The organism is Bacillus solitudinis (assembly GCF_002797395.1).
In the GTDB taxonomy this organism is placed as follows: Bacteria; Bacillota; Bacilli; order Bacillales; family Bacillaceae_D; genus Halalkalibacter_A; species Halalkalibacter_A solitudinis.
In genome coordinates this window covers 1396555-1627240 of record NZ_KZ454943.1, presented here as the reverse complement: position 1 = coordinate 1627240, position 230686 = coordinate 1396555, and the positions used below count along the sequence as shown (strand labels likewise).

General features: G+C 39.7%; 200 protein-coding genes, 1 pseudogene and 3 riboswitches (2 of these 204 running past the window's edge). Of the genes and pseudogenes, 157 read left to right on the top strand and 44 right to left on the bottom strand.

What is annotated here, in order from left to right; all coding sequences use genetic code 11:
- Both CEF19_RS07780 and CEF19_RS07775 read left to right on the top strand, forming a co-directional pair.
- On the top strand, positions 1-39 hold the 3' end of the coding sequence (locus tag CEF19_RS07780) for a family 43 glycosylhydrolase (protein ID WP_100405575.1). Its footprint begins 846 nt before the window's first position; the window shows 39 of its 885 coding nt (coding positions 847-885); the start codon falls outside the window, past its left edge; the stop codon is at positions 37-39.
- 466 nt (positions 40-505) lie between these two features.
- On the top strand, positions 506-2764 hold the full coding sequence (locus CEF19_RS07775; protein WP_100405574.1) for an AraC family transcriptional regulator: 2259 nt from the start codon (positions 506-508) through the stop codon (positions 2762-2764).
- A 448-nt stretch (positions 2765-3212) separates the two neighbouring features.
- Here CEF19_RS07775 and CEF19_RS07770 read toward each other — a convergent pair whose 3' ends face one another.
- Both CEF19_RS07770 and CEF19_RS07765 read right to left on the bottom strand, forming a co-directional pair.
- Positions 3213-3389 (bottom strand): aspartyl-phosphate phosphatase Spo0E family protein, encoded by a 177-nt coding sequence (locus tag CEF19_RS07770; protein ID WP_227521947.1) that lies wholly within the window; start codon positions 3387-3389, stop codon positions 3213-3215.
- Between the two features lie 463 nt (positions 3390-3852).
- On the bottom strand, positions 3853-4260 hold the full coding sequence (locus CEF19_RS07765; protein ID WP_100405573.1) for a GNAT family N-acetyltransferase: 408 nt from the start codon (positions 4258-4260) through the stop codon (positions 3853-3855).
- A gap of 244 nt (positions 4261-4504) precedes the next feature.
- Here CEF19_RS07765 and CEF19_RS07760 point away from each other — a divergent pair, with 244 nt between their 5' ends.
- A complete protein-coding gene (locus CEF19_RS07760; RefSeq protein WP_100405572.1) occupies positions 4505-5002 on the top strand; it encodes a GNAT family N-acetyltransferase in 498 nt (165 codons plus the stop codon).
- 167 nt (positions 5003-5169) lie between these two features.
- Here the strand turns inward: CEF19_RS07760 and CEF19_RS07755 are convergent, their stop codons facing one another.
- Complete coding sequence (locus tag CEF19_RS07755; protein ID WP_100405571.1) at positions 5170-6435, bottom strand: L-lactate MFS transporter; 1266 nt, start codon at positions 6433-6435, stop codon at positions 5170-5172.
- 133 nt (positions 6436-6568) lie between these two features.
- On the bottom strand, positions 6569-8284 hold the full coding sequence (gene acsA, locus CEF19_RS07750; RefSeq protein WP_100405570.1) for an acetate--CoA ligase: 1716 nt from the start codon (positions 8282-8284) through the stop codon (positions 6569-6571).
- 278 nt (positions 8285-8562) lie between these two features.
- Between acsA and CEF19_RS07745 the strand changes: the two genes are divergently transcribed.
- From CEF19_RS07745 to CEF19_RS23095, 6 genes are all read left to right on the top strand, one after another.
- Positions 8563-9225, top strand: coding sequence for a LytR/AlgR family response regulator transcription factor (locus tag CEF19_RS07745; protein ID WP_100405569.1), 663 nt, complete (start codon positions 8563-8565; stop codon positions 9223-9225).
- A 196-nt stretch (positions 9226-9421) separates the two neighbouring features.
- On the top strand, positions 9422-10006 hold the full coding sequence (locus CEF19_RS07740) for a TetR/AcrR family transcriptional regulator (protein WP_100405568.1): 585 nt from the start codon (positions 9422-9424) through the stop codon (positions 10004-10006).
- A gap of 61 nt (positions 10007-10067) precedes the next feature.
- Entirely contained in the window at positions 10068-11261 is a 1194-nt protein-coding gene (locus tag CEF19_RS07735; RefSeq protein WP_100405567.1) for a YhgE/Pip domain-containing protein, read from the top strand.
- Between the two features lie 218 nt (positions 11262-11479).
- Positions 11480-12784 (top strand): PD-(D/E)XK nuclease family protein, encoded by a 1305-nt coding sequence (locus CEF19_RS07730; protein WP_157800905.1) that lies wholly within the window; start codon positions 11480-11482, stop codon positions 12782-12784.
- Positions 12785-12893: 109 nt separating this feature from the next.
- Positions 12894-13571 carry a serine/threonine protein kinase gene (locus CEF19_RS07725; protein ID WP_100405565.1) on the top strand — a complete coding sequence of 226 codons (678 nt, stop codon included), beginning with the start codon at positions 12894-12896 and terminating at the stop codon, positions 13569-13571.
- 243 nt (positions 13572-13814) lie between these two features.
- Positions 13815-13991, top strand: a complete 177-nt coding sequence (locus tag CEF19_RS23095) for a hypothetical protein (protein WP_157800904.1) — start codon at positions 13815-13817, stop codon at positions 13989-13991.
- Positions 13992-14111: 120 nt separating this feature from the next.
- Here CEF19_RS23095 and CEF19_RS07720 read toward each other — a convergent pair whose 3' ends face one another.
- Positions 14112-15209, bottom strand: coding sequence for a HupE/UreJ family protein (locus tag CEF19_RS07720; RefSeq protein ID WP_100405564.1), 1098 nt, complete (start codon positions 15207-15209; stop codon positions 14112-14114).
- Between the two features lie 224 nt (positions 15210-15433).
- Here CEF19_RS07720 and CEF19_RS07715 point away from each other — a divergent pair, with 224 nt between their 5' ends.
- The 3 genes from CEF19_RS07715 (at position 15434) to CEF19_RS07705 (ending at position 27609) form a co-directional block, all read left to right on the top strand.
- The gene (locus CEF19_RS07715) at positions 15434-21178 is read left to right on the top strand and encodes a lamin tail domain-containing protein (protein WP_227521946.1); all 5745 of its coding nucleotides are present in this window, start codon (positions 15434-15436) and stop codon (positions 21176-21178) included.
- Between the two features lie 205 nt (positions 21179-21383).
- Positions 21384-25781 carry a 5'-nucleotidase C-terminal domain-containing protein gene (locus CEF19_RS07710; RefSeq protein WP_100405562.1) on the top strand — a complete coding sequence of 1466 codons (4398 nt, stop codon included), beginning with the start codon at positions 21384-21386 and terminating at the stop codon, positions 25779-25781.
- Between the two features lie 58 nt (positions 25782-25839).
- On the top strand, positions 25840-27609 hold the full coding sequence (locus CEF19_RS07705; RefSeq protein ID WP_100405561.1) for an S-layer homology domain-containing protein: 1770 nt from the start codon (positions 25840-25842) through the stop codon (positions 27607-27609).
- A 124-nt stretch (positions 27610-27733) separates the two neighbouring features.
- Here the strand turns inward: CEF19_RS07705 and CEF19_RS23090 are convergent, their stop codons facing one another.
- From CEF19_RS23090 to CEF19_RS07675, 8 genes are all read right to left on the bottom strand, one after another.
- Positions 27734-27886, bottom strand: coding sequence for a hypothetical protein (locus CEF19_RS23090; RefSeq protein WP_157800903.1), 153 nt, complete (start codon positions 27884-27886; stop codon positions 27734-27736).
- 40 nt (positions 27887-27926) lie between these two features.
- A riboswitch (cyclic di-GMP riboswitch) is annotated at positions 27927-28008 on the bottom strand.
- Between the two features lie 355 nt (positions 28009-28363).
- The gene (locus CEF19_RS07700; RefSeq protein ID WP_100405560.1) at positions 28364-29191 is read right to left on the bottom strand and encodes an SGNH/GDSL hydrolase family protein; all 828 of its coding nucleotides are present in this window, start codon (positions 29189-29191) and stop codon (positions 28364-28366) included.
- 309 nt (positions 29192-29500) lie between these two features.
- Positions 29501-30127 carry an FMN-dependent NADH-azoreductase gene (locus tag CEF19_RS07695; protein ID WP_100405559.1) on the bottom strand — a complete coding sequence of 209 codons (627 nt, stop codon included), beginning with the start codon at positions 30125-30127 and terminating at the stop codon, positions 29501-29503.
- Positions 30128-30219: 92 nt separating this feature from the next.
- Positions 30220-30654, bottom strand: coding sequence for a MarR family winged helix-turn-helix transcriptional regulator (locus CEF19_RS07690; protein WP_100405558.1), 435 nt, complete (start codon positions 30652-30654; stop codon positions 30220-30222).
- Between the two features lie 117 nt (positions 30655-30771).
- A complete protein-coding gene (locus CEF19_RS07685; protein WP_157800902.1) occupies positions 30772-31500 on the bottom strand; it encodes an EAL domain-containing protein in 729 nt (242 codons plus the stop codon).
- Positions 31501-31594: 94 nt separating this feature from the next.
- Positions 31595-31679: riboswitch (cyclic di-GMP riboswitch) on the bottom strand.
- Between the two features lie 250 nt (positions 31680-31929).
- Positions 31930-32091, bottom strand: a complete 162-nt coding sequence (locus CEF19_RS23085; protein WP_157800901.1) for a hypothetical protein — start codon at positions 32089-32091, stop codon at positions 31930-31932.
- A 77-nt stretch (positions 32092-32168) separates the two neighbouring features.
- Positions 32169-32588, bottom strand: coding sequence for a DUF1801 domain-containing protein (locus tag CEF19_RS07680; RefSeq protein WP_100405556.1), 420 nt, complete (start codon positions 32586-32588; stop codon positions 32169-32171).
- A gap of 185 nt (positions 32589-32773) precedes the next feature.
- Positions 32774-33196 (bottom strand): hypothetical protein, encoded by a 423-nt coding sequence (locus tag CEF19_RS07675; protein WP_100405555.1) that lies wholly within the window; start codon positions 33194-33196, stop codon positions 32774-32776.
- A 205-nt stretch (positions 33197-33401) separates the two neighbouring features.
- Here CEF19_RS07675 and CEF19_RS07670 point away from each other — a divergent pair, with 205 nt between their 5' ends.
- The 4 genes from CEF19_RS07670 to CEF19_RS07655 all read left to right on the top strand — a co-directional run bounded on the left by CEF19_RS07670 (position 33402) and on the right by CEF19_RS07655 (position 36185).
- A complete protein-coding gene (locus CEF19_RS07670) occupies positions 33402-34196 on the top strand; it encodes a DUF368 domain-containing protein (RefSeq protein WP_406565381.1) in 795 nt (264 codons plus the stop codon).
- 39 nt (positions 34197-34235) lie between these two features.
- On the top strand, positions 34236-35351 hold the full coding sequence (ytvI, locus tag CEF19_RS07665; protein ID WP_100405553.1) for a sporulation integral membrane protein YtvI: 1116 nt from the start codon (positions 34236-34238) through the stop codon (positions 35349-35351).
- 115 nt (positions 35352-35466) lie between these two features.
- The gene (locus CEF19_RS07660; protein ID WP_100405552.1) at positions 35467-35562 is read left to right on the top strand and encodes a YjcZ family sporulation protein; all 96 of its coding nucleotides are present in this window, start codon (positions 35467-35469) and stop codon (positions 35560-35562) included.
- A gap of 128 nt (positions 35563-35690) precedes the next feature.
- Complete coding sequence (locus tag CEF19_RS07655) at positions 35691-36185, top strand: hypothetical protein (protein WP_100405551.1); 495 nt, start codon at positions 35691-35693, stop codon at positions 36183-36185.
- A gap of 35 nt (positions 36186-36220) precedes the next feature.
- Here CEF19_RS07655 and CEF19_RS07650 read toward each other — a convergent pair whose 3' ends face one another.
- The gene (locus tag CEF19_RS07650) at positions 36221-36403 is read right to left on the bottom strand and encodes a hypothetical protein (protein WP_100405550.1); all 183 of its coding nucleotides are present in this window, start codon (positions 36401-36403) and stop codon (positions 36221-36223) included.
- Between the two features lie 121 nt (positions 36404-36524).
- On the opposite strand from CEF19_RS07650, the gene CEF19_RS07645 reads away from it, so the two are divergent.
- Positions 36525-37103: a YdhK family protein gene (locus CEF19_RS07645; RefSeq protein ID WP_100405549.1), complete on the top strand. Its 579-nt coding sequence runs from the start codon at positions 36525-36527 to the stop codon at positions 37101-37103.
- Between the two features lie 221 nt (positions 37104-37324).
- A complete protein-coding gene (locus CEF19_RS07640; RefSeq protein WP_100405548.1) occupies positions 37325-37654 on the top strand; it encodes a four-helix bundle copper-binding protein in 330 nt (109 codons plus the stop codon).
- 163 nt (positions 37655-37817) lie between these two features.
- Here the strand turns inward: CEF19_RS07640 and CEF19_RS07635 are convergent, their stop codons facing one another.
- Complete coding sequence (locus tag CEF19_RS07635; protein WP_100405547.1) at positions 37818-38174, bottom strand: DUF2512 family protein; 357 nt, start codon at positions 38172-38174, stop codon at positions 37818-37820.
- Between the two features lie 232 nt (positions 38175-38406).
- Here CEF19_RS07635 and CEF19_RS07630 point away from each other — a divergent pair, with 232 nt between their 5' ends.
- The 6 genes from CEF19_RS07630 to CEF19_RS07605 all read left to right on the top strand — a co-directional run bounded on the left by CEF19_RS07630 (position 38407) and on the right by CEF19_RS07605 (position 47171).
- Entirely contained in the window at positions 38407-41628 is a 3222-nt protein-coding gene (locus CEF19_RS07630) for a dynamin family protein (protein ID WP_100405546.1), read from the top strand.
- 3 nt (positions 41629-41631) lie between these two features.
- The gene (locus tag CEF19_RS07625) at positions 41632-43554 is read left to right on the top strand and encodes a dynamin family protein (protein WP_100405545.1); all 1923 of its coding nucleotides are present in this window, start codon (positions 41632-41634) and stop codon (positions 43552-43554) included.
- Position 43555: 1 nt separating this feature from the next.
- Positions 43556-45346, top strand: coding sequence for a dynamin family protein (locus tag CEF19_RS07620; protein WP_100405544.1), 1791 nt, complete (start codon positions 43556-43558; stop codon positions 45344-45346).
- Positions 45333-45689, top strand: coding sequence for a hypothetical protein (locus CEF19_RS07615; protein WP_100405543.1), 357 nt, complete (start codon positions 45333-45335; stop codon positions 45687-45689). Before CEF19_RS07620 ends, CEF19_RS07615 begins: the two co-directional genes overlap by 14 nt.
- A gap of 132 nt (positions 45690-45821) precedes the next feature.
- Positions 45822-46382 carry a hypothetical protein gene (locus tag CEF19_RS07610; RefSeq protein ID WP_100405542.1) on the top strand — a complete coding sequence of 187 codons (561 nt, stop codon included), beginning with the start codon at positions 45822-45824 and terminating at the stop codon, positions 46380-46382.
- A 228-nt stretch (positions 46383-46610) separates the two neighbouring features.
- On the top strand, positions 46611-47171 hold the full coding sequence (locus tag CEF19_RS07605) for a hypothetical protein (RefSeq protein WP_100405541.1): 561 nt from the start codon (positions 46611-46613) through the stop codon (positions 47169-47171).
- Positions 47172-47247: 76 nt separating this feature from the next.
- Here the strand turns inward: CEF19_RS07605 and CEF19_RS07600 are convergent, their stop codons facing one another.
- The 5 genes from CEF19_RS07600 to CEF19_RS07585 form a co-directional block, all read right to left on the bottom strand.
- The gene (locus CEF19_RS07600; protein WP_198510257.1) at positions 47248-47481 is read right to left on the bottom strand and encodes a DUF3953 domain-containing protein; all 234 of its coding nucleotides are present in this window, start codon (positions 47479-47481) and stop codon (positions 47248-47250) included.
- Positions 47482-47649: 168 nt separating this feature from the next.
- Positions 47650-50703: an OmpL47-type beta-barrel domain-containing protein gene (locus CEF19_RS07595; RefSeq protein WP_100405539.1), complete on the bottom strand. Its 3054-nt coding sequence runs from the start codon at positions 50701-50703 to the stop codon at positions 47650-47652.
- Positions 50704-51184: 481 nt separating this feature from the next.
- Positions 51185-51313, bottom strand: a complete 129-nt coding sequence (locus CEF19_RS23950) for a hypothetical protein (RefSeq protein ID WP_264755125.1) — start codon at positions 51311-51313, stop codon at positions 51185-51187.
- Between the two features lie 210 nt (positions 51314-51523).
- The gene (locus CEF19_RS07590; protein ID WP_157800900.1) at positions 51524-52993 is read right to left on the bottom strand and encodes a UDP-N-acetylmuramoyl-L-alanyl-D-glutamate--2,6-diaminopimelate ligase; all 1470 of its coding nucleotides are present in this window, start codon (positions 52991-52993) and stop codon (positions 51524-51526) included.
- Between the two features lie 194 nt (positions 52994-53187).
- A complete protein-coding gene (locus CEF19_RS07585; RefSeq protein WP_227521945.1) occupies positions 53188-54216 on the bottom strand; it encodes a potassium channel family protein in 1029 nt (342 codons plus the stop codon).
- A gap of 272 nt (positions 54217-54488) precedes the next feature.
- On the opposite strand from CEF19_RS07585, the gene CEF19_RS07580 reads away from it, so the two are divergent.
- Entirely contained in the window at positions 54489-55682 is a 1194-nt protein-coding gene (locus CEF19_RS07580; RefSeq protein WP_100405536.1) for a chromate transporter, read from the top strand.
- Positions 55683-55726: 44 nt separating this feature from the next.
- On the opposite strand, the gene CEF19_RS24210 is transcribed toward CEF19_RS07580, so the two are convergent.
- Positions 55727-55951 carry a DUF3895 domain-containing protein gene (locus CEF19_RS24210; protein ID WP_406565380.1) on the bottom strand — a complete coding sequence of 75 codons (225 nt, stop codon included), beginning with the start codon at positions 55949-55951 and terminating at the stop codon, positions 55727-55729.
- 353 nt (positions 55952-56304) lie between these two features.
- Here CEF19_RS24210 and CEF19_RS07575 point away from each other — a divergent pair, with 353 nt between their 5' ends.
- Positions 56305-56796: a CBO0543 family protein gene (locus CEF19_RS07575; protein WP_198510256.1), complete on the top strand. Its 492-nt coding sequence runs from the start codon at positions 56305-56307 to the stop codon at positions 56794-56796.
- Positions 56797-56816: 20 nt separating this feature from the next.
- On the opposite strand, the gene CEF19_RS07570 is transcribed toward CEF19_RS07575, so the two are convergent.
- A complete protein-coding gene (locus CEF19_RS07570; RefSeq protein ID WP_100405535.1) occupies positions 56817-57707 on the bottom strand; it encodes a LysR family transcriptional regulator in 891 nt (296 codons plus the stop codon).
- Between the two features lie 114 nt (positions 57708-57821).
- Here CEF19_RS07570 and CEF19_RS07565 point away from each other — a divergent pair, with 114 nt between their 5' ends.
- Positions 57822-58577: a class I SAM-dependent methyltransferase gene (locus CEF19_RS07565; RefSeq protein WP_100405534.1), complete on the top strand. Its 756-nt coding sequence runs from the start codon at positions 57822-57824 to the stop codon at positions 58575-58577.
- 633 nt (positions 58578-59210) lie between these two features.
- On the opposite strand, the gene CEF19_RS07555 is transcribed toward CEF19_RS07565, so the two are convergent.
- Complete coding sequence (locus tag CEF19_RS07555; protein WP_100405532.1) at positions 59211-59906, bottom strand: MgtC/SapB family protein; 696 nt, start codon at positions 59904-59906, stop codon at positions 59211-59213.
- Positions 59907-60209: 303 nt separating this feature from the next.
- On the opposite strand from CEF19_RS07555, the gene CEF19_RS07550 reads away from it, so the two are divergent.
- Complete coding sequence (locus CEF19_RS07550; RefSeq protein WP_100408242.1) at positions 60210-62924, top strand: glycoside hydrolase family 78 protein; 2715 nt, start codon at positions 60210-60212, stop codon at positions 62922-62924.
- Positions 62925-63122: 198 nt separating this feature from the next.
- Positions 63123-63470 carry a zinc ribbon domain-containing protein YjdM gene (locus tag CEF19_RS07545; protein ID WP_100405531.1) on the top strand — a complete coding sequence of 116 codons (348 nt, stop codon included), beginning with the start codon at positions 63123-63125 and terminating at the stop codon, positions 63468-63470.
- Positions 63471-63502: 32 nt separating this feature from the next.
- Here CEF19_RS07545 and CEF19_RS07540 read toward each other — a convergent pair whose 3' ends face one another.
- On the bottom strand, positions 63503-64390 hold the full coding sequence (locus CEF19_RS07540) for an AraC family transcriptional regulator (protein ID WP_100405530.1): 888 nt from the start codon (positions 64388-64390) through the stop codon (positions 63503-63505).
- A 180-nt stretch (positions 64391-64570) separates the two neighbouring features.
- Here CEF19_RS07540 and CEF19_RS07535 point away from each other — a divergent pair, with 180 nt between their 5' ends.
- The 23 genes from CEF19_RS07535 to CEF19_RS07425 all read left to right on the top strand — a co-directional run bounded on the left by CEF19_RS07535 (position 64571) and on the right by CEF19_RS07425 (position 95925).
- Entirely contained in the window at positions 64571-66400 is a 1830-nt protein-coding gene (locus CEF19_RS07535) for a cache domain-containing sensor histidine kinase (protein ID WP_100405529.1), read from the top strand.
- Between the two features lie 209 nt (positions 66401-66609).
- Complete coding sequence (locus CEF19_RS07530; RefSeq protein WP_100405528.1) at positions 66610-67971, top strand: ABC transporter substrate-binding protein; 1362 nt, start codon at positions 66610-66612, stop codon at positions 67969-67971.
- A gap of 71 nt (positions 67972-68042) precedes the next feature.
- On the top strand, positions 68043-68915 hold the full coding sequence (locus CEF19_RS07525) for a carbohydrate ABC transporter permease (RefSeq protein ID WP_100405527.1): 873 nt from the start codon (positions 68043-68045) through the stop codon (positions 68913-68915).
- Positions 68915-69739 carry a carbohydrate ABC transporter permease gene (locus CEF19_RS07520; protein ID WP_100405526.1) on the top strand — a complete coding sequence of 275 codons (825 nt, stop codon included), beginning with the start codon at positions 68915-68917 and terminating at the stop codon, positions 69737-69739. Before CEF19_RS07525 ends, CEF19_RS07520 begins: the two co-directional genes overlap by 1 nt.
- A 15-nt stretch (positions 69740-69754) precedes the next feature.
- The gene (locus tag CEF19_RS07515) at positions 69755-71383 is read left to right on the top strand and encodes a response regulator transcription factor (RefSeq protein ID WP_100405525.1); all 1629 of its coding nucleotides are present in this window, start codon (positions 69755-69757) and stop codon (positions 71381-71383) included.
- Positions 71384-71409: 26 nt separating this feature from the next.
- A complete protein-coding gene (locus tag CEF19_RS07510) occupies positions 71410-73143 on the top strand; it encodes a glycoside hydrolase family protein (protein ID WP_100405524.1) in 1734 nt (577 codons plus the stop codon).
- Positions 73144-73274: 131 nt separating this feature from the next.
- Positions 73275-73931, top strand: coding sequence for an aspartate/glutamate racemase family protein (locus tag CEF19_RS07505; protein WP_100405523.1), 657 nt, complete (start codon positions 73275-73277; stop codon positions 73929-73931).
- Positions 73932-73936: 5 nt separating this feature from the next.
- Positions 73937-75190 carry a ribulose-bisphosphate carboxylase large subunit family protein gene (locus CEF19_RS07500; RefSeq protein ID WP_100405522.1) on the top strand — a complete coding sequence of 418 codons (1254 nt, stop codon included), beginning with the start codon at positions 73937-73939 and terminating at the stop codon, positions 75188-75190.
- A gap of 20 nt (positions 75191-75210) precedes the next feature.
- Positions 75211-76584 (top strand): four-carbon acid sugar kinase family protein, encoded by a 1374-nt coding sequence (locus CEF19_RS07495; protein WP_100405521.1) that lies wholly within the window; start codon positions 75211-75213, stop codon positions 76582-76584.
- A 21-nt stretch (positions 76585-76605) separates the two neighbouring features.
- Positions 76606-77454 (top strand): phosphogluconate dehydrogenase C-terminal domain-containing protein, encoded by an 849-nt coding sequence (locus CEF19_RS07490; protein ID WP_100408241.1) that lies wholly within the window; start codon positions 76606-76608, stop codon positions 77452-77454.
- A gap of 129 nt (positions 77455-77583) precedes the next feature.
- A complete protein-coding gene (locus CEF19_RS07485) occupies positions 77584-77820 on the top strand; it encodes an amidohydrolase family protein (RefSeq protein WP_100405520.1) in 237 nt (78 codons plus the stop codon).
- A gap of 199 nt (positions 77821-78019) precedes the next feature.
- Positions 78020-79144: a CdaR family transcriptional regulator gene (locus tag CEF19_RS07480; RefSeq protein ID WP_157800898.1), complete on the top strand. Its 1125-nt coding sequence runs from the start codon at positions 78020-78022 to the stop codon at positions 79142-79144.
- Positions 79145-79250: 106 nt separating this feature from the next.
- The gene (locus CEF19_RS07475) at positions 79251-81557 is read left to right on the top strand and encodes a helix-turn-helix domain-containing protein (protein WP_157800897.1); all 2307 of its coding nucleotides are present in this window, start codon (positions 79251-79253) and stop codon (positions 81555-81557) included.
- A gap of 324 nt (positions 81558-81881) precedes the next feature.
- Complete coding sequence (locus CEF19_RS07470) at positions 81882-82862, top strand: ABC transporter permease (RefSeq protein ID WP_100405517.1); 981 nt, start codon at positions 81882-81884, stop codon at positions 82860-82862.
- 16 nt (positions 82863-82878) lie between these two features.
- Positions 82879-83775 carry a carbohydrate ABC transporter permease gene (locus CEF19_RS07465; protein ID WP_100405516.1) on the top strand — a complete coding sequence of 299 codons (897 nt, stop codon included), beginning with the start codon at positions 82879-82881 and terminating at the stop codon, positions 83773-83775.
- A gap of 65 nt (positions 83776-83840) precedes the next feature.
- On the top strand, positions 83841-85520 hold the full coding sequence (locus CEF19_RS07460; RefSeq protein ID WP_100405515.1) for an extracellular solute-binding protein: 1680 nt from the start codon (positions 83841-83843) through the stop codon (positions 85518-85520).
- 60 nt (positions 85521-85580) lie between these two features.
- Entirely contained in the window at positions 85581-86675 is a 1095-nt protein-coding gene (locus tag CEF19_RS07455) for a Gfo/Idh/MocA family protein (protein WP_227521944.1), read from the top strand.
- Positions 86676-86712: 37 nt separating this feature from the next.
- The gene (locus CEF19_RS07450) at positions 86713-89118 is read left to right on the top strand and encodes a glycoside hydrolase family 95 protein (RefSeq protein ID WP_100405514.1); all 2406 of its coding nucleotides are present in this window, start codon (positions 86713-86715) and stop codon (positions 89116-89118) included.
- Positions 89111-90409, top strand: a complete 1299-nt coding sequence (locus CEF19_RS07445) for an alpha-L-fucosidase (protein WP_100405513.1) — start codon at positions 89111-89113, stop codon at positions 90407-90409. The genes CEF19_RS07450 and CEF19_RS07445 overlap by 8 nt, the downstream gene beginning before the upstream one ends.
- A gap of 43 nt (positions 90410-90452) precedes the next feature.
- Complete coding sequence (locus CEF19_RS07440; protein ID WP_100405512.1) at positions 90453-92111, top strand: hypothetical protein; 1659 nt, start codon at positions 90453-90455, stop codon at positions 92109-92111.
- A gap of 13 nt (positions 92112-92124) precedes the next feature.
- Positions 92125-93027: a nucleoside hydrolase gene (locus CEF19_RS07435; protein ID WP_100405511.1), complete on the top strand. Its 903-nt coding sequence runs from the start codon at positions 92125-92127 to the stop codon at positions 93025-93027.
- 163 nt (positions 93028-93190) lie between these two features.
- Positions 93191-94603: a glycolate oxidase subunit GlcD gene (gene glcD, locus CEF19_RS07430; protein ID WP_100405510.1), complete on the top strand. Its 1413-nt coding sequence runs from the start codon at positions 93191-93193 to the stop codon at positions 94601-94603.
- Positions 94600-95925 carry a (Fe-S)-binding protein gene (locus CEF19_RS07425; protein WP_100405509.1) on the top strand — a complete coding sequence of 442 codons (1326 nt, stop codon included), beginning with the start codon at positions 94600-94602 and terminating at the stop codon, positions 95923-95925. The genes glcD and CEF19_RS07425 overlap by 4 nt, the downstream gene beginning before the upstream one ends.
- An 835-nt stretch (positions 95926-96760) precedes the next feature.
- On the opposite strand, the gene CEF19_RS07420 is transcribed toward CEF19_RS07425, so the two are convergent.
- Positions 96761-97816, bottom strand: coding sequence for a LacI family DNA-binding transcriptional regulator (locus CEF19_RS07420; RefSeq protein ID WP_100405508.1), 1056 nt, complete (start codon positions 97814-97816; stop codon positions 96761-96763).
- 574 nt (positions 97817-98390) lie between these two features.
- Positions 98391-99665 (bottom strand): IS110 family RNA-guided transposase, encoded by a 1275-nt coding sequence (locus CEF19_RS07415; protein WP_100405507.1) that lies wholly within the window; start codon positions 99663-99665, stop codon positions 98391-98393.
- A gap of 466 nt (positions 99666-100131) precedes the next feature.
- On the opposite strand from CEF19_RS07415, the gene CEF19_RS07410 reads away from it, so the two are divergent.
- Both CEF19_RS07410 and CEF19_RS23460 read left to right on the top strand, forming a co-directional pair.
- Entirely contained in the window at positions 100132-100560 is a 429-nt protein-coding gene (locus tag CEF19_RS07410) for a hypothetical protein (RefSeq protein ID WP_100405506.1), read from the top strand.
- Positions 100561-100666: 106 nt separating this feature from the next.
- A complete protein-coding gene (locus CEF19_RS23460; RefSeq protein ID WP_198510254.1) occupies positions 100667-100831 on the top strand; it encodes a hypothetical protein in 165 nt (54 codons plus the stop codon).
- A 149-nt stretch (positions 100832-100980) separates the two neighbouring features.
- On the opposite strand, the gene CEF19_RS07405 is transcribed toward CEF19_RS23460, so the two are convergent.
- From CEF19_RS07405 to CEF19_RS07390, 4 genes are all read right to left on the bottom strand, one after another.
- Positions 100981-101265: a YrhK family protein gene (locus CEF19_RS07405; protein ID WP_227521943.1), complete on the bottom strand. Its 285-nt coding sequence runs from the start codon at positions 101263-101265 to the stop codon at positions 100981-100983.
- A gap of 162 nt (positions 101266-101427) precedes the next feature.
- Positions 101428-101628 (bottom strand): hypothetical protein, encoded by a 201-nt coding sequence (locus CEF19_RS07400; protein ID WP_100405505.1) that lies wholly within the window; start codon positions 101626-101628, stop codon positions 101428-101430.
- A 370-nt stretch (positions 101629-101998) separates the two neighbouring features.
- On the bottom strand, positions 101999-102289 hold the full coding sequence (locus CEF19_RS07395) for a hypothetical protein (protein WP_100405504.1): 291 nt from the start codon (positions 102287-102289) through the stop codon (positions 101999-102001).
- Between the two features lie 548 nt (positions 102290-102837).
- Positions 102838-103401 (bottom strand): general stress protein, encoded by a 564-nt coding sequence (locus CEF19_RS07390; RefSeq protein ID WP_100405503.1) that lies wholly within the window; start codon positions 103399-103401, stop codon positions 102838-102840.
- Positions 103402-103693: 292 nt separating this feature from the next.
- Between CEF19_RS07390 and CEF19_RS07385 the strand changes: the two genes are divergently transcribed.
- Entirely contained in the window at positions 103694-103990 is a 297-nt protein-coding gene (locus CEF19_RS07385) for a hypothetical protein (protein ID WP_100405502.1), read from the top strand.
- A 91-nt stretch (positions 103991-104081) separates the two neighbouring features.
- Here CEF19_RS07385 and CEF19_RS07380 read toward each other — a convergent pair whose 3' ends face one another.
- Entirely contained in the window at positions 104082-106301 is a 2220-nt protein-coding gene (locus CEF19_RS07380; protein ID WP_100405501.1) for an S-layer homology domain-containing protein, read from the bottom strand.
- A 237-nt stretch (positions 106302-106538) separates the two neighbouring features.
- On the opposite strand from CEF19_RS07380, the pseudogene CEF19_RS23700 reads away from it, so the two are divergent.
- Positions 106539-107060, top strand: a pseudogene (locus CEF19_RS23700) (DUF6434 domain-containing protein); the annotation flags it as partial.
- Here the strand turns inward: CEF19_RS23700 and CEF19_RS07370 are convergent.
- On the bottom strand, positions 107053-107292 hold the full coding sequence (locus tag CEF19_RS07370; protein ID WP_100405500.1) for a hypothetical protein: 240 nt from the start codon (positions 107290-107292) through the stop codon (positions 107053-107055). The pseudogene CEF19_RS23700 and the gene CEF19_RS07370 sit on opposite strands and share 8 nt — an antisense overlap.
- Before the next feature lie 418 nt (positions 107293-107710).
- Between CEF19_RS07370 and CEF19_RS07365 the strand changes: the two genes are divergently transcribed.
- The 12 genes from CEF19_RS07365 (at position 107711) to CEF19_RS07305 (ending at position 124670) form a co-directional block, all read left to right on the top strand.
- On the top strand, positions 107711-109033 hold the full coding sequence (locus CEF19_RS07365; RefSeq protein ID WP_100405499.1) for a UDP-glucose dehydrogenase family protein: 1323 nt from the start codon (positions 107711-107713) through the stop codon (positions 109031-109033).
- Positions 109034-109425: 392 nt separating this feature from the next.
- Complete coding sequence (locus CEF19_RS23695) at positions 109426-110622, top strand: S-layer homology domain-containing protein (protein WP_227521942.1); 1197 nt, start codon at positions 109426-109428, stop codon at positions 110620-110622.
- An 85-nt stretch (positions 110623-110707) separates the two neighbouring features.
- Complete coding sequence (locus CEF19_RS07350) at positions 110708-111205, top strand: spore coat protein (protein WP_227521941.1); 498 nt, start codon at positions 110708-110710, stop codon at positions 111203-111205.
- Between the two features lie 177 nt (positions 111206-111382).
- Positions 111383-111940, top strand: coding sequence for a hypothetical protein (locus CEF19_RS07345; protein WP_100405498.1), 558 nt, complete (start codon positions 111383-111385; stop codon positions 111938-111940).
- Positions 111941-112031: 91 nt separating this feature from the next.
- On the top strand, positions 112032-112544 hold the full coding sequence (locus CEF19_RS07340; protein WP_227521940.1) for a VanZ family protein: 513 nt from the start codon (positions 112032-112034) through the stop codon (positions 112542-112544).
- Between the two features lie 34 nt (positions 112545-112578).
- Positions 112579-113394, top strand: coding sequence for a hypothetical protein (locus CEF19_RS07335; RefSeq protein ID WP_100405496.1), 816 nt, complete (start codon positions 112579-112581; stop codon positions 113392-113394).
- Between the two features lie 190 nt (positions 113395-113584).
- Positions 113585-115879, top strand: a complete 2295-nt coding sequence (locus tag CEF19_RS07330; protein WP_100405495.1) for an S-layer homology domain-containing protein — start codon at positions 113585-113587, stop codon at positions 115877-115879.
- A gap of 176 nt (positions 115880-116055) precedes the next feature.
- The gene (locus CEF19_RS07325; RefSeq protein ID WP_100405494.1) at positions 116056-116808 is read left to right on the top strand and encodes a YveK family protein; all 753 of its coding nucleotides are present in this window, start codon (positions 116056-116058) and stop codon (positions 116806-116808) included.
- Positions 116783-117490: a CpsD/CapB family tyrosine-protein kinase gene (locus tag CEF19_RS07320; RefSeq protein ID WP_100405493.1), complete on the top strand. Its 708-nt coding sequence runs from the start codon at positions 116783-116785 to the stop codon at positions 117488-117490. The genes CEF19_RS07325 and CEF19_RS07320 overlap by 26 nt, the downstream gene beginning before the upstream one ends.
- A gap of 534 nt (positions 117491-118024) precedes the next feature.
- On the top strand, positions 118025-121081 hold the full coding sequence (locus tag CEF19_RS07315) for a carboxypeptidase regulatory-like domain-containing protein (RefSeq protein WP_100405492.1): 3057 nt from the start codon (positions 118025-118027) through the stop codon (positions 121079-121081).
- A 274-nt stretch (positions 121082-121355) separates the two neighbouring features.
- Positions 121356-123635 carry an S-layer homology domain-containing protein gene (locus CEF19_RS07310; protein WP_100405491.1) on the top strand — a complete coding sequence of 760 codons (2280 nt, stop codon included), beginning with the start codon at positions 121356-121358 and terminating at the stop codon, positions 123633-123635.
- A 228-nt stretch (positions 123636-123863) separates the two neighbouring features.
- On the top strand, positions 123864-124670 hold the full coding sequence (locus CEF19_RS07305) for a nuclease-related domain-containing protein (RefSeq protein WP_100405490.1): 807 nt from the start codon (positions 123864-123866) through the stop codon (positions 124668-124670).
- A 322-nt stretch (positions 124671-124992) separates the two neighbouring features.
- Here CEF19_RS07305 and CEF19_RS07300 read toward each other — a convergent pair whose 3' ends face one another.
- Both CEF19_RS07300 and secA2 read right to left on the bottom strand, forming a co-directional pair.
- Entirely contained in the window at positions 124993-125886 is an 894-nt protein-coding gene (locus CEF19_RS07300; protein ID WP_100405489.1) for an SLAP domain-containing protein, read from the bottom strand.
- 13 nt (positions 125887-125899) lie between these two features.
- On the bottom strand, positions 125900-128254 hold the full coding sequence (gene secA2, locus CEF19_RS07295; protein ID WP_100405488.1) for an accessory Sec system translocase SecA2: 2355 nt from the start codon (positions 128252-128254) through the stop codon (positions 125900-125902).
- 318 nt (positions 128255-128572) lie between these two features.
- Here secA2 and CEF19_RS07290 point away from each other — a divergent pair, with 318 nt between their 5' ends.
- From CEF19_RS07290 to CEF19_RS07275, 4 genes are all read left to right on the top strand, one after another.
- Entirely contained in the window at positions 128573-132082 is a 3510-nt protein-coding gene (locus tag CEF19_RS07290; RefSeq protein ID WP_157800896.1) for a S8 family peptidase, read from the top strand.
- 68 nt (positions 132083-132150) lie between these two features.
- Positions 132151-133584 (top strand): S-layer homology domain-containing protein, encoded by a 1434-nt coding sequence (locus tag CEF19_RS07285; protein WP_227521939.1) that lies wholly within the window; start codon positions 132151-132153, stop codon positions 133582-133584.
- A gap of 199 nt (positions 133585-133783) precedes the next feature.
- On the top strand, positions 133784-134143 hold the full coding sequence (locus CEF19_RS07280; RefSeq protein WP_100405485.1) for a P-II family nitrogen regulator: 360 nt from the start codon (positions 133784-133786) through the stop codon (positions 134141-134143).
- A gap of 8 nt (positions 134144-134151) precedes the next feature.
- Complete coding sequence (locus CEF19_RS07275) at positions 134152-135462, top strand: ammonium transporter (RefSeq protein ID WP_100405484.1); 1311 nt, start codon at positions 134152-134154, stop codon at positions 135460-135462.
- A 73-nt stretch (positions 135463-135535) separates the two neighbouring features.
- On the opposite strand, the gene CEF19_RS07270 is transcribed toward CEF19_RS07275, so the two are convergent.
- On the bottom strand, positions 135536-136270 hold the full coding sequence (locus CEF19_RS07270; RefSeq protein ID WP_100405483.1) for an S-layer homology domain-containing protein: 735 nt from the start codon (positions 136268-136270) through the stop codon (positions 135536-135538).
- A 290-nt stretch (positions 136271-136560) separates the two neighbouring features.
- Complete coding sequence (locus CEF19_RS07265; protein WP_100405482.1) at positions 136561-137394, bottom strand: tetratricopeptide repeat protein; 834 nt, start codon at positions 137392-137394, stop codon at positions 136561-136563.
- 316 nt (positions 137395-137710) lie between these two features.
- On the opposite strand from CEF19_RS07265, the gene CEF19_RS07260 reads away from it, so the two are divergent.
- The 9 genes from CEF19_RS07260 to CEF19_RS07220 all read left to right on the top strand — a co-directional run bounded on the left by CEF19_RS07260 (position 137711) and on the right by CEF19_RS07220 (position 147494).
- Positions 137711-139366, top strand: coding sequence for an N-acetylmuramoyl-L-alanine amidase (locus tag CEF19_RS07260; protein ID WP_100405481.1), 1656 nt, complete (start codon positions 137711-137713; stop codon positions 139364-139366).
- A 304-nt stretch (positions 139367-139670) separates the two neighbouring features.
- Positions 139671-140552, top strand: a complete 882-nt coding sequence (gene galU, locus CEF19_RS07255) for a UTP--glucose-1-phosphate uridylyltransferase GalU (protein ID WP_100405480.1) — start codon at positions 139671-139673, stop codon at positions 140550-140552.
- Positions 140553-140570: 18 nt separating this feature from the next.
- Entirely contained in the window at positions 140571-141713 is a 1143-nt protein-coding gene (locus CEF19_RS07250; protein WP_100405479.1) for a polysaccharide pyruvyl transferase family protein, read from the top strand.
- 14 nt (positions 141714-141727) lie between these two features.
- Complete coding sequence (locus CEF19_RS07245; protein ID WP_157800895.1) at positions 141728-143074, top strand: O-antigen ligase family protein; 1347 nt, start codon at positions 141728-141730, stop codon at positions 143072-143074.
- Positions 143067-144170, top strand: a complete 1104-nt coding sequence (locus CEF19_RS07240) for a glycosyltransferase (protein WP_227521938.1) — start codon at positions 143067-143069, stop codon at positions 144168-144170. Before CEF19_RS07245 ends, CEF19_RS07240 begins: the two co-directional genes overlap by 8 nt.
- A 3-nt stretch (positions 144171-144173) precedes the next feature.
- Positions 144174-144656: a PssD/Cps14F family polysaccharide biosynthesis glycosyltransferase gene (gene pssD, locus CEF19_RS07235; RefSeq protein ID WP_100405477.1), complete on the top strand. Its 483-nt coding sequence runs from the start codon at positions 144174-144176 to the stop codon at positions 144654-144656.
- Complete coding sequence (gene pssE, locus CEF19_RS07230) at positions 144653-145135, top strand: PssE/Cps14G family polysaccharide biosynthesis glycosyltransferase (RefSeq protein WP_100405476.1); 483 nt, start codon at positions 144653-144655, stop codon at positions 145133-145135. The genes pssD and pssE overlap by 4 nt, the downstream gene beginning before the upstream one ends.
- A gap of 51 nt (positions 145136-145186) precedes the next feature.
- Positions 145187-146719, top strand: a complete 1533-nt coding sequence (gene murJ, locus CEF19_RS07225) for a murein biosynthesis integral membrane protein MurJ (protein ID WP_100405475.1) — start codon at positions 145187-145189, stop codon at positions 146717-146719.
- A gap of 28 nt (positions 146720-146747) precedes the next feature.
- Positions 146748-147494 carry an S-layer homology domain-containing protein gene (locus CEF19_RS07220; RefSeq protein WP_100405474.1) on the top strand — a complete coding sequence of 249 codons (747 nt, stop codon included), beginning with the start codon at positions 146748-146750 and terminating at the stop codon, positions 147492-147494.
- A 205-nt stretch (positions 147495-147699) separates the two neighbouring features.
- On the opposite strand, the gene CEF19_RS07215 is transcribed toward CEF19_RS07220, so the two are convergent.
- Together CEF19_RS07215 and CEF19_RS07210 are read right to left on the bottom strand one after the other, a co-directional pair.
- Complete coding sequence (locus CEF19_RS07215) at positions 147700-149058, bottom strand: SpoIID/LytB domain-containing protein (RefSeq protein ID WP_100405473.1); 1359 nt, start codon at positions 149056-149058, stop codon at positions 147700-147702.
- Positions 149059-149069: 11 nt separating this feature from the next.
- Positions 149070-149282 (bottom strand): hypothetical protein, encoded by a 213-nt coding sequence (locus CEF19_RS07210; RefSeq protein WP_100405472.1) that lies wholly within the window; start codon positions 149280-149282, stop codon positions 149070-149072.
- A gap of 358 nt (positions 149283-149640) precedes the next feature.
- On the opposite strand from CEF19_RS07210, the gene CEF19_RS07205 reads away from it, so the two are divergent.
- Positions 149641-150708 (top strand): glycosyltransferase family 4 protein, encoded by a 1068-nt coding sequence (locus tag CEF19_RS07205; RefSeq protein ID WP_100405471.1) that lies wholly within the window; start codon positions 149641-149643, stop codon positions 150706-150708.
- A gap of 105 nt (positions 150709-150813) precedes the next feature.
- On the opposite strand, the gene CEF19_RS07200 is transcribed toward CEF19_RS07205, so the two are convergent.
- The gene (locus CEF19_RS07200; protein WP_100405470.1) at positions 150814-151797 is read right to left on the bottom strand and encodes an LCP family glycopolymer transferase; all 984 of its coding nucleotides are present in this window, start codon (positions 151795-151797) and stop codon (positions 150814-150816) included.
- A gap of 347 nt (positions 151798-152144) precedes the next feature.
- Here CEF19_RS07200 and CEF19_RS07195 point away from each other — a divergent pair, with 347 nt between their 5' ends.
- Both CEF19_RS07195 and CEF19_RS07190 read left to right on the top strand, forming a co-directional pair.
- Positions 152145-153074 (top strand): DMT family transporter, encoded by a 930-nt coding sequence (locus tag CEF19_RS07195; RefSeq protein ID WP_100405469.1) that lies wholly within the window; start codon positions 152145-152147, stop codon positions 153072-153074.
- A 104-nt stretch (positions 153075-153178) separates the two neighbouring features.
- Entirely contained in the window at positions 153179-154174 is a 996-nt protein-coding gene (locus CEF19_RS07190; RefSeq protein ID WP_100405468.1) for a hypothetical protein, read from the top strand.
- Between the two features lie 77 nt (positions 154175-154251).
- Here CEF19_RS07190 and CEF19_RS07185 read toward each other — a convergent pair whose 3' ends face one another.
- Complete coding sequence (locus tag CEF19_RS07185) at positions 154252-154884, bottom strand: YigZ family protein (RefSeq protein WP_100405467.1); 633 nt, start codon at positions 154882-154884, stop codon at positions 154252-154254.
- A 340-nt stretch (positions 154885-155224) separates the two neighbouring features.
- Between CEF19_RS07185 and CEF19_RS07180 the strand changes: the two genes are divergently transcribed.
- The 20 genes from CEF19_RS07180 to CEF19_RS07085 all read left to right on the top strand — a co-directional run bounded on the left by CEF19_RS07180 (position 155225) and on the right by CEF19_RS07085 (position 172494).
- Entirely contained in the window at positions 155225-156358 is a 1134-nt protein-coding gene (locus CEF19_RS07180; RefSeq protein ID WP_100405466.1) for a sensor histidine kinase, read from the top strand.
- 49 nt (positions 156359-156407) lie between these two features.
- Positions 156408-157115, top strand: coding sequence for a response regulator transcription factor (locus tag CEF19_RS07175; protein WP_100405465.1), 708 nt, complete (start codon positions 156408-156410; stop codon positions 157113-157115).
- Between the two features lie 102 nt (positions 157116-157217).
- A complete protein-coding gene (locus CEF19_RS07170) occupies positions 157218-158564 on the top strand; it encodes an ATP-dependent helicase ComFA (RefSeq protein WP_100405464.1) in 1347 nt (448 codons plus the stop codon).
- Complete coding sequence (locus tag CEF19_RS07165) at positions 158561-159271, top strand: ComF family protein (protein ID WP_100405463.1); 711 nt, start codon at positions 158561-158563, stop codon at positions 159269-159271. Before CEF19_RS07170 ends, CEF19_RS07165 begins: the two co-directional genes overlap by 4 nt.
- Positions 159272-159333: 62 nt before the next feature.
- Positions 159334-159774, top strand: coding sequence for a TIGR03826 family flagellar region protein (locus tag CEF19_RS07160; RefSeq protein WP_100405462.1), 441 nt, complete (start codon positions 159334-159336; stop codon positions 159772-159774).
- A 112-nt stretch (positions 159775-159886) separates the two neighbouring features.
- Complete coding sequence (gene flgM / locus CEF19_RS07155; RefSeq protein ID WP_100405461.1) at positions 159887-160147, top strand: flagellar biosynthesis anti-sigma factor FlgM; 261 nt, start codon at positions 159887-159889, stop codon at positions 160145-160147.
- Positions 160148-160173: 26 nt separating this feature from the next.
- The gene (locus tag CEF19_RS07150; RefSeq protein WP_100405460.1) at positions 160174-160671 is read left to right on the top strand and encodes a flagellar protein FlgN; all 498 of its coding nucleotides are present in this window, start codon (positions 160174-160176) and stop codon (positions 160669-160671) included.
- 22 nt (positions 160672-160693) lie between these two features.
- Entirely contained in the window at positions 160694-162388 is a 1695-nt protein-coding gene (gene flgK / locus CEF19_RS07145) for a flagellar hook-associated protein FlgK (protein WP_100405459.1), read from the top strand.
- A 17-nt stretch (positions 162389-162405) separates the two neighbouring features.
- Positions 162406-163581, top strand: a complete 1176-nt coding sequence (flgL, locus tag CEF19_RS07140) for a flagellar hook-associated protein FlgL (RefSeq protein WP_100405458.1) — start codon at positions 162406-162408, stop codon at positions 163579-163581.
- 62 nt (positions 163582-163643) lie between these two features.
- Positions 163644-164222, top strand: a complete 579-nt coding sequence (locus tag CEF19_RS07135) for a DUF6470 family protein (protein WP_100405457.1) — start codon at positions 163644-163646, stop codon at positions 164220-164222.
- Positions 164223-164479: 257 nt separating this feature from the next.
- Entirely contained in the window at positions 164480-164932 is a 453-nt protein-coding gene (gene fliW / locus CEF19_RS07130) for a flagellar assembly protein FliW (protein WP_100405456.1), read from the top strand.
- Positions 164933-165172: a carbon storage regulator CsrA gene (csrA, locus tag CEF19_RS07125; RefSeq protein WP_100405455.1), complete on the top strand. Its 240-nt coding sequence runs from the start codon at positions 164933-164935 to the stop codon at positions 165170-165172.
- Positions 165173-165516: 344 nt separating this feature from the next.
- Positions 165517-167400 carry a flagellin N-terminal helical domain-containing protein gene (locus tag CEF19_RS24095; protein WP_100405454.1) on the top strand — a complete coding sequence of 628 codons (1884 nt, stop codon included), beginning with the start codon at positions 165517-165519 and terminating at the stop codon, positions 167398-167400.
- 726 nt (positions 167401-168126) lie between these two features.
- The gene (locus CEF19_RS07115) at positions 168127-168366 is read left to right on the top strand and encodes a hypothetical protein (protein ID WP_100405453.1); all 240 of its coding nucleotides are present in this window, start codon (positions 168127-168129) and stop codon (positions 168364-168366) included.
- Between the two features lie 17 nt (positions 168367-168383).
- Complete coding sequence (locus CEF19_RS07110; RefSeq protein ID WP_100405452.1) at positions 168384-168584, top strand: YjfB family protein; 201 nt, start codon at positions 168384-168386, stop codon at positions 168582-168584.
- A gap of 172 nt (positions 168585-168756) precedes the next feature.
- Entirely contained in the window at positions 168757-169125 is a 369-nt protein-coding gene (locus CEF19_RS07105) for a DUF8042 domain-containing protein (protein ID WP_100405451.1), read from the top strand.
- A 56-nt stretch (positions 169126-169181) separates the two neighbouring features.
- Positions 169182-169559 (top strand): flagellar protein FlaG, encoded by a 378-nt coding sequence (locus CEF19_RS07100; protein ID WP_100405450.1) that lies wholly within the window; start codon positions 169182-169184, stop codon positions 169557-169559.
- A 116-nt stretch (positions 169560-169675) separates the two neighbouring features.
- Complete coding sequence (gene fliD / locus CEF19_RS07095; protein WP_100405449.1) at positions 169676-171694, top strand: flagellar filament capping protein FliD; 2019 nt, start codon at positions 169676-169678, stop codon at positions 171692-171694.
- A 36-nt stretch (positions 171695-171730) separates the two neighbouring features.
- Positions 171731-172132 carry a flagellar export chaperone FliS gene (gene fliS, locus CEF19_RS07090; RefSeq protein WP_100405448.1) on the top strand — a complete coding sequence of 134 codons (402 nt, stop codon included), beginning with the start codon at positions 171731-171733 and terminating at the stop codon, positions 172130-172132.
- The gene (locus CEF19_RS07085) at positions 172132-172494 is read left to right on the top strand and encodes a flagellar protein FliT (protein ID WP_100405447.1); all 363 of its coding nucleotides are present in this window, start codon (positions 172132-172134) and stop codon (positions 172492-172494) included. Before fliS ends, CEF19_RS07085 begins: the two co-directional genes overlap by 1 nt.
- Positions 172495-172607: 113 nt before the next feature.
- Here CEF19_RS07085 and CEF19_RS07080 read toward each other — a convergent pair whose 3' ends face one another.
- Positions 172608-173576, bottom strand: coding sequence for a DUF6612 family protein (locus CEF19_RS07080; protein ID WP_100405446.1), 969 nt, complete (start codon positions 173574-173576; stop codon positions 172608-172610).
- An 809-nt stretch (positions 173577-174385) separates the two neighbouring features.
- Here CEF19_RS07080 and cspD point away from each other — a divergent pair.
- From cspD to hpf, 5 genes are all read left to right on the top strand, one after another.
- Positions 174386-174583: a cold-shock protein CspD gene (cspD, locus tag CEF19_RS07075; RefSeq protein ID WP_100405445.1), complete on the top strand. Its 198-nt coding sequence runs from the start codon at positions 174386-174388 to the stop codon at positions 174581-174583.
- Positions 174584-174764: 181 nt separating this feature from the next.
- Positions 174765-175466, top strand: a complete 702-nt coding sequence (gene pxpB / locus CEF19_RS07070; protein ID WP_100405444.1) for a 5-oxoprolinase subunit PxpB — start codon at positions 174765-174767, stop codon at positions 175464-175466.
- Entirely contained in the window at positions 175463-176233 is a 771-nt protein-coding gene (locus tag CEF19_RS07065) for a LamB/YcsF family protein (RefSeq protein ID WP_100405443.1), read from the top strand. The genes pxpB and CEF19_RS07065 overlap by 4 nt, the downstream gene beginning before the upstream one ends.
- Positions 176220-177215 (top strand): 5-oxoprolinase subunit C family protein, encoded by a 996-nt coding sequence (locus tag CEF19_RS07060; RefSeq protein ID WP_227521937.1) that lies wholly within the window; start codon positions 176220-176222, stop codon positions 177213-177215. Before CEF19_RS07065 ends, CEF19_RS07060 begins: the two co-directional genes overlap by 14 nt.
- A 120-nt stretch (positions 177216-177335) precedes the next feature.
- The gene (gene hpf, locus CEF19_RS07055; protein WP_100405441.1) at positions 177336-177887 is read left to right on the top strand and encodes a ribosome hibernation-promoting factor, HPF/YfiA family; all 552 of its coding nucleotides are present in this window, start codon (positions 177336-177338) and stop codon (positions 177885-177887) included.
- 56 nt (positions 177888-177943) lie between these two features.
- Here the strand turns inward: hpf and CEF19_RS07050 are convergent, their stop codons facing one another.
- Positions 177944-178594 carry a glycoside hydrolase domain-containing protein gene (locus tag CEF19_RS07050; RefSeq protein WP_100405440.1) on the bottom strand — a complete coding sequence of 217 codons (651 nt, stop codon included), beginning with the start codon at positions 178592-178594 and terminating at the stop codon, positions 177944-177946.
- Between the two features lie 220 nt (positions 178595-178814).
- Here CEF19_RS07050 and secA point away from each other — a divergent pair, with 220 nt between their 5' ends.
- The 24 genes from secA (at position 178815) to CEF19_RS06935 (ending at position 205785) form a co-directional block, all read left to right on the top strand.
- A complete protein-coding gene (gene secA, locus CEF19_RS07045; RefSeq protein ID WP_100405439.1) occupies positions 178815-181334 on the top strand; it encodes a preprotein translocase subunit SecA in 2520 nt (839 codons plus the stop codon).
- A 51-nt stretch (positions 181335-181385) separates the two neighbouring features.
- Positions 181386-182508, top strand: a protein-coding gene (gene prfB, locus CEF19_RS07040; RefSeq protein ID WP_100405438.1) for a peptide chain release factor 2 whose coding sequence is annotated in 2 segments (ribosomal slippage) — positions 181386-181457 and positions 181459-182508 — 1122 coding nt in all. Because the reading frame shifts where the segments join, the coding sequence is not laid out codon by codon here.
- A gap of 88 nt (positions 182509-182596) precedes the next feature.
- Complete coding sequence (locus tag CEF19_RS23080; protein ID WP_157800894.1) at positions 182597-182914, top strand: hypothetical protein; 318 nt, start codon at positions 182597-182599, stop codon at positions 182912-182914.
- A gap of 298 nt (positions 182915-183212) precedes the next feature.
- Positions 183213-184088 (top strand): YitT family protein, encoded by an 876-nt coding sequence (locus CEF19_RS07035; RefSeq protein ID WP_100405437.1) that lies wholly within the window; start codon positions 183213-183215, stop codon positions 184086-184088.
- Between the two features lie 64 nt (positions 184089-184152).
- Complete coding sequence (locus CEF19_RS07030) at positions 184153-184497, top strand: c-type cytochrome (RefSeq protein ID WP_100405436.1); 345 nt, start codon at positions 184153-184155, stop codon at positions 184495-184497.
- Between the two features lie 352 nt (positions 184498-184849).
- The gene (gene ftsE / locus CEF19_RS07025) at positions 184850-185536 is read left to right on the top strand and encodes a cell division ATP-binding protein FtsE (protein WP_100405435.1); all 687 of its coding nucleotides are present in this window, start codon (positions 184850-184852) and stop codon (positions 185534-185536) included.
- Positions 185526-186419 (top strand): permease-like cell division protein FtsX, encoded by an 894-nt coding sequence (gene ftsX, locus CEF19_RS07020; RefSeq protein ID WP_100405434.1) that lies wholly within the window; start codon positions 185526-185528, stop codon positions 186417-186419. Before ftsE ends, ftsX begins: the two co-directional genes overlap by 11 nt.
- Before the next feature lie 55 nt (positions 186420-186474).
- A complete protein-coding gene (locus CEF19_RS07015) occupies positions 186475-187797 on the top strand; it encodes a murein hydrolase activator EnvC family protein (protein WP_100405433.1) in 1323 nt (440 codons plus the stop codon).
- Positions 187798-188008: 211 nt separating this feature from the next.
- Positions 188009-189118 (top strand): Fe(3+) ABC transporter substrate-binding protein, encoded by a 1110-nt coding sequence (locus CEF19_RS07010; RefSeq protein ID WP_227521936.1) that lies wholly within the window; start codon positions 188009-188011, stop codon positions 189116-189118.
- A gap of 112 nt (positions 189119-189230) precedes the next feature.
- Entirely contained in the window at positions 189231-190871 is a 1641-nt protein-coding gene (locus CEF19_RS07005; RefSeq protein WP_227521935.1) for an ABC transporter permease, read from the top strand.
- Positions 190871-191581: an ABC transporter ATP-binding protein gene (locus CEF19_RS07000; RefSeq protein ID WP_100405432.1), complete on the top strand. Its 711-nt coding sequence runs from the start codon at positions 190871-190873 to the stop codon at positions 191579-191581. The genes CEF19_RS07005 and CEF19_RS07000 overlap by 1 nt, the downstream gene beginning before the upstream one ends.
- 261 nt (positions 191582-191842) lie before the next feature.
- Positions 191843-193303 (top strand): S41 family peptidase, encoded by a 1461-nt coding sequence (locus CEF19_RS06995; protein ID WP_100405431.1) that lies wholly within the window; start codon positions 191843-191845, stop codon positions 193301-193303.
- Positions 193304-193492: 189 nt separating this feature from the next.
- Positions 193493-194689, top strand: coding sequence for a PDZ domain-containing protein (locus CEF19_RS06990; protein WP_100405430.1), 1197 nt, complete (start codon positions 193493-193495; stop codon positions 194687-194689).
- 27 nt (positions 194690-194716) lie between these two features.
- On the top strand, positions 194717-194938 hold the full coding sequence (locus CEF19_RS06985) for a DUF2198 family protein (RefSeq protein ID WP_100405429.1): 222 nt from the start codon (positions 194717-194719) through the stop codon (positions 194936-194938).
- A gap of 61 nt (positions 194939-194999) precedes the next feature.
- A riboswitch (cyclic di-GMP riboswitch) is annotated at positions 195000-195083 on the top strand.
- A gap of 25 nt (positions 195084-195108) precedes the next feature.
- A complete protein-coding gene (locus tag CEF19_RS06980; RefSeq protein WP_227521934.1) occupies positions 195109-195294 on the top strand; it encodes a sporulation histidine kinase inhibitor Sda in 186 nt (61 codons plus the stop codon).
- A gap of 211 nt (positions 195295-195505) precedes the next feature.
- Positions 195506-197485, top strand: a complete 1980-nt coding sequence (gene uvrB / locus CEF19_RS06975) for an excinuclease ABC subunit UvrB (protein WP_100405428.1) — start codon at positions 195506-195508, stop codon at positions 197483-197485.
- A 7-nt stretch (positions 197486-197492) separates the two neighbouring features.
- Entirely contained in the window at positions 197493-200366 is a 2874-nt protein-coding gene (gene uvrA / locus CEF19_RS06970; protein ID WP_100405427.1) for an excinuclease ABC subunit UvrA, read from the top strand.
- A gap of 233 nt (positions 200367-200599) precedes the next feature.
- Positions 200600-201688 (top strand): DUF4097 family beta strand repeat-containing protein, encoded by a 1089-nt coding sequence (locus CEF19_RS06965; protein ID WP_100405426.1) that lies wholly within the window; start codon positions 200600-200602, stop codon positions 201686-201688.
- Positions 201689-201703: 15 nt separating this feature from the next.
- Positions 201704-201904, top strand: a complete 201-nt coding sequence (locus tag CEF19_RS06960; protein WP_100405425.1) for a PspC domain-containing protein — start codon at positions 201704-201706, stop codon at positions 201902-201904.
- Positions 201904-202248 (top strand): phage holin family protein, encoded by a 345-nt coding sequence (locus tag CEF19_RS06955; protein ID WP_100405424.1) that lies wholly within the window; start codon positions 201904-201906, stop codon positions 202246-202248. The genes CEF19_RS06960 and CEF19_RS06955 overlap by 1 nt, the downstream gene beginning before the upstream one ends.
- 403 nt (positions 202249-202651) lie before the next feature.
- Positions 202652-203590, top strand: a complete 939-nt coding sequence (gene hprK, locus CEF19_RS06950) for an HPr(Ser) kinase/phosphatase (protein ID WP_100405423.1) — start codon at positions 202652-202654, stop codon at positions 203588-203590.
- Between the two features lie 41 nt (positions 203591-203631).
- Positions 203632-204504, top strand: a complete 873-nt coding sequence (lgt, locus tag CEF19_RS06945) for a prolipoprotein diacylglyceryl transferase (protein ID WP_100405422.1) — start codon at positions 203632-203634, stop codon at positions 204502-204504.
- Between the two features lie 142 nt (positions 204505-204646).
- Positions 204647-205294: a pyrophosphatase PpaX gene (gene ppaX, locus CEF19_RS06940; protein ID WP_100405421.1), complete on the top strand. Its 648-nt coding sequence runs from the start codon at positions 204647-204649 to the stop codon at positions 205292-205294.
- Positions 205291-205785 carry an acyltransferase gene (locus CEF19_RS06935; RefSeq protein WP_100405420.1) on the top strand — a complete coding sequence of 165 codons (495 nt, stop codon included), beginning with the start codon at positions 205291-205293 and terminating at the stop codon, positions 205783-205785. The genes ppaX and CEF19_RS06935 overlap by 4 nt, the downstream gene beginning before the upstream one ends.
- 58 nt (positions 205786-205843) lie before the next feature.
- Here CEF19_RS06935 and CEF19_RS24205 read toward each other — a convergent pair whose 3' ends face one another.
- Positions 205844-206548, bottom strand: coding sequence for a methyl-accepting chemotaxis protein (locus tag CEF19_RS24205; RefSeq protein ID WP_406565379.1), 705 nt, complete (start codon positions 206546-206548; stop codon positions 205844-205846).
- Positions 206549-207621: 1073 nt separating this feature from the next.
- On the opposite strand from CEF19_RS24205, the gene CEF19_RS06925 reads away from it, so the two are divergent.
- From CEF19_RS06925 to CEF19_RS06855, 15 genes are all read left to right on the top strand, one after another.
- Positions 207622-208812, top strand: coding sequence for an ATP phosphoribosyltransferase regulatory subunit (locus CEF19_RS06925; protein ID WP_100405418.1), 1191 nt, complete (start codon positions 207622-207624; stop codon positions 208810-208812).
- Positions 208805-209440, top strand: coding sequence for an ATP phosphoribosyltransferase (hisG, locus tag CEF19_RS06920; protein ID WP_100405417.1), 636 nt, complete (start codon positions 208805-208807; stop codon positions 209438-209440). Before CEF19_RS06925 ends, hisG begins: the two co-directional genes overlap by 8 nt.
- A complete protein-coding gene (gene hisD, locus CEF19_RS06915) occupies positions 209440-210711 on the top strand; it encodes a histidinol dehydrogenase (protein ID WP_100405416.1) in 1272 nt (423 codons plus the stop codon). Before hisG ends, hisD begins: the two co-directional genes overlap by 1 nt.
- Entirely contained in the window at positions 210712-211302 is a 591-nt protein-coding gene (gene hisB, locus CEF19_RS06910) for an imidazoleglycerol-phosphate dehydratase HisB (protein WP_100405415.1), read from the top strand.
- A complete protein-coding gene (gene hisH / locus CEF19_RS06905) occupies positions 211303-211947 on the top strand; it encodes an imidazole glycerol phosphate synthase subunit HisH (RefSeq protein ID WP_100405414.1) in 645 nt (214 codons plus the stop codon).
- The gene (gene hisA / locus CEF19_RS06900) at positions 211940-212674 is read left to right on the top strand and encodes a 1-(5-phosphoribosyl)-5-[(5-phosphoribosylamino)methylideneamino]imidazole-4-carboxamide isomerase (protein ID WP_100405413.1); all 735 of its coding nucleotides are present in this window, start codon (positions 211940-211942) and stop codon (positions 212672-212674) included. Before hisH ends, hisA begins: the two co-directional genes overlap by 8 nt.
- Positions 212675-212678: 4 nt before the next feature.
- On the top strand, positions 212679-213437 hold the full coding sequence (gene hisF, locus CEF19_RS06895) for an imidazole glycerol phosphate synthase subunit HisF (RefSeq protein WP_100405412.1): 759 nt from the start codon (positions 212679-212681) through the stop codon (positions 213435-213437).
- The gene (hisIE, locus tag CEF19_RS06890; protein WP_100405411.1) at positions 213434-214072 is read left to right on the top strand and encodes a bifunctional phosphoribosyl-AMP cyclohydrolase/phosphoribosyl-ATP diphosphatase HisIE; all 639 of its coding nucleotides are present in this window, start codon (positions 213434-213436) and stop codon (positions 214070-214072) included. The genes hisF and hisIE overlap by 4 nt, the downstream gene beginning before the upstream one ends.
- A gap of 598 nt (positions 214073-214670) precedes the next feature.
- A complete protein-coding gene (locus tag CEF19_RS06885) occupies positions 214671-215732 on the top strand; it encodes a tetratricopeptide repeat protein (protein ID WP_100405410.1) in 1062 nt (353 codons plus the stop codon).
- A gap of 96 nt (positions 215733-215828) precedes the next feature.
- Complete coding sequence (gene trxB / locus CEF19_RS06880; protein ID WP_100405409.1) at positions 215829-216761, top strand: thioredoxin-disulfide reductase; 933 nt, start codon at positions 215829-215831, stop codon at positions 216759-216761.
- A 304-nt stretch (positions 216762-217065) separates the two neighbouring features.
- Entirely contained in the window at positions 217066-217530 is a 465-nt protein-coding gene (locus CEF19_RS06875; protein WP_100405408.1) for an NUDIX hydrolase, read from the top strand.
- Positions 217531-217592: 62 nt separating this feature from the next.
- On the top strand, positions 217593-218489 hold the full coding sequence (gene rapZ / locus CEF19_RS06870) for an RNase adapter RapZ (protein WP_100405407.1): 897 nt from the start codon (positions 217593-217595) through the stop codon (positions 218487-218489).
- Positions 218486-219442 (top strand): gluconeogenesis factor YvcK family protein, encoded by a 957-nt coding sequence (locus CEF19_RS06865; RefSeq protein WP_100405406.1) that lies wholly within the window; start codon positions 218486-218488, stop codon positions 219440-219442. The genes rapZ and CEF19_RS06865 overlap by 4 nt, the downstream gene beginning before the upstream one ends.
- A 74-nt stretch (positions 219443-219516) precedes the next feature.
- Complete coding sequence (gene whiA, locus CEF19_RS06860; RefSeq protein WP_100405405.1) at positions 219517-220470, top strand: DNA-binding protein WhiA; 954 nt, start codon at positions 219517-219519, stop codon at positions 220468-220470.
- 32 nt (positions 220471-220502) lie between these two features.
- Complete coding sequence (locus CEF19_RS06855) at positions 220503-220757, top strand: HPr family phosphocarrier protein (protein WP_100405404.1); 255 nt, start codon at positions 220503-220505, stop codon at positions 220755-220757.
- Between the two features lie 75 nt (positions 220758-220832).
- Here CEF19_RS06855 and clpP read toward each other — a convergent pair whose 3' ends face one another.
- Complete coding sequence (gene clpP / locus CEF19_RS06850; protein WP_264755124.1) at positions 220833-221507, bottom strand: ATP-dependent Clp endopeptidase proteolytic subunit ClpP; 675 nt, start codon at positions 221505-221507, stop codon at positions 220833-220835.
- A gap of 457 nt (positions 221508-221964) precedes the next feature.
- On the opposite strand from clpP, the gene CEF19_RS06845 reads away from it, so the two are divergent.
- From CEF19_RS06845 to CEF19_RS06805, 9 genes are all read left to right on the top strand, one after another.
- Positions 221965-222210, top strand: a complete 246-nt coding sequence (locus tag CEF19_RS06845; protein WP_100405402.1) for a glutaredoxin family protein — start codon at positions 221965-221967, stop codon at positions 222208-222210.
- Between the two features lie 142 nt (positions 222211-222352).
- Positions 222353-223375 carry a sugar-binding transcriptional regulator gene (locus CEF19_RS06840; RefSeq protein ID WP_100405401.1) on the top strand — a complete coding sequence of 341 codons (1023 nt, stop codon included), beginning with the start codon at positions 222353-222355 and terminating at the stop codon, positions 223373-223375.
- 60 nt (positions 223376-223435) lie between these two features.
- Complete coding sequence (gap, locus tag CEF19_RS06835) at positions 223436-224443, top strand: type I glyceraldehyde-3-phosphate dehydrogenase (RefSeq protein WP_100405400.1); 1008 nt, start codon at positions 223436-223438, stop codon at positions 224441-224443.
- Between the two features lie 83 nt (positions 224444-224526).
- On the top strand, positions 224527-225711 hold the full coding sequence (locus CEF19_RS06830; protein ID WP_100405399.1) for a phosphoglycerate kinase: 1185 nt from the start codon (positions 224527-224529) through the stop codon (positions 225709-225711).
- 294 nt (positions 225712-226005) lie between these two features.
- The gene (gene tpiA, locus CEF19_RS06825; RefSeq protein ID WP_100405398.1) at positions 226006-226761 is read left to right on the top strand and encodes a triose-phosphate isomerase; all 756 of its coding nucleotides are present in this window, start codon (positions 226006-226008) and stop codon (positions 226759-226761) included.
- Positions 226758-228290 carry a 2,3-bisphosphoglycerate-independent phosphoglycerate mutase gene (gene gpmI / locus CEF19_RS06820; RefSeq protein ID WP_100405397.1) on the top strand — a complete coding sequence of 511 codons (1533 nt, stop codon included), beginning with the start codon at positions 226758-226760 and terminating at the stop codon, positions 228288-228290. Before tpiA ends, gpmI begins: the two co-directional genes overlap by 4 nt.
- A 73-nt stretch (positions 228291-228363) precedes the next feature.
- Positions 228364-229653: a phosphopyruvate hydratase gene (eno, locus tag CEF19_RS06815; protein WP_100405396.1), complete on the top strand. Its 1290-nt coding sequence runs from the start codon at positions 228364-228366 to the stop codon at positions 229651-229653.
- A gap of 199 nt (positions 229654-229852) precedes the next feature.
- Positions 229853-230083, top strand: coding sequence for a preprotein translocase subunit SecG (gene secG / locus CEF19_RS06810; protein WP_100405395.1), 231 nt, complete (start codon positions 229853-229855; stop codon positions 230081-230083).
- Between the two features lie 288 nt (positions 230084-230371).
- Positions 230372-230686, top strand: partial view of an alpha/beta hydrolase gene (locus CEF19_RS06805; protein WP_100405394.1) — the 5' end (the start) only. It continues 396 nt past the right edge of the window; the window shows 315 of its 711 coding nt (coding positions 1-315); the start codon lies at positions 230372-230374; its stop codon lies beyond the right edge, outside the window.

Below are 230686 nucleotides of genomic sequence, written 5' to 3'. Positions count from 1 at the left end.
CTTATTGTGGATGTTGATAAGCAAATAACCATTTATTAGTAAGTATGATATAATAGTAAAAAAATATTCAGCAATTATGTTATTAGAAGCTATTCGTTTGATTGATAAGAGGGCATTAAAAAGGTGTCCTCTTATCAACCAAAATATGCGAGACTCCTTTCGCTCTATAGGGAAGTGTAGCGAACAGTGTTAAGAGGAAGTAGATTTTGTTGTTCATTAATCGTAATCAAAGTAATTTGTCTTCTCTCCTATTTCAACAGTTGGTGAAATAACGTTGCAACGTTTACCGAGCTTATTAAGTCACTCCTGTGAAAGCGCTTTAATATAATTCGATTAGCTAGTGTCATTATTATTTCTGTAATCTTCTATAATTCCTTTTTAAAAGTAGTGAAAAAGCAAATTATTAGCGACAATTCATAGTATGGAACTTAATAAGACTAACCCGTTGTTGGAGAGAAGTAGCATAAATGAGAGTGTTTTAATCATTTGGGGAGGGAGGCCAAATATGAAACGAGTTCCAATGATGTTGCAATTAACGGTCATTCTTTTCTGCATTATGGCTGTTCCAATCGCCCTTATAAGTTGGTACAGTGGTAAACATATTTTGCTAAATTCAGAACAGGCCATCGCTGAATCTTCTTTAGCTGAATTAAACGCTAATCGTATGCTAACCGAGAAAGCATTGAATAACTTATCCCAGAACACAGTGGCTCTTGTTGGTACGAACACTTTAGACCGCATTCACTCTTACAAGAATTATAAAGAAATAAATTCAAATTACTTTTATGTGTTCGAAGTACGATCCGTTTTAAGGGAACTTATGCAGCTAAAGCGAAGAGAGAATGGAGTTTATTCTTCCTTTTTACATCTAAGTGGTTCTGACTATGTCATTTCAACGGATAGAGGAGTTACGACTTTAGGAAGATATGAGTCTATCGACTGGATGCAAAAAGCACTTGAAAAGCGAAGGGGGATGAAGGGTGTATGGTATTCACGCAAGCTTGATTCAGGAGTTAACGTCTTATCCTATGTATTCCCTCTTCATCAACTTTCAACTCAGACACACGGGGTTCTTGTTGTCAATTTTTCAGAAAGCGAATTTGATAACTATTTTGGGGCATCGGAGACCGGGAAACAAGAATATTTAATCATGGATTCAAAAGGAATGATTATTTCTCACAGTGATAAAAGGTATCTTCAAGAGGATGGTAGAAAGACTCCCGTTATTCATGAAATTTTAGAGCAAGATTCGAGGGAAGGGTACATCTTTCGGGAACTAGAAGGAGAACGAATGTTATATACATGGTCACGTTCTCAGAAGCTTGGATGGGTAAACGTTGGGGTTTACTCAGTCAATGAACTGATGATGACTACACATACCTTGCAACAAAATATCATTTTACTTACCATCATAATTATTTTGGTCGGAGTTGTATTGACGTTTTTTCTAGCGACCTGGTTGTCCAAGCCAGTGAGGAAGTTGGTGCGAAATTTGAGCTCAAGGACTAATTTGGGGGCAAAAGGAAGGAATGAGCTTGCTTTTCTCGATGAGGCATTTAGGACGATGCAGGAAAAGGAAGAAGAGCTTCATGAGATGCTGAATATTCGCGAACGCGACTCCCATAATCTAGCTATTCATCAATTATTGCGAGGGGAGTTGTCTCCTCAAGTAGTTGAACTTTTTTCGAGCCCTCATTTTTTAGTTGCTGTCATCTCGATCGACCAATATAGTGAATATGTTAGAAAATACAATTCAGAAGCTAGAAGTTACCATCGATACCTTTTCATCTCAACCTGTGATTATTTGTTTTCAGAAGATCTGATAGCACGGTGCGTTTATCAAGGAAATGGTTGCTTTATCATTGTCATCAATTATGAACAACTTGAACAGGAAACTGATTCGCTCATTCATGAGTCACTTATAAAAATAAAGGATAAAGCGGAAGAGGTTTTGAATCATTCTGTAACGATCGGGGTCAGTAGTCCTACTGCAGATATGGATTTGGTGTCAGCTCGCTTCGGGGAAGCAATGGAGGTTATTAAGCACCGGATGGTCAAGGGTAGTGGTGGCATTACCTACTGGAAAGAGAAAAAGGCCAATGAACAAAAATACATCTATCCTGTCAATAGTGAAAGACGTATTCTCAATTTTATGGATAACGGTGATCTCGACAGCATTATTAAAGAGTTGAAGGTGATTGGCGATGAAATTCGTTCTGCTGAGTACATTTCCTATGATAATATTTTATTCATTTATCATCAGTTAGTCGGTATTTGTATTAAGCATCTTAGAGAGAATAATGTTAGCACCGCGAGAATTTTTTCGGGGAGAGGGAATATTTATACGAATCTCGCTTCAATCGAAACATTGGATGAGCTTGAACACTATCTCTGTGTTTTTTTTGGAGAAATTATGCAATACCTAATGCAACCAACATTCCAGAGTAACGATTACGGGGAACGTATTATTAGCTATTTGGATGAATATTATTGCGAGGAAATTGATTTTGAAGAAATGGCGGGGGAAATTGGAATCAGCTACTCCTATATGCGTAGGATTGTGTACGAGATGACCGGTCAAAGTTTAATTGATAACCTTAATCTTCGTAGAATAGAGAAAGCGAAAGAAATGCTTGTGGAATCAAATCTGACAATTACTAAGATTGCAACTGAGTTAGGTTACAATAATGCTCAAAGTTTCAACCGATTCTTTCGTAAATTTGAAGGAATGACTCCAAGTAACTTTAAGCAGGCAAAGTCATAAACTGGGTAGATTCGTTTAGAAATGCATAAGGATCTATCATTTTGGAAGAAGAAGTGGGTTTACCAAAAAGGAACCACTTCTCCTAGTTTTTTTAGATGTGCTGAAAACGACTACCGATTTTTTAAAAAAAGTGTTGAACAAATTCTAAAAATAAGTAGTTTTAACTTCTGATTCATACCACTCTCGCCTTATCTATTTTTGATTGCGTTGTTTAAAAATAACTCTGTATCGAATCTGTTAAGTTTTAAAGAAATAGCTGAAATATTTATATATGAGTGAACATGGATAGGAATTTAAAGAAGCGGATGGTTCTGGACTTTTTTTGAAAATGAGCAAGAACAAATTGTAGTAGAGACAAGACAATATACCAGAAATTATTTTATTTGGAGCGTTCCAGGACAGGACACTAAGGAAACACTCTTTAACTAAACGAGCACTCTCTGAGGGCTTATCCTTCTCCTGATTTGGTATCCATTGAAAAAGTATTCATTAATTTATCTAGTTTTACACTTAATTGAAGAGTAGATGGATGGGTAAAGCCAAATTCCATACCATGTGAGACCATATTTTGTCTAGTTAACTCTATCTCTTCTAAAAGACCGCAGTTCGAAACTGTGATTAACAATGGGCCACCACCTTTGATGAAATTTTGAAACGTTCTAGCTTTATTTTAAGGGGAAAGGGTAGCTTTCTGATATCACCAGCATCTCTCATTTTCCGTTCTCCCTATTATTTTTGAAATGAAAAATAATAGGAATCTAGTACTACTGATATACAGGACAAAGTAAATAATAGAAATCGGAAGTGGTGTAGTGCTGAATTAGAAAACATCACCCACAGATAATATAACTACTTTTCGATCTAAAGACGCAGGTTATTATTCCTGTGGATCGTTATTTCTCAACTTTGCAATATTAGACCCCTCAGGATACAGAAGTGAAGAAGTATTTATCTATCAAAGTTTGAGAGGAAGATTTTAAAATGAGCGAGAAATTATTGGGGGTTGGAACTACATACATTCCAGTAACTAATGTGGAAGCTTCGTCCAAACGAATAACAAAAAAAGTGACAAATGGCCACTTAGGGGTTTAGCGTTTTCTAGAAATTTTAAATCCATTATCTATTGGTTCAAAACCGATTTTAGGATAGTAGTCCATTGCACTCGGAGCTGACAAAAGTAATAAAGCAACTTCTTCACCAATATCTTTTTTTACTAATTTAATCAGTTCCTTACCAATTCCCTTATTTTGATATTCTTTCTTTACTGCCAAATCTGAGAGGTAGCAAGCGTAGGTGTAATCTGTAATAGCCCTAGCTATTCCAACTAATTTATCCCTATCCCAAGCTGTTATAATAATATCAGCATTATCTATCATTCTTTTTAGTCTATCTAAATCTTCAGCCGGTCTTTTAATACCTGATGACTTAAAAACATCAGAAAGTTCCTTCGCTTTAATTTTTATATCGCTACGATATGTTATTTGAGCAATCTCCATAAAGTTTCCCCCTTGGTGTTTTTCATAATTTTACCACTTGGATATAGTGTTGGCTATAACATAAACACGTGCTATTGATATTGATGATATCTTATTGAATACCGCGAGTGGAGTAGTTGGAATTTTGTTTTTTTATCATTTATAAAAGTTGATTTCAAAAAGCATTGTAACTTCGACTTGAAGCTGAGGTGTTCAAAAGTGTCTATGTTGAAATTTAGTTTAAAAATAATTGAGGTGATTAATTTTGATACATATTAGAAGTTTCGAACAAAGTGAAACCGATTTAGAATTTTTAATGGATATGATGTATGAATCTATTCATATTCCTGAAAATAAGCCAGCTAAAGAAGAACTGTTGAATTTCCCGAATATTAAAAAGTATAGTGAGGGATGGGGAAGAAAACATGATAGAGCCTTACTTGCTTTTAATGAGGATAAGCTTCCTGTTGGTGCAGCGTGGTATCGTCTTTTTACGGAAAATCAAAAAGGTTATGGATATGTAGATGAAAAAACTCCTGAACTAGGTATAGCAGTAACGAATGAAGCAAGAGGTAAGGGAATAGGCATCCTACTTATGGAAAGGCTATTTGAAACTGCTTGTAAGGATGGTTATACATCCCTTTCTTTAAGCGTTGACCCTAATAACATCCAAGCTGTACGACTTTATAAGAAACTTGGATTTAAACTATGTGGTTCATCAGGGACATCGTTGACAATGATATATAATGTATTTTCCACCTAGAAAATCTTCAACTAAATAATGCTTAAGTTGAAGAAAAAATCACTAAAAATGCTACCAATCGGGGTGCCAAAAGCATATGAAGAGATGGCATGGCTTCGTACCTTGCATTGTAAAAGGGGTTGTGTTATAAGGCTAAAACCGACCTTATGACACAACCCCATCTAGTTTTATGCAATTCCTTCTGTTTGTTTTTGTTGTTTTACTTTTTCGCTTTTTTTGATGTCTAGTCGAAGGAAAATCGAGACAAAGAAGGCGAAAATAATTAATGCTGTAAATACATAGAATACGGGAATGTAACTTTCAGTTCGTTCTCTAATTTGTGATACTAAGAGTGGACCTAAAATTCCGCCGAGTGACCAAGTCGTTAACAAAAATCCATGAATCGCACCAAGTTGCTTCGTTCCAAATAAGTCACCAATAAACGCTGGGAGGTTTGAGAAACCGCCACCGTAACAGCTGACAACCACTAAAATTAGCGCTTGAAATAACAAGACATTCGTTGTCACAGGAAGTGTCAAGAAAGCGATGATTTGCAGAACAAAGAATAGTAAGAATATAGCAGGGCGCCCGATATAGTCAGAGAGGGCAGCCCAACCAAGTCTACCACCTCCATTGAAAATCCCCATGATTCCGACCATTGTTGCTGCAGCCGCGGCCGATAAACCGACGACTTCTTGCGCCATCGGAGACGCAACAGAAATCATCATTATTCCTGCCGTTGTATTAATAAGCATCATCGTCCATAACATCCAAAACCGTCTTGTCCGCACTGCCTCTTTAGCAGTGAGTTGGGACAAATCTTTCTTGACGACTGTTTTCCCAGAGGCAATGTTCTTTTTCATTTCATCTGGCATCCACTCTTCAGGAGGTGGGGCAATATAAGAAGCACCTGCGATCATAACGAGAAAATAACTAATTCCTAAAATATAGAACGTTGTGGTAATGCCGATTGATTGCATCAGGCTTGCTGCAATCGGAGCGGTAATCAAGGCACCGGCACCAAAGCCCATGACCGCCATCCCGGTTGCTAAACCTCTACGGTCGGGGAACCATTTCACCAAAGTCGAAACGGGTGAGATGTAGCCAAGTCCCATACCTAGCCCACTGGCCACACCATATGTAAGAAGAAATAGGAGTTGGGAGTCTACGGCAATCGCCACACCAGACCCGGCTTGCCCTAGCCCAAATAGTAAAGCTGCTAGCATCGCTGATTTTCTTGGACCGTTGCGTTCAACAAATGAACCAAAGAAAGCAGCAGCTATTCCTGCGAGCGCCATCATAATCGTAAACGCTAACGTAATTTCTGTCGTTGACCAGCCCATCGTATCACGAATGGGATTAGTATAGACGCTGTACGCATAGGCCGCACCAATGGAGAGATGAATAGCAATAGCAGATAAGGCGATAAACCATCTGTTTTTCGTTGTTTTCATTTTATTTCCTCCTAAGGTTTTTGATAGTTTTTGCAACAGATCTAAAGCTCAGGTTGTGAAAGTATCATAATGAACACTCATAACTAGGAGGGGGAAACCTTCTAGTTATGAGTCATATTAAAACGAAGCCTACTTAATCTTCCATTGTTGATAAATCACCTGTTGGGAGATTAAGTTCCCATGCTTTTAACACCCTCCTCATAATCTTTCCACTTCTGGTTTTGGGTAATTTTTCTTTGAATTCAATTTCTCTTGGTGCCGCATGAGCAGCTAAGCCTTTTTTGATAAAGGTTCGAATGTCTTCTTGAAGTTCCGAGCTTTGTTCATATCCGTCTCTAAGTGAAATAAAGGCTTTGATAATTTCACCGCGAACAGGGTCGGGTTTTCCAATGACTCCGGCTTCTGCAACAGCAGGGTGTTCCAGAAGTTTGCTTTCAATCTCGAATGGGCCAACCCGTTCACCGGCTGTCATAATCACGTCATCGACGCGCCCTTGGAACCAGAAATACCCGTCATCGTCCATGTATGCTGAGTCTCCGGAAACATACCAATCGCCTGCAAGGAAATAGGACTCAAATTTTTCTGGGCGATTCCAGATGGCTCTCATCATCGACGGCCACCCTTTTTTGATGGCCAGATTGCCCATCCGATTTGGAGGAAGCTCATTTCCTTGATCATCAACAATTGCAGCTTTCACGCCGGGAATTGGTTTTCCCATGGATCCGGGTTTGATTTCCATGGAAGGATAATTACAAATGAGCTGAGCACCTGTTTCTGTCATCCACCACGTATCATGGATTCTTAAGTTCATCACCTGCATTCCCCACCGAATGACTTCGGGGTTTAAAGGCTCTCCTACACTTAAAACATGTCGTAAGGATGAAAGATCGTGCTTTTCAATCAGTTGATTACCAGCACCCATTAACATCCGGAAAGCGGTCGGAGCACTGTACCATACGGACACATTATACTGTTCGAGTGTTTGGTACCAATCATCAGGACTAAAGCGTCCTCCTCGGACAACGTTTGACGCACCGGCAAGCCATGGTGCAAAAATGCCATATGATGTGCCAGTGACCCAGCCTGGATCTGCGGTGCACCAGTAGACATCATCCTCTTTTAAATCGAGGACCCATTTAGCCGTTTGGTAATGTTGGATCATCGAATTGTGTACGTGTAAGACACCTTTGGGTTTTCCTGTTGAACCGGACGTGTAATGAAGAATCATTCCGTCTTCACGATCGACCCATTCAATTTCCAATTCACTACTTGCTAGTTCAAACTGACGATAGAAGTCAATGTACATACCATCTTCAACTACATCATTTCCGACAATCACAATCTTCTCAAGTTCTGGTAGTTCGTCAATGGGAACGCGTCCAACTAATTCCGGGGTTGTGACAAGCACTTTGGCGCTGCTGTCTTCAAGACGGTCCTTTACCGCGCCTTCCATAAATGCTTCAAATAATGGCCCAACAATTGCACCAAGCTTAAGTGCTCCTAGTAAGACAAAGTACAGTTCAGGAGAACGAGGCATAAAAATGAAAACCCGATCGCCTTTTTTTACACCACCCTTTTTTAAGACGTTTCCTGCTTTATTGGAGAAATTTTTCATTTCCTTAAATGTATATTTTTCTTTTCCGTTATGATCTGAATAATAAAGCGCAACGTTATTTCCTTTTTCTGAATTAGCATGACGGTCGATTGCTTCATGCGCCATATTAACAAGACCCGTTGTATGCCAAGAGAAGTCTTGTTCCACTTGTGACCATTGAAAAGAATTGTAGACGTCAGCATAGTTCTTTAAATTATGATTTTCATGTTTAATAGAAAGTGTTGGTGATATCATATTTTAGTGCCCTCCTTAATAGTGATTAGAATGTTTGTGGTTTTAAAGCGTTTACATTTCGTTGTATACTAAAATTAAATTGTTTCTTTAATTATGCAAAGTAATATATTAATAAATTAATAACTATCCAAACAATAAGAATCGTTTTTTTAATTGTATAAGAGGAGAACTATTTTGTGTCAATAATGTGACGAATGAGGATATTTTTAGATAGAATCCAAATAGAAGGGTATTAAACAAAGAAAACTACTAATAGTTGGAAATGGAGGAGAGCGATCTTGAAAAATGATGTAGTTCGACAATTTTCCAAATTCATTGAGGACTGGGTTCCTAAAGAGGCTTCTATTGCGATAGCTGGTGGGGACAAGTATGTCTCATATATTCCTGGGAGTCATGATATTCGAATTAATCAAGGGCAATCTATTCCCTCGGGGAGTATTACTGAGCGCGTGTATTTGCAAAAGGGTCGGGTGGAATCTTTAGTTGATGAATCAGTGTTTGGGGTTCCTTATTACGGGGTCGGATACCCACTTGATGATGTAGAATCTGGTTTTCAAGGGGCACTAACGGTTATTCTCCCGCCAGAGTACTCTTCTAAAAAAAGGACACCCCTTTCGTTTATTATTGGCAGAAGGGGGGATATGTGGATTCCCCTTTCTATTGAAGAGGTTATCTATATCGAAAGTCACCAAAAGAAAACACTCATTTATACAGAGGATGGTTGCTTTACTTCTAAAGTCCCTCTTAAGACACTCGAGCAACGATTACCAGACACATTTATTCGGATTCATCGCTCTTTTATCGTGAATATTTCTTCGATTAAACAGATCTCACGTGATATGTCCTCCAATTTAGTGGTGACATTAAAAGGGACAGACGGTGCGACTTTAGTGATTAGCCAGACGTATGCTCAGCGAGTAAGGAAGGTATTGGGGTTTTAGCAAAACCGTCATCATCTTAACTGATAAAAAAGCAGTAGCCACCTTTGCCCTGAGATAGTAAGGTGGCTATTCGCATAGACGGTTTATTACCCCAACTAAGTGTTTTCGAAAAAATAATAAATGGCCCTTCCATTTATTCCTATATTCAATTATAATAAAGTATGCAAGTGCACACTTGCTATAAGTGAGGTTAGTTATGAACAGTAATCAAACAACATCAGAGCGAATAATTGCGGCTTCGCTACAATTGTTTTGTGAGCAAGGGTATAAAGGGGCAACAACGAAAGCGATTGCTGAAAAGGCAAGAGTAAATGAGGTAACGGTTTTTCGCCATTTTGGAAATAAAAGGGCGATTTTAAATGCTGCTATTGATTCTCTTTCGTATGCTCCCTTTCTCGGTAAGATTATTCAAGAAAAAATGACCTTTGATTTAGAAAAGGACTTACTTTTAATAGCAGTCAACTATCATGAGTATATGGATAGCATTCGAGATTTTGTGATGATTGGTTTTCGTGAAGCAGGGAAGTTTCCTGAAATAGATGAAGAGGTATCAAAAATCCCAAAAATACTTAAACAAAAACTAGTTACTTATTTTTCAGTGATGAAAGAACAGGGAAAAATCATCGAAACTGATCTTGAAGCCCAAGCTATGAACTTTATTTGGCTTAACTTTGGTTATTTTATTTCTAGAACAAGATTAGGTGATCAAGTAATTAGTATATCTAGAGAGGATTTTTTAAAGCAAGGTGTTTTACTTTTTGCTAGGGGCTTGACTCCCTAGTATTATTTTTCAAGCAATATGCAAGTGTGTACTTACTTGAATATAAGGAGAGATTTTTGTTATGAAAGCAATCAAACTATTTTTAAAGTTACCAACTGCTTACGTAGGGATTATGACAGCCTTTGCTTTTCAACTTATCTTTTTTTCAGTTTGGATGACTGCGTATGATGGCGTGTCCGAACGAACAAATCAGCTTCAAATTGCTCTCGTCAATGAGGATGAGCAGATTGGGACCCGTGTTTCTGAAAGTGTTGAACAAGAACTACCATTTAAACTTCAGACATTTAGCTCATTGGATCAGGCTAATGAGGCGATGAACAATCGAAATGTCGATATGGTCGTACATATACCTAAAGATTTTTCACAACAGATGCAGAGTGATGCTACCCCGTCTATTAATTATTATATTAATCAGGCCAATGCAACAATAGCAAAACAAACGATGGAAGGAGTCTCGAAAGAATTAACAGGCAAAGTTAATGAATCGTTGTACCTGTATAAGCAGGAGAACATGATGCCAATTCTAAATGAAAGAATTAAGCAAGCTGTACCAATGGAAGATACGGCTCTTCAAATCAGCCATGCAATGGAAGAAGTGATTCAATCGATGTCTGTTACAGTAGTTGATGGGCAATTGGAGAAAACCAATCATGTCGAAGGATTTGCTGCTACGATGGTTCCGATGATGATCGTCCTTTCTTCCTTTGTGGGTGCGATGATTATGAGTTTACAATTACACGGTTCAGCGGTAGTGGTTGCTAAGCAATGTTCAAAAGCATCTGTATTTATCGCAAGACAGCTTATTAATGGAAGTGTCTCCGTTATTTTAGCGCTGATTACGCTAGGCTTTCTTGGTTTATTTCAGATGGAAACACAAACGTCGTTCTTTGAAAGCTGGTTGTTTCAAGCCTTGAGCTTCTTCTCCTTTTTAAGTTTGACGCAAATGTTTATCATTCTCTTTGGAAATGGAGGGATGCTTTTTAATATTCTGTCTTTATCATTACAACTAGTTACCTCAGGCGTAATTGTACCGAGAGCTATTCTATCGGAATTTTACCAATCACTGGGGAGCTGGTTTCCTGCAACCTATGTGTCTGATGGTTATTATACGATTATCTTTGGGGGTGGAGCATTAGGCAAGGATATGCTGATACTCTTACTTATGATTGTAAGCACGATCGGAATTGCGGCGCTTCGTGTGGCTATCGCTAGGAAGGCGCAGGTTCAAGCTCAAGCCCAGGTTCAGAGCGCCTGACATTTAGTGGGGGTAATGTGTTAAATTACAGACTTTCTGAATGTACAACTTCTAGTATTATAATAGTAGCGATAGTTGCTCCTTCTAATGAATGGTTGATTAACAACCTTTTTTAGAGGGAGTTTCTTCACGATTTTGGAGGGGTTATGGAACCTCGTTTTGTAAGCTGCTGGTTTTTCACTGTTCATACGTTTACAGTTCAGAAGGGGGAGATGTGTATGAAATCGTTTATTTGCCCACGCTGCGGGGCGGACTTAATTGAAGATGCTTCAGAGGATATACAAGAAACAAAGGCTGGTAGGTTCGTGGTTGATGCGTTTCCTGCTATTGTTTGCCGAGCTGAGTGTGGGTATATGGTGCCTGTGGATCTGACTCCGAAAGTGATTGCACAACAAGGAGAGGACCGCTTGCTGTTGTTATATCCGAATGAGCAGGGACGGATATTAGAACTGCGGGACTCGGTCATCTGGCCCCCTCTTCAAGTAGACTCGTTACTCGCTCGAGGATACTGGGAGGAGTATGTCGGAAATCATAATGTAGAGAGACTCCTTGAAAATGCTCGGGATATTCACGCGGAGTGTAGCGACCCACCAAATTTATTTCAATTTGCAACGAGTGAATTGTCACAGGATGCTTTTCTATGTTGGTTGATGTTGTGGGGTGAACCAAGACATCGTTCGCTCGATCGACCCCTACATGAGGCGGCCGTTGAGTTCATTTCAACCATCTTTATAAATCATAACGTTCCAGTTCCTTTGGTGAGGGAAATTGAGATTAAACGTCAATTCAAATCTCTTGATATTTTAGCGGTTATCAATAATACATATGCCATTTTAATAGAAGATAAAACGTACACAAAAGACCATTCAAATCAGCTCACGCGCTACCGGGATGCAGTAAAAAAGGTGTATCCCAATCTTATTCAATTACCGGTATATTATAAAATTGCTGACCAAAGTCATTATCGTCCGATTAACGAAGCCGGTTTTCTTCCTTTTAAGCGGGATATGATGCTCTGCATATTAAAGGCAGGTAAAGAACGGGGTGTTGAAAATACAATTTATCTAGATTACTATCATCATTTAAAAAAGATTGACGATTCAATCGTTGCTTACCGTACAAAACCTCTAGTAGATTGGGACGATTACGCATGGCAAGGATTTTATCGGGAGATTCAAAAGGAATTAGAGGGAGATTGGGGCTATGTTGCGAATCCGTCGGGTGGCTTCTGGGGTTTTTGGTGGACAGCGAAGAATCTCCAAAAATACTATATGCAACTTGAACACAAAAGACTATGTGTAAAAGTTAGCGTAGAAGAAGGCGAAGACAAGAAACAACTTCGAACAACGACGATGAGAGATGTTTTGCAGCTATCTGAACAACAAAATCTTCAGTTACAGAAGCCGTCAAAAATGGGTAGCGGTAAAACGATGACTATTGCAGAGCGCACGGATTACCTTCAAACGAACGTGAATGGAACCGTTGATATCAAGAGAACGATTGAAGAGTTGAAGAGGTACTGAGTGGGGTTTGATTTTTCAACTAAATGTAAAGTTATATATTAAACCCTTTTAAGGTGTTAATATAAATATAAGATTATATGAAGCAAAGGACCATGAAGGGAGAGATGGTATGGAAAAGAAATGGAACGTAGCCATTGATTCTCTTTCTCGAATTTCTGTTTTTTCGAGTCCTAACAATGAACCTGTAACCATAAGCGGTACCTCGGATGATTTGAAATGTATTGGTGTGGGGACAGATGCAGCGGTATTTCAATCCCTCTCCGTACCAGAGTATGCATTTAAACTGTATGCAGAGGACAAAGCATCAAAAGTAAAAGTGGAGGAAAGTATATATCACCTATTAGGGCAGTCCCCGTTCTTTCCTACATGTTTTGATGCGTATGATAGATGCCTAGTTTTAAGTTATGAGGAAGGAGCCACTTTCTTTGATTGCCTTCTCCAAGGTATCCATATTCCAAAGCAAGCTATAAAGGATGTCGAGGATGCACGGAAATATGTATGTGAAAAGGGGTTAAACCCACGCGATATCCATTTAAAAAATATATTACTTCAAAACGGAAGAGCAAAAATAATTGATGTTTCGGAATATATCCAGCCGGGAAATGATTACCGGTGGGAGCATTTGAAAAAGGCGTATGATGAGTATTATCATTTAATTGACGGGAAATCTATTCCTTTTTGGGTATTAGAAACGGTCCGAAAGTGGTATAACCAGTGGAATAAGTATTTTTCTTCATATGAGGAGTTTACGAAATTTATTTTGAAGCTTTTTACGTTTAAGAAGTAGGTAGACTATATTCCGTTAAGCCCTAAGCAATCACGCTTGTTCATCCAAGTCTAGTTGTTTAGGGCTTTTTATGTACTTTACTTCGTAACAATGAACGCCTTCTTTCAATGAATATTGTGTCGTCTTGTTAATAATTTTTTAGAATGGGGTATGAAAAGGAGAAGAGGAGCTTTCTATTTCATCTTCTATTGTCGAGAATTTTGAATTATTATACGTTTTACTATTTTGAAGGGAGAGATTTCTATGCATACAGTAGCGAACAGAGCCCCCGAACAAAAGAAGCTTGTTGAATTGCTTCTTGCGATTAAGTCATATGAAAATACGTCCTGCCAAACGAATGAATTGGTAACCTATATTGAAGAGGAACTCAAGCAATTTATGGAAGAAGGTACTGAAAAAGTGAAAAACAAACCTTTATAGGACCTACTAGAATCGGCAATGGCCCCGATTGTCTCGCGCCCGCATGAGAAACCCGCTCATAGCGGGTTTAAAACAAAACGACTTGCTCACTCATTGCTTGGTATCGTTCCTCAGCTGTTTTTAGAACACTCGTTCAAAAAACCAATACAATCCAAAGAGGCTAATAATCGTTGAAACACCAACAATGATTTGCGGCTGCCAGCGAATTTTTGAAATGTATAAGATAAGGGGCAATAAGACCATTAACACAACAATTTGCCCAATTTCTACACCGAGGTTAAAGGAGAGGAGGGGGATAATAAAATCGCTTCCTAACTTTCCACTTAATATTTCTGCAAAGCCAAACCCGTGGATAAGCCCGAATACTAATGAGATAAGCCAGCGCCATTTGAATGTCCTTGCGCGAATATTCTCAACAGCCACGTAGACAATGCTTAGGGCAATTAAAGGTTCGATAATGGCGCTAGGAATAAGGACCAGTTCCAGTGCTGCTAACGCTAGTGTAATACTATGGCCAGCAGTAAAAGCAGTCAACACCTTGATATAATCACGGAAGCTTCCCCTTGCAAGCAGAAGCCCAAAAATAAAGAGCAAGTGGTCAATACCTGCCCAAATATGTTCCATTCCCATGATAGTATAATCCCAAAAATCAAGAACCTCACCGCCATGGAACTCACTGTTTTCAACATTAGTTGTTCCTTGAAAGGTTTGATTATCTTTCGTTAACAACTGCTCAACAGTATAATCACCCCTGGCAACGGTCAAGAAGTTTTGATGGTTATCATCAATTCCATTAAAGAAAACATGATAATTAATTTGGTATTCCTCAATTGGTTGATCGAATTGATAGTCCAATTCAATATGGAACATCGAAAAATTAAAGCGTTCTGTTAATTCGACTTCCTTAACCGTTACACTTCCTTCTACGCCATTATTTCTCACCGATAATTGATTGACTACAAGTTGTTCTATCGCTGATGTCGATTCTGAGACTTCCCCTGCATCCATCTGTCCATCGGAATTTTTATCAATATTTAGTAAACCCCCAACAAGATCCGACAATAAGAACAAATCATACTTCACATGTTTTTCTTCTATCGTCACATCCGAATACCCGATTGAACCCATATGTGCGTTTGCTACTGGAGTATGAAAAAACAATAATGACAAAAACAAAACTAAACAAATATGAATAATGCTCTGTTTTCTACGGTACATAGAATTTGCTCCTTCTTTGGTTCGCTAAGAATAGTGTCGGTACCTGTCTAACTTTAAAGAAAAATTGTTAAGTCCTTATTAAAATGGAGTAAAGAAGTGTTAATTTTTATTTTTAATAGACGAGAAATATAAGATTTATTTTACATGAATTTCAAATTCACTTAACAAAACAGCTGTAGCATTGTAGAAGAATGTTGAATTATAAAATAAAACAGGAGGTTAACATGAGTATTCAAAAAGTAAGAAAAAAAGCAAGGAAATTACTATTGTTTGTTTGTACGTTCTCCATTATCTTCTCAAATTTAAGTTTAGCGTTTCCTGCTCAAACAATTTTTGCAGAGGACGTTGATTCTACTCAAGAAACAGAAAGTGATACTCTTGCTGATGGGATAGAACAAGGATCAGACGAAGAGGATTTTAATAGCCTTCCACCGTTATTGATTACGGAAGTATCTCCAAATTCAAAGGGCGGAGGGACCGACTATTACGAGTACTTTGAACTCTATAATAATACGAATCAACCATTATCTTTAACACAGTACTCATTTACATATCTTTATACAGACACGGGAAAAGAATTACAATTTCAACTACCTGTGACGACGATGGCTCCCCAAGAAACCCTTGTATTTTGGTTTAATGTTGGTGATCTTGATTTAACTGAATTTAATCAAAACTTTGATCTTGATTTACCAAGGGAGCAAGTTGTCGAATTTAAGGATGTTTTCCCTGGTTTTGCGAACGGAGGAAACCGTGCTCTTGTTATTAACGATTATGAAGGGACAGAAATTAACTATGCTACTTATTTAGGAACGGATAATGATAATACAGGAGCAGGGATTGAGTACAAATATCCAAAGTCAGGAACAAAAATGGACAAGCTTCATGGGCTAGCTGCTCCAACCCCGGGAACAATTGATGCTGTTCAAGTTCCCACAAAACCTATTACAATGCCAGGTCCTTCAAAAGACACAGAAGCACCAGAAATTATCCATATACCTATTACCAACGGTGAGGCGTTTTCTCCGTTAATAGTGGAAGCGACAATCAAGGATGACAAAGCAGTCCCAGTAGCAACACTTTATTATAAAGAAGAAGGCACTGAGGATTTCACAGCGATTTCAATGAGTGTAACATCCGAAGAACCGCACACCTATTCTGCTGAAGTTCCTGGTACCGATGTCCATTCGAACCTCGTTTATTATCTTGAAGCAACAGATGGGATCAACGAGACAAAAACAGAAGAGTATACAATTGCGGTTATGACAGAGGATATCGATTATGACAAAGTTCCAAAGTTTCTTGTGACAGAGATTGTACCAGATTCGACAAATGTAGGCTCTGCAGATGGATATGAGTTTGTTGAAATCTATAACAATACAAATAAGGATATCAATTTTAAAGATTATAAAATTAATTACCGATATGGATCAGATCCGGCATCAGATGTTGTATGGGCGTCGGTACCAGATGATGTTGTGGTCCCTTCTAAAGAAACACTCGTATTTTGGATTATTAATTCGCAAAATGGTGAGCAAACCGTTGCTGATTTTAATGGGAATTACGGAGTAAACTTAGTTGAAAATGAGGATATTGTTCGAATTTACAGTGCAGGTATGGCAAACGCCGCCATGCGTGGTCTCATCGTTGCGACCAATGCAAAAAAAGAAATTGCCGTCTCATACTACCAAGACGCTCCAAACGTTGATGATACGCAACCCAATAAAGGGATTATTTATAAGTATCCAATAGATGGATCGACAAAGCTTATTAAGGTAAGTGGTGGAATTGAAGCGGCTACCCCAGGGGCGGTCGAACCATTCCAAGTGCCGAAACAAGTTGTTCAAACCGAGGATGACACAATTAATCCTACTATTGAAAATATGACAAATGTGACAGAAGTAAACCAATCAGAAAATATAAAAATTGCAGCAAAAGCATCAGATGATATAGAGGTAAAAACAGTACGCTTATTTTATCGTATGGATAATCAATCGAACTACATTGAAGCCGTTTTGCCAAAAGGGGCTAGTGAGTATCAACATACGATTTATTCAGCAGAAATCATCGGCAAGGACTATGTAGACTATTACTTTGTCGTTTCGGATGGGACGAATGAGGTAACAAGTGATACCTATAGAATCGGGGTGAACAGTAATCTCGACGATTCAACGCTTCGGTTAAATGTGAAAAATGGTCATATCCTTGCTGGAGAAAAAGTAATAAAAGGAACCTCTCAAACTGATTCCCCTGAAAATGTAAAATTGTTTATTGGTGAATCAGAAGTTACTGAAAACACGTACAATTCAGTTGAACATACGGCTTATTTTGCCTATGAAGTGAGTGGGATTAATACCTTTTTCCAAAACGGGATCACAATGGGAGATGAGATTTTACACATCTTTGATAAGGGTATGTCAGAATGGGAAACGATTACGATACCAATTGAAGCAGATCGACTTGAATTAGGTGACAATGTGATTACAGTACGTGCCGGAAATAAAGCATCGCCGTTTCAATTAGAGGAATCTGAGGAAAATCGTGATGATTATAATTTGCGGAATGTACGCTTAGTCTTATCGGATGGCACGATTTTAAGAGATCAGTCTAAAAGTGATCCTAACCAAGTTTTTGATATGGGAGATGACGGGACCTATCGACCTTTTGAACATTTTACGTTTGCGGTTTCAGAAGACCATGCTAACTCAAAAACATACAAATGGGATACAACCAATGTCTCTGATGGCGAACATATTGTAAAGGTTCAGGATGCGGATGAAGAATTACATTCAACTGTATTGGTAGATAATACAGCTCCTATTATTGAAACCAATGTAGAAGAAGGAAAAGAGTACAAAGGCGAGTTTACTATTACGGTAGAAGCGACCGATACAAGTACGGTTGTCAAACAGGTTCAAGTGATGCTAGATGATGAAGAAATTTCAATACCTTATCAAACATCGTCTTCCCAGCTTTCACCTGGTGAGCACAACTTAACAGTCATTGCGACAGATACCGTTGGAAACAAGGCAGAAGTAACGGTGTCCTTCGCTGTTGTCAATGAAAATCCAAACAAGCCAGTGCTTGTTTCACCAACAAACGGGGATTCTGTAAAGGGTCATCCAAACTTAAAGGTAAACGTTACCGATCCGACAGATGATGATTTGCTTGTTACGTATTACCAAGGTTTTAACTATAATGCAAGTCGACTTGAAAACGTGAAAGCTTTTAAAAATTCTACTGATGTTGAACCACCACAAACTATGGTTCCTGAAGGAGAAGAGTCATTTAGTGCTGATGATATTGCACGCGTTTCCGAAATAGATGGAGACTATTTGACAACTGATTCAACAACGCAATTTCCTTACCATCGTTTTGATGTCACGATTGATGATAGGGTCGATGAAGATGACCGCATTGAATTAGTCTGGAGCGGTAAATCATTAGAAGGTAGAAAGGTTTCCATGTATGCATGGAATCATCAAATGAATAAGTGGTCGTTAGTGGATTACAAAATTGCAGGAACCTTGGATTTTAACTTAACAGCAGAGGTTGAAGTTCGTGATTTTCTCAAAGATTCTAAAATTAATGTGTTAATTCAAGATGAAATTCCAAGTTCACCAGATGAGTATGATTATACATTTGCATGGATGTCAGACACTCAATACTATGCTGAAAGCTACCCACATATTTTTGAGAGACAAACAGAGTGGATTGCTGATATGAAAGAGGAAATGAAAATTAAATATGTTTTCCATACAGGAGATTTAGTTGATAAATACTATCAAGTATACCAATGGGAGCGTGCTGATGAGTATATGCAAACACTTGCCGACAATGATATTCCGTATGGTGTATTGGCAGGGAATCATGATGTTGATTATGTGAATGATGATTACACAGAATATTATAAGTGGTTTGGTGCAGACAGGTTTGAAAATGAATCATACTATGGTGGTTCGTATAAAAATAACCGAGGTCATTACGACTTAATTTCTGAAAAGGGTAATGACTATATAATGATGTATATGGGATGGGGCATTACCGATGAAGACATACAATGGATGAGTGATGTCTTAAAGGAATATCCAGATCGCTTAGCTATTTTAAGCTTCCATGAGTATTTATTAGTTTCAGGAAATCGCAGCCCCTTAGGTAATAAGATTTATAACCAAATCGTTGAACCGCATGCAAACGTGGTCGCTGTTCTTAGTGGTCACTATCATGATGCGGAGACATTAATAGATGAAATTGATGATAATGGTGATGGTGATGCCGATCGTCAAGTCTATCAAATGCTTGCTGACTATCAGGGCGGACCTGAGGGTGGTCAAGGATACTTGCGATTGCTTCATTTCGACCAAGATAATAATAAAATTAATGTTAATACGTATTCACCATATTTAGATGATTATAATTACTATAATTCAGACGAGTATCCTGGAAAAGATGAGTTTTCTATTGAATTAGACCTTCAAGTCAAAGAAAAACAAGTTGCAACAGACTACTTCGCTGTTAACATTTACACAAATACAGAAATTGGTAAAGTGGAAAACGTGCAAAGCGGAAGTGATACTGATCTTGAGTGGAACGGTCTTTCCAACAATCAGCTTTATTCTTGGTACGTCGTAGCACAAGACGACTTTACAGGGAGAACGGTATCCGACATTTGGACATTTACAAAAGGCATGGATAGTAAACCTAATCCTTCTCCATCAAATCCAAGCCCGCAGCCAAATCCTACACCAGACCCGGGAGTACAACCAGGTCAAGTCATAGTTGATAACGATGCCGTTCTAGTAGAGCGTGAGACAACAGCGGATGGAAAAACAAAGGTAACAACAACAGTAAACAAAGATCGATTCACCGAAATGTTGAAGAAACAAGACGGAGTTGAACGCGTGACAGTTAACATCGAAAAGAAAGCCGGAGAGGTAGGGGAAGTGAAAATTCCAGCCTCAATCGTAAAGCTTCTTACTGAAAAGAATAAACAAGCTGTGTTTGAAATTACTTCAAGGGACGGAATATATCGCTTCCCAGCTTCTGAAATTAACAGCGAAGCACTCGCAACAGAACTTGGTGCTGACGCAGATAATGTGATGATTTCCATTTTCGTCAATGTAGTAGAAGGATCAGAAGTTATTGCGCAGAGCACGAGTGAGAAAATTGTTTCAGAATTTGTTGAGTTCAAGATTCTTGCAAGTGCAGGGGATAAAGAGATTGAACTTGATCACTTTAATTCACATGTTGAACGTGAGATTTTAACAAAGGATGTAAATTCGAATCGTGCAACGGTGATGAAGCTTGAAGCTGATGGTCGTTATACATCCGTTCCAACACTATTCTCTAAAAAGGTTGCCACATTCAAGAGCATGTCCAATGGCATATTCGTGGTTGTTGAAAGGGAAGTCAGTTTTACTGATTTACAGGCAACCTTCTGGGCAAAGGAACACTTTGATAAGCTAGCATCGAAGCAAATTTTTCAAGGTAGCAACGGAAAGGTAATGCCAAATCAAGCAACAACTCGGATTAACTTAGCTGTGTTGATATCAAGAAGCCTTGGTTTAGAAGCAAGAAGTGAATATAACGGAAAATTCACAGATGTTAAAGGCGACGAATGGTTTATGTCTGAGCTAGAAGCAGTTGTAGAAGCCGGTATTATTACCGGTAAAGAGAATGGCAGCTTCGATCCTTATGCTGTTGTCACTCGTGAGCAAGCAGCTGCGATGATTTCTCGTGCTATGAAGTATGTCGAGTTTAAAGAAAGTAAGCTTGATAAATCGAAGCAAGCAAAGGCATTTGAAGATTATTCGCGCATCAGTGTCTATGCACAATCTGATGTCAATCAACTGTTGCAAGCAGGGATTATCGATGCGCACGCAAGCTTTAATCCGAAACAATCAACCACACGTGCCCAAATGGCAAAAATGATCGATGAGTTTTTACAAGTTGTTGAGATGTCGAACTAATGTCAGTTCTAAAGGCATGCAGTCTAAGAGAAGGAAATTGAAAATACCAGCAGTAGATTTTTAATAATCTACTGCTGGTATTTTATTTGTAAATTATTTTTGTAATTGTTAACCAAATTTAGCATTAACATCATAAATCCTCAATGTTCAGTTCATACTCTCCCTTTACTATTAAAAGTTGAAGATAACTTTTAGGAGGAGAACAATGAGAAATCACAAGTTTAAAAGATTTTTAAGTTTAGTACTAATTTTTACTCTTCTTGTCTCAAACTTCACTTCGGTATTTTCCACTACGGTTAAGGCAGAAGAGGCTGTTATTTCTGTAAATGATGCCATTGCCAATAATACGGGTACCGCGACAGTAGAAGGTTATATCGTTGGCACAATGACAAATGATTTGGAACCACCTTTCTTAGCTAATACGAATTTAATTATCGCTGATTCGCCTGATGAAACCGATAGTTTGAAGCTATTACCCGTCCAGCTTCCAAATAACTCAATTCGAACTGAGTTAAATCTAGTTGATAATCCTAGTAACTACCAGGCTAAGGTTCAACTAACAGGAAGTTTAGAAGCATACTTTAGTAAGCCGGGATTAAAAAGTCTATCCTCTTATACCATCATTGAAGGTGGACAAGATAATAACCCACCACCTGACCCGGAACTTACAACAATAGCAGAAGCTCGTCAACAAAGTAAGGGTTCTAAGGTTATTGTTCAAGGTGTAGTCATCGCTGATAATGCAGCGATAGGTGGTGGGAAACTTTCCACCTATATTCAAGACGGCACAGCTGGAATTAATCTATATTCTACTAATACTGAAGTTCCTAATTTGGTAGAAGGACAAAAAGTTGAAGTGAGAGGGGAACTTGCTGAGTACAACGGTCTTTTAGAAGTAGTTCCCGCTACGAATGGCATACAAATTATCGAAGAAAATATAAGTCTACCAATTCCACAGTCTATAACCATTGCTGATTTGCAAGACGCATCAACAGTTGAACCATTAGAAGGTTCACTTGTAAACGTCTCAGGTTTTGTTCAAAGTGTTCCAAACAGTCCAGCTGGTGGAGGCTACAATGTTACCTTTATCGATGCTGAACTTAATAGTACAACCTTACGTGTCATGGAAGAAACAGATGCGATTGGTTCCTTGGAAGAGGGAAAATGGTATGATGTCACGGCTGTTCTTAGCCAATATACTTCCTATCAAATACTTCCTCGTAAAGCCACGGATATTCATTTATCAGCTGAACAACCCGATGCCCCATCAGCTGCTGGAGAATACACGTCAACCGTAGCGAGCGTGACCGATGGTGACACCATTAAACTTCAGACACCAGTCCTCGGTGCAACGAACGTCCGTTACCTAAATATCGATACCGCAGAAACATATTATAATGGAACGACTGAGGCAGATAAAAGCCAGAAGTACCACGGTGAAGCTGCAAAAGACTATATGAATACATTATTAAAAGCTGGAGACGAAATTACGCTAAAGGTTGGCGAAGAAGCGACCGATGCATATGGACGACTTTTAGCTCAGGTTATCCGCAAGTCAGATGGATTGAATACAAATCTTGAAATGGTCAAAGCGGGTTATGCGACGACGTACTTTATTTGGCCGGTTGGAGATGGGGAAGATTACGACCAATTTCAAGCGACTGTGAAGAAAGCAAAAGAGGAAGAATTAGGAATATGGAATCCGGAAACCCCTTTGGCGGAACTCCCCTTTGTTTTCCGCGCACGAGAGCAAGGGAAGGGACTCTTACGGTTTGTGGGAAATTCCGACACCAAACAGTATGTTCATCCTGAAAATTGGGCTGATGTACCAGTTGAAAAACGTGTCTTCTTTGCTAGTGAAATCGAAGCAGAAACGAATGGGTATTCTTCGATTGTAGAAGAAAAGGATTTTGTCTCTGTCCAGTTGCTAAGTTTAAATGATTTACATGGGAAAATTGACCAGACCTACTCAATATCAGAGCCAGCAATTGCCAACTCTGGTCGTGTGGACTATGTCGCAGCCTACCTGAAGGAACGTGAGGCAACAAACCCCAATACATTTATTGTTCATGCGGGTGACATGATTGGTGGAAGCTCACCAGTTGCAGCCTTGCTTCAAGATGAGCCTGTTGTAGAGATAATGGAAGCTATTGGTTTTGACTTTGGTACAGTAGGCAATCACGAGTTTGATGAAGGAACTGAAGAATTTTTACGTATGGTACAGGGTGGAGATCATCCAGAAGGCAAGGGAACACACGATTATGACGGTATGAATTTTTCAAACCTTTGTGCAAACTGTGAATACAAGAACACAGGTGAGCTTATACTTCCTGCGTATGAAGTAACCGAAGTAGAGGGTCAAAAGGTTGCTTTTATTGGAGTGACCACTCCTGCTACGGCTGATATGGTTATTCCTGAAGGGATTGCAGATATTCGCTTTACTAATCCAGTGCAAGCGGTAAACCAAGCAGTTTCTGAATTAAAAGCTGATGGGGTGAAGGCGATTATCGTTCTATCCCACCTTCCTGCGGAACAAAGTGGAGAAACCGCGATAGGAGATGCTGCAGAATTAGCAAAAAATATAGATGATGAAGTTGATGTCATCTTTACTGGACATAATCATATGGTTGTTGATGCAGTTGTAGATAATAAGTTAATTGTCCAAGCCTACGAATACGGCAAAGCTTTTGCCGATGTCGATCTTGAAATCGACCCTGCAACGGGTGATATTGTCAAAAAGGCAGCTGAAATTGTCTATGCAGATCAAAATGAAATGGAGCCAGATCCTGAAGTTGCGGCCATTTTAGCTAAGTATCTTGAACAAGTTGCACCCATCTTAAATGAGGTAGTGGGAGAAGCAGAAATTGAGATGATGGGTGACTATTCAAATGATGGGGATACACCGCTTGGCAATCTCTTAGCAGATGGGATGAAGTGGGCAATGGATAGTGATTTTGCTTTGATGAATGGCGGAGGAATACGCGATAATCTTGATGCTGGTCCAATTACGTATGATGACTTATTCAATATTCAACCGTTCAATAATGTTTTAGTTAAACTAGAGATTACAGGGGCAGATTTGGAAACAATTATGAATGCTCAAATCTCACCCGGATATGGACCAGATTATAGCATTGCTGGGTTCAGCTATACGTGGGACTCTGCAACACTTAAAGTAGTCGATATCCTTTTACCTGATGGAACACCTATTGATAAAGAGGCCACGTATACCGTGACAACCAATAATTTTATGGCAACAGCCACTGGTGCTAAGTATCTACCTATTAGCCAGCTTGGGAAAAATATGGTTACCGGGCCGGAGGATTTAGAAGCAACAGTCGCGTTCATTCAATCATTTACAGAACCTATTTCTTACACAAAAGATAACCGTATTCTGGAGGTAGAAGGACAACCTTCTGAAGATTTAGGGGTTGTAACAATTGCCAAAGCACGCGAGGCGGAAACAAATGCTGAAGTAACAATTGAAGGAATTGTCACGTCAGTTCCCGGAGCTTGGGGTGGAGCGGGTTTCTATCTCCAAGATACAACGGCTGGAACGTATGTCTTCCAATCTAGTAATAAAAATGATTTAAAAATGGGAGATAACGTCCGTATAACAGGTAAAACGGCTATATATAATGACGAGTTTCAAATCTCAAATCTTTCTAGTATTGAGGTCATTGGTGAAGGCACCATGCCAACCTCCCTCCATGTTTCTCCAGGCGAAGTAGGTAAAGAGATAGAAGGTCAAATCGTCGCTATGGAAGAGGTGACAATTTCGGAATTAGAGAGTGTTAACACGTATGGGACATTTGAGTTTATTGCCACAAAAGGGGCAGATTCTGTATTGGTACGGGTAGATAATCGCACCGGACTAATGTTTAGCAACTTCGCATTTGAAAATGGAGATGTTGTTGAAGTGACAGGTATTGTAGCTGAGTACAATGGCGTGATGCAGCTAAAGCCGAGAATGATAGAAGATATTGTCGCAGTTGAGGAACCAGTAGCACCAACTGTTACTTTTACTAGTGATACGGTTTTCACTTATGAAGGTCAAAATTCGGTGGAAGTTCTTGTATCAATGAAGGATGTAAAGGATATTTACGCATTTGGCTTTACATTAAACTACGATCATAAATCTCTAGAACTCGTGGATGTAGAAGAGTTAATGGATTCACTAGAAGGTGTAGAAACATCTCATTCTCCTCCGGGAGTTAAAGAGTTGATTTATGCAAGTCTTGGTGAAAAAAATGGAATCAATGATAACCAAGATGTACTCAGACTAACATTTAAAGTTTTAACACCAGCAAAACCTAATTATCAAATGATGGTATCAAACCTTGAACTAGGCAATAGTCATGGTGATGTTATTGATTTTGAAGCGATTGGCGTTGGGATTCACGTTATATCAGGTGATTTGAATGGCAATGGAAGATATGATATTGGTGATTTTGCGCAACTTGCTAGCCGCTACGCGAAAACAAAGGATCGTGATGATTGGGCATCAGCAAAAATGGCAGATGTTAACGTAGACGGTCAAGTCGATTTATTAGATTTTGTTATTATTGCTAGATTGCTGACTTCAAAGGAAAGTCAAAAGTAAGTAAATGAAGGAATAAGAGGATGCTCCATCCTCTTATTCTATTTGGAGGATTTAAGGTATGTTTTTGAAAAGGATATTAGTGTTAACAATGATTGGTATTTTTCTTCTGAGTCATCTATCACCTACAAGTTCCCAAGCAGAAGAAACACCGTCTTTTGATATGAACGTTACACCCACAGTGTACAACGGTGAAACGGTATCTATTAACATCAAGGGTGAGGGTATCACCAATTTGTTTGCTTATGAGATTCTCTTTCACTACGATCCAAACAAGTTAGCCGTTAATGAGATAAAAACGGCTATCCCAGGATTACCAATTAAACTAATCGATGAAAATAAGGGAGTAATAAATTTTAGTTTTTCGAAACTGGGTGACTCTGCAGAGGAAAATGGCAAGGTCACGCTAGCGACCTTCGATTTCAAAGCGATAGATTTAGGTGAGTCAGCTGTAGAGTTGAAATCGGTCCGGATTGTAAGTAGAGATTTATCCTCCGATGAAACGTATGAAGTAAATCTAGAAAAGCAGATCATTATTAATGAAAAGACTGGAACCCCAAGTCCTCCAGGAGAAACACCAGAACCCGAAGAGGGGACATCAGAAAATGAGTTAATTGTTAACAATGATGCAGTGGCGATAGTGAAAACAAAAACCGAGGCTGGTAAAAATAAAGTAGTTGTCAGCGTCGACCATAAGAAAATAGAAGAGGCTTTAAAAAATCGTGATAAGGTGGACAGGCTATTTGTAAAAGTGGATAAATCGAGCAAAGACGAGGTTGTGGAAGTTAAACTACCTTTGGATTTGGTGACAGCGATTAAAGATAAAAACAACGGCGCTGTTATTGAAATTCAAACAGAGGAAGCATCATACTTTTTAAGTGTTAATGAATTAAATGTTGAGGAGATAGCTTCGCAACTAGGTGCACTACATAAAGATATTGAAATAAGTGTACAACTATTTGTTGGGGAGGATACAGCGAACGTAGTAACGGAAAATAATTTAAAAGCCGCTTCTGATATTATCGAATTCAAGGTAGAGGCTATTTCTAGTGATGAAAGGATAGAAATTAATAATTTCTCAGCTTATGTAGAACGAACGATTATGGGTGAAACTGATTTTAATCCAGAAACCTCGATCGCTGTACGCTTAAATGAGGATGGAACCTTTACGGCCATTCCGACGATATTTAAAGGGAAGCAAGCAACATTGAAAAGCCGATCAAACAGTAAGTATATGGTTGTTGAAAACAACGGTGTGTTCTTTTCTGATATTCCTTCTGAACACTGGGCGAAGGGGTATATTGAAAAATTAGCGTCTAAGTATGTGATTAAAGGAAAAAACAGTAGTGAATACGCCCCAAATGATTATACAACTCGTGCTGAGTTTGCGGTTCTATTAGCCAGGTCACTTAGCTTAACCACAACAACTAGCCATAACAAGATGTTTAAAGATGTAGATGGAACAGAGTGGTTTAACGAAAAGGGTGAACTTGTAGCAGTAGTTGAATCCGGAATTGTTCAAGGTAAGGAAGACGGTACATTTGCTCCAAACGAGTATATTACTCGTGCTCAGGCAGCTGCAATGATTAGCCGGGCGTTACACTACACTTCATTTCCTCCAACAAAATTAGACTACTCAAAAACGATACATAGCTATAAGGACAGTAGACAAATTGCTGAGTGGGCTAGCAAAGACGTAGAAAGAGTTCTTCAAGCGGGCATTATGACAGGTGATGAAAAATCACATTTTAACCCATCCGAGTATACCAAGCGCGATCAGGTTGCGAAAATTATTCATAACACCTTACAATTTATCGAGCTAATGAACTAAAGGAGGTTGTTCACTAAGGGGACTAACCGTCTTCTAAAAAGATAAGATAAAATGTTTGATACGATTCTAGGAAGAGCAATGGCTCCGCTCGTCGCGTTTATGGGGTAACAAAAAAGCACTCTATTTAGAGTGCTTCAAATTTCCTAATCTTCTCTTTATGGTATTGCATCTTTCGATTGAATTCTTCTTTCATTTCTTCATCTAAACAATCAAGAAAGGCCATAACATTTAAGCGATACCTAATAGAGTGCCATTTCAGCTTCAAGTGTTTAAGCATTTTTAAAACCTCCTCTGATTAAACCGTACGGAGGACCCGTTTCGGTAACTGGCTGGCATAGCAAAGCTGAAGCCCCTATAGTTTTGCGTCACCGCTTTTCAGTGGTTTTGCCCTATTGTACGATATGGTTAATTACCATTTTCCCTAAAAATCGCCAATTTTTACAGTGTCATTGTACTTATTTAATCAATCATGAAGGGGTTAAATATACCTACTTTCAAAAACATTAACGGGGAAATTACCTCTATTGACGTAGCTAATCCTTTAAAACAGGCGATGCTGCACTAGTAGGGCAAATATTCCGGTATGAAGTGTTAGTAAACTATATGTGTAAGCGCTTGCGTTTAGACTTTTTTTAATTAGTAATTGGTAATTAGAACCACTTCTTTTCAAAGAATTGTATATCTTATTTAAGTGTATTTGTGATTCATGAGAGCATTCATGAATCACAAATATGTTTAAGTAATAGCACTATTTTTAATTGGATGTTAAATAGTTCACCAGATATTCTGCCCAAATCGTATGACCAGCTGAATTGGGTCTACCGTTATCTAAGTATTTCTCTAGTTTCTTGTCCTCGCTTGGGGAAGGCCAGGCCTCCCAGTGATTTGCATAGTCATAACCTTCCGCTTTTGCGAAGTTGGCTAAATCCTCTGTTTTCTTTACGTAATAGTCAGCTTCGACGAGAGGGTTTGCTGGCATGATAATAATGTCTGTTTCAGGTAATTCCTTTTTAAGGGTTGTTAGAATTTGTTTAATGTTGCTGAGTGAATCTTCAATCGTGACGACACCCGCATCATTTAGAATAAAGGGCTCCACCAGCAATATATCTGGTTTGCTTTCAATAACGGTATCTACGTGGTCAGAATAGAGAATATCACTTGAAGGATTTCGTGCGACATCTATGATTGTTGCCGTGATTTCTTGATGATTAAGACGGGACTTCAGCTCTGCTGTAACGAGAGATGGCCAGTTTTTATCTGGTTGTGCTTCATTAAGCAAGGAAGCCGATCCGAAGAAACTTAGATTTATGGCTTCAGTGTCTTGCTTTTTTTCTACCCACTCCTGTAGTACACCAGTCACCTCGCTCACAGGTTCCATGTTCTCAGAAGGAGGCAACTCTTTTGGAACCTCATCCTCAGGTTCACTTATTGATTCGATAGGTTCTGAAGTTGGAGAAAGCGCCGTATGTTCTTCTTTTGCTGCTTGTGCTATTGTCGCTAACTTGTCTTTGTAGTGAAAATGTCCAAAGGTTAAAAAGATAAGACAGCAGCTTAGGAAACAAATGGAGAGGATGTTCTTCAATAATGACAGCCACCTTTCTGTAGGAAGAAATGTTCTTCAATTAGGTAATTCCATTTGGAGAAGTAGGAATCCTTTAATTTGTTTAAATTTTCCAATCGTCAACTTCCTACATAGAATGACTGGTATTACTCAGTTTTTGTCGAGGTAGCAGAAAGGGGTTGTGTTATAAGGGCGCCATTAACCTTAAGACACAACCCCTTTGCAATGTGCGAAATCGCTACATCGAAAAAGCCTTACGATGAGTAGGTTTCTCATCGTAAGGCAAGTAGCGAATGGATCCATTCATTACTTCATATGCTCTCGGAAATCTTAGAACGCTTTAGCAACAGCTGCAGCCTTTTCTAGTCCTGCGCCAATAAGTTTCTCAGATTGGTCTGGGTATTGATTATGACCTTCGATAATGACTGTTGTAATATCCTGAACACCCCAGAAGTTTAACATCGTCTTTACATAATTTACGGCCATTTCAGCAGATTGAGAAGGGCCTTCCGAATAAACGCCACCTCTTGCATTTAGAAGAGTAACCTTTTTGTCAGAAAGCAAGCCAACAGGACCTTCTGCTGTATAACTAAAGGTCTTACCTGCTTGTGCAATATAGTCTAAGTATGTATGGAGTACAGCTGGTACAGTGAAATTCCAAAGTGGGAAAGCAAAGACGATTTTATCAGCATCAAGAAATTGATTTAAATACTTGGTCACTATATCTGATGCTTCTTTTTCAGCATCAGTTAACTCCATGCCATTTGCAAGCTTAAACATCCCGTTAATCTTATCAGTATCATAATAAGGCAGGTTTTCCTTAAATAAGTCAAGTTCAGTAATGACATCTTCAGGGTTTGCCTCTTGATAACTCTCAAGAAAAGAATGATACAGCTTTACACTAACTGCCTGTTCGATTGGTCTGGAATTTGCTTTTATAAATAATACTTTTGCCATGTGAAGAACCTCCAATATAGTAATGGTTGTTATAGCAACCATTTAAGTGGTTTATAGTTGTTATAGCAACTAAATGGGGCCGAATGTCTAACTTAATTCAAGTTTTGGACATTCTTTTGCATTTTTAGAAGCAGCCTTTCTAGCTCTAATAATTCTTCATTTGAAATCCCTTTACAAACGACTTTATCAAACTCTTCAGCGAGGGGAATGATTTCTTCGCCAAGCTCTTTACCAAGCGGAGTTAGGTATAATTTCACGGAACGGCGGTCATCTTGACAATGTGTTCTTTTAATAAATCCCTTTTTCTCAAGATTAGAAGCCATTCGCGCAATATTCGTCTTATCCTTAGCTAATCTATCCACTAACTGGTATTGAGTTAAACCGTCCCTTTCCCAAAGTAACATCATAATTAGATTCTGTTCTGGAGCAAGGTTGAATGGTTTTAATTTTGACTGAATAAAATTAGTAAGGAAAAGGTCTGTTTTATGAATCTTGATACTGATATAGTCCTGAAAAGATAATTTCAAATTTATCCCTCTTTACAAGTTGCTATACATACTAAACAAAAGTAAGTATAAACAATGTAAAAATCATTGTCAATTATAATCCACTTGACCTTAGAATTAAGCATTTTTGTCCGAAAATTAGTTTTGCTTTAACATTAGTTCTTTTAATAAAGCCGGTCTCCCTAGAATGTACCCTTGCCCATGTTTAACGCCTAATGCCTTTGCTACTACTAGGTCTCTATTATCTTCTAAGCCTTCTAAAATCAATCGTATTTTCTCTTCTTCACAATAGTTAAGAAAAAAAGAAATAATTCTTTGTTTTTTCTTGGACAAGTGTAAGTCCTTTGAAAAATAACGATCTAATTTTAAGTAATCTGGTTCGAGTTCAATAACTAGTTCGAAATTCGAATACCCTTTTCCGATATCGTCAATTGCAATTAAAAAGCCCTGTTTCTTTAGCTCAATAATCCGTTCTTTAAAGGTTTCAAATTCATCAATACTTTCAGATTCACAAATTTCTAGGACAATTTGTTGTTTATCTAAATAATTTTCAGTACTAATTTTATTGAGAAAAGAGGAGAAATCTCGGTTTAAAATGGTCGATGGAAAGATATTTAAAAACAGCGCACCCTCTTTTTGGGAAAATCCTGCTGACTGGTAGGTGTATAAGGCATTATGAATGGATATCGAATCCAATTCATAGAGGCGTTTCTCTTTTATTGCTTCTTTGAAAACGGTCTCAGGATTCGCATGAACTTTAGACCTGAGAAGGGCCTCAAACCCTATTTTGTTCATACTGTTTAAATTATATATTGGTTGAAAATAATGATAGAATTTTTCTTCTCTTATATACACTGAAATAGACAACGCTATCGAACCACCCTTCATCACTTTTAGATGCATATCAAAAAAAACGGTGAACCTAAGAAAACTCGGCTCACCGTTTTATAATCAAGTATCCTTCGGTGGCTCGGCTACCATTACACAAGTGCATTAGGCCCGTAGCTTTGCGTCCTTACCTTTCGATAAGTTTGCCATTATCGTGTTAATTTATTTTTGGTTGAAAATATTTATAAATCTATTATACGCAATGTAAGACAAAAGTAGCAATAGGTTTAGAGAGAAAAGTCATATAATAGCAAATTTTATCGAAAAATCAGTTCATAAGTCCTTTTTACTTTTTTATTTCTTTTCTGGTTGCTTTCTTATTCATATTTTCACAGGGTTCTAGGTTTTTAGAGGGGGGGAGTCTGTTACAACTATGCCCATATATGTGTTGGGTGTTTTTGGAATCACTTAGACTAATTCCATCATAATAACTCCAATCCAATTTAAAGAAGAAGAATAAGAACTGCTATGCTGGAGATAGATGAACCATTTTAACCCTTTGTCAAATACAATGCCGTCTTTATCAATTGAATTCAGCAGTTTCCATGTCCTATCAAATAAGGGATTCATCGCCACACACCTCTTTTTTTCTTAGTGTGCTTCGAAGGTTTGAAATTATCCATAGTGATGAGGATTTTTTTGTGGTATTAATTAGGATACGTTTCTTTCAAAAAAAGCATAGATTGAGTAATTAAGGCTATTAACACGTCAACTTCAATATCTGCAACTTTGTTAATATACACACAAGCTTTACCGGTCGTATGCTTCCCAAAGTCTTTTAATAATTCCTCGCGATATGTGTCACCCGTGGCAAAATATAAACTAATTTTCGCTTTTCGAGGAGAAAAGCCGACGAGTGGTGCGTCGCCCTCATGTCCTGAATCATATTTATAGTGATAGGAGCCAAACCCAATAATACTCGGTCCCCACATCTTGGCTTGATAGCCTGTTGTTTCAGTGAAAATATCTAATAGTTTATAAGCATCTTCACGTTTTTTAGGGTTTTCAACTGTTTCAATAAAGGCAATGACACTTTTGTCGTTTTCGATTGTTTTTAGCTCGTACATCGAAGACTCACTCCTATTCTTAACGTATGAATTATTGTTCAAGCTTTCATAAGATAGACTGAGAAGAATCTCTAAAGTAAATGAATTGGTTGATTGGATAACTGTTTGTTCATCTTGTTTAGCAACTTTGTATTGTAGTACCATAAGTTTTTCAGCGGCAAGACGATGCGTAAAAATATTGAAGCTTATTTAAAATCATTTTCAGTTAAGCGCTCAAGCTCTTTCGAACCAATTTTTTTTAGTTCAGCAATCTCTTCCTTTGTTAATCGTTCGTTCAGGAGGGAACGGATTTCTTGTCTATCACTTTCAGTTAAGCCATTTTTAACCTTTTTATAGATGGCATACAGCTCACTTACGGAGAGATGCTCAAGTAAGAGGTTAACGGCTTCTGCCTTCGTTAAAGAATCCTGAGCTTGATGATCTGCAACCTTCATGTTTTGTTCGCGGTTCTTTTTAAGCGTTTCTGGGTCTGGTTTATTATTTAACATTTCGAATCGAGTGTCTGTGTAGTCGGTTGATTCGCTATTGATGGATTGATACGTTATGTAACTTGGTGTAGAAAGAAGTATAATAGTAAGTATCATGCAACCTGCTAACGTCTTAACCATTGTAATCTCCTTTTCAAAATTAAAGGTCCTTGTTCGGTCTTCATTATCGTCCACGTAGCAGTGAGGTATACCTTTATCGATGTTTGACTTTAGGAGTCACTGGGAACATTAACATGGTGTTAGCCAAACCTTTACCATTGGTAGTAGAAATGTTTTACAAAGGAGAAGGATTGCTTTGTTTCAATGGCGTAATATTATTAAAGGTATGACAATGGGTACGAGTGATCTTATTCCTGGAGTAAGTGGTGGGACGATTGCATTAGTGCTCGGAATTTATCAATCACTCCTTGCTGCGATTAATGGCTTGTTTTCAAAGCAATGGAAAGAGCACGTGATGTTCCTGGTTCCCCTAGGGACAGGCATTATCGTTGCCTTTTTTACAATAAGTCATTTAGTTGAATGGCTTTTAGTTGAATACCCACAACCTACTTTCTTCTTTTTTCTAGGTGTGATAATAGGGATTATTCCAATGCTATTAAAGGACATTAATTATAAACGAACCTTTACTGCTGTTCATTATGTCCTGATTGCGCTGGGAGCGATATTAGTAAGTTCTACATTCTTTTTAAAAGATAATGAGTTAGCGACAGTCATGAGTCATTTGGTTTGGAGTGACTATGTTTTATTATTTTTTGCTGGCTGGTTTGCTAGCTCTGCCATGATTTTACCAGGCATTAGTGGTTCGTTTATCTTTTTACTTTTTGGAGTCTATCCAACCGTTATCAATGCTTTAGCTACATTAAACTTAGCTGTGATTGGTACAATTGGGGCTGGTGTGGCCTTAGGGCTTATGATTACTAGTAAATTGGTTACTTACCTTTTAAAACTGTATAGAACAGGTACATATGCGTTAATGATAGGTTTTATTTTAGGTTCGATTGTTGTCATTTATCCTGGTATTTCGGGGGATGCCTTTTTATTTTACTTAAGTGTACTTGCTCTTATTTTAGGTGGGCTTAGTGCGTATTTATTAAGTTATTTCGGTATGAAAAAACAATAAAACAAAGCGTTGGTAAAGCTAAAGGTGGAGAGGGTAAAAATGGCTGACAATAAGGTACTTCAAGTGATTATTCGGATTTTGATTGTGGCTTTATTGATCGTTCTTGGCTGGTTCGTCTTTTATTATATTGTATGGCTTACCTTCCCTTTTTTGATTGCTTTAGTGTTGGCTTTTCTAATTAACCCCGTTGTGAGTTTATTAGAGAAGAAGGCCAAATTCCCAAGAATGGTTGCTGTACTAACTAGCATTTTAGTTCTATTTGGATTAGTTGGAGGGGTCCTTACTTTACTTGTAATGAAACTTATTGATGGTTTTCAATACTTATCACGACTTGTCCCAAGTCAAATTGAAACCATTTCTGTTCACATCCAGTCATACGTGAACGAGCAACTTTTTCCACTATGGATGAGGGGCATGGGGTTAATTGATCATTTAGATGATACCCAAAGAAATGCAATTGAAAATAGCATTCAGCAGATGGGTGGGCAGTTTGCATCGATTCTTGGTAGTGCAGGACAAGCTATCGCTAATAGCCTCTCACATCTTGTTGGAGCCTTACCAATTACATTAACAGTATTTGTTTTTATTGTTTTGTCCTTATACTTTATTAGTAAGGATTGGAATCGACTCCGCGCCCTTGTTGAAGATAGACTGCCAAAACAGACTTTTGTTCAATTTGGACAAGTGTATCAAGATTTAAAATCTAAGTTAGTGGGCTTTCTTGCTGCTCAGTTTATTCTAATAACTATGACAGCTGTTTTAAATTTCATTGGGCTTCTTGTGTTGAAAGTCGAACAACCATTAACTATCGCACTCGTTCTTGGGGTTGTAGATTTGTTGCCCTATCTTGGAACTGGAATTATTTTAATTCCTTGGGCCGTTTACAGTATTGTAATGGGCGATCTTTTTTTGGGAGTTGGTTTATTAATTCTGTACGTTTTAACGATTACGCTTAGACAATTAGCTGAACCAAAAGTCCTCTCGTCAAGCTTGGGTCTTAATCCGTTAGCAACGCTCATATCACTATTTGCCGGTTTGCAGCTTTTTGGGTTTATGGGACTTTTCATAGGTCCTGTTCTTCTAGTGCTACTCCTTTCCTTTTACGAAGCTAAGATATTCGAAGGGATATGGATGTTTATCAAAGGTGATAAGTAAATAGCGAATTTCCTATCTCAATTAGTGCTCACACACAAGCAAATTTTGATTATGAACATACTCTGTAAATGTGGAGGAAATATCTTCACAAAAAAACTTAAAGGAGTTGTTTTTAATGAGTGCAGGTTATGCAGGTGGATTCGCGTTAATCGTTGTGTTGTTCATCCTACTAATTATTGTCGGTGCTAGCTGGGGTGGCTACGGGTACTAAGTCTACAAGTAAGAGGTGATAGTGGGGCCCATTGTGGCTCCACTTTTCTTTGATTATAAACGGTGCCAATATTTTTCCATGTATATATAGTGAAGTATGGGTTAACGATGGTTAATGGGGTGATGAACATGCTCTTTAATGTTGTCTTCGGTCTTTTACTTCCATGGATCGTTGGTCTATGGTTATGTAAGAGGGAAACGTTTATTGTGCTAGTCATAGCTCCTATATCATCAGTTTTAGCTTTTGTCATCAATGAAATAGGAGTCCAATTAGGGTACTGGGTCGTTTTTCCTGTTTTGCGGGTGGAAACCCTATCTGTTTATCCGCTTACTATTGGTTTATATCCTGTGTTAGGGAGTCTAATGATTTATTCTATAAAGGTTTATAAAGTACACCCAATGATAGCAGTTCTCGCACTCACTACGATTACGACTATTTCAGAAATATTATTTGTGATTGCAGGGAAAGCGGTTTATGGGAATGGATGGAATAGTTTTTATACGTTCCTTTCTTACTTTATTCCCTATAGTATCGTGTACTTTTACTATACTTTTTTAATGAAACTTCTAAAAAAGGATAAAGGAATAATGGAAGAAGGCAAGAGTCTTAGACAGGAACATTAAAAATAGAAAATGCACCTCACGCAGGCTAAAGTTTTTTAATTTTGGAAGAAAAATCTTATTATCATCGGGTTAGCAATAATTAAAATCCCATACATACCAGAAGTAATAACTGAGGCATAAAGGCATGCTAATAATTCATTTCCTTTAAAAATGCTAAAAGCAAATAAGCCTATAAGCAATGGAGATAAGTAAATCATTAGGATATAAGTTGGTTCCATAGGACACCTCGATTTCTTAATCGTGATGTTAGCATGTCCATAAGTCTTCGTGTTATTCTTGTGATGCTATGCTGGTCACTAGAAGATAAAAGCTGTACTATCAAAATTCGAGGTGATATACATGTTAAACAAAAAATTAATAATGGGTATTGTGTCTTTGCTCTTGCTGCTTATGGTATTGGCGTGTGGAGACAATTTGAACACGGATTCCAATACTGAAGAAAACGTGGAAATCGATGACGATTCGAATATGGAGCATGGGGATATGGATCATTCTAGCTCAGGTGAAGTTCCTGAAGATTTGAAGACTGCGGAAGACCCAACCTTTGAAGTGGGAAGTCAAGCTATCATTCAAACAGGTCATATGGAGGGAATGCAAGGTGCCGAAGCAACGATTGTAGGTGCTTATGATACAACGGCCTATGCCGTGTCTTATACACCAACTACTGGCGGAGAGAGAGTTGAAAATCATAAGTGGGTCATTCATGAAGAAATTGTAGATGCTGGTGAGAACAAGTTAGACCCTGGAACGGAAGTAATTCTTGAAGCGGATCATATGCAAGGGATGGAAGGGGCTACTGCTGAAATTGTTTCAGTCGAAGAAACCACGGTATACATGATTGATTTCACTCCAACGACTGGAGGGGAAGCAGTCGAAAATCATAAATGGGTAACAGAAAGTGAATTAGCATTAAACTGATTCATATGTTCTCGAGTTGCCAAAAGAGCGGTTCGGTACCTTCCTTAAAAAGGGGAACGCTCTTTTTTTTGGTTCAATTAATACAACTATTTCAGCAGCTAGGAATGAAATGTCATGTTTTCGTTGTGGTATAAACGTTAGTATTGAAAAAATGCGTGAGGTTTAAAAGCCAGAGAAAAGGTTATAGTAAACAGAAACTTCTTAAGGAGGGTTTTAATAGTATGTCAAATGAACAGTATCAATCTGTAATTGAAGCCTTACATGAATGTATGGTTGCTTGTAATCACTGTTATGATGCTTGTCTGAGGGAAGGAAACGTTAATATGATGGCTGATTGTATCCGTTTGGATAGAGAATGTGCAGATATTTGCGCTTATTTGGAACAAGCAATAGGGAGAGGAACACCCTTTGTTGCTGAATTAGCAGAAGTCTGTGCAAAAATTTGTGAAACATGTGGAAATGAATGTAAGAAACATGACCACGACCATTGTCAAAAGTGTGCAGAAGCTTGCTTTAAATGTGCAGAAGTTTGTAGAAACTTGGCTTCCTAATTTTTGTGAAATGACGGATGGCTTTATAAAACGAGGATTATTTCTTTAAAAGGAAATAATCCTCGTTTTTTGGTGTCAATTTCCTTCTTTGTAAATTATTTGCTGTAATTTATTGAAAAGGATATAGCGGATAGTCGGTAAAGATGATAAGTGAATCCACAGATTAGCATCTTAGGTTGGTGATTTTGCCGCTATTAATAAGCCAGCTATGTTGAATCACCTCAGTGAATGTAAGTAATATAGCTGTTAAAAAGGCGCCTCCAATCGTAACAACGGAGGTCGCAAATAAACCAGAAACCACATAGACAATAAGTGCGGCTGCGAAAAAATCGATAATCGTACTAATCCAAAACGTTCTTTTTTTCAAAATGAGAACTTCCATCATGTGAGCTGCGACTGCGAGAACCAATCCCACAGTAATTGCTTGTATGAGATTCGCGTAATACACATTGGCGAAGATAAGAGAAGCAATCATCACCGTTATTGGGCAAACAAAAATTTTAACAATTAATCCAATCATTAAGTCACCTTAAATTTTTATCGTTCTTAGTTTGTTCAAGTTGCTGAAAATTATAATAGAGTTCATTTAAACCTTTTACGTCTCAAATAAATGAGAGGTGAGAGGTTTTTTGATGTGAATTTTTCTGTAAATATATTAGAGGTTTTTACCGAATCTTGTAGAATTATAGTAGAATAATCTAAGACATAAGGATGAGTTCAATTCACCTAGATGGGTATTAAAGGAGAAGTCTATGAAATGGAAGAATCAGCTGAGTTCAGCATTATCAAAGTGGAAGGTATTTTCAAAGGGAAAGACAGGGCATAAAGACATCGTTCACGATTTAAATGAGATCCATGAGGATTTGGATGGGCCGCCGATTGTGATGATTGCAGGGGAGTTCAAATCAGGGAAGTCAACATTTGTGAATGCGTGGCTCGGTGAAGAGGTGTTAACCTCCGATGTGACCCCCGCTACAGCGGTGGTGACAAAGCTGACATACGGAAAAAAGAAGCGTGTATTAGGACATTTTTTAAATGGTGAAGTCAAAGAGTACGATGAAGAGTGGATTGAACAGCTAACGGCGGAACGTGAGGGTAGATGGGCCTTTGTTCGGAAACAGCTTTCCTACATTGAAATTCAGCTGCCAATTGAGCAACTGAAAACATTATCGATTGTCGATTCTCCGGGATTGAATGCTGGTCATGACTTACATACCGATGCAACGGAACGGTTTCTACATCGGGCGGATTATATGATATGGGTTTTTTCCTATTCGTTTGTTGGACTCGAGTCAGAGGTGAATGAGCTAAAACGAATTCAAGCGCTTGGCATTCAGCCGCTTGGCGTCGTCAACCGAATTGACCAACATGATATGGAGGAAGAGAGCATTGAAGAGTTTCTGGATCATAGTATTAGAAGGTTAAATGGTAAAGGGATGGCATTCCAAGGCCTTTATGGTGTTTCGGCGAAAGAGGCTCTCGAAGGCATGCTCGAGTCAAATGCGACAAAGATGAAGTGGAGTAACTGGCATAGCCTTGAAAAGGTGTTTGCGTCGTTTGAAGAAAATCCACAAATGAAGGCAATTAGGATATTTGAGCGACTGAAGCGACCTCTCGCTGCCTTGGATCAATGTTTAATTGAGGAAAAGACAGATAATGGCTTTTATCGTTACCAACGAATGTTACATGCGTTTTTGAAAAGAGACTTTCCACGAATACGTGACATGCGGGCGACACTTACCGAAACGCAGCAAACGATTAATGCTGAAGTGTCTCGGGTCGTAAAAGAAGAAGCATCTCTTTCAGGCACGCAGAGCTTTGAAGAACTAAAGCAACACTTTGGCACAGAACACGTTGATCCGTTTTACATCGAGTTTACGGAGGAACGCGAGCGCTATGAGCAAGAGATAGAGGGGGCGCGATCTGAGGAGAAGTACTTGCAAGCGAAGTGGGACGATATTAAGGATTCTCGATTTTTTGGGAAGAGCAGGGTAGAACAATTTGGTGAATCGATGAAGGAGTATAACTCCCATGTTGATAGGCTCCAAAAGACACAGAAAAGCCTTAAAAGCAGTCGCGATCGTTTTTTGAAACAGTTAAAGACGCTGAGCCAAGAAAAGGAAGAACAGCTTCGTGACCCCGTGCAACAGCTCATACTTGGGGAGGCAGGGCTTGCGCAGGAGTGGAATCAGGAGTTAATTCATGTACAAGACCGATATGAAGAGATGGATATTGATGAGCTAACCACGCTTCAGACCTTTCTTACTAGCCTGAAGCAGTGGATTGAAGACATGCGCATCGTGTTTGAGTCAAATGATGAAGAGATAGTCACATTAGCGGAATTTAAGGAATGTGTACATCTTTATGAAAATATTAAAGTTCTTGATAGTGAAATTCCAATTGGTGAGGGAATCGTCGCCTATCAAAAGCTTCTCTCGATTCCGCCGTTTGTTCAAACAGAGGTTTCGTTTGGAAAAGGAATTAACTTAACACATTTAGTGGGGGGGAAAGTACACTCGCCTCCTACGAAGCTGAAGTATAAACCTGAGGACGTTCTCGCTCTGATGGAGAGTAAGCGTGGGATGGCCCTAGGAATCGGGATTGTTTCAACGGTGGTCGGATTACTTATCGCATTTACCTTCCAACAATCACAGTCGAACCAGACAGAAAGTTATGAGCCAATTAGTGCGGAGACGTTAAGTTATGAGCAAGAATTGAGTCTTGCTGAGCAGTGGACACAAGAAGATGTAGAATGGTTTTTTTATAGGATGGCTGATGAAATGTCAGGAGCTATTGAAGGCTCTCAGCAATTTTATCCGGAATTATGGTTTTCCGAGGATGGGTGGAAGAGCTTTGAGCAGCAATGGAATAATTATACTTATAAAAGTTATCAGGAAAGATTTGAATTGGTTGATGTGCACTATAGCGATGATGAGATTTTTGTCACAACGGCAGAGCAATATGCTGAGAATGAGGTGACGTGGTTGTTTGAAGGCGCGTATCAGTTGACGTCATTAGGACAAGAGCTTGTGATTACGAATGCAGACCATGAATTAATTGAAAGAGTTGAGCCTGATTATCCGGTTACTGATGAGGATTTGGTCGCCTTTTTAGAGGACTTTCGTTCTTCTTATCAGTTGACATTAAATGAGGATAGCTTCGCTAATATTGAAACATTTTTTGTACAAGAGGGAACCGCGTATCAGGAGTTGTACGATTATGTTCAATCAATTTCAGGCAAAGGTTATCTTTTTCAATTCACAGACTTTGTTATTAAAGATATTGAGAGGACTGGAAAAAATCAGTATACCATCTTAACCAGTGAGGAGTTATTCTTTACGGATCACCAAGGGCAAGAAACGAGGTATGAGAAGAAGAAACGCTATATTGTGCAAGCGTTTGGGGCATGGTCGTTTGGTATCGACCAAATAACAGATTTAGATACCGTACGAGAGCAGGTAGTTGTGCGAACGGTCAATAATGTTTCAAGAGATCAGATAGCTTCGTTTATCTCCTCCTATTACACGGATTTTATTTTTGCGTTTAATGGACAAGGGTTTTGGTATGTGGAGGAATTCTATGAACCGCACGGAACAGAGTACGGAGAGGCTGAACAATATATCGCCAATGCGAACGAAAAAGGCATGGGCATGGAAAACCTTTCTTTTGAAATAGAGTCGATAATAGAGCTTGATGATACCCATTATCTTGTTAGTCTCTATGTTATCGATCGGTATACGTATCGCGATGGGACTGGCGATGAAAAGCATGTCTCAGCTGATTACGCGGTGGAGATAACAAAAGATGGCTTGTTGTTTATTGATGAGATCCCGCGCGTAGAGATACTTCAGAAGGATGTCTTTGGAGAGGAAGAAGTAATAGAAGAGGAAACGGGAGAAGGCGAAGAGGAAGAAGCGGTCATAGAAGAGGAACAGATGGAGGAATTTGAAGAGGAAGTTTGGGAAGAGGTGTAGATAATGAGTTTTTCTTTAGATGTATTTAAACAGACACAGACGGAGGTTGTTCAAGGCTTTGAACAACTGTCCTTTCTGCTTGCAGAGATGAGACTTGAAAACGAAAAAGAAAAAGTGAGTGTGTTGAAGCAGCAGCTTCAAGAAGAGCAGTTTACAATCGTCGTTGTAGGAGAATTTTCCCGCGGGAAGTCAACCTTTATTAATGCGTTGCTCGGGAAACGAGTGCTCCCGTCGCTAGTGAGGCCGACAACTGTTGTCCTTAACAAGATTATCTATAAGCCTGAGCCTTCGATTGAACTTCATTATCATGATGACGATCGAATGGAGACTATTACGGAAGAGGATTTTAAGAAGCTCATTGCACCGAAAGAGCCACTTGCTGGTGATGAGGCATCAATGAAGGAATATGAGTCTGAGGTAGACAAGATTAAACGGGTAAAGCATGCGGAAATTGGCTATCCGCTCCCCTTTTGTGAGAATGGTGTGCAGATTATTGATACACCAGGGACGAATGACCTTGATCCGGTTCGAGAGCAGATTACGAATAATATTATTCCGACCTCCGACGCAGCGATTTTATTGTTGGCGGCAACGAAGATTCTATCGGCGTCTGAAATTAGTTTCTTGCGTGACCGTTTATTGGCTAATGACATTCACAAAATTTTTATCGTCATTAATTTCAAGGATGAGATGCAGTCTGAGGCGGATGTCGAAAAGGTGATGAGCTACGCGCGGAATAAGCTGATGCCAATTTTAGCTGATGTGAAAATCTTTATGGTCTCAGCAAAAGAAGCACTAAATCACCGTCGAATTGCTAACGGGGAAGTTATCACCTTCCGAGGCGAGCCAGTACAACCATGGCCTCTTGAGAAAACGGGTTATCTTGAATTAGAAAAGGCACTTGCTGACTTCCTACAATATGATCGTGGCTCGGTTAAGCTAAGAAAACCAATTCGTCAAGCAGTGAAGTTAATAGATCATGTTTTGAAAAGTCAGATTGAGTTTGAAAAAAGTTCTTTAACAAACAAGGTAGAAGGAATTCAAGAGAAGGTAAAGGCATATTACCCGAAGCTAAACGAGGTGAAGAAGATCGGGATGGATGCAGAGAAAAGGATAGAAAGTGCCCTAAAAGCGGAGGCTCTTACGCTTGTTGAGTGGTATAAAGATGAGCTGAAATCAATCTCGAAAGTAGCGATGGATGTGTTTGAAGAGAATCAATACGAGGATTCCAATGAGATTAATTACGAGGTCGAGCAGGCAATTGCCCCGCTTGAGCGCGCCTTACATATCGAAAAGAATCGCCGGATGAATGAAACGATAAAATCAGTAATTGAGAAAATGAGTCGTAACTTAAATCAAGAGTGGGCCGAGCTTGATACAACAATTCAAAATCTTTCAGGACAAGGAACATTGGATGTGTTAGATTTGGCAGCGGTTGCCCAAGTTGAGTCACAACGGAGTATGTTTGATGATTTGATAGAGGAATTAGATGATGCTTGGGCAAATAGTTCAAGTTTCCTTGGGAAAGTGGCAATTGGAGCGGGCTATGCGCTAACGCTCGTTGCTAGTGGTATCTCGTGGGTCGTCGGTTGGTTCATCCCAAGAGAAGACCCGGTTGCAAAGATGAAAAGGCAACTGATTTCGCAGTTGAAGGAGACAAGACGATCAAAAGTGATTGCGTTCGAATCGCAGTGGAGAGGGTTAAGCAAGGCTGTTATAGTGCAGTTTCACCAAATTGTCGCACAGCATGTTGAACAAGCGGAAGGACAGCTAAGTAAGCTAGAGCAAAATGCGCGTTTAGCAACAGATGAAGTCCAGAAGAAGCTTGAAATTATTGAGCGTCGCGAGAAAAGATTGAAAGCAACAAAAGATCAACTCGAATCTGTATACGAACGTGTGGCAAAGACGAGAGCGATAGAGGTGTGAGATGAATTATAGAGATAAGAATCAACAGCTAACGAAATACGTTAACCAGCTTAAACGTGAGATGACTGAGTTGTTACCTGATAGTCCAGAAGAGAAGGTGCTCAGGGAACTTGCGGAGGATTTGCAAGAGGATTATTATACGATTGTCGTGGTCGGTGAGTTCAAGCACGGGAAATCGACATTTGTGAATGCTCTTCTTAAACAAGAGGTCATGCCTGTTGATGTAACGCCAACAACAGCCACGATAAATGCGGTTTTTTACGGGGAAGATTCTGAGGTTCAGATTTTGAAAACAAATGGAGAAATAGAGAAACAGCAGCTCTCGGCAGCGGTTTTAAACCAATACACAGCTACAGCTCATTTTGATCCAAACGAGATTAAGTATCTGAAGCTCTTTATGCCATCGTCATTGCTGAAAAAGCGAGTGGTCCTTGTTGATACACCTGGTGTAAATGACTTAAATCAGCACCGAACTGATGTGACACACCGGTTTATTCCGCGAGCGGATGTGATTTTATTCATGCTTGATTTGACAGCACCGATGAAGCAGACAGAGAAACTGTTTTTGGAGAATCAACTTCTAAAGGAAGGGACGGACCGGATTCTCTATGTTGCGAACTTTTTAGATCGAGTGGATGAGGAAGAACTTGACGATACGGTTGATTTGTTGAAACGAAGAGTGCAGCAGATTACAAAGCAAGCCAATCCCCAAGTGTTTCCGGTCTCAGCGCTGCAAGGCTTGAAGGCGAAACTTGCTGGTGATGAGAAGGGGCTTAGCTATTCTGGTCTTACCGAGGTTGAGCAACAAATCGCTGAGTTAATTGAGAAAGGTTCGCGAAGTGAGGAAAAGCTTGCTAGGTTTCACGAACGATTAGCGATGGTTCATGAGAGTGTACTTGCTGAAGTTGAAACGGTCGAACTCATGTCGAAGCAGTCGCTTGAAAATTTGCAGCAACAGCTGACAAAGATTGAAGAGTGGCTTTCGCAAAAGGAGGACTGGGAAGGACAGATTCATCAGTATGTCGCCAGTCGTGAAGAAGAGATTCAATTCATGGTTCAGAAGTCAGCAACATACTTTGGAGATAGATTAAAAGCTGACCTTGAGACGAAGATTGACCTTTTCCAAGGAAACGATGTAAAAGCGCTCGTCGAAACGCAATTGCCAATTACGATTCGAACACAATTTGAGCAATGGGTTAGCCAGTATAGCGATTTGATTCAGGAGTTATTTAGAAAGCTGAAAAAGGAATTAGCACAAGGCCTCTCGAAAACCTTTGAACAAACGGTCCAGATTCAATCACAGCAAGAGGAATATCGTTACGAAGCAGCACTACCGATGATTACCTCGCAAACGGGAAATGCTTCGATTAAGGCCGGCTTAGCGGTTGGTGGAGCTAGTACATTAGCACTTCTTTTAGGCGGACCGTTTCTTATTCCAATCGTTGGTATGGCGGGGTTGCCATTTTTACAGCAGAAAATTGCTGAAAGTCAAATGGAGAAAATAAAACCTGAGCTCAAAGATACGATTGAAAATCATACCGATGTCATTATTAAGGATTTTAAAAGGCAACTACAACAGTATGTCGCGCAGTCTGTGCAAGAAATTAAAAGGACGACATTGGCTGAGTTTGAACGATTGATTCGGTCGTTACGAAGCAAGATTGAATCGGAAATTAGTAGCAAACAGAGTGAGCAACGGAAAGAGCTTGATTATCAGCAAGCGTTAAAGGAGTTGCGTGAGAAGATTCAAGCGTTTGAAAAGGAAGGGGAGCGAGAACATGAGCGAGTATAATGTAGTGGATGTGCCACAAACTGATACATCATTTGACCGGGATTATGCATATCAAGAGTTGGACGAGACCTTTGCTGGGTATGTGATGGAAGTACAAACGGTAACCTTTACTCATGAGGTCTTTTCGATGCAAGACCCATTAAAGCACGCATATAAATTTGATTTTGAACCACTAGAAATGGACATAAAGGATAGGCATTTTGTTGAGGCTCATTATGTAGAAGGCTATTATCGTCAAGATGGTACGTATGTTGAGGGGTATTACCGAGATGGCGACGGTGATACGACAGTAAATCGAACCACGGAACAAGGTGGGGGGTATTTTAGGTCGTCTAGTGACTAATGTATGGTTAGCAAAAAGCAGTATTCAGTGTCATTAGTTTAACCTTTTCTATAGTCTAATTTGCTAAATGTTGAAACTTTTCTATAAGAAAAGCAGTTACACAGTAAAGTGACAGGAAGGTTGTGGCTATCAATGAATGCGAAAGTATTGATTTTACTCATGATGATAGTGAGCATTGTGTTCCCCCTTTTTCCTACGACAGGTTTCGCTTGCTCTTGTGTTGTTCCTCCTCCAGTGGAAGAATTAGTAGGTGGAGATACCGTTATTTTTTCGGGGACGGTTAAGAAAATAGAAGAGGAAAGTAAATATAATCCGATTCAGTCTTCAGCGGATCGACTTGCTGTTTTAATTGAAGTAGACAGGACTTGGCAAGGGCTAGAGGATTCACAGGTTATCGTTTATACTGCTATAAGTTCAGCAAGCTGTGGGTTCAATTTTCAAGTTAATGAACAGTATTTGATTTATGCTAGTGAGAACGGGGATGGGTATGAAGTATCTCTTTGCTCAAGAACTGCCTTGTTAGCTAATGCGCAAGAAGATGTAGACATCCTCGGAGAAGGTCAGGCCCCGTCCGTACAGCAAGACCTTGAAGCTGAGATGAATAGCAGCAACGCTTATCTCAATTGGCTATTTGCGGGTATGGCAGGTATTGTAGTAATTGTTGGTTTTATTATTGTAAGAAGAAGAAAGTGATTGCTTATTGAAGGAGTGTTCCAGCTTGGGGACGCTCCTTTTTTCGTATTAAGGTTAAGGTACTTTTAAAAGGTTAAGGCTACCTTTTAATTTAAATTGTATGAGTCTGAGTGAAATGGATAATAATTTATGTGAGTGAAACTATAAAGGAGGTTTAGAAAGTGCACTAAAAAAATGCGATTTTTCACTTTTTTCAGTGACCTCAACTTAGAAAGGGGACTTTTTGTAATGAATTATCAAGAGTATTGGACTAAGATCAATATGAAGTCCGATGAAATCAATACGTTGGTAACTTCATATTGGAACGACTATTCTCATATGGGTACGTGGCAGTTCTGGTTGGTTGCTTCACTAACGGTAGCCCCTTTAGTTTTACTATACTTTACCCTCGACCGAAGTCGAATGTTCGAGATATTCTTCTTCGGATATACAGTGCATATGCTTTGGACGTATATAAGTATTCCGCTTGAGCGGTATGGGTACTTTGTTCATACATATTTTTTAACGCCATTATTACCATTTGCATTAAATATAACGGCATCTGCACTCCCAGTAGGTTTCTTACTTTTGTACCAGTACTGTACTAATTCAAATAAAAACTTTTATCTATATGTTTTGTTGTTAAGTGCCTTGTTTGCCTTTGGTTTTGCAACCATTGAAAACTATTTGGGGTTAGTGGAAATCAGAAAAGGAATGAACCAATTTTATATATTTCTGATTGATGTGGGAGTCGCTTATATTGCCTTTTGGTTTACTAAGCTAATGTTGAAATGCAAATATAGTGGATGAAGTAGGCAAAGTTCATTAGTAATCTATACATTAATTTTAATTGCGGTGGTACTCCACCGCAAAAATGTAGATGATCTTAATTTAAAATGAATCCCTGAATTGAAACAAAGAAGACAAACAAAGAAACAATTATCATTAAATAACCATTTATTTTCTTTTTTCGTTGAAGCTCAATTAATCCGACTATGAAAGATAAACTTGCTACAAAGAACATCGTCAAAGGAAGAAACTCAAAATTTTTAGTAAGTAAACTATAACTGGCTAGTATTAAAACAACGATTTGTAAGAGCAATCTGATGATTTTCAACAAGGTCTTTCTCCTTTTTTAATTGGATTTTATACTTCAAGTAAAAATTTAAAATCAGCTACAGTGAAATTGGCTTTATAAACTCAAATACTATGCAGGATAAATAATAAAAGTATTATACCATTCAAAAAACATTAACCCCCAAGCAGATGTCTACTTGGGGGGGCATGGTTATTCCATTAAAGCTGTCGTTAAATTAATAAGAGTTTCGGTTTGCTCGGTGGTTAATGCTTTACCGGTTTGACTATTTACTTGATTCATATAAGCATTCAGCTGGTTGTCGCGTGCTTTCGTGTTTCCTTTTTCGTTTGATTTCTTTGCCGCTACCAGTTTGCTCTGTAAGCCATCAGTAACATCAGCATTACCGTTATTTAGTTCTACAAATTGTTGGCTTAATGAAGAGAGGCTATCATAGTTCACTTCAATGAAGATTTCAATGTCTTTTTTTATGCTATTTCCTGCCGTATCCGTTGCTTCTGCAGTGAACGTATGCGTACCCACTCCAAGTTCATATGCGAGTTTCGTTGATTCTTCACACGTGACCGAGTCGATACCCGATAACGCATCTTCCGCTTCACAAGAGAGGTTTACTTCTTGATCAATCGTAAAGATAGTATCAGCCTCAACGGAAAAGGTAATCGTTGGAGAGGTTTTATCGATTGAAACTTCAACTTGATTTTTTTCTTCTGTATTTCCTGAGTCATCCGCGCTCCAGTAAGAAACGTTATGGGTTCCTTCCTCTTCAAGTGTAATCAGGCTTCCGGCCTGATGCTCGCCATTATTTATACTATAGTAAGTATTGGTTACATCTGAGTCAATATCCGTCGCATCCAGTTGGATGGTCACATTGTTGTTGTACCAGCCATTTAGTGCTTCCTGCTCGATGTGATGGGTGGTCGTTGGTGAGGTATTATCAGGTTGTGACTCACCAATTAGTTCAACAGTCACTGGGAGAGAGGCAACTGATTCTGCTCCCGAGTTATCAACGGTTGCAATAGTATAGTCATATGAATTGCCTAATGTAACAGTCGTATCGGTAAACGTTGTCTCGTCCACATTGCCAATCAACTCAGCTTGTTCAGATCCAGAAGTTTGACGATAGATGTTATACGAGTTTGCACCATCTGTCTCATTCCAAGAAAGTGTGACAGACGGATTCTCTGCATCTACAGATTGATCAGTTACGGCAATGTCTGAAGGGGCAACGAGAATCGGTGTAAGCTCAACACCGTTAACAATTCCTGTTGAACCGGTAAAATGAAAATTCATTTGTCCATCTGTGATTTCAACATTTGGAATGACTCTTTCAATATAGCTTCTACTAGGTGCATTGACTGCTCCATAGTCTTGACCCTCTATCGCTAAATTTGTACGGGCACTACCTAGAAAATCGCCAACATACATTTTTACTGCATAAAGGCCGTTTGGAACATCTACGTTAAAATGCCAACCAACACTGAAGTAACCGAGCCAATCACGGAGGACATCGCCGCCTTCACCACGATCACGTCCGATCATACCTTCGCTGTCAACAATTCCATACCCACGTTCTTCTGTATAAATCGTTGATAAATCAACCGCCGTATAGCCACCAGCAACAGGGGTACCGTCTAAGCCGAAATCAAATTTCAGGGTAGCTTCCTGCGTTGTAACCTGGCCGATTTCAGACCGTTCTGATTCGCCTTTTAGATTAACTGCTGTCACTACTACGTCATATGTTGTTGCTTCTTCCATTCCAGTTAAACTATGGCGTGCAATGGTTGACGTACCAACGAGTTTAAACTCTTCTTCATTGGAGGATTTCCGATAAATGCGGTAAATATCCGCATCTTCAACATCATTCCATGTAAGCAAAGCTCCGGCGTTGCTTATGCTCGAAAAGGACAAAGCTGTTGGTGGTGAGGGTGCGCTTTCAGGGGGAGCAATCTCTACTACATAATCGGCGAGTGGCGTGTCAAGTTCTGCAATTCCCCCAGAAAGAAGTCTTGCAATTTGAGTGGCGCCATACTCCTGGAAGTGTGTATCATCTGTTCGACCTTCTGGAAAGGCAGGATAGACACCCGCATCTACGTGCAAGAATACTGAACGAGTTCCCTCAGGTCCAATTTCATCATAATACTCACGGCTTAACGTACTTAAGTCTACGAGTAACACGTCTTGCTCCGCTGCAACCTCTTCCATGGCTTGTTTGTATCCAGGGAAGCTAACATTGAATTTCTCTGTTTCTGGATTAAAGCTGCGGCGTCCAACAGGAGTGACTAGAACGGGAATGCCTCCACGTTGGCGAATACCAGAAACGTAGGTTTCCATATACACTTTAAAATCCTCGACAGGTGTATAACGTTCTGGAACGCTAATGGTTGCATCATTGTGACCGAACTGGATTAGCAAATAATCATTTGGCTTAATCTCACGTAAAATTGTGTCTAAACGTCCTTCTGTATAGAAGGTTTTTGAGCTTCTGCCTCCGATTGCATGGTTTTGGATCGTCACATCTGTATCAAAGTAACGAGGGAGCATTTGACCCCAACCTGCTTGTGGGTTCCAATAAGGGTCGTAAGTTTGCGCAGTAGAGTCACTTGCAACATATACAGTAGGGTGCTCAGCCGAGGTGCGTGCTGGTAGCTCAGTAATTGTCAATGCATTGATTTTGGGCTGATTGCCGGTTAATTCAATTGTCAATTGCCCATCAATCAAAGCAATTTCAAAGTCTTTGTCTGTAAATTGTCCAGTGTTTAAAGAAGTGTTTTGTATCTTTTGAATCGCTTCTGCTTTGACCCCAACCTGAGTTGTCTCAGCGGCGTCACCTGAAACCACAGACACAGCATAATCTCCATTTGGAAGATCGATTGAAAAAGCTGTGTCGGAAAAGGAGACAAAGTCACTTTGCAATTCATCCGTTCCCTCTCGATTCGAAGATAGCACATTGGCCGTATCCTTAAACCCAAAACCTTGTTCTGCGTTGTAAGTACTTTCCTCTGTGACCTTTACATACCCGTCTGCAACTAAACTATTAGACGTTCCAAAATCAAACCTTTTTTCTAAAGGTTCATCTTGAGCAAAAGCACTTCCCGCTGTAAACTGAAAGCTTGTTGCGGTTAATAAAGTTGTTAAAAGGATTGCAAAACCTTTCTTGACATTTCTCTTTCTCTTCGTCATTTTTCCACCTTCACTCTCGTTAAGATTAGTATGGACACTCTGCGAATCATGCTGATGGGCTTTCATTTTAAAAAGCTCCTAGCTCCGGGAATATCAAAAAGATCAAAAATTTAAGATACCCGATATGATTGCCATTCGCACCTCCTTAAACTCGTAGGGAATGAAAGCCCTTTCATAAAGTTAACACAGGGATTTTTTTGTTTGAATATAATAAATGTTAAATAACTTTAAAAAAGCAACAAAACCCAAATAACAGTTAATTTGACCTAATAATGGTAAATGGATTAGTTAGTGTGGTAAAACCAGGAAAAATGAATTAAGCCTTTTCTCTATTTAAAAGGGGTTTGAAAATATATTAGAAGAATTAAGACAGGTTAGTGTTAAGAAATTAGATAGATGGTTCTAGACATTTACTGAATAGATAGTATGAACGAGCGAAGTATTAGTTTAGAAGAGCAAAGATGATAGAAAGCGAAACAGACTCAGTTATTGAACTAAGTCTGTTAGGTTGGCCTCACATTACATTGGGTTTTACCAATTTCAGGTCTTATATAAGGCTTGCCAAAATAGCTACAGCGCCACCAACTGCTATAGACACTAAAGGAATAATTAAAAACTTGATAATATACTTTTTGCGCTTTTTTCTCTTATAAATTTCTTCTGGCGTTAAAAACATTAAAGGTCCCCCATTTTAAAGATTAATCAGGCAGAGGATGTAGATAGGTCATGTATGGTTGGATTTAGTTGAGTAGTTACATTTAACTTATCATCTTTTTCCCCGACCCCTACTTTTATTTATCGACAAAATCAGACGTATATTTAGTTTTTTCTACTGGGGGTTTTTTCCACAAAAAAACTAAGAGACCAACTTCTGCAGTTTTGTCTCTTAGTGAAAGGGTTGCGGGTGAGTGGAGGATTCTTCAAGAACGTTTAGAATGGTTTCTCGATCCGTTTGAGTGGGGTGTCTATAAGATTCTTTGTATTTTTCAGGCCCTTTCCCTGTCACGATTAAGCCGTCGTCTGCTTTTAAAGCGTGTACAGCATTTTCTATGGCTTCGGTCCGATCGGCTATCACTTGTACATTTGAGTAAGATTTACTTAGTGTATGGAGGTCTTTCAACATTGACTCTTCCTCAACACCATTTAAATCATCTAATGTTAAGATGACTTGTCTACTTAGACGGCTACTGGTATCAAGCATGTCCTTACGCTTTGAGGTATCACGTCCTCCTCTAAATCCAAAGACATGAATGAGATCATTTTCTATGCATTGTTTCGCTGTTGTTAAGGCATGTAATAACCCATCGGGGGTATGTGCGTAATCAATAATCGCCTTTGCTTCATTTGGCATCTTGATAATATCGAAACGACCAGGAGCCCCTTCAAAACTCTCAAGAGCTGATATGATATCTTCAGCCGCTAAACCAAGATCACGTGTGCAAAGATAACTTCCAACAGCATTAAAAATATTATGAACACCCGTCATTTTTAAGTGCACTTTGTAATCTGTCTCATGGTCGTTGATTACAAATGTCGCATTAGGTGTAGGTGTATACTCTTTTAAAAATATTAAATTTTTGTTTTTAGTATCTCCAAAAGGTATAGCAGGAATGAGCTCTTCGGCTAGTTCCGCATGTAGTCTTTCACCCCAAGAATTATAGGTGCCGATAATGGCTTTCCCTTCCTTCTTTAAACAAGAAAATAATCTCTTTTTCGCCTGATAATAGTTCTCCAAGTCCACGTGATAGTCCAAATGGTCATGGCTTAAATTTGTGAAAATGCCATAGTCGAACATCTGACCCGACACACGAAATTGGTCAAGTCCATGAGAGGAGACCTCCATCACAACATATTCGTCTTTGCTTTCATGAAGCATTTGTTGAATCGTAATTGCATCGGGTGTAGTTAAGGTAGATTCATATTCCACTCCGTTTAAATGATAGCCTACCGTCCCAAATAGGGAGGTTGTTTTCCCGTTTTCAGAGAGGATATGTCTAATAATATGAGCAGTCGTCGTCTTGCCATTTGTGCCAGTTATTCCAATGATTTTATGTTTCTTATGGGGCTCTTTATAAAAAATTGATGAAAAAAGCGGGAGACTCTCTCTAGCATTGGGCACGTGAAAGTAAGGAATCGGGATTTGTGGTTCAAGTTCCCTTTCGCCAACGACTGCAAGGGCCCCCTGTTCATAAGCTTGCTTTATATACTCATGACCGTCGGATTCATGTCCTGAAAGTGCTACAAACAGATGTCCATTTTTGATTTTTCTGGAGTCTGATTGGATGCCTTCAATCATTAAATTTTTGTCGCAAACCAACCCGACTTGTTGAAGCAGTGTATGCAGGGGAATATTCATGAATATCAACCTCAATATTATTTTTAATAATTTCATCTTTTTAGTTTCCGACAGATAGCCGAATCTATACCTTTAAAATGAAAGGACTTTTCAAAAAAAAACCCAAAGACTCGGTTGTTACTGGAGTCTTTGGGTTTATCTTTTGGGGTTAAAACAGCGGAATCCGAACGGCTAAATTTTTCATGTGTCGCATTTTAATCGATTAGTTGGTATGTTTCTTTATTACAAATTACATAAAGCTCGGCGTCTTCTGAGATCTTCTCATTTAAACGCCGGTTAATGTCTAATTGTTCGCCGTCAGCAATTAAGGTGGCTCCTTGCGCTAATAAGTCCTTAAATGCATCTTCATAGGTCACCCATTGTTCCTTTTTAGAGATCTTGTACAAGTCTTCGCCATCTTGCCTACTAATTAATTGGTTGTATAATTTACTGACCCCTTTATACATCGCAGCCCGGACTGCGAGTCTCGAAATCGTTTCCTGTGACAAAATAAATTCATCCACTTTCACGTGGGAAAAATTCGAGATATGTTTTTCAATGAGGATTTCGACGGTTGTATGGACGTTTGGTGCTAACCGTTCTGCGATAATAGCAACGGTTAATGTCTTTGAATCACGTAGAGATTGGTCTTGGATCGTGTCATCTGAGAAAATTATCACGGATTTTGCTTTCGAAATATTCGCTTTCTCGAAGGTTTCTTCCTCAGTAGAATCGCCTTGTATATAGTGAATGCGGTCAAGTGTGACGTCAAGTGGGGACTTCGCTAATGTGTCGATGATGACGATGTCCACAGATGAATTTGAGTTCAAAATTTCCTTTACCGCAATTTCTGTTTTCTTTCCCCATCCGATAATGATGATGTGATTTTCCTTTGTATAGTCCAATTTTCCTTCCTCCTTTTTTCTTCTGAAAATCGTGAATGCATCAATAATTTTCCCGATCACCACGCCCAACAAGCCAATCCCAATCAAATACATGAATACAGTGAATAGCTTTCCGGCTACAGTGACGGGGGAGTAATCGCCATAACCAACCGTGGCAAAGGTTGTCATCACAAAATAGAAAGAATTAAGCAGATTTCCAAAGTTATCGGGTTCTAGTAAATAAGCAAAAAATGTACAAAGGAACACAAAAATAACGGTAGTAAAAAGTAAGGTCAAATTTCCCATCTTTATTAAATTTAGTCCAAGCCTTATAAAAAAGTGCAATGATCTGTCCTCCAATCTAAATCTCCTACAATCAGATTATCCTAAAAGCCGAATAGGTACTAGGAAAAAATATGTTTCATTTATGAGGATTTTACTGTCATGAGTCAAACGGACTGAATGTTACCCCCTTTTATAAATTTATTGTTAATTCTAATAAGAGTAATTGCATGAGGGGAAACAATTTGATACGGTAACATTATCAATTTTAAAAAATGAGCCTAAACCTGGAGAATATACAGTATAGGAGCTTTTTATAGAATGAAAGATTAAAAGAAGAAGGTGAAAAGATGACAGATAAAAAAGGGAATATCCTTTTATCATTACTGGAAATATTCATTGTTTCCACAAGGCTAGGATTTACTTCATTTGGGGGACCTATTGCTCATTTAGGGTATTTTCATGAAGAGTATGTTCGACGTAGACAATGGATGGACGAAAAGAGTTATGCTGATTTGGTTGCATTATGTCAGTTTTTACCTGGACCGGCTAGTAGTCAGGTTGGTATTGGTATTGGTGTGATGCGCGCTGGTGTTTTTGGGGGAGTTGTCTCATTTCTTGGCTTTACCCTGCCGTCAATTATTGCACTGATTATTTTTGCTTTATTGCTAAATAGCTTCGGTTTTACAGATGCGGGCTGGATCCATGGCTTGAAAATTGTTGCTGTTGTGGTTGTGGCCCATGCCATTTTAGGGATGGCCAAAAATTTAACACCAGATGTGAAAAGGAAAACGATTGCCTTATTCGCTGTCGTGATTACTTTGGTATGGCAAACTGCTTTTACCCAGGTGAGCGTGATTTTACTCGCCGGCTTTGTCGGGTTTCTTCTTTATCAGACTCATACAATCGAGAAACCATCAGAAGAAATCCAATTTCCGATTTCCCATCGTTTTGCTATTATTTCTATCATTCTATTTTTCGGCTTGCTAATTGCGCTGCCAATTTTGCGAGAAGCAACGAATCTAAGTTGGATTGCGATGTTTGACAGCTTTTATCGGTCTGGCTCCCTTGTATTTGGTGGGGGGCATGTTGTGTTACCTTTGCTTGAGAGGGAATTTGTTCCGACGGGCTGGCTGAGCGAGGAAGAATTTCTTGCAGGGTACGGCGCAGCTCAAGCAGTGCCAGGTCCATTATTTACGTTTGCCGCTTATATTGGTGCTGTGATTAACGGCTGGAAAGGTGGCTTGCTAGCAACAGTTGCGATTTTCTTGCCGGCCTTTCTTCTAATTTTAGGGACGTTGCCATTTTGGAATTCATTACGTCGCAACCCGAAAATCAAGGGGGCATTAATGGGTGTGAATGCGGCTGTTGTGGGGATTTTAATTGCCGCACTTTATCATCCAATCTGGACTAGTTCAATCTTATCTGCGCTTGATTTTGCGTTAGCAGCGATCCTATTCAGCATGTTAGTGTTTTGGAAGTTACCCCCTTGGATGATTGTTGTAACAGGAGCACTAGGCGGATTTTTATTGTCCTTAATCTAAAAGAGACCACGGAAAAGGTCGGTTTTCACCTTTTCCGTAGTCTCTTATCCTAACACTTTAAACCGGGCGTCTTTAATCGAGCTTGGTACCTCGATAGTGTCTATCTTAACGAAGGTCCCATTCCCTACATCAACTTCTACCAATTCTACAATATCTTTGTTAGAACGAAGATATTGCATCAGTTGAGGATATATTTTAGGTGTTCCTTGTGCATAACGTTCATTTGGTATTTCTTTTTTTTCAATTAGAAGCTCGCATATTTTACGGATAGATAATCCTTCTGAAATATGGTGAATTACTTGATCATGGTGGGGGTGGAGATGATTTGCTTCCCTTTGTTTCGGTTGTTCTTTTTCGGTTGGTGTATCCTCGGAAAACAGGCTAAGTTGTTCGATAGTAGACCACTCCTTTTAATTGCATGCTGTTCTATCATTTTAGCACATAGTGCAATGGTGTTTAAGCTAAGTTGGTGCGCCATTTACTCATGAGAGCGGTTGGTATAGTTGTAATTAAAGTTTTAAAGGAGATATGGATTTAAATTACTGCAAGGATGAATATTGTGCAGTTGAGGTGGTAATCTACAGAATATATGGTTAAATAAATTTCTTTAAAAGGAGTTTATATGAAAAAAACCGACACTAAAGATTACTTACTCTTATTTACTGTTTGGATACTAACTCTCATTTGTTTACTTCTATTTATCCCACGCGATAAATTAAGGGAAGCCAGTGTTGCCTTTCATTTCAAACAACTCCTTACATGGTTGTTTGGATTAATAGTTGTAAATTTCAAACTTCTTGAGTACCCGGTTAGATTATTTAAAAGTGTCAACTCGAGCAGTTTCACTTTCGAATATTTTGTCTTCCCAAGTATTTGTGTGTTTTTCAATGTGTATTATCCGGAACAAGCCAAATCGTATTTAAAAGTTCTCTATCATTTACTTTATAGTTCCTTCCTTACTGGAATAGAAGTCCTGTTTGAACGAAATACGAACCTTGTCGATTATAAAAAGTGGAATTGGTCCGCCACGTTTGCCACAGTCAATTTAACTTTTTTTCTTTCGAGATTATACTATTTTTGGTTTTTTAAAGAAAAAATCGCCCCAAAAGGTTAAATAGCCTTTTGGGATCATCTTTATATGTTTATTTGAACATGAAAATTTTTTTGAATAGCTTCTTTTAAAAAGGAAGTAAATATAATAACTTCCTGTGTTTTCACTTTTGTTACAACATACGTTTTCGCTGAGGGGACGTTGATTTTCTCTGGCTGAATTTCAACTAACTTATCCGTTCTGATTTCACCTTCAACCATCGTTAAGGGCAAATAAGATACACCAAGCCCGGCCTCAATAAAACGTTTTGTTATTTCTACCTGATCAACAGCCATTGTTCGAGTGGAGGGATAATGTCTTCTCACTTCATGTAAAAGAAGTTCCCAATAGTCTGGATGATTATGAGTAATTAGCCGATATTTTTCTAAGGTAGCTTCTTCACCGAGAGTTTCTTCTTCTAAATGGGGTCCAACGAATAGAACACGTTCTTCATGAACAACCTCGCTAGTTATATTCGTTTGAAGGGGCTGAAGCTTTGTGAGCCCAATATCTGCCCTTCCTAAACTAATGCCCTCACCAATTTCATACGATTTTAGCACGCTGATAATCACTTCGATGTCTGGGTGTTCATCTATAAATCTCCGTAGTAATGAAGGGAGAATGGATGAGGCGATTTGTGGGGCAGCTGCGATAATTAATTTCTTGTTATAGCCCTGTTTCCATGCTTCAAAGTTATCGATTCCTTGGTCATATTTCTCAAGCATTTCTTTCGCATAAGGAAGAAACTTAGCACCAGCTGGGGTTAAGCTCACTGATTTGCCAACTCTTTCAAATAACACGGTGTTAAGTCTTTCCTCGAGACGTCGTATATGCTTCGTTATCGCAGGCTGTGTTAAAAAGAGTGCCTCCGAGGTTTTTCGGAAATTTTCGTTCTGAGCTGCAATGATAAACGTTCTAATCCAGCTAATTTCCATAGATACGCTCCCTTCTAATAACAAATGGTTATTAATCTTCTTTTAATTGGTTAATATCCATTATATACCTTAACGTCTATACTTTAGTTAACTTAAAGAAAAGGAGAGGTTAAGATGAAGGATCAATGGAATGCGAAATTGTATGATGGAAGTCACTCATTTGTTTCTAAGCTTGGAGAAGAGGTCATTGACTTATTGGCACCGCAGAGAGGGGAGTTTATTCTAGACCTTGGCTGTGGCACAGGAGATTTAGTAAGTCAATTATCAGAACAGGGAGTAAATGTTGAAGGTATTGATAAATCTATAAATATGGTTAATCAAGCAAAGAGTAAATACCCGAATAATAAATTTACGGCGAAGGATGCGGCTGAATTAACTTATCATCAGGAATTTGATGCGGTATTCTCTAATGCAGCTCTTCATTGGATGAAACAACCGAAGCCTGTCTTGCAATGTGTCTATAACAGTTTAAAACAAGGAGGAAGATTTGTTGCAGAATTCGGTGGCAAAGGGAATGTGAAAATCATAACCGATGAGGTTATCAAACAATGTAATTTGTTTGGACTGAATTATAAGAAGGAACAATTTCCATGGTATTTTCCAAGCATTGGTCAATATACGTCTTTAATGGAGGAAGTTGGCTTTAGCGTGACATTTGCGCACCACTTTGACCGACCTACACAATTAGCTGGTGAGGACGGATTAAGCAAGTGGATAGAGATGTTCGGAGCTGAGATGTTTGGCAGCGTTAAAGATTCTGAAAAAAAGGAAATCATTAAAAAAGTAGAAAGTAATTTAAGGAACGTTTTATATCAAGATGGAAATTGGATCGCTGACTATAAAAGAATTCGTGTCATGGCGAAAAAATAAGAATAGTACATACCAAACAAATGGGAGGGGATGATATTATTATTATCAATTAAAGGGGTAACAAATATGAGGAAAAAACAACTTACTTTAATACTATTCGTTGTTCTCCTAAATGTTTATAGGAGAACGTGGAAGGATATTCCTAAGTACTGGAAAAGCCTAGTTTACGTCAGTTTTGTTAATTCTTTATATTATTTTCTATTTAAAAAACGTCTTCTCTGGGATTTTAACGCTAAAGGTATGAATCAGGAGGTTTTGAGAAGGTTACACGTCTTCTTTGTCACCCCTTTACTCGTTCTTGCATGTTTATCGAAATTTCCCACTACAATAGGTAAACAAATTCTTCATGTCGTAAAATGGACATTGGCTTCTTGTATTGTTGAACAAGTTGTGTTAAAAAATAAGATGATTTTTTTTAAATATGGGTGGAGCACATTCTGGTCAGGGATGATTTACGTAGCCATGTATGGACTAAGTTATCTCTATATAAAAAAACCAGGTCTTACTTGGATAATTTCCTTTTTTACACTTATCTTTTTTATGGTGAAATTCAAACTACCTTTAGCAACAAGATTTCTCAAAAAGGCTCTTCTTAATTAAAAGAAGAGCCTTTCAACTTGGAACTGACTTTGATTATTCATTTTTTTCGATGGAGACTTTAACAACAGCTTCAAGTTGTTGGAGTGTTTCTATTGTCTTCGCTTGACAGCGTAGAGAGGAGCCCTTTATTAAGAATGTGTATTTTGAACAGTGATTAGATTGACTTTCTGTCGTTGATTTAATAATTTGAACTCCTCCCTCCTCTATTTGAGAAAAAACGTTTGCAAAGGAAATTGAGGCATCTGTAGTTATGGTTAATAGTAAGATTTTCTGGTTTTTATTTAAAAATGTATCCTCTACTTTATTAAATACAAATAAAACAATGAGGACTAGAAACGTCGTAACAATTGCTTCAAGGTACATGCCCGCTCCAACGACCAAGCCGATACCAGCGACAACCCAAATTGAAGCTGCGGTCGTCAAGCCTTTTACGTTCACGTCCCCTCTAACAATAATTGTCCCAGCACCAAGAAAGCCAATTCCCGCTATAACGTAGGAAGGGAGTCTGGCAGGATCAATATTTGTGACATCTTTATGAGTTGCGATAAAGTTTGAAAACCCATAGAGAGATAATAGCATAAGTAAACAAGCGCCTAGTCCAACAAGGATATGAGTTCGTAGTCCTGCTGGATGATTTTTTATTTCTCTTTCAAATCCAACGATGCTGCTAAGAACAATAATTAATAAAAGCCGTGATATCGATGTAAGTGCATCTGTAGTCATGTCCATTTTCGTTTCTCCTATTCTAGCGATGAATTTTTTATTTATAGATTAGATAAGTGGTTTTATAAGGAAGAAGCTTCGACTAAAATAGTTCACCTTCTATAAATAATTCCACATAAAAAGGAATTTAAACTTCTTAAGTCTGAGAAGGGTAGCACGTTATGAGGCTATTAAGAAAATATGGCTGCATCACCCTGTAAATATGTCCATATAAGCAGGGGTAATTGAGAAAAAAAGACACTATAATTCAAGCAAGAAATAAATTTGAAAGCGCAATCACAAAGACGATTAGGAGGGTTTAAATTGAGTATGTATAGTACTGGTCTGAAAACAAACACTTTCAAAAATCCATTAGGAATAGACTCTATGCAACCACATTTTAGTTGGGTTTTAACCTCATCAGAACGCGCACAAATACAAACTGCGTATCAAATTATGGTAGCAACAAGCTATGAAGAATTAATACGTGACAACGCTGATATGTGGGATAGCGGAAAAGAAGAGTCGAGTCAATCTGTGCAAATTTCTTATCAAGGGAAGAAGCTACAGTCAGGAGCTAAGTATTATTGGAAAGTGAAGGTGTGGGATAAAAATCACCAATCCTCTCCGTGGAGCGAACCTGCATTTTGGACGATGGGGCTATTAAGTCAATCGGAATGGGAAGGGAAATGGATTGGAGCCGAGGAGAAAACAAGGGATTCAGAAAAGTGGATGGATAAAGATTTAGAACCAAGCTTGTTTCTACGAAAAACATTTTCGACAAACAAAATGGTTGAATCTGCTACCGCTCATGTGACGGCACTAGGTGTCTATGAGTTTCATATTAATGAAAAGAGAGTAGAAGATGCTTATTTTGCGCCGGGTTTTACGGACTATAATCTAAGACTACAATATCAAATGTACGATGTAACAGAACTTCTGCAAGCAGGGGAGAATGCGGTTGGTGCTCTCCTCGGAACAGGCTGGTATGCAGGGTATGTTGGGATGCTCGGGAAAAATGTTTATGGAGAACAGCCGTTTTTTCAGATGCAACTAAATATTACGTATAAAGATGGAACTGTAGAAAGGATTGTAACTGATGAATCCTGGAGGGTCACTACGGGTCCTATTCTATATTCTGACATTATCAAAGGTGAGTATTATGACGCGCGATTAGAATTGTCTGGTTGGAACTCTGCCAAGTATGATGATTCCAGTTGGGAGGCTCCACTCGTTAAGGACGATTATGAAGGGGAGCTTGTTTCTCAAATTGATCCTCCGGTTAGAATTACAGAGAATTTAACACCGGTTTCAGTCTCTACCTCACCGAGTGGGACAACGATTTTCGATTTAGGACAGAACATGATTGGGTGGGCCAAGCTGAAGGTAAGCGGCAGAGAAGGAACGAAAGTCACGGTGAGATATGCTGAAATGCTTCAAGAAGATGGAAGTCTTTATACAGAAAATCTTCGCAAAGCAAGGCCAGAAGGTATTTATATTTTAAAGGGAAACGGAGTCGAGGTTTTCGAACCACATTTTACATTTCATGGATTCCGGTTTGTTGAAGTGATTTGTGAAGGTGAACCATTGACTTCGGTTGATATTGAAGGAAGAGTCGTCCATTCCGATACACCGGTTACAGGAATGTTTGAAACATCGGATGAGATGGTGAATAAATTATATCAAAATATTACATGGGGACAAAGAGGTAATTTCTTAAGTATTCCAACGGATTGCCCACAAAGAGATGAACGTTTAGGTTGGACGGGTGATGCACAAATATTTATTCGTACAGCTAGCTACAATATGGATGTGGCCAACTTTTTTCGGAAGTTTACAGAAGACTTAGTTGATGCTCAGCTTCCGAGTGGTGCGTTTACAGATATTGTTCCTGACGCTGGCTGGATTAATTTAAAAAGGAAAAAATATAATGAGAAAACAACGATTTTAACAGATGTTATCCATCCTATTGAAAATTGGTTAACTGATGCGAATGCAGGGTGGGGTGACGCAGGGGTCGTCGTGCCTTGGACGGTGTATTTAGTGTACGGTGATAGGCACATTTTAGAAACGCATTACAAGCCAATGTCGCGCTGGATTGACTATCTGGTCGAACATAGTACGAATTATATTCGTCCAGATGATACCGTATACGGAGATTGGTTAGCTATTGATGAAGAAACACCAAAGGATGTTTTAGCAACGGCCTACTTCGCCTACAGTGTTGAAATTATGGCAAAGGTCGCAGCAGCGCTTGGAAAAACAGAAGAGGAACATAAGTACAAAACATTGTTTGAGAAAATAAAGAAAGCTTTTAATGAAACGTTTGTGACAGAGGATGGAAAAGTTAAAGGTGAGACACAGACGGGATATGTGCTGGCCTTAAATATGAATCTATTAACAGGCGAGAAAAAGAAAAAGGCAAGTCAGCACTTGGTTAACAATATTAAGAGACGAAATGGACATCTCTCAACAGGCTTTTTAGGAGTAGGCTATCTGCTACCGGTTCTTACCGATAATGGCTATTTAGATGTGGCATACAGTCTTTTGAAAAAGGATACCTTTCCTTCATGGTTATATTCAGTAAAGCACGGAGCTACAACGATTTGGGAGCGTTGGGATGGGTGGACTGCTCATAAAGGATTCCAAAGTGCACAGATGAATTCGTTTAATCATTATTCCTTAGGGTCTGTAGGGGAGTGGATGTATCGTTATGTGGCCGGAATTGATGTGAAACCAGAGGGAGCTGGCTTTAAACAAATTACCATTCATCCAAGACCAGGAGGAGGATTGACCTTTGCTAAAGGCCATTTTGAATCGGTTCATGGACAAATTAGATCAGAGTGGACGCTTGAAAATGGACGTTTTACATGTAAAGTACGTATTCCCGTGAATACAACAGCAACTGTTCATATCCCTGGCAAGTTGACTACTCAGCTGGGTTCTGATGTGCTGGTTATCGGAACGGAAGAAGGCACCACTGTGTATGAAGTCGGATCTGGTGATTATGATTTTGAGTCGGTAATGGAAACGATCTCAGTTTAAAGGCAAACAACACTAGCTTGCACGTAAAGATAATTCTGTAAGCAACCTTATTTCGAAATTCATCGGAGTAAGGTTGTTTTCGTTCTTTTGAAATTCATTGGATAACTATGACTACCTTTATACATAAAATCCGCTCTGGTATAATGAAGAGAACTTTAATACGAATGTAACAGGAAAAATGGATGGAGGAAATGAGTAATGGTTGATTTACCGAATTGTCCTATATGTAACTCGGAATATACATATGAGGATGGAAGTCTGTTAGTTTGTCCAGAATGCAGTCATGAGTGGATGTTAGAATCGGAAACTGAAAATAATGAAAATAAAAAGATTATCAAGGATGCAAATGGAAATGTCTTAAATGACGGTGATTCTGTCACGGTAATGAAAGACCTTAAGGTAAAGGGAAGTTCCTCGGTTGTAAAAATAGGGACAAAAGTAAAGAATATTCGTTTGGTTGATGGTGAGCACGATATTGATTGCAAAATTGATGGTTTTGGAGAGATGCAATTAAAATCACAGTTTGTAAAAAAGGCTGCTCAGTAAGAACATTGAAATAGGTGAAAAACGTACATATTTCAATGATCTCTTGAACGTGCTTTTCGGTATTTTTGTGGAGATAAGCCAAACTTCTTTGTGAAAAGCTCCCTGAAATAATCATCATCTTTGTAGCCAACTCTTTCGCTGATTTCTCTTACAGAATGATCAGTCGTTCTGAGTAACCGTCCGCTTTCTTCCATCCGTTTGTTTTGGAGGTATTCTGTAAATGTTTGACTTGTATGTTTTTTAAAGAGCCTAGAGAAATGACGTGGACTCACCAGCATATTCGTTGCCATTTCTGTTAGGGTTAGAGGCTCATTAAAATGGTTATCGATATAAGATATCATTTCATCAAAAACCATTGAAGCAGACGATGTCTCTTTTTCAAGAGTTCGGTTTTTTAATCGGAACAATAGAATCATAAGCTCTATCACTTTTGATTCCAAAACAATAGAATAACCAACGTGTTTATATTGATATTCAAGGTAAATCGACCGAATTAATCGTAGGCAGCTATCTTGTTTATCCCTTAAATGAATATAGTTATTCATCAAACCTTGCTGCAAGAGAGCGCACCATTCTGATAATGCATATTCCTGCTGGTGATTTGTTTCATTGATGAGACCTTGTAGGAGGGAAGGGGAGAAAAGGACATTATAAACCGTTAGTTTATTCTTTGAATTAGCAGAGTTTGGTCGAAAGACATGGTTGGCCCCAATTGGAATAATAAATAATTCACCTTTATTAACGGGGATCACTTCACCATTAATATGATGAAAACCTTTACCCTCTTCAATAATAGTAATTTCTATAAAATCATGAGAGTGATGCGTGCTTATAAAGTCTTCATGGTATCTGTTAACATGTAGAGGGATTTTATCTGAGAAATAAGTGCGACCAGTTAATTGATGTTTAGACCTCTCCATTGGAAATGCTCCTTTTCTTGAAATACCTTATCGGTTTGGACTCATTTATGTCGTTATGAAACAAAAAGACTGATATTCCAATTCTAACATACGAATACTTGAGTGCTAGATTGTCAAAGAATCTCGTTCATAACGACTCTTTAACTCAACGAAAGAATAGATTAAGGGTAAGGTGCTTATATGATAAAAACAATTTACACATTTGCTCAATGGATGCTCACTCAACTATCTAGAATTAGAACAAAGCTCTTTCTTACGTACTTTTTCTTAATTGTGATAACGGTTACAATTATTGGGTTTTCTTCAGCATATTACTCTCAACTTTCTATTAATTCGAAAATAGAGCAAGCAAATATGTTGATTGTAACTCAAATTCAAAAAAATCTTGATTCTAAATTCTCCCAAATTCGCAATCTTCTCGTTTCCCCATATTACCGAACTGATTTTGTAAGTGGCATTAATCAATATGACTTGATGACGACCTCTGAACAGTTTTTATTTAAACAAAATTTATCTGATTATTTCTTGAAAAGTTTATTTATCTCTCCACAGGACGACTATGTAGGGTTTCACATTTTCTATCATACGGGTGAATTGCTGTATACGACACCAGGGATCGATAAAAACGGGTTAGAGCGCTCGTATTCAACTTCGGAATGGGTGAAAAAGACAATAGAAAAGAATGGGAATGTGTACTTTAGTGGGCCCTATCAGGATCAATTTCGGAATAATGAGCGTAATTTATATTCTGCGTCCATTATGGTAAGAGATTATCCAGATCACCAAAATATATTTAGTATTGTACGATATGAGTACTCCTTTGACAATATTGAGAACATTAGTAAGGATGCTAATATCTCTGAGAATAGTGAACTGTTAATTGTCGACGAGCAAAATCAAATTGTATTCTCAACAATGGAAAACTTAGAGGTTGGCGACCTTTACCATACGGAATTGATGTCCTATGTGAATGGGCTAAAAGGAATGTTCTGGTTTAAAAATGAGGAAGGCACTTCTCTTATTACATATAGCAAATTGGAGGAACCAAACTGGAAAATGTTGCTCATTACCCCAAAAGGGGATTTAGTTGAGGCATCTTCGAATATTAGAAACACAACCATTATATTGGCGCTTATTGCCTTTTTTGTTACGGCTATTATTTCGTTGTTTTTCTCGAAAAGTATAACGGCTCCTATCATTAATTTGTATCGATCCTTAAATCGCACAAAACAAAACTATCTTCACGAACGACCAGAAACAAACCCTAATGAAATCAAGTATATTACTGAAAACGTGAATCAAATGGTCGTAGAAATTGAAAGTCTACTCAAAGCGAAATATATTTACGAAATTAAGCTTAGGGAATCTGAATTAGCGATGCTCTATTCGCAAATTAATCCACATTTTCTTTATAATACGCTCGATAGCATTCGAGCGATGTCAGATTATTATAAGGTAGAGGACATTTCATTAATGACGCAGTCCTTAGCAGATATGCTTCGTTATAGCACAAAGCACAATGCCGATTATGTGAAAATTGAAGAGGAGATTCGGCATGTAAAAGATTATTTAACGATCCAGAAAATACGTTTTCAACATAAAATTGCTGTTGATGTGGAGATAGATGAAGATGTCCTAAAAGAAGACATGCTTAAAATGACGCTACAGCCGTTAATTGAAAACTCAATGCATCATGGTCTAGAAAGGAAAAAAGGAAAAGGAGAGTTAACCTTAAAAACATATGGAGATTCACACTTTATTTACTTTGATATTATCGATGATGGACTTGGAATCGAGGAAGAAAAGCTAAAGCAGATGAAGAAAGAGTTGGTGGAAATTAGAAATAAGCTTGATGTAAAGAACCACAAAGTATTAGGTATTGGGTTGAGCAATGTGTACAGTCGGTACTTGATTCAATATGGAATGGATTTTGATATGGATATTCAAAGTCAACTGGGTAAAGGAACTCACATCCAAATGAAATTCCCCAAAAGGCAAAAGTCGAAATAGTGAACAAAAAGAAGTCAGAATATTTTATTTTTATTTCTGTCAGAAAATCTATAATCAAAGTATAGTTAACCCACTATTCAAATGGATGGTGGGTGATAGGAAGGAAGTGAAAAAGCTGTCCGTTGTTGCAAAGTCTCTGGGTCTAGTTCTTTTATTAGTTTCAAAAATGAAAACGCATTCATTCTAAACCAAAATTGATTGGAGGAATCATGATGAAGTCATTACGAACGACGATTTTGTTTGCCTTTATTATTTCATGCTTAATCATTATATCAGCTTGTGGTGGTAAGGATACAGGGGGATCACAAACTCCTACAGAAAATGAAGAGGAAACACCTGCAGTAAACGAGGAACCGGCTAAGAGCGACCCGGTTACACTAAGTTTTACGATTGCAAATACGGCAGATTTGACACCGTATCAACAAATCTTTGAAAAGTTTAATGAAGAAACAGGACATAAAGTCGAAATCCAGCCACTACCTGGTGGAGCAGATTATGACAATATGTTAAAGACACGGTTTGGGACAGGTGATTATCCTGATATCTTCTTAATGCAGCCCGGTACAAAACAGAATATAAAGTTTAGAGCAGAGGAAGAGCTTTATGACTTTTCAAATGAAACGGCTATTCTAGAGCATATAAATGAGGCTGCTGTTGAATACCAAACAACTCAAGATAATAAAATCTACGGGATTCCGTGGGGAACCACAGGGGCAATGGGGATTTACTATAATAAGCAAATATTTGCTGAGGTCGGGGTAGACCTTCCACAAAATTACCAAGAACTTATCGACACTGCAGAGAAAATCAAAGCTGCAGGGTATACACCTTTTTATGAGGCTGTTAGTGATGGTTGGCCTGCGCAGATTTTTCACTTAAGTGGATGGACGACATATGTTGACCCAGCAATTGGGGAAGAAGGCGTACTAAAGTTAGATAGCAACGAATTGAAATTAGCTGAGATTCCTGAACTAAAAGGCTTACTAGAAAAACAATTAGATATTAAGGAACGTGGGTTATATCAAGAGAATATTTTGGCCGGAACATATGATGACCAACAAGAGCAGTTCGGGCAAGGAAATGTAGCCATGATTTTTCAAATCGCAAATATTATCCCGTTAATGGTCGAAAAGTTTGGAGAAGAGTTTGTTGTTGATAACCTTGGTTACATGCCATTTCCTTCAGAAACGGATCGTGGTGTAGCAATGATTACCCAGCCTGACCAATTAATGATTTCGAGTCAAGGAGACCATGTCGATGTAGCGGTTGAGCTTGTTGAATTTATGACGTCTCAAGAAATGGTTGAATATTGGTACAGTGAACAACCAGGCATTCCTATTTACAAGGGAGTCGAAAGCAAATTGTATCCAGCTCAAGAAGACGTTGTTGAGTTTATCGATGCAGGGCAGTCAATGATTAATATCCAAAACCGGTTAACACCTACATTTGTTGACTTTGCAAAGAGCCTTCAAACAATGTTTATCGAAGAAGATGTTGATGCAGCCCTTAATGAATTAGACGAGAACTATCGTCGCGATGGTCGAAACAAACGATTACCTGGATTTGAATAAGTAAGCGCTTTAATAGAGAGGGGGTTCTTCCCCTCTCTACCATAAAAGGTCATCTAAGGTGGGTTGACAGGATGCATATAACAAGTAAATATCCATATTATTTTTTAGCGCCTGCATTAATCGTCTTTCTTATATTTTCGATTTTTCCGACGTTAACAGGGTTTTATTACAGCTTTACCGACTGGAATATTTATGCTCATGATATTCGCTTTACCGGTTTGGAAAATTACAAACAAATGCTTGAAGATAAACGTGTGATTACGGCGTTCAAGAATACGATTATTTTTGCCGTAGCTGTTACGATTTTACAAAATGTATTTGGATTAATTCTTGCCTTAATGTTAAATGAGGCCCTTTATGCTAGGAATTTACTTCGAACGATATTTTTTATGCCATATGTTATAGCTCCGATTATCATTGGTCATATATTTTCAGCACTTTATCACCCAGACAATGGAATGATAAATGAAATATTACGAGCGGTCGGATTAGGATCTTTTGCAATGGACTGGCTAAACAATCCGAACATTGCTCTATTTTCAATCATTGCTACAGATGTTTGGCGGGTAACCGGGTTTGCCATGATTATCTATCTGGCTGGCCTGCAGTTTATTCCAAAGGACCTTTTAGAGTCAGCGAATATTGATGGTGCGAACTACTGGGAGCGTTTCAAAAATATTATCTTTCCTCTGTTGGCTCCTTCTTTTACAATCAATATTTTATTATCCTTGATTTCTTCAATGAAAGTATTTGAGATTGTGATTGTGCTAACGGAAGGTGGGCCAGGGTATCGAACGGAGGTCTTCAATACGTATATTATGAGGATGTTTAGTTCAGGTGAGCTCGGCTATTCAACGGCTGTTAATCTCGTTTTATTCGTTTTGATTACTGGTATTGGGATACCAGTGCTGCATTTTCTTAGAAAAAGAGAGGTGGAAATGTAATGAGAAAGAAAAGTAAACTCATCCCCATCTTATTAATGATTGTCTGTATTGCGCTCTCCGCAGTCGTCATTATTCCATTTCTCGTCATTTTTCTTAATTCCTTTAAAGGGGTTCGGGAAGCTGCCATGTTTAATTTAGCGCTTCCTTCTGAACTTGTCTTTTCGAATTATTTACAAGTCTTTCAGCAAACCAATATTTTAAGAGGATTTATGAATAGTTTCTTTATCTCAGGAAGTGTTGTCTTTTGCATTAATTTATTTGCCTCTATGGCGGCCTTTCTTATTCAACGAAGAGATAATAAGTTTCTGAAGTTTATTTATTACTTCTTTATCGTAGGTCTCATTATGCCAGTTGCTATCGTTCCAACGATTAAATTAATGCATGATTTAAATATTAATGGGACTTATTTTAGCATTATTATGTATTATACCGGGGTTATGCTCCCATTCGGGACGTTCTTGTTTGTTGGCTTTATGAAGAATATTCCAAGAGAACTAGACGAAGCGGCTTTGCTAGAAGGGTGCAGTTTTCTGAAATTGTTCTACCGAATTATTATGCCGCTTGTATCACCCGTTATTATCACAGTAACGATTGTCGTCATGCTGTTTGTTTGGAATGATTTCACAGGACCATTTTATCTTGTTACCGATGTTAGTAAATGGACCATTGTGCTAATGATTTTTAATTTCATCACGCAGTATAGCACAAATTGGGGTGTTGTATTCGCGTTTATGATGTTAGTTATTTCACCTGTACTGCTCACTTATTTTCTATTACAGAAATATATTATTGGTGGTTTAACAGTGGGATCTGTAAAAGGCTAAGAAAGGAGAGATTAGGTGTACAAGGTTATCGTGGTAGATGATGAACTATGGATTCGTAGAGGGCTTATCAATCTAATTGATTGGGAAGGGTTAGACTTTACATTGGTTGGAGAGTCGGATGATGGGGAAGAGGCTTTTGAATTAGTCAGGGATGTAAAACCAGATGTCATTATCATGGATATGAGAATGCCTGGCATGGACGGTAGAGAATTGATTCGCTCCCTCCATCAAGAGTTTCCATATATTTTATCAGTCGTTATTAGTGGTTATTCAGATTTTGAATACACACATGAGGCAATTAAGAATAAGGCTTTCGACTACTTATTAAAGCCAGTAAAAAAAGATGATTTAAATCAGGTTCTTGAAAAGGTGAAACAAGAGCTACTAAGTAGGGATATTCAAGAAGCTCATGAGCAAACGGTCTATACGTATAACGATACTCTATCCATTAGTCGACTTATCTTCCAGGGTGACCAAGTGTCTGGTGAACATTCTAAACGGAAAGATAGGGAAAGTGAACATCTCATTTTCTCCAAAAACTCTAGCAAACTTATTTGTATCGGTCAGATTGATTCGTTTGAGTATAAAGATTGTCGTTTAAAGCAAGCCGTTCTAAGTCTTGAGACTGCTAAACAACAACTGAAGCACCAACTTGAAAAGTTAGAGTACGATTATGAACTTCTAATAAATGAACGGGTCGACAAGAATGAATTTGTGATAATTATTTATTCCAATCACCTTAATAAACAGACGATAAAGACGTGGTTTGAAAACCATCAATCGGAACATAAAGGTGAGGAAATAAAGATGAGCTTTGGGCTAAGTCAAGTTGTTCACCAACCCTCTCTTCTCCACGAAGCTTACCTATGTGCGAGTGAAGCGTTGAAGAAAAAGTCTATAACTAAAAGTGGTCTTGTTTTAGATGGAGAGTTTTTAGATGAACTAACTTTTCTCTATCCAGAAGAGAAGGAACAAGTAATTTTATTAAGTTTAAAATCTGGTCATCACGAGAATGTTTTGGCAAGCTTTGACCAATTTTGTGATTACCTCGTGTCTAATGAGAGTAGTGTGGGCTTCATGCAAAAGTGTTTTGTCATCCTGGTTCATTCGATTGAAAAGTTGTTGAATGTGGGTGAGTCTAGTATGGAGCAAATAACGGGCCATGGAACAATGGCTTTTGACGATTTAATAAAAAAACAAAACTCAATAGTTTCAATTAAAGAGGTTTTTAATGAAATCCTCCCACGTGTGACAAAGCATTATCAGAAAGGAACCAATAAGCAAGGCGCAGAGCTTGTACAGGTCATTATTAAATCAATTGAAACACACTATTTCATGCCCTTGTCATTAACGAAAATAGCGGAGGAGCATTTTGTAAATGCCGACCATATAGCTAGACTTTTTAAAAAAGAAACAGGGCAAAACTTTGTAGAATACTTAACGGATTATCGAATTGAGAAGTCGAAGGAAATGCTTTGTTCAGGAAACTATAAAAATTATGAAATCGCTGAAATGGTTGGGTATGAGAATTACCGTTATTTCAGTCAAATCTTTAAGAAAAAAACAGGGATGACAATTGGTGATTTTAAAAAAACCAAAAAAAATAATAAAGCGTTTCCAATGCAGGTTAGGAAAGCTTTATAAATTAATTTTTTAAGGGAGAGATAAACATGCCAGAAACAAAAAGGTTAATTCCAGATACATTGCTATTAGAAGAGAGAGCGAAGCACGTGCTAAATACTATTATTGGTATGGCTGATGAAGATTTTGATTATATTCCATTTTTCAATGCGACATTAATCTCGAAGCCTGCTTTTATGACACATGGATCATGGGATTATGGATCGAGTCATGGGAGATTAATTGATGCGCTAACCTTGGCTCGTCATATGACCGGAGAAAAAGAGTTTGGGGCTAAAGTTGAGGAAAAGTATAAGCGTAATTTGCTCAGTTTCTTTAAAGAAGATGGTTTGAGCTATCGTCAGAAACGTCCAGATGGTACGGGTGATGAAACGGCTAATCTCATTGACCAACGGGCGGTTATTCTTTCGATGACAGCTTGGTATATGGCCACAAAGGATGAAAAAGTAAAAGAAATCTGTGATAGACATGTGGCGGCTTTAAAACGTATTGCGATTAAAGAGAAGGATATTTGGTATTATCCTGCTTCCGAATATACGGTCGATGGCTGGCCTTCCCCAAACGCGATTAATTTACGCCTTGCCCCGGATCCAGCTTCTTTCTCTGGCCGGTTAATCATGCCATTGCTTAAGTTTCATGAAGTAACAGGGAATAAAGATGCGTTTGAAATCTGTCAGTACTTTGCTCATTTTATTATGACACGTAGTGGTGTATATAACGAAGATGGAAGCTTTAATTCCGCACTTGCTTATCGAAGTGGACATTTTCATACACGTCTTGGGACATTAGATGCGCTTGCTAGATTTGGATTGTTTACGAAAGATTCATCGGTGATAAATTTTGTGAAAAAGAGCTATGACTGGGCACTAAAGCAATGCACGGCTTTTGGCTGGACACCAGGTGATATGCAGGAACAAGCGTATGAGCATGAAACGTGTTCACTTGTCGATTTAATTGCAACAGGAATTACGTTAGCGAGAAGTGGCTATAGCGAATATTGGGGTGTCGTTGAACGCTTCCTACGTAACCATTTAACAGAAACTCAGCTTCTTGATTTGGACTGGGTTGAAGAAGCACATGACCACTCTATGGATGAGGTTGGTTCGAAAACCTATTACAAAGTAGCTGAACGGACGCGCGGTGCTTTCGCAGGTTACTCTGCTCCGAATGATTTTGTTTGTGATGTGAATCATGGACGTGGACATACAAGTGATTTGCAGCTTTGTTGCATCGGTTCCGGAACAAGAGCTTTATTTATGGGTTGGAACAATATTCTCTTAGAGGAAGATGGGAATGTTCGGATTAACTTATTGCTAAGTCGGGGAACACGCCTGCTTGATGTGCATAGTCATTTACCACATGAAGGCCGGGTTGAGTTAGATATTCATGAAAACATCCCTAGCTTGCAAATTCGTATTCCAGACTGGGCTGGTTATAACCAAGTGAAGGTTGAAAAAGTAAGTGGTGATCATGTCGATGCCATCAGTGGAAATGATCCAGGTGTTTGGATGAACAGACGATTTCTTGATTTAGGGTCAGTTCAAGCTGGTGATGTGGTCAACATTACGTTCCCAATGAGTGAGTATAAAACAGTAGAAACGGCAATTGGCCAGGAATTTGAAGTGAAATGGCGCGGGGATGATGTGATTCATATCTCTCCTGAAGGAAAGTATAAACCATTGTATAACCAACGAAAGGTCTATGACAAAGCGCCAATGAAAGAAGGTTCTTACTATAAAGAAGAAGAGGAACTGTACTGGTAGGTTCTGGAAACACCCCTTCACAAAGAAGAATCGTAAAGGAATTAATTTACAGAAAAAATAGAGAGACTAAATGTGGGTCAGCCTCTCCTCAATCGAAGGTTAACTAAAAAAAGACAAAGGATGTGTTGAGCGTGACAAAGATTCTAGCCATCTACACTGGTCAAGGAATTGCTGAAAACGTACAAAAGCTATTCAGTGAACTGATACCAGACGCGAAAGTACACAGCATTATCGATGATAGTCTGATCTCAGAAGTGATTACAGAAGGTAAGGTAACCCCCTCTGTAAAGAAAAGATTAATTCAGTACTATCAACATGGTGTTGAAATCAACGCAGACATTATCTTAAACACATGCTCCTCTGTCGGAGAAGTCGCAAGCGTCGCTCGTGAATTCATAGATGTACCGATTGTGAAAATTGATGAGTTAATGGCTCAAAAAGCCGTCGAGGAGTATAAGAGAATTGGAGTAATTGCCACATTGCCATCAACGCTCAAACCAACGATGCGGCTCGTTCAGGCAAAGGCAGAAGAACAAGGAAAAGAAGTAACGGTGGTTGATGGTTTAGCAAAAGGCGCCTACCTAGCATTAGTTGGCGGAGAACCTGATAAACACGATCAACTAATTTTTGACGCCGCGAAAAGTATTGCAGACGAGGTCGATGTGTTTGTATTAGCGCAAGGTTCAATGGCGCGAATGGAAGAGAAGTTAAAGGAAATGACAGGTAAGCCTGTTATGTCCAGTCCATACCTTGGGGTTTTATCTGTGAAAAAGGCATTAGGGAAGTGAAGAAAATGAATGAACAACGAGTCATTGCCACTTATTATATTGAAACCCCTTATGATCTTCACCACGCAGCCGCTGTGATGGCAGGAGAACAATCAACAGGGACGTTTACAGCGGTACCAGGAGAGACCGACGAATTAAAAGAAAAACATGCTGCGAAAGTCATTAGTATTAAGGAAGTAGATGTGAAAAACACACCAGGTTTACCTGGTGTGAAGCTTCCCAAACAACATAATGGAAGCTATCATTGCGCGGAAGTTGTCTTATCATTTCCCCTAATAAATTTTGGACCATCCATCCCCAATTTATTATCAGCGATTGCTGGTAATTTGTATGAGCTGCAAGAGTTTTCGGGTTTGCGTTTAATAGATCTTGAATTGCCACAAGCGTTTAGTGAAAAATACACGGGACCTAAATTTGGAATCGACGGAACCCGCAAACTTGCAAACGTGTACGCTAGACCCTTATTTGGAACGATTATTAAGCCGAGCATTGGCTTAGAATTAGAAGACTTACGTCTACTAGCCCGAGAGCTACTTGACGCGGGGGTAGATTTTATCAAAGATGATGAATTAAATGGCAACCCGCCTTATGCTCCTTTAAAAGAACGAGTGAAGGTTGTTATGGAAGAGATTAATAGAAACGCCGATAAAACAGGGAAGAAAGCAATGTTTGCTTTTAATATTACGGGCGATATTGACGAGCTAAAGCAGAACCATGATTTGGTCTACGAAGCGGGTGGAACCTGTGTGATGGTGAGTATTAACAGCATTGGGCTTGCCGGACTTGCCCATTTGAATCGCTATACGGAGCTGCCTATTCATGGCCATCGCAATCAGTGGGGATTGATGACTCGTTGCCCGCAACTAGGGATGGATTTTAACGTCTATCAAAAGCTATGTCGTTTAGCGGGAGCAGATCACCTGCATGTGAATGGGTTAAATAGCAAGTTTTATGAAAGTAATGAATCCGTGGTGCGTTCAATTAAAGCATGCTTAACACCGATTAACGGGGGAGCTTCAATGCCTGTGATTTCTTCAGGGCAGTGGGGGGGGACGGCGATTGAAACATACGAAGCGACGAAAACAACCGATGTGATTCATCTTGCAGGAGGAGGCATTTTATCTCATCCTGATGGACCATCTGAAGGTGTGAAAAGTATGCAACAAGGCTGGGAGGCAGCGATAAACGGAATCTCGTTAGAAGAACATGCCAAGAAGAACCGAGCTCTAGCTAGAGCGATTGAAAAGTTCCAAAAATAAAAAAGGGGGATGGGAGGAAGATGCAGCCAGTAAAAAAGCGCTTATTAACTTTTTATGGTGATGACTTTACAGGTTCAACTGATGTGATGGAAACTCTTGCGAAGAGTGGAATCAAAGCAATGCTTTTCTTGAAATCGCCTTCGCGCGAGCTCTTAGAGGAAGAGTTTCCTGATATTGAAGCCGTAGGGGTCGCTGGTATCGGCCGCTCCTTAACTCCTGAGGAAATGGAAGAAGAGCTTCCGCCGATTTTTTCAGCGTTAGCCGGTATCCCAAGCCATATTATGCATTATAAGACTTGTTCCACGTTTGATTCGTCCACTAAAGTAGGAAATATCGGAAAGGCAATTGAGATTGCTCAATCATTTTATCAAAAGCAACGCTATATTCCTTTGCTCGTTGCTGCACCTGCTTTGAAACGGTACACGGTTTTTGGACATCACTTTGCGAGTATTGGAGAGACGACCTACCGATTAGATCGTCACCCAGTAATGTCAAGGCATGGTGTGACACCAATGGATGAAGCGGACCTTTCTATTCACTTGTCGAAACAAACCAATCAAACGATTGGATTAGTAGATATCGTCACGTTATCACAGAATTCAGCTGAAATAAAAAAGGTAATAGAGCAGCGGATAACCAGTCAAAGTAAGATTATCTTATTTGACGCTCACGATGAAAATCATATCGAAAAAGTGGGAGAAGCGCTATGGGATGAAGTAAAAGAAGAGACGATATTTGTAGTTGGATCGTCTGGGATTGAGCATGCATTAACATCAATCTGGAAACAAAAGGGTCTCACAAATGGACTTGAGAGTCATTTTGAACGGCCGGATCCGGTAGAGCAACTCATTGTGGTATCTGGAAGCTGTTCAATGGTGACACAACAGCAAATTGAGTATGCAACATCACAAGGGTTTATTGGAATCCAAATGCCTGTCCAAGACATTATGGATCCTCTGCTCAGAAATAAAGCGTATGATGATGTTTTTAAAAAGGCCAAAGAGTATATGACCGCTGGGAAGAGTATTATTTTTTACACGGCATTAGGTCCAGATGATAACAGTATTGGTCAAGTAAAGCAGTCACTTGTTTCAGAGGGGCAGAATGAGTCGGACACAGGAAAGCTTCTCGGCGAACAACTAGGAAGGCTCTGCAAAGAATTAATACGCTTATTCCATCTTAAACGTGTTGCCGTAGCAGGTGGAGACACATCGGGTTATGTATTAAAGGAATTGCAAATATTCAGTCTCGAAATGGCCGCCCCACTTGTTACAGGTGCTCCGCTTTGCAAATGTCATTCTGAAGATGAAGCGTTAGATGGGTTAGAAATTACTTTGAAGGGTGGACAGATGGGCAGGGAAGATTTCTTTGTCCAAGTGAAAAACGGCCAATAATTGATGGAAAGGGCTGATTTAATGAGTATTGCGTTAATTGGTGCTGGTGGAAAGATGGGAAATCGAATTACAGATAACCTCATGAAAACAGACCAGAGAATGTTCTATGTAGAAATTTCTGAAGCGGGAATAAAAAAGATTCAGGAAAAAGGTCTTTCGGTCACTCCTGAGGAGGAGGCTATAGCGGAAGCAGACGTTATTATTCTTGCTGTACCAGATGTCTTTATTGGTAGAATTGCAGCGTATATTGTCCCGACTATGAAAAAAGGGGCGATGTTGGTTTTATTAGATCCCGCGGCTGCTTATCTCAACAAATTACCTGAACGTCCAGATGTCTCCTACTTTATCGCCCATCCATGCCATCCTTCAATGTTTAATCATGAGGTAACGGAAGAAGGACAGCAGGATTACTTTGGGGGAGTGGCGGCGAAGCAAGCCATTGTTTGTTCGCTAATGCAAGGTCCTAAAGAGGATTATTGTATAGGGGAATCCATTGCCAAACAAATGTATGCCCCTGTAACAAACGCTCACCAAATGACCGTAGAACAAATGGCCATTCTTGAACCAACGATGGTAGAGACAATAGGGGCTGCCACCGCAATGCTATTACGTGAAGCAATGGATGAAGCGGTTAAAAAGGGAGTGCCAGAAGAAGCCACAAGAGATTTCATGTTTGGTCATATCAATACAATTTATGCGGTTGTGTTTGGGGAAGCAAATGGACAATTATCGGATGCCTGTATTGTGGCAGCCGAATATGGGAAAAAGTATTTGTTTAAAGAGGATTGGAAGCGATTATTTGAAGAAGAAAGTGTGAGAGAACAAATTGATGTGATGCTGCATCCTGAGAGGTTAAGAGAAGTTAAATAACTTGCTAGTAGCATTAGGTTTAGAGAATGAACATTTTTCTCTCGTATTAATCTGCCGTAACTAACTATGGGATGAAAGTAGGGATAGAACATAACCATTGATGTTCATGTACATTTAGGAACAGATAGGGTGTTTGATGATACCTTTACAGAGGAACAACAGTGGGAGAAAAATCATGCCTTTGATATTGACATGACCATTCTTCGACCAGCGCTCATCCATTCACTAGAGGAAGTTAAAAAACAGCATAATGATATTGCTAAACTGTCTGAACTGTATCCATTTACTTTTGTAGGAGTGGCCAATCCTAATCCACACCTTCAAGATCAAGTCTATGAAACAGAGGTACGGAGATGTATAAAGTGAGAACGATTGGATTAACAGAAGATGAGCAGAAATGGTGCTTTCTAAAAGCGCCCAATCTGTATTTAATGTAGTTACATCGAAGTAATATAGTGAACCCGATTGATAGAGTAATCTATTACTCGGGTTTATTTGCAGGAATAAAGAGAGTTTGTATCTAATTAATAAAGGGTGGGCCGTTTTATTAAAGGTGGTGAATATATTGCAACTCGTCTCAGACCTAGCTAAAAAAATAATTAATGAAGTACGACTAGTCCTGACCGAAAATATTATTGTCATAAATCATGATAGCGTAATCATTGCTTCGACTGATGATGAACGAATCGGTTCTTTTCACGAAGGTGCATTTATTGTCATGGAAACGAAGGAAAAGCTATATATTACTAAAGACATGTCCATACATCTTCAAGGAGTTAAGCCAGGTATTACGTTGCCGATTATTTTTGAAAATGAAGTGATAGGTTCTATAGGGATTACTGGTATACCCAATAAGATTGAACCGTTTGCTGAACTAATTCGTAGGATGACAGAGTTAATCATCAGGGAAGCAACTTATTTAGAAAAAAAGGAATGGGAAATGCGTGGACTGGAATCCTTTTTTTATGAATGGATATATAACCAAGAAATTGATGATGAGTTTATCAATCGTGGACAAATACTAGGGATTAATTTACAAAAGACCTATATTTGTATGCTTTTTCAGTTAAATGCATATGTCCCTCAATTCGATTTACAACAAATACAAACATATATGAATTCTTGGTTTAACAAGCAGTTTCCTCATACAAAAAATGACGTTTTCATTCGCTGGGGAAATGAAAGGTTTATCCTTTTAAAAGATGCCGATAATCCTAGTTCAATATCGAAATTCAAGTACGAATTAAGTAGATGGAAACAGTACTTTAAGAAGACATATCATTTAGATTTGGTTATAGGCGTTGCCAAAACGATCGTAAAAAAAGAAATGGCTCGTCCTTATCATGAAGCGAGCAAGGCTTTAAAAGTAGCATATCAGAGCAATAGTATCATTTTTTATGAATCATTATTGTTAGAAATTATTATAGAAGAAGTAAGGAAATCAGCAAAATTCGAATTTATCAATAAGGTCCTATTAACAATTCAGCATGAACCAGAATTAATGTCTACATTGGAATCATTCTACGAACATAACTTATCTATAAAGAAAACTGCAGAAGCAATGCATATTCATATTAATACTCTTCACTATCGTTTAAAGCAGATTCACAAATTATCAGGAATCGATCCCAAAAGTAGTTATGGTGTCTCAGTGCTCTTTCTAGCTCTAACTTTTTTAAAGCAGAAATAAATAGGAGTGAAAAAGGTGTTAATCGATAATATTTTGTACTTGAGTAAATGACTTTTAAAATATAATTATGAAAGCGTTACCAATACAAAGTGAGTGAGGAATGCTGATGAAGATAAATCAAAAATTAAAAAGCAGCAAAATTATTTTACACTTTTTAATTCCCTATATCATTATTATGTTAGTGACTCATTCAGTTGGTTTATATACTTCTTATAAAACATTAGAAATTATGAAAAGTGAGGTCGTTTCAATTAATATCAGTTCGTTAAATCAAACAAAAGATATTTTAGAAAGAAGACTTCATGAAGTCGATTTAATCATTAGACAATTGTTGAATACTCCTAGAGTGAATAATTATCAATCGGTTACACAGCCTTTTAAAGGTCTTTCAACCTACCGAACCATGGAACTTATTGAAGAATTATTTGATTACAAAGAATCAAATAATTTTATTTTTGACTACTACCTTTATTATAAGAATAGTGATTTGGTTGTATCCGCTAATACAACGTATAGAATGTCATCCTTTTATTCGTCAATGTACAATTATGAAGAGTTGGATATGAACGGTTGGCGGAAGTTTCTAACCGAGAACTACCACTTTAAAGAAATATTACCTAGTCAAACTATGAAAATTCAGAATCAAACAAAATCGCTAATCACGTACGTTCAATCGCTTGGTCTACCCTTTTCTTCTCATGGGGCAATTGTAATTTTATTGAATAATGATGAAATTCATAAGATGCTAGGGCGACACAGTAAATCTGATGAGGGATGGGCTTATATTTTGAATGCAGATGGCGAGATTATTACTTCTGTTTCTTGGACGGGTGAAGAGATTATTCCAATTAATATACCGGAAAATAATGAAGGGATGTTGGAGAAGAAAATCAATTCAAAGGATATGATTATTACGTACACAAAATCAAGTGATAATGGCTGGGTATACGTAATGGCGAAACCGACTAGTACGGTAATGAGTATTGTCAATACGATTCAAAAGACAGCTGTCATAACGCTTATTCTTTCATTGTTTATGGGAGTAATCATTGCATTGTTTATGGCTAAAAGAAATAGTAAGCCCCTAAACTCAATTCTCCGTAAAGTTACAGAAAGTTTCGATGGTGATACTATGGAAACAAAAGATGCTTATCGCTTAATTGAAGGTACCATAGCTAGGTTAGCTAGTGATAATGATGAACTTGAAAAAAAGGTAAAAGATCAAATACCTATTTTGAGGTTGACCTTCTTCGAGCAATTGTTGAAAGGTGAGTTTACGACAGAGCAGGATATGAAAAGGTTATTAGTTCATACTGGGGTTTCGATTACAGGCAACTATTATTGTGTCGCTATTTTTCATTTGAAGGATTTTAAAAATAATGAGAAAGATGAACTACTACAATTAGATAAAGCGAGAGTGTTAGCAAAGGAACTTATCTTAAATCTCACTCACGAGAATTGTCATGTTCATAATCTTGAGGAGGATCAAATTGCATTGCTGTACACCTGTAATTTGAAGGATGAGAATCTCTGTAGAACTAAATTAACGACTATAATAAACCAAGTAGGGGACGTATTGTCGAACCAACTACTGATTCAGTCAACGATTGCTGTCGGTAGCTTGTATGAAAATATCTCAGGTGTGCCTCGTTCCTTTGAAGAGGCAAAGAAAGCACTAAGTACAAGCAGTTTTCAAAATAAAAAAGCTATGATATGGTACGAAAACCTTCCTAAATGGAATTATTCATTTCACTATCCTTTTGAAGTTGAAAGCAGACTAATTAATTTTGTGAAAGCGGGCGATGAAAAAGAAACAGGACTTCTATTAAATCAGTTATACGAGGAAAATTTCATTAAAAAACAGCTATCATTTCCACTTTCACAATTATTTATGTACGAACTAATGGGAACGCTATCGAAGTTAGCAGAACATGTCAATAAATCAGAAGAAAATAGAGATAATTATCTTGCTGTCTTGCTTACACAGATGGAATTAAAGAAAGATTTACAGAAAACCTATAAAATCATTGAAAATGTGTTTTATGATTTATGTAATGATATTAATGAACGTAAAAAGAGTCGGAATGTTGAACTCAAAGATAATATTAAAGAGTATATTCAGGCTAATTTTTCTGATTCAGATTTATGTTTGGCCAAGACAGCAGAGATTTTTAATATGTCGGAAGTTTATTTATCACAGTTTTTTAAAGAGCAGAACGGTGAAAACTTCTCTGACTATTTAGAGAAATTACGGATGAGTCATGCATGCGAGTACTTACAAAATTCTACGATGTCTATAAACGAAATTACTAGCAAAACAGGCTATAACACAGCCAATACATTTGGTCGAGCCTTTAAAAGAATCCACGGAGTTAGTGCTTCCGCGTTTCGAAAGCTTAAAAAAGAGAGCTAGGTTGTTAGAAGAACCTTCAAGATATATTCTTGAAGGTTTTTTGATGAAAAGATTGGGTAAGAAGTAAATCTGTAAAGTGTAGAAAGGAATAGGGAGCTTTTTTTAATAGCATATAAAACGTTGATATACCAGTTGGTTTGGAGAACTTTCTTAACTATTGCACAGTTGAAAGTCAGATGGAGAAAGCAGATTATAAAGAAATGCATGGTTAAAAAGTGAATACAGATTTACTAAATTATGCTTGCAGTCAATAATAAGCACATACCAATGACAACGCTTTCTTAACTGGGAGCTGTAAAATTAAAAGGGAGGTGCTAATCGTTTATGAGTACAGTAAAACCGCAACCGAGGCTTCAGAAAGAACAAATTAAACCAAGTCCTTTATTTAATAGAGGAAGAAGAAGGCTTCGATACATGATGAAACGCTGGCAATTATATGTATTGTTATCTCCAGCTGTTTTGTATTTATTGATTTTCCAATATTACCCAATGTATGGAGCCCAAATAGCCTTTAAACGCTACAATACGATGGTTGGAATTTGGAAAAGTGAATGGATTGGTTTTGAGCATTTTATCCGTTTCTTTAATTCATATGATTTCTGGATGATTATGCGAAATACGATTGGGCTTAGTATATATGAGTTGATTGTGAGCTTCCCGCTTCCGATTATTCTAGCCCTAAGTTTGAATTATGTAAGGAAACATCTTTTTAAAAAATCAGTACAGATGATTACGTATGCACCTCATTTCATCTCTGTCGTTGTTATGGTGGGGATGTTAGTACAATTCCTTGATCCAAGGGCTGGAATTTTGAATGCTTTATTAGGTTTGTTTGGTGTAGAGCCAATTAACTTTATGGCGCAGGCTGGGATGTTTAAATCTATTTATGTCTGGTCAACCGTTTGGCAAAGTACGGGATTTGCCTGCATCATTTATTTAGCAGCACTCGCTAGTGTAGACCCAGCACAACATGAAGCGGCTGTTGTTGACGGGGCTACAAAAATGCAACGAATCTGGCATATTGATATTCCTAGCATTCTACCGATAGCGATAATTCTATTAATTCTCAATACAGGTCAAATGTTAAACATAGGTTACGAAAAGGTACTATTGATGCAAAATCCTTTGAACTTAAGGGCATCAGAAATTATTGATACCTATGTTTATAAAGTAGGTCTCACATCTCAGGCACCTAATTTCTCATATGCAACAGCAATAGGACTATTTAAGTCGGTTGTTAGTTTATTTCTATTATTAACTGTTAATAAGATTGCTAAGAAAACTGGACAATCAAGCTTATGGTGAGAGGAGGAAACCATCCATGGAAAACCAACATATAAAAGACGGGGTGTCAGATAAAATTTTCGCGGCTATGAATACGATTTTTTTATGTATTGTTGCGTTAATTGTCTTGTATCCACTTATTTATATTGTAAGCGCTTCATTTAGTTCGCCTTCAGCTGTACTTTCAGGAAAGGTATGGCTGTGGCCAGTCGAGCCAACCTTAAAAGGATATAAAGCAGTTTTTGAATATAAACGAGTCTGGACTGGTTTTGCTAATTCTCTATTTTATACGACCGTTGGTACAATGCTAAACGTCACGATAACGGTAATGGCGGCGTATGCCTTATCTCGGAAAGATTTAGTTGGTAGAAACTTAGTCATGATGTTGTGTGTGTTTACGATGTTATTTCATGCTGGGATTATTCCTATCTATTTAGTTGTTCAGGAATTAGGACTATTGAATACACGATGGGCGATGATTTTACCAACAGCGTTAGCCGTTTGGAATTTGATTATTGCGAGGACCTTTTTCCAAGTAACAATCCCTGATGAATTATTAGAAGCAGCACAAATAGATGGATGTAGTGATTTCAAGTTCTTTTTTAAAGTAGTTGTTCCGCTGTCAGCACCAATTATAGCTGTTTTAACACTTTTTTATGCTGTTGGACATTGGAACCAATACTTTCAAGCGTTACTTTATATTCGGGATCCGAACCTTTTCCCTTTGCAAATCATCCTAAGAGATATTCTCATTCGAAATGAAGTTGATGCATCGATGATAGCAGATGTAAGAGCTGCCGCGGAACAAGATGGTCTAAGACAATTATTAAAATATTCATTAATTGTTATAGCAAGTATACCTGTATTAGTTATCTTTCCTTTCGTGCAAAAGCATTTTGTTAAGGGGGTGATGATTGGGTCGTTAAAGGGGTAAGGCGTTGAGCATTAAGACAGACAGGTGAACAATTAAGTTTGAAAATTATCTGAGGAGGTCGGATTATGTTAAAAGTTTCTAGGCTAAGCGTGTTAATTGCATTGATATTTTCTGTTTTGTTAGTAGGGTGTTCGAATGAGTCATCTTCAGAAGAGGCTGTGGATGCTTCTACAGATACGAATCTAGATACAGAGTCTAATTTAACAGAGCCGGGCACGTTTCCTATCGTAAAAGAACCCGTTGAACTTACTATTTTGATAGCTGGTGATTCAAAGGTTGAAGATTTTCAAACAAATGCATTTACAAAGTGGTATGAAGAATTAACAAATGTCAAAGTGAATTTCGAAGTTGCGCCGGTTGGTGGTTCGGCTGAAACGCTAAATTTACGTCTTGCAAGTGGGGACTTACCTGATATCTTTTTAGGAATGGGTGTTACGAGAGCACAGGAAATGATTTATGGTCCTCAAGGAGTATTTTTGCCATTAAACGACTTAATTGAAGAACATGGATTTTTTATGAAACAGGCATTTGAAGAACAGTCCAAATATTTAAGCGCTATAACCACTCCAGATGGAAATATCTACAGCCTCCCTGAAATTAATGAGTGCTATCATTGTTCGGTTCCAATGAAAATGTGGATGAATGAACCGTTTTTAGAAAAAGTCGGTCTAGATGTTCCACAAACAACCGAGGAATTCTACCAAGCTTTAAAAGCATTTAAAGAACAAGATCCAAATAACAATGGAAAAGCGGATGAGGTTCCATTAGCTGGGGCGATTCGTTCTGGGTCAACAAAAGCAGTGGAGACACAGGTTGAAATGTTTCTAATGAACTCCTTTGTGTACACTCCCCATACGAGAATGTTTTTAGAAAATGGTGAAGTGAAGGCTAGTTTTAATCAGGATGGTTGGAAGGAAGGAATAAATTTTCTTCATAAGCTTTATTCTGAAGGTTTACTTGTTGGGGAATCTTTTACTCAAGACGAGCAACAATTAAGACAACTTGGAGAAAATTCAGAAGGTCCTATTTTGGGAGCATTTCCGGGGATTTATTTAGGGAATGCAACAGAAATTGGTAGCGAGAGTGGTAGATGGTTAGAATACACAACGGTGCCTCCTTTAGAAGGTCCAGATGGTACTCGCTATGCTGTGAAAAATGATTATCAGTTAAATACAGGTAAATTTGTGATTACAAGCGCAACGGAGCACGCTGAAGTTGCCTTGCGTTGGGCCGATGGTTTCTTTAATGAAGATATTATGGACCGAGTTTTTAATGGGATCCCGGGCGAGGATTTTGTTGAGGCTGGTCCGGATGAGGTTGGTATTGATGGGGGGCCTGCAAAATACAAACTAATTACTCCTTATGGTGCAGTTACTAATAATCATTGGTACCAAAAGGTTCCTGTTTATAACTATAGTGCAACTCGTTTAGCGTGGTCCGCTGGAGATGATCCGGCTCAAAATAACGAGGTTATCTTATATGAACATTCAAGAGATAACTATATGCCATATGCAGCACCACTTGACATGCAAATTCCACTTCTCTATTTCACAGAAGAACAAAGCATGGAGATGGCTGATTTAGAAAAAACAGTGAAGGATTATGTTGACCAAATGCTTGCTCGCTTTATTACAGGTGAGATGAATGTTGAGACCGAGTGGGATAATTACCTTCATAACTTAGACAATATGGGGTTACCTCGATTACTCCAGATGAATCAGGAAGCCTATGATGCGTTAAATTAATATTTTTGGGAGAGGAAAAAGAGACCTCTCCTATTCTATTAAGGAAAGGAAGAGATGGTTTTGACCAAAAAAATTTATAAAATCGGTGTTGTTGGTTTAGGGGAAGGTCGTAGTATTATGTCTGCGACTTTACAAAGCTCGCAGTGGGAGTTAATAAAAGTATGTGATTTAAATGAAACTGTTTGTATTGAACGAGCAGAGGAATTTAATTTCCCTCACTGGACGAAAGATTATCGTGAACTGCTTGCAGATGAGGAAATTGAGGTTATTGCTATTTATACACCTGATCAATTGCATTTTACTCATATTAAACAGGCATTACTGGCAGGAAAGCATGTGATTTGTACGAAGCCACTTCTAGTTTCATTAGGTGATGCCAAGGAATTAATACAGTTGGTTGAAGAGACCCAGAAGAAGGTGTTTGTTGGTCAAAGTTCACGTTTTTATGAGCCAATGATTCACCAAAGGAAAGACTTTGAAGAAGGGAAGCATGGTGAATTGCAAACAATGGAAGCCCATTATATTACAGATGGTAGATGGTTTTTAAAAAGAGACTGGAGTAAGGATAAAGGTTTTAGTTGGATGTACAATTTTATGATTCATGCGGTCGATTTGGTTCGTTGGTATATGCCTGAAGTAGAAGAGGTCGTAGGATTCGGGCGTGTTAGTAAAACAAGTAAAGAGCAAGGTATTGATGTCTGGGATAATATGAGGTTTTTATTGAGAGATTCGGATGGACGAATTGCAACAGTTTCAGGAAATTATACATTACCTACATTGGGTAGAGAGGTTGAGCCTTCAATTGGTTGTACCCTAAGAGGAACCAGGGGGACCACACGTTCCGAATATTTAAACTTAGATTACTATACTCATTTTTCTGGGGAAGGCAAGAAGAAGAATAACTTTGATGAAAAACATGGGTATTTCTTTCGCTTTGAGGGGGAGAGTCATCATGCAGGGGAGTATCAAAATTACATTGAATATTTTGCTACCTGCTTAGATGAAGGGAAAACACCCCTACCTAATGTAACGGAAGGAGTTCGAACGATTGCAGTTATGGAAGCGATGCAAAAAAGTGCACAAATGGGTGGTTCGCTCGTAAGGGTACAAGATATTTTAGAGGAATATGAGCTTGCTGAGTACTACAAAAATTAGTATCTCTGAAACTCAGAAATACAGGAGGTTGAGAGAATTGAAATTAATGTATGATAAGCCGGCTTGCTCTTGGACTGAAGCTCTTCCAATTGGAAATGGTCGACTAGGTGCAATGATATTTGGAGGAGTTGAACAGGAACGAATTCAGTTGAATGAAGACACGCTGTGGTCTGGCTTTCCAAAAGACTGGAATAATCCAAAGTCAAAAAAGATGTTACCAGAAATAAGAAGCTTGATTTCAAAAGGAGAGTATGAACAAGCTGAAAAAATTAGTAAATCGTCGATGATGGGTCCCTATACCCAAAGTTATCAACCCTTTGGTGATTTGCATTTACATTTCTATCATGGGAATTTAACGAGAAAGTATTACCGGGAATTAAGTCTAGAAGATGCGATTGTTAAAGTGAATTACCAAATTGGTGAGGTTGAATACACGAGAGAAGTCTTTTCCTCATTTCCTGATCAGGTCATTGTTGTGCGTGTGAGTGCAAGCAAAAAAGGCATGCTTAATTTTAAAGCGACCCTAACTAGCAAACTTCATTCTACTCAAATTTCAACAGAACAGGCCCTTTTAATTAAAGGGGTCTGTCCTGAAAATGTCGACCCAAATTATTATCATACGGACGAACCAGTGAAGTATGGAGAAAAGACCACGACAAAAGCGATGAGATTTGAAGGCAGACTCGAGGTGAAAGTAGACGATAAAGGACAATTCTCCATAGACAATAACGGTATCCATATACATGGAGCAACAAATGCCCTGCTCATTTTTTCGGGGGCAACTAGTTTTAACGGCTTTGACAAATGTCCAGGTACCGAGGGAAAGGATCCGGGGTTGAACGCAAAGCGAGATGTTAAGTCGGCTTCTTGCAAGTCCTATAAAGAATTGCTACAAAATCATAAAGACGATTATCAGGTATTATATCAACGGGTAGCTCTTCAGTTAGGGGAATCGCCTGTACCCGAACAGACAACAACTGACCAACGATTAACAAGATATGGAGCGAATGACCCTAAATTAATTGAACTTCTTTTTCAATACGGTCGTTATTTGATGATATCTAGTTCAAGACCAGGTACGCAACCAGCAAACCTGCAAGGAATTTGGAATCATGAAGTTAGACCAATGTGGAGCTGTAATTATACATTGAATATAAATGCTCAAATGAATTATTGGCCTGCAGAAGTATGTAATTTATCAGAATGCCATGAGCCACTGTTACGGTTTATTTCTGAGCTTGCGGAAAATGGGAAAGAAACAGCGGAGATAAATTATGGATGCCGTGGGTGGTTAGCTCATCATAACTCAGATATATGGAGACAATCAGCACCAGCTGGAGATTATGGACATGGAAATCCTCTTTGGGCAAACTGGCCAATGGCAGCGGCATGGCTTTGTCAACATTTATGGGAGCATTACTTATTTAATCAGGATAAACAATATCTAAAGGAGCATAGCTATCCTCTAATGAAAGATGCTGCTCTGTTTTACTTAGATTGGTTAGTTGAGGACGGGAAAGGAAATCTCATTACTTCTCCTTCAACATCACCCGAACATAATTTTCTGACGGAAGACGGTCACAAAGCGGCCCTAAGTCAAGCAACAACAATGGATTCCTCCTTGATTTGGGAGCTTTTTACAAATTGTATGAAGGCATCAGTTGTGTTAGAAACGGATCGACTGTTCTATGAAGAATTACAACAAGCAAGAAATTGCTTACTCCCAATGCAAGTTGGGCGATACGGACAGCTACAGGAATGGTCTGAGGATTTTCAAGACGAGGATAAACACCATCGACATGTTTCACATTTATATGGCGTTTATCCAGGTTATCAAATAACGAGAAAGAATCCAGAGCTTTTTCACGCAGCTTTAACATCTCTCGAACGACGCGGAGATGAAGGAACTGGCTGGAGTTTAGGGTGGAAGGTGTGCTTGTGGGCTCGTTTTCGAAATGGAGATCGTGCGTTGGGCTTACTTTCAAATTTACTTCAACTTGTAGAAGAGAATGCTGAAACAAATTTCCACCGGGGAGGAGTCTATCTTAACCTCTTCGATGCCCATCCCCCCTTTCAAATTGATGGAAATTTTGGTGCGACAGCCGGAATTGCAGAGATGCTTCTACAATCCCATGAAGAGATGATTCATTTGCTGCCAGCTCTTCCGAAGGCATGGCCAACAGGGAAGGTAAGGGGTCTGCGGGCACGACATGGCTTTGAGGTGAATCTTAGTTGGGACGATGGAAAGCTAAAATCAGCAGAAATTAAATCTGATTTAGGAGGTCTATGTCGTATCAAAGTGAATAAATCCTTCCAAATTCTCTGCGAGGGTACGCCTATTTCTTATCATAATGATGACAATGTGTACGTTTTTCAAACAGAATCAGGCAAAGCCTATCAATTATTTTCTAAAACAATTATGGAGGTTGAAGGAAATGTTTGAAGTAGAAAAAACAGTTGGGGATTCTAGATGGTTTACCCATGATCGATTTGGAATGTATATTCATTGGGGGCTTTACACACTTGGAGCAAGGCATGAATGGTTGAAATCTCGTGAATTTATGAACAGTGAGCAATACCAAAAGTATTTTAAACACTTTGATCCCGATATGTATGACCCAAAGTTATGGGCGCAGTTAGCTGCAGACGCAGGGATGAAATATTTTGTTGTCACGACTAAGCATCATGAAGGCTTTTGCTTATGGGATTCAAAACTAACAGATTACAAGTCAACGAATACGCCAACTGGACGTGATTTACTTAGACCGATGCTTGATGCATTTCGTGAAAAAGATATAAAGGCGGGCTTGTACTATTCCTTACTAGATTGGCATCATCCTCATTACACGGTCGATGTAAAGCATCCCCTGCGATACGATGAAGAGTTTCTAAAACAGAGTAAAGAACGAGATTTTCAAAAATACATTGATTATCTATTCGGTCAAACAAAGGAGCTACTCAGTGATTATGGAAAGATAGATGTAATGTTCTATGACTTTTCGATTCCTTCATTAGAAGGTTTTCCAGGAAAAGGGAAAGAGGAGTGGCAAAGTGATAAGCTTGTAAAATTAATACGTGAACTACAGCCGCAAATTATGCTTAATGATCGATTGCAGATAAAAGGCGATATCACGACACCAGAACAATATCAGCCGAGAGAATGGATTAAAGTAAATGGAAAACGAGTAGTGTGGGAGGCTTGCCATACGTTTAGCGGTTCTTGGGGTTATTATCGAGACGAGGAGTCTTGGAAAAGTGTTGATACGCTTATCCAAATGCTAATTGATACTGTAGCCAAAGGCGGGAACTTACTATTAAATGTTGGACCAACTGGCCGTGGGGAATTTGACGAACGAGCTATTGATAGGTTGAAAGGGATTGGTGAGTGGATGAAGAGACATAATCAATCCATTTATGGATGTACGGCAGCACCTGAATCCTTTGTTAGTCCACAAGATTGTCGCTTAACCTATAATCCTAGTAAAAAGCGATTGTATCTACACGTGTTTAACTGGCCATTTAAACATCTACATCTTCCAGGCTTTTCAGGAAAGGTCGAGTATGCACAATTGGTTAACGATGCTTCAGAAGTCAAGATGATTGAAGGTAAACAGGAAATGTCGATGGAGGCAGGGGCCTTTAATGAAGGCAGACCACAGGATACATTAACATTACAGCTTCCTATTAAGAAACCAAATGTAACTGTGCCAGTTATTGAATTATTCTTGAGGTAAGGCGAGAGTTCCATGAAACATGCTTTTCATAGGAGATGGAATAATGGCAAAAAAACGAACCAATCATAAAACAAAACTGGGACTTCAAGGGCCAGTCGTTGCCTGGCAGGATTCTTGGGCTAAAGAGCAATCTGATAATATTATGAGAACAGGCACGGGAAAAGTTTACCCATCCCAAGATGCCACACCAACCCCAAGGAGCTTTGTGAAAGAGATGCAAGGCATGGGAGCTGAATTTTATGTTCATCACATGTTTCCTAGCTTAGTAGGACAATCAGAAGTTATTGGAGATATGGTGAACTATGGAATGGACATATGTATAGGGAATGAATATGGAAATATTAATGGTCCATATGTGGAAGGAACGAACCGGTATGATGTTCCTGATTCTGTGATTGCTGAAGCAGCGCGAAGTGGCAGATTAATTGGATTATTATACGATGAACCAGAGCATTTACAAATCAATGCAAGTCAATATCGTAAAGATGGTTTTTTTCCTCACTGGGCCAAAACGGATGGCTTAACATTAGACCAGGCCGCCCGAAAGGTTACTAAAGCCGTTGCGAACAGAGTAAAGCATACGGAGGAGTTAATAAGAAAAGAAGGCATGCAAACGAATACTATCCCTTTAGTAACCGAACAAGTTTTTCCAGTAATGTTCCATACCCAAGCACGAGGTGGGATGGTCGTCTGTCCAAAAACAATGAAAGAATCCTTTCAGTCTTTACAATTATCAACAGCTCTAGGTGCAGCGAAGCAATATGGGAAAGACATGTGGATATGCGTAGATTTATGGGGACCTGACGTAGGAGAGTGGTTTATTCGGACCTCAGGTTTCCCCGGTCACTCACCTGGGGAGTACGCATCTGCATTAAGGATGAGTTATCTCATGAGACCGAGTCATCTTTTTACAGAAAATATTGATGTACTCCTGAAGTATGAAAATGCGACGTTCAGCAAAACTGTTTTTGGGGAAGTTTGGGATGAATTTGTTCATAAGTACATTCCCGAAAATCGATTACAGTGGAACCATAGACAAGTAAATCCTGATATTGTCTTTATTCACTCAGATGATAGTAATTATGGACAAAATACACGGTTATTTGGAAACCGTCAGTTAGTTGGCTGGGAAAAGTCGCAAAGTATTTTTCACGTATGGCATTTACTTAGTCATAAGAAAATTCCTCCGCACGGAAGCTGTATGCATATCTCGGGTTATGACTTTCCCAGGCATCGCTTAAAAGAAGAAGTTCCATTGGAGAAGTTCCCCCTTAGGAATGGGAGAATTTGGGATGGGGACCGAGAACACCCGCTATTTTATCCAGTAAACAATGTTGTTGTGTACGATGAATTTGTCAAAGAGATCCAATTAGGGAATCCAAAATTATTAATTGCAGCGGGCACAAGAATTTCCTTAGAATCGCTAGCTGCGCTTAGAAAAAAAGCGGAGAACGGCTCTACTGTTATTATTGCCCAGTGGCTCACCACAGAGAGTTGGTCTGAAAGTAGGAGAGTTGGTGAAGGGGTATGGTTGGTCACTGAAAATTTTCTAGAAGACTCGTCTGTACATGAAACAATGCGTCCGTTTCTCGGTACCGACCAATGTTGGATGCAGCGTTTTGGTGATGAAGAACTAAGAATATATCCATCAGATCAAGATGGCTTCGAACTGAACTTTGAAAGAAGAACGATAAAGGAGTAAGGAGGAGGAAATAATGAATCTCAAGTATAAGTTTAACGTGCCGCCTCAGAAGAAAATCCGTTTAATTATCAATTCTGATGCGAAGAACGAGGCTGATGATCAATTTGCAATTGTCCATGCAGTATTAACACCACTTTTTCAAATCGAAGGAATCATAGCGGCACATTACGGTACCGAAAGAGACTTGGATTCGATGGAGAAGAGCTATCGAGAAATAAAACATGTCTTAGATTTAATGACCTGTGATGACATACCAGTGGTGAGGGGCGCCACACGTGGATTAACCGATGAACAGACAGCCGAAATGTCAGAAGGATCTTCACTCATTATTAAAGAAGCATTGAAAGACGATCCAAGACCATTATTTGTCGTTTTTCTAGGGCCGATTACAGATCTTGCCTCAGCCTACTTACAAAATCCAGATATATCTGGGAGGCTAACTGCCATTTGGATTGGTGGTGGGGCTTGGCCACATGGGGCAGATGAATTTAATCTGAGTAATGATATTCATGCAGTAAATGTTGTATTTAAGGCGAATCTTGAGCTATGGCAAGTACCTAAACCTGCATATTCAGGTATACGCGTTAGTATTGCAGAGTTACAGCATAAAGTACAACCATACGGAGAAATTGGAAACTATCTATTCCAACAGCTTGTAGAATTAAATGAGAAATTAACGTCAGGACGTTGGCCATTTGGCGAAAGTTGGTCAATGGGTGATTCTCCAGCGATTAGCTTGCTACTCGATGCTCATCGCTTTGATTATCAAATGAGACCAGCCCCGTTGGTGACGAACGACATGAATTATATCCATTATCAACAAGAACGACAAATCCGTGTTTATGATTATATTGATGCTCGGTATACCTTAGAAGATATGTATGCAAAGTTGGCAATTAATTTCCCGAATGAGTAATGGCTTGAGGCCCAACGTTATTAATCCTTTGAATTAATAACGTTGGGCTTCTTTGTATCTTTACACAAAAAAACATCGAGAAATAGACGTAAGTTAGTGGTTATGTACATAGTTAGTTCGACGTACTCTGTTTATACTAAATATAATGAAGGGAGAGGTCACTTTGTTAGACAAAAAAATAAGAAGAAAGCTAATTAAACTTGTGGGGAATACAAATTTCAAAGATACAAATGAAGCAAGACTTGTTTATTCCTATGACGCAACGCCGAACTTTCAAGCAATGCCTGATGCTGTTATCATGCCTGAAACGAAGGAACATGTCCAAGGCATTTTAAAAATTTGTAACGATGCTGGAATTCCCCTTATTCCACGCGGTTCTGGAACCAATTTAAGTGCAGGGACTTGCCCTACTCAAGGCGGAATTGTCTTAACCTTTAATCATATGAACCAAATTATCGAAATTGATGAAGAAAATCTAACGGTCACTGTTCAGCCAGGCGCTATCACGTTGCAAATTATCCAAGCCGTAGAGGCGAAAGGCTTATTTTATCCACCGGATCCTAGCTCGATGAAAATATCTACAATTGGTGGAAATATTAATGAATGCTCTGGTGGCTTAAGAGGTTTAAAATATGGTGTCACAAAAGACTATGTATTAGGCCTTGAAGTTGTATTACCTAATGGAGACATTGTGAAAACAGGTGGGAAATTAGCAAAGGATGTGGCTGGTTACGACCTTACTAATTTATTTGTTGGTTCTGAAGGAACTTTAGGTATTGTGACAGAAGCCATCTTAAAATTAATCCCAAAACCTGAGACGAAGAAAACCTTACTGGCCCTTTTTGAGGATATGAATGACGCAGCGAAAACCGTTTCAGCCATCATTGCTAATAAAATCATTCCGGCGACCCTTGAGTTTCTAGATAAACCAACATGTGAAGTTGTAGAGGATTTTGCCAAGGTGGATCTTCCTACACATGTTGAAGCGGTTTTACTTATTGAACAGGATGGGCCATCTTTTATTGTGGAGAGAGACATTCAACGTATTTCGGAAATTTGTTTAGAGGGTAAGGCACTTTCAGTTAACATTGCCCAGTCCAAAGAAGAAGCAGAAGCCTTAAGTACGGCAAGAAGGTCGGCACTCTCAGCCCTTGCGAGAATGAAGCCGACAACCATCCTGGAAGATGCGACGGTACCTCGTTCAAAAATTAGTGATATGGTTCGCGCCATTAATGAGATTGCAAAAAAACATGATGTGAAAATCTGTACGTTTGGTCATGCTGGGGATGGCAACTTACACCCAACATGCTTAACAGATGCCCGTGACAAAGAGGAAATGCACCGAGTTGAACTAGCTTTTGAGGACATCTTTGCGAAGGCGATTGAACTTGGCGGGACAATTACGGGTGAACATGGTGTTGGTGAGATGAAGTCACCTTACTTAGCCTGGAAAATTGGCGAAGAAGGGGTTCGCGCTATGAAAGCGGTCAAGGATGCCTTCGATCCAAATGGAATTATGAATCCAGGGAAAATCTTTGCTAAAGACACCCGCAAAAGAGTGGTGGTTCATTCATGAAACAACAGGTGAAAGAAGAGATACAAAAAGGTTTCAAAGAGCGACTAGATTATGATGAATTATTGAATTGCATGCGCTGTGGTTTTTGTTTACCTTCATGTCCAACGTATGGGCAAACAAACCAATATGAAGCAGCTTCACCTAGAGGGCGAATTGCGTTGATGAAGGGTGTCGTCGATGGGTTAATCGAACCAGATGATTCGATTGAAGACCAATTGAACTTGTGTTTAGGCTGTCGTGCATGTGAACCTGTTTGTCCATCCGGAGTGAAATATGGCCACCTACTTGAGGATGCCCGTGATGTGATTCAACAAAAGAAAAAGCATCCACTCCCTGTAAAAATGTTAAGACATTTTGTTTTTAAGGAGTTATTTCCTAATAAACAAAGGATAAAAAATATTCATTACTTGCTGTCGTTTTATCAAAAAAGTGGCATGCAGCATCTACTCCAAAAAAGTAACGTGTTAAACATCTTGCCGGGGAACTTAGCCCAAATGGAAAAAGTGATTCCAAAGGTACCAAGTAAAAAGGAATTAAATCAACGTCCCTCTTTTCGTCAAGCCGAAGGGAAGACGGTTCGAAAAGTAGCCTTTTTTACGGGGTGTCTAATGGATACGATGTTTATGGAGACAAACAATGCGACAATGAAGCTTTTGCAAAAGGTAGGGTGTGACGTCATTATTCCCAAGCAACAAGGCTGTTGTGGTGCTCTTCATGCTCACAGTGGAGAAAAGGAGATGGCAAAGCAGCTAGCTAAAGCAAACATTGAAGCATTTGAAAAGTTAGAGGTCGATGACATTGTTTTAAATGCCGGGGGGTGTGGGGCCTTATTAATTGAATACGACCATTTACTGAAAAATGAAGAAGGTTGGAGCGAACGTGCGAAAGCTTTTTCAAATAAGGTAAAGGATTTCTCGGAAATTTTAGTGGAACTAGACTTTATGAGCCATTCTCTTGGAATGGATGAGCAAATTATGACCTATCAAGATTCGTGTCATTTGCGAAACGTCATGAAAACAGCTAGTGCCCCAAGAACACTATTGCAATCAATTGAGGGAACAAGTTTTAAGGAAATGCAAGAGTCAGACCAATGTTGTGGGTCGGCAGGGATTTATAACATAACCGAACAAAAGATGTCGATGCAAATCCTTGATTATAAAATGACTAAAGTAAAAGAAACAAACGCTCATACCATTGTAACTGGAAACCCGGGATGCCTTTTACAAATGAAGCTCGGCATTAGTCGTGAAGGATTAGACAGCAAAGTAAGAGCCGTTCATTTAGCCGATTTACTGTTAGAGGCATTAAACGAACCAAGGTAGTGAATAAAAAAGTCTCAACCTTACGAGAGTTGAGATTTTTTTTTCGGAGACTTAACGGGTATTTCCCCCTTGCGAAGTCTACAACTATGGCTTAGTTATAGACTTCGTAAGAGGATATAAGAGCAGGTGAGTGGTTGAATGCTCAAATCGTAGATATGACCCGGGCACCAGTGAAACTCTGCAAACATCCTGATGAATATATGACAGAATGGTTCGCGGCGACGCCAACCCACCTACGATGTCAATTGGTCATAATGGATCGTTATTTAAGAAGGTTGGCGATCTGTTAGACGTGAAGAATGTGACTTTATAAGATCAAAAACCCCGGTATGAGAATGATTTCCTTCGGGGGGCAGACGAGAGTGAGACTTTGAGAAGTTTTAAACAGGCATTTAAAGCGGTGAAATTGGGTTGATTGGTGGAGCGATTAAGCGGATTGATAGGGAAATTATAATTAGTTAAATAAACGTTTGATTAATTTCTCAGTTAGAAGAAAAAGAAGCAGAATTACTTGGCAGTCAGGGTATACCATAGGATTTAATCGGATGAAAGTGGTGGCATTATGATGACGTTGCCACCATTTCACAATACGGGGTTTCTGTCCAACTCCTGAAAAAAAGTTATTACATATATTCCTCAAGCACCTTTGTTATATAGTGACAAAATTTCAAATAAAACGGTTGGCTTCCCGATTCTTATTGTCTACCCATTCTTGCAAAGATATTTTGCAAAAGGGGCAATGATAGGGTCGATAAAAGGATAAAGAAAACCGGTTATGGCTACTGCCATAACCGGTTTTTTGCGATTAGTTAACCTTTTTACGTTTGTAGTAGGTTTAGCTTGTTCGTAATCCTACAGTCGATTCACGCAACATAATTGTACCTGCCAACAATAGCTTCTCAAACGGAGCATGATTCTGTTGAATTCTTCTAAACAGCATCTCTACCGCGCGAATACCAAGGTCTTGTTTGGCTATGTCTACCGTTGTTAATGTTGGGGACATCGTATAAGAAAATTCCATATTATCGAATCCGGCCACAGAGATATCATCAGGAACACAATAACCTGAATCCTTTAATGCCATCACTACATACTTAGCTATGTAATCATTTGCACAAACCAAGGCGGTCGGTAAAGCTTTTTTCAATGGGTTATTCAACCAGGAGGTCATTTGATCTAGAACCGGTTCATTTGTGAGAGGGATTAACAAGTCTTCCTTTTCAAAAGGTAAATCATTACTTTCTAACGCACTTCTAAATCCTAAAAAACGATCATAGAAACTTCGAGCATAATGAACATCTCCAACAAATTGAATATTTGAATGACCTAGACCAATTAAGTGATTGGTCAAATTCATACTGCAATCAAAGTTATTATTAAAGATGGTATCACTAGGCAATAGTGGATCCTCATGATCAATCATTACCAACGGGATGCCCATTCGATTCACTTCTAGTAATAGAGCAGTTGAGGTTTCACCGACAGTAATTACTCCTATAAAACCTTTAGGGTTAAGAACATTTGATAAATTCTCTACATTATTTTCGGTTAAAACAACCATTCCGCATTTCGCATTCTCTAATTTAGAGGAAAGGCCTTCGAGGATCTTCCCCCAATAACTAGATTTTTTATTTTGAAAACGAATATTTGGCATTAACACTAAGACGACCTGGTTGTGATCTTTTTCAAAATCCGTAATTTGTTTCTCTAATTTGATTTGATTTACCTTTTTGTTTTTTTGGGCAAAGTATCCTAATTTTGAAGCTGCCTCGAAAACTTTTTCGCGAGTTATAGAATTCACACCCTCTTTACCAGATAGAGCTTTTGATACTACGAATTTTGAAACTCCTAAATAATCAGCGATTTGCTGCATTGTTACTTTTTTAGCCATACCATGTCACTCTCCATCAACATTAGAAAAACAAGATGAAAAAAAATTCTAATTATTTTAATAGTGTTTCCTAAGATTAATTTTTCAGGACGTTTGACCCACCTCTCGCTTATTCATTAATCATACCAAATTACCCTATCTGAAATAAAGAGAAACTACTTAAACTCCCTCAGTTAGATTCATAATTCTCTCAAATACTCGCTTATTCGCAGGATTTCAAACCACTTGTAAGAACAATGACGGAAAAGTGGAATAAGTATTGATAATAAAGGCTACATGAAGGCATGCGGGAATAGAGGAGTCAATCTATGCTCCATTTATTACCATATACTGCACGCATTCTCCACGCCGCCCCTGGAGGCTTTCCCTCCCATGTCTCAACGGGTCTTTTGCCCTTTCATTCCTTCGTCATGCCTATCCAAGGGGTGGAGGCCGGTTTTGCTAAAGGAATGGGTCTGTGCCCTTTTGTTTAAGTATTCCAGTACTCCGTGCTTTCTTTGAGATCCTACGAATAAGCCAACATTCAATAAAGTAACTTTTACTGTTTCATATGTTCAGTTATAAGGCAATTAACTTATGCTGCTAAAGGTGTCAAAGGGTGTACTTTTTCTGCACAATAGGGTTCATTACGTCGGGCAATTCCTACTATCATTCTTGCAAACTTACCAACCAGTTTCATGATAGATTTCATTTTTTTCATCTTTTTTACTTTGACATTGTAGGCATGAATTTCTTTGAACTCTGGATTGTTCATCACAAGACACATTGTTCCTAGGTATAAGAATCGCCTTAGACGAGACCTTCCTCGCTTAGAAAGGACAATTTGCCCTTTCCATTTACCAGAGCTGGCTTCGACTAGATGTAAACCCGCATGTCGTAATAGCGAATTACCATGTGCGAAGTGACTTAAATCACCAGTTTCAGCTAAAATTCCACCTAACGTTATTTCTGTTAAGCCTTTAATACCAAGTAATTTATCGGTGAAAGTAATGCTTTCAAGCGCTTCAGATACTTCTTTTTCTATTATTTCGAGTTGGGTTGTGGCGAGATCAAATTCCTCAAGTAATTGTTTTAGGTGTAATTTATATGCATCGTGTGCTTTATCATTACCAACAGAATTCTTGGCTAGTTGAATGAGGGCTTGAGCTTTTTTTATACCAGGTTGACGCTTCATCACGGTTCTCCACTCATTAACGATATCGATGGCTTCCATCGAACGTAATTCTTTCGGTGTAGGGAATAAACGGAGAGTAGCGAGTGCTCCTTTGCCTTTCACGTCTTTAAAAACTTGTCTAAATTCAGGAAAAATAATATCAACCCAACGATTGATTTGGTTCGCAGCACTGACAAATCGTTTTACTACTGTATCTCGATTAGACATCAGTACTCTCAGTTTTTCGAAAGCCTCTCCAGTTGGACGAATAAAGGAATAGTATCCATTCTTCACCATATCAGCAATAACTAGAGCGTCTTTTTTATCACTTTTGGACTGAGTATTATCTCTATTTTCTTTATTCTTTTTAACAAGGTGGGGATTAACTGTCACAACATCAATATTTTGTTCGTAAAGCCATCCTGATAAGTTTAACCAATAATGCCCTGTAGGTTCCATACCAACGATTTCTGTATCAAGACCTTTGGTGTTTTTAAGCTGTTTTATCCAATCTAGTAACCTTGCAAAACCATCATCGTCATTTTCAAAAGGTAAAGGATCACCAACCACAATACCACGATAATTCACAGCTCGGGCGACATGTGTTTGTTGGGCAATATCCACACCAACAACGAGATGTTTATCGGAAATTCTTTCTATTAGTTGATTTTGTTTTTCTTGCATTTTAAACTTCATATAAGAGTTCCTCCTTAGAATTTGAGTAATAGAGTGGTGTCTATACTCTTATCTTACTGAGGGGCTCTATTTTTTTCAAAGTCGAAATTAACGCACTACAGGAATGCTTAAGCAATATCGAAGACACTAAGAACTCGCAACGAATAGAGCGTCATAGTCGAACTATTTACGGGATAAATCGAAGTAGGACAACATATTGGTGATACAATTGGAGATAAGTCAAAGTATTTAAAACAATGGAAGATGATGAGTCGCTCTAAGGAATTCTTTAAGCGGAGGGAGGTTTAAATCCGAAACATCGAATCTTATTAGGTATAATAGCTGGTATAACGAGTATAGTGTTAAGATTTGTACTATGTTAAATTCCTTTTCCTGGTCAGTGCCAGTTTATACGTAGTTCTAACTCGGTGCATTTGTTAGGTGTTTTTGTATCATTTAGATCCAATTTGGGACGGGAGATCGTAAGATGAAAGAGAGTAATTTTACTAAAAGAGTTAGAAATCGATTGATAATGCCTTTCGGACTAATGATCATTGGCTTAGTGTTTGCTTTACTAAATGGTTGTGTTCTTGTTAATGGTAGCTCTTTAAAATCGCAACTTGAAATTGACTACAACGAGAAATTTGGTACGGATTTCGATTATTTAGGTTGGGTAGAAATCTTTGAGGATTTTACCCCCGAGTCTTCTAAGCTTGTATACAAAGAAAGTTCTGAAGACTTTTATTCTTATATAGAGGAATCGACATTTATCGAGTATCATGGCAGTTTTAATAGTGATTTTATTATAAAATTGTCTGCTCTAGATGACCCCACCTATAGAAAACGACAGAAGGAAGCAACCTTATTATACGACAAAGAAAATGGAGTAATTTGCAATAACAAAAAAGTGTATTGAAGTTAGTGAAAAGTTGAAGAATTTAAGTAGGAGTTGGTAAAATTAACCGAATTACCTGCTATAAGGGGTGTTGTACAACTTGTATTTTTGGAGTAGGAGGATAGAAATGAGGAATTTGTGGTACAGTTTTTATTTTTTAGTATTAGGTATTATTTCTTTTTATACCGGAGAGATTGTCACATTTATCATGCTGGGCTTTATCTTATTAAGCCTCAATAATATTAACGCAACACTAAAGAAAAATCATAAAGAAAATACAGAGGAAAATTAGTTGAATATTATACCAAACGTAATAAAGATAGGAAGATTAGTAGGGACAATAGAAAAAAGCTAGACGTGCTTGGCTTGATCCACATATAAGCCTTTCAATTGGTTGACATGCCAGTGAAAGGCTGTTTGGTTTGTCTCAATAAGACTCCCCTATGGAGTATATGTATCTTTATCCTTCATTTCCTTTCGAAGCGATGTATTATGCATCAGTCTGAGCACAGGGCGCCCTACTAAAAATAGACTCCCTAGGAGATAGAAAACATTTGCATACGTTTCTGTGATGGAAAAAAAGTTAAGACAGCTTCCGGTTAAAAATAAGACTCCTATTAATAAATCATTTAAGACAGTAATAACCCGATACCGTTTGTTGAAAAAGATTCGAAAGCGACCTGCTTGAATGGATAAGTATTCTTCTTCATCTGTAATTTTAGGCACGATAAACCTCCTTACACAGTCCTCTTGTTGTCGAGTAATCTTTACCCGGTTTTTCAGACGTGTAAACGGGGAGAGGCAAACCGATAAAAAAAACTGCAAAACAAAGCTACTTCTGGCTCGTAAAGTAAGAAAATTTGATTTACTAGATTTTGAGAAAATAACTTAGACTTTACTAACGCTGCCGTCTTTTTCGATGCTATTTTCTTGGCTACCCTTGTGAAGCTTGATGAGGTTAATGTACCTATTACTATACTGGGTTAGTACAAGTGTCGCTGCGTCATTTATTGTGACACCTCGTTGCTCCGCAATTTCGTTTAACTTCTCTGCAACCTCTTGACTTACTTTTATCTCTAGTTCTATCATAAGTTGCACCTGCTTTCGAAGGATTTTATTAGTATCCAATCGCCTAGATTATCAAAACTAGTATTCAAAAAATTCAACTTATTAATAGTGTATATCATCTCTATTTGTAAACAAGTATCTTTAAACCTATGAGAAAAAGGTTGATTTAGGCTCTGATAGAACGAATTACCATTAACTGAAATATTTTACCTGTAATAAATGACCTATATTGTTACATTATTTGACAAATGATCATAATACCTCTATTGAAAAAAGACAGGATGGCACCTGCAATGTGCGGAATCGCTACATCTATTAAAAGCCTTACGTTGAGTGATTTTCTCATCGTAAGGCGAGTAGCGAACGGATCCCGTTTCCTCTTTAACTTATTTTACAAAGGAGCGTCCTTATACGGTTCTTCTCTATCTTTCCCATCTTCATCGTGAGTTTGGTGTGCGCCAGGAAATTGTCTCGGTAAATCTTGATGCATATTGCGGAATTCGTAAGCAAGATTACTGTAATATTGTTGGCCATGTTTCCATGGGGTGTTTTTATTTTCTACGGGCTGTGTTTTGCCTCTTGGGGATCCATAAGGCCCTTCTGGGTATTCTTCAGCCGTCAAGAAGCTTCTTTGTGTTTCTACATTTGAAAAATCTGTATATTCTTCATCTTTTTTTCCCATTTCAATTCCCCCCATGCATAGAATTGGTCTTAGTGTTACCTTACTAACGGAAAATATGAATGGAAACTTTCGACCTCTTTCGATAAATATTTTTAATTAAACATTCGATACGGTCTTGCTACACTCTAATGATATAGATAGTTAAAAAAGCGGAGGAGACGTACTACGTCAAGGAGGGAGAGGGGTCTTTGGATGAAAATTTATGAAGATGATTTGACGAAGAAAATGTACGGAGAGGATCAAAAAGCAATAAGGATTCAAGAAAACTAAAGGTGAAAATTGGATGTGAACAGGCCTAAACAACATGTTGTAACTACAGTGATAGAAAGTTCTAAGGGAGGTTTTTGGTGAAGTTTTATTTCTAATGATGTTAGTCGTTTGTAATAAGCCGATAGAGGAAAATACAAACGACGGGGGATGGGGTTTTCAGGATTTAGATGGTCATCTGTGGGAAGTGTTTTATATGGAGAAATAGTCGATCAACTACGGCTACAATGAATAAGGGAGAGATTCCCTTTGGAAACCCCTCCCTTATTTTCAATGGAAAATTAGTAGTTATTGTTTTTTCCACCTATATAACTCGGATACATATGAGTGTTTCTTGTGTTATGGCTAGTATAGGTTCCAAATACATTCTCTTCTTGCGTTTGATCAGCTTCTACAAGAATTACAATGTATCCTTCATTTAAATATTTGTCGTATTCTTTTGCTTGCTCTTCGGTAATACCTGCACCAGTCAGTGCCCCGACGATACCACCACCACCAGCACCGATTAAACCACCTTCGATTGCTGCTGCAATAGGTCCAGCGGCCATAATAGGTCCAACTCCAGGAATAGCCAGTAAAGCTAGTCCTGCAGCGCCGCCAAGTACAGCGCCAGCGCCAGCACCAATTCCTAGTCCTTTACCCGCCTTTTTACCACGGTTATGATGATCCTTTGTATCTCCTGAGACGTCGATCTCCGTTTTATCTGTGATGGTTCTTGAGATAACCTCATCTTTTGCAAATATTGAAATGTCGTTTCGGTTATAACCGTTTCTCTCTAATTGTTCAATAACATTTACCGCATCAAATTGATCTTTAAATACTCCACCAATGATTTTCTTTTCCATGATAAACTCCTCCTTTTAAGAATTAGTGTTTTTTCGTCTACACTTTTGCATCTACCCGGGTAGCCCGAAAATTAATCATTTTCACTCGTGAAATTCACGTTATTTTTATTTGAATAGCCTTTAAAGCCTTTAGACAAAGGGGAACGAGGGATTTTGTAAACTTTTAAAAAAAAGTGGGAAATTTGAATGGAGCGCAATTTAAATTTGAGAACGGGATAGAAATTAGTAAAAAGACACAGGATAATGATTGGGGTTAGTGCCCTTAAAATAATGATTCTCGGGAGGAACTACTATGACACAGCAAAATCAATCATTACAAGCAGCGCAACAACAGTTACAGCAAGCGGAACAAGCTGTGCAGCAGGCTCAATCTGCTGCGAATCCTCAGCAAATTCAACAAGCGCAACAAGCTGTACAACAGGCACAACAACAAATCCAACAACTAACGCAACAAGTTCAACAGCAAGCAGCGCAACAAGCAACACAGCAAGCTCAGCAACAAGCAACGCAACAAGCTGGGCAGCAAACAACACAACAAGCGCAAAAAGGAAATACAATTATTACAACGACAACAAAGACATCACGTTAATCAATTTGTAGTTTAGGTTTAAACAAGCAAAAAAAGCTGTTCCAAAGGGAGGCCTGATACCCTTTGGAAACAGCTCTTAGTTAACGGTTTCTTACCAACTTTGGATATTAAATTCTGCTGCTTTTTTAGCAAAACGGAAATTGGTCACAGATAACTGTGCTAAAGTTACATTTTCTTGTGGGCGGAATTGTTGTTTGGCATCACCTTGAAAAATTCCAAAGGCGTAAGCAAGTGCAACATGTCCTAGATAATCGTTGTTAATTTTTGTGCGATCGATAAACGGTACTTGGTAAATATCTTGATACTTTGCGACATTTTCGAATTCGAGAGCACGAATAAACCAATAAGCTAATTCTTCACGAGAAATTTCTTTATCTAAATCAAGCGTTTTTTCATTTGCGTCAAGGATATTCTTTTTAACCGCTAATTCAACAACTGCGTATAAAGGATGATTCTTGTCAATGTTATCAAAGGTTTGCTTTGGATTTTGTTCATAACGATACTCTTCTACATAAAAAATAGATTTCACGAGAACTTCAAGAGCGGTTCCTTTGCTAACCTTTTGATTCGGATGAAACGATTCAGGATCTTCTATTTTTAAAATGCTTGAATCAATTAAGTAATTGATTTCATCTTCAGCCCAGTGACCTTCGAGGCTTGGTAAAGATGGAGTAGGTACCTCAACGTTTGTTTGAGTCCATTCACCTTTTGTCGCATCAAAATAAGCATAATTGTCTTGGAATTTAGGCGTGTAAAGTAGGTAGAAATGATGCTGCTTTTCACTTCTATATAGATTTTGGTATGTTAACTGAACATCGATATTTTCTTTAAACGCCTCTAGTGCTTGTTCTTTACTCACAGCAAGTTCAACTTCAGGCCATTCTTCAACGAGGAGAGGGTAATTATTAAACGAAACAATAGCCCCATCTTCTGCTGAAATGGATACATATAAAGCGGATCCATCAACAACTAAACCGTTCTTGATGAGAGGAAAGTGGAAAGAATAAACGCCATTTTCCGCTGATTTGTAATGAACATCTATTGGGTAAGAATATTGGTTCATTGAATGCGGTGCGAATGTCTTTATTGCTTTTACTGCGGCTTCTAGCCCTTCTTCATATGAGAGGTTGACACTTTGTTGGTTGTCATAACCCTTAGAAACATCATAAAAACTAATGATTTCCCCATTTTGTTTATTAACATTGAAGTTTGTCCCGTGACCCCCATTGTTTGTGCGGTAGGAATAAGAAACACTGAACGTTTCTAGCTCTCCCATCTTCTCTTCAGTAACACTCTCGATATGTAATGTACCATTGTCAGTCTCTTTTTCTAAAAGTGCTTCCGCCATTTTTTTCACTTCTTCTTTTGTTACAGGCTTTGGCTCTGAAGTTACCCCAGCATCTAGCTTTTTAATTTCAAGTTGTTTTGGTAACTCATCAACAAATTTTTGAGCAACAAGCCATTTTCCATCTACAGCATGGATTCCTTCAAAATAAGGTCTAGGTATATACGTTAGACGCGCTTTTGCTTCATCTTTGAGATAATCGTGCTCAATGATATAACGAAGCTCAACATCTAACGTATTCATCATCGTCTTAAGAACCTCTTCTTTTGCAAGTGTGTTTTTATTTGCCTCGAAGGTAAGTTCACTACTTACGTGTTCACCGGAATGATACCGAGTGATTTCTCCATTTCCAAGGACAACCACCGTTAACCCTTGTGAAGAAACAGGCACTCCGTTTTGTAACTTCTCGTAATAAAACTCATATTCGATGGGTTCTGTTAATGTACGGTTTCTCCAATGATAATGAGCACCTTGTCCTTCGCGCAGGCGATAAGACTTACCGTTGGCAACTCGGTCAACAAACGAGGCCGCAATCTCTTTCGCTTCCTCTTGTGACACCTTCGCTGGATACATCGCACCTTCTACATCAACAGGTTCGCTCTGAAAATGTTGTAGCTTACGATCTTCCCCTATAAACTCAAGACTGCCATAAAAATACTTATTATTCCCTAATTCTTTCTGGAAATACAGAGAAACACGTTCGACGTCCTCGTCGTCCCATTCCGGATAACGATACTCGTCAATGTGAAAATCTTGTCCATCCAGAAAATCGTATCTTCCTGGAAACAATTCATGCAATCTCTCAATCAATTCTTCTTTTTCTGATAAACTTGTTTCTAATGATGACACCTTAATCTGATGCTCCTCAGGGTGGTCTGCTTGACTTGTAGCACTAACAGTCGGAGCAAAAATGCCTATACCGAGCATTGCTGATAATGATAAAATCCCTACTTTTGATAGATTCAAAAAAAATCCTCCTTATAAATTTTTAATTTAACATTTTAAATTTTACCATATTTAACTATAAAATGGTAAAAATACGTTATCTGAAATTGAGGATGTATTTTATTGAACGACACAAGATAACTAGTTTATGATGGGAAAAAGAAAGTTTTGGATAATAACTATCAATTTGCGGGGAGGGGGGATAGATTGATGAGGCCAGATCTCACTAAGAATATCACTGTTTGAGAATTTAAGAACGTTTATTGGTTAAAGGTAGAGCTTCAAGGTTTTTGTAAGAATTACGGCTTAGCAACTTCAGGATCAAAACAAGCGATTGCGGAAAGAATACAAGTTTTCCTTGAAACAGGTGAGGTAGTAAAACCATCAAGAAAATCAAAAGGCAGTCAATATGGCCAATTATCATTAAACACAGTAATTATTGAAAACCATCGCTGTAGTCAGGATGTCAGGGCATTTTTTGAGAGCGTTCTTGGTCCTGATTTCCATTTTTCTACATATATCCAAAACTATTTTAAAGAGAATACGGGGAAAATATTTAGAGATGTTACTTTTGCTTGGCGTGAAGAAGAGCAACGAAAGAAGAACCCAGCTTATACAAAGGACATCGCACCTCAATTTGAATATAATCAATTTATCCGAGATTATTTTGCTGACCCGAAGAACCATGGGAAAACGCAGAACGATGCTGTTAAGGCATGGAAGGAAATTAAAAGCCTACCAGGTAGTAATAAGTACTTTTCAAGTCATTTATTTAGTTAGAAATAAGATATTTCGTGAAATAAACCCCTAATAATATTAATGCACCGGTAATCATCCAACTAGTTAGTCCTAATAGGCCTAGCCAATACGCGACGATATTAATCGATGCCATAAGGAATAAGCAGATAGCAGTTAAACCGCTTTTTAGACCGGTAACACCAGCTTTTTTTCTTCTCCATAAAGTAATAAGGAGAGTAATGAATAGAAAGATAGTTAATAGAATCGAAACCAACAAATATACCTCCTTTGTGTTTTTTTTATGTAACCTAAATAGTGGGAAATTTAAATTTACGAACCTTTATAGTAGTTTTAAATTAATGCTATTATTATACTTGAATAATCAATAACAAGGGAGTATAAAGGGTGTTGGAAAAGGATGGGAATCGCGCCTTTTTCAGTGGCCTCGGGAATATTATACTTTATTGCGTGAATAGTTTTAGCGACCGCTTAACATAAGTGCGTGTGTGCATATTGGGAGATAAATGGTATCGGCTCACTATGTAAGTATTAACTTAGTATATTTAATTTTCACCAAATGATAAAGTATATTTTAATAAACCTGGTTAAGAACTGTGAAAGTTGCAAGGTGCTGATTTACCTCAAGATGTGCTATCATATTTAGAGCATATAATTCAACAGGAGGTTGGGAAATGAGCGGGAAGAAGATAGCAGTCGTAGGGACAGGCTACGTGGGTCTAGTGACAGGTGTAGCGTTGTCGGAAATCGGCCATCATGTAACATGCGTCGATATAGACCAAGCGAAGGTAGAACGAATGCAGACAGGTGAATCGCCAATTTATGAGCCTGGCTTGGAGGAATTAATGCAGAAAAATATTTCTGCGGATCGCCTTCATTTTACGACATCTCATCAAACTGCGTTTGACGGTGTAGAAGTCATTTATATTGCGGTTGGTACACCACAAAATGCAGATGGAACTGCTGATTTACGTTTTATAAATTCAGTTGCATCTGATATTGCTAAAAATATTCGTGAGACAGTAATTGTGGTCACAAAGAGTACAGTACCAGTAGGAACGAATCATCACGTGAAAGAACTGATAAATAAGCAAACATCAATTCCAATAGAAGTGATTTCAAATCCAGAATTTTTACGTGAAGGGTCAGCTGTTGCCGATACATTCAATGGCGACCGGATTGTCATTGGCGCTGATTCTGAAGAAGCAGCAGCGGTGTTGGAGGAGATTAATAAACCTTTTGATATTCCTGTGTTTAAAACGGATATTCGCAGTGCCGAAATGATTAAGTATGCAGCGAATGCATTTTTGGCAACGAAAATCAGCTTTATTAATGAGGTTGCTACACTTTGTGAGAAGCTTGGTGCTAATATTGAAGATGTTGCTCATGGAATGGGGCAAGACAATCGAATAGGACGTGCTTTCTTAAATGCGGGGATCGGCTACGGTGGATCATGCTTCCCGAAGGATACACACGCCCTTGTGCAGCTTGCTGGGAATGTAAAGCATGACTTTAACCTTCTGAGAGCTGTAATTGAAGTGAATCAAAAGCAGCAAATGTCACTTGTTCGTAAAGCGAAGGAACGCTTTGGTGTGTTAAAAGGCAAGAAGGTTGCGTTGCTTGGGTTAGCGTTTAAGCCGAACACGGATGATATGCGTGAAGCTGCGTCGATTGTTACCGCTCGTGATCTGGTGCTAGCGGGTGCGGATGTTATTGCCTATGACCCAATCGCAACAAAGAATGCCAAAACGCTCTTACCAGCTGCGGTAGATTATGCAGACTCTGTTGAAGCAGCGCTTGCGGGAGCTGATATTGCGTTTGTCATCACTGAGTGGGACGAGATACGTAATGTGCCACTTGCACGTTATAAGGAGCTTCTTGTTGAAGGCATCGTCTTTGATGGTCGGAACTCTTATAGTCTTCAGGAGGCAGAAGAAGCAGGTGTTGAGTATTATTCGGTAGGACGACCGACTGTTGTGCCAGAATTAGCTCGGTAGTTTGAAGAATTTTAAAGTTTATTTACTCATCCCCTTGTTAAGAGGAAACTCTTAGTAAGGGTTTTTTATTTTGGTTAAAGACCCAGATTTTTTACGAACATGTGGGTGAAGGAATTGATCTTATTGTAGAAAGGACCTTCTGTAGCTGGTGGGGCGTAGAGGATTTACAAACTTTAATCAACCAAACTAACCGAGGGATAATGAATCAAGCATACAAGCAATTATCGGCGGTTTATAGAGGGATTTAACAAGGTACGTTTTTTACTTTTTTACGTCCCTGCCGTTTATATGATCTTAGTGTTGTTAAAAGATGTTATATTCCTTACAGATTTATCGAACGAGAAAGTTTGTGTGTTATAATTTGCTCATTAAAAGTGAGAGGAGAATTGAATGTGAGACGAAGACAATGGATGTGCGTTATTTTTGTTCTGTCTCTTTTTCTGGTTCATTCACCAATCCAAGCGTCGACGACCTTTTATGATGTCGGAGAAGATTTTTGGGGGAAGGCTGAAATTGAGTTACTCACTAATCGTTCGATTGTAGGAGGCTACCCGGATGGGAGTTTTAAGCCAAATCAAACAGTGACCCGTGCACAGGCTGCGACAATGATTGTTCAAGCTTTGGGGTTAAGTGTAGAGGAACGGCCTAATCCGGGATTTACTGATATTAGCAAAGGTTTTTATGCATATGACTATATTGCGGCTGTTGCCGATGAAGGGATTATAAACGGGAAACAGGGGCGCTTTTTACCGAACCAACCTTTAACAAGAGGGCAAATGGCAGCCATTTTGGATCGTGCTTTTAAGTTAGCGCCATCTAAATTTGATAAGCTATTTCGTGATATCAATGATTCTTACCTTTTCTATGGATCGATTCAACGATTGGCAGACAATCGAATTACAACAGGATACAGCGATGGGACATATCGCCCCAATGAACCAACCACACGGGCTCAATTTTCGGTGTTTTTGGCCCGTGTGCTTGAGGAGCGCTTTAAGCCAAACGTGACGGAGCAAATCATCGTTGTTGTAGCTAGTTCGCTAACGAGTCAAACAGCGACGGTGCGTACGTATGAACGAGTCAATGGAAAGGTAAACGAGGCGCTACCGGTGATGAATGCGGTGCTTGGCTATAACGGCATGGGTCGCAATAAGAGCGAAGGCGATGGACAAACCCCAATTGGGAGCTTTCATTTGTCGAAGGCTTTTGGAACAGCGCCTGCCCCAACTGGTGTACGACTTCCATATCAGCAAACCACAAAGGCTGATTATTGGATAGACGATCCATCTTCACCTGATTACAATAAGTGGGTTACATATAAAGGCGACCCAACGAAAAAATGGAAAAGCTTTGAACGCCTTGCAATTAGTCAATATAAGTATGCCGTCGTGATTGATTACAATACGGATCCAATCGTTCCAGGAAAGGGTAGTGCGATTTTTCTTCATGTGTGGCGTGACTATAATCGTCCAACTGCTGGTTGTATCGCTTTGGCAGAGACCGATGTTATCAAGCTTTTGAAATGGTTAAATCCGCAGAAGTCACCGGTTATTATGATTGGACTTGAGAAGGACGTGCCGCAATTTTGATTTGCCCAAAAATGGATAAGACAATGTTCCATATTCTAGGCTGTGAATATGGTGAAAAGGACTAATTCATTAGGGGGAATTTAAATTGAATCATCAGCACACACCTCAACACTTAGCTTGGCATGAAACGCTAGAAATTCACGAATTGGTTGCATTTCAGTCTGTTGGGCTCATGAAATTAAAAAAAGCGTATGCGGATATTAAGGATCAAGCGTTAAAAGAGTTATATGTAGAGGCGATTGAGGGTTTAAGTAAAAACATACAAGAGCTTCTAGTGTTCTATTCGGTGGCACCTCGAGATGGTTTAGATGACGATTATCGAAACGAGGACATTCCTTTTTATGCAGGAGACTTACTAGCGTTTTTTAAAACAGGCGTTCGCAATTATGCAATTGCTATTACGGAAACAGCGACTCCTGCGCTTAGACAGGTGTTAACACAACATTTAATGAAAGTCATCGATACGCATGCCAAAGCGTATCGATATATATACCAACGAAACCTCTACCCATCGTATAACCTAGAAGAATTGCTAGAAAATGACGTGAACCTTGCATCAAAAGCTTTAAACAAATCATATTAAAAATGCCCTGAACTTACCAAAAAGGTAATTATAAGCATAGGGACCTTATTGCTTTGGGTCCCTATGACTAAAGTTAAGTACTCATAATGAGTGCTTTTTTTGTTATATCTAGTGTCTCTAGTCAGTTTCAAAGGTGATATAATGAATCAAACTATTACAAAGAGGGGGGTGGGACGGGTGGAAAGACGTAGCATCCTTGTTGTGCTTATTCTCGCTGTTGCCCTAAGTGCCCTCATTTTTGCGGGGCAGTGGCACTGGCAGAATCAGATTTATCAAACGAATGCCACGGCGTCCTCGAAACTTCAAGATTATCAGTTTCCATTGAATCATGGCTACATTCGGAGTGAACGAACGGTAGTTGATATGAAGTTCGATTTTTCAGTAGGTTTTGAAGAGGCGTATGCGGGGTATGAAATACAAATGAATCAGCTTTTGCAAGAAGCAACACAAGTTTATTATAAAAAAGTGCTCAATGATGAAATGAGCTATCACGATCTTGTTAACGAATATCAAAGCAGTGCTCGAGAGGCGGAAAAGACATTCAGGGAACAATTTTGGACTGAATACATCGCTTTACAAGATGAGATGGAAGAAGCAGGCTATCCCCGGGATGATGCATTTGAATTTGAGCTTGAGTTCGAACTTCGGGTCGAGCAATTATCTCATGCATTTGTGCAGGAATTAATGATGCTTGGTCAACGGAACATCGGAACCACTCTACCTTCTGGAGAATAAAGAAAAGCAATTGCTCTTAATTGGAAAACGATGTAAAATAATGGAGGGATTTATTGAGCGGAATTTTTAATAGAGAAGAATAGGTGATTTTTTGCAAAAGCGATCGAAAATAGCTGTGACTGCAGCTCTCCTGTTGGTGTGGGTGTCAATTATCGTGTATGCTTCATCTCAACCATACTCGGAACAGGACTTACGCCCGATTTTAAGAGGGTATAATGTCGATTGGGCCGAGTCTTGGTTTGGTTGGGTATCGTTTACATATGCGGAGTCCGAAATTAGTGTTAAGGAACGAGGAGCAGAAGGGTTTGTCGAATTCTTTATTCGCAAAGGTGCGCATCTTTCCGTGTTTGCTATTCTAGGCTTTTTAACATTGCGCTTACTAAGCGTGACACGATTGTATTGGTTTTGGCGAGTTGTCCTGGCCTTGTCTATAGTCATACTCTTTGCTTCCATTGATGAATATCGCCATTTTCTTCACCCTGGAAGGACAGGATTGATTGAGGATGTGAAACTAGATTCATTAGGTGGGTTAATAGGGATATCCTTCTATCTGCTTATATCCAGCTGGAAACATAGACGTAAGAAACATAGTAAAGTACAATGAAAGGATTAGGTCAGGACAGAAGGAGAGATTAATCATGAAAAAAGGTTGGCTAATCGGATCAAGTTTGTTTTTAGTTTTACTCATTGTGATTGGTAGCACGGTTTTTCAACAGCGTGTTGAGCAATCAGCTGAAGTTGGTGGCGTGACCCCATTAGATGAAGAGAAGGTCGAAGAACAGGACGTCGTTCAAGCTAACTCGGACAGAAATGAAACAGAAGACAAGACAGAAACCGTGGATACGACAAACCGAAATACAGTATATGCCGCGGAAACAGCAGATGGAGACAGAATGATTATCGCTGATGATGCAAAGCTTGCTGATTCAAATGATACATCTAAAACCTCTGTTGGAACTGATTCAGCGGGAACAAACAATTCAAACAATTCAACTAATTCAAATGGAACAAGTGAAACAAATGGAGCAAACGGAACTGGCGGAAGTGGGCAAGGAAAAACGGGAGAAACAGGTAACCAAAGTGACAAGGAAACCAATAATGCGCCTACTAGTCCACAGTCGAATGATTCGGTAACATCAATAAAAAATCAGTATTTCCCGGAGTTTCAGCGCTTGGAGTGGGAGCATCAAGGGAAGTTGGATTCGTTAGTACAACAAGCGTTTGATGAATATATGGATAGTGAAGATGGTACAGTTGATGCAGGTAAGTATCGTTCCCGTGCCGAGCAACTTGAGGCGAGTGCAGATGCTGCTTTCTATGCCAAGTATCGTCAATTACAAACCGAACTTGCAACTAACGGGCATAGTAAACAAGCGGCACAAGACTTTCAAGCTTCCTACGAAGCAAAGAAAGCTGCTCAACAGAGTGAGTTAAAAGCATTAATGAATAACTAAGGTTATTGGATATATTCAGTTGTTTCTCAAGAAGAAACTGGTACTAAACTAGTTAATAAATGACAATTATTAGTTGTAATTTAAGGAAATTAATATTAATATTAGTAGAGTACTATATATAATTAACTAGTTTACATACTTGTTAATATAGACACGACTTAACAATTTGAAAAATAGAAGGAGTGGCAAAATGATAAAGTATCCCTTTACAAAAAAAGCAATGAGTATCATGCTTGCAACAGCTTTAGTTGTAACACCTTTAGCAGCTACGGCACCAATTGGTGGAGTGCAGGTTAGTGCAGCCGAGGTTGAGGCATCAAATACTGAGCAACAAATTCATGATTTATCACAAAGAATGATTAATTTTTATAAGAATGACAATAGAACAGCGGATGCTACAATTCTACAGCAATCTTTTAATAAAATTGGTGATTTTTCAATTGCGGAATATCCAACAAAGGTTGATTCTACAAAGGAAGGTGCATTTCTTGAATTAATCAAAGAAACTGGTAAACTGTTTTACTCTAGTTACACCAGTGCAGGAGAGCTTGAAGATGCTATAGTTTCTTACCGTGAAAGTCAGAGCAAAAATTACCAAGATCTTTTTAACGGAACTGTGACAACAGCACAAATGATTGAGTTTTTTGGAGATTTAGAGACAAAAGTAAACAGTCCAGGGTTTGTTATTGAACTATTAAGTGGCACTTATGAGGAAGCAATATTAAAAGCAGTTGAAAATACTAGAGACACTAAATATGATGATTTAGATGGTCGTCTTACTGAGGCTTTAGGTATTGGATTAACTGGTTTGTTTAGATATGAAAAAAGCTTTAATTCTTCTGTGGATCCTAACGGCGATGCTCGTTCTGAGTTGTTGAAAACAGCTGTTGCAGCCCCGGGGAAATCGAGTTTTGTTATTGAAGGAACCAAGCAAGTGAATAATGAACAAAGAATCATATTAAAAGTAATGCACGGTGGAATTTCTCCTTCAATTACAAGTGATGTGACTTGGAAAATTACAAACCCTTCTGGAGTTGTTAATACGCTCGGCGAAGATGCAGATAAATTCATCCCAACCATGGCAGGTGAGTATACTGTAACTGCACATCTGAAAAATGACGAAGATTTACGAATTGCTTCAAAAAAAATAACTATAAGTAGCCCTAACACCGGTGGCGGTACACCTCCTCCAACTGATCCAACACCAGATCCAGAACCAATTCCTAATTTGCCAGACCGTCCGGGAACTTCAGTAGATGCAGGTAATACGACTACGGTTGAACGTGAAACAACGTCGACTGGTATAGTGAAGGCTATAACGAAAGTAGATTCAGGTAAATTAGCTGAAGTACTAGCGAATAACCCAACTGCAGACCGTGTGAAGGTACAGCTTGAGCGTGTAGAAGGTGAGCTAGCTGAGCTTCGTTTACCAAAGGAAGCGGTTCTAGCGTTATTAAACTCTCCAAATAAGAATCTGATAATCGATGTTGAAACTGATACTGGAAGCATTAGTATTCCAGTTAATGAGCTTTCAGAAGATAAGATTCGTCAAGCTCTTCAATTAGGAGAAGAAGCCGAATTTACTATTAACATTTCAGCAAATCCTGCAACTGCTGCAGAAACTGAGATTGTTAATGGGAAATTGTCTACTAGTCCAAAAGGTTTATCAAATAAAAAGTCTGAGGTAGTTGATTTTAGCCTTACTGTTAGCTCAGGTGAACGTCAAGCGAACATTAGTAACTTCTCAAGTTATGTTTATCGTGAAATTCCAATTGATAATGTTGAGAATTTAGACAATGTTGTTGTTTTAAATGTGGATGGTGAGCCAACGGTTGTTCCGACTCAAACATTTGGAGAAGCTGTACGTTTTGCTTCTTTCACATTTAGTAAATATGTTGTTGTTGAGCGCGAACCAGTAATATTTAAAGATTTACCTAATACATTCTGGGCAAAGCCAGAAATTGACCGTTTGTCTGTTCGTGATATTTTCCAAGGTAGAGAAAACGGCACGGTTGCTCCGAATGAGTCGGTAACTCGTATTCAATTAGCTGTTTTGCTTAGTCGTGCACTTGGTCTTGTTTCATCAGAAAACTATGAAAATCAATTTAAGGATGTAGCTGGTGACGAATGGTTTATGGCTGAATTTTTACCGGTGATTGAAGCGGGTATCGTTCAAGGACGCCAAGACGGAACCTTCTCTCCAAATGAAAAAGTAACGCGTCAACAAGCTGCTGCAATGATTTCACGTGCGATGGAGCACATTGGCGTTAATGAAAGCAAGCTTGATGCAACAAAATCTCTTACGCAATATCCTGATGTAAACCGTATTGGTGATTGGGCTCAAACAGATGTTGAACGTCTATTACAAGCGGGAATTATGGAAGGAAAAGAGAGTGGTGAGTTTGACCCGAAAGAGTCAACAACTCGTGCTCAAATGGCAAAAATGCTTGATCGCTTACTAAAAGTTCAAGACTTAATGAACTAATTAAAAAGGGGGTCCACCAAAGGGCCCTTTTTTTCTTTGCAATATAGGAGAAAATTGTCATATCTCTCCTAAAAACGTAAAATTTTTTCGGGATTTTCTCACTTTCTGTCTGTTTTTTATGGTATTCTTACAAAGTACAAGTCTACCGAGAATGGTTTATGGAGGATATTGATGTTATGGAAGAAACGATAAGTCTTCGGGAAATAGTTGAAACGATAAAAAAACGATTTGTCATGATCATTCTTGTTACAGTGCTTGCCGTTGGCGCAAGTGGTGCAATTAGCTTCTTTTACCTTACCCCGATTTATCAAGCATCGACACAAATATTAGTTAGTCAGCAAGCTGCAGGCACTGCTTCAGCTCTACAAGCTGCTGGTTTTGATGTCGATTCAAAGTATATTCAAACCTATAATGTAGTTATGAAAAGTCCATATATTCTTGACCAAGTTGTGGCCGAAATGAATTTGGATCGCACTCATCGTCAATTAAATGGTCAACTTAATGTTACACAAGAAGGTCAGTCACAAGTGGTTACAATCCGAGTGGAGGACCCAAATCCTGCGTTAGCTGTTGAAATTGCGAATACGACAGCAGCCGTATTTCAACGAGAGATTTCTAATTTACTTCGTGTTGATAATGTTGTTATTCTTGCAAGTGCTGAATTAACAGACAGCTCAAACCCTGTAGCCCCAAACCCTCAGTTGAACATGGCAATTGCCTTTGTTGTTGGTTTAATGGCAGCTGTTGGTTTGACATTTTTACTTGAGTACTTAGATCAATCCATCCGTTCTGAGCAGGATATTGAGAAGTATTTGGAGTTGCCTATACTCGGAACCATTTCACAAATGGATGAAATTGATACTCCTTCGAAATCAAGGTCAAAACGGATAGGACGTGAAACAAGTGAGCAGAAAAAATCGGTTAGCTGATAAGGCTTCAGAGCAACGGAAAGTTATTAGTCATATTGAACCGAAATCTCCAATTGCCGAGCAATATCGTTCGGTTCGAACAAATATTCAGTTTGCGTCTCTTGAGGAAAACCTTCAAAAAATTCTTGTGACGTCTGCAGGACCAGGGGAGGGAAAGTCAACAACTGTCGCTAATCTTGCTGTGGTTTTCGCGCAACAAGGAAAGCGAGTTCTTCTAGTCGATGCAGATTTACGAAAGCCAACTGTCCACTACACGTTCCAAACACCGAACACGCTCGGTCTGACGAATGTATTAACTGGACAGTCAACCTTTGAAGGATCTGTTTCTCGAACTGACGTGGAAAAACTTGACTTAATGACGAGTGGGCCGATTCCTCCAAATCCATCTGAGCTCTTAGGATCGCGAGCAATGAGTCGATTTATGGAAGAAGCGAGTACCGCATATGACTTCGTTTTCTTTGATACACCGCCAGTGCTTGCTGTAGCGGATGCTCAGGTCTTGGCTAATCAATGTGATGGTTCTATTTTTGTTGTGAATAGTGGGAAGACTGACCGTGCCGGAGCGTTAAAAGCAAAAGAGCTTCTTACTCAGGCCCAAGCAAAGGTGCTTGGGGTAGTATTGAATCAAAAGCCTAAAGGTGACGATAATAGTTACTACTATTACTACGGAACTTCTAAATAATAAATTGAAACCTCAGCCAGATCGTCGGCTGAGGTTTTCTTCTGGTTTTCGTGTCATGTGTGGTTGTGATGCCGTTTCTTCGAATAAGGTCGGTAATCTCGGAAAACTTGAAAACCGAGAAAATGTTAAATAAATCACTCTCTCCTCACTTTAGTTAAGAGGCCACCCTTTCTATCAATCAAATTCAAGTTAACATCCCAAAACTCGTTGGAACTCATGCCTCAATTTTTTAAATCTCCTATTAATTTCAAAACTCTTCGAATAATTGAGAACTACTGTACTTTTGATTTCAAAGTACTGGTAAATCAATTAATCGCTAAAAATATATTCAGAAATATATCCTAATTTTGATTAGGATGTTTGGAAGGATTGATCCAAAACGCCCAGTAACTATCCCCGCTTACCATATTTTTAGTATTGAGAGCTTTTCTGCAAATTGATATTCTGAGTCTAGGTTCAGGGGGCGGTTCACTAATACATAATGGGGACGACCTAAACTTTAGATACACATATACCAAGGGGGAAATTATAAACATGAGTTATCAACCAAAATCATACCGTAAGTTTCTAGCTACTTCATTAACAGCAGCAGTTGTTGCATCAGCGGTGGCAGTGCCTGTTCAAAACGTAGAAGCAGCGTCAAAGAGCTTCTCTGACGTAGGAGCAGATTTCTGGGCAGCTACTGAAATTGCTAACTTAGTAGATTTAGAAATTATTAACGGTTATCCGGATGGAACATTCAAGCCGAGTCAGAGCATCATTCGTGGTCAAGCAGCTGCAATGATTGCTTCTGCACTTAAGCTAGAAGTGTCTGAAACAGTAGAAGTTGCACCATTCGCTGACTTGTCAAAGGATAGCTACCATGCTCCAGTTGCACAAGCTATGAAAGATGCCAATATCATGAATGGTTACGCAGATGGAACATTCGGAAATGGTGATACATTAACACGTATGCAAATGGCTTCAATTCTTGTAAATGCATTCGGTTTCGAGGCGAACAACAAGAATGTTACAATTAATGACCTTGAGAAAGCAGATGCTAGTCATCGTGCAAACATTGAAATTTTAGCTCAAAATGGCATTACAAACGTAAACGATTTCCGCCCTAAAGAACCTGTAAGCCGTGCACAATTTGCGACATTTATTGATCGTGCGTTAGTTTTACAATATACACAAGAAGTTGGTCTTACTTCTGTTAACTTCGTAAATGATACAACAGTTGAGGTAACATTCAATCAAGAATTAGATGCAGCTGACGTAAAAGCTGAAGACTTCGTAATTGAGGGCCTTGAAGTAAAGGAAGCAACATTAAAGGCTTCAGAAGCAAGTGCTTCTAATGCAAGCAGCACCGTTGTTCTTACAACTTCAAAACAAGTTGAAGATACTCAGTATAAGCTTTCTTATAAAGGCAATCGGACGAGTTTAACTTTTACATCAGAAAAAGTAGAAGTGGAAGCGGCAACTGCTGTAACTGGTTTTGTACGTGATGGTTCTACAGCAGTTGAAGGTGTAACAGTTAAAGTTGGTAACAAATCAACAGTAACGGACAAAGAAGGTTTCTTCCACTTAGCTAACTTAACAGAAGGCGAGCAAGAAGTTACATTCAGCAAAACTGGATTCGAGCCTAAAGCTCAAAAAGTGACCCTTGTTAAGGATGAGGCAGTAACAGTCATCACTACAGGACTTAGTGCGTTATCAAAAGCAAACATCAGCGTTCAAGCTAACGTAGTAAACAAAGTTTCTGGTGCAGCTATTACTGAGGCAACAGTAGCAGTTGAAAAATTCAACCAAACAACTGAGAAGTGGGAAGTGCTTGATTTAGATACAGACCTTTCATTTATTGACGGTAAAATTGATATTGCAAATGCTGGAAACAAATTAAACTTCGGCGACAAGCTTCGCCTTCAAGTATCAAAGGATTATACAGCAAATCTTTCAAATGCTCTTAAAGCGACAGACTGGATCGAGTTCACATTGAAAGCTGATGGTGAAACGAATGTACTTGCTGGTATCCAAATGTCTACAGTCGGTTCAATGAATTTGACAGGTGTTGCGAAAAATCCTGCTGGGACAGTAGTTGAAGCAGCAACAGTAGAAATTCACAATGCAGATGGTAAAGTTGCAGAAGCAACAACAAATGCAAATGGGGAGTATAGTTTCTCTAACGTAACACTTCCAACTGGAACATATTCTGTGAAGGTTGATAACACAACAGATGCTCTATACCTTGGTCAAGTTTCAGTAACTGAAGGCCAAAATGCAGATCATAACGTAAATCTTGTTCAAGGAAATGCGCTTGACTTTACAGTAGCAGCTCAAGGTGTTAACGAAGTCTTAAACACAACTGGCTTAAAAGCTGAGCTTGTACAAAACGGTGCAGTAATCGCTGAAGGTACAGTTGATGGAAGCAAATTCTCATTCGAACGTATTCCAGCTGGTTCTTATACTGTAAAAGTAACAGGTGACTTTGTTCTTCCTACTGAATATGCATTGAATGTAACAAATAGCCAAGATGTGATTACTGAAGGTGACCGTGTTACACTTGCTGGTAACGTAGCGGTAACAACAGAAGCTGGCTCAACAGTTAAACTTCTACAAGGTAGCGAAGTAGTTGCTGAAACAAACGTAAACCATGCTGGTGTATACTCATTCAAGAGTGTTGAAGCCGGTGATTACAAAGTTGAAGTTTCTAAGTCTGGTAAGGTAACAAAAACAAATGACGTAACGGTTGCGAAAAACGCAACGGCAACAAGCGACGTAACTCTTGCAGATGTAGCGACAACTGCTAATGTTTCTGGTGTTGTTCGTGCAGAGGGTACCCTTGCAGCTGTTGCAGGTGGAACAGTTTCATTTTATGCAGTGTCTGTAGAAGGAAAAGAAGCTGGTGAATTTGTTGCTAGCACAACAATTGAATCTAGTGCTTACAGCCAAGAGCTTACTCCTGGTGCTTATCAAGTTGTTATTCGTGCAAATGGCGCTGAAACAAAAGCAACAAATGTAACAGTGGAAGCTGGTGACAACTTAGAAAACCGTAATCATGAGGTTGTAGTTGGTGGAAATGCCCAAGTTAAATTCTCATTTGTAGATGCTGCTGGTCAAGCGGTCGTAGTTAACGCTGATTCGGTAACACTTACTGATGCATACGCTGATGCTGATTCTACCGATGCAGGTAAAACGGTGACTGGAGATGCTGCTGAATTAACATTTAATAATCTTGCTGCTGGTACGTATCGTTTAGCGGTAACTGCTCAACAAGGTAAAGTGGATCACAGCTCGACAGTATCAATTGCAAAAGGCGAAGAAAAGGCAGTTGAAGTAAAACTTCAAAATGAAGTAGTTGCTGAGAAATCAAATGTAAACTTACTTGTCGTAAATGAAAACAATGTAAATGCTACAGGATTAGTTGCAGCCTTTGATAAGGACGGTAAATTAGTAGAATTAGCATCTTTAACTAGTGGTAATGCAACATTAGCTTTAGTTGATGGTTCTTACGATGTACGTGTATTCGTAAATGGTTATAACTCTGTAAAACGTGACGTAACGATTGCGGAGAATACAGTAAATGTACCAGTTATTCAACTACAAAAGTAATAGAAAACGAAGATCATAGGTTAACGCCTATGATCTTTTTTTTTTGGAAATGCTATCACAGAAAAATAGATTTGTCCTGCTGAGAGTAGAGTTAGAACATTTATTTTACATATAATGTAATAAAATGATGAGGATTTTCGTGTTGACGTAGTAGTTTAATTGACATATTCTACTAATAGATGACAAGTTATTTAGATTAAAAACTAGAAAACTTGATTATTAGATTAGATAGCGGATAACAGCAATGTTTTCACGTCTTCAGAGGAGAGATTGAATGATAGGGGTACATAGAAAAACAAAAATTGCGCTACTCACAGCCGTGACTTTTGTAATGTCTAGCACTTTAGCCTTTAACGGGGCTGCAAAAGTTGAGGCTGCTGGACAGCTTGTAGAAACGTTCCAGGTGTCACCTGGTGTTAAATATGTTGAGGAGCTTGTCTCAGCGGGTGGGGCTAACCGAAGAGCCAATGTATTAAATGTATCATTGACTGATCCTTTTACGAAGCTAGGGGTTAATGCCCCCCAGCCGTTTAGTGCAACAAGAACGACTACGCAACAAGCGAAGGATCGAACAGTATCTGGCTACCGTGTCGTGGGTGCCGTGAATGCCACGTTTTTTAATATGACGTCTACAGACCGGATGCCATTTAGCATTATTGCTGAACGAGATCATGTGATAAATTACGGAATCGTTTCGACGGACCGAAATTTTTATCGAAGTGAGCCAATCGCATTTGGTGTAAAAAGTGATGGAAAGGCTACTGTTGACCATTATGAAATTACATCAAAGGCTATTTTCAATAGTCAATCGTTAACTATCCACAATGTAAACTACATTCGTGATGTTAATGAGCTTATCGTCTATACACCTTCTCAAGCAAGCGGTCGTACGGGGACGAATTCGTACGGAGCCGAAGTTATTGTCCGCAATGCATCAAAGAATATGAAAAATTTAAAGTTTGGGGATAAGGTCACAGGAACCGTCGAAAAAGTAACGAAATATGGTGAAGGTGGAAATGCAGTGATACCAGCTGATGGTTTTGTCTTATCAGGACATGGTGCAGAAAACCTTGACAAGCTTGGGAAGCTGAAGGCTGGCGACCAAGTGGAAGTAACCCTAGATATTAATAGTACATGGAAGGGCGCTGAATTAATTCTCGGTAGCGGCCCACAACTTGTCCGAAATGGTCAAGTTAATATAACAATGAATGAATCAAACTGGCGTGCATCGCAACGTGTCGCTCGGACAGGCGTTGGTGTTGATAGCACGGGTAATAATGTTTTTATGGTAACGGTTAGTGCGATGACCATGCGTGAATTTGCGAATTATATGGTAACGCTTGGGGCAGACCGAGCTTTAAATTTTGATGGAGGCGGTTCAACAACGATGGCAGCTAGGCGCCATGGTCAAACCTTTGCGACCTTAGCAAATCGCCCCTCAGATGGAACCGAGCGTCGCGTTTCTGCTACATTACAAGCGGTAAGCACAGCACCACTATCTAAGCCGGCAACCATTCGGATGGAGGCAATCAGTCGTCCAGTCGTTGTTGGTTCAACGGTTACAGTGAAGCCTGGATTTGCCTTGGACGAGTATTATAATTCGGTTACATATAGTGAAAGCAACATATCATTTACTGTAACAGAAGGTGTGGGTGAGGTGAATGGTCTCAAATTCCGCGCATTGAAGGCAGGAGAAGGACGCATTCGTGCATCTTATGATGGAAGCCCTGTTGGAAGTCTACCGATTAAGGTGGTTAGCGGTTTTGACTCATTAGAGGTTCAACCTGGATCTTTAACTGTTAAACCAGGTACGACCCAAACCTTTAAAGCAACAGCAAAAAATAAACAGGATCCTCAACCAATTTTTGATAGCTCACTTGTTGAGTGGAAAGTACAAGGAAACATCGGAACAATCGATAGTAACGGACGTTTTGTGGCGGGCAATGAAACTGGTAGTGGAACAATTATTGCTTCCTTTAATGGAATCGAAAAACGAATTCCTGTTCTTGTGTCCACACAAACACAATTTAAAGATGTACCAACTGGATATTGGGCTTATAATGCATTATTGTTTTTAAAAGAACGCGATGTCCTTCGTGGATATAGTGACGGAACTGTTCAGCCATCATCAGAATTAACCCGTGCTCAGGCTGCAGCAATGCTCGTTCGTGAGTTTAACTTAAAGAATAATGGCATAACCTATCAAAATCCAGGATTCTCAGATATAGCAACCGATTATTATGCATATGATGATATAAAAGCCATTGCCGGAGCCGGTTTAATGACGGGGAAAGAAAGCGGTCGTTTTGATCCCAATGGTAAACTAACCCGCGCGCAAATGGCAGCAATTTTAACAAGAGCCTACAAGTTAAAAGCAATAGGAACCACACCAAGTTTCCCAGATGTATCAAAAGAGTACTGGGCTTATTCACAAATTGAGGCCTTGGCAACAAATGGCTTAACGGGTGGATATGCAGATGGACGATTCGGACCGGGAGACCACGTCACCCGCGCCCAATTCGCAGTCTTTTTAGAACGTGCCATCAAGAAGTAACCCACAATATGCCGAAGCTCCCTTCTCAGTGAGAGGGGAGCTTTTGTTTTGGTGTAGTGGGGAACTCGTTGAGAGAGGTGAAACTGATTCTGTATTGTTTCCAGGATGAAGGGATTTTTAGCTCATATCCTGAATCTAGTAATAATTGAAAGGAAGTGGTTATTTGATTGTTAAGCAGCGTGAAAAACCAACTAGTTTACTCCAACTCGAGGCCCTTATACGGCGCCTATCCTCAAACCATCCGAAAATGCCCGAATTAAAGAACAGCTAGCTAAAAACACAGCAGGTTTCAGAGGAGAAGAGTCACTCGATTATTTTCTGAGCTTTCTTCCTGAAAAAGACTATTACATGTTGCATGACCTCCGACTTTCTCATGGCCAACACATCTTTCAACTAGACACTCTCCTATTATCTACCTCTTTTATCTTAATTCTTGAAGTGAAAAATATTGTGGGAACGCTCTTTTTTGACACGGATTTTCATCAACTTATTCGTACTCAAGACGATCAGGAAGAAGCCTTCCCAGACCCACATCTTCAAATTCGACGTCAACAACAACAATTAAAAATGTGGCTGACTAAGCATAAGCTTCCCGACATTCCAATTGAATCCCTTGTTGTCATTGGCAATTCTCAATCAATTGTGCGCACCACCTCGAATCGAATCCTCCCAAGAGTTATCCGACGTGAATCCATTCCATTTAAAATCAAGGAGCTTGAAAAAAACTATCGAATAAACCGCCACTCAGATAAAGACATAAAACGAGCGATCCGCTTATTAAAACGAATGCATACTCCCCAAGAACGTTCAGTCCTGACTCAGTTTCAGTTAACGATTGAGGAAATCAAGCGAGGGGTTTTATGTCCCCGTTGCAACTACCTACCCCTCAGGCGAATTCCCGCGATGTGGCATTGTCTTGCATGCAATCAGAAAACTCGAACAGCTCATATTGACGCGCTAAAGGATTATTCACTCCTCATTTCCGAGACAATAACAAGTGCCGAAGCAAGAGCTTTTTTTAGGGATAAGAGATAAAGATGTTGCGTGGCGTTTCCTTTCCTCGATGAAGTTGCCGCACACAGGGACAAAAAAGGGGAGGATTTATCATTTGAAGTGAAATCGCGAATATCATGGGCAGAAACGCGAATAAATTGCTCGAAACCACGAATATCCTAGGCAGAAACGCGAATAAATTGCTCGAAACCACGAATATCCTAGGCAGAAACGCGAATATGTTGCTCGGAACCGCGAATAACCTGAGCAAAACCGCTCAACCGCCACCTCTCACTCAATCCGCCTACCCACCCCAGCTCATAGCAAAAAACCAGTCTCGAACGCGGTCCGAGACTGGTTTAGCTTATGAAAGTGGAACTGTTGCTTGCATTTCGCCATCGTAGTCATACATATCTGCTGTAAATAGCAGGGTTATTAGCTTACTTGTGTACGGAGGGACGTGCAAGGAGTCGAGCTCAAAGCTACTCCGTGTGATGGTCGTGCCATCCGGTGCTTTTAGTTCAACTGGCACTTGTTCAAGTTGGAGCGTATGCTCGTTCCCGTTTTGAATAAGAATCGTGACGAGCAGTAAGCCGTTTTCTTCTTTGGAGACGTTGAGAGAATGAAAACGAATCTTGCCAAACGGGGGAGCAGAGACCTTTAATGCTGCAGTTAGCAGTAGATTTACCGTATAAGCTGAATGATGTTTGCTCCAATCACCACGGGGGTCGAGCTGATGATACTTTCGCTCAGCTGATAAATCAAAAACTAAGCTCCAACCCTTTACGGATTCTAGCTGCTGAGTGACGTCGTTTGCTTCAAATGCGAATGTCCATGGTCGAGAGGTGAAGGCTGGTAGAACACCCAACCCCTCTAAGTGAAATAATTTGCGCGCAATGACGACACCTTGCTTATCTAGTAAAACAAGACTCGTCTCGCTAAACGAAATCGACTTTCCTGATCCATTCCGAACTATCGCGCTCACTTCATAGCCACCCAACGAGGTTGGTGTAGCGGAAACCCCGCAAAGGCCGATATCATTTTCGTGTAATTCAGGAGCATCTTGTAAAATAAATTGCAATGCATAATGATCTTCTTTTGAAAGATTCCAATTGCCTGGAATCGATAAGGGTGTATCAACAAGAGAGTGTTTCTTAAGTGGTTCACTAGAGTCCACATTATCTTGTCCGAGTAATGCTTTAGCAGATACCAAGGTTTGCTGTGCATGCTGCTTGTTCTCTTTTCTTGAGATAGCCACAACGATTGCCTCCTTAAGCTTCGAGGTGGGGGCGGATGTTTTTCGCGAAGTGAATACTCACATCGCGTTCAATTGTTTGATACATCAACTTAAAGAGTTCAAATCCTTCTCGGTTATAGATTCGCATAGGATCTTCTTGGCTATAACCACGGAGCCCAATTCCTTCTTTTAGCCGGGACATGTCTTCAATGTGTTGGAGCCAATGAACATCTAGGGACATAAGAACAATTTTTTTACAAAGGAATTGGATCTTGGCGTCGTCTGATTTGAGCTTTAAGAGGTCGATGTACTCGTCCACCTTCTCGCGCACATAGTCACTTACTTCCTTCTTATCTTGCATCTCTTTTGTGATAATTATGTCCTCATGTACAAAAACTTGGTTCAAACGGCCATTTAGCTCGCTAAGATTCCATTCATCTGGAAGAAGGCCCTCAAGACAGTATTGGTCAACATAACTTTGTGCTGCAGAGTGAAGCATTGGATACATAATAGTCATTGAATCGGCATCTGAGATTAACTTGTTACGTAAACTGTAAACGACATTACGTTGATCGTTAACTACATCATCGAGCTTTAACGTATATTCACGTGCAGCGTAGTTATGATTTTCACACATTCTTTGGGCTCGGTCTACAATGGTATGAATCTCTTCATTTAAGATTCTACCATGCTCATCGGTTCGGAGATTTGGTCGGAATTTCTCGATATCATCTTCACCGAAACGTAGTAAGATTTCATCTTCAATCGAAATGAACATTTGTGTTTCGCCAGGGTCTCCTTGGCGTCCTGAACGACCTTTAAGTTGGTTATCAATTCGTCGGCTTTCATGGCGTTCTGTTCCAATTACATACAGACCGCCTAGTTCCGCGACTCCATCACCAAGCTCAATATCGGTTCCTCGACCTGCCATGTTTGTTGCAATAGTTACTTGATTCATTTGTCCGGCTTGTGAAATGAGTGTGACTTCCTTTTCGACGCTTTTTGCATTTAACAGCTCGTAGGGAATTTGCTTATCATCTAAATATTGTGCCATCGTTTCCGATTGGATAATGGAAGTTGTTCCAATTAAAATTGGCTGCCCAGTTTTGTGGCGTTTTTCAACCTCTGTGACCACGGCTTTATATTTATCATCAATCGTCGCATAGACATAATCTTTTTGGTCTAGTCGAATACGCGGTTGGTTTGTAGGAACTTGAATTACGTCCATTGCATAGAGCATTTGAAACTCTTTTTCTTCCGTCTTTGCTGTGCCTGTCATGCCACACATTGTGGGGTACATTCGGAAATAGTTTTGAATGGTAACGACAGCCTGCGTTTTATTTTCCTCAGTAATTTCAACGCCTTCCTTCGCTTCAAGCGCTTGATGAAGGCCATCGCTAAAGGAACGCCCTTCCATGATGCGTCCTGTAAACATGTCAACAAGTTGAATTTCACCATCTTTGACAATGTAGTCAACATCGCGTTTAAACATGACATGAGCACGAACCGACTGCAGGACAAAATGGAAAAGGGTTTGGTGTTCTAGATCATATAAATTATCAACACCAAAGGCACGTTCCACCTTGGTGATTCCATCATCTGTTAAACTCACAGATTTCATAAGAGAGTCATAAATGTAGTCTTTTTCTCTTTTAAGGCCACGAGCAAACTTTGCACAAACGTTATAAAGACTCGGATTTACAGATGTCTTACCAGCAATAATTAACGGCGTTTTTGCTTCGTCAATTAATACACTGTCAATTTCATCAATAATGGCAAAGTGAAAAGGACGCTGGGATTTTTGTTCGTTGCTGTACATCATATTGTCACGTAGATAGTCGAATCCAAATTCGTTGCCAATCCCGTATGTAATATCGGCTTGATAGGCCTCCTGTTTTTCTTCGGGACCAAGGTTTGGAATATTCAAACCAACCTTTAGACCAAGAAATTCGTGGACTTTTCCGATTTGCTCTTTGTCTCGTGTGGCAAGATATTCATTTACAGTGATGACGTGTACGCCTTTTCCTTCAAGTGCACGCAAATAGCTTGGAAGGGAAGCGACTAAGGTTTTACCTTCTCCCGTTGGCATTTCTGCAATATCACCATCATTTAAAACGAGTCCACCAATTAACTGGACATCATAGTGACGCAAACCGAGCACACGCTTTGATGCTTCGCGAACGACAGCAAAAGCTTCTACTTTTATATCATGAACGGTTTTTCCGTCTGTAATTTGTTGTTTAAACTGACCTGTTTTATCTTGAAGCTGCTCATCTGTCAGCGCTTCAATCGTTGGTTCTAATGCATTGATTTGTTCAACGAGCTTACGAAATTTCTTGATTTTTCGTTCTTGCCCGTCGCCAATTAATTTTTTTAAAGATGATAACATCAGATACTCTCCTTCATATAAGTTGCTATCCCTAAGTATAACATTTATTACAGCAAAGAACAGTAGGGGGTCAATGCCAAGGGTTTGTGAAATAGTTTATAAACCTTTTATTTTTCGCATTTTTTTTAGTAGGACACTAAAAAACCATCCTAGAAAAATATAGTAAAATTGTGAAATAATAATTGGTAAATTGTAAGAATTTTGCTATACTATATCCATATGTTTACAGATATTCAGTAGTTTTCTAAGGGGGGGTATAGCCGAAGCACGAAGATGAATATGAAAACAATATTCCTTTTAGGGAGGGGCACTATTTACATGAAAGCACTAAAAAAATATGTATTCATTCCAACACTAATTCTTGCAGTATTGGCTACCTTTTATACCCCTGCTGTACAGGCTGGTCCGCTCGTAAAGACGGCTGGAACAGAAAAAAGCTATGCGGAAATTTATGAGCGATTAGGTTTAGAACCACCAGAGGAAGTAGAGGCAGCAAAAAAGGAAGAGGATCAGTCTTTCTATAGTAAGGATACATTTGTTGTAAAGCTAGATAAACCCCTAACAAGCGCTGAACATCGTCGCTTAGGTGGCCAAGTTATTAAACGTATTAATAGCTTAGGGTTTGATGTGATTCAGGTACGTGATGGAAAGTCCATCGAAACGGTGATGGAAACTTACGCAAAGCTTGAGAGTATTGAATCTGTTTCTCCAAGTGCAGTGATTCAAAAGTTTGCTCAAGATCCGAAGGTAGATACAATGTATCACCTCCCGCTTCTTAACATTAAAGAAGCGCAGAAATTAGCTGGGGATCATAAAGTGAAAGTAGCTGTTATCGATACGGGGGTCGATTATGATCATCCAGAGTTAAAAAATAAGGTCATAGCTGATATGAATGTGGCCGAGCCATTACGTCGCGGTACAAAGGATAGCCACGGGACACATGTTGCAGGCTTAGTTGCTGCAGAGGCTGAAAATGGTGCAGGCGGAATGGGGGTTAACCCGAATGCAGATATTGTTTCGATTGACGTGTTTAATGGTGGCTGGGGAACATCAGATTATGCGATTGCCGAGGCACTAATGATCGCTGTTGAGCAGAAGGTTGATATTATTAATTTAAGCTTAGGTGGACCTGGAACAAAGGTGATGGAAGAGGCTGTTGATAAAGCACTAGAAGCGGGTATTACAATCGTTGCAGCAGCCGGTAACAATGGTATGAGTGATTACCCTAGTTTCCCAGCAGGATATGACGGTGTTATAAGTGTAGGAGCAACGGATGAAAACAATGAGCTTGCTTTCTTCTCTAACTATGGACCTTCTATTGATGTTGTTGCGCCAGGTTTTGAAGTGTATAGCTCAGACTTTTTACCTTACAAAGGCTCTTCTTATAATCGTTATTCAGGAACGTCGATGTCTTCACCAATCGTCGCAGGGGTTGCTTCGCTTCTTTTGTCAAAGCATCCTGATTTAACGCCGGTTGAAGTAATGTATGTCTTGCAGCAATCTGCAAAAGATTTAGGTACACCTGGTTTTGATACGAAGTATGGCTTCGGTCTCATCGACGCGGTTGCTGCACTTAAATTTGATGTGTCTTCGATTCCTGATTTACCAATCGTTGATAAAGCAGATTTAGTGTCAAAAGCAGAATATGTTGAACTTGGCGAAAAAGGCTTTGATACATCAGGAACAATTGAATTACCAGGTGAAACACATTGGTGGTCTGTTAATGTCCAAAAAGGTGAGCTCGTTCAGCTTCTTCTTGACGGGACAGATCCGTTCGACTATAAAGCAGTCATTCATTATTATCGTTTAGGGGAACAAACTCCTAGTGATACGTTTAAAGTCAATGATGTGATTGACGGTAAGACAGAGGGTTATTTATTTGAGGCTGACGAAGCCGGAACGATTGTTATTGGTGTGAAAGATGCTTATAACAAGTATAAAGAAGACGGATCGTCGATCTTTAACTTATCTCTAGCAAAATATGAAAATTACTTAGATGATGGAAATAATAAAGAAAACCCACACTATATTGAGGGGCTCCCGTTTGAATCAGAGGATCCATTGTACGTAGCTGATCTGGAGGGGGATAGTGATTATTTCCGCTTTACTGTGGAAGAGCCACAAATTGTTGAAGTCAATGTTTCGGGAATCCCGGGAGTTGACCCGTCTCTTCTAGTTTACTTTGCTGAAGAATTTGACCAAGTGTTAACAGACGAAATGCTTGAAGGGATTCCAGAAGAGTATTTAGAGGAAATAATGAATATGGAGCCATGGCCGTTCCAATCCTCTAACTTTAAAGGAGTCGGTGAAGGCGAAACGCTCTCCTTTGAAGCGATGCCAGGCCAAGAATATGTAGTTGAAGTAACAGGTCAGCCTGATTATTATTATGATCCATTTTTCATGATGTATGATCCGTATTATGAAGAGATGAAAGCGAAATCCTCTCATGTTCCATATGAAATCAGCATCGCATCAGGAGAAGTACCGCAAGATGAGGACATGTATCCGATGGATGGAGGCATGTATCCTGAAACCGGTGAGTATAGTGAAGAAGTTGAAGTGCCAGCAGAGCCCACGGATATTCCAAGTTTCTTAAAGAAGCAGCAAATGTCGAAGCAAGTTCTTGATTGGTTATATAATGATATGTTCTATTATGATAATGGGATCGACCCAGAAGAGATTCTAGAGATGGCAATGCCGTATGAAGTTGGCGATGAACTATCAGCTTATTTCCAATATAGCTATGATGTAGATTTAATGAAAGTTACCCCAGAGCAAGACGGGATCTACGAATTTAGTTGGACAGACGCACAAACAGCTACACCGATTATGGAAGTGTTTAAATACAATGAAGAAGAGAATCGATTCCAATACCTAACAGACTCTTATTGGGGATATTATGGAGAGATTAAAGATAACAACTTTACCGTCGGACTTGAGGGCGGTGAAACGTATATTTTCTACGTTTCAAATCGTTATTATCAACCTTCATTAAATGAATACACAATCACCTCAAAACCATTAATTGAAAATCCGTCTGATGCTTATGAATCAAACAACTCACCAAAAAAGACGAAGGCTCTACCAGACTATGCGTTTACTGGTAACTTTGCGTTAACTGGTGATGTGGATATGTTTTATTTTGAGGCGGATAAAGATGAAGTGTTAGGATTTTATGTTGAAGTATTAACAGGGAATCGTCATAAGCAACGTGGCGTTTCAGATGAATTGTACAAAACGATTGATCCACTAGTCGTTGTGATCGAGGATGTAGATGGAAAAGGTGAAGTTAACATGGAAAGTCCATCTTATATGTTCGACCGCGGCTGGGATGATGAAGATGAATATGGTTCGTTTAAAGTAAAAAAAGGAAAAGGTTATTTCATTATTTTAGAAAACTGGATAGCGGATCCGTCGTTAACACCTTACCGTATGACGGTGGCACCTGCACAGCAAGGAACAAAGTCAACAAAGCCAATAGCTGAACAAGCAGAGAAGCTTGTTGCGAATGGCGCGAATAGATGGTCCACAACAGGTTATTTAAAGGCTGGTATCCAAGGTGGAGATACAGGCTACTATTCATTTAAGCTAGAGGAAAAGTCAGAAGTGAAAGTGACCTTTGATGTACCACTTGATATTGACGGGGAATTAACTCTGTACAACAAAGATGGTAAAGTTATTAGACAATCAAAAGTCCATTCTCAAGGAGATTCAGAGGTTATTTTAACGACACTTGAAAAAGGATCGTATTATCTTGGTGTCAAAGATATTGAAGGAAATCCAAGCATTCGTCCTTATCATGTGACGGTTGATGTTCTATCAAAATAACAAATTGGGAGTCTAGTATGATATACTAGACTCTTTCTTACTTCGATGACAACGAAAGGATGAAGAATGTGAAGGTTTCAATGAAGATCGTTCTTACGATCATCGCGTTATTTCTTTTCTCGCCGGCACTTGTTTCAGCAGGAGACAACGGCACCGTTCAAGACCGAAAGGCTTTAATAACAGAGCTCTCCTTAAAGAAGGGGGTACCGGCTGAGATTGTTAAAGCAATCGCTTATCAGGAAACAGGCATGCGCCAGTTTGATGACAACGGCAAGCCGATTATGAACGCAAATGAAGACGGTGGCATTGGGATTATGCAGGTAACCATGAATGCAGCTGAAATTGAGCAAAAGGGCATTGATGTCCAGCGCTTGAGCAATGATATGGCTTATAATATTGAAATTGGGATTGAACAATTAATAGAAAAGAAGCTTTGGTCCGGAAATCGCATTCCTGCTTTTAGTACAGGATCGATGAATTCTTCTCTAGAAGATTGGTATTTTGCTGTAATGGCCTATAATGGCTTGGAGCAACGTAATGATCCAGCGCGTTCTGCAAGCACGTATCAAGACAGAGTCTATCAAATTATTGAAAGTCGCAGCCTGCTAAAAACAAATCCTCCAAGCAGTTTTGCTGTTAGCTATAATGAGAATGGTAATATTATGAGATTCGATGAGTCTCAGCGTGTTGTTCCATTTCATGAACGTTTAATGACAGAGACCACTCTAACTTTTAAACCGGGGCAACGAGTGTTTACGTTTAACCCGAGTCGAGCAGCGATTAATTTACGAAGTGAACCGAATACGTCATCTACTCGGACGACGATTCCTCACGCTTATCCACTAGAAATAGTGAGTGGGCCACTGTATGATAATAATCCTGATCATCACTTTGCCTTCTTTGAAGTGAAACGCTTAGATACAAACGAGACAGGCTTTATTGCTTCATCGTATTTACGAAAAGGGGAAATTTCGATTTTTCCTGATATTTCCTCGAGCAATCATGAAATGAGAGAAGCTGTGGCATTGCTTGAATCTCGTAATGCGTTAAATGGTTATGCTGATGGTAGATTTGGCACAAATCGTCCGTTGCAACGTCTGCATGCGGCAGTTATCCTCGTAAATGAACTCGGCTTAACGATGCCTTCTGGCTATAAAGTTAAGGCGACTGATCATGGTGATCATTCCGCGATCCAAATTGCTGAGGCTCATGGGTTGTTAACACCATATGCTGATGGCAAAATTCGTCCTCGTGACGCATTTCGTCGCTCGCAAATGGCGATTGTGCTAAATCGTGTCTATGGCGATCGGTTTGAAGAGCCAACGGAGAAAACCCGTTTTACGGATATTGACGAGAGCTTTGAAAGCTATGATGTAATCAATCGTCTTGCATTTAATGGTGTAACGAGAGTTGAAGATGCATTTCGTCCGAATGAAGCGATTCGCCGCGGTCAATTTGCCCTCTTTTTAAATCGGGTAGATGAGCTTTTATTTGAAAATTAAAGAGAACAAGGATGCAACTTGTTTACTAGTGTTTGAGCAAAGATGTTTCAAAAGGTATTAACCTTTTGAAACATCTTTTTTTGTTTAGGGATAGATACCTTTTCCAAAAAAAGATTGACAGTTTATAAAAGAGGACTATAATTAACCTCATGTGAGGAAAGCTGACATATAACATTTAACTTTAAGTGAGGTTACTATCGTGAAAAAAATAGAGGCAATAATTCGTCCACAAAAATTAACAGAGACGATCAAGCAATTAAAGGATAGAGGGATTACTGGATTTACTGTGAGTCAGGTGGTTGGTCGTGGCCAAGAGGCAGATGGAAAAGGTGTGTATCGTGGTCAAAATTATAAAGTGACGTTACATCCTAAAGTGAAATTAGAAATTGTTTTATCTGATTTCATGGTAGATGCCACGATTGAGACCATTACGCGAGCTGCACAAACAGGTGAAAACGGTGACGGGAAAATCTATGTCTATCCGATTTTAGAAGCCTTTAATATTCGTACAGGTGAGCCGGATACTACTGTTGACGATTTAATTAGAGGAAAGGAGTAGACATTGATATGGAATTAATCTATTTGAATACCGTTTGGATTGTAATTGCCGCAGCAATGGTTTTATTTATGGAGGGTGGTTTTAGTTTGCTAGAGGCTGGACTCGTGCGAACGAAAAATGCTGTAAATATAACGATGAAAGTTTTTGTTGATTTAACAATTGGAGCTTTAGCCTTTTGGTTAATTGGGTTCGGTATCATGTTTGGGGAAGACGCATTCGGTTTTATTGGGACAAGCTTATTTGGAACACCTAGTAATATTGAGTTAGGTCTCGCTCTTCCAAATGAGGCGTTTATTTTGTTTCAAACGGGATTTGCAGTTGCTTGCATTTCAATTATTTCTGGAGCAGTGGCGGAGCGAATGAACTTCAAAGCTTATATTATTACAGCTGCTCTCATCACATTAATTGTCTATCCGTTATCTGGTCACTGGGTCTGGAGTGAGAATGGGTGGTTGGCTCAACTAGGAATGCTCGACTTTGCAGGATCTTCTGTCATTCATGGAATGGGTGGATTTGCTGCACTTGCAATGGCTTGGGTACTTGGTCCACGTAGAGGGCGTTTTAATTCTGACGGTAGTGCGAATGTGTTTGCACCAAGTAATATTCCGCTTGCGTCTGCGGGTACTTTTATTTTGTGGTTTGGTTGGTTTGGCTTTAATGCGGGAAGTACGTTGGATGCTTCTGATGGATCCCTAGCGTTAATTGCTTTAAACACAATGATGGCTGCTGCAAGTGGTGGATCTGTGGCTTTGCTACTAACCATGTTCAAATATCAAAAAGCGGATCCGAGTATGACAATCAATGGTGTTCTTTCGGGCTTAGTCGCGATTACAGCAGGTTGTGCGTTTGTTGATACGTGGAGTGCCATTTTAATCGGTGCAATAGGTGGGGGCATTGTGGTTTACGGAACATTGTTAATTGATGGACTGAAAATTGACGACCCTGTTGGAGCGGTTTCTGTTCACGGATTAAATGGAGTATTTGGAACAATTGCGGTTGGCTTATTTCATACAAATGCTGGCTTGTTTACAACGGGAAGCTTTTCGTTACTAGGTGTGCAAGTATTAGGTGCGCTTACGATTGCTGGGTGGGGCTTGGTCGGTGGTCTGGCTATTGCCAAAGTAGCACAAATGCTCGTTGGGTTACGGGCATCGGCTCGAGAGGAAGAAGAAGGATTGGATATGGCTTATCATGGGATCCCGGCTTATAACGAGTTGGAACGCTTTGCTGATATTCCATCAAGTCTTTATGATTTTCAAGAAACAACAGGGATTACTGTCGCTCAATCCAATCAGAAAAAAGAAGTAGTAAACCAGTAACAACTCTTACGGTAATTTTAGTTAATAAATGAATAGAAAAGGGTGTCCCTATTCGGACACCCTTTTGTGAAACCTAAAAACTATACTCTTTAAAACGATCGTCTAAGCTGCGAGCAATAAAGAGTGAGAACTGAGCTCTTGTTGTGACTTCATTTGGACGAAAGGCTTGACCAACCTGGGTTGTTACACCATTCGCTGCTAAAGTGTTAATATCGTTGTACGCCCAGAAGGAACGATTAATGTCTTTGAACGGAGCAAATATAGCGGGAGGGGCATAATTAAATGCGCGGTTAAGCATCGCAGCCATTTGTCCGCGTGTCACATCGGCATTTGGTGATAGTTTACCAGAGTTACCTGACATAATTTCTTCTTTTTCAAGCGCACGGAAGTAATTGTATGCCCAGTGATTGCTTGGTACGTCAGTTGCCTTTAGGTTGTAAGAAGAAGAAGCTTTTAAATTTAGAGCCTCAACAATAATTTTTGCTGCTTGGGCACGAGTGATAGCTTCATCAGGATTGAATCTATTATCAGCGGTACCAGATACATAGCCTTGTTCCGTTAAATAAACAATCGCATCATAGGCAAAGTGACTATGAGAAACATCTTGGTATGGGCTAGGGACTGCTTCGACAGCTTTCTCTGGTACACCAGCCTCCTCCTCACTTTCTTCTCCTCCATCAACTGTGTCTTCTACTGCAGGTGCTTCAATTGTTGATTCAGTACCCTCGGCAAATGTCTGAGAAGCAAGAATAAGTGAAGCAGCTAGAGCCATGCTTGTTATTCCGCTAATTTTTGTTTTTCGTTTCATCGCTTACGTCCTCCTCTATGTAATTTCAAATATTTTCATATATATCCATCTTAATGAAATTCGGAAAATAAGTAAATGGATTACTAGAAATAAAAAAAGAGCCTAGAAATTACGAGGCTAGGAAAAGTCCCTTTTAGCAGATTCGAGGCAGTAGCAATGGCTCGACACATTGCGTGCCTGCTACGTGAAACTTACTCATAGTAAGCTTAGGACAAAGCAACTGTTCCGAAAATTGCTTAAAGGCCATTGAAAAAAGGTGAAAATCGCACCTTTTTTCAATGGCCTCAACATTACTCAGACTCTTTCGTTGCTGTTGAAAAGAAGCTTTGGTAAAGGCCAAATGCCTCTGTTCCATATGTCTCAAGGAATTCAGTTGTTGGCGAGTAGGCTTTTAATAAATAGTCATTGGCCTGATCGAATTCTCCCATTTGTTCAAGAACATAACTGATGTTGTAAAAAACTAGTGCATCCTCAGGGTCTAAAGAGGCGAGAGTTAGATAGTGTTCTATGCTTTCTTCATATTGCTCATCCATCATATAAGCAAGTGCAAGCGCCTGTATGGTTTGCTTATTAAAATCTTCTTCCTTTGTAAGTAACTCTTCTTCAAGGTCAAATAATATCTGCATGCCAGTTTCTATCTGCTCATTGGTATGAAGTAACAATGAAGCATAATGAACCGCATTTCGTTGATGAGTAGGATCAAGTTCATATTGTCTTTTTGCAGATTCTATAGCATCTGCTAGAAGTTGCGGTGACGGATCCTGAACTTGCTGAACATGGGCAAGTAACGCCTCATAGTAACGCTCTGTAAACATCGCAGCTTGTTCCTCTTCATTGGCAAGTAGATAACGCAAGTAAATAATGACCTCATTATAATATCCAGCCTCAATTTCATCTTCCATAATGCTATTAACATTTTCCGTCGTTAATTCCTCTAAACGGAAGCGTGTAGCTAAATCTTGTACAACAGCTTCTTGGAAAATGAATTCTTCATCATCATAGCCATAGGTTTCGGTATCGATTTTATTTTCCGCTGCAAGCTTGCGTTCCATATTCATGGTCGAACAACCAACTAACCATGTAATGCATGTTATCAGTATTAATATCTTCACTATTTGTTTCATATTTCCCCACCTTATTTATCAATCCAATGGTTTTATTTTAGCTGATTTATTATAAAAAGGAAAGAGAGGACCCGTATCTACAAAAATTTGTAGAATGACTCGAAATTTCTTGGTAATGATCCGATATAAGATATGTAATTACCAAATAAAACGTTTTTGGAAAGATTGTAAGTCTTATTTACCTTTAATCCATCGACGATATCTATGTGAATATGACTATTTTTGATAAATTTCTAAAAAAGATAGTTTCACATATTTATACATGGTATTCTATGACAAAGAGAATAGAAACTTTTGACAGTAGGAGGGCATTAGATTGTTCAAAAAGGTTATATTAACATCGCTGGTCGTGATTCTCTTTCTTCCAATTCTAGCTTTAGACTCAGTCAAGGTGTCAGCGCAAGGAACGTTTAGTGATGTTCCAGCTGGTACATGGGGACACGATGAAATCAATTTTTTAAACGATAACAGAATTGCCACTGGCTATTCTGATGGTACGTTTAAACCAAATGCTACTTTAACAAGGGCTCAAGCTGCGGTCATAATGACGAACGCACTTAGGCTAGGTAGTAAAACGGTTACTCGTCCAACATTTCCAGATGTGTCAACTGATTATTGGGCGTCTGGGGCAATTGAGCAAGCTGCAAGTTTAGGTATTTTTAAAGGGCGAGATGGTCGCTTTCATCCAAGTGAGAAGATTAGTAAGGCGCAAGTTGCAACAGTATTGTCACGTTCATTTGGATTGACGGGGGTTTCTGCAAGTGGATTTTCAGATGTTACTAGTAATTTCTGGGCTATCAATCAAATCTCAGCACTAGAAACAAATGGTATTATCGAAGTGTCAGGATCGTTTGAACCGAATAAAGCAGCAACTCGTGCAGAATTCTCGGCATTTGTTGCTCGGGCAATTGAACCAAAATTCCGTGTTGAAAATTCCGAGAAAGTACTTTATCAAGGAAAAGTTGTCAATACGAGTAATACATTAAATGTACGTTCGAAACCAGCAATGGATGGAACGATAATGGGTCGTCTTCAACTTGGAGCGGCGGTTGAAGTATTAGGAGAAACAGGAAGCTGGTTGAAAATAAAGTTCCAACAAGGTTCGGGGTATGTTTATCGTGATTACATAGCGAAGACATCAAGTAGTGGTGTACCATCTACACCAACACCGGCACCAACACCGGCACCAACACCTACACCACCTTCGACAGAAAAGAAGATTATTGCTGAAGGCCGTGTTACAGCAACTTCCCTTAATGTCCGCGAGAAGGCAAGTGCAACCTCGACGACAGTTGGAAAGTTAGCAAAAGGTGACACCGTTAGTATTTATGAGTATGAGGGTAAGTGGGCACTCATTAAATATCAAGGCAAATGGGCTTATACCCATATTGATTATTTAGTTATTCGTAACCCTGGTCAAGACGGATTGAAAAATCTAGTTATTGCCATTGACCCTGGGCATGGTGGGAAAGACCCTGGAGCCGTTTCCAACGGATTGAAGGAAAAAGATGTTGTTCTAGCAGTTGGTCTTTTGGTAGAGAAAAAGTTACTAGCTGCAGGTGCTAAGCCGCTTATGACACGAAGTGATGACCGCTTCATTGAGCTAAGTGACCGTTCTAAAATTGCAAACAATGCAAATGCAGCAATTTTTGTAAGCATTCATGCGAATGCTGCTGGAGCAACATCAGCTAATGGTACAGAAACATTTTGGAACAATGTGTATTCTAGTGATGAAAGTAAGGATCTTGCTACGAAAATTAACACGCGCCTTATTGAATCATTGAAGATGAAGGATCGCGGTGTCAAAGAAGCTAGCTTCTCTGTTATCCGTTCATCGAAAATGCCGAGTGTGCTACTTGAGCTCGGATTTATGACAAATAGTGGCGATGCTGCGAAAATGAAAGAAGCTGATTTTAATGAAAGAGCAGCTGAAGCCATTTTCAAAGGTATTGAAGACTACTATTCTTGGTAAAAGCAAGAGCGCCTATGATGCCTAACGTCATAGGCGCTCTTTTTTTGTACAGAAATTATTGAATTATTAAGGAAACATCCTTACGTTTATGTTCCTCTCCATTTTCATCACATATTATGTTTTGAATTTTTCGCTTAACTTATTTATACTAATACCACGATTTTATAAAAGTTAAACAAAAAAATAATTATTTCTTTATTTTATTATCAAAATTTTTACAAGTTCAAAAAAGTTTAATCTGCAAGGTTGTGTCGTGTATTGTATAATGAAAGGAAATCTTTAAATACATAAGGAGGCTACCCTCTTGAAAGTGAAAAAAGCGATTATACCTGCTGCTGGGTTAGGAACGCGCTTCTTGCCTGCAACAAAGGCACAGCCAAAGGAAATGCTACCTATTGTCGATAAGCCGACAATTCAATATATAGTCGAGGAAGCTGTGGCTTCAGGAATTGAAGATATCTTGATTATTACAGGGCGAGGAAAACGAGCAATTGAAGACCATTTTGATAAAATGGTTGAGTTGGAAGAAGAATTAAAGCGAAAGAATAAAGAAGAACTACTTAAGACGGTTCAACAAAGCACGGATTTGCTAGATATTCATTATATCCGCCAAAAAGTGCCGGCTGGACTTGGACATGCTGTGTATTGTGCGCGTAAATTTATTGGCGATGAGCCGTTTGCTGTCCTTCTTGGAGATGATATCGTTAAAAGCGATGAAAAGCCTTGTTTGCAACAAATGATGGAGCTCTATGAAAAATATGAGAGTCCTATCATCGGTGTGCAGGAAGTACCGCTGGAGCAGGTAGAGCGTTATGGAATTGTGGATTGTGAGCCTCATGCAGAGCATGTTCATAAAGTAAACCGTTTAGTAGAGAAGCCAAATCGTGAACAAGCGCCATCAAACATTGCGATTATGGGACGCTATATTTTAACGCCGGATATTTTTGATATTCTAGAAAATACAACACCAGGAAAAGGATCAGAAATTCAATTGACGGATGCTTTGCAAACACTAAGCGAGCAACGCCAAGTGCTTGCTTATGAATTTTCTGGGACACGTTATGATGTTGGAGAGAAATTTGGTTTTATTAAAACAACGATTGAATTCGCGCTTGACCGTGAAGACTTAAAGGACGACATGGAAGGGTATATTAAGGAACTAGCTGCGAAACTTGAGCGAAACTAGTAGAGAAGGGCGTTAGATATGAAGGTAGGTATTATTGGAAATTATGGACATAACAACAATGGAGACGAAGCGATATTAACAGGTATTTTACACCAGTTAATAGTGCATGAAGGTATTGATAAAAGCGACATCGTTATTTTCAGTAATAACCCAGAAAATACTTATGAGCGCTATCAGATTCAGGCTGTGCCGCTTTTACACAAAAAAGGGAGCATCTTAAAATCAGGTGCGACGACAGTGAAGGAAAGCTATCGCATCATGAAAGATGTTGATCTTTTAATAATTGGTGGCGGAGGCCTTCTAATGGATATGTATAAGCGGGATGCCCCGCTTTATAGCGTGCTCGGCTTAACAGGGAAGAGAGCAGGCTGTCGTGTTGTTGTGTATGGTGTCGGTGCAGGTCCTATTCGCACAACACTAGGTCGTTTCTTCATTAAGAGGCTAACCAATGCGGCGGAGTCGGTGTCGGTTCGTGATCAAGATTCGAAAGCGTTGCTTGAGAAAATAGGAGTCCAGACGCCAGTTGAAGTTATTGGCGATCCGGCATTTTCTGTACCAGCGCCGATCACGCATCAGCCATCGTCTGCTATTAAAAAGGTTGGCGTTACAGCGGTTCCTTACTTTAGTGAGCACTATTGGCCAACGCCGGATGTTAAAAAGTACGAGGCGTATGTGTCAGGGATGGCAGCTCAGCTTGATAAGTTAGCAATTGAAAAGGATGTTGAGATAACTTTTTATTCAACGAAATACCCTGAGGACGTTCAGGTGACAAAGGATATTTTTGGTCAAATGACGGCAACTGAAAAGGTAACATTGAATGAAGAAAATCTTCACCCGACAGATATTGTTAAGCTTAGTGCCGAACAAGACTTAATCATTGGGACACGCTTGCATTCGTTAATTCTTTCCGTCGTTGCAGAAACACCGGTTATTGGAATTGGCTATCATCACAAGGTACTTGATTTTATGCAAGTGATGGGAATGCCATCACTTGGGGTAAATATTGAAAATGTGCAAAAGGATACAACGTCGATTATTGATGTTTTTAAAGGCTTGGAATCAAATTGGACCAACACACAAGGCGCTTTTGCTAAAGTATCTACCCAGTTAAAGAACGACGCTTTAAAAGGACTTAAGCAGTTGAAAAATAATGAGAAATGAATGGTGTGGGATTGATGATAGAAAAATATTTACCAGCTGAGCGAGCGAATCGCCTTTTGCTGCTGGCAATCACGTTATTACTAATATGGACTTCCATTGAACTGCAATTCACGAGAATCTGGGGTAATTATATTCCAGGTATCATTCGCTTGCCGGTTTCTTATGCAGGTGAAATGCTACTTGTGGCGATGGCGTTTTTGGTTGTTGTCCATCCGACAATTGGTCGAGGGCATTTACTAAAGAAAATGAAAAATCCGATAAATTTCAGTTTGTTGTTGTTTTTTGGATTTGCTGTTTTTAGCATGTTTATTAACAATGTGCCCTTTACGCAAGGTGTGTTCGGGGTTCGGGCAATCTTTCAATATGCGATTCTTTTTTATGTCTTGCTTGCGATTGATATACCCACAACTTGGGTTAAGAAAGTCTTTTATTTAATTGTTGGCCTTGGATTGTTTCAATCGATTATTGGTTTCTTGCAAATTATCTTTCTTGTCCCTCTACCCTTGCGAAGTGTATCTGAACGACGTAGTATTTCAGTGGGAGAAGAAGTTCGTGCATTCGGTTTAATGGATTCAAGTAATACATTAGCTGGTTTTCTCGTGGCTGTGTTATTACTCGTTGTACTTTACTTGTTTATTTTCCGAGCGGAGCTCTCTACGAAAGCGCAGCTTGTATTTCTAGTCATTGGTGTCGTATTGTTAGCGGCCATCGCGCTTACCTTTTCAAGACAAGCGTTTCTTGCGCTAATTGCTTGCTTAGGGTTAATCGGAATCATTTATCGGAAAAACAAAGCGTTTCGAATTTTATTGTTTAGCTCTATTGGTCTTGTGGTCTTATTTGTTATCGGATATGCGGGAGCACTCTTCTTTCTAGAAGGCTTTGCGCAGCGGAATCTGTACACGTTAGATTTATCAAAGAACTATCGCTATTTAATTGTACTGAGTGGGCTTGAAGTATTCATGCTCAATCCACTTGCTGGAGTCGGACCGGGAATGTTCGGAAGTAATGCAGCATTTGTCTTTAATTCACCTTTCCATCAATTTATGCATGAGGATTTACCAACAACGATGCGTACTGTTGATAATAACGCACTCTATGTGCTTGTTGAGTATGGAATTATCGGTGTGCTGCTGTTTGCCTATTTCTTTTTCCGCATCATTAAAGTCATGACGGTGTATTCAGAAAAAGCGACAGGGTCAATGCAACGTTGGGTTAGTTTATTTGTTGTGACGTTTGCGATTGCATTTTTGGTGATGGGCTTACTTTCAACTGCGTGGGAAAATCATCAAATTGCCATTTGGCTGTGGCTCTTCCTCGGTATCGGTTTGAACTGGTATAAAAAGGAGACTGGTAATGAGTAAGAAATTGCGAATTCTAGTATTAAGCAACATGTATCCCGGACCTCGTCAAGCGACGTTCGGGATTTTCGTTAAAAACCAAGTAGAAGCCTTGCGGGAAACAGGCGTAGAGGTTGATGTTGTCGCGGTTTCTGACCCTAGTATGGTTCGTCAGCGTGTAATAAAAAAGTATTTAACGTGGATGTTGCAAACAGGGGTGACGTTCTTGCGAAAAGGACGTAGCTATGATGTTGTCCATGCTCACTACGTCTTTCCCACGGGAATGCTCGCTCTTTTCTTTAAGAAATTCCTGAATACAAAGCTTATTGTGACGGCGCATGGTGGGGACATTGATCGGATGGCCAAAAAGAATGCCCGCATTCAAGCATGGACGAAACAAATTTTGACTGAAGCTGACCATGTGATTGCTGTTGGTAAAGAGCTTTATGAAACCATTCATACTGAGTACAATGTGGAAAAGGAGCGTATGTCGCTCTTAAATATGGGTGTTAATCGAACGGTTTTTCAGCCGATTAAGAAAGCTGAGGCCTTTGCCGCGCTTGAATTAAAAGAGGGAACAAGGCCACTCTTATTCATCGGTAATTTTATACCTGAAAAAGGAGTGCTCGAGTTACTTGAGGCCTATCGCTTGTTGAAGGAAAAGGATCCAGCACTCACACTTCATCTTGTCGGGAATCCCAAAAAAGACGAGTTTCTAGAACAAATGAAGTCCTTGATTACGAAACACGATATGAAAGAAGTTTTTATTTACCCCGCTGTTCCGCAAGCTGAACTAGCAATATGGATGTCAGCAGCTGAGGTCTTCGTTCTTCCTTCTCACTTAGAGGGCTTTGGCCTAGTTGCCCTTGAAGCAATGTCTTGTGGCACCCCAGTCGTTGGAACGAAGGTAGGTGGACTTCAGTACTTACTAGGAGACGGGCACGGTGTATTAGTTGAACCGAAAAATACTGCGTCGCTACAGCATGGAATCGAAGAGGTTCTCTATCAGCCTGAGCTTGCGACAACCTTGAAGGAAAAGGGATTTGCGCGCGCAGATGAACATGATCAGGAACGAATTCTGAAGAAGTTACTACTTCTTTACGGGGAGAAGGAGGGATAAACAATGGCAAAAAAAGCAAAACAAAAGAAAGTTCTTTTTATCTCATCAATTGGTGGGCATTTAACGCAGCTTTTGCAACTAAAACCGTTATTTGAAAAATATGAGTACCATCTTGTCACGGAGAAATCGAGCATCACCGAGGAACTGAAAAAGGATCATCCGACCTCACTTCTCGTCTATGGTGCAAGAAACTATCCAGTGAGCTATTTTTTTAAATTTGCATTTAACTGCATGAAGTCGCTGGTCATCTTTTTAAGGGAACGTCCAGACGTGGTTGTAACAACGGGAGTCCATACGGCTGTGCCGATGTGTTATATAGCAAAGCTGTTTGGTAAGAAGGTCATTTTTATTGAAAGCTTTGCGAAAACAACAACACCAACGCTATCAGGACGAATGGTTTATCCGATTGCCGATTTATTTATCGTTCAGTGGGAATCGATGAAAAAGGTTTATCCAAAGGCAGTTTATGGGGGGTCAATCTATTGATTTTCGTCGTACTAGGAACGCATGAGCTCTCATTTCATCGCTTGCTTCAGGAAGTTGAACGACTACAAGAGCAAGGGACAATCCAAGATGAAATCGTTGTTCAGCTCGGGCACACAATCTATCAATCAGACAAAATGAAGCTAATTCCATTTATGAATTATTCCGAAATGGAACGGTACTTTGAAGAGGCTGACCTTGTGATTACCCATGCTGGAACCGGATCGATTATTACGGGTGTAAAAAAAGGTAAAAAGGTGATTGCTGTAGCAAGACGTGCAGCCCATCAAGAGCATAATGATGACCATCAAGTGGAAATTGTCGAACAGTTTACGAATACAGGCTATATTCTCGGTATGACTGAGGTTGATGAGCTCGAAAGTAAACTTGCTGAAGTTGAAAGCTTTCAACCGGCACCATTTCAAAGTGGTCGCGAACAAATGTTGAAGTTGATAGAAAACTTCATTGATGGGAAAAGCTAGATTGTTAGGAAAAAGCATGGCTTAGGTGGAGAGAAAGTAGGGGAAGTAGACGTGAAAGGTAAATCGCTCATTGCGGTCATTGGGGCCGTAGCGGTCATTAACTTAGGATCACGTTTTATTGGATTTTTACGTGAAGTGATTATTGGGTATCAGTTCGGAACGTCGTATGTCGCCGATAGCGTTGTTACGGCGTATACGTTACCGAACTTTTTTTACGTTGTCGTTGGTGGTGCGATTACGACAGCGTTCATTTCGATTTATAGTAAAATGGGTCATCCATTGGAGCGAGAGTATTTTTTGCAGACGGTGTTTTCATGGCTTACCGTTGGATTAGTTGGCTTCACCGTACTGCTGATGGTTTTCTCAGAACAGGTCATATCATTGATATTCAGGGGGTTAACAGGGGATGAGCTTGCGCTAACGAGTGAGTTGTTTGTGATTATGGCTCCCTCGACCTTTTTCCTTGTTTTATCGATGTGGTTAACAGGAATATTAAATGTAAATGAAAAATTTAAAATGGCTACGGCGTCCACGTTTGTTATGAATGCAAGCTTTGTTGTACTTGTGGTGATTCTTTATCCTTTTATCGGTGCGTATGGACATGCGTATGGCGCGATTATTAGTGCATTTATTATGGTCGTGATGCTCGTCTATCTTGTCCGTAAAGGGAATTTTCTTAGATTTCGCTTCTCCTTTAAAAGCAATAAGGAAATGACAAAATTGTTGAGACTCGGTTTGCCAATATTATTAGGTGGGGCAACGTTGCAGCTCTATTTCCTTATTCATCGCGTCTTTGCATCAGAGCTAGAGGACGGGATGATAGCGGCGCTAAATTACTCGTCGAAAATTGTTCAGCTTCCTCAAAGTGTGTTAATGACTGCTGTGACGACGGTCGTTTATCCCCTTTTAGCTAAAAAGGTTGCAGCGAATGAGCATGCTGATATTGCTGGACTTTATCAAAAGGGATTGCGAATGCTTGTACTTACGATTATCCCTGCGACGATTTTTTCACTCTTTTTTGCGGAAGAAATTTTCATCGCAGTGTTCGAGTACGGTCAATTTAATAGAGAGTCGACGCTTATTGCCGCACCGCTTTTTCAGTTGCTTGTGTTTGCAATGTTTGCTCACTCAGCTAATTTGTATGTAACACGTTTCTTTTATGCGAGAGAAAAGTCTGTCCTTCCTGTGACGTTAAGTGTCATTTCAGTGCTGGGAATTAATGTCATTTTAAATATTGTTTTAATGGAACGATTCGGGGCACTTGGCTTAGCGGCTGCTACATCAATTAGTGCGTTATGTAATTTTTTATTCTTAGTTATTGCAGCTAAATTCGTGTTACAATTAAAGATGTTCAAGCGGGGTTCAGGGAAATCAACCCTTAGCTTAATGGTCCTCTTTGGTGGACTAGCTCTTGCATTATTTGGTGTGAAAGTGTTGATGCCAATTGAGTTTCCAATTTTAACATTAAGTGTGGGACTAGTTGTAACGATTATTGTTTTTGCTGGTCTAGCGAGAATTTTGAAACTTCCAGAGATTGAGCAACTTCAGTCTGTGGTGAGAAGAAAACTATTGAAACGTGGTTAGATTTAATAGATATGAAGAGGTGAACCGAATGAGGAAGTTGAAAGTAGCAGGCATGGCACTTCTAGGTGTGATTCTTCTTGTAGGGTGTTCGGACGCAGGTGCTTCCACAGCAGACGAAGTGGCAAGTGCTGAGTGGGTAGACGTTCAAGTAAAGGAAGTTAATTCAAAGGCGAAGGCCGCAGAGGATCGGGTGATGAAGCTTGAGGCGGATATTAATGCTCTAAAGGGACAACCAGCCTCTTCTCCATTTACAGATATTAAGACTGATTATTTTGCTATTGATGAAATTATATACTTAAGTGAACGAAATGTTATTAGGGGTTATAGTGATGGAACCTTCAGACCGAATCAAACAATTACTCGTGCTCAAACAGCAAGTATGCTCGTTCGTGAGCTTAAACTAACGGCACCAAGTGATTACGAGTTGAAAGCAACCGATGTTTCAAAAGATCACCATACGTATGAGCAGCTTCGCGTTCTTGAATATCATGGATTGATGTCAGGTCGTGACGGCAAAATGCTACCAGGTGACGGTTTGAAACGTTCACAGATGGCAGTGCTGTTAACGCGCGCGTTTAATTTATCAGCGGCTGATCAAACGTATACATTTACTGATATTGATAGTGACTATCCGAACTTTGCGCAAATTAACACAATTGCGCATCATCGCATTACAACGGAAGCTGGAAAAGCATTCCGGCCAAATGAAACGACAACCCGTGCTCAGTTCTCGCTCTTTTTAGCAAGAACCATCCACGAACCATTCCGACCATAAAACAAACAGGAGTGCAGCGCCTCATAGGCAATGCACTCCTGTTTTGAATTTTTAAAAAAAGGGCAAGATTTTTTAACGATTCAGGAAAAATTTTTGAATGGACTCAAAAGTTTATGAAGAGCTTGTTCATGGAGGGGCAAGGACGCTGCACACTGCAGTGTCTTCGCTCCGTGCTCATAAGAAAAAGCTGCACAGCAGCTTCTTCTTATGGTTGTCCAATTTTGATTCCGGTGTAGTAATGTTTTAAAATTTCATCATATGTTTTGCCGGCTTCAGCCATTCCACGTGCACCCCATTGGCTCATGCCAAGGCGATGCCCCCAACCGCTTCCGGTAAATGTGTATGCTGACGCGGTAGTTGGGTAGGATATAGTAGATGTGGTGGTGCGGACGGTAAGATTGTTACTTTGGATTTTAGACTGACCACTCGCTGTTTGTAGCGTTGCCCCATATGTGTAATCTACCTTCTGATTAGAGCCATTTGCTGTCTTAACTAAAGCCGAGCTGTCTGTTGAAGCGACGTTAAAATAAATACTCTTTAATGATCCCCCTAAAGTGGAACGTAGCGAATCAGGGGTCGACCCCGTTTTCGGTAACGTTACTTTAACGATTTCGCCTGTAGCTGTGCGAACACCTGTTGCAACGATTTTCTGTACACTTTTGGCTTGACTCGTTCGTTCGGTCACTTCAAGGTCGGTTAGGCGAGTGCCAGAGCCAAAGACCGCTTGTTCAATATTGCTTCGGTCCATTGTTGTTGTCCATGAACGGTTTGAATTTGATGTATGCAAATCATAAGGGTCATGAACTGCTTTGATATACGATAATTGGCTTGTCCAAACGTTCTCACTATTTTCGGTATATCCCCCAGAGCTTGAGTGGAAAAAGGCATTAATGATCTTCCCAGTTGAGGTAAGCGCATATTGTCCTCTTGTATCGCGAACTGCTTGATTTGTCCGAGTGTGTTCTCCAGCTTTCCCACCGTATACTTGGTTGGCAATTGTATCAACTAAAAACTCATTGTTGGTCATTTGAATACGTGCATAATTCCGTGCGGCGATAGCTTGTGCCTTTAGTGCTTCAGAATGCCACGATGCAGGCATTTCACGCGGAACGACACCTAGAATGTAATCTTCAATATGAAGTAAGTTATAAAGCGTAAGACGATCTTTTCCTGGTTCTACAATAAACGATCCGCGATAGTCAGCTGTAACAAATTGTGAACTTTGTTGGACAGATGTTATCGTGAGAAATTTCAATTCAGGGTTGAAAACTTCTTGAAGTTCAAACCCTTTATTTGAAGTGTATTCTCTATCGCCAACTCTTACGGTCACTTGGTTCGGTGTATGTCTAAATTGAAGGTCCCCAGAATAGAGTACTTCTTTCTGATTGTCGACGTTTAATAGGCGATAAGTGCCAGTGGTCTTCACATTAAAGTTAATGGAAGGGATAAGCTTTACTTTAACTGGCGTGTCGTATGTAACGACCGTATTGGCGAAAGTCGCACCAGGAAAGAGAAGCAGACAGATCGGAAACAAAGCAATTATCATCCATTTCAATATCTTCATTATTCGGTCTCCTACTTCGAGTTATTTTTCAATTCTTCGACTTGCATTTCAAGATCCGCGATGCGTGTTTCTAAGGTATCGATGCGATCTTTGAAAGGTTTGACTTGATTTAGTACCCAATCAACACTTGCTAAAACAGGTTGAGTGTTCGCTAATGTAGTAGTTGTAGCAGTACCGATGGCAAGAAACGCAACGAGACTAGCAATAATTAATCGTTTCCTCATGACGTGAAAAACCTCCTTAATAGACTAGTTTGATTATAACAAAATAAGGGAAGATTCATAGAGTCTATCGTTAGAAAAAATAGATTCATTGAAAAAATTGTATAATCTTGTTACCTTAAGTAGACGTCAAGCGTTAAATAGACAGTGTGAAAATGTGTATAAGTTATGAAACTCAAAAAAACATAAACAGATTCAGATTCTATGTGGTATAATCCATCTTGTTATGTTTTGTGCAAGGGCCTATATTCCGTTCTCATAATAGGAATTATTTTGCTTAAACACAGCACTTGAAAAAGTTGAAATTTACATGCTTTAAGATTGTTATTAATGGAGAAGGTATATATTAAGGAGGGTAATTATGATCGGGTTGGCGTTAGTGGTTTGTTTTATCGTCACGGTACTCATTACACCATTGGTACGAAAACTGGCGATAAAAATTGGAGCAACGGATAAACCAAATCATCGTAAAGTACATCAAAAAGTAATGGCACGTTTAGGCGGGCTTGCAATATATATTGGTTTTCTTGTTGGCTTTATTATTTCGCAGCCGGAAAGTCCTTACTTAATCCCAATTTTAATCGGGAGCTTTATCATCATTCTAACGGGATTCTTAGATGATATGATTGAGCTTTCTGCTAAGTGGAAGTTATTAGGTCAAATCCTTGCCGCACTCATTGTCGTATTAGGCGTTGGTGGTTCTGCGGTTCAAGTTCAATTTATTAACTTACCGTTTGACGGTCGTCTTGAATTAGGATGGTTCAGTATTCCATTAACTATTCTCTGGATTATCGGAATTACGAATGCGATTAATTTAATTGATGGGTTAGACGGGCTCGCTGCAGGGGTTTCGGCAATTGTATTACTAACCATTTCATCACTAGCAGTTATTGAAGGCGACTTGTTTGTTGCTGCACTTGGTGCGATTTTACTTGGAAGCACACTTGGTTTCTTAATTCATAACTTTAATCCGGCAAAAATTTTCATGGGAGACACTGGAGCATTGTTTCTAGGCTATATGATTGCCGTTATCTCCTTACTCGGATTTAAAAATATCACAGTGTTCTCATTATTAGTTCCGGTTATTATTTTGGCAGTGCCAATTTCAGATACATTCTTTGCGATTATTCGTCGCATTGTGAACAAGCAGCCGTTATCGGCTCCAGATAAGTCACATTTGCATCATTGTTTATTACGTTTAGGATTTTCTCATCGTAAAACAGTATTAGTAATTTATGCGATGAGTGCATTTTTCGGGTTAGCAGCCATTGTACTGACACAATCAACATTATTGGTAACATTTTTCATCATGGCGGTTATCTTAATTATGATTGAGTTAATTGTTGAGCGTGTGGGCTTGGTCAGTTCTTCCTATCGCCCGATGATTAAGTTCATTCGACGATTGGCTAATACGAAACGAGCTTCTTAATTCATGAATTTGAGGATATATCAACAGGTTGTGATTAACCTGTTGATATATCCTTTTTTTTGTAAAAAAAACCCCCGCACAATGGCGAGGGCACTATAAAATCTATTATGGTGTTGTTTCAACGTCCGGAGCAATACCAAGGTGAACACGCATCACCCTTGAAGCTGTTTCTAAGGAAACATCATCGAGTTCGTAGTAAGCAACTCCACCGATTCTTGAATTAACCCCTTCAATATTGATGTTTTCAATATTGTTAATCGCACCTGCATAGGAATGAAGGGCAACCATGTTTCCAAAGCTCATGTTTGTCGTCATATGCGTACCGACAGACTCAATTACATCATCATAGCTTGTAATGGATGTAAGAGACGCTCCTTTTTTAATAATGGCTTTAATGACTTCTTGTTGTCTCATGCCACGTCCAATATCGCCAAGTGGATCCTTTTTTCTCATTCTTACGAAGGCCAGTGCTTCTTCACCATCTAACGTCTGCATTCCCTCATTTAAAGTAATCGCTCCATGGTTACCGCTGCTGTCCTGCTCTGAGAAAGTAAACGGAACATCTAGCTCCACGCCACCTAAGGCATCGATAATTTCAACGAATGCATCAAAGTTTAATTTCACATAATAATCAACAGGAATATCAAGTAGGTTTTCGACGGTGCTAACAGCAAGGTCAAGCCCACCAAATGCATGAGCATGATTAATTTTATCTTTACTGGAACGACCTGGGATTTCCACATAGGAATCACGGGGGAGACTTAATATTTTAATGCTTTTGTCTTTTTGATTGAATGTGGCTAATAGGAGGGCATCTGTTCTTCCGTCGAGATTTCCGTCGCGGTCATCGACACCGAGGAATAGAATAGAAATGTTATCTTTGCTTGGACTAACAGCAACATCCCGTTTTTCAGACTTTCCACCACGATCTAAAACTTGTTGTGCACCTGACGTCACGTTAGAGAGCTTGTAAATAAAATAACCAGCAGCTCCACCAAACACAAGCAGTGACAGGATACCTAGCACCATAATTGAACGCAAAAGACGTTGCGTCCTCGTTTTGCGGCGCTTTACTCTTGATTGCGACATCGCAATACCTCACTTCACGATTAAAATACTGTTCCTCTTGCGAACAAATATAGACAGAAGTCTACACTTCTCCCATAATATCGGAATTTGGTAGGTTCGTAAAGAGGCAATAATATGATCAAAGTCTTAGAATCTTCCTATTAAATAAGAGGCTTACAAAATGAGAGATTTCTCGTGAAGACCTCTTTTTCTAATCCCTCTTCCTAGGTATCAATTAAGCTGACTGCTAATATAGTTAAAAATGAAAAGAATTGTATATTGTGTGATGGTACACAAAGGAGTAAAGTTAATAGGTAAAAGTAACGGTTATAAAAGTTTATTAATGGGAAAATGGAGTTGGACATCAAGTGAAAACAAATTTAATTTATTATGTAGGTTTAATATTAGTCGCAGTTATCTGGGGTGCGAATTTTGGAATTTCACGTTGGGCGATGGATGTGTTCTCGGCTGAAATCTTTGTGTTTATCCGTTTTGGATTAGCGATCCCGCTTTTATTTTTGCTCCTTAAGCTTCTCGAAGGCAGTGTGAAAGTGGAGCTTCGTGATTTAGTGAAGCTTGCAGTTATTGGCTTTTTTGGTGTTGCAGTGCTTGAGCTGCTCGTGATGTATTCAATTAAATATACGACACTCGCGAATGCCTCTTTATTAAATGTGGCGCCTTGGCCAATCTTTGTTGCGCTGTTTGCTCCTTTATTTACAAAAGAGGTGCTAACACGGAAGGTTGTCGTCGGTGGCGCGTTAGCTTTATTAGGGGTAGCCTTGATTATTTTAGGGGGGAAGGATAGCCTCGATTTATCATCTCAGTATATGATCGGTAATTTCCTCGCTTTAGCGGTAAGTCTAATAGGTGCTTTATTTAATTTAGCCTGTATGCCTTTAATGAAAAAGTACTCACCCATACGTGTGACGACGTGGTACATTTTCTTTGGAACGTTAACCTTATTCCCCTTCACGCTTGGGGGATGGAGCGAAGTTAATTGGTCAGGGTTGACGTTACCAGTTTGGGGAGCGATTGCTTTTAATGTCTTGCTTTGTACAGTATTTGCCTTTATCGTCTGGAACTTTTCGATGAACCGTGTCGGCGCCACAAAATCAAACTTCTTCCGATATGTTGTCCCAGCAGCTGCAGCTGTCACAGGTGCATTGTTTTTCGGAGAGTCGATTATGCTAACGCAAATAATTGGTGCCTTTATCATCATGTCTGGCTTAACATGGATTGGACTTGAGAGAAAGCAGAATGAACCAATTGCAGGATCAAAGGTAAAAAAAGTGATTTAACTGAGTAAAGGAGAGAGGTCTCGCAAAGCGAGGCCTCTTTTTGTATGGTGCTGATGATTAGGGGAGACGGTGAGCAGAGTCATAGGCATAGTGTGGGCTGAGTTGTGAGAGTTGCTGAAAAAAGAGGAGGAGTTGCCGAAAAGGAGAGGGAAGTTGCTGAAAAAAGAGGCGGAGTTGCCGAAAAGGATGGGAAAGTTGCTGATAAAGCAGTTGGAGTGGCTGAAAAGAGTGTCAAAGTTGCCGAAAACCGAGGAGTTGCTGAAAAAGGAGGCGGAGTTGCCGAAAAGGAGAGGGAAGTTGCTGATAAATCGGTCGGAGTGGCTGAAAAGAGAGCCAAAGTTGCTGAAAACCGAGAAGTTGCTGAAAAAAGAGGCGGAGTTGCTGAAAAGGAGGCGGAAGTTGCTGATAAATTGGTCGAAGTGGCTGAAAAGAGAGCCAAAGTTGCCGAAAACCGAGGAGTTGCTGAAAAAGGAGGCGGAGTTGCCGAAAAGGAGAGGGAAGTTGCTGATAAATCGGTCGGAGTGGCTGAAAAGAGTGTCAAAGTTGCCGAAAACCGAGGAGTTGCTGAAAAAGGAGGCAGAGTTGCCGAAAAGGAGAGGGAAGTTGCTGATAAATCGGTCGGAGTGGCTGAAAAAAGTGTTAAAGTTGCCGAAAACCGAGAAGTTGCTGAAAAAGGAGGCGGAGTTGCCGAAAAGGAGAGGGGAGTTGCGGATAAATCGGTCGGAGTGGCTGAAAAGAGTGTTAAAGTTGCCGAAAACCGAGAAGTTGCTGAAAAAGGAGGCGGAGTTGCCGAAAAGGAGGCGGAAGTTGCTGATAAATCGGTCGAAGTGGCTGAAACGAGTGTCAAAGTTGCCGAAAACCGAGCAGTTGCTGAAAAAGGAGGCAGAGTTGCCGAAAAGGAGAGGGAAGTTGCTGATAAATCGGTCGGAGTGGCTGAAAAAAGTGTTAAAGTTGCCGAAAACCGAGAAGTTGCTGAAAAAGGAGGCAGAGTTGCTGAAAAGGAGTGGGAAGTTGCTGATAAATCGGTCGGAGTGGCTGAAAAGAGTGTCAAAGTTGCCGAAAACCGCCCACCCAGCCTCCCACTCCACGCCGCAGCGTAGGCACTCCCCACTCCCCGCAGCAGAAAGAGCGCCACACTTGCATGGGCGCTCTTTCTGCTATGAATACGCTGCGTGTCTCACACATCGGTTTCTAGATACTCAACCTCGCCCTTTTCAATTGTGGCTTGGCCGTTCGTTAGATTTGTCATCCATTCGGTAAACGTATCGACGCTTGCGACCTCGACGTAGGCTTGGACATCGACCTGATCGAGGTAGCTGATTTCTTTAAGCTGATAGGGGGATTGGCGAAGTTCATTTTCTACCTTGCCGAGCCAGTGGTAGTCGATGTTCGTATGAATGATTTGCATAAGCTGGCAGTTCACGACCCCGACAGCGTTTAAGCCTTCACTCACTGAGCTACCATAGGCGCGAATCAATCCTCCTGCTCCAAGTTTAATCCCACCAAAGTAGCGGGTGACGACGACGACGGTATCCTTTAGCTGACGTTTCTTTAACACTTCAAGCATCGGGACGCCTGCTGTTCCGCTGGGTTCCCCGTCGTCATTTGCTTTTTGGATGTGATCTCGCTCACCAATTAAGTATGCGGAGCAATTGTGATTGGCATTCCAGTGCTCTTTTTTTAGGCCTTCTATAAAGTTTTGAGCCTCTTCTTCCGTCGTTGCCCGCATAAAGTGAGCAATGAACCGTGACTTTTGGATAACAATTTCGTGTGTTCCATTGCCTTTTACGGTTTGGTAGCTTGCTAGCATAGCGGCCTCCTTGAAATTTTGACAGTTTTACAAATGTCAGAAATCATTATGTAATATAGGTTTGTTACGATAGACATGTCAACAAATACCTGTTCTCGTTATATAGCCTTAACCCTAATTGCTTACTCTAAAGACTAGACCGATAGTTGCGAGGTTTCTACCCCACACTGTTTATCGTGCTCGAAAAACGTAGAAAAGCAGTCAATAATACTGAAAAGAAGAGTATTACTTGACAAAATGTTGTAAGATAAGGATAGCGGAAACTTTTAGATGAAGCAATAAATAAAGAAATGTTTCCTTGACCATTCGTGACCTACGTCACGACAAAAGGGTGATAGGCTTGTTTGACAAAACTACGTTAGATAAAATAATAAATAAAACGTTAGATACAGTGGGAGAGAGTCGCGAGCAAATCTTTGAAATAGGGGAGAAGTCAAGACAGGAGTACAATACTCTTGAAAAAGAACTAATGGATGTCCGTTTAAAGGTTGCTAGCATTATTGAAAAATCAGATAGGACGCAGCTACACGCCCGATTTGCGAGGACCCGGTTAGCAGAGGTAAGTAAGTCTTTTGACCGGTATTCGAGTGAGGAAGTCAAGAGTGCCTATGAGCAGGCGAACAACTTTCAAATTCAGTTAGCTGTCCTCCAGCAAGAAGAAGTTCAGCTTCGTGAACGCCGTGATCGTACGGAGCGTCGTCTTCATACGTTAAAAGACACGATTGAACGGGCTGAACAGCTTGCAAGTCAAATGTCTGTTGTTTTTAATTTTCTCTCAAGTGATTTGCAGCAAGTAAATGAAGTGCTTGAAGATGCACGAGAAAAGCAAGCATTTGGTCTTAAGATTATTGAAGCACAAGAGGAGGAGCGGAAACGCCTTTCTCGAGAAATTCATGATGGTCCTGCTCAAATGATGGCAAATGTCTTACTTCGATCTGAGCTAATTGAACGAATTTATCATGATAGAGGAATTGAAGAAGCCTTAAATGAGATTCGTGACCTACGAAAGATGGTAAAAAACTCCCTTGCTGAAGTGAGGAGAATTATTTACGACTTACGACCAATGGCTTTAGACGATCTCGGTCTCATTCCAACTTTGGAAAAATACTTAAAAACATTTGAGGAACATATTCAAGTCCCAATAGCCTTTCGACACTTTGGAAAAGAACGTCGCTTAGATCAAAAGTTTGAGATTGCTCTGTTCCGACTCGTTCAAGAAGCAGTTCAAAATGCCCATAAGCATGCAAAACCAACAGAAATCCAAGTGAAAATTGAAATCAAGCCAACAAAGGTTATAATGATAATTAAAGATGATGGTGTTGGTTTTGACACGTCTTCGAAAAAAGAAGGATCCTTTGGTTTAATCGGCATGAAAGAACGAGTAACGATGTTAAAAGGGGAACTAACAATTCAATCAAAAGTAAATGTAGGAACCGTCGTGTTAATAGACATACCTTTTTCTTCGATTGGCTAGTCAGAACAGTGTATTTAGTAGAGTCAAAATTACGGAGAGGTGGATCTGGATGAACGAAACATTAAAAGAAACAATCCGAATTGTGATTATCGATGACCATGAATTATTTCGCGAAGGTGTAAAGCGAATATTAGCAATGGAGGAAGGCTTCGACGTCGTCGCTGATGGAGAAGATGGTTCGCAAGCGATGGACTTAGTCGCTAATTACCGTCCGGACGTCATCCTTATGGATATTAATATGCCAAAAGTAAATGGTGTAGAAGCAACACGTGAGTTAATTGCTTCATACCCTAACATAAAAGTGTTAATTTTATCGATACATGATGATGAGACGTATGTAGCGCATGTGTTAAAAACCGGTGCGTCTGGATACTTACTGAAGGAAATGGATGCAGGTGCGTTAATTGAAGCGGTTAGAGTTGTTGCATCAGGTGGAGCTTATATTCATCCAAAGGTTACACATAATCTTATTAAAGAATATCGTCGTCTGGCAACAGAAGATGATCAACATGAGGATTCTATTGGTTTCCGTGAAGTTGAATATCGCAAGCCACTGCATATTTTAACGCGTCGTGAGTGTGAAGTTCTTCAGCTTATGACAGACGGGCAGAGCAACCGTACAATTGGTGAATCCTTATTTATTAGTGAAAAAACGGTTAAAAACCATGTAAGTAATATTCTCCAAAAAATGAGCGTTAATGACCGAACGCAAGCTGTTGTGGAAGCCATTAAAAAAGGCTATGTTATCGTTCGCTAGATGAGTGTAAGATGATAAAATAAGAGATAGCGGATTAAATCCGTTATCTCTTATTTTTTTGAATAAAAGACCGCTTTGCAACTTTTTCGATGAGGTGATAATGTGTCCACGCAAGCTTCTTCTCGTTCTCTAGAACAGTTTCTCCACGGTAGGCGACTTCTTCGCAAGGAACTTCCTTTTTCAGAAAATGTCTTAGAAACCTACGAAAGTAAAGGCCAACTTAACAAAGAACCCGCGCTTCTTACAACAAATGGCGAGTGCCTTTGTGATCGCTGCGGAAATAAGAATGCGCAGCTCTTTTTCTCGCATCCTTGTGCAAGATGTAACCGAGACTGTACGTATTGTCGCCACTGTCTTTCGCTCGGGAAAGTAATGAGCTGCGATTATCTCTACAGCTGGACTGAAACAGTTACCCCCGATCCTTGTAATATTCAATCAAGCCTTATCTGGGACGGAGAGTTATCTTCAGGACAAATGAAAGCGTCCGAAGCGGTTAGCGAGGCCATTCAAACCAAGGAAACACTGCTAGTCTGGGCTGTTTGTGGTGCTGGAAAAACAGAGGTGTTATTTCAGGGGCTCGAACATGCATTCTCAAAAGGGGACCGCGTTTTGCTTGCGACGCCAAGAACCGATGTGGTGAAAGAGTTAGCACCACGTTTAAAGCAAGCGTTCCCCTCCGTTTCGATCGCTGCTCTTTATGGTGGAAGTGAGAACCAAGACCCTGCAGCTCCGTTTATTATTGCTACAACTCATCAAGTGATGCGCTATTATCGCGCATTTGATGTTGTTATCATCGATGAGGTCGATGCCTTTCCGTACTCCTTTGACAAAAGCCTTCAATATGCTGTAGCCCAAGCAAAAAAGCCTACCTCAGCAACAATATACTTAAGTGCCACCCCAAGTGTTACCTCTAATCTCAATGTGATTAAAATTCCGAAACGGTACCACGGCTTTCCCTTACCTGAACCAACCTTTTCATGGTGTGGTCATTGGAAGAAAGCACTACAAAAGCAAAAGCTCCCCCGCAATGTCCTAAACTGGCTTACCACTCGCAAAGAAAAGCCTGTCTTTTTATTTGTCCCCTCAATTAACGTTCTAGAACAAATCTCAACTGCCCTTGAAAAAGAAGGATTACCTCATAAAGCTGTGCACGCTAAGAACCCAGGGCGCCATCAGTCTCTTGAAGCTTTTCGAAAAGGAGAGCTGAAACTGCTCGTAACGACAACCATTTTAGAGCGTGGTGTTACGATTGCTAATTTAGATGTAGCAGTACTTGGTGCAGAAGAGGATGTATTCACAGAAGCGGCATTAGTGCAAATAGCCGGTCGCGTCGGTCGAAGCAAGGATTACCCGCAAGGAGATATTTGCTTTTTTCATTATGGAAAAACAACAGCGATGCGTGCAGCTCTAAATCATATCAAGCAAATGAACAAGGAGGGGTTTCTGTGATAATTTGCTTATGTTGCAACGAGCGCTTTGCTGAAAAGCCCACATGGAGAGCTTTGTTTCTTCATGAGCCTCAAGCGAGATTGTGTAACCGCTGCGAGCAACAGCTATGTCCAGTCTCGGAAGTAGCCTGTCAAATTTGTAGCCGCTCACTAGATAAGCTTTCTCCCGAGCAATATCAAGATGGCATTTGTTATGATTGCCTTCGTTGGGAAAAAGATGAACGAACAAAGGGATTACTTGAGAGGAATGTATCTCTGTTTGAGTATAATTCTTTTTTGAAGGAATGGCTGACGATGTATAAATTTCGTGGTGATGCGGTCATTGCAACATACTTTGCTAGTAAGCTAAAAAAAGTTTATCACGAAAAGTTTAGTGAATATCTCCCTGTTCCAATTCCCTTACATGAGGAGCGCTTAATGGAACGCGGCTTTAACCAAGCAGAGCTCTTCATGAAAGGGTGGGCAGAACCTTATCCCTTACTCGTGAGACAGCTCGACTCAAAACAAAGCAAAAAGACAAGACAGGAACGCGTGCAACAAGTTCTTGCCCCAGTTTTTTCTCTTAACAGAGAAGTAATTCTACCAAAATCGAATATTGTTCTGATTGATGATATTTATACGACAGGAACGACGCTAAGACAAGCGGCAGTTACGTTAAAGAAGTTTGGGATTAGTAAAGTTGCTTCAATAACTGTAGCAAGAGCATAATTACACTAGTATATTCGACAAAAATCGATATAATGATAATAAAAGAGAGAGGGGAGATAGCAATGAAGGATGTAGCAAATTGCCCTAAGTGTGGAACGCTATTTGTTAAGGCACTTCGGCCCATATGTAATAGCTGTTTTACAGAACAAGAAAAAAATTACGAAAAGGTCTCCACATTCATGCGTAAAAAACAAAATCGAATGGCCTCCATTCGAGAACTTCATGAAAAAACGGAAGTGCCACTAGAGCAGATTCATCAATTTGTCCGAGAAGGTCGCCTACTTGCGAAGAGCTTTCCTGGGCTTGGCTATCCATGTGAGTCATGTGGAGAACTGATTCAAGAAGGCAGAATTTGTGCCACGTGTAAGGGGAATATTACAGGTGGACTGGAAAAGCTTGACCGCGAAAGTCAATTTGAATCACAAAAAGAAGAAAAACGTAAAGCCGAAGCGAAAGAAAAATTCACGGCGTACCATTCTCTTAATGATCGTTTTAAAAAATAGTTAACATCATCCGAAAACGTGCCGATATAAGGAGTATATATCGGTGCGTTTTTTTGTAAATGTAGAAGATTAGCTATAAACTAAATACGACAGTATATGAAAGGGTGAGAAGATGAAGATTAATCCATATCAATCCGTCCAGCAAAATCAATACCGGAAGCAGGTTGAAAAGTCAGAAAAACTAGCGGAAACCAACACAAAACGGGATAAGCTTGAAATCTCAAGTAAGGCCCTTGAAATGCAGCAGGGAAATCGAATCGAAAAAACACGCCTTGAAAAAGTAGAAGACTTAAAAAAGCAAATTGAGTCGGGGGACTATAAGGTCACTCCTCAAGCGATTGCCAGTAAGTTCTATGATTATTGGAATAAGTAGAAAACAAGTGAGAGGAGGGGGTAGTCATGTCTGCTAAGCAAATTATTCAATCTTTAGCTGAACTAATACGCGTACATCAACAATTAAACGAAGCGGCTATAAAGAAAATGGATTTTATTAAAAAAGGAGATATGTCTGCCCTCGAGACACTTGTTCGCGAAGAGTCAAAGCTAGTCAGTAAACTGCGAATAACTGAGCTTATCCGTGAAAAGCAGGTTCTAACGTTTTTCAACGAACAGGGAAAGGTAACAGAGGACGTAACGATTGGTGCGATGTTGCCACTATTAAATGAGGATGAGCAATCCACCTTAGCAAAGCTCCAAAAGGCTTTAGTTCAGGAAGTGACGATTCTCAAACGTCAAAATGAACGAAATCAATCATTAGTAGAAGAATCATTACGGTTTGTGAACCTTTCCCTCGATTTGTTAATGCCAAGTGCAGAGGATATTAGCTATACACGACCACATGAGCGCGAAGATCAAGCAACGGATTATAAACATTCAACCTTTGATTCAAGGGCGTAAGAAGAGAAACGGAGGATTTTAGATGACTTCAACATTTCATGGACTTGAAACGGCACGACGGGGGATGACGACCCAGCAGTATGCGCTACATACAACAGGTAATAATATCTCAAATGCAAATACACCGGGATACACTAGACAGCGTGTCAATTTTCAGCCAACAGAGGCTTATCCCGCTGCAGCGCGAAATGCACCGAGTATGCCTGGTCAAATAGGAACAGGGGTAAAGGCTGGGTCCGTTCAACGTGTCCGTGAGCAGTTTCTTGACGTTCAATACCGCAATGAAAATAATAAAACGGGGTATTGGGAATCAAGAACGGTTGCCCTTGAAAAGATGGAGGATATCCTTGATGAGCCATCAACAAGTGGGCTTTCCTCACAAATTGACCGCTTCTGGACGTCATTGCAGGATTTATCTGTCGATCCTGAGGATGCTGGGGCAAGATCCGTTGTAAGACAACGTGGACTTGCAGTAGCAGAGACATTTAACTATCTACATGACTCGCTTTCGACAATTCGCACAGATTACAAAAATGAAATAGATGTGACCGTTACTGGATTAAATTCGATGATTGACCAGTTAAACAATGTGAATAAACAAATTCGTGAAACGGAGCCACATGGCTATGTGACGAATGATTTATATGATCAGCAGGATAAACTTCTTGACCAAATCTCATCGATTATTGATATCCAAGTGCAACGAGAAAAAAGCCCAGGCATGCCAAATGCTGCAGCCGAGGGAGCCGTAACGCTTTCAATGCGTGCCCCTGATGGCTCGATGATTACCTTAGTAAATGGAACCGATGCGGAAGCGGTACGGAAAATAGAAGTTGAGTATAACGCTAGTGGGGATGCAGTTCAACAGCTTCATGTGAAAGATAAGGATGGAGCGGACTTAGATCCGCCAGCTGAGATGGGGTTCTCCTCTTTTTCACGCGGAGAATTAAAAGGGATGGTTGAAGCTTTCGGATATCATGTGGACCCTGCAGATGCGACGTCGGCTGTAAAGGGAACCTACCCTGACATGCTTGCTTCTATAAATGAGATGGCCTTCCAATTTGCAACAGAAATTAATAATATTCATAAAATTGGATTTACCCTGCCTAATTTAACAGGTGTGACGAATCTTGGCAGTGACTTCTTCAAAGATAACTTTGATATGACTAATGCTGCAAAAAATCTCAAACTTGATGATGCGATTCTAGCAAACTTGGATAATATTACAGCAGCTGGTGTGAATAAGGATGCATTAACGGCACAGGCAAGAAGTGACTACGAAACGTTAATGGCAAACTCGAACAAAACACAAGCTGATTATGATAATATCCGCTCGCTTCTAGCAGACCCAGCAAGTTTTAATGGTAAAGCCAAAGCATTTTCTGGGGACGGATCGAATGCAAAGCGTTTAGCTGATGTAAAGGATACGTTGCTCAACTTCGGCGGTGCCTCTTCAACGGTTACGAGCTTCTATCAAGGGGTAATCGGTCAAATGGCGGTTGATACACAGGAAGCTGCAAGAATGATGGATAGCTCTGATGCCCTTCGTTATAGTGTCGATACACGTCGTCAGTCAGTGAGTAATGTTTCCTTAGATGAAGAAATGACGATGATGATTCAATTCCAGCATGCGTATAATGCAGCAGCAAGAAATATAACGATGGTAGATGAAATGCTCGATAAGATTATTAACGGTATGGGTCTCGTCGGCCGGTAAAGGATAGGTGAAGGATAATGCGTGTAACACAAATGATGCTCTCAACAAGTACACTTCGTCATATTAGTCAGGGCTACAACCGTCTTAGCGTAGTTCAAGATCAGTTATCAACAGGAAAGAAAATTGTTCGAGCCTCTCAAGATCCGGTCGTGGCGATGAAAGGGATGCGCTATCGTTCTCAAGTAACCGAGGTCGAGCAATTTCAACGAAACCTTCGCGAAGTATATAACTGGATGGATACAGCGGATAGTACACTAGGGGAAGCAACGGATTCTCTCGCTCGAATCCGAGAACTTGCAACACAAGCATCCAATGATACGTACGAAGGAACACAGCGTGCCAATGTTGCCAAAGAAGTAAAGCAGCTTCGTGAGCATTTACAGTCATTAGCAAATACGAAAAACAGTACCAAATTCATCTTCAACGGAACAGATACCACAAACCCGCCAATTATCGATATGGAAAAGATGGACAAAGGAATCACTGCTCTGTTTGAAGCGGGAGCGAACCTTGATAGCATGGATGTGACCTATGCAGGGAAAACCTTCCGTGTAGTGAACGATGACGGGGCTGGTACATTAACATTTCAGGATGTTCGTCAAACCGTTCCGGCGTTTGGTGACGCCAATTTTGATGAAGAAGCAGTTCAGCTTAAAATAACAAATGACTCTGTGACGTTCTCTGAGAAAAATAAGAATCCAAACGAATCAGCGCCAGTAACAAAATCGGTTCGTACAGATGATGTGATTGTTTCAGACCGTGATGCGGTGTCAGCAAATACGCAAACCGTCGAAATTGAACTGTTAAAAGGGGTCTCAATCCCAGTAAACGTCAATCCGGCTAGTGTATTTAGTAACGCATTATTCGGAGATATCATTCGACTTGAACGTGCACTTGAAAACCCGGAAATCACGGGTAAAGAACTAACGTCTTATATCGATGATTTCTATGGTCATATCGACCAATTTGTAGCGGAACGCGCCGAGCTTGGAGCAAGGGTCAACCGTGTTGAAATGATTGAAAACCGGTTAATGCAACAGGATGTTAACGCGAAACGAATCATGTCTGACAACGAAGATGTGGATATGGAAAAGGTCATAATCGACTTGACGATACAAGAAAGTGTTCACCGTGCCGCATTGGCATCGGGAGCTCGAATTATGCAACCGACGTTGATGGATTTTCTGAGATAATTTTTCTGAACCACAGTAGATAAAAACTGAAGTTAGGACATCTTTTTGAGGGAGGGTTCGCTGTGCAAGTGCCACATCTTGATATTCAATCAAATGATGCGTATATAGGTCTGCGTTCACAGCGGCCGGGTCCGCAAATTCGGCAGCATCAAGCTGATTTGCAAATTCGTCAACAGCATTCAAGCATTGAGATTAGCACAACGGCATCAAAGCTCTATATTGACCAAACCGAAGCCTTTGCTGATGCGAATTTAAAATCACCATTACGAATGGCAAATGAATTCTGGGCAAAGTCGGAAAGCCATGTTGCGCAGCATATTGCAAAGCGCTCGCAGCAAGGCGAGATGATGAAGAAAATTGAAAATGGCTTTGGCGCATTTGCTCAAATTGCAAAAGCGAATAGCGAAAAGCCGATGAAACAAGTAGTTCTCGGTTCGATGCCAAAGTCTGCGTTTCATGTGAAGTTTGATTATCAGCCAGCTGAAGTGAAGGTTCATGCTCCTACCAAACAACCTGAGATTACAGTGAATAGACGTGATCCAGATATTCAAATACCGAAATGGCAGACGGAGACGTATGTACGACAGAAGAATAGTATTTCGTTTCAGGCTGTGGGGATGGCTGTGAATCAAGGGTTATAAGAGTGACTTTTCCGTTTTGAACGGTTCAGGGCGCAATGATAGTTGCTACATCTTTTGATAGTCTTATGAAACAGTGAGTTTCTCAACGTAAGACATGTAGGGAACTAAGCTATTGCTATTTTTTTAATATGCTATGTGACCAAACTTCTTTAAAATAAAACCGCAGATTTGCGGTTTTTTGTATATGTAGAATTAAATGAAGCTTATGCTACAATAATAGAAAATAGGACGGACATGTCAGAAAGGTGAAATCGTATATGAAGATAGAAACGAAATATACAGGAATGCTAAAGATTAGCGAAGAACAAGTGATTAAGTTTGAAAAAGGAATACCCGCATTTGAGGAGGAAACTCACTATGTCTTACTTCCGTTCGACGCGGAAACGCCTTTTTTTGTACTGCAATCGATTAAAACAGTCGAAGTTGCATTTATCGTCGTCAATCCATTTCAGTTTGTTCCAGAATATCAAGTGAAACTCCCGGATTCAACAATTGAACAGTTAGCAATAGAGAAAGAAGAAGAAGTTGCGACCTTTGTGATGCTAACCGTTCGAGACCCTTTCAACGAAACAACAGCAAATCTCCAAGCTCCAGTTATTATTAATGCCCTGAAGCAAAAAGGAAAGCAACTTTTGATGAGCGATAGTAGCTATAAGACGAAGCATTGGATTTTTGATAAGCAACCTGCAGCTGCTAAGGAGGAGAAATAGATGTTAGTCCTCTCTCGTAAAGTAAAAGAAGCGATACAAATCGGTGATGACATTGAAATCACAGTCCTCTCTATTGAAGGTGACCAAGTTAAACTAGGCATTAATGCACCACGACATGTTGAGATTCATCGCAAGGAAATTTATTTAGCGATTCAAGAAGAGAATAATGAAGCAGCTAAGACGATTTCTTTTGAGTCATTGAAAGGATTTTTCAAAGCGACGGGGAAAGAAAAATCATGAAGCTTCTTATTCAAAAAACATAATCCAGCACTCTGAAAATCCCGAACTTAAGTAGTTATAAAGTAAATCTCCTCACTTAAAAGAGTTGTTTATGTGAGGGGATTATTCAATTTCAGTCTTTTTTGCATGTGTATTATTTCCTATCAAGAATTGTATGAAAAAGTATATTAAAATTTATTATAAAAAATTAATCAAAACTATTAAACTTCCGAAAAATAAGACGATATAATGAATGTAAGTCAAAGCGCTCTTTTATGGCGGCCGACATAAAGGAGTAATTGACTGAGTATATCGACCTAACCACAAGGATGTGGACGGGATCTAATTCAAGGAGGAAATTTATTATGATTATCAATAACAATATTCCAGCTTTAAACACGTATCGTCAGATGGGCGCTAACCAAAAGAACAATGCAAACGCAATGGAGAAGCTTTCTTCAGGACTTCGTATTAACAAAGCAGGGGACGATGCAGCAGGTCTAGCAATCTCTGAAAAGATGCGTGCGCAAGTTCGTGGTTTAGACCAAGCGAGCCGTAACTCTCAAGATGGTATATCTATGATTCAAACTGCTGAGGGTGCGCTTCAAGAAACACAAAATATTCTACAACGTATGCGTGAGCTCGCAACACAATCAGCGAACGATACAAACGTAGATGTAGATCGTAAAGAAATCCAAAAGGAAATGAATCAACTAACTTCTGAAATCAATCGTATTGGTAATACCACTGAGTTCAATACTCAAAAATTAATTAATGGTGAAAAAGCAAATACGTTTACATCAGAAGTAGTTGGTATGAATTTTGTTGGCGGATCTGATACAGAAGCTAGTGTTGCTGGAACAGGTATAGATGTAAAACTTTTAGATGGTGCTAATGCGTTAGCAGAAGGTGAGCATACTCTTGATATTACTGTAGACAGAAATACTAGAGATGTACAATCATTAACTCCAACTGCCAATGACTTGGGTGGTACAGGAGCAAATGCAGGTGTAGTATTTGCAAATAACCAAATCACTGCAGACAATACAACAGCTGCAGAAACATGGACTATGACATTTGACGCTGCATCAAATAGCTTTACAGTTGCCAACGCAGGAGGAACTACAAGCGATGTTTATAACGTTGGAGAAGAATTTAATGCACATGGAGTTTCCTTTAAAATTGAAGATGTTGGAAGCTTAACAGATGGACAAACTCTAACTTTTGATACAACTATAGGTGCTGATGTAATAGGGACTGAATCTGCTGGATATACAGCTGGTACAGCACAGGACGCAGTGTTTAATGGTGCTGTAACTTTAACTGATGACAACCAAAACGAAATTTCGCAATATGCTGGTGGACGAGTTGAGATAGGAACTACATCAACAGATGTTTCTGTTAAAATCTATGATAAAGATAATAATTTAGTTGTAGATGATACTCTAGGTGCAGCTACAGGAACTTATGATAACCATGGTGTGAAATTTGAGATAACAGGTGCAGCAACTAGTAATGATAATGTTATTACAATGGATATTGCAGAAGACACTTATACAGTTCAAGGAAGCCTTAATGGTGGAGCTGCTCAAACACTTACAAGTAGTTACGATGGCATATCAACCGATTCTGTATCAGAATTCACTGGATTTGATGGTATCCAATTAGATAGTAGTGCTATCTTAGCATCTGGATCTCATACATTTAATGTTGAGCAAACAGTTGAGGAAAGCGGTGAAGATAACTCTCTTAATTTCCAAATTGGTGCAAACCAGAATCAAGCATTAAATTTAAGTATTTCTGATATGCGTTCTGAGGCTCTAGGAATTAGTAGTAAAGACTCTAATACGCTAACATTCATTAATCGTGATGGTATTGAGGAAACAGTTAATTTAACTGATTCTGAAGATGTAACTGATGGTACAAACTCTGCTGGTGTTGAACGTGCATTAGATGTGTCGACTCATGAAAATGCGGCGAAAGCAATTACCGTTATTAATAACGCAATTGAATCAGTTTCTTCAGAACGTTCTAAGCTTGGTGCAAACCAAAACCGTTTAGAGCACACAATCTCTAACTTAGGAACATCATCTGAAAACTTACAAGCAGCTGAATCTCGTATCCGTGACGTAGATATGGCGAAAGAAGTAATGGAAATGACTCGTACAAACATCCTTTCCCAAGCTTCTCAAGCAATGCTTGCACAGGCTAACCAAAAGCCACAATCAGTACTACAATTACTTGGATAAGATTTATATTTGGTTTAAGGGAGACTCTAGCTATGCTAGGGTCTCCTTTTTAGACATAAATAGAGAAGGTGATATCAATGAAAAGACCATGCCCTTGTTGTTATAGTAAAACAATTTACATTGAAGTTGATATTAGAGCAGATGGTGCTAGTTATCATTGACAGTGTGAATGTGGTGCTGAAATAAACTATGATGCAAATAAGCGGGGAAGTAATGTAAGTAACAATTCAATTTGTCCTAATGGATCTAAACTAAATGTATTTTAAAAATTAATGGATTGTGCCTGTGCCCCGAAAGCCCAAATTGAAAATACTAAAGTTTTCCCAAATTAGCCAGATGAACAAGAATCCATGTAGGTTCTTGTTTTTTTGAATTTCTTTGATCTTCTAAGAAGGGTTAGTAGAGAAATAGCAATAATTTGACATTACTGAAACTACTTTAGCTAATGAACAGGTCAATTTATGATTCGTTTTTGTCACTTTTTCCGAAGATTTTTTTTATCAAAAAACAACAACCACTCACATTTTATTCTATAATTGGATTGTAGCTAAAAAAAGAAGTGGGGTAGGTGTCAATCAGTACTTCAATTACTTGGATATCAACTTTCAACACCTGAAGATTGTTAGATTATGTAAAAGAGAAGGAGATTTAAATACCATACTAGTTTTATAGAGTTTGCTCTGTTAAGATTAATTATAATGAAGCAGTTAACTAGGTGGTTATAAAATGGATAAAGACCAACAAGAACAGAAAAGATTCCTTGAAGAACAGCTTCAATGGACTAGGGAACAAGATCGTATATTAGAAGAGATAGATGAGAAACTGCATGAAATGAAAAGAATAGCTGAATATGCGCTTGAACATGAGCCTTCAGTTTTAGAAACTAATAAGTTGAACAGTCAATTAAAAGAATTAAAAGATGAAGTCCAATCGCTCGAAAGACAGTTGCAGTCTATGATTCATTAATAAAAGGAGGTGTTTATATGGATATAGCACTACTTTCAATGGCACTTAGCCACGGTCAAGTCCAGCAGCAAGCTTCGATGTCAGTAATGAGGAAAGCAATGGGAAATGCAGAACAACAAGGCGAGGCGCTACAGACGTTAATGGGTACTGCGGACGCAGCTGCTATCCAACAAGCACAACATCCACATTTAGGTGGTAGCATCGATTTGAAATTGTAGAGAAGTATTAGGGAGTAGCCTTGAAGGTTGCTCTTTTTTTAGGTGAAAATAATAATAATCAAAAACAATTTTCAGTTGCTTCTTTTACTTAGTAAGTATTTTCTTATCGCTCTAAACAAAATGTTAAAAAATGACGATATAAGAAAAAAGTCTTATGAAATGAGTGAGCAATGTGGAACGTTATGTAGAAGTAATGAAGCAGTCAACGGAGTTAATGGCAACAATCGAAGAGGGAATTGATCATATCCGCTTTCAACTTAATGAGGGGAAGTATGAACAATCAATCCTTTTGTTTGAAGATGTATTAGTAGCTTATGTATCTGTTGAAAAATCTCTTTCTCCTTTAGTTACTAGTGTAGAGACGGAGAGTATTTCATCGAGTATGCAAACCTTAAAAGAAAATTTTGAACAGATTGTTGTATCTTTTGAACAAAAACAGTATGGGAAAGTAAAAGAAATCATTCAATTTACAGTGCTACCAATGGTTCAAAAAGTTAGAAAACAGCTTGAACAAGCATTTAATCAATATTTGATTTCTTAGGATAAAGGCAGTTTTGATGATACGACCAGTTTCGCCAAAAAGTGGAGGTGCGTTTTATGGAGATTAAAGTTTCGTCAACACCATCTTTGATATCTAACCATTCTAAGTCAAGAATCCAAGATGAAGACGCGAAAGTGCAAACAACAACATCGAGTGAACTTATTGAAGAAAGTGTTAAAGAATTAATAGAGCAACGTAAAAGTCCTCAATCTAGTAAATTGCTAGGTGAACAAATCGACAACATGAACAACTTATTAGAATCTAGTTTTACTTCATTAAAATTTAATTTACATGAAGATTTGCACAGATATTTCGTTCAGCTAGTCAATCCTGAAACAGAAGAGGTTGTGAAGGAGATACCTTCAGAAGAGTTTCTTGATATGGTCGCATCCATGCTTAAGCATGCAGGGCTGATTGTTGATAAAAGAATCTAAAAAGAGATGTTGAGAATTTCAACATCTCTTTCATTTTTGTTGAAAGGATTCTCAACATTTCTCAGTTTTAGTCGATATAAGTAATAGTATATCTAGTACGGGAGGTTTTTTGGAATATGAGAATATCAGGACTTGCTTCAGGAATGGATATTGAACAAATTGTTGGAGATATGATGAAAGCTCGTCGCATTCCGGTTGATAAAATGAAACAGGAACGGCAAACAATACAATGGAAAATGGAAGGTTATCGTGAAATTAATAATAAATTAAACACGTTTCGAAATAATATCTTTGATTCGGTCATGCGTGCTTCGAATATGCTTTCGAAAAAAGTGACGAGTACGGATGATAGTAAGGTTACAGCAACCGCGCTTTCGACGACAGGAAATCTCTCGATGCGAATTAAAAATGTAACTCAATTAGCTAGTGCCGCTGCAAATAGTAGTACAGCTCCCATTTCAACTTCACTCGAAGCAAAAATAAAACCAGCAGAAGCGTTAGGATCTCAATCATTTGGTGAACAAATTCAATGGCAGGATGGCATTGTTAGCAAAAAGAATATTAGTGTCTCTTCAACAGAACCAATTAGTCTTGGAGAAACGAATATAATTGCTCCGCACGATATGATTGTAAAAATGAACGGCAAAATGTATGACATCGTGACAGCTGAAAATACAGAATTAACAGACGATAATGTTTATCTGAATCAAACTGATGGAACTTTAACATTTAAAACTCCGCCTGCAAATGGGACAACCATTTCCACCGTCTTTATGACAGAAGCAGAAGTTGAAAGTTTTACAGGTCCTTCAAAGACCTTTCAGACAACAGGAACTATAGATATTTCCAAAGTTGCTATTACAGGTGACTCGAAAACCTATCTGCAAGAAGATATTGTCACGGATCGTACTAAATTGACACCAGATAACGTCTATGTAGACGTAGCTACGGGAGATATTGAATTTTTGAACGATCAAAATCAAGTTAAAGTGAATTTTGATTCAAAGCATCGTTATATTAAAGAAGTCGTAACAACCTACAATGAAAATAGTGCACAAAAAGATAGCTTCGTTTTTACAGCTAATCAAACATTAAATGATGTATTCACCGAATTAAGCCGTTCTACGGTTGGAGTTAGTGGCTTTTACGATGAATTTAAAGATAAAATTAGCGTCACAAGAACAGAAACGGGAAATCATAATGCGGATGTTACTGTGGATGGTGGTTATGAAATGAAGTTTGAGGGTGGTTTTTTTAGCAACGTGCTAAAAATCTCTGATGCGAATGAAACAGGTGGTGAAAATGCCAAGTTTACGCTAAATGGATTAGAAACCGAACGGACCTCAAACACATTTACCATATCAGGCATGACGATTTCCTTGAAGGAAGCAAATTTCACTGGTGAGGTCACCTTAAGCGCCTCAACAGACACCGATAAAACCTTTGATACAATTAAAAAATTCGTTGATGAGTACAATGAATTGCTTGGTTTTGTAAATGGTAAATTGAAAGAAGAGCGTTACCGAACTTATAAACCGTTAACAGATGATGAGCGAGAAGCTCTTTCTGATAAGGAAGTTGAAAAGTGGGAAGAAAAGGCGCGCAGTGGTTTGCTTCGAAATGATGCAACTCTTCGAAGCCCATTTGACCAAATGCGTCTTGATGTTTATAGCCCTGTGAATGGACAGCTTGATACAGTGTTCAAGCAACTTTCATCAATTGGAATTACGACTTCTAGAGATTTTATGGAGCGTGGGAAGTTGGAGCTAGATGAAGATAAGCTTCGAGCAGCGATTGAAAAAGATCCTGAGGGTGTTCATCAATTGTTTGTAGCAGACGGGGCCAATTTTAATGATAAAGGAATTGCTCGTCGCATGCGTGAGACGCTTGATACGGCTATTACCTCTGTCGCTGAACGTGCGGGTGGATTAAAGGGGAAAGTTCAAAATCAGCAATTTACTCTAGGACGAAATCTTAACTCAATTGAGGACCGGATTTCAAACTTTGAGCGTCGCTTACAGCAGGTTGAAGACCGCTACTGGAAGCAATTTACGGCGATGGAGAAAGCGATGCAAAACGCCAATACGCAAGCTGACTCGTTATTTAATATGTTAAATGGTGGACAACAACAATAATCTTATAAAATTGCTGGAAAAGGAAGGATGACATAAATGGCTGTAACACATATGCAAACAGCATATAAGCAAAATGCAATGAACACGGCATCACCAGGAGAGTTAACGTTAATGCTCTACAATGGCTGTCTGAAATTTATCAAACAAGCAAAACTAGCAATCGATGAGAATGATATTGAAAAACGTAATGTAAACATTACCAAAGCGCAAAATATTATTCGCGAACTGATGGTTACCTTAAAGGCTGACACTGAGCTTGGAATGAATATGTTGCGTATGTATGATTTTATTCTTAGTCGCTTAATTGATGCGAATGTTCAAAATGAGCGTAAAATGCTTGAAGAGGCGGAGGAACTTGTTATAGAATTCCGCGATACGTGGAAGGAAATCATCCAAATTGACCGTCAGCAACGTCATGGGGCTGGCGGTAAAGCCTAATGTCAGTCGTCAAAGAGCTTTACTTTGAGACAAAGGCGTTGAATGAGTTTGCGGGTCAGCCGTTTCCAAAGGAAGATGATGAACGAGATGCCTTTATCGAAAAGCTTAATGCCGATATTGAAAAGCGCGAAGGCTTAATTGAACAAGTTAACGTCGATGATTTAAATGATGGGGAGAAAAAACTTGGACAAGAAATTGTGAAGCTTAATCAAGTGTTGAACAAACGGTTGGAGCAAATTCACCAAGAAATACGTGCGAACCTTACGCAACTTAAAGAAAAGAAGAATACCGGACGCAAATACGAAAACCCCTACGAGGGTCCAACCACAGATGGCGTCTTCTTCGACAAACGTGGTGTCTAAATAAGGAAAGCCAATCCAAAGATTGGCTTTTTCTTTTTAATAGAAGAAGGCGAAAAAGCGCAGGATGGAAATCAACCCATCGTACGCTTTTCAATTCATCTTTCCAAAGTTACTTACTCCACCACTTCTTCTTTCCCCTCAACCTCAAACTCCTCCTCAGGGAACTCCTCAAACTCCATAGGCTCAAAGTCGTCGAAGTTTAGATTGAATTCTTCCGCGGTATCAAGGATATGTGCTGGTACGTCGATGGTTTCAAATTCGTCAAATTCACTAAATATAAAAGAGGATTGCTGGGTGACTGTTTTTGCATCTCCGGCATCCATTCCCATTTCGTAATGGAGCGTGACCTCCATCTTTTCATATAAAAAGGTTTCTTTGTTGATATAGATGTGGTAATCGACGGATTTTACTTCCATTATTGAGAGGACTTCACCCATGTCGGTTGTTAGCTGCTTACCAATGACGTTGTACAGTTGGTCGGCAAACGGCTCGGCTTCGTCACTAGTCTTTTTGACTTTAATGAGATAGTGTTCTTCCGTTTCTGTATGCTCTAAGTTCTCTGTTTCTTTTAATAGAGGAGAGACGTGATCCCCGGGTTGGATTTCCATGGCTTGAAGGGCCAGTATGTCGTTAGAAAAGTCATCGGGGTATTTGACCCAAATGTTTTCCATGCTGTCTTTGATGTAGGTGCCATCAGGGGTATGGTAAATCTCTGCCTCGATGTCGCCCATTTCGGGTAGGCTCATGTTTGTTTTTTGGTAAAAGCTAAACGGTTCTTTCCTTGTATTCATTGATTTCTTAATTTCTTGGATAAATGGCTCCTCGACTTCAGGGCGATCTGTGGTTTGTTGTATATGAATGTCCGTTGCAAAGCTTTGAATGCCTTCTAATGCTTCGATTGATTTGTTTATAATGTCGTGTGTAGAAAGGATGGGTTCCTCTTCAATTTCTTTTGGTTCTTCCTCAGGTGCCTCATTTACAATTGGTTCAATCGGTTCAACTATAGCTGGTGTTTCAGTGTTATTGCAGGCATAAAGTAGAAGAAGTGTAGCCGCTGGGGCTAGTAACCACTTTTTACGCATGATGTTCCCCCTCAAATGGAGCTGGCCATCATAATGAGCCGTGCACATGTTTGCCCGGCTGTCACTTATGACGGTTCTGCTCGTTACGATGTTCCTATTTTACCAAAGCTAAGGAAGAGATCAAAGAGGAAAAAGACTTCCATGTTAGAATAAACGCATACCAACCTTTACTATTACTAGGTAAAAGGTCGGGATGCGTTTTATATGTGATAGCGAAGATAAACCATCCTCTAAGAGGAGAGGTAGCCATCACGAGGAAGCAACAAAGCCGACGGGGAAGGACTTTTGTCGGTTCTGTTGCAAATGAGGAGATAGTGGATGTATCTATGTATATCATCTTGAGTGAAATTAACTCCTGGAAGTTAATACCATTGTAATGGGCACTTGGGTAGAAAAACAACTAGAAATATAAAGCTAAAGATTATTTTTACAATTTTAACCAATTTATTTAACTTGAGTCGTTTGCATTTTCTCCCAGCCTGTTTGAAATCTACAAATTTTCAGTCAAAACGTCGGTGTTTTAATAAAATCCGCGTAGGTTTTTATTACCAATTTACTTTTTGTATAAAGAGGGAATGGGTGGAGAAGAATGAATAATGAATATCATATCGAGTGAAAAGTCATGAATAATTTAGTGCTAAAGTAAGCGTTACCAATGAGTTATGCTAATTCGCTAAAAAGCTACATTTAATGACAGAATCACGCGGTAGAAAGCGTTTGACATTGCTAAAAAGCGCTGATATAGTTAAAGTGTGGAAATAATCATCCACATAGATTTATGAATTAAGTTACGAAGGGAATGTGAAAGCATGCAAGGAAAAGTAAAATGGTTTAACGCAGAAAAAGGTTTTGGATTTATTGAGCGCGAAGATGGGGATGACGTATTCGTTCATTTCTCAGCTATCAATTCTGATGGATTCAAGTCTCTAGACGAAGGTCAAGAAGTTGAATTTGAAATCGTTGAAGGTGCTCGTGGTCCACAAGCTGCGAACGTAGTTAAGCTTTAATTCACATTCCTGGGTAGGAAATGAATGATAGCTAAAACCATCCAAACCCATCTCGCTATAGAGGTGGGTTTTTTAATGTGTATAGACTTAATTGAGCGCTTTATTTGTTTCCTATATAATTTAAGAATAGAACAACTTTGAATACAAAATTCTATGAGTAGAGTAAGGACGGGGGGATTTGATGCGATTTCAACCACTAGGCGATCAGGCGATTCGTGTGCAATTCGGTCAGGACGTCGAGTTTCGGACGCATCAAGACATTCGGCAGTTTTGTTTAACGCTTGAACGAAGACAAGTACCCGCAATCATTGAATGGGTGCCGAGTTATACGGCCGTGACTATTTATTATGATCTATCATTATGTACATACGAAGAAATGAAAGAAAAATTGCAAAAAATCATGAAAAAAGTGGAAGGAGAAGAGCTTCCACCGCCAAGGATCGTCGAGGTTCCAACCTGTTATGGAGACGACTTAGGTCCTGACCTTGAAACGGTTGCCCATCATAATGGGCTGAAACCAGACGAAGTCATTGCCCTTCATAGTGAAGGGGAATACATCGTGTATATGCTAGGGTTTTCTCCTGGCTTTCCTTATTTAGGGGGACTGCATCCAAGGCTTGCCACTCCAAGACTTGCTTCGCCTCGTGCAGTAACACCAGCCGGTTCGGTTGGGATTGCTGGAGAGCAAACGGGAATTTATTCAATTGAAACGCCTGGTGGCTGGCAAATCATTGGGAGAACGCCTCTTTCTCTTTATGACCCGTATCGAAAAGATCCGACACTGTTTCAAATGGGCGATATCGTTAAGTTTGTTCCGATTTCAAAACGAGTTTATGAGGAAATCAAAGTAAAAGGGTATAAAGCGGGAGGAGGGTACGCATGATGCGGATTGATTTAAATTGTGATGTTGGGGAAAGCTTTGGTGCCTATAAAATCGGCGAGGATGAACTTGTTTTTGGCAATATTACCTCTGCTAATATCGCATGTGGCTATCATGCTGGCGATCATAATGTGATGGCAAAAACAGTCAAGATCGCTTTAGAAAATGGTGTTGCAATTGGGGCACATCCAGGGTTTGCTGACCTGCAGGGGTTTGGGCGAAGGTATATGCAAACGAGTCTAGATGATATTTATCATTCAGTCCTTTATCAAATTGGCGCGTTGCACGGCATTTGTGTTGCGCACGGAACGAAAATCAACCATGTTAAGCCGCACGGGGCGTTGTATAATGCCGCCGCTAAAGACCGAGGGATAGGGGATGCAATTGCGAAGGCTGTTTCAGACATTGATCAAAATCTTATTTTGTATGGATTGGCTGGTAGTGAGCTTGTTTCAGCAGGAGAACGGTTTGGCTTGAGGGTCGCCAATGAGGTGTTTGCTGATCGGACGTATCAAGCTGATGGCACGCTTACGTCAAGGACGTGTCCGAATGCACTAATTTCTGACCCGGAGGAAGCGATGCAACAGGTATTACTGATGGTAAAGGAAGGGAAAGTTCGCGCTGTCGATGGAACGATTCTTTCATTAAAGGCAGATACCATTTGTGTTCATGGTGATGAGGAGCGCGCGCTGACTTTTGTAAAAGTTTTGCGTGAACGATTGTTATCTGAAAAAGTTCAATTGAAGGCGATTGGTGATGGCCATGAGTGAGGCCTGCTTTAAGGTCGTTAAGGCTGGACTACTTACAACGGTTCAGGACGCTGGAAGAAGAGGCTATCTGCATGCAGGAGTTGTGGCCTCGGGAGTGATGGATCCTTTCGCGTACCGGATCAGTAATTTGCTCGTTGGCAATTCAGACGATGCGGCTGTTTTAGAGGCGACGATGGTTGGTCCGACTTTACTTGCAGAGAGAGACCAATTTATAAGTATTTGTGGTGCTGATTTGTCTGCTACGATACAGGGGAGGCGTGTTCCGCTTTGGGCATCATTTCGGATGCGCAAAGGGGAGCAGCTTTCATTTGGTAAGCCAGTTGACGGAGTTCGTGCTTATATTGCGGTTCGTGGCGGGATTGATGTTCCGAAGATTCTTGGTAGTCGATCGACTTATCTTAAAGGAAAACTTGGTGGGTTTAACGGGCGTGCCCTACAAAAGGGAGATTCTCTTTGTGCAGGAAAAATAAGTGGGGCGTGGTTAGGGCACAGATTGGCTGCGTCATTCGTACCGAGTTACAAAGAAAAAGTTGTGTCACTTCGGGTGCTGCTTGGTCCAGACAAGGAAATGTTTACAAAAGAAGGGATAAACCATTTTTTATCAACATATTATAAGCTAACCAATGCGAGTGACCGGATGGGCTGCAGATTAACTGGTGCTGAAATTGAGCATGCGGATAAGGCTGATATTTTATCAGATGCGGTAACATTCGGAACGATTCAGGTACCGAAAAATGGTCAACCAATTATTCTCCTAGCTGATCGGCAAACCACAGGAGGATATCCAAGAATTGCTCATGTTATTGATGTGGATCTTCAGAAGCTAGGCCAGTTAAAACCAGGGCAAGAGGTCAGGTTTAAGGAGATTGATATTGAAACAGCCCAAAAGATGGCTTCCGGGCATTATAATTGGTTGAGGTGGATGAGATTGTCAATCGACTCGACATTTGGCCATATTAAAATAAAAAATTTGTCTGATTAAAGCCTGATATGACAAGGAATGGCTTCTCTCGACAAAAAAAATTTGAATTTACTAAATGTTTAAGAAGGATTTACAATCGGGTATAGAGAATAGTATTACATAGAAAAGGAGGAGTTCTCTATGAATTATAATATCCGTGGTGAAAACATTGAAGTAACTCCAGCTTTACGAGAGTATATTGAGAAAAAAGTTGGAAAGCTTGAACGTTACTTTGACACAACTCCGGTTGCCGATGTCAATGTGAGAATGCAAGTGTTAAATAGCCAACATATCATTGAGATTACGATCCCAATGTCTCAACTCTTATTACGTGGTGAAGAAGTCCATGGCGATATGTATGCTGCCGTTGATAATGTTGTTGAGAAGCTTGAACGACAAATTCGTAAACACAAAACAAAAGTGAATCGTAAGTTCCGTCAAGAAGGCAGTTTGAAATATATGTTTAAAAATGAGTTAGAACCGATTGAAGAAGAAGGGGTTAGCTCAGATGAATTAGAAGTGGTTCGTACAAAACGTTTTAACCTTAAGCCGATGGATGCTGAGGAAGCGATTTTGCAAATGGACATGTTAGGACATAGTTTCTTCGTGTTCTCAAATGCAGTGGGTGGCGACACGAATGTTGTGTACCGTCGTAAAGATGGGCGTTATGGCTTAATTGAGCCGGAAGCTTAAACCGAAAGTTAGGGAGTGTAACCAATTGGTTACACTCCATTTTCGTCTCAGCTCCTTTAGCTGAGTGTTTCATACAACTTTTTCTCCATTAAGACAGAGTCGATTGGGCAGACATCTGAATCGCGGCCGTACTGCCACGCCCAGACATTGGAAGTGCAATCCGGTCGACTCGGGTTATAGCGAGGAATGCGGCGTTTCGGTGAAACGCCTCGCTCTGGTTCAGCACTGCAAATGACACTTTGCTCGGAAACAAGGGGGCTTTGTGTGACGGCTTGGCAGTAGGCGGCATTAAATGTTCCTTCAACTGGGTCGCCGTAAAATCCAGGACGGAAAGGACTGTTGTAAAATGCCTCGACCCAGGCAACAATCCAATCCGCATCCACTTCAAAAAAGTTTTCAACATTTGCAAAAATAAAGCTTCCTTCCCCAATTGTAAGTCGTCTTGCTTGAAAAATTGCATTACGTGCAGCCACTGTACCGGATCTTGCGCCAAGTGCGGCACTGAAGTTATTGTAAATTGGAAGTATCTTCATTCCTTTATTTCGGATGAACCTGACTTCGTCTGTTGTTAAGCCATCACTAACGTTTGGGATATCGTTCAAATAGCGTCCCCAGAAGTCAGGCTGTCCATAGTTATCAATGACACGTTTGTATAAAGTCTCGGTAACGGCCGCAGCGGAATCGACGCCCCAGTTTATTATTTTCATGATAAATCCTCCCCTCGAGCCTACTCTATGCAAAGATGATTGATTTGGAGCGTGGCAAACAGGAAAAAGAGCAAAAAAACTGTTCCTTTTGTTATAAACAATACCGAACTAATTTTTTGTTGACTTTTGTCAAGTGTTATTTGCCTTGTAAGGCTACTTTTAAACTGCTAAAATTGATAAGGTATATAAGAGGGAACTGAAAGAAGAGAGGACGAGTTCGATGATAGGACTATTAAAAAAGGTAATCGGTGATCCGAGTCAGCGTCAGTTAAAGAAAAATGAAAAAGTCGTGGACAAAATTGATGCATTAGCCGACGAAATAAAGAAGCTATCCGATGATGGGATCCATCAGAAAACAGAAGAATTTAAGAAACGCTATCAGCAAGGGGAATCGTTGGATGATTTATTGCCAGAAGCCTTTGCAGTAATTCGCGAGGCATCAACACGAGTTCTGAAAATGACACCGTATCGCGTTCAGTTACTTGGGGCAATCGGACTTCACCAAGGAAATATTGCTGAGATGAAAACCGGTGAAGGGAAAACGCTCGTCGGGACACTTCCTGTCTATTTAAATGCATTAACAGGAAAAGGTGTTCATATTGTGACGGTCAATGAATATTTGGCTCGTCGTGACTGTGAAATGATGGGAGAGCTTTTCCGTTTTCTCGGCTTAACAGTTGGTTTAAACGTAGCAGGGCTTACAAAGGAAGAAAAACAGGAAGCATATCTCGCCGATGTAACGTATGCAACAAATAACGAGCTTGGTTTCGATTATTTACGGGACAATATGGTGCTCTACAAAGAGCAAATGACACAACGTCCGCTTCATTTTGCTTTAATTGATGAAGTTGATTCAATTCTCGTCGATGAAGCACGGACACCGTTAATTATTTCAGGTTCCGTTGAACGCTCAACTCAGCTTTACCAGCAGGCGAATTCATTTATTCGTCTCTTGAAAAAGGAAGAGGATTACACGCTTGATGAGAAGACTAAGTCTGTACAGTTAACGGAAGAAGGCGTAAATAAAGCAGAGCGTGCTTTTGGAATTGAGAATTTATATGATCAAGAGCATGTTCAGTTAAATCATCACTTAAATCAATCTCTAAAAGCACACGTCGTGATGCTTCGTGATACTGATTATGTGATTGAAGATGGCGAAATTGTTATTGTTGACCAATTTACTGGTCGTTTAATGAAAGGACGTCGTTATAGCGATGGACTTCATCAAGCGATTGAAGCGAAGGAAGGTCTCTTCATTCAACGTGAGAGCATGACACTTGCTTCGATTACTTTCCAAAACTATTTCCGTAAGTACCAAAAGCTTGCGGGGATGACGGGTACGGCGAAAACTGAGGAAGAGGAATTCCGTAATATTTACGGAATGGACGTAATGGTCATACCGACGAACAGACCGATTGCTCGTGATGACCGTCCTGATTTAATTTATAAGACGATGGAAGCGAAATTCAAAGCCGTTGTTAATGAAATTGAAGAGCTTCACAAGAAGGGACAACCTGTGCTCGTTGGTACGGTAAGTGTGGAAACCTCGGAGCTTGTTTCAAATTATCTTAAAAAGCGTAAGGTCACGCATCATGTGTTAAATGCAAAAAACCATGAGAGTGAAGCAGAGATTATTGAAAATGCTGGTCAAAAGGGTGCCGTGACGATCGCGACAAACATGGCTGGTCGTGGTACTGATATTAAGCTTGGAGAAGGTGTGAAAGCACTTGGTGGTCTTCATGTACTTGGTACAGAGCGTCACGAGAGTCGTCGAATTGATAATCAGTTACGTGGTCGTGCTGGTCGTCAAGGGGACGAGGGTTCATCGCAATTCTATTTGTCGATGGAAGATGAACTAATGCGTCGCTTCGGTTCTGATAATATGCGTGCAATGATGGAAAGACTAGGCATGGAGGAAGATCAGCCGATTGAGAGTAAGCTTGTATCACGTGCAGTCGAGACTGCTCAGAAGCGAGTGGAAGGAAATAACTTTGACGCGCGTAAGCAAGTTCTCCAATATGATGATGTAATGCGTGAGCAACGTGAAATTATCTATAAGCAACGTATGGAAGTCTTAGAGTCTGAGAATCTTCGCGGTATTGTCCAAAATATGATTAAGTCCGTCATCGAGAAGACGATTTCACTTCATACGCCAGATAATGAGGTTCCAGAGGATTGGGATATTACAGCTATAGTTAACTACTTTAAGGCACATCTTCTAAATGAGGATGACCTTACTGAAAAAGACTTAGCAGGCAAAGATCCTGAGGAAATGATCGAAGTGGTTACGGAAAAGGTGATGGTCAACTACAATGCGAAGGAAGAGCAATTTACACCTGAGCATATGCGAGAGTTTGAGAAGGTAATTATGCTTCGGACGGTTGACCGTAAGTGGATGAATCATATTGATCAAATGGATCAGCTTCGCCAGGGAATTCACTTAAGAGCCTATGGCCAAAACGACCCGCTACGTGAATATCGCTTTGAAGGCTTTGAAATGTTTGAGCAAATGATTGCATCGATTGAAGAAGAAGTATCGATGTACATCATGAAAGCGCAGGTTCAGCAAAACCTACAGCGTCAAGAAGTAGCGAAGGGAAAGGCTGTTCAACAAGCTGAGGATGGAAAAGAAAAACCAAAGCGTAAGCCGATTCGTAAAGGTGAAACGACTGGACGCAACGATCCATGTGTGTGCGGAAGTGGCAAGAAGTTCAAAAACTGCTGTGGGATTAATTCTTAAAAAATTGAAGAAATGTCATTCTAATGGAATGACGACTATAGAGGTGTCAGAATGGAATTAGTAGAAGTTAAACAAGAGCTTGCCATTATGTTGAAACGATTAAAAGACTTTAGGGGGTCTCTTTGACCTCGACCAAAAGCAAGAACGAATTGCAGAGTTAGACGAAAAAATGTCAGACCCCGAATTCTGGAATAATCAAGAAGCTGCTCAAACCGTTATTAATGAAGCAAACGGATTAAAAGAGCAGGTGAATACCTTTCTAGAGCTTGAGACGACATTTGAAGATTTAGAGGTTTCGTATGAGCTTGTTAAAGAAGAAGACGATGCAGAGCTTCAGGCAGAGCTTGTTTCTGGTATCAAGAAGCTCATTCAGGAACTCAATGATTATGAGCTTCAGCTTCTTCTTAGTGAGCCCTATGATAAAAATAATGCGATCCTTGAGCTTCATCCTGGGGCCGGGGGAACCGAGTCTCAAGACTGGGCATCGATGCTTTTGCGGATGTACACACGTTGGGCGGAGCGCAAAGGCTATAAGGTCGAGACGCTAGACTACTTACCTGGTGACGAAGCTGGCGTAAAGAGTGTCACGCTTTCGATTAAAGGTCATAATGCCTATGGGTATTTGAAGGCGGAAAAAGGGGTTCATCGCCTCGTCCGTATTTCGCCATTTGACTCGTCGGGACGTCGTCATACCTCGTTTGTCTCGTGTGAGATTATGCCAGAGCTTGATGATAGCGTCGAAATTGATATTCAAACGGAGGATTTGAAGGTTGATACGTACCGTGCAAGTGGAGCGGGTGGTCAGCATATTAATACGACAGATTCAGCTGTGCGAATTACTCATTTACCAACAAACACAGTCGTCACATGTCAAACCGAGCGTTCACAAATTAAGAACCGTGAGCATGCAATGAAGATGATGCGTTCAAAACTTTATCAATTAAAAATTGAAGAACAACAGCAGCAACTTTTAGAGATACGCGGTGAGCAAAAAGAGATTGGCTGGGGAAGTCAAATCCGTTCTTACGTTTTTCATCCCTATAGCATGGTCAAGGATCATCGCACCAACTTTGAAATTGGAAACACAAGTGGAGTGATGGACGGTGATCTCGATGGGTTTATCGATGCGTATCTTCGTACATCTTTAGCCTATCTGCTGAATCAAGAAGGATAATAATTTGGCATACGCCTTTTGAGGGTGTCTTAAATGGGAATCAACCATTTGAGACACCCTCTTTTTGTGTGGAGAGAGGCAACATCGGGTGGGGGGGATCAGTAACAATGCGGATTTTTCGGCAACTATGGGCTGGATATCAGCAACTTTGAGGGTTTATTGGCAACTTTGGTCTAGGTATCAGCGACAATTGGGCTTTTCCGTCAACTATGCGTTGTTTATCAGCAACAATGAGGCTTTTATCGTCAACAACGCGCTGAATATTAGTAACTGTGAGGCTTTATCGTTAACTATGCGTTGTTTATCAGCAACTATGGACTTTATCATCAACTTTGCGCCTTTTATCAGCAACTTCGCCCCATTTATCAGCAACTCCCATCATGAGAAGGTTACTAATATTGTTTAGCGGCTAAGAAACAATGTGCCGCGCAAATGCAACAAGGATGATCCCACAAGCCAAGTTGCTAACCCCCTACCCTCAAAAAAAAAACAATTTCCCCTAAGTGGTTGAAACCGCTTAAGGTCCTATCAACGACTATGTCGGTCTCTCCTCTTATTCCATTCGAAGCTTAATGTTTTCCTTCAATAGGCGATGCTAGAAAAAAATCACATTTACAGGTTTTTCATGTTGATGCTATACTACTTGAGGATTTGCAAAGACTAATCTTTAAATTCTTAAAATTTTAAAAGTGTGGTGTATATGAATGAATAAGAAAAGACGAAGAAATCAACATCCGAGAAGCCCGTTGACGCAGCACGCGATTGACTATACATATATTCTCGTTGGTTCAGCGATTGTAGCGATTACCTTTAACCTCTTTTTGCTACCAAATAAAATCGCTTCTGGGGGCGTTAGTGGGATTAGTACCATTGTTAATTATGTAGGTGGGATTGAGCCTGCTTATACACAATGGGCTTTTAATATACCGTTATTTATTCTTGGTATACTTTTGCTTGGCGGCTTTAAATATGGTGTGAAAACGTTAGTGGGTACAGCCTTTTTACCACTAGTTGTCTTTATGACAAGAGACTGGTCCGTTGGGTTTGAAGATCCGTTACTTGGTGCTCTTTTTGGGGGAATTGGTGTAGGGGTCGGTTTAGGGACCGTGTTTCGTGCAAATGCGAGTACGGGCGGTACAGATTTGGCTGCTCAGATTATTAATAAGTACTCTGGATTATCTGTTGGTGTCTGTATTTTTATTATTGATGGATTGGTTGTCTTTACTTCAGCGGTTGTCTTTGGCCTTGAGTTGGCGCTTTATGCTCTTATTTCACTTTTTGTTACAGGAAAGACGATTGATTTAGTGCAAATTGGGGTAGGATATGCAAAGGTAGCACTCATTATCTCAAATTATCCTGAGGACGTTCGAAAAAGTTTGCTTGCGGATGTCGATCGTGGGGTCACGAAACTGATGGGGCAGGGGGGCTATACGGATGAAGAGCGGCCGGTTCTTATGTGTGTAGTTAGTCAGCGTGAGGTCACAAAATTGAAACAAGTGGTTAGACTTGTTGACCCGCAAGCGTTTGTCATTGTTACAGACGCAAATGAGGTCTTAGGGGAAGGATTTAAACGAGCCTAAAGAGATTGAGTCAGCTATAATGGTAACGGATATATCCATTCACAAATGAAGGAGATGATAGGCTATGAAGAAATTTTTAATAGCAATTGGAGCTGTTTTTGCTCTTACAGCCTGTGGTGGCGGCGATACTGAACCTGCACCAGAGGAAGTTCCAGCAGAGGATGCGGCTAGCGAAGAGGCGACAGGAGACTTTGACGCTGCTTCAGCACGTGAAACCTATGAGTCAACTTGTATCGGATGCCATGGTGGCAATCTAGAAGGCGTGTCAGGACCTCCTCTTGCAGAAGGAGATTTGACTTCTGATGAAATTTTGGAAGTCATTCAAAATGGTAAAGGGGCGATGGCTCCCCAAGCGCATCTATCTGTTGAGGATGCGGAAAACTTAGCTAAGTGGATCGAAGTTCAATAAAGTGTAGGAGTATAGCAAAGGGTGCCTTTACCTTTTGTTATACTCCTTTTTTATAGAAGATGAAATAACCCTGCGCACTACGATAAAGAAGTCACGCTTTATCCATGAGTGAATAGTCTGACTTTTTAACCTCTCCTATTTCCTTCTAATTTGGCATTTTTCTCTTAAACGTAACAATCTTTGAAATGAAATTGTAATAAAATTGTCCATTCATACGATTCATTTAGTGTTATAATGAATGAGGAAAACGACAAAAACCTTTAAAAAGGTTAAAGGTTCAACATATTATTTGTTTTGAGACAAGCTCTGCATGACTCGAAAGTTTTCTCATGTAATAAAGGAAGTGATATTCTTGATTGAGATGAGAGATGTCTGGAAAGTTTATTCTAATAATGTAAAAGCCATTAATGGAATAAATATTGTGATTCAAAAAGGTGAGTTTGTCTATGTCGTTGGACCTAGTGGTGCTGGGAAGTCAACGTTTATTAAAATGATGTATAGAGAAGAAAAGCCGACAAAAGGTGAAATCTTCATAGATAGTACGAACTTAGCCGCAATTAAAGAAAGTAAAATTCCACATGTACGCCGAAGAATTGGTGTTGTCTTTCAAGATTTTAAGCTCCTACCAACTTTTACGGTGTTTGAGAATATTGCTTTTGCTCTTGAAGTAATAGAAGAAAGCCCTGCCATTATAAAAAGAAAAGTGATGGATGTTCTTGAGATTGTTCGCTTGAAAAATAAAGCACGTTTTCTTCCTAGTGAACTATCTGGCGGAGAGCAACAGCGTGTGGCTATTGCTCGAGCGGTCGTTAATAATCCTGAAGTACTGATTGCCGATGAACCTACTGGGAACCTTGATCCAGATACGGCATGGGGAATTATGGACATTTTGGATGAGATTAATCATCGAGGAACAACGATAATTATGGCTACCCACAACAAGGATATTGTAAATACGATTAAAAAGCGTGTTATTGCAATAGAAGGTGGGCGTGTTGTGCGTGATGAGGTAAGGGGGGCTTACGGCTATGAAACTTAGAACCCTTGGGCGACATGTCAAAGAGGGGACGAAGAATCTAGGACGAAGTGGCTGGATGACGTTCGCTTCAATTAGTGCCGTTGCCGTCATGTTGTTTGTGGTTGGTGTTTTTTTATTGCTTATTTTAAATATGAATCACATTGCATCAATGGTTGAGGATGATGTTGAGGTTCATGTTTATATTGAGTTAACAGCTTCACCGGAGCAGCAGGACGAATTGCGAGCACAAATCGAAACCACCCCTCATATTGAAAGTGTGGATTATTTAAATAAAGAAGAGGGCTTAAATCAATTAATTGATAGTTTGGATGAACAAGGACAAGTCTTTGAATCGATCCGTTCTGAAAATCCATTGAATGATAAATTTGTCGTTCGTGCAGTTGACCCACAACTAACTGAAGAGATTGCTTTGAAAATCGAACAAATGCCGTATGTTGAACGAATTAACTATGGAAAAGACTGGGTTGATCGGTTGTTTGCTGTCACGAACCTTGTTCGGACGATTGGAGTGATTCTCGTTCTTGGGATGATGTTTACAGCGATGTTTTTAATTGCTAATACAATTAAACTAACAATCGTTTCGAGAAAGCGAGAAATTCAGATTATGAAACTTGTAGGTGCGACTAATGGCTTTATCCGGTGGCCTTTCTTCGTGGAAGGGATACTCCTTGGACTAGTTGGAGCGCTTGTACCGATTGTAGTTATTGGTTTTGGGTACTCTTATATCTTTGAAAATTTTGGTGAACGCTTAGAATTAGTTTTCTTCTCACTTTTACCTGTATTCCCTCATATGTGGGAGATTGCGGGGCTATTACTTTCCATTGGAGTGTTTATTGGTGTGTGGGGAAGCATGATGTCTGTCAGAAAGTTTTTAAAGGTATAAAGAAGCAAGTAGGAGGGTGAGTCCCTCTTTTACATATATATAGGAGGTACGATGAATGAGACGAAGAGTCGGGATGGTTTGTATCGCATTACTAGTTACAATGGGTTCTTTTGGATGGACTCCATGGAATCAATTGGCTTTAGCAAATAGTGAAATTAAAGGTCAAATATCGGATGTCCAACGTGAGCGAGAAGAGAAGAAGCAACAAGCACAGAAAACAGAAGCGGAAATTGCGCAAATAGAGCTCGAAATGGAACAAATTAATACAGAGATTCGCGAAATTGATGAAAGTGTTGCTGTTACCAATCAAAAAATTCGTGAAAAACAAGTAGAAATTGAAAAGGCTCGTGAGCATATTGAGCAATTAAAGGCAGAAATTGTTGTACTTGAAGAACGAATTGCTGAACGTGATGAATTGTTAAAAGAACGTGCAAAGTCAATGTACCAGTCTGGTGGAACGGTTGACTATATTGAAGTCATTCTAGGTGCAAAGAGCTTTGGTGATTTACTTGATCGTGTGAGTGCTCTTTCAGTTATCGCCCAGCAGGACCGAAATATTCTAGAGGCTCATATTGAGGATCAACGTCTCTTAGAAGAAGCTAAAAATGCTGTAGAAACTGAGCTTCAGTCATTAGAGAACCATCTAGCTGACTTAGAGAATTTAATGGCTGATCTTGCGAAACAACGTAAGGAAAAAGACCGGATTATGGGTCAATTAGAACAAAAGGAAGATGAGTTACATGGTGAGTTAGGTGACCTTGAAAATGCTGCTGATATCCTCTCTCAACAAGAATCTGCTCTTAAAAAGGAGCTAGCTGCATACGAAGAGCGGATGCGTCGTGAAGCTGAAGAACGTAAACGTCAGGCGGAAGAAGAACGCAGACGTCAAGAGCAAGCGAGTAGTCGCCAGCAGGAACCATCAAGATCAAGCAGTCACACCCATAGTACGCCATCAGTAACTGAATCTGGCTTTATGCGCCCAGCTACGGGTTCAATTACATCAACATTTGGAAAGCGTGCAAGCTTTGGTGGTCGGATGCATCACGGGATTGATATTGGAAAAAATGGTCGTAGTGGCGATGTCCCTATCGTTGCTGTTCAAGATGGAACCGTCGTTAGTTCCTACTATTCTAGTAGTTATGGAAATACGGTGTTAATTGCGCATTATGTTGATGGGCAGTTAATTACATCACTTTATGCGCATCTTGAAAATCGAGAAGTATCGGCTGGTCAAAGTGTTTCAAAGGGTCAAAGACTTGGAATGATGGGGAATACAGGACGTTCTTTCGGTGCTCATCTTCATTTTGAAATTCATGAAGGTGGCTGGAATGCTTCAAAATCCAATTCAGTTAACCCTTTAAACTATATTCCACGATAATAAGCTTTTAAAACAAATTTTTTGTATAATTTTTAAAAAAATATGGCTCTCTCAAAGGTTGTCCAAAAGTGAAATTAATCTTTTGGACAACCTTTTTTTGAATTATAGTTGACAATGATTATCAACTGCAATATACTCATTAATGGAGCTGAGGCTGATAATGATTCTTATTGTTAGCCTAGTAAATACATAGATAAGTGGAGGTCATTACGTGAGTAAAGCATTAAAAGGATTTTTAATTGGATTTATGTTAATTTTTGTTCTTGCTGCATGCGGGGGCAATGAAGAACCTGAAGAACAAACAGGTGAAGTAGAAGAGCCAAAGGCTGAGACAGAAGAAGTTGTTGAGGAAGAAGCGACAGAAGAAGCTGGTGTTGTTAACTTGTATACGAGCAGACATTATGATACCGATCGTGAGTTATACGACTTGTTCACTGAGCAAACAGGGATTGTTGTAAATGTCGTCGAAGGAAAAGGCGATGAGTTAATGGAGCGTCTTGACCGTGAAGGCGAAGCAACAGAGGCAGATGTATTCATTACAGCTGATGCAGGAAACTTGGCACGTTTAAAGGAAAAAGAATTAACGCAAGCTGTCGAAAGTGAAACGTTAACTACAAATATTCCAGAAAAACTTCGTGACATTGATAATGAATGGTTTGGCTTAACGAAACGTGCACGTGTGATTGTGTATGCAAAAGACCGTGTGGACCCTTCTGAGCTTTCAACATATGAAGCATTAACGGAAGAAGAGTGGGCTGATAGAGTGTTAATTCGTTCATCTGAAAATATCTATAACCAATCACTTTTAGCATCATTCATTGAATTAAATGGTGAAGAAGCGGCAAAAGAGTGGGCTGCGGGGATTGTCGATAATATGGCTAGAGAACCACAAGGCGGTGACACTGACCAGATAACTGCAGTTGTTGCAGAAGAAGGTGATGTGGCTATTTCAAATACGTATTATGTTGGACGCCTAATCAACTCTGAAAACCCAGAGGAAGCTGCTGTAGGAGAAGCTGTAGGAGTATTCTTCCCGAACCAAGATACTAACGGGACTCACATTAATATTAGTGGTGCGGCTGTTACAAAGCATGCGAAAAATGCAGCAAATGCAATTAAGTTTATTGAGTACTTATCGAGTGCTGATGCACAATTTAAATTTGCAGAAGGTAACAATGAGTATCCTGTAAACCCTGAAGTTGAACCGACTGAATTATTAAAGTCTTGGGGAGATTTTAAGGAACAAGATATTGATTTAACAATTCTTGGAGAAAACAACGCAAGAGCATTGCAAATTTTTAATGAAGTTGGTTGGAAATAAGTTTTTCTATGCTAAAATAGAGTTTGTGCCGTATCATTAAGATACGGTACATTCTTGTGTTTTCACGAAGAAACCTAAATTTGAGGCTTTTTTTAAAAGGACGTGTCAAACAGTGAAGCTAGTTCAACAAGTGAAACGCCAGCTGGATATTTGGGCGTTCTTAAGTTTCTTGCTCATCTCTATTATTCTCTTACCAAATGTGTTAATTGCCATCGAATTCTTTTCAAAACCAAATGACAATTGGCTCCATGTTAAAGAGTTTCTATTATTAGATATCATCAAAAATACGGTGATTATTATGGCTTTTACAGGAGCTTTTACAACTATCATTGGTACGAGCTTAGCTTGGCTGATGACGGTTTATAAATTTCCACTACGAAACTTTTTAAAATGGGGGTTAATTCTACCTCTTGCCATCCCACCTTTTATTGGGGCATATACGTATCATGGGATGATTAGCTATACGGGGATTATTCAATCGGTGCTGCGAAATACATTTGATATACAAGTTCAGCAAAAGTACTTTAATATTATGAATATTGAAGGTACGATTTTTATATTTACATTATTTTTATTTCCCTATATTTATGTCATTACACGAAGCTTCTTTGAAAATCAATCCTCTTCGCTTGTAGAAAATGCTAGATTACTTGGTGGAAATGCATTCGAAGTCTTCTTCCGCGTTATTTTGCCGATATCACGTGCGGCGATTATTGGTGGCGTGACGATTGTGATGCTTGAAATTATTAATGATTATGGGGTTGTTAAGTTCTTTGGTGTTCAGACATTTATTACAGCGATTTTCCAAACGTGGTTTGGTATGGGAGACTTGGACTCTGCTTTTAAGCTTGCTGGAACCCTCATGATTGTTGTCATTTTCATCCTTGTGTTTGAAAAAGTCATTCGAGGTCGAAAACGATATAGTTATTCCTCGTCTAAGCTGAAGCCAATAGAGCCTCAGCAATTAAGTGGTACAAAGGCATGGCTTGCCTTTGCTTATTGCTTTGGGATTTTTAGTGTGGCCTTTCTTATTCCATTTTTACAATTGCTTTATTGGGTATTTATGACATATGAGAAGATTCTAAGCTATGAATTCTTCAAATTAATTCAGAATTCCTTTTTAGTGGCAAGCATTGCTGCAACAATTATTATCATTAGTGCGTTAATTATTGCAAATTATACGAGAATTCATCAAGGCTTAATGAGTAAAATGATTTCTAAGATAAGTATCTTAGGGTATTCGATACCAGGAGCGGTCATTGCAATCGCGGTTATTACGGTGTTCTTAGCTTTAGATGATACCATTTACTCTATCTATCAATCATTTGCTTTAGAGCCGAGCTTCTTTTTTAGAACTAGCTTGATTGTCCTTGTTAGTGCATACGTGATTCGCTTCTTAGCTGTTGGTTTTAATTCAATTGATGCGGGCTTTGAAAAGGTAGGTACTGGGTTTACTGATGCGTCGCGAACACTTGGAACGTCAACGATCGGGACCTTCTTTAAAGTGGATATCCCAATGATTAAGGGTGGAATTATGGGGGGCTTTATTTTGGTTTTTGTTGATATCTTAAAGGAACTTCCCTTGACGATGCTTTTGCAGCCGTTTAATTTCACTACACTTGCGACGAAGGCATTTGTCTATGCGAATGATGAAATGGTTAATGAGGCGGCTTCAGCATCCGTGTTAATCATTTTGATTAGTGCCCTCTGTATTTTTGTCTTCCATAAAGTCTTAGATAAGGAGCAAAGATAATGTTTGTACAAATTAATCATTTAAAATACCAATATCGAAATGCAAGTGAACCCACAATTAAAGATTTTTCACTAGATATTAAGCAAGGTGAAGTGGTGTGTATTCTTGGTGAGAGTGGCAGTGGGAAAAGTACGATACTCCGTTTAATTGCCGGGTTAGAAACCGCAAGTGCGGGTTCTATAAAGATTAACGATACAGTTATTATTGATGAGCACCATTTTACGCCGCCTGAGAAGCGTGGGGTTGGGATGGTCTTTCAAGATTATGCGTTATTTCCACATATGACGGTTGCGAAAAATATTAAATATGGCTTAAGAAAGATGAATCGACGACAAAAGCAGCAACGTCTTGAGGAGATGTTAGCGTTAATCAATTTAGCAGATTATCAGGACCGTTACCCATTTGAATTAAGTGGTGGACAACAGCAACGTGTTGCGCTTGCTAGAGCACTTGCTCCAGCGCCTTCCTTGTTAATCTTTGATGAACCTTTTAGTAATTTGGATGCGAACCTTCAAGTGAAAATCCGGGATGAGCTTAGAATGATTTTGAAAAAGACGGGGATCACATCTATTTTCGTTACTCATGACCAAGAAGATGCGCAGGCTTTAGCGGATCGAATTGTATTTATTGAAAATGGGATTGTCAAACGAGTCGGGCCGCCAGAAGAGATATTAGGCTGTGCAAGCTTGGTTATGTGGGCCAATTCATAATAGGGGAGAGGTTGTTTAAATGGCAACCTCTTTCTTTTAATATCGAAGGAGCATTTCCTTTTTAGAGTGAGAGGGAAAAATTTTCATAAAGACGTCTTTTGACTTACGAACGGGGATTGTCTAGAATAGTAGAGAGTAAGATGACAACATAATGAGTACAAGCTTTTCATATTATAGAGAAACAACGAGTTGAATAGCTGAGTGATTCTTTGTATCGACGCCCAGTTAATAAACAGGGTTGATGAGAGTGGGAGTGATAGAATGAGTAGCAAACGTTTTTTAATGGTTATCGTGTTGTTGATTGCACTAAGTATGGGTGGGTTATATTTAAACTCGGTTTTTTCGAATGAGGCTGATATTGTAACGGCTCCGACAACCGGTGAACAGGAAAGTCCAGCTGCTAACATAAACAATGATGAAGTTCTTGAGAAATTTTCGAAAGCTCTTACTGTTATCCAGGAGCAGTACGTGAACGAAGTTGAAAGTGAAGAATTGCTTGAAGGTGCTATTGAAGGGATGTTACGGACGCTCGATGATCCGTATTCAGTGTATATGGACCAAGATACAGCGAAGCAATTTATGGAGTCATTAGGATCACATTTTGAGGGGATTGGTGCCGAAGTAAGCATGACAGACGGAAAAGTAACCATTGTTGCGCCATTTCGTGAATCCCCTGCAGAAAAAGCTGGCTTACAGCCAAATGACCAGATTATTAAGATTGATGGTGAATCGATTGAAGGATTATCCCTTTATGAAGCAGTGTTACAAATTCGTGGTGAAAAGGGAACAGAGGTAAAATTGACAATTGAACGTCCAGGTACAAAGGAACCGATTGTTATTTCAGTTGAACGCGATGCGATTCCGATTGAAACCGTTCATGTTGAAGTGATTGAGCGAGACGGAAAGAAAGTTGGTTTACTTAATATTACTTCCTTTTCCGAGGATACAGCAGATCGATTTGAAGAAGGACTGGCAGAATTAGAATCGCAAGGTATTGATGGACTTTTAATTGATGTAAGAGGTAACCCAGGTGGTTATTTAGATAGTGTGGAGGAAATCGGCAAGCTGATTATTCCAGAGGGAAAACCGATTGTTCAAATTCAGAATCGTGAAGGGGAAAAGGTTCGTTATATCTCCACGTTAAAGGAACGCAAGCCTTACCCAATTGTTGGTATCACGGATCGCTCTAGTGCATCTGCTTCAGAGATTTTGGCAGCGGCGCTTATCGAAGGTGGCGATTATGATGTTGTTGGTGAAACCACATTTGGAAAAGGAACCGTTCAGCAGACGATTAAGTTAGGAGACGGAAGTGAGTTAAAGCTCTCCTTATTTAAATGGTTAACGTCTGATGGAAATGATATTAATAAGGTTGGTGTGAAGCCGACAGTTGAAATTCTTCAGCCAGATTATTTCTATACTATTCCTTTATCAAGTGAAGAGACGCTAACACTAGAAATGATGAATGACCAAGTGAAAAGTGCTCAACTTATGCTAAAAGGCCTTGGCTTTGACCCTGGCCGTGATGATGGGTATTATGATAAGCCGACGCAAGAGGCTGTACGTGCCTTTCAGGAGGCAAATAACCTAACTGTTTCTGGTGACATTGATGAAGAAACTGCTAACTCTTTGCAACAGAAAATCGTTGAAAGTGTGCGAGACCCAGAGAATGATCGTCAATTGCAAAGAGCGATTGAATTAATTCTTGAGCAAGCGCAAGGTTAATAGAGGAAGTCGGAATGAAGTTGTCGAAATAAGGAAGGTGCACAGTCGTGTACCTTCCTGTTTTATTATGAATATGACTTTTTAGAGTGTAGATCATTAAAAAAGGTTTACCTTTGATGAGTAGGTAAGGTATAACTAAACTATCACTGTAATTTCACGGGTTTCGAGAAGAGTTGGAGGCGTAACATTATGATTGTCGACATCTTGAAAAGTATTGGTTTAGCGTTTGGGAGCTTTTTTGTGCATCCCCTTTTATATATTGGATTATTTGTTATTTTTCTAATGTCTAAACGTCGAGTTCGAAAGGAAAGATTATCATTCCATACACGGGTCTACAGCTTGATGGCAGACTTTGTCATTCCGTTTGGGCCAGCTATTATTACAGGATCGCTCATTTCTATTTTTCTATTAGGGCTTGGCGTTGTAGTGACGCTCCCCCTTCTAATTGTTATCGCTATTGTCTATTTATTAGCTATCCTCACTGCTCAAGTTCGTTGGATGTCCCCGGCATTTGTCTTAGGTTTTGTCCTAATCCTATTTGCTATTGAACCATTTGCGGGATATATGAGTGGGTTTGGAGGAATAACAGATCTTTATTTAGAAGCAGCAGAAGTACCGATTGTTCATATTGCGATTTTACTGGCAGCACTTGTTATTGCAGAAGGTTGGTTAATCGAGGGTAAGGGGGCTTCCTATACGTCTCCTCGGCTTAAACGAAGTAAGCGAGGAAAATGGATTGGTTTCCATGATGTGCGCCGGTTATGGATTGTTCCTGTTTGTTTGTTTGTACCTGAGGGAGTTATTCCTAGCTTTGAGTTTTGGCCGGTTTTTTCTTTAGGTGAGACAAGCCTACAGCCACTTATTATTCCATTTCTAATTGGATTTCAGCAAAGTGTTCGTTCGACATTGCCACGGCTGGCGATTCGTTTGATGGGGCAACGTGTGCTCGGATTAGGTGTGTTGTTTGCCATCCTCGCAGTGTTAAGTTATTATCAGCCTGTTGTTGCACTTATTCTTGGTACGGTTGCCATACTTGGGAGAGAGCTATTATGGGTATTAGCAAAGCATCGTGACGAAGCGAGGCCATCTTTGTTTGCTGTTAAACCATCTGGGTGTATTGTGCTTGGGGTCATTCCTGGAAGTCCCGCGGAAAAGATGAAGATTCAAGTAGGAGAAGTCATTGTGAAGGTGAACGGAGAAGCGGTTAATGATGAGATAAGCTTTTATAAGGCACTACAAAAAAATTCCGCCTTTTGTAAGCTTGATGTGTTAGATGAGGCCGGAGAAGTACGCTTTGCTCAAGGGGCTCTTTACGATGGGGGGCATCACCACCTAGGTATACTAGTCGTAAAAAAGGAGACGAAATTGCAAGATTCAATTATTTAATGTTTTAATAGTAAAGGGGTAGACCTAATGGAGGTTTGGTTAGCGTTATTTCTTCCTTTTTTACTCATGGTCGTTATCACTCGTGTGACGTTTAGCTTAATTGGCGCGAGTATTGTCACGTGGATGGTATTGATATTTGCTACGGGGGTGCACGAAAAGTCTTGGATCCTCATCGTTATAACAGTGCTTTCTTTTGCGATTGGGTTAATGATTTCCAATAGACGATTACGAGTAAAGCAAGGGATGTAGAAATTTAAGAAAAATGAGTGAAAAAGAAGAAAAAACTAGAAAAAGAATGGTATAATATACATAACACTTATGGAGTGATGATAAACTATCTGTATTTGGGCGCTTAGATAGTTTGGAGCTGGTAGTGCAACCGACCTAAGTCAGATAAAACGAATAGGGAGGTCGTCGCGATGATGCGCTCTTCTTTTAAGTATTTAACCGACAACTTATTAATCGATACCTACCAAAAGGCGTTAGAGTTTAAGTTAGACGAATGTTTTATAGAACTCATTGCGGATGAACTGAAGTTTCGGAACTTAATGGACCGTCTAAAACAACCCGTAACAATTCAGGAAAATGTAAATACTCCACAATAGACAAGCAATAGTATGAGCAAGATTCATTAATTAGAGGATGTCTCAGGTTAAGACCTGAAGATATCCTCTTTTTTGTTTAGTTGAATAGGAGACGGGAAGATAATAATAGAAAGCAAATAAAACGAACGTTCATTCGTATCATTTGCTTTCAACGTAGTTAGCTATGGTATAATGATGCTACTAATTCTATGTTCTTGAGGGGGATTTTTCTTTGGGAAATTCGTTTGAGCTTGTCTCGGCATATAAACCAGAAGGTGATCAGCCAGAGGCCATTCGTGAAATTGTCAGCGAAATGAAAAAGGGAACGAAGCATCAGACATTACTAGGAGCAACAGGAACTGGGAAAACCTTTACGATGTCGAATGTTATCCAACAAATAAATAAGCCTACGTTAATTATGGCTCATAATAAAACACTTGCAGGTCAGCTGTACAGCGAGTTTAAAGAGTTTTTTCCTAATAATGCGGTTGAGTATTTCGTTAGTTACTACGATTATTATCAACCGGAGGCGTATGTACCGTCTTCTGATACGTTCATTGAAAAGGATGCGAGTATTAACGATGAAATTGATAAGCTTCGTCACTCGGCAACAAGCTCATTGTTTGAACGCAACGATGTTATTATCATTGCAAGTGTGTCATGTATATACGGCTTAGGTTCACCGGAAGAATACCGAGACCTTGTTTTATCTCTACGTGTCGGAATGGAAATCGAGCGGAATGAGTTGCTGCGTAATTTAGTAGATATCCAGTACGACCGAAATGATGTTAACTTCACACGTGGTACGTTTCGGGTACGTGGCGATGTCGTTGAAATTTTTCCGGTCTCGCGTGATGAACAATGCATTAGGGTTGAGTTTTTCGGGGATGAGATTGAGCGGATGACGGAGGTTAATGCGTTGACTGGAGAAATCAAAGGCGAGCGTAATCATGTTGCGATTTTCCCGGCATCCCACTTCGTTACCCGTGAGGAGAAATTGAAGCGGGCCATTAAAAATATAGAAGCAGAGTTGGAAGTGCGTCTGAAGGAAATGCATGAGGAAGGTAAGCTTCTTGAAGCACAGCGGCTCGAGCAGCGGACTCGTTACGATCTTGAGATGATGGCTGAAATGGGGTTTTGCTCAGGAATTGAAAATTATTCCCGTCACTTAACTCTACGAGAAGCAGGGGCGACTCCTTACACATTAATCGACTTCTTTCCAGATGATTTCTTACTTATGATTGATGAGTCCCATGTGTCATTACCACAGGTTCGTGGGATGTTTAACGGGGATCGTGCTCGTAAGGAGATACTCGTAAACCATGGATTTAGACTTCCTTCGGCGCTTGATAACCGACCACTTAGATTTGAAGAATTTGAAGAAAAGGTTAATCAAGTTCTTTATGTATCAGCTACACCTGGACCTTATGAAATTGAGCATACGCCGAAAATGGTGGAACAAATTATTCGTCCAACAGGTTTACTAGATCCAACGATAGATGTCCGTCCAATTGAGGGGCAAATTGATGATTTGATTGGTGAAATTAATGCAAGAGCGGAAAAAAACCAACGCGTCCTTGTTACAACGTTAACGAAAAAAATGTCAGAGGATTTAACTGACTATTTAAAAGAGATTGGGATTAAAGTTCGTTATTTGCATTCAGAAATAAAGACTCTTGAGCGAATTGAAATTATTCGACAGCTCCGAATGGGAACCTTTGATGTTTTGATTGGGATTAACTTACTTAGAGAAGGGCTTGATATTCCCGAAGTGTCTCTTGTGACCATTCTTGATGCTGACAAGGAAGGGTTTCTTCGCTCTGATCGCGCCCTTATTCAGACAATCGGTCGGGCTGCAAGAAATGAAGAAGGTCATGTGATTATGTATGCTGATAAAGTGACAAAATCAATGCAGCTTGCAATAGATGAAACGGGTCGTCGTCGTTTTATCCAGGAAGAACATAATAAAGAGCATGGCATTACACCGAAGACAATTCAAAAGAGAATTCCCGAAGTTATTCAAGCAACGATGGTGGCTGAAGGGGAAGATGATTACGGGGCAGTTGTACCGAAAACGAAACTGAGCAAGAAGGATAAGGAAGCAATGATTGTACGGATGGAAGAGGAAATGAAGGAAGCGGCGAAGAGTTTGAATTTCGAGAGGGCCGCAGAGCTTCGTGATTTAATTTTAGAAATGAAAGCGGAAGGGTGAGCATAGAATGGCATTAGAAAATATCGTCGTCAAAGGGGCGCGCTCCCATAACTTAAAAAACATCGATGTGACAATTCCAAGAGATAAGCTTGTTGTATTAACAGGCTTATCCGGGTCAGGAAAATCTTCGCTTGCATTTGATACGATATATGCAGAGGGCCAACGCCGGTATGTTGAGTCATTATCTGCGTATGCTCGCCAATTTCTAGGTCAAATGGATAAGCCTGATGTTGATGCGATTGAAGGACTTTCGCCTGCTATTTCAATTGATCAAAAAACGACAAGCCGTAACCCACGTTCAACGGTTGGGACAGTTACGGAAATATTTGATTATTTGCGTCTTTTTTATGCTCGGGTTGGCCGTCCTGTTTGTCCAAAGCACGGCATCGAGATTTCATCACAGACGATTCAACAAATGGTCGACCGTCTCCTTGATTACCCAGAACGGACAAAGATGCAAATCCTTGCACCACTCGTTTCAGGACGAAAAGGGACACATGTGAAGGTGCTCGAGGATATGAAGAAACAAGGCTTTGTTCGTGTGCGTATTGATGGTGAAATGCGTGAAGTAGCTGAAGAGATTGAGCTTGAAAAGAATAAGAAACACAGCATCGAGGTTGTCATCGATCGGATTGTAATTAAAGAGGGAGTGCAAACACGAATTGCTGATTCACTCGAAACGGCTCTCGGCTTAGCGGACGGACGTGTGCTTGTGGATGTTATGGGTGAGGATGAGCTCTTATTTAGTCAGCATCATGCATGTCCGGAATGTGGCTTTTCGATTCCAGAGCTTCAACCGCGAATGTTTTCTTTTAACAGTCCCTTTGGTGCTTGTCCATCTTGTGATGGGCTAGGCTTGAAATTAGAGGTAGATCTTGATCTTGTTGTTCCTGATAGAACAAAAACATTGCGCGAGCATGCGATCGCAGCATGGGAGCCGACGAGCTCACAATACTATCCGCAATTACTTGAAGCGGTTTGTGAGCATTATAGCATTGACTTAGATGTTCCAGTAGAGCAGATACCCGAGGAGTTATTCAATAAAATTTTATATGGAAGTGGAACGGATCAAATATTCTTTCATTATGAAAATGAATTTGGACAAGTCCGTGAAAACCTAGTTGTCTTTGAAGGAGTCGTGAAAAATATTTCGCGACGTTATCATGAAACGAGCTCGGATTATATTCGTGAGCAGATGGAAACCTACATGACTCAGAAGGATTGCCCGAAGTGTAAAGGCTATCGTCTGAAAAGAGAAGCATTGGCAGTTTTTGTGGGGGGACGCCATCTAGGTGAAGTCGCATCGTTATCTGTAAAAGATGCGCTGGTGTTTTTTAACGAATTGGATTTAACCGAGAAGGAGCAAGCGATTGCTCGCTTAATTTTAAAGGAAATTAATGATCGTTTAGGTTTTCTCATTAATGTTGGTTTGGATTATTTGGCATTAAGTCGAGCGGCTGGAACTCTTTCAGGTGGGGAAGCGCAGCGTATTCGTTTAGCGACCCAAATTGGTTCGTCGCTCATGGGTGTTCTCTATATTTTGGATGAACCATCGATTGGCTTACATCAACGTGACAATGACCGCTTAATTCAAACGCTTGTGCATATGCGAAATCTTGGTAATACACTTATTGTTGTAGAGCATGATGAAGATACGATGCTTGCAGCGGATTATATTATTGATATTGGTCCAGGTGCCGGTGTGCATGGTGGACAAATAACCGCACAAGGAACTCCAGAGGAAATTATGAACGACGAACAATCCTTAACAGGACAGTATTTAGTTGGGAAAAAATTTATTGCCATTCCCACTGAGCGACGTCAATCGAACGGGCGTAGTTTCACGGTGAAGAATGCGTCAGAAAACAACTTAAAGAATGTGAGCGTGACATTCCCACTAGGTGTATTCATGGCGGTTACGGGTGTGTCAGGATCAGGGAAAAGCACACTAATTAATGGAATTGTCTATAAATCTCTTGCACAAAAGCTTCATCGTGCCAAAGAAAAGCCAGGAAAGCATAAAGAAATTGTTGGAATTGAAGAAATTGATAAAGTTATCGATATTGACCAATCACCAATTGGCCGAACGCCGCGATCAAATCCAGCGACATATACAGGTGTGTTTGATGATATTCGTGATGTTTTTGCGATGACAAATGAAGCGAAGGTACGTGGCTATAAAAAGGGACGCTTTAGTTTTAACGTTAAAGGTGGTCGCTGTGAGGCTTGTCGTGGGGATGGGATAATTAAAATTGAGATGCATTTCTTACCTGATGTATATGTCCCTTGTGAGGTGTGTCACGGAAAACGTTACAATCGTGAAACGTTAGAGATTACGTACAAAGGAAAAACGATTTCTGATGTGCTTGAGATGACGGTGGAGGAAAGCGTTGAGTTTTTTGCGAATATCCCAAAAATTAATCGGAAAGTCCAAACCCTTGTTGATGTAGGGCTTGGCTATATCCGTCTTGGTCAGCCGGCGACCACATTATCAGGTGGGGAAGCGCAGCGAGTTAAGCTAGCTTCGCAGCTGCATAAGCGGGCGACAGGACGAACGTTATATATTCTGGATGAGCCAACGACAGGTCTTCATGTTGATGATATTGATCGTCTTCTTCATGTCCTTCAACGATTGGTGGATAATGGTGATACCGTGATGGTTATTGAGCATAATCTAGATGTGATTAAGACGGTTGATTATATTATTGATCTTGGTCCTGAAGGTGGCGATAAGGGTGGTCAAATTATTGCGGAAGGTACTCCTGAGGAGGTTGCTGAGGTGGCTGCGTCCCATACGGGGTATTATTTGAAGCCGATTCTTAAGCGCGATCGTGAGCGGATGGATGTACAGATTCGGGAGAAAGAATTACAAAATAATTAGATTTTGAACCAATCCGATGGGAGTGAGAGGAGAGGCGAACCCCTTGCTTGGGGAGTCTCTTTTTTTAGGGGTTACACATCATGGTTACCTGGTCGGTTTTTATATTCATGGTGCCTGTGGTCGTTAACCTCTTTCTGCAAGAAATTTAAAATGCCGTTAAATAGTTGAAACATTTTACCTGCGATCTACGTATCACAGAGAGTGAGTATAATTTGATAGGGGATGGCGCCATTATGGAAGAACGTAAAATGATTTTAAAGATGATTGAAGATGGAAAAATCTCGGCAGAAGAAGGTCTTAAACTTTTAGAAGCTTTGGAAGGACATAAGAAAACGTCTGATGAGCCGTCAACAGCTGTGTCATCTCAAGTAGACTGGTCGGAGGGCGAGAGATATAAACAGCAACATAGTCAGTCTGCGTCTTCAACAAGTAAGTTTACGAGTTTCCTTGAAAGTGCTTTTCAGAAAATTAAAGAGTTTGATTTAGATTTTAATTTCGGTTCATCGATTGAAATTAATCATATTTTTCAACATAAGGATGTATCACCCAAATCATTAAATGTATCACTTGAAAATGGATCGATTATGATTATCCCTTGGGATGAAAAAGATGTGCGTGTGGAATGTCAGGCGAAGGTTTACCGTGTGAAGGATAGCGATGAAGCTCGGCGAGTCTTTCTTCAAGAATCCTCATTTGAAGTTAGCGAGGAGCGGTTAACTTTTCAAACGAAGGTGAAATCGATGAAGACGATTACGACTCTTTATGTTCCAAAGACGAGCTTTGATTTTATCAAGCTGTATACGTTTAATGGACAAATAAAGGGGAATCAGATGCATGTAGATACGTTGGATGCAAACACTCTAAATGGAGGACTTTCGTTTGAGGCCGTAACGGCGAAGAAAATTATTGCCGAAACGGTAAACGGTGCGATTGACTTAAAGCAGCTTGATGCTCACTTAATCGATGCGAAAACGATTAATGGTGGTATTACTCTCATTGGTCAAGTGCAAGATGCTGATGCCGAAACGGTTAACGGAACGATTACGTATGAGCTGCATTCTTTGAAGGAAGCAGGCTATGCTGATTTAAAGGCAACCACGGGAAGCATTCATTTACACCTTCCGAAGGACTTCCGGGTGGAAGGAAAGTTAAAGACGAACGTAGGTGGGTTTACCGTTGGATTAAATGAATATGAAATCCTAGAAGAGAAAAAGGAATTTGCAGTGAAAGGCTTAACGTTTGTTGGAAATAAGCAACAAACTACGACGATAAAAGTGAACGCAGTCACGAATACTGGGTCAATTATAGTTAAAGATTTATAAGGAGGGTGAAGCTCAATGAAAAAAAGACTCTATCGAACCCAAGACGATCGGAAACTCGCAGGCATTTGTGGAGGGTTGGCGGAATACTTTAATATTGATGCGACAATTGTTCGAATTTTGATGGTTATCTTGTTTATCTTTTCAGTCGGATTTCCTGTCTTGATCGCGTATATTATTGCCGCATTCGTTATTCCGAATAAAGAGGATGTGATTTGATGAGATGGTTGATAGGGTGGCTGATTAACGCAGCTTTCCTTCTCCTCATTGCTGCTGTCTTCGAGGGCTTTTACCTTTCTGGATTTGGAGCGGCTGTCATTGCCAGTCTTTTGTTATCGCTTGTAAATACGATTGTACGACCGGTTTTAGTTGTACTGACGCTTCCGATTACGATTTTAACGTTAGGGTTGTTTTTATTTGTAATTAGTGCGCTAACTTTATCGATTACAGCAACTGTTATGGGCGATGCTTTTGTCATCGATGGTTTTGGGATGGCGTTGCTTGCATCAATTTTGATTGCCATTGTGCAATCATTTGTTATTAAACCAATTAGAAAAAGGTAAGGGGGAGTGGTGAAAGGGGTGGTTACCTTTTATCGCTTCTTTTTTATCTTAAAAGGAAAAATACCCTTCGCCTGAGGAGAGAGGAGAGACAGGCCTTTGCCGTGCGCTAGTGGAGGGTAGTCTCTCCTCTTTGAAGGCTTACGCATCCTCGTTGCTCGTTTGATAAATGTCCGTCTCTTACATCGGTTTCGATTATTTTAGTACATGGGCAAGCGCTGTTATCCTAGTAACACTTCTTTAGTGTACAAGTAGTTTTATCAAAAGTAGCATAAAAAAACTGTGGATTTGTTTAAATAAAAAGAATTTTAGGCACGTATGAAATGTTCTGTGTCAAAACATGATAAAATGGAGAGCGTACACGATATCATAAGACAGAAGATGTTTTCCGAAGGTGGGATAAAGAATGGGTAAGATAACAGCTAACGACTTACTAGAGAAGTTTCAATTTGAACTGATTGCAGGTGAAGAAGGGATTTATCGTCCGATTACAACGAGTGATATTTCGAGACCAGGGATTGAAATGGCAGGCTTTTTTACATATTATCCGGCAAAGCGTCTCCAACTCATTGGTCGAACAGAGCTTTCTTTCTATGAACAATTAAGTGAACATGAAAAAGAAGAACGGATGCTTAAGCTATGTACGTATGATACACCAGGAATTATCTTGTCTCGTGGACTTGATGCCCCAAAGGAATTAAGAGATGCGGCCGAGGCACATGGTGTACCATTAATGCGTTCAAACTTTACAACGACGCGCTTAAGTAGTAGACTAACGAATTTTCTTGAAAGTCAATTAGCGCCAATGACAGCCGTTCATGGAGTGCTCGTTGATATATATGGAATTGGTGTCTTAATTACAGGAAATAGTGGAGTCGGTAAAAGTGAAACTGCATTGGATCTTGTTAGACGTGGCCACCGCTTGGTTGCTGATGACTCTGTTGAAATTCGTCAAGAGAGCGAGGATACCCTTGTTGGTCGTTCTCCTGATCTGATTCAGCATTTACTAGAAATTCGTGGGTTAGGAATTATTAACGTGATGACGTTATTTGGTGCAGGTGCCGTCCGTCCGTTTAAACGGATTGCGCTCTGTATTAACTTGGAGCTATGGGATCAAAAGAAAGCGTATGATCGTTTAGGATTAGAGGAAGAAAAAATGAAAATCTTAGATGCTGAAATTACGAAATTAACGGTACCTGTTCGACCTGGTCGAAATCTTGCTGTTATTATTGAAGTTGCTGCGATGAATTTCCGTTTGAAACGACTTGGTTATAATGCAGCACAGGAGTTTTCCGAACGGTTAACAGGGGTTATTAGCAACTCAGATACGGACGAGTTCCAGTAAAATTTCGAGAGAATAGAATAGAAGAATGAGGTGGAGATGTGGTGGAGGAAACGTTTGAACCATTCAACCGAGTGTTTCTTGAAGTCGGGCCATTTACAATTTATTGGTATGGCGTAATCATTGGTCTCGGGGTGTTTCTCGGTTATTTGCTAGCATCAAGAGAATCAGTTAAACGAGGGATGCCAAAAGAAACTTTTGCTGACCTGCTTTTGTTTGCTATTCCGATAGCGATTATTTCAGCTAGAATTTATTATGTTATTTTCCGATGGGACCAATTTGCAGCCGATCCGATTCGAGTCTTCTTTATTTGGGAAGGCGGCATTGCGATCCATGGTGCATTAATTGGTTCAGTATTGACGGCTTATTTCTTTGCGAAAAAACGTAATATTTCTTTTTGGCAATTAGTTGATGTCGCGGCACCAAGTATTTTACTAGGTCAGGCGATTGGTCGTTGGGGAAACTTTATGAACCAAGAGGTGTACGGGGGTCCTGTGACAAGAGAATTTCTAGAAGGACTATTCTTACCAGAATTTATAATTAATCAAATGTACATCAACGGCACGTACTACCACCCCACTTTCTTATATGAGTCGTTATGGAATCTTGTTGGTGTAGCCTTGCTCCTTTATTTAAGAAGGCTCAACTTAAAACAGGGCGAAATTTTCATGAGTTATGTTATTTGGTATTCTGTTGGTCGCTTCGTCATTGAAGGCATGCGACTAGATTATTTATTAATTGGCGGAGTCTTAAAGACGGCTCAAGTTATGTCAATTGTTCTTGTTATCGGTGCAATTATCCTTTGGGTTTATAGACGAAAAGACCCTTTGACGCCGAGGTATTTTGATGAAATGCCTAAAAAGAAGGAACCTGTAACAACAAAGGAAACAACGAAAACGAAGAAGAAGAAAAAGTAGTCAGCACTTACTAATCATCGAAATGTCCAGATGAAGTGTAGTACTGCTTGGCTGCCTAATTCGGTGCTGGTGTTGCTGGGTTATAATAACCCAGATTTGCAGATGTATAAAAAAACAAGTGTTAAGGGAAAGGAAGCCACCTATGAGTATTGATACAATTTTATTTGATTTGGACGGGACGTTAATTAATACGAATGATTTAATTATTGCTTCGTTCTTACATACACTTGAGGAGTATTATCCTGGTAAGTACACACGTGAGAGGGTTATTGATTTTATTGGTCCGCCACTGACGACGACATTTGAAAGTATGGATAAGAGTCGTGCTGAGGAAATGATTCAAACCTATCGCACCCATAATCATTTAAATCACGACTTGCTTGTTAAAGAGTATGAGGGAGTCTATGAGACAATCGAAGAACTGCATAAGCAAGGATTTAAGCTTGGGATTGTTACAACGAAAATTAGAAAGACAGCAAAGATGGGGCTAGAGTTAACCAATCTTGCTCAATTCTTTGATGTTATTGTCGGTTTTGATGATGTTGAAAAGGTTAAACCAGACCCTGAGCCGCTCGAAAAGGCACTAAAGGCCCTCGGTTCAACGAAGGAAACAGCAATGATGGTCGGCGATACACCACATGATATTCTTGCTGGAAAAAATACCGGTGTACCTACGGCGGTTGTCGGTTGGTCAATTAAAGGTCGCGAGGTCGTTAAGTTATACGAACCTGACTTTATTTTAGATTCAATGAAGGATTTACTTACTATCGTGGGAGCTCCAGCACAATGAGTCGAAAAACGGAGCGTTATCCGGTAAAGTCAGCAAATTCACTCTGGCATATTTATCGAACGGTTCCGTTTGCGAAGGTTGTCAAAAACTTCGCCGTTATTCAAATCTCAAGGTACATGCCCTTTCTGCAGATGAAGAACTGGTTGTATCGGAGATTTTTACGAATGAAGGTTGGCGATGAAACGGCCGTTGCGCTAATGGTCATGCTAGATGTGATGTTCCCAGAACGAATTTCGATTGGCCGTAATACGATTATTGGCTACAATACAACGATTTTAGCACATGAATATTTAATTAAAGAATATCGTTTAGGTGATGTCATCATTGGCGATGAAGTGATGATTGGCGCAAATACAACGATTTTACCTGGAGTAACGATAGGAGATAACGCAATAATCTCAGCAGGAACACTTGTAAATCGGGATGTTGCTGCTGGATCGTTTGTTGGTGGAAATCCGATGCAGGTGATTCGTGAACAAGCTACTATATAAGATGATATAAAAAGGCCGATATGACAGTTCATACCGGCCTTTTAGCATGTGAATTGGGTTATTTTGAAATGTTTTCTACAGCTTCATAGGTTTTTTTGATAGCTGAACTTAATTGGGTATTGCTTTCTGTCTGCTGCTGGACACTTCCAGATATCTCCTGCAAAGAAGCGGTAGACTGTTCAATGATGCTTGCAAATTCGGTTACGGCTGTTTCAATTTCATTCGTATCAGAACCGACCTGCTTGGCAATATTGGCAAACGATTGAAACTCACTCATCAATGATTCAATGGCTTTGTCGATATGACCGAAGGCTGTTTTTGTTTTTTGTGTTGTTTCAATATTTGTATTCATTTCAGTAGCAATCGTTGTCATTTGAGTTTGGGTGAGTAAGTTGCTTTTTTCAATATTGGCAAGGTTAACCGAAATCGTTTTTGCGGTTTCTTCGGTCGTCTCTGCAAGTTTACGTATTTCAGAGGCGACAACAGAGAAGCCTCGTCCACTTTCACCAGCACGTGCTGCTTCAATTGAAGCGTTTAACGCAAGTAAATTTGTTTGGGAAGTAATTTGTTGAATTGATTCTAATGAAACCATCGATTGACTAATCATTTCACTTAAACTCTTCATATCAGTCGACATTTCTTGGATAAGCGTTTGAAACTGCAGAACTTGATTCTCTAGAATATTTACTTGCTCAATTCCGACATTAGAATTTTCATCGGTTACTTGTGAATACTTACGAAGTTCGTCTAATTTAACTAACATAGCCTGAACTTGTTTATTTGTTCGGGAAACAACATCGAGAATTTCACCTGAAGTCTGAGATTGGATGTTCGTCCCCGTAGCAACCTCTTTTATAGCATTATTCATTTGATCAAATGAAAGTGTATTTTCTGAAGATTGCTGTTGGATAATGCCAAGCTGACTTACAAGTGTCTGTGTATTTTTTGCTAATTCTTCTTTTACTTCTTGTTCGCTGTTTAGCTTTGCCATGAGCTGTTGCTGAATGTCTTGAATTCTCAGATCACTTTTTCTGGCAATTGAAACGGTTAGCGATAGAATAAGTAAAATGAGTACATATAAAATACCGAAGCCAAAGAGAGCGTTGAAGTCGAGATTATTGTTAACTGCATAAATACCATAAGAAAGCGTCGTTAAAATCGTACCAAGATAAAAGAGTCTACTACTTAAGTAAAACGCTGATAAAACTAATAAAAAGAAATAAAAACCTGACATGTCCATTCCCTCGGTTGTATGGACAATTAGAGAGAAGAATAAAATTAAACTAATGAGTGTGACATAAGGAATGATAAACGTGGCCTTTTTTTTTAAGTGTAAATAACCTATAGTTGATGTTAAAACAAGATTGATAACACTTAGAAATAATTCCCCGCCTACAATGAAATAAGTCGATAGTCCGATAAGAGTATTTACGAGTAAAAAAATAAACATATATTTATTTTTTGAGTGCACAATTTCCTTATCTACAGTGTGATTCAAGTTGATTCCCCCTTATCTGTTTAAGCGCTTTCATGCCTATGTAAGAAGTTTATCTTATGACAAAAGATTCAGCAATTGTTATTTTTGAAAAAACAAAGATTTTGTCGAATTCTTCCATTATAAAGGGGGGAATAAACACTTAGTCAAATGGTGCAACGACTCAAGTTGGTTAGCGATCCAAATGCAGAAAAAACCAATCTAACTTATTGACGAAAAATAGGAATAAGGTGTAAACTAAAAAGAGCACTTTATCTTGGTAGTATATTAGCGAACTAAAGCAATTTAATTATAGAAAGTATGAAATAATAATTATTTGAAATGAAAATAGAGGTGTAGAGATGACTAAACCATTTATGTTTGAAAAGCCAATTGGAATGAGGGACACTCTTCCAGAAGTATATGAAACAAAAAGACAAATTCGTCATCAGCTAGAGGCTGAAATGGAAGGCTGGGGCTATCAAACGATTGAAACCCCGACATTAGAATATTACGACACGGTTGGTGTCGCTTCTGCGATTTTAGATCAACAGCTTTTTAAATTATTGGATCAACAAGGGAACACTCTTGTGCTTCGTCCTGATATGACAGCACCTATTGCCCGACTAGTTGCTTCTAGTTTAAAGGGAGCAGAGTACCCGATTCGTCTAGCGTATCAATCTCAGGTGTACCGTGCTCAGCAGCATGAAGGTGGCAAGCCAGCCGAGTTTGAACAAGTTGGCATTGAATTAATAGGCGATGGAACCGTTAGCGCGGATGGAGAAGTTATTGCTCTTATGGTTGCTTCATTAAAACGAGCTGGATTAGAAAACTTTAAAATTGCGATTGGCCATGTTGGCTATGTAAATGCATTGTTATTAGACGTTGTCGGCAACGCGGAACGTGCAGATGTTCTTCGCCGCTTTTTATATGAAAAGAACTACGTTGGTTTCCGCGAGCATGTAAAGAGCTTAACGTTATCTTCAATTGATAAAGGGCGCTTACTTGGATTATTAAAGCTCCGTGGAGGTAAGGACTCTTTATTACAAGCGGCTGATCTTGTTAAGACAGAACAAGGAGACATAGCGTTATCAGAGTTACATCAGCTTTGGGATGTGTTAGAAAGCTATGGCATTGACAAGTATGTGAAATTTGATTTGAACCTTGTTCTTCATATGAGTTATTATACGGGAACTGTGTTCGAGGGGTATGGAGCGCATCTTGGCGTGCCGCTTTGCAGTGGGGGACGATATGATGAGTTACTTGAGAAATTCAATCGACCTGCGCAAGCGACTGGTTTCGGTGTGCGTTTAGATTTATTAGTTGAAGCAATTGGCAAAACGGCAGAAGCCCCTCTTAGAACTTGCATTATCTTTAGTAAGGACCATCGCAGCGAGGCTATCGCCCTTGCGACAGAAAAGCGCGGAAACGGCGATGTGGTGGTACTTCAGGATTTAGCTGGAATTACGGATGTGGACCGAATGTCAGAGCAATATTCAGACGTAGTCTATTGCATAGGCAAGTCGAAGAAGGGAGGCGAGTCACATGAGTGATGTATTAACTGTGGCGATGCCAAAGGGACGAATTTTTGAAGAAGCGGTTGAGCTGCTCCGCAAATGTGGCTACAATCTTCCTGCTGAATTTGATGATTCTCGGAAGCTAATTGTTGATGTACCTGAGGAAAATATGCGTTTTATTTTGGCGAAACCAATGGATGTGCCGACATATGTTGAGCATGGTGTTGCTGATGTTGGTGTAGCGGGTAAAGATACAATGATTGAAGAAGAGCGTGATGTCTATGAAGTGCTAGATTTGAAAATTAGTGAGTGCTATCTCGCTGTTGCCGGGCTTCCTGGCTACGAGAAAAAGGATATTAATCCGAAAGTTGCCTCAAAATACCCGAATTTAGCGACTCAGTATTTTAAGGAGCAAGGAGAACAGGTGGAAATTATTAAACTTAATGGATCCATTGAGCTTGCCCCGTTAATTGGACTTGCTGATCGAATCGTTGATATTGTCTCGACAGGTAGGACGTTAAAGGAGAATGGACTGGTTGAAATGGAGACAATTGTGCCAATTACCTCGCGTCTCATTGTTAACCCTGTTAGTTACCGAATGAAGGATGACCGCATCGATGAAATGGTGGAACGCTTGTCAAAAGTGATTGAGGGGGATGAGTAATGAGAATCGTAGCGGTAGATAAAAATGTCAGCATTAAGCGTGCGTTAGATGCCGGAACGGAAATGCAACGTGATGCCGTCACGAATATTATTGCCCAAGTCAGAGAGCAAGGTGATCAAGCGCTATTTACCTTAACTAAGACGTTTGATGGAGCTGATTTGACGACGTTAGAAGTTTCCGAGAAGGAGCTCAAGGAAGCATATGACGATATCGATGAGCCGATTTTAGCAGCTCTGCGTCAAGCGATTGAAAACATACGCGATTTTCATGAACGTCAAACGCGCCAGTCGTGGATGACTACAAAAGAAGATGGAACCGTCCTCGGTCAAAAGATTACGCCCCTTGATTCAGTTGGTGTGTATGTACCAGGTGGAAAAGCGGCGTATCCTTCTTCGATTATGATGAATGTTATTCCCGCACAGGTTGCGGGTGTCGGAGAAATCATCATGGTCTCGCCTCCACAAGCTGACGGAACTTTACCTTCAGGTGTGTTAGTGACTGCCAATGAACTGGGCGTAGACCGAATTTTTAAGTTAGGTGGAGCTCAAGCTGTTGCTGCGCTTGCTTATGGGACAGAAAGCGTACCGAATGTTGATAAAATTACAGGACCAGGAAATATCTATGTCGCGCTCGCAAAGCGTGCCGTTTTCGGTCAAGTTGACATTGATATGATTGCTGGACCAAGTGAGATTGTTGTCTTAGCTGATGAAAAAGCAAATCCACGCTATATTGCTGCTGATTTACTTTCTCAGGCTGAGCATGATGAAATGGCTTCGGCTGTGCTTGTGACCCCGTCAAAAGAGTTAGCCGAATTTGTCGCAGCAGAAGTCGCAGAACAATTAGCTACTTTGCCAAAGCGGGAGATTGCTTCAAAATCAATTGAAGATTACGGCACCATTTACGTAGCGCAGGATATGGTAGAAGCGATTGATGTTGTAAATGAGTTAGCTCCTGAGCATTTAGAAATTTTAACAGAAGATCCGATGAAGCTTGTTGGGAAAATTCGCCATGCTGGAGCAATTTTCCTTGGCGAATATAGCTCGGAGCCTGTCGGCGATTATTTTGCTGGACCTAATCACGTTCTACCGACAAATGGAACGGCTCGTTTTTCAAGTCCGCTAAATGTCGATGACTTCACAAAGAAATCAAGCATTATCTCTTATAGTAAAGAAGCGTTACTTGCAAATGGAAAACAAATTTCTGCGCTTGCCCGTCTTGAAGGCTTAGAGGCCCATGCTCGTGCAATCGATATTCGAATGGAGGAAAAGTAAATGGAACAACGCCGTGCTGCAATTGAGCGCAACACTGGAGAAACGCAAATTAAATTGGATTTTCATATCGATGGAGAAGGACAGTCTGATCTGAAAACAGGCGTTCCGTTTATGGATCATATGCTTGACTTATTTACCAAGCATGGTCACTTTGATTTAACGATTGATGCGAGTGGTGATATAGAAGTCGATGATCACCACACGACCGAAGATATTGGTATCTGCCTTGGTCATGTGCTTAAAGAAGCACTTGGCAATAAAAAAGGGATTAAGCGTTACGGCAACGCATTTGTGCCAATGGATGAGACGCTAGCGCAAGTTGTGGTTGATTTAAGCAACCGACCCCATCTCGAATTTCGTGCGGAATTTCCAAGTCAGAAAGTCGGTACATTTGATACAGAGCTTGTCCATGAATTTCTATGGAAGCTTGCGCTTGAAGCACGCATGAATCTTCATGTGATTGTTCATTACGGTCATAACACGCATCATATGATTGAAGCGGTGTTTAAAGCATTAGCGAGAGCGCTTGATGAAGCCACAACGATTGATGCACGTGTGAAAGGTGTACCTTCAACGAAAGGAATGTTGTAAATGATAGGGATCGTCGACTATGGAATGGGTAATTTACACAGTGTTAGTAAGGCATTGGAGCGCCTGGGTCTTGACTATGTGTTAACAGATAGCATTGAAGAATTAGCTGAAATGGACGGATTAATTTTACCGGGTGTGGGGGCATTTCCTGATGCAATGGACATTTTGAACGAGACTGGGCTTGCTGCGTTTATCCAGGACTGGGCATTTGCTCGTAAGCCATTGCTAGGTATTTGTCTTGGCATGCAGCTTTTATTTGAGGAAAGTGACGAGCATGGAAAAACAAAAGGAATTTGCTTGCTTCCTGGTCGGATCGAACGTTTTTCTGGGAAGACGGAATCTGGAGAGACGTATAAGGTTCCACATATGGGCTGGAATAAGCTTTCATTTACGAATAATGAGCACCCTCTTTTGGAAGGTGTTGAAGAGGGTCATGTATATTTTGTCCATTCTTATGTCGTCAATACAGACGATGAATCGGTCCTGTTAGCAACAAGTGATTATGATGTACGCGTTCCAGCTGTTGTTGGTCGTGGCTATGTTATGGGCACGCAATTCCATCCGGAAAAAAGCAGTACGGTTGGGATGAGCATTTTGAAAAAATTTGGGGAATTGGTAGAAAAAGAGGTGGCTGAACGTGAGTAATTTTATCATTTATCCAGCAATTGATATGCGTGATGGAAACTGTGTTCGTCTTGTCCAAGGTGACTATGACCAAGAAACGGTTTATGGGGATTCTCCTTTTGAGATGGCAAAAACATTTGCTAGCACAGGTGCAGAGTGGATCCATATGGTCGATTTGGACGGGGCGAAGGCTAAAAAACTCGTTAACCATGAGCATGTTCTTCGTGTAGCGAAAGAGCTTGATGCGAAGGTACAAGTTGGTGGAGGAATTCGAACAGCTGAGGATATTGCCTTTTATTTAGAGGCTGGTGTGGATCGAGTTATTCTTGGCAGTGTTGCTGTTAACCAGCCTGATTTCACCAAGAAAATGCTTGCAAAATACGGTGGAGACCGAATCGTTATTGGCTTAGATGCACGTGATGGGTATGTAGCAACAGAAGGCTGGCTTGAGACATCTTCTGTAAAGACAGAGGATCTTGCAAAGGAGCTTGCTCGTTTCGGGGCAGAGGTGTTTATATTTACTGATATTTCTCGTGATGGGATGCTCTCAGGTCCAAATACTGAGGCGATCACAAGCCTAGCGGTAGCAACGGGCAAAGAAGTCATTGCCTCGGGTGGAGTTAGTTCACTAGCAGACTTAATGGAACTTCGTGCAAATACATCAAAAGGTGTTGGTGGTGCGATTGTAGGTAAAGCTCTTTATACAAATAAATTTACATTGAAAGAGGCATTACAAGGGGGAAACTAATCCGATGTTAACAAAACGTATTATTCCATGTTTGGATGTGAAAGATGGACGAGTGGTAAAAGGCATTCAGTTTGTTGACCTTCGCGATGCAGGTGACCCTGTTGAACTTGCTGCGTTTTATGATGAGCAGGGAGCTGACGAGCTTGTCTTTCTTGATATTTCTGCGTCTCATGAAGGACGAGAAACGATGGTTGAAGTGGTGGAGCAGGTGGCCGGAAAGCTTGCGATTCCATTTACAGTAGGAGGAGGTATTAATACACTTGAGGACATGAAGCGTGTGCTTCGTGCAGGAGCGGATAAAGTATCTTTGAACACGGCAGCTGTTAATCGTCCCGAATTGATAACTGAAGGAGCCGATTTCTTTGGTTCCCAGTGCATTGTTGTCGCGATTGACGCCAAGTATGATGTTGAACTTGGATCATGGCGAATCTACACTCATGGCGGACGAACCCCAACAGAGTGGGAAGTAACCGATTGGGCGAAAGAAATTGTTAAGCGCGGTGCTGGTGAAATCCTGTTAACGAGCATGGATCAGGACGGAGCAAAAACAGGCTTTGATATTAAACTAACAAAGGCAGTTAATGATGTTGTGAGTGTTCCCGTTATCGCTTCAGGTGGTGCAGGAAGCAAGGAATGTTTTTCTGAGGTCTTTAAAGAAGCAAATGCGGATGCGGCATTAGCAGCGTCGATTTTCCATTACAAAGAAACATCCGTTGCTGAAGTAAAAACGTATTTAAAAACGGAAGGTGTGGAAATTAGATGAGTATTGAATCTATTACATTTGATGAAAAAGGGTTAGTTCCTGCGATTGTTCAAGATGCAACAAGTAAAGAGGTACTCACACTTGCTTATATGAACAAGGAGTCGTTGGAGAAATCAATTGAAACGAGAGAAACATGGTTTTATAGTCGTTCACGCCAAGAGCTTTGGCATAAGGGTGCAACTTCAGGTAATACACAGAAAATTTTAGATATCCGCTTTGATTGTGATGCGGACGCGCTAATCGTTCTTGTTGTGCCAGCAGGTCCTGCTTGTCATAAAGGAGATTATACATGCTTCTCCGATTCGCTTTTAGGAGAGACAGTTAATGTGAATCCAACGAGGTTTGCAATTTTGGATGAACTTGAACAAACAATCGCCAAGCGAGAGGTGGAAATGCCAGAAGGTGCGTACACAACGTATTTATTTGAAAAAGGTGTCGACAAAATCTTGAAGAAGGTTGGCGAAGAAGCAGGCGAAGTCATTATTGCCGCAAAGAACCGTGACCCAGAGGAATTAAAGTGGGAGGTAGCCGATTTGCTTTATCACACATTGGTTCTATTACGAGAGCAAAAGCTGCCGCTTGATGATGTATTAGCTGTTTTAGAGGAACGCCATAAGCCGAAAAAGGCAGAATAAGAGACGGAATGGCTCCGTTCACTACCCGCCTTGCGATGAGAAACCCACTCATCGTGAGGCCACTGAAAAACCCTTTGAAAGCATTTCGAGGAAGCAGTAATGGTTTCACTCGTTGCGCGCCTTGCTATGAAAAAACCACTCATAGCAAGGCTTTTCAAAACCGGGCAACGGCTCCGCGCATTACTAAGAGGGCACTGAAAAAGGAAAAGCACCCTTTTTCAGTGCCCTCCTCATCGTAAGGCTTTTAAAAGATACGTCTCACAAATTGTCAAAGGGTTAGGTAGGATATAACCAATTTTTTAAGACTATAAGTTCTGGAGCGCTTCTAGTAGAGAAGGTTCTTCTAGCAACCAAGAGCATTGCTTAAAGGGCCATTGAAAAAAGGTGAAAATCGCACCTGGCAATGGCTCCTATCGTCGCTCATTGCTTTAGAGGGACTAAAAAAGTTGAAAGTCGTACCTTTTTCAGTCCCTCTAAAGTACCTCATACTGAGTGATTTAATAGCATCCTAAAATTATTGAGATTTATGGACTGCTATCATTCATATAAATGATGTATACTAGGACTTATGAATGAAAAGCTGGAGGGAATTAACTTCATGGATGTGACCCATCAAAACGAACAAGAAAACCGCAAGATTGTTCCTTTTTTTAGAAGCGGGGATTACTTTTTTCACCGCGGAATTGTTGCTTATCGTAAGAATCACTTACAACGTGCGGTGAAGCTTTTTGAACGTGCTGTAAAGCTCACCGAAAAAGAGCCTGTCTTTCATGTTCAATTGGCGGCAGTCCTTTCTGAGCTAGGTGAATACGATCGGTCTAACGATATTTTGACAACAATTTTAAAGGAACAGGGTGATGGGCAAGCAGAGTGCTATTTTTTTATGGCTAACAATTATGCATACCTAGGACTTTTTGAAAGAGCAGAAACGGCAGTCGAACGGTATTTAAAGCTTTGTCCTGATGATGAATTTACCGATGATGCACGCGATCTCTTAGAACTTCTTCAATTTGAGCGCGGCGATCAAGAAGATTGGGATGAATTTGAAGAAGAGTCTGAGGAATTAATTATCGATCATGAGAAGGCGCGAACGCTTTTAAGTAAAGGTGAAATTAAGGCGGCGATCCCTGTCTTACAATCGATAATTGAAACGTATCCTACGTGTTGGGCAGCTCATAATCATTTAGCCGAGGCGTATTATCGAGACGGAAATGAGAAAGCATTTGATGTTTGTGAAGAGGTCTTAAAAAACGACCCAGGAAATTTATTTGCCATTTGCAATTTAGCATTATTTTACTCTATGGGTGGGGATACTGAACAAGCAGCGAGGTTTATCGCCGCGCTTCGTTATGTGTACCCATTAGATGTAGACCATCATGTTAAAGTTGCTCAAGTCTTATGTGCCGTTGGTGATTATCAGCAAACCTTTGAACGATTAAAGGTTGTCGAAGGGTACATACTCGATAACCGACCTGAGCTCTTATTCTGTCTTGGGATGGCGTTATTTCATAAAAATCAAGTAGAGAAGGCAGAGCAATATTGGAAACGTGCAGGCGGACACGGACATATTCTAGCAAAGAAATATGTTAAACAAAGTCGACAAGGATGTTTAGATAAAAATAGTCTCAAATATCATATTTGGGAACGGAATGATATGTAAGCAGATGTATGGACAGCGAATATAAAATTGGATACGATATGAATGGAATTAGAGCTGAACGAATGCCTTAAGAAACGTAGCAAGGAGTGAAGGAAAATGAGTGAAGAAAAAATTTACGATGTAGTCATTGCTGGGGCAGGCCCTGCTGGAATGACTGCTGCAGTTTATACGTCAAGAGCTAATTTGAGTACAATTATGCTTGAGCGTGGAATTCCAGGTGGACAAATGGCTAACACCGAGGATGTTGAAAATTATCCTGGGTTTGACCATATTCTAGGACCTGATCTTTCAACGAAAATGTTTGAGCATGCCAAGAAGTTTGGTGCGGAATATGGGTATGGTGATGTAAAAGAAATTATTGATGAAGGTAATATCAAAGTAATTAAAGCTGGAACGAAAGAATACAAAGCTCGTGCTGTTATTGTCGCTACGGGTGCTGAATACAAGAAAATCGGGGTACCCGGTGAAAAAGAACTAAGTGGCCGCGGTGTATCGTATTGTGCCGTTTGTGACGGGGCTTTTTTCAAAGGGAAAGAGCTAGTTGTCATCGGCGGAGGAGACTCTGCAGTTGAGGAAGCTGTCTATTTAACTCGTTTTGCCTCAAAGGTGACTGTTATTCACCGTCGCCAAGAGCTACGCGCGCAAAAGATTCTTCAAGACCGAGCATTTAATAATGAAAAAATAAGTTTTATTTGGAATCATGTTGTCAATGAGATTAATGGTGAGAACGGCAAGGTGGCCTCGGTTACAATTGAAGATAGGGAAACAGGCGAGCAGCAGGAGTTTAAAACGGACGGTGTCTTTATTTATATTGGGATGCTTCCACTAAATCGCAGTGTCCAGAATCTTAACATTTTAAATGAAGAAGGGTACATTGTGACCAATCAAGAAATGGAAACAAAAATCCCCGGAATTTTAGCGGCAGGAGATGTCCGAGAGAAGTCATTACGTCAGATTGTGACAGCTACAGGTGATGGAAGCTTAGCTGCTCAAAATGTCCAACATTACATCGAGAGTTTAGAATCCTAAATCAAACTTAATAAAAATTGGAAAAACGTAATTCGCTCTTAATCAGACTGTAACAGTCATGAAATAAAAATGGGTTATTATAAGGTTAAGTAATTGACCCCCTTTTTTATATATTTAGCACGGACGACATAGTCCGTGCCCTTTTTTTATCATCAAACCTACAACGTGTATTAACCCCAATGACCTTTAACTTTTTAATAAAATAAATAAGTCACATGATGTTCATGAAGCTTCCTAATCCTTGTAATTGTGACGACATGAAAATGATCGTATAATATAAGTGTAGGAACGTGAGGTGAAGTCATTGCAAAGAGTCGCGAACTGTTTGTTAGTGAATGGAAGTCAAGCATTATTGCTCCAAAAGCCAAGCAAAGGCTGGTGGGTAGCTCCCGGCGGGAAAATGGAGATAGGCGAATCAATAAAGGAATCGGTCGATCGAGAGTTTCGAGAAGAAACAGGCCTTCATTTGAAAAACACGATCTTAAAGTCCGTCATAACGATGGTTGTTAAAGATAAGGAAGAAGTTCTATCTGAATGGATGATGTTTACGTTTAAAGCCACAGGATTTGACGGGAAACAATGCAAGGAGTCTCCTGAAGGAATATTAAAGTGGGTTGAAATAAAAGACATTCTCTCCTTACCAATGGCAGAGGGGGATGTGTATTTGTTTCGCCATTTGCTTGAAGGAGAAGGTGTGATGTACGGAACATTTTACTATTCACCGGATTTTAAATTACTTTCTTATCGACTTGATCCTAAACCAGACTAACAGGTTGATGTAAGGTACTAAGTTCGTTATCAACCCAAATTCTTAAAGAGAAGGTGAGTTCATTGACGACCAATCAAGAAGAAATACAAATCGTAATCATAACCGGAATGTCTGGGGCCGGAAAGACCGTAGCTGTACAAAGCTTTGAAGACTTAGGGTACTTTTGTGTCGATAATTTACCACCTGCTCTTATACCGAAGTTTGTTGATTTGATAGAAGGATCAAATGGGAAGATGAACCGGGTTGCCTTAGTTATTGATTTAAGAGGCCGGAAATTCTTTGAGCATCTATTTGAAGCCATTGATACGATTAGTCAGTCACCGAATATTAAATTGAAGATGCATATTTTGTACTTGGATGCAAAAGACGCGAAGCTTGTCCAACGCTATAAGGAAACAAGGCGGTCACATCCACTTGCGAAAAACGGTCTTCCTTTAGAAGGAATTCGTTTAGAGCGTGAAATGCTTGAGGAAATGAAAGGCCATTCTCAGCAGATTATCGATACAACAGATTTAAAGCCGATTCAACTAAGAGAGAAGATCATTCAACGTTTTGCGTTAACGGAGCGTCATCCCTTTACGGTGAATATGGTGTCCTTTGGGTTTAAATATGGAATACCAATTGATGCTGACCTTGTATTTGATGTTCGTTTTCTACCTAATCCACATTATATTGACCATATGCGTCCAAAAACAGGGTTAGATGAAGAGGTATCTTCGTACGTGCTAAAATGGTCCGAAACACAGCAGTTTAATGAAAAACTTCAGGACTTATTAAACTTTATGCTCCCACAATATAAGCGTGAAGGTAAAAGTCAGGTTGTTATTGGAATTGGATGTACAGGAGGAAAGCATCGTTCTGTGACACTCGCTGAATACTTTGGTGAAACCTTTTCCGATGAGTATGTGATGCATGTAAGTCATCGTGATATCGAGAAGGGGAAGGAAAGGGTTACGTGAGGGATAAAAAGATTGTTGTTATTGGAGGAGGAACCGGTTTATCGGTTCTGTTAAGAGGTTTAAAAAATTTCCCTGTGTCAATTACGGCAATTGTAACAGTGGCTGATGACGGAGGTAGCTCAGGTAGACTTCGCAAAGAATTAGATATTCCACCACCTGGCGATGTACGTAATGTTCTTGTTGCTCTTGCGGAGGTTGAACCGTTAGTTGAAGAGTTATTTCAACATCGCTTCGAAAATGGAGAGGGGCTAACAGGGCATTCTTTAGGAAATTTATTGTTAGCTGGAATGACGTCGATAACAGGGGACTTTGCAAGAGGCATTACTGAACTAAGTAAGGTTTTAAATGTTCGAGGGAAAGTTCTTCCTTCAGCAAACTGTAGCATTGTGTTGCATGCTGAAATGGAAGATGGATCTTTTGTAAGTGGAGAGTCGAAAATTCCACTTGAGGAAAAGAAAATTCGTCGTGTGTTTTTAACACCTGAAACGATTCAGCCCTTGCAAGAAAGTTTACGAGAAATTCAAGAAGCTGATTTGATTGTTTTAGGACCGGGAAGTTTATATACAAGTGTGCTACCGAATTTACTGGTGCCTGGGATTTCTGAAGCGATTCGCAACTCTAAGGCAAAGAAGATTTATATCTGTAATGTAATGACCCAGCATGGGGAGACCGACTATTACACAGCTGCTGACCATTTAGAGGCGATTTATAGTCATTGTGGGGCGGGGTTAGTGGACTGTATCCTTGTTCATGGTTCAACCGTATCTACACAAGTAAAGCAACGATATGCAGAGGAACAAGCGCTTCCCGTTCTCGTTGATACGGATAGGTTGGTAAAGTTAGGGGTGGCAATCATCCGTGATCATTTTGTAATTGAACAGGATCATATGCTTCGTCATGATGCAATGAAAGTGTCTAAAGCACTGTTAAAGGCCGGAGAACTGGCGAAATAAAAAATAACTAGGTTACGTGGAGGGAAACCGAATTTGGTTTCTCTGTACGCTTGAACAAAAGGGGTGAGAGACCCGTGTCCTTTGCTGCTACGACTAAAAAGGAATTAACACAGATAGAGTACACTCTTTGCTGTGCAAAGGCTGAATTATCAGCACTTATACGTATGAATGGGTCACTTTCGCTTGGAAATCAACAGATTGGGTTGGATGTTACAACTGAAAACGCTGCCATTGCTAGGCGGATTTATACGCTTATCAAAAAGCTGTATCCGACAATGTATGTCGAACTTCTCGTTCGTAAAAAGATGCGTTTGAAAAAGAATAATGTATATCTCGTTCGGATATCACAAGAAGCTGAAATGTTACTTAGAGATCTTGGGATTTTGGGAGAAGGATACACCCTAACGCGAACGATCCCACGGGTTTTAATAGAAAAGACATGCTGCAAGCGTGCATACTTACGGGGGGCTTTTCTAGCTGGGGGTTCAATAAATCATCCGGAGACCTCTTCGTATCATCTTGAGATTTTTTCCCTTTATGAAGAACATAATACATCTTTGTGTGAATTAATGAACGAATTTCAATTAAAAGCAAAAACATTGGAACGTAAGAAGGGGTTCATCACGTATATAAAGGAGAGCGAAAAAATCACCGAGTTTTTGAATATCATTGGAGCGCATCAGGCACTGCTTTATTTTGAAGATGTTCGAATTATGAAGGACATGCGTAATTCGGTCAATCGTCTTGTAAATTGTGAGACGGCGAATTTAAATAAAACGGTAGGTGCTGCATTGAGACAGGTGGAAAACATTCGTCTCCTAGAGCGTGAGATAGGAATTTCCCAATTACCACCGAAGCTTAGAGAAGTTGCAGAGCTACGGATGAAACATCAGGATGTTAACCTAAAGGAACTTGGGGAAATGGTTGAAAGTGGAAAAGTTAGCAAATCAGGGATTAATCATCGCTTAAGAAAGATTGATGAAATCGCAGATAAGATTCGCTCAGGACTACCTTTTGAGCTAAGCTAGCAGTAAGACATTATGAAAGAGGGGGAAAAAACATGGTTGAAAAACAAGTAGAGGTTAAGTTAAAAACAGGATTACAAGCAAGACCTGCAGCCTTATTCGTACAGGAAGCAAATCGATTTTCATCGGAAGTATTTATTGAAAAAGGAAATAAACGTGTGAATGCTAAAAGTATTATGGGGCTCATGAGCTTAGCTATTTCTCAAGGCGCTGAAATTACACTGATCACAGACGGCAAAGACGAAAGTGACGCTCTAGAAGCGCTAGCTAACTTTATTGAAAAACAGTAACTTGACAATTAAATACCTACCTTTTAATAGAAAAAAACCTGGAGAATACATTCACCCAGGTTTTTTTGCTTTTATTTATGTTGCATTTGATGCAGAGATAATATCGTCGATAAGACCATATTCTTTTGCTCTTTCAGCTGTCATGAAGTTATCACGGTCTGTGTCGCGAGCAATGACTTCAATTGGTTGACCAGTGCGGTCAGCTAAAATCTTATTTAAGGTTTCGCGCATTTCGATAATACGGCGAGCATGAATTTCGATATCCGAAGCTTGACCTCGTGTACCACCAAGCGGTTGATGAATCATTACTTCACTATTTGGTAGTGCGTAACGCTTGCCTTTTTCACCAGCTGCAAGTAGGAAAGCCCCCATAGAAGCTGCCATACCGATACAAATTGTTGATACTTTCGGCTTAATAAAGTTCATTGTATCGTAAATCGCCATTCCAGCTGTAATCGAACCACCCGGACTATTAATGTATAAAGAGATATCCTTATCAGGGTCTTCGGCATTTAAGAAAAGTAGCTGTGCAACAATTGAATTGGCAACATTGTCATCGATGCCACTTCCTAGCATAACAATACGGTCTTTTAAAAGACGTGAGTAAATATCGTAAGCGCGTTCGCCTCGATTTGTTTGTTCAATAACTGTAGGGATTAAGTTCATGTGTAAATCCTCCTCATTTCGATTAATTAATAAACTAATAAAGTGTGCGCAAAAATTACTCACACGATAGGGCAATGATTTCATTGCTCCGAGACTGGTTAAAAAGGGTATGCTTTTTTAACGATCTCTGTTATGTACATCATACTCAAAAGGTCAAAGAAGGTCAAATAATAAACCTTCCTAAGAAGATGCTGCTTATAAGTATAAAACAACTTCTCTCTATATACTATTCACGATTGAGTGTTCTAAACCCTTCTTCCATCATATCCGTTTTTTTACTAAGTCAAACTTAAGAGTTATGACTAATGACCAATTGCTTAGTGAATTCACTTTTAAGAAAGGTAACTGTGTCATAAATTTCGAGAACCATGCTATGATGAGAGTGGGAAATGCAGAAAATGGTCCGATAGAGGCTTTGAGCAATTAACCAACCGAATATATAGTAAGTACAGAGTAAATACTTAGTAGTTAGAGAGTGAATGGAATTAACCACTCTCTTACGATATAATTGAAAGTCTTATGAATAGGAGTGGAAACTTAAATGGTCAATCTTAAATTTTTTTCGAAAACACAATGCCCATTATGTGATAAAGGTCTAAAGATAGTTCAGGAATTACAAAAAGAATTTTCTTTTCAAATTGATGTGATTGATATTTATGAAGATGATGAATTATTAGAAAAATACCAAGTAATGATACCAGTTGTAACGATAAATGATCAGGAAATTGATTTTGGTCAGCTCTCAAAGGAAACAATGAGAAAGGGCTTACAAGATAAAATTGGGTAATTTTATCTTGTGATTCGGTCACTTCCTTGTTAAAATAAAAAAGGAGATAAGGTTTTGGTCTTTTTTTTACACCTAGTCGGGACAAAAAATGTCTATGCGGGACATATAAAGTCCCCTATATTAGTTAAGGAGTTTTCTCTCTATGCGGGTATTATTAGACATTCAACAAAAGTTATTACCTGATGTTTTAGATGTGATGGTCAAACGCTATCGAATTCTTCAGAATATTCGGGTGATGCAACCGATTGGGAGACGAAGTTTATCTTCTAACATTCAGCTCTCTGAGCGAGTGTTGCGTAGTGAAGTTAATTTTCTAAAAGAACAAGGGCTTGTGCTTTTCGCAAGTGCTGGAATGAGTATTACGGACGATGGTGAAGTACTGCTCATTCAATTAGAGGATATGATGAAGGAATTGCTTGGTTTACGTTCTCTTGAAACGGAGCTTGAAGAAAAGCTTGGAGTAAAGAAAGCATTAGTTGTATCAGGCGATAGTGACATTGATAGTTGGGTCAAGCATGAGATGGGACGCGCATGTATAAGCGAGCTGAAGGAAAAACTATCAGCAAAAGATATTATTGCCGTTACCGGTGGCACGACAATTGCAGCGATAGCTGAAATGATGACACCGGATCCGAAGACGAAGGATGTAATCTTCGTTCCCGCAAGAGGCGGACTAGGAGAGCAGGTTGAAAATCAGTCGAACACAATCAGTGCTCAATTTGCTAGTCGATCGGGTGCACAATATCGAATGCTCCATGTGCCCGACCAATTAAGTGAAGATACGTATTCTTCTCTTGTATTAGAACCATCTTTAAAGGATATTCTAAAATTGATTAAATCCGCTCGAATTGTTATTCATGGAATTGGTGACGCCAAAACGATGGCCGTGCGTCGAGGATCTTCTGAAGTGTTTATGGAAAAGCTTGAACGTGAGTCGGCTGTTGCTGAAGCACTCGGGTATTATTTCAACCGTGACGGAGAAGTTATTCATAAGCAAAGAACGATTGGGCTTCAGCTAGATGAACTTGAGCTAAATAAGATTGTTGTTTCTGTGGCGGGTGGTTATTCAAAAGCCGAGGCAATTTTTGCTTATTTAAAGTATCGACCGAGTGATGTATTAATTACAGACGAAGCAGCTGCAAAAAAGCTACTTCAATTAAATTGAGATAAAAGGGTTTGCGCCCTTTTTGATATATTACATTCATTATTAGGAGGAATTTGTATTATGGCAACGAAAATAGGTATTAATGGTTTTGGAAGAATAGGACGTAATGTATTCCGCGCAGCACTTAAGAACCCTAACGTTGAGGTAGTAGCAATCAATGATTTAACAGATGCTAACATGCTTGCTCACCTTTTAAAGTATGATACTGTTCATGGCAATCTTGATATCAACATCGAAGTGAAAGATAACGCATTAGTTGTTGATGGTAAGGAAATCAATGTATCAGCAGAGCGCAACCCGGCTGACCTAGCTTGGGGAGATCGTGGAGTAGAAGTAGTTGTTGAATCAACTGGTTTCTTCACAAAGCGTGCAGACGCTGCGAAACACATCGAAGCTGGAGCGAAGAAAGTTATTATTTCTGCACCTGCATCTGATGAAGATATCACAATTGTTATGGGTGTTAATGAAGATAAGTATGATGCTGCTAGTCATCAAGTTATCTCAAATGCTTCATGTACAACAAACTGTTTAGCTCCATTTGCGAAAGTTCTTAACGACAAGTTTGGTCTTAAGCGCGGTATGATGACAACTGTTCACTCATACACAAATGATCAACAAATTCTTGACCTTCCACACAAAGATTACCGTCGTGCTCGTGCGGCAGCTGAGAACATCATTCCTACAACGACTGGTGCAGCAAAAGCAGTTGCTCTTGTATTGCCTGAGCTTAAGGGTAAATTAAATGGTGGAGCGCTTCGTGTTCCAACACCAAACGTATCTTTAGTTGACTTAGTTGCTGAGCTTGATAAAGACGTAACAGCTGAAGATGTAAATAATGTATTAAAAGAAGCATCAGAAGGTCCACTTAAGGGAATCCTTGGCTACAGTGAAGATCCTTTAGTTTCTAGTGACTATAACGGTAACCCTTCTTCTTCAACAATTGATGCTCTTTCTACAATGGTTATGGAAGGCAACATGGTTAAAGTTATTTCTTGGTATGATAATGAGTCTGGTTACTCTCACCGAGTAGTTGATCTTGTTGAATACATCGCTAAGCAAGGACTATAATCAAAGATAGGTGGAGTGAGGAGGATGACAAGGTCTGACTCCTTTTTCCGCTGTCATTAAAAAATATTGAGGGGGCCAATTTGATGAACAAACTAACGATCCATGACCTTGAATTACAAGGAAAGAAAGTGTTCTGCCGTGTTGATTTTAACGTTCCGATGAAGGACGGAAACATTACGGATGATACTAGAATCCGTGCTGCCATCCCAACGATAAAATTATTAATCGAAAAGGGTGCACGTGTTATTCTTGCTAGCCATCTTGGACGTCCAAAGGGTGAAACGGTCGAAGAGCTTCGTCTAACACCGATTGTTGCACGCCTTAGTGAATTACTTGGCAAAGCTGTAAAAAAGGTTGATGAAGCACATGGTCCAGTTGCCCAAGAAGCAGCAAGTGGTTTGGCTGATGGCGAAGTATTACTGCTTGAAAACGTTCGTTTCTATGCGGGTGAAGAAAAGAACGATCCAGAACTTGCAAAAGCGTTCGCTGCGCTTGCTGATGTTTACGTAAACGACGCATTTGGCGCCGCTCATCGTGCACATGCTTCAACAGAAGGAATTGCACATCTTCTTCCAGCAGCAGCAGGTCTTTTAATGGAGAAAGAATTAGACGTTCTTGGTAAAGCTCTTTCAAATCCAGAACGACCATTTACGGCAATCATCGGTGGGGCAAAAGTAAAGGATAAGATCGGTGTTATTGATAACTTACTTGATAATGTTGATAACTTAATCATCGGTGGTGGATTAGCGTATACATTTGTCAAGGCGTTAGGTCATGAAGTTGGTCTTTCACTTCTAGAAGAAGATAAAATTGAGCTTGCTAAAACCTTTATGGAAAAAGCAAAGAAAAATGGTGTCAATTTCTATATGCCTCAAGATGTCATTATCTCTGATGATTTCTCAGAAGATGCTAATACTCAAGTGGTTAATATTGATTCAATTCCGTCTGATTGGGAAGCGCTTGATATCGGACCGAAGACACGTGATACATATCGTAAAGTGGTTGCTGAATCCAAGCTTGTTATATGGAACGGACCGATGGGCGTATTTGAATTAAACAAGTTTGCTGAAGGAACAAAAGCGGTAGCGAATGCTCTTGCAGAAAACAAAGATACGTACTCAGTTATCGGTGGTGGAGATTCAGCTGCAGCAGTTGAAAAGTTCGGTTTAGCGGAACAAATGAGCCACATCTCAACAGGCGGCGGTGCCTCACTTGAGTTCATGGAAGGCAAAGTCCTTCCAGGCGTGGACGCGTTAACAGACAAGTAACCAAAAAGGCGCATTTCCTTTTTGGTTACTTGGAACAATGAGTGAAGCCGCTGTAAGGTTTTAAGCAAGATGAGCGGGTTTCTCATCTTGCGCACAGCGAGTGGAACCATTTAAAAAGGAAGGCGCATTTCCTTTTTGGTTACTTGGAACAATGAGTGAAGCCGCTGTAAGGTTCTAAGCAAGATGAGCGGGTTACTCATCTTGCGCACAGCGAGCGGAACCATTTAAAAAGGAAAAAGGCGCATTTCCTTTTTGGTTACTTTTAGAAACATATTAACAGGGAGGATGATGAACATGAGAAAACCTATTATTGCAGGTAACTGGAAAATGAACAAAACACTAGGGGAAGCAAAGCAATTTGTTGAGGAAGTAAAGTCTCAAGTCCCAGCAAATAGTGAAGTTGATGCAGTTGTATGTTCGCCGGCATTATTTCTTGAAAGCTTAGTAAGCATTTCAAAGGGTACAGATTTAAAAGTAGGTGCTCAAAATGTACACTTTGAAGAAAACGGTGCGTTCACAGGTGAAATCAGCCCTGTTGCATTAGCTGATATGAATGTTGATTATGTAATTATTGGTCATTCAGAGCGTCGTGAACTATTTGCGGAAACGGATGAAACAGTTAATAAAAAAGTTCATGCTGCATTTAAGCACTCTCTTGTTCCAATTATGTGTTGCGGTGAAACAGACGCAGAACGTGAAGCAGGAAAAACGAATGAGATTGTAAAAGGACAAGTTGAAAAAGGTCTAGCTGGTTTAACAGCAGACCAAGTAAAGCAAACTGTGATTGCGTATGAGCCTATTTGGGCAATCGGTACGGGTAAATCATCTTCTGCTACTGATGCAAACGAAGTATGCGCATATATCCGTAAAGTGGTTGCTGAATCATTCTCTACGGATGCAGCTGAAGCGGTACGTATTCAGTATGGTGGTAGCGTGAAGCCTGCTAACATTGCAGAATATATGGCACAAACAGATATCGACGGGGCATTAGTAGGTGGTGCTAGTTTAGAAACTAGCTCATTCTTAGGTCTTTTGGAGGCAGGAAAATGAGTAAGAAACCAGTCGCGCTCATTATTTTAGACGGATTCGCGTTAAGGGATGAAGTCAAAGGGAATGCGGTTGTTCAGGCAAATAAGCCGAATTTTGACCGTTTTTGGAACCAATATCCGCATGCTAGTTTAGAAGCAGCGGGCGAAGCAGTAGGGTTACCTGTTGGTCAAATGGGGAACTCTGAAGTGGGGCACTTGAATATTGGTGCGGGTCGTGTTGTGTATCAAAGCTTAACACGTGTGAATCTTTCAATCCGTGAAGGTGATTTTTTCGAAAATGAAACATTTCACGCGGCAATGACCCATGTTAAAGAAAAGAAAAGTGCTTTACATGTTTATGGTCTTCTTTCTGATGGGGGAATTCATAGCCACATTCAACATCTTTTTGCTTTGCTAGAACTTGCTAAGCGTGAAGGAGTTGAGAAGGTCTATGTGCATGGTTTTCTTGATGGTCGTGACGTTGGGCCCACCTCAGCAGAAAGTTATATTAAGTTGCTTGAGGCGAAGCTTGAAGAGCTTGGTAACGCAAAGCTTGCTTCAGTCCATGGTCGCTATTATGCGATGGATCGAGATAAGCGTTGGGACCGTGTTGAAAAGTCTTACCGTGCGATGGTGTATGGCGATGGACCGATGTATACGTCTGCCCTTGAAGTATTGGAAGACAACTACAAAAACGGCATTCATGACGAGTTTGTGATTCCATCTGTTATCACAGAAAATCACAAGCCAGTGGGGACAATTAAAGATGATGACGCGGTGATTTTCTTTAACTTCCGTCCGGACCGTGCGATTCAAATGTCGCAAGTGTTTACCAATGAAGACTTCCGTGGGTTTGACCGTGGTGAAAGTCATCCAAGACGCCTTCATTATGTATGCTTAACGCATTTCAGTGAAACGGTCGATGGATTTGTTGCATTCAAACCAACAAATCTTGATAATACGCTAGGAGAAGTTCTTTCTCAGCAGAACTATAAGCAGCTTCGTATTGCGGAAACGGAAAAATATCCGCATGTGACGTTCTTCTTTAGTGGTGGCCGTGAAGAACCATTCCCTGGTGAGGAGCGAATTTTAATTGATTCACCAAAAGTGGCAACATATGACTTACAGCCTGAAATGAGTGCTTATGAAGTAACGGACGCGTTGCTCGCAGACATTGAAGCTGATAAGCATGATGCGATAATCCTTAATTTTGCTAATCCTGATATGGTTGGTCATTCAGGTATGCTTGAACCAACAATTAAGGCAATAGAAGTCGTAGATGAGTGTTTAGGAAAAGTGGTTGATGCGATTATCGCTAAAGGTGGAGCAGCTGTCATTACAGCTGACCATGGTAACGCGGATGAGGTTATCACGATGGAAGATCAACCGATGACGGCTCATACGACAAACCGAGTACCGGTGATTGTAACAACGGAGAATGCAACGCTTCGTCAAGATGGCATTTTAGCTGACCTTGCACCGACAGTTCTTTCTTTACTCGGTGGGAAGCAACCAGAGGAAATGACAGGTAAGACCTTAATTAAATCTTAATGATTTCTTAGTAGAAATTGGTTTATACTTAATAAGTGAAAAAATAAAAATTTTGAAGTGGAGTGACATAAAAATGACAATGATTACTGACATTTATGCACGCGAAGTTCTTGACTCTCGTGGAAATCCTACAGTTGAAGTAGAAGTTTATCTTGAGTCGGGTGCAATGGGTCGCGCATTAGTACCAAGTGGGGCTTCAACTGGTGAATATGAAGCAGTTGAATTACGTGATGGCGGCGAGCGCTACATGGGTAAAGGTGTTCTTAAAGCAGTTGAGAACGTAAATGAAATCATTGCTCCTGAACTAATTGGTTTCGATGCTCTTGACCAACTTGGAATTGACCAATTAATGATCGAGCTTGATGGTACAAGCAATAAAGGAAAGCTAGGCGCGAACGCAATTCTTGGTGTATCTATGGCTGTAGCACATTCGGCTGCTGACGCTCTTGGTATTCCTTTATATGTTTACCTTGGTGGTTTCAGTGCGAAGCAACTTCCAGTACCAATGATGAACATCATCAATGGTGGTGAGCATGCAGATAACAACGTAGATATTCAAGAATTCATGGTTATGCCAGTCGGTGCTGAAAACTTCCGCGAAGCTCTTCGTATGGGAGCAGAAATTTTCCATAACCTTAAATCAGTTCTTAAGTCAAAAGGTTACAATACTGCTGTAGGTGATGAGGGTGGTTTTGCTCCTAACCTTTCTTCAAATGAAGAAGCACTTACGACAATCATTGAAGCTATTGAAAAAGCTGGCTACAAGCCTGGGGAAGAAGTTATGCTTGCAATGGACGTAGCCGCTTCTGAAATCTACAATAAAGAAGATGGCAAATACCACTTATCTGGTGAAGGCAAGAGCCTTACTTCTGAAGAAATGGTTTCTTTCTACGAAGATCTTGTTTCTAAGTACCCAATCATCTCAATTGAAGATGGTTTAGACGAAAATGACTGGGATGGCTTTAAGCTATTAACTGAAAAGCTTGGCGGTAAAGTCCAGCTTGTTGGGGATGACTTGTTTGTAACAAATACAGAGAAGCTTTCCGAAGGTATTGAAAAAGGAATTGGTAACTCAATCCTTATTAAAGTTAACCAAATTGGTACATTAACTGAAACATTTGAAGCTATTGAGATGGCGAAGCGAGCGGGTTACACAGCTGTTATCTCTCACCGTTCTGGTGAAACAGAAGATGCAACAATCGCTGACATCGCAGTTGCAACAAATGCTGGTCAAATCAAAACAGGTGCTCCTTCACGTACAGATCGTGTTGCGAAGTACAACCAACTTCTTCGCATCGAAGACGAGCTAGCTAACGTTGCCCAATATGGTGGCCGTGCAGCATTTTATAACTTGAAGAAGTAATGAATGATTTAGAGTCTCACACTGTTGTGTGGGGCTCTTTTTAATGGAGCTGTTGAAATGGTGGAGTAGTTACTGAAAGAAAGAAGTAACCAACCTGCTTCATTCAGTTTAAAATTAACGATAAAAACCTTATTGCCCTAAAAAACAGATTTGTGGTAAAATGATAGTAGCGCATATTGTGCTTGGAGGTGTAGAAAAGTTGCAAACGTTAGCATTTGTCTTACTTATTATCGTTTCTATTGGTTTAATTGCAGTAGTTCTTTTGCAATCTGGTCGTAGTGCAGGATTATCTGGTGCGATTTCAGGTGGAGCGGAACAATTAATGGGAAAGCAAAAAGCACGAGGCATCGACGCTGTACTTGGTAAAGCGACCGTTGTACTTGCTGTCTTATTCTTCGTATTAACGATTACTGTCGCATACTTCATGTAACAACCAAGCAGTGGGTCTCTACCTACTGCTTTTTGATTTATAGGCGACAACTCGTTGGCGCCGACAGCCGACCGGAGAGAGGCTCAAGGTTTTGGTTTAAGGTTTTATAGGCGACAACTCGTTGGCGCCGACAGCCAAGCGCAGAGAGGCTAGAGGTTTGAAGGTTTTATAGGCGACAACTCGTTGGCGCCGGCAGCCGAATGAAAAAAGCTTCAATCATTGAAGGCTGTTTTCAGAAGATTTCGGGTACAATGTAGGAAGATAGGTTTTTAAAAAGGGTGAAGCGAGATGATCGGTTGTCTGTGTTTGCATGGATTTACAGGAGAACCTTGGGAGGTAGAGCCCGTTGCAACCTATTTTTTAAATCAAAAAAAGTGGCTCGTCTATACTCCGACATTACCAGGGCATGGCCCAGGTGGAAGCTTGAAGGATGTGACTTATCATCAATGGGTTCATGTTGCAGAAGTTGCGATGAAAGAATTGTTGAAACGTTGTGAAAAGGTATATGTAATAGGATTTTCGATGGGAGGTATGCTAGCGTGCTATATTGCGGCTAAGTACCCTGTCGAAAAGTTAGTTCTTCTTAGCGCAGCGGCTTATTAT

What these genes read in the sequence shown, in the direction of transcription:
- CEF19_RS07775 (WP_100405574.1), top strand. Translation starts at nt 506, where the DNA reads ATGAAACGAGTTCCAATGATGTTGCAATTAACGGTCATTCTTTTCTGC.
- CEF19_RS07765 (WP_100405573.1), bottom strand. Translation starts at nt 4,260, where the DNA reads ATGGAGATTGCTCAAATAACATATCGTAGCGATATAAAAATTAAAGCG.
- CEF19_RS07755 (WP_100405571.1), bottom strand. Translation starts at nt 6,435, where the DNA reads ATGAAAACAACGAAAAACAGATGGTTTATCGCCTTATCTGCTATTGCT.
- acsA (WP_100405570.1), bottom strand. Translation starts at nt 8,284, where the DNA reads ATGATATCACCAACACTTTCTATTAAACATGAAAATCATAATTTAAAG.
- CEF19_RS07740 (WP_100405568.1), top strand. Translation starts at nt 9,422, where the DNA reads ATGAACAGTAATCAAACAACATCAGAGCGAATAATTGCGGCTTCGCTA.
- CEF19_RS07735 (WP_100405567.1), top strand. Translation starts at nt 10,068, where the DNA reads ATGAAAGCAATCAAACTATTTTTAAAGTTACCAACTGCTTACGTAGGG.
- CEF19_RS07730 (WP_157800905.1), top strand. Translation starts at nt 11,480, where the DNA reads ATGAAATCGTTTATTTGCCCACGCTGCGGGGCGGACTTAATTGAAGAT.
- CEF19_RS07725 (WP_100405565.1), top strand. Translation starts at nt 12,894, where the DNA reads ATGGAAAAGAAATGGAACGTAGCCATTGATTCTCTTTCTCGAATTTCT.
- CEF19_RS23095 (WP_157800904.1), top strand. Translation starts at nt 13,815, where the DNA reads ATGCATACAGTAGCGAACAGAGCCCCCGAACAAAAGAAGCTTGTTGAA.
- CEF19_RS07720 (WP_100405564.1), bottom strand. Translation starts at nt 15,209, where the DNA reads ATGTACCGTAGAAAACAGAGCATTATTCATATTTGTTTAGTTTTGTTT.
- CEF19_RS07715 (WP_227521946.1), top strand. Translation starts at nt 15,434, where the DNA reads ATGAGTATTCAAAAAGTAAGAAAAAAAGCAAGGAAATTACTATTGTTT.
- CEF19_RS07710 (WP_100405562.1), top strand. Translation starts at nt 21,384, where the DNA reads ATGAGAAATCACAAGTTTAAAAGATTTTTAAGTTTAGTACTAATTTTT.
- CEF19_RS07705 (WP_100405561.1), top strand. Translation starts at nt 25,840, where the DNA reads ATGTTTTTGAAAAGGATATTAGTGTTAACAATGATTGGTATTTTTCTT.
- CEF19_RS23090 (WP_157800903.1), bottom strand. Translation starts at nt 27,886, where the DNA reads ATGCTTAAACACTTGAAGCTGAAATGGCACTCTATTAGGTATCGCTTA.
- CEF19_RS07695 (WP_100405559.1), bottom strand. Translation starts at nt 30,127, where the DNA reads ATGGCAAAAGTATTATTTATAAAAGCAAATTCCAGACCAATCGAACAG.
- CEF19_RS23085 (WP_157800901.1), bottom strand. Translation starts at nt 32,091, where the DNA reads ATGAATCCCTTATTTGATAGGACATGGAAACTGCTGAATTCAATTGAT.
- CEF19_RS07680 (WP_100405556.1), bottom strand. Translation starts at nt 32,588, where the DNA reads ATGTACGAGCTAAAAACAATCGAAAACGACAAAAGTGTCATTGCCTTT.
- CEF19_RS07675 (WP_100405555.1), bottom strand. Translation starts at nt 33,196, where the DNA reads ATGGTTAAGACGTTAGCAGGTTGCATGATACTTACTATTATACTTCTT.
- CEF19_RS07670 (WP_406565381.1), top strand. Translation starts at nt 33,402, where the DNA reads ATGACAATGGGTACGAGTGATCTTATTCCTGGAGTAAGTGGTGGGACG.
- ytvI (WP_100405553.1), top strand. Translation starts at nt 34,236, where the DNA reads ATGGCTGACAATAAGGTACTTCAAGTGATTATTCGGATTTTGATTGTG.
- CEF19_RS07660 (WP_100405552.1), top strand. Translation starts at nt 35,467, where the DNA reads ATGAGTGCAGGTTATGCAGGTGGATTCGCGTTAATCGTTGTGTTGTTC.
- CEF19_RS07655 (WP_100405551.1), top strand. Translation starts at nt 35,691, where the DNA reads ATGCTCTTTAATGTTGTCTTCGGTCTTTTACTTCCATGGATCGTTGGT.
- CEF19_RS07650 (WP_100405550.1), bottom strand. Translation starts at nt 36,403, where the DNA reads ATGGAACCAACTTATATCCTAATGATTTACTTATCTCCATTGCTTATA.
- CEF19_RS07645 (WP_100405549.1), top strand. Translation starts at nt 36,525, where the DNA reads ATGTTAAACAAAAAATTAATAATGGGTATTGTGTCTTTGCTCTTGCTG.
- CEF19_RS07640 (WP_100405548.1), top strand. Translation starts at nt 37,325, where the DNA reads ATGTCAAATGAACAGTATCAATCTGTAATTGAAGCCTTACATGAATGT.
- CEF19_RS07635 (WP_100405547.1), bottom strand. Translation starts at nt 38,174, where the DNA reads ATGATTGGATTAATTGTTAAAATTTTTGTTTGCCCAATAACGGTGATG.
- CEF19_RS07630 (WP_100405546.1), top strand. Translation starts at nt 38,407, where the DNA reads ATGAAATGGAAGAATCAGCTGAGTTCAGCATTATCAAAGTGGAAGGTA.
- CEF19_RS07625 (WP_100405545.1), top strand. Translation starts at nt 41,632, where the DNA reads ATGAGTTTTTCTTTAGATGTATTTAAACAGACACAGACGGAGGTTGTT.
- CEF19_RS07620 (WP_100405544.1), top strand. Translation starts at nt 43,556, where the DNA reads ATGAATTATAGAGATAAGAATCAACAGCTAACGAAATACGTTAACCAG.
- CEF19_RS07615 (WP_100405543.1), top strand. Translation starts at nt 45,333, where the DNA reads ATGAGCGAGTATAATGTAGTGGATGTGCCACAAACTGATACATCATTT.
- CEF19_RS07610 (WP_100405542.1), top strand. Translation starts at nt 45,822, where the DNA reads ATGAATGCGAAAGTATTGATTTTACTCATGATGATAGTGAGCATTGTG.
- CEF19_RS07605 (WP_100405541.1), top strand. Translation starts at nt 46,611, where the DNA reads ATGAATTATCAAGAGTATTGGACTAAGATCAATATGAAGTCCGATGAA.
- CEF19_RS07595 (WP_100405539.1), bottom strand. Translation starts at nt 50,703, where the DNA reads ATGAAAGCCCATCAGCATGATTCGCAGAGTGTCCATACTAATCTTAAC.
- CEF19_RS23950 (WP_264755125.1), bottom strand. Translation starts at nt 51,313, where the DNA reads ATGTTTTTAACGCCAGAAGAAATTTATAAGAGAAAAAAGCGCAAAAAG.
- CEF19_RS07590 (WP_157800900.1), bottom strand. Translation starts at nt 52,993, where the DNA reads ATGAATATTCCCCTGCATACACTGCTTCAACAAGTCGGGTTGGTTTGC.
- CEF19_RS07580 (WP_100405536.1), top strand. Translation starts at nt 54,489, where the DNA reads ATGACAGATAAAAAAGGGAATATCCTTTTATCATTACTGGAAATATTC.
- CEF19_RS07575 (WP_198510256.1), top strand. Translation starts at nt 56,305, where the DNA reads ATGAAAAAAACCGACACTAAAGATTACTTACTCTTATTTACTGTTTGG.
- CEF19_RS07570 (WP_100405535.1), bottom strand. Translation starts at nt 57,707, where the DNA reads ATGGAAATTAGCTGGATTAGAACGTTTATCATTGCAGCTCAGAACGAA.
- CEF19_RS07565 (WP_100405534.1), top strand. Translation starts at nt 57,822, where the DNA reads ATGAAGGATCAATGGAATGCGAAATTGTATGATGGAAGTCACTCATTT.
- CEF19_RS07555 (WP_100405532.1), bottom strand. Translation starts at nt 59,906, where the DNA reads ATGGACATGACTACAGATGCACTTACATCGATATCACGGCTTTTATTA.
- CEF19_RS07550 (WP_100408242.1), top strand. Translation starts at nt 60,210, where the DNA reads ATGTATAGTACTGGTCTGAAAACAAACACTTTCAAAAATCCATTAGGA.
- CEF19_RS07545 (WP_100405531.1), top strand. Translation starts at nt 63,123, where the DNA reads ATGGTTGATTTACCGAATTGTCCTATATGTAACTCGGAATATACATAT.
- CEF19_RS07540 (WP_100405530.1), bottom strand. Translation starts at nt 64,390, where the DNA reads ATGGAGAGGTCTAAACATCAATTAACTGGTCGCACTTATTTCTCAGAT.
- CEF19_RS07535 (WP_100405529.1), top strand. Translation starts at nt 64,571, where the DNA reads ATGATAAAAACAATTTACACATTTGCTCAATGGATGCTCACTCAACTA.
- CEF19_RS07530 (WP_100405528.1), top strand. Translation starts at nt 66,610, where the DNA reads ATGATGAAGTCATTACGAACGACGATTTTGTTTGCCTTTATTATTTCA.
- CEF19_RS07525 (WP_100405527.1), top strand. Translation starts at nt 68,043, where the DNA reads ATGCATATAACAAGTAAATATCCATATTATTTTTTAGCGCCTGCATTA.
- CEF19_RS07520 (WP_100405526.1), top strand. Translation starts at nt 68,915, where the DNA reads ATGAGAAAGAAAAGTAAACTCATCCCCATCTTATTAATGATTGTCTGT.
- CEF19_RS07510 (WP_100405524.1), top strand. Translation starts at nt 71,410, where the DNA reads ATGCCAGAAACAAAAAGGTTAATTCCAGATACATTGCTATTAGAAGAG.
- CEF19_RS07500 (WP_100405522.1), top strand. Translation starts at nt 73,937, where the DNA reads ATGAATGAACAACGAGTCATTGCCACTTATTATATTGAAACCCCTTAT.
- CEF19_RS07495 (WP_100405521.1), top strand. Translation starts at nt 75,211, where the DNA reads ATGCAGCCAGTAAAAAAGCGCTTATTAACTTTTTATGGTGATGACTTT.
- CEF19_RS07490 (WP_100408241.1), top strand. Translation starts at nt 76,606, where the DNA reads ATGAGTATTGCGTTAATTGGTGCTGGTGGAAAGATGGGAAATCGAATT.
- CEF19_RS07475 (WP_157800897.1), top strand. Translation starts at nt 79,251, where the DNA reads ATGAAGATAAATCAAAAATTAAAAAGCAGCAAAATTATTTTACACTTT.
- CEF19_RS07470 (WP_100405517.1), top strand. Translation starts at nt 81,882, where the DNA reads ATGAGTACAGTAAAACCGCAACCGAGGCTTCAGAAAGAACAAATTAAA.
- CEF19_RS07465 (WP_100405516.1), top strand. Translation starts at nt 82,879, where the DNA reads ATGGAAAACCAACATATAAAAGACGGGGTGTCAGATAAAATTTTCGCG.
- CEF19_RS07460 (WP_100405515.1), top strand. Translation starts at nt 83,841, where the DNA reads ATGTTAAAAGTTTCTAGGCTAAGCGTGTTAATTGCATTGATATTTTCT.
- CEF19_RS07445 (WP_100405513.1), top strand. Translation starts at nt 89,111, where the DNA reads ATGTTTGAAGTAGAAAAAACAGTTGGGGATTCTAGATGGTTTACCCAT.
- CEF19_RS07440 (WP_100405512.1), top strand. Translation starts at nt 90,453, where the DNA reads ATGGCAAAAAAACGAACCAATCATAAAACAAAACTGGGACTTCAAGGG.
- CEF19_RS07435 (WP_100405511.1), top strand. Translation starts at nt 92,125, where the DNA reads ATGAATCTCAAGTATAAGTTTAACGTGCCGCCTCAGAAGAAAATCCGT.
- CEF19_RS07425 (WP_100405509.1), top strand. Translation starts at nt 94,600, where the DNA reads ATGAAACAACAGGTGAAAGAAGAGATACAAAAAGGTTTCAAAGAGCGA.
- CEF19_RS07420 (WP_100405508.1), bottom strand. Translation starts at nt 97,816, where the DNA reads ATGGCTAAAAAAGTAACAATGCAGCAAATCGCTGATTATTTAGGAGTT.
- CEF19_RS07415 (WP_100405507.1), bottom strand. Translation starts at nt 99,665, where the DNA reads ATGAAGTTTAAAATGCAAGAAAAACAAAATCAACTAATAGAAAGAATT.
- CEF19_RS07410 (WP_100405506.1), top strand. Translation starts at nt 100,132, where the DNA reads ATGAAAGAGAGTAATTTTACTAAAAGAGTTAGAAATCGATTGATAATG.
- CEF19_RS23460 (WP_198510254.1), top strand. Translation starts at nt 100,667, where the DNA reads ATGAGGAATTTGTGGTACAGTTTTTATTTTTTAGTATTAGGTATTATT.
- CEF19_RS07400 (WP_100405505.1), bottom strand. Translation starts at nt 101,628, where the DNA reads ATGATAGAACTAGAGATAAAAGTAAGTCAAGAGGTTGCAGAGAAGTTA.
- CEF19_RS07395 (WP_100405504.1), bottom strand. Translation starts at nt 102,289, where the DNA reads ATGGGAAAAAAAGATGAAGAATATACAGATTTTTCAAATGTAGAAACA.
- CEF19_RS07390 (WP_100405503.1), bottom strand. Translation starts at nt 103,401, where the DNA reads ATGGAAAAGAAAATCATTGGTGGAGTATTTAAAGATCAATTTGATGCG.
- CEF19_RS07385 (WP_100405502.1), top strand. Translation starts at nt 103,694, where the DNA reads ATGACACAGCAAAATCAATCATTACAAGCAGCGCAACAACAGTTACAG.
- CEF19_RS07365 (WP_100405499.1), top strand. Translation starts at nt 107,711, where the DNA reads ATGAGCGGGAAGAAGATAGCAGTCGTAGGGACAGGCTACGTGGGTCTA.
- CEF19_RS07335 (WP_100405496.1), top strand. Translation starts at nt 112,579, where the DNA reads ATGAAAAAAGGTTGGCTAATCGGATCAAGTTTGTTTTTAGTTTTACTC.
- CEF19_RS07330 (WP_100405495.1), top strand. Translation starts at nt 113,585, where the DNA reads ATGATAAAGTATCCCTTTACAAAAAAAGCAATGAGTATCATGCTTGCA.
- CEF19_RS07325 (WP_100405494.1), top strand. Translation starts at nt 116,056, where the DNA reads ATGGAAGAAACGATAAGTCTTCGGGAAATAGTTGAAACGATAAAAAAA.
- CEF19_RS07315 (WP_100405492.1), top strand. Translation starts at nt 118,025, where the DNA reads ATGAGTTATCAACCAAAATCATACCGTAAGTTTCTAGCTACTTCATTA.
- CEF19_RS07310 (WP_100405491.1), top strand. Translation starts at nt 121,356, where the DNA reads ATGATAGGGGTACATAGAAAAACAAAAATTGCGCTACTCACAGCCGTG.
- secA2 (WP_100405488.1), bottom strand. Translation starts at nt 128,254, where the DNA reads ATGTTATCATCTTTAAAAAAATTAATTGGCGACGGGCAAGAACGAAAA.
- CEF19_RS07290 (WP_157800896.1), top strand. Translation starts at nt 128,573, where the DNA reads ATGAAAGCACTAAAAAAATATGTATTCATTCCAACACTAATTCTTGCA.
- CEF19_RS07275 (WP_100405484.1), top strand. Translation starts at nt 134,152, where the DNA reads ATGGAATTAATCTATTTGAATACCGTTTGGATTGTAATTGCCGCAGCA.
- CEF19_RS07270 (WP_100405483.1), bottom strand. Translation starts at nt 136,270, where the DNA reads ATGAAACGAAAAACAAAAATTAGCGGAATAACAAGCATGGCTCTAGCT.
- CEF19_RS07265 (WP_100405482.1), bottom strand. Translation starts at nt 137,394, where the DNA reads ATGAAACAAATAGTGAAGATATTAATACTGATAACATGCATTACATGG.
- CEF19_RS07250 (WP_100405479.1), top strand. Translation starts at nt 140,571, where the DNA reads ATGAAGGTAGGTATTATTGGAAATTATGGACATAACAACAATGGAGAC.
- CEF19_RS07245 (WP_157800895.1), top strand. Translation starts at nt 141,728, where the DNA reads ATGATAGAAAAATATTTACCAGCTGAGCGAGCGAATCGCCTTTTGCTG.
- CEF19_RS07240 (WP_227521938.1), top strand. Translation starts at nt 143,067, where the DNA reads ATGAGTAAGAAATTGCGAATTCTAGTATTAAGCAACATGTATCCCGGA.
- pssD (WP_100405477.1), top strand. Translation starts at nt 144,174, where the DNA reads ATGGCAAAAAAAGCAAAACAAAAGAAAGTTCTTTTTATCTCATCAATT.
- CEF19_RS07220 (WP_100405474.1), top strand. Translation starts at nt 146,748, where the DNA reads ATGAGGAAGTTGAAAGTAGCAGGCATGGCACTTCTAGGTGTGATTCTT.
- CEF19_RS07215 (WP_100405473.1), bottom strand. Translation starts at nt 149,058, where the DNA reads ATGAAGATATTGAAATGGATGATAATTGCTTTGTTTCCGATCTGTCTG.
- CEF19_RS07210 (WP_100405472.1), bottom strand. Translation starts at nt 149,282, where the DNA reads ATGAGGAAACGATTAATTATTGCTAGTCTCGTTGCGTTTCTTGCCATC.
- CEF19_RS07205 (WP_100405471.1), top strand. Translation starts at nt 149,641, where the DNA reads ATGATCGGGTTGGCGTTAGTGGTTTGTTTTATCGTCACGGTACTCATT.
- CEF19_RS07200 (WP_100405470.1), bottom strand. Translation starts at nt 151,797, where the DNA reads ATGTCGCAATCAAGAGTAAAGCGCCGCAAAACGAGGACGCAACGTCTT.
- CEF19_RS07185 (WP_100405467.1), bottom strand. Translation starts at nt 154,884, where the DNA reads ATGCTAGCAAGCTACCAAACCGTAAAAGGCAATGGAACACACGAAATT.
- CEF19_RS07175 (WP_100405465.1), top strand. Translation starts at nt 156,408, where the DNA reads ATGAACGAAACATTAAAAGAAACAATCCGAATTGTGATTATCGATGAC.
- CEF19_RS07160 (WP_100405462.1), top strand. Translation starts at nt 159,334, where the DNA reads ATGAAGGATGTAGCAAATTGCCCTAAGTGTGGAACGCTATTTGTTAAG.
- flgM (WP_100405461.1), top strand. Translation starts at nt 159,887, where the DNA reads ATGAAGATTAATCCATATCAATCCGTCCAGCAAAATCAATACCGGAAG.
- CEF19_RS07150 (WP_100405460.1), top strand. Translation starts at nt 160,174, where the DNA reads ATGTCTGCTAAGCAAATTATTCAATCTTTAGCTGAACTAATACGCGTA.
- flgK (WP_100405459.1), top strand. Translation starts at nt 160,694, where the DNA reads ATGACTTCAACATTTCATGGACTTGAAACGGCACGACGGGGGATGACG.
- flgL (WP_100405458.1), top strand. Translation starts at nt 162,406, where the DNA reads ATGCGTGTAACACAAATGATGCTCTCAACAAGTACACTTCGTCATATT.
- fliW (WP_100405456.1), top strand. Translation starts at nt 164,480, where the DNA reads ATGAAGATAGAAACGAAATATACAGGAATGCTAAAGATTAGCGAAGAA.
- csrA (WP_100405455.1), top strand. Translation starts at nt 164,933, where the DNA reads ATGTTAGTCCTCTCTCGTAAAGTAAAAGAAGCGATACAAATCGGTGAT.
- CEF19_RS24095 (WP_100405454.1), top strand. Translation starts at nt 165,517, where the DNA reads ATGATTATCAATAACAATATTCCAGCTTTAAACACGTATCGTCAGATG.
- CEF19_RS07115 (WP_100405453.1), top strand. Translation starts at nt 168,127, where the DNA reads ATGGATAAAGACCAACAAGAACAGAAAAGATTCCTTGAAGAACAGCTT.
- CEF19_RS07110 (WP_100405452.1), top strand. Translation starts at nt 168,384, where the DNA reads ATGGATATAGCACTACTTTCAATGGCACTTAGCCACGGTCAAGTCCAG.
- CEF19_RS07100 (WP_100405450.1), top strand. Translation starts at nt 169,182, where the DNA reads ATGGAGATTAAAGTTTCGTCAACACCATCTTTGATATCTAACCATTCT.
- fliD (WP_100405449.1), top strand. Translation starts at nt 169,676, where the DNA reads ATGAGAATATCAGGACTTGCTTCAGGAATGGATATTGAACAAATTGTT.
- fliS (WP_100405448.1), top strand. Translation starts at nt 171,731, where the DNA reads ATGGCTGTAACACATATGCAAACAGCATATAAGCAAAATGCAATGAAC.
- CEF19_RS07085 (WP_100405447.1), top strand. Translation starts at nt 172,132, where the DNA reads ATGTCAGTCGTCAAAGAGCTTTACTTTGAGACAAAGGCGTTGAATGAG.
- CEF19_RS07080 (WP_100405446.1), bottom strand. Translation starts at nt 173,576, where the DNA reads ATGCGTAAAAAGTGGTTACTAGCCCCAGCGGCTACACTTCTTCTACTT.
- cspD (WP_100405445.1), top strand. Translation starts at nt 174,386, where the DNA reads ATGCAAGGAAAAGTAAAATGGTTTAACGCAGAAAAAGGTTTTGGATTT.
- pxpB (WP_100405444.1), top strand. Translation starts at nt 174,765, where the DNA reads ATGCGATTTCAACCACTAGGCGATCAGGCGATTCGTGTGCAATTCGGT.
- CEF19_RS07065 (WP_100405443.1), top strand. Translation starts at nt 175,463, where the DNA reads ATGATGCGGATTGATTTAAATTGTGATGTTGGGGAAAGCTTTGGTGCC.
- CEF19_RS07060 (WP_227521937.1), top strand. Translation starts at nt 176,220, where the DNA reads ATGGCCATGAGTGAGGCCTGCTTTAAGGTCGTTAAGGCTGGACTACTT.
- hpf (WP_100405441.1), top strand. Translation starts at nt 177,336, where the DNA reads ATGAATTATAATATCCGTGGTGAAAACATTGAAGTAACTCCAGCTTTA.
- CEF19_RS07050 (WP_100405440.1), bottom strand. Translation starts at nt 178,594, where the DNA reads ATGAAAATAATAAACTGGGGCGTCGATTCCGCTGCGGCCGTTACCGAG.
- secA (WP_100405439.1), top strand. Translation starts at nt 178,815, where the DNA reads ATGATAGGACTATTAAAAAAGGTAATCGGTGATCCGAGTCAGCGTCAG.
- CEF19_RS07035 (WP_100405437.1), top strand. Translation starts at nt 183,213, where the DNA reads ATGAATAAGAAAAGACGAAGAAATCAACATCCGAGAAGCCCGTTGACG.
- CEF19_RS07030 (WP_100405436.1), top strand. Translation starts at nt 184,153, where the DNA reads ATGAAGAAATTTTTAATAGCAATTGGAGCTGTTTTTGCTCTTACAGCC.
- ftsX (WP_100405434.1), top strand. Translation starts at nt 185,526, where the DNA reads ATGAAACTTAGAACCCTTGGGCGACATGTCAAAGAGGGGACGAAGAAT.
- CEF19_RS07015 (WP_100405433.1), top strand. Translation starts at nt 186,475, where the DNA reads ATGAGACGAAGAGTCGGGATGGTTTGTATCGCATTACTAGTTACAATG.
- CEF19_RS07000 (WP_100405432.1), top strand. Translation starts at nt 190,871, where the DNA reads ATGTTTGTACAAATTAATCATTTAAAATACCAATATCGAAATGCAAGT.
- CEF19_RS06995 (WP_100405431.1), top strand. Translation starts at nt 191,843, where the DNA reads ATGAGTAGCAAACGTTTTTTAATGGTTATCGTGTTGTTGATTGCACTA.
- CEF19_RS06990 (WP_100405430.1), top strand. Translation starts at nt 193,493, where the DNA reads ATGATTGTCGACATCTTGAAAAGTATTGGTTTAGCGTTTGGGAGCTTT.
- CEF19_RS06985 (WP_100405429.1), top strand. Translation starts at nt 194,717, where the DNA reads ATGGAGGTTTGGTTAGCGTTATTTCTTCCTTTTTTACTCATGGTCGTT.
- CEF19_RS06980 (WP_227521934.1), top strand. Translation starts at nt 195,109, where the DNA reads ATGATGCGCTCTTCTTTTAAGTATTTAACCGACAACTTATTAATCGAT.
- uvrA (WP_100405427.1), top strand. Translation starts at nt 197,493, where the DNA reads ATGGCATTAGAAAATATCGTCGTCAAAGGGGCGCGCTCCCATAACTTA.
- CEF19_RS06965 (WP_100405426.1), top strand. Translation starts at nt 200,600, where the DNA reads ATGGAAGAACGTAAAATGATTTTAAAGATGATTGAAGATGGAAAAATC.
- CEF19_RS06960 (WP_100405425.1), top strand. Translation starts at nt 201,704, where the DNA reads ATGAAAAAAAGACTCTATCGAACCCAAGACGATCGGAAACTCGCAGGC.
- CEF19_RS06955 (WP_100405424.1), top strand. Translation starts at nt 201,904, where the DNA reads ATGAGATGGTTGATAGGGTGGCTGATTAACGCAGCTTTCCTTCTCCTC.
- hprK (WP_100405423.1), top strand. Translation starts at nt 202,652, where the DNA reads ATGGGTAAGATAACAGCTAACGACTTACTAGAGAAGTTTCAATTTGAA.
- ppaX (WP_100405421.1), top strand. Translation starts at nt 204,647, where the DNA reads ATGAGTATTGATACAATTTTATTTGATTTGGACGGGACGTTAATTAAT.
- CEF19_RS06935 (WP_100405420.1), top strand. Translation starts at nt 205,291, where the DNA reads ATGAGTCGAAAAACGGAGCGTTATCCGGTAAAGTCAGCAAATTCACTC.
- CEF19_RS24205 (WP_406565379.1), bottom strand. Translation starts at nt 206,548, where the DNA reads ATGTTAGTTAAATTAGACGAACTTCGTAAGTATTCACAAGTAACCGAT.
- CEF19_RS06925 (WP_100405418.1), top strand. Translation starts at nt 207,622, where the DNA reads ATGACTAAACCATTTATGTTTGAAAAGCCAATTGGAATGAGGGACACT.
- hisG (WP_100405417.1), top strand. Translation starts at nt 208,805, where the DNA reads ATGAGTGATGTATTAACTGTGGCGATGCCAAAGGGACGAATTTTTGAA.
- hisD (WP_100405416.1), top strand. Translation starts at nt 209,440, where the DNA reads ATGAGAATCGTAGCGGTAGATAAAAATGTCAGCATTAAGCGTGCGTTA.
- hisB (WP_100405415.1), top strand. Translation starts at nt 210,712, where the DNA reads ATGGAACAACGCCGTGCTGCAATTGAGCGCAACACTGGAGAAACGCAA.
- hisH (WP_100405414.1), top strand. Translation starts at nt 211,303, where the DNA reads ATGATAGGGATCGTCGACTATGGAATGGGTAATTTACACAGTGTTAGT.
- hisF (WP_100405412.1), top strand. Translation starts at nt 212,679, where the DNA reads ATGTTAACAAAACGTATTATTCCATGTTTGGATGTGAAAGATGGACGA.
- hisIE (WP_100405411.1), top strand. Translation starts at nt 213,434, where the DNA reads ATGAGTATTGAATCTATTACATTTGATGAAAAAGGGTTAGTTCCTGCG.
- CEF19_RS06885 (WP_100405410.1), top strand. Translation starts at nt 214,671, where the DNA reads ATGGATGTGACCCATCAAAACGAACAAGAAAACCGCAAGATTGTTCCT.
- trxB (WP_100405409.1), top strand. Translation starts at nt 215,829, where the DNA reads ATGAGTGAAGAAAAAATTTACGATGTAGTCATTGCTGGGGCAGGCCCT.
- CEF19_RS06855 (WP_100405404.1), top strand. Translation starts at nt 220,503, where the DNA reads ATGGTTGAAAAACAAGTAGAGGTTAAGTTAAAAACAGGATTACAAGCA.
- clpP (WP_264755124.1), bottom strand. Translation starts at nt 221,507, where the DNA reads ATGAAATCATTGCCCTATCGTGTGAGTAATTTTTGCGCACACTTTATT.
- CEF19_RS06845 (WP_100405402.1), top strand. Translation starts at nt 221,965, where the DNA reads ATGGTCAATCTTAAATTTTTTTCGAAAACACAATGCCCATTATGTGAT.
- CEF19_RS06840 (WP_100405401.1), top strand. Translation starts at nt 222,353, where the DNA reads ATGCGGGTATTATTAGACATTCAACAAAAGTTATTACCTGATGTTTTA.
- gap (WP_100405400.1), top strand. Translation starts at nt 223,436, where the DNA reads ATGGCAACGAAAATAGGTATTAATGGTTTTGGAAGAATAGGACGTAAT.
- CEF19_RS06830 (WP_100405399.1), top strand. Translation starts at nt 224,527, where the DNA reads ATGAACAAACTAACGATCCATGACCTTGAATTACAAGGAAAGAAAGTG.
- tpiA (WP_100405398.1), top strand. Translation starts at nt 226,006, where the DNA reads ATGAGAAAACCTATTATTGCAGGTAACTGGAAAATGAACAAAACACTA.
- gpmI (WP_100405397.1), top strand. Translation starts at nt 226,758, where the DNA reads ATGAGTAAGAAACCAGTCGCGCTCATTATTTTAGACGGATTCGCGTTA.
- eno (WP_100405396.1), top strand. Translation starts at nt 228,364, where the DNA reads ATGACAATGATTACTGACATTTATGCACGCGAAGTTCTTGACTCTCGT.